The following is a 225,205-nucleotide window of genomic DNA, read 5'->3' on the forward strand; positions in this document are numbered from 1 at the left end:
CTATGCCGGTGTGTCCGACCTCAATCGCATGATCCGCTACAACAGCCGGTTCCTGGGCAGCGGCGCGGGCGAGGACTGGCTGCGGACGCAGGCGCCCGATCTGAAGGCCGTGTCGCCGCTGAACTTCCCCGAGGCCTTTTCCATTCCCCTGCTGCTGGTGCACGGGGCGAAGGATGTGCGCGTGCCGGTGGCGCAATCGCGGCAGATGGCGGCACGGCTGAAGGAGTCCGGCAAGGCGGTGACCTATATCGAGCAGCCGGAAGCCGACCATCATTTCAGCCGGCAGGCGGATCGGTTGCAGTTTCTGGAGGCGCTGGAGGCGTTCCTGAAAGAGCATAACCCGGCCTGACACCAGTGGCCCGGCAGGCTATCGGGCGGGAATGAAGCTGTCTGATTTCGATTTCGAGTTGCCGGAAACGGCCATTGCCCTGCGGCCGGCGGAGCCGCGGGACAGCGCGCGGATGCTGGTGGCGCGGGGTGGTGACTTTGCCGATCATGTCGTGCGCGATCTGCCGCGACTGCTGCGGGCCGGCGATGTGCTGGTATTCAACGACACGCGGGTAATCCCGGCGCAGCTGAGCGCGCGGGTGGGGGAGGCGCGCGTGGATGTGACGCTGCACCAGCGGCTGGGGCCGTGGGAGTGGCTGGCGTTCGTGCGCAATGCGCGGCGGCTGCGCGTGGGCACGCGCGTGGAATTCGGCGGCGGGCTGCTGGGCGAGGTGGCGGAGAAGCTGCCGGACGGGGCGGTGCGGTGGCTGTTCGAGGCGGAGGTGCCGCTGGAGGTCGCGCTGGAGCGGGCGGGGACGATGCCGCTGCCGCCCTATATCGCGCGCAAGCGGGGCATCGATGCGCGTGACCGGGCGGACTATCAGACGGTCTATGCGAAGGAAGATGGCGCCGTGGCCGCTCCAACAGCGGGATTGCATTTTACCAGTGAATTGCTGGCGGCGCTGGATGCGGCGGGGGTGGTGCGGGAGACGCTGACGCTGCATGTCGGGGCGGGGACCTTCCTGCCGGTGAAGACCGAGGATGTGCGCGAGCATGTGATGCACAGCGAATGGGGGCGGATCGAGGCAGACGTGGCGGCGCGGCTGAACGCGGCGCGGGCCGCGGGGCGGCGGATCATCGCAGTGGGGACGACGAGCCTGCGGTTGCTAGAGAGCGCGGCAGATGATGCACGGGTGATTCGACCGTTCATGGGTGAAACGGCCATCTTCATCACGCCGGGCCATCGGTTCAGGGGGGTGGATGGGCTGATGACCAATTTCCACCTGCCGAAATCGACGCTGTTCATGCTGGTGAGCGCGCTGATGGGGCGCGAGGTGATGCAGGCGGTCTATGCCCATGCCATCGCGGCGGGGTATCGATTCTACAGCTATGGCGACAGTTCGCTGCTGTTGCCCTGAACCGTAAACGCTCCGCTGCATTTGGCGTGCTGCGATTTCGTCCGCTCATGTTATGCAGGGCCTATCACTGGCGCGCGTTCCGGCTGCCGGTGGCTGAGAGGGATGGTCGGTGGACCACGCACTCCCGCCGAACGGGCTGGAGCCTCCATGACATCTGCCTATCCTCATGCCGACCCGGCGATCGAAGCCGCCCCCGCAAGGCCGCCGGTGAACCTGGTGATGAACCTGGCGCTGGCGATGGTGACGGCGTCCAGCGTGCCCTTGCTGCTGCTGGACGGCGAGCTGTGCGTGGTGGCGGCGAGCGAGAGTTTCTGCCGGGGGTTCGGCATCGATCCGGCGCGCGTGGTGGCGCAATCCATGTTCGCGCTGGGGCAGGGAGAGTGGGACACACCGCAACTGCACGCCCTGCTGGAGGCGACCGCCGCGGGCGGGGCCGAAGTGGCCGCCTATGAAATGCGCCTGCGGGCGGAGGGTGACGATCCGCGCGCGCTGGTGCTGCACGCCCGCCGGCTGGAGCATGGCAATCCCGATGAACCCCGTTTGCTGCTGACGATTGTGGACATCACCGAGGAAAAACGGGCGGCATCCCGGCAGGAGGAACTGATCCGCGAAAAGGCGGTGCTGATGCAGGAAATCCAGCATCGCGTGGCAAACAGCCTGCAGATCATCGCCAGCGTGCTGATGCAGAGCGCGCGGCGGGTACAATCGGACGAATCGCGCGGCCACCTGACCGATGCCCATCACCGATTGATGTCGGTGGCGACGCTGCAACGGCAGTTGTCGTCCTCCTCGGCGGATGTCGTGACGTTGCGCGTCTATTTCGCCCAGCTGTGCAACAGCATCGGCGCCTCGATGATCCATGACCGCGACAAGCTGACCCTGACCGTCAAATGCGATGACACGATCGTGGGATCGGACGAATCGGTCGGGTTGGGCCTGATCGTCACCGAGCTGGTGATCAATGCGCTGAAACATGGCTTTCCCGACGGCGCCGGTGGCGCCATCGTGGTGAGCTATCGGGCGGAGGGTGAGCAGTGGCGGTTGCGCGTCACCGACTCCGGTCTTGGCATGCCCCCCGCCGGTGTGCCGACTCCGGCCGGGCTGGGATCGACGATCGTGGAGGCACTGGCGAAACGGCTGGGCGCACGGATCGAGATCAGCGCGAGACAGCCGGGAACGCGCGTGTCCATCATCCGCGATGGTGCGATTGCCGACCGGGCGGTGTTCGCGCGGGCGCTGTAAGGCTTGCATGGCCACTCGCGTCCGCTAGCATCGGCGGGATTTCGAAAGGTCTGCCGATGCGCCTGGTGCCGATGCTGGTTGCTGCCCTGCTGCTTGCCCCGCCGGTGGCGGCGCAGGTGGGATTCACGACCCCCGAGGGGTGGACGCTGACCAGCAAGGGCGCGGTCACGCTGGTGGCACCGCCGGAGCCGGATACGCGGATCGCCATCGTGGAGGTGGGTGCGGCCGCCGATGCGACCGATGCGGCGGCGAAGGCGTGGGCGCTGTATCGGCCGGAGGCGAAGCGCAAGATGCTGGTGGCGACCCCCGGCGCGGCGAAGGATGGCTGGGACGAGCGGGTCAGCCTGGCCTATGAGACGGCGCCCAACGAGCGCGCCGTGGTGGCGGCGCTGGCGTTGCGCAAGGGCGCGGCCTGGACGGTGATGATCGCCGACGGCAGCGAGCCGACCTTCGAAAAGCGCGGCGCGGCGGCGAGCCTCATCCAGTCCAGCCTGCGGCCCGCTGGATATGTGAAAGAGAGTTTCGCCGGTAAAACGGCGAACCGGATGACGCCGGAGCGGGTCAAGGCGCTGACCGACTTTGTCGCGCAGGGCATGGCGGAGCTGGGGGTGCCGGGGGCGGGCATCGCGGTGATCGAAAATGGCCGGGTTATTTATGCCGGCGGGCTGGGGGTGCGGGAGCTGGGCAAGCCGGGACCGGTGACGGCGGACACGCGGTTCATGATCGCGTCGAACACCAAGGGGATGAGCACGCTGTTGCTCTCCATGCTGGCGGACCAGGGCAGGCTGCGCTGGGACCAGCCGGTGACGCAACTGTATCCGGCGTTCCGGCTAGGGGACGACAGGACGACGAAGGCGGTGCTGGTGCAGCATCTGGTGTGTGCCTGCACGGGCCTGCCGCGCAAGGACATGGAGTGGATCCTGAACACGCGCCGCGATACGCCGGCGTCCGACACGTTCAAGCAGCTGGCGGCGACGCAGCCGACGAGCGGGTTCGGCGAGCTGTTCCAGTATAATAATCTGATGGCATCGGCGGCGGGGTATGTCGGCGGGATGCTGGCGTTTCCGCGGCTGGAAATGGGCGTTGCCTATGACCGGGCGATGCAGGCGCGGATTTTCCGGCCATTGGGGATGACCGCAACGGGATTTTCGATGGCGCAGGCGCTGGCGGCGGAGCATGCGGCGCCGCATGGCACGGGGCTGGACGGCAAGGTCGCGGTGCTGCCGCAGGATTTCAATTACAGCATCCATCCGGCGCGACCGGCGGGGGCGGCCTGGTCGACGGCGCGGGACATGGCGAACTATGTGCGGCTGGAATTGTCGAAGGGGCTGTTGCCCGATGGGCGCCGGCTGGTGTCGGAAGCGAATCTGCTGAAGCGGCGGGCGCGGGGGGTCTCGGCCGGCGAGGGGCGCTGGTATGGCATGGGGTTGCAGGAGGATGTCGTGGCCGATGTCAGCCTGATTCACCATGGCGGCAGCATGTTCGGTTACAAGAGCGACTGGGTGGCGATTCCGGCGGCGAATGTCGGCGCGGTGCTGTTGATGAACGGCGAGGAGGGGCGGCCGCTGCTGCGGCCCTTCATGCGGCGGCTGCTGGAGATATTGTATGATGGCCGGCCGGAGGCGGCGGCGGACGTGCGCGCCGCGGCGGCGGCATTCAAGGCGCAGCTGGCAGCGGAGCGGGCGCGCTGGACGGTGCCGGCGGCGCCCGAGCATCTGGCGCTGTTGGCCAGCGCCTATGACAGCCCGGAACTGGGGCGGCTGAGCATAAGCCGGAACGGCGCGGAGGCGAGCGCGACCTTCGTGACCGGGCGGGCGGGGCGGCTGGCGAGCCGCCGGAATGACGACGGCAGCATCAGTTTCGCCACCTATGATCCCGTCATCCTGGGGCTGGAACTGGTGGCGGCGGGGAGCAGTGGCAAGCCCGACCTGATCCTGCGCGATGCGCAGCATGAATATCGCTTCAGGCCGGCGCCCTGATTGGACAGGCGCGCGCCGTCACGATAGGCGGCGCCGATGCAGTACATGATCGAGGCAATCGACGGGCGCGCGCGGACGGGGGTGGTGCGCCTGCCGCGGGGGGAGATCCGGACGCCGGCGTTCATGCCGGTGGGGACGGCGGGGACGGTGAAGGGCATGATGCCCGGCGCGGTTCGGGACAGTGGCGCCGACATCCTGCTGGGCAATACCTATCACCTGATGCTGCGGCCGGGGGCGGAGCGCGTGGCGCGGATGGGGGGCTTGCACGCCTTCATGAACTGGCCGCATCCGATCCTGACCGACAGTGGCGGTTATCAGGTGATGAGCCTGGGGGCGCTGCGCCGTGTGAGCGAGGAGGGGGTGGCGTTTGCCAGCCACCTGGACGGCAGCCGGCACATGCTGTCTCCGGAGCGCAGCATGGAGATCCAGTGGCTGCTGGGGAGCGACATCGTGATGGCGTTCGACGAGCTGGTGGCGTTGCCGGCGGAGCGGGAGGTGGTGCGGGCGGCGATGCAGCGGTCTCTGCGGTGGGCGGCGCGGAGCAAGGCGGCGTTTTTGGCGTTGCAGGACAGGCCCGCTGCGTCCGCTTCGCGTCCACCTCCCCCTGAGGGGGAGGACAGGCCCCCTCCGTCATCGCTTCGCGATGCCACCTCCCCCGCAAGCGGGGGAGGGGCTTTGGACGGTGTGCTGCGTGGTGGCAGGAATGCCGCGTTGTTCGGGATTCAGCAGGGGGGGTTGGACGAGGGGATGCGGGCGGAGTCGGCGGCGGGGCTGCTGGACATCGGCTTTCCGGGCTATGCCATCGGCGGCCTGGCGGTGGGGGAGGGGCAGGCGGCGATGTTCGGCTGCCTGGATTATGCGCCGGGGCAGCTGGACCCGGCAAAGCCGCGATACCTGATGGGGGTGGGGAAGCCGGACGATATCGTCGGCGCGGTGGAGCGGGGGGTGGACATGTTCGATTGCGTGCTGCCGACGCGGTCGGGGCGGAACGGCCAGGCCTTCACCTGGGACGGGCCGATCAACCTGCGCAACGCCAGGTTCGGCGAGGATGCGCGGCCGCTGGACGCGGATTGCGGCTGCCCGGTGTGCGGGCAGTACAGCCGGGCCTATGTGCATCATCTGGTGCGGTCCCGGGAGATGCTGGGGGCGATGCTGATGACGCAGCACAACCTGCATTTCTATCAGGCGCTGATGGCGGCGCTGCGGGCGGCGATCCGGGAGGGCCGGTTGAAGGCGTTCGCCGACGGATTCCGGCTGCGCTATGCCGCCGGCGCGGGCTGAGCGGTGAGCGCGGGTTTGCCGCGCAGGAAGCTGTCGACGTCGGCGGCGCTGCGGTCGGGCGTTTCCTCCTGCGGGATGTGGCCGATGCCACTGTAGATGATCGCTTTGGCCTCTGGCAGGGCGCGCTGGAAGGCGGCGACGCTGGCGACCGGGATCAGGCGGTCTTCCTTCCCCCACAGGATGAGGACCGGCATTTTCAGCGGGGCATAGGTGGCGTCGGTGATGGTGGTGCGGGGCTGGCTGAAGCGGACCATGGTGGCGGCGCGGTTGCCGGGGTAGCGCAGCAGGTCCCAATAGCGGTCGACCGCGGCCGGCGTGACGACGGACTGCACGCTGACCGATTGCTGCAGGCTGCGTTCCACCAGGGCGCGCGGCGTGATGCTGGCGGCGAGGTCGCGCAGCATGGGCATGCGGGCGATGCGGAAGCCGAGGGGGAGGTCGGGCTCCGGCGCGTTGGCGACCGGGGGGACGCCGCCCGAATCGACAAGGATGAGCGCGGTGGTGCGATCCGGGTGGGCGAGCGCATAGGCGAGCGCGACGCCGCCGCCCATGCTGTTGCCGGCGATCGCGGCGCGCTCCACGCCCAGCTTCGCGCGCACGGCCTCCACCGTTTCGGCCATGCAGGCCGACGTGTAGCAGCCGGAAGGGATGGGGCCGGTGAGGCCGTGGCCCTGGAGGTCGAGGCTGATGAGGCGGTAGCGGTCTTTGAGGCGCGCGACCCAGGGTTCCCAGGTGTGGAGCGAGGCGTTGGAGCCGTGGATGAGGATCAGCGCGGGCGCGTCCTGCCGGCCCTGGTCGCGGACATGGACGGTGAAGCCGGGGCTGATGTCGATGAAGCGCGACGCCGGGCCGCCATATTTGGCGCGCATGGCGGCGGCATCGGTATCCGGCGTGCGGAAGACAAGGAACAGCGCGACGAGCAGGCCGGCGATGAGGGCGACGCTGCCGATCCAGCGGCGGCTCATCGCGGCAGCAGGCGGATGGGCAGGCCGTCCCTGGGCTTGGGGATGGGGAACATGCTGAACTGGCATTCATAGCCGCTGGGCACGGTGATGCGCCGGGTGGAGAGCAGCTGGAAGAAGAAGCTCTTCACCTGCATGTAGGCGAAGTGCAGGCCGAGGCACATGTGGGCGCCGCCGCCGAACGGCACCCAGGCATATTTGTGCCGGTCGCGGCTGAGCTGCGTGGTGAAGCGCATCGGATCGAACTTTTCCGGATCGGGCCAATGTTCGGGCATGCGGTGGGTGAACATGGGGTTGATGCCGACCTGGGCGCCGGCGGGGATGTGGTAGCCCAGGAAATCGAAGGCCTTGACCGCGCGGCGCGGCATGGCGGGGACGGGCGGGATCAGCCGCAGCGCTTCCTTGAAGGCCATTTCCAGCAGCTCGAGCTCGCCGAGCGCCTCGTAGGGGAGGGTGTCGCCGTGGCGGGCGCGGACGCCGTCGATCTCGGCGCGGATCTGTTCCTGCCACTCCGGGTGGCGGGCGAGAAACCAGGTGAGGCTGGTGATCGACGAAGTGGTGGTGTCGTGCGCGGCCATCATCAGGAAGTTCATGTGGTCGATGATCGCCTGGTCGCTGAGCAGCTGCTCATTCTCGTCGCGCGCGTTGCAGACCTGGGTGAAGATGTCGTCGCCCTGCTGGCCGCGGCGCTGCGGGATGAGCTTGCCGAAATAGTCGCACAGGAAGGCGCGGCCTTCGACCCCCCGGCGCATCTGGGTGAAGGGCCAGGGTTTGCGGGCGATGCCGACGCTGGCCAGCACCATGTCGACGAAGGCCTGGTTGATGCGCCGCGCCTCCGGCCCCCAGGGGATGCCGAGGAAGCTGGTGGCGGCGAGATCGAGGGTGAGGTCCTTGATCGCGGGGTAGAATTTGAACTCGCCCTGTCCCTCCCACCGGGCGAGGCGGCGGGCGATGCCGGCGTTCAGTTCGCCGAGATAATGTTTCATCGGCGCGGGCTTGAAGGCGACCGAGAGCGTTTTTCGGTGCATGCGATGTTCTTCGAAATCCATCAGCATGAGGCCCTTGGGGAAGACCTGGTCGAGGACGGGATTCCAGCCGCCGGCGGAGGAGAAGATCTTGTCCTTGTTGAACATCACCAGCTCGTTGGCGTCCGGGCCGAGCATGGTGACGCCCCAGCCGCCGAAATCCTGCCGTTTGAAGACGAGGCCATAGGTGTCCGCCATCAGCTGGATGGTGCCGAGCGGGTCCTTCAGGAACTTGATGGTGCGCAAGGCGCGGATTTTCGCGGGCGGCGGGCCGGGGATGTGGCTGAGATCGGCCAGCGTCGGGTTGGGGAGGGTGGCGAGCAGGAATTCGGATGCGGGCACGGGCGCGTTCATGGCTGTCTCTCCGGACTGTGGAGTTTGGATACGCAGTTCTGTGCGATGTCGCAATGGCTGTTCACCGGTTTAGGGCCTGTATTGCTTGACAGCAACAATGGCCGCGCTAATGCGAGCCGTTCTCATATTGGGAGTGGGCGATGGTTTCGGTTTCTGCGGTGTCGCGGCGGGGCGTGCTGGGGGCGGCGCTGTGGGTGGCGGGCGCCGCGCCGCTGCTGGCGCGGGAGGCGGCGCTGGCCTTTGCCTTTCAGCCGCAGAAGGACCCGGCCAGCATCCGCAAGGCCGCGGACGAGGTGGCGGCGGCGCTGGCACCGCGGCTGAAGCGCCGGGTGGATGTGGTGGTGCCGCTGGCCTATGCGGCGACGGTGCAGGCGCTGGTGAGCGGGCGGGCGGATGTGGCCTGGCTTTCGAGCCTGCCCTTCCTGCTGGCGCGGCGCGACGGCGGGGCGCGGCTGCTGCTGGCGGAGGTGCGGCGGGATACCAGCGGCCGGGCGCGGACCGATTATGACAGCCTGTTCGTGGTGCGGGCCGACAGCCCGCTGCGGGATTTCGCCGACCTGCGGCGGGAGGCGCGGCGGCTGCGCATGGTCTTCACCAGCCCGACCAGCACGTCGGGCTACGTCTTTCCCTATGCCCGGCTGGTGCGTGAGCGGATGCTGAAGCCAGGGCAGCCGCCGGAGCAGCTGTTCGCCGGCGTCTCCTATGGCGGTGGCTATACCCAGGCGCTGGAGCAGCTGCTGGCGGGGCGGGGCGATGTGGCGGCGGTGAGCGACTATACGGTGGAGGGGCCGAAGCGCGGGACCTATATTGACGAGGCGCGGCAGAAGGGGTTGCGGGTGATCGCGCGGACGCCGGGGGTGCCGACGCATCCGGTGGCGGCGCGGGGCGGCATGGCGGCGGGGCTGCGGCGGGAGATTCGCGCGGCGCTGCTGGAGCTGTCCGCGGCGTCGCCGGCGCTGCTGTCCGACGTTTATGGCGCCAGCGGGCTGGTGGCGGTGGACGAGGCGAAGCATGTGGCGGCGACGGTGGAGGCCATTCGGCTGACCGGGCTGCCGATCGCCGGCCTGGTGAAATAGGGGGTGTTGGCGCGGGATCGCGGCACGATGCCGGAGACCGGCGCGATCAGGGTGGAGGGCCTGTGCCATCGCTGGGCCGATGGCGGGGAGGCCCTGCGCGACATCGACCTGTGCGTGCCGCAAGGGTCCCATGTGGTGATCGAGGGGCCTTCCGGCAGCGGGAAATCGACTCTGCTGCGGCTGCTAGCGGGCGGGATGGAACCGACGGCCGGCCGGGTGCTGATCGAGGGGCGGGTGGCGCGCATCCACCAGGACCTCCGGCTGGTGGGGCGGGCGTCGGCACTGGCGAATGTGCTGCACGGGGCGCTGGGGCGATTGTCTTTCGCACAGTCGCTGCGCTGGCCGGCGGTGGAGCGCGCGCGGGCGGAGGCGCTGCTGGCGCGCGTGGGGCTGGGGCATCGCATGGCGGCGCCGGCGCGGACACTGTCCGGCGGGGAGGCGCAGCGGGTGGCGATTGCCCGGGCGCTGATGCAGGAACCCGATGTGCTGCTGGCGGATGAGCCGGTGGCGGCGCTGGACCCCGCCAATGCCGAGGCGATCATGACGCTGCTGGGGGAATTGCAGCGCGAGCGGGGGCTGACGCTGCTGACGGTGCTGCACGATGCAGCGCTGGCGCGGCGGCATGGCGACCGGGTGGTGCGGCTGGAGGCCGGGCGGGCGCATGTCGCGGCAACTGTTGACGATGCTGGCGCGCGGGGGGCGGGGCCTGTTGCCCTGCCCGTCGAGCCGGCGGAGGCGGGCCGCCGCGACGGGCGTTGGGTGGCGCTGGGGGTGTTCGTGGCGCTGATCCTGGCGAGCCTGCCGGTGCTGGCGCAGCAGGAGACGCGGTTGACGGGCGCGTTCGCGGCGGCGGCGGGGTTCCTGACGCAGCTGTGGCCGGCGGCGGAGGAAATGTGGACGATCGAGTGGCGCGCGCTGCTGCGTTCCCTGCTGGCGACGGTGCAGATGGCGGTGCTGGGGACGGTGATGGCCGTGGGGCTGGCGCTGCCGCTGGCGGCGCTGGCGGCGCGCAACCTGATGCCGGGGTGGGTGCGGCTGCCGCTGCGCGCGGGGCTGAACCTGTGGCGGGCGGTGCCGTCGATCATCTGGGCGCTGCTGTTCGTGGCAGCGGTGGGGCTGGGGGCGGTGGCCGGCGTGGTGGCGCTGACGGCCTATAGCATCGGCTATCTGACCAAGTTTTTTTACGAGGCGTTCGAGGGGGTGGATGGCGCGGCGCCGGGGGCGCTGGCGGAGCTGGGGGCCTCGGGCGCGCAGCGCTTCGTGCATGCGGTGTGGCCGCTGGCGCTGCCGGGGCTGGTGGGCAGTTGCCTGTTCATGTTGGAGTATAATGTGCGGGCGGCGAGCGTGCTGGGGCTGGTGGGGGCGGGGGGCATCGGACAGGATCTGAAGCTCGCGGTCGATTGGGCGAACTGGCATGTGGTGGGGGTGATATTGGTGATGCTGGCGGGCGCGGTGATCGCGGTGGATGCGCTGAGCGCGCGGGTAAGGGGGGCGTTGGGGTAACAAATGCTGCAGTGACGGACCGGGACACCCCTCCGTCGCTTCGCGCCACCTCCCCTTGGCCACCCCATGAACAAGTTCATGGGGACCCCGGTTGCAGGGGAGGATCTATGCGGCGGTTTTGAGGCGGGTGCGTTCGGCGGCGAGTTCTTCGCTGAGGAGGAAGGCGAGTTCCAATGATTGCCCGGCGTTGAGGCGCGGGTCGCAGTGGGTGTGATAGCGGTCGCCGAGCGCCTCGTCGGTGACGGCGATGGCGCCGCCGGTGCATTCGGTGACATTCTGCCCGGTCATCTCGATGTGGATGCCGCCGGCGTAGCTGCCCTCCGCGCGGTGGACGGCGAAGACGTTGCGGACTTCGCCGAGGATGCGGTCGAACGGCCGGGTCTTGAAGCCGCTTGCCGCCTTCACCGTGTTGCCGTGCATCGGGTCGCAGCTCCACACCACATGCCGGCCTTCGCGGCGCACGGCGCGGATCAGGCGGGGGAGGTGCGCCTCCACCTTGTCGTGCCCGAAGCGGGTGATGAGGGTGAGGCGGCCGGGGACGTTGCCGGGGTTGAGCGTGTCGATCATGCGCAGCAGGTCGTCGGGCTGCGTCGTCGGCCCGCATTTCAGGCCGAGCGGGTTGAGGACGCCGCGCAGGAACTCGATGTGGGCGCTGCCGTCGAAGCGGGTGCGGTCGCCGATCCAGAGCATGTGGGCGGAGGTGTCGACCCAGTCGCCGGTGAGGCTGTCCTGCCGCGTCATCGCCTGCTCGTAACCGAGCAGCAGCGCCTCGTGGCTGGTGTAGAAATCGGTGCCTTTCAACTGCGGCACGCTTTCGGGCGTAATGCCGCAGGCTTCCATGAAGGCCAGCGCCTCCCCGATGCGGTTGGCGACGTCGGCGTAGCGTTCCGCCCACGCGCTGCGGCCGACGAAATCGAGCGTCCATTTGTTGACCTGTTGCAGGTTGGCGAAGCCCCCCTGGGCAAAGGCGCGCAGCAGGTTGAGGGTGGCGGCGGCCTGCATGTAGGCGCGTTTCTGCCGTTCGGGATCGGGCGTGCGGCCGGCGGCGTCGAAAGCGATGTCGTTGACGATGTCGCCGCGATAGCTGGGCAGGCTGATGCCGGCGATTTCCTCGGTATCGGCGCTGCGCGGCTTGGCGAACTGGCCGGCCATGCGGCCGACCTTCACCACCGGCATGTGGCTGCCATAGGTAAGGACCACGGCCATCTGGAGGATGACGCGGAAGGTGTCTCGGATGTTGTTGGGGTGGAACTCCGCGAAGCTTTCGGCGCAGTCCCCGCCCTGGAGCAGGAAGGCTTTTCCTTCGGCGACGTCGGCGAGCTTTTCGCGCAGGGAACGCGCCTCGCCCGCGAAGACCAGCGGCGGGTAGTTCTTCAGCTCAGCCTCCACCGCGGCGGCGGCGGCGGCGTCCGGCCAGGTCGGCATCTGGCGGGCTTCGGCATCGCGCCAGGAGGAGGGGGTCCAGTGTTGCATGACACACCCCTTTGGCAGCATGGCGCGCGCGGGGCAAGATTGCGGTCTGCCGGGTTCCCTGCCAATCAGGAGGCGCGGACGTTGATGCCGGAAGGGGGCATGGATGGACTATGTGGCGCTGGGGGCGCGGTTCGAGGCGGACCCGCGGTTTCGCGAGGCGGCGTTCAATCGCGCGCGGCTGATGCTGGACTGCTATGCCTCCAACCCGCCGCTGTGCCGGCTGCTCTCTGACCTGGGGCAGACCTATATCATCGGGGTCGCCTATGGCCTGCACCCGCACATCACGGTGGCGGAGGTGCAGCGGCGGATGCCGGCCGACATGGCGGGGCGCAACCGGGTGAGCGACCAGCTGCTGATGCTGGAGCGGCTGGGGGCGCTGGTGCCGGGGCCGGCGGCGGCGGACCGGCGGGCAAAGGTGCGGATGTTCGCCGACGGGTTCCGCGCGCTGGTGGACCGCTGGATCGATGCGCTGATGCTGCCGGCGCTGCCGTTCCTGGAGGAGCCGCCGGCCGACCTGGACGACCCGGACGCGCGCGTGCGCTGGTTCACGCACTGGCTGGCGGGGCACAGCGTGGGCACGAGAGCCGCGGCGGTGCTGCCCAATGTACGGCGGCTGCTGGGGTTGCGCGCCGGGTTCGTGGTGATGCTGGAGTTCGACCGGCGCCGCCATGCGCCCGAGGGCAGCGTGACGACACGCTTTTCCAAGCGGGAGATCGCGCTGCGATACGGCCTGCCGCGCACCCAGGTGATCGACCTGGTGAAGGAGATGGCGGCGATGGGCTGGCTGCAGGACGGCCCGTTGGGGCTGGAGCCGACCGAGGCGATGAAGGCGGAGACCGGACGGTGCGACGGCCTGATGCTGTGCACCGCGGCGCGCGTGCTGACGGGGGAGCTGCGCCTGGGGTTCGAGGAGGCGCGGATGATCCGCGAAGCGCGGGCGGCGCGGATGGAGGGGGTTGAGACGATGGTGGGGTAGGGGGGTGGCAGAAGCACCCACCCCCGCTCGGCTTTGCCGAGTCGCCGCTGACGCTATGCGTCGTCTTCGACTCCCCGCTGTCTGCTTCGCAGCGCCGGAGGGGTGTGTTATTTCATCAGGACGAGTTCTTCGCTCATGGTGGGGTGGAGGGCGATGGTGTCGTCGAACTGGGCCTTGGTGAGTTTGGCCTTGATGGCGATGGCGAGGGCCTGGAGGATTTCGGGGGCGTCGGGGCCGATCATGTGGGCGCCGACGACGGTGTCGGTGCTGGCGTCGACGACGAGCTTGTACAGGCAGCGTTCGTTGCGGCCGGCAAGGACGTGCTTCATCGGCCTGAAATCGCTGGTGTAAACCTTGACGGTGCCGAGCGTCTTGCGGGCCTGTGCCTCGGTCAGGCCGACGCTGGCGAGGGGAGGGTGACTGAAGACCGCGCTGGGGATGTCCTCGTAGTTGGTCTGCCAGCGTCGAGTGCCGAACAGGTGGTCGGCGAGCGCATGGCCCTCCCGGATGGCGATGGGGGTGAGCTGCACGCGGTCGGTGACGTCGCCGACGGCGTGCAGCCAGGGCAGCGAGGTGTGGCTGTCGGCATCGACGGGGATGGCGCCGTTTTCGGCGGTCTGGATACCGACGGTTTCGAGGCCGAGATCGGCGCTGTTCGGATTGCGACCGACGGCCCAGAGCAGCAGGTCGGTTTCGATCGTCTTGCCGCCTTCGAAGTGGATGGTCAGGCCGTCGGCTGTTTTATCAATGCTTTGGAACTTGTAGTTGAAACGGAACTGGATGCCTTTCTGCATCGAGATCGTCAGCAGCCGGTCGGCAAGCGCTTCGTCCCAGCCGCGCAGCAGCGTGCCGGAGCGGACGACAAGCGTCACGTCGACGCCGAGCTGGTGGAGGATGCCGGCGAATTCGTTGGCGATGTAGCCGCCGCCGGCGATGACGGCGCGTTTCGGCAGCGCGGGGAGGTGGAAGATTTCGTTCGAGGTGATGCCATGCTCGGCGCCGGGGAGGGCGGGGACGAAGGGACGGGCGCCGGTGGCGATCAGGATGTGCTGCGCGGTGAAGCTCTGGTCGCCGACCTGCACCTGGTTGGGGCCGGTGAGGGTGGCGCGGGCGTGGAAGGTGGTGACCTTGTGCGTGTCCAGGGTCGATTGGTAGCCGGCGTTGAGCCGGTCGACGTCGGCGAGCACATTGTCGCGCAGGATGTTCCAGTCGAAGGATTTGTCGCCGACGGTCCAGCCGTAGCGGGCGGCGTCCTCCAGGTCCTCGGCGAAGTGGGCGCCGATGACGAGGAGCTTCTTGGGCACGCAGCCGCGGATGACGCAGGTGCCGCCGACGCGATATTCCTCGGCGATGGCGGTGCGGGCGCCGTGGGCGGCGGCGATGCGAGCGGAGCGGACGCCGCCGCTGCCGGCGCCGATGACGAAATAGTCGAAATCATGGGTCATGATCCCGTCCTAGCGGGGTGTCGGCAGCGCGCCAAATGAAAGGGTTCGATGAGGGTTATCGAGCGGGTTCGGGAAGCTCGTCGCCAGGGCGGGGCGGTTCGCCGCCGTCACGGGCCATTAAGCGGTCGAAGGCATCCAGGTTCGCGCGGGCGGCGCGCTGTTCGAAGAAATCCACTTCCTCTTTTAACGTGTCAGCAGTTTTCATTATTGCCTCGGTAACGACGCATTTGGACCCTACTCCACCGTGACGGATTTAGCGAGGTTGCGGGGTTGGTCGACGTCGGTGCCCTTGGCAACGGCGACGTGGTAGGCGAGAAGCTGGACGGGGACGGCATAGACGAGCGGCGCGATGAGCGGGTGGACGGTGGGCATCTCGATGGTGGCGAGGCAGCCTTCACCGGCCTCCGCGATGCCGGCGGCATCCGAGATGAGGACGACCTTGCCGCCTCGCGCGCGCACTTCCTGCATGTTGCTGACGGTTTTTTCAAACAGTGGCCCGCTGGGGGCGAGGACGATGACGGGCACGGCCTCGTCGATGAGGGCGATGGGGCCGTGTTTCATTTCACCTGATGCATAACCTTCGGCGTGGATGTAGCTGATTTCCTTGAGCTTCAGCGCGCCTTCAAGGGCGAGCGGGTAATCGGGGCCGCGGCCGAGGTAGAGCACGTCCCGCGCGGGCGCGATCAGCGGCGCCATGGCGGCGATGTCGGCATCATGGGCGAGCGCGGCGTTGAGCGCGGCGGGGGCTTCCAGCAGGTGGCGGACGGCGTCCTGCTCCTCCTCTCGCGTCATTTTTCCCTTCACCACGGCCAGGTGGGCGGCGACGGCGGCAAGGACGGCGAGTTGGCAGGTGAAGGCCTTGGTGGAAGCGACGCCGATTTCCGGGCCGGCGTGGGTGGACAGCAGCAGGTCGGCCTCCCGCGCCATCGAGCTGGTGGGGACGTTGACGACCACGGCGATCTTCTGGCCGTGCGCCTTGCTGTGGCGGAGCGCGGCGAGCGTGTCGGCGGTCTCTCCGGACTGGCTGATGAAGAGTGCGAGGCCGCCGGGTTCGAGGACCGGGTTGCGGTAGCGGAATTCGGACGCGACATCGAGATCGACGGGGACGCGGGCGAATTGTTCGAACCAGTATTTGGCGACCATGCCGGCGTAGAAGCTGGTGCCGCAGGCGACGATGGTGATGCGGCGGACATCGGCCAGGGCGAAGTCCATCTGGGGCAGGGCGACCTGCTGTTCGACGCGGCGGAGGTAGCTGCCGAGCGTCTGGGCCACGACCGTGGGCTGCTCGAAGATTTCCTTCTGCATGAAGTGGCGGAAGCGGCCCTTTTCAACGGCCGCGGCGGTGAGGCCGGAGCTGGTGATCTGACGGGTGGCGGGCTGGTTGGCGACGTCGAAGATGGTCGCGCCCCCGCGGGTGATGACGACCCAGTCGCCCTCGTCCAGGTAGGCGATGCGCTGGGTGAGGGGGGCGAGGGCGAGCGCGTCCGAGCCGAGGTAGGTTTCGCCGTCGCCATAGCCGACGACCAGGGGCGATCCGAGGCGGGCGCCGATGAGCATGTCGGGATGGTCGCGGAAGGTAATGGCCAGCGCGAAGGCACCGCGCAGTTGCGGCAGGACGGCCTGCACGGCGGCCTGGGGGGCGGCGCCGGCCTCCACCTGTTCGGAGATGAGGTGGGCGACGACTTCGGTATCGGTCTCGCTTTCGAAGCGGCGGCCGCGGGCGATGAGGGCGTCCCGCAGTGGCTTGAAATTCTCAATGATGCCGTTGTGGACCAGGGCGACATGCGGCGTGGCGTGGGGGTGGGCGTTGGCGGTGGTGGGGGCGCCGTGGGTGGCCCAGCGGGTGTGGGCGATGCCGATACGGCCGGGCGCGGGGTTGGCCGCCAGTTCGCGGACCAGGTTGCCGAGCTTGCCCTCGGCGCGGCGGCGGACGAGCGCGCCATCATGGACGGTGCAGACGCCGGCGGAATCATAGCCGCGATATTCCATGCGCTTGAGGCCGTCCACGAGACGGTCCGCGACGGGGGCGGTGCCGACGATACCGATGATTCCACACATGGGGCTGGGGGCTTTCTATAGAGTGTAGGGGACGCGGATGCCGGGCATCTCTGCCGGAAAATCCCTAGTATTCCGGGTCACCAACACGCGCCCGCGGATCTGGGCGCTGGCGAGAATGATGGCATCGGGTGATTTCAATCGCGGTCGGTCGCGGCGCAGCGCAGCAGCCCTGAGCGATATCTCGTCATCAATTTCATCGAGCCCGAACCGATCGAGGAACGCAAGAGCATCCCTGACAATTGCATCACTGCCTTTTGACAACACTTCGATCCACGCCATGCGGCTGATCCATGCCCTAGAACCATATTCGACGGCGCGCTGAATTTCGGCACGGGCAGGCGGGAAGCCTGCCAGGGCGTCGATCATGATGTTGGCATCGAAAGCGAAGCCGCTCACTTGCCCGCCGGGGTCTTGGGCGTGGGATATTTGCCTGCAATCATGTCGAGATAGATTTGCCGCTGGCGATCATCTTCCTCGTCGAACATGTCAGGGGACTCTGCGCGCACCTCTTCATAATCATCATCCCATGGGCGGGTCCATTCGGCACGACGCTTACGATCATATTCGTGCGAGTCATGTTCGACGCCATGTCTGGCCCAGAGGCCAAATCCCTTATCGATCCAACTTGCGTTATTGTTGGATGTGTCCGGTTTATAGGCTGATACCGCCTCACGCAGCACCTGCGCGCGCGATTTGCCCTGCTCGGCCGCGAGCTGATCGAGCCATTTAATGTCTTCGTCAGGCAGGTCGGCGAGGATGCGAGTCATGATATCGCGATATCATATCGTGATATCATGTCAATCAGCAACTTCGATACCAGTGCAGACACCGCCAGCGTATCGCCACACACCGCCGCTATCCAAACACGCGTCCTGAGCCATGAATTGCCAGCCCCAAACGAGCGCGCAAATTGCTCCAAGAACGAAGCTCACCATCATCGCACAACCTATGTTGGCATGCCGCTTCACTTTTTTTCCGCTTTCTTCCTCCGCATCGCATCATGAAACCGGTCGGCCCAGCCGGGTTTGACCAGTTGTTCGGCGCGGACCATGCGCAGTTCGCCGTCGGCGACGTCGCGGCTGACGGCGCTGCCGGCGGCGACGATGGCGTCGCGGCCGATCTTGACCGGGGCGATCAGCGCGCTGTTGCTGCCGATGAAGGCGCCGGCGCCGATGACGGTCTGATATTTGAAATAGCCGTCATAGTTGCAGGTGATGGTGCCGGCGCCGATGTTGGCGTGGGCGCCGATGGTCGCATCGCCCAGGTAGCTGAGGTGGTTGGCCTTCGCGCCCTCGGCCATCACGGCCTTCTTGGTTTCGACGAAATTGCCGATCTTGACGCCGCGGGCGAGGCTGGTGCCGGGGCGGAGGCGGGCGAAGGGGCCGATGTCGCAATCGGCAGCGATGTCGGCGCCCTCCAGATGGCTGTGGGCGCGGATGGTCGTGCCGGTGGCGACGCGGACGCCGGGGCCGAACACGACGAACGGCTCGATGGTGACATCGGCTTCGATGGCGGTGTCGTGGCTGAGGAAGACGGTCTCGGGCGCGATGAGCGTGACGCCGGCGGTCATCAGTTCGGCGCGGCGGGCGGCCTGGAAGCGGGCCTCGGCCATCGCCAGTTCGGCGCGGCTGTTGACGCCGGCGACCTCGGCCTCCGACGTTTCGATGACGGCGACCTGCCGGCCTTCGGCGAGCGCGTGGGTGACAACATCGGGAAGATAATATTCGCCTGCGGCATTGTGGTTGTCGACCGCGTCCAGCAGGCGCCAGAGATCGCGGCTGTGGGCGACGAGGACGCCGGCGTTGCACAGTGTGACGGCGCGTTCGGCCTCGGTCGCGTCCTTGTGCTCGACCATTTTCTGAACGCGTCCATCCTTCGCGATGATGCGGCCGTAGGCGGCGGTGTCGGCGGGGCGGAAGCCGAGGACGGCGACGCTGGTATCGTCATCGAGCATGTTGCACAGCCGCTGCACGGTGGCGGCGGAGAGCAGCGGGCAATCGCCGAAGGTGACCAGGATCAGGCCGTCGAAGCCGGTGAGGGCGGCGCGGGCCTGGAGCGCGGCGTGGGCGGTGCCAAGCTGTGGTTCCTGCAGGGCGACGGTGACCGGGTGGTCGGCAAGCGCGGCTTCCAGCTGCTCCCGCTTGTCGCCGGCGACGACGATGGTGGCGGCGGGGTCCAGGCTGGCGAGGCTGTCGAGCAGGTGCAGCAGCATCGGGCGGCCGCCGATGGGATGCAGCACCTTGTGGCGAGCGGATTTCATGCGGGTCCCCTTGCCGGCGGCAAGGATGATGAGGGCGAGGGCGGTCATGCCGGTGCCCTGCCACAGCAGTGCGACGGTTGCCAGTGGCGAGGCCGCTGTTGTGTTCAGGAAGGCCGGGAGAAGATCGGGGCGGGAAGGGACATGACGGGGCACGTACGGGCGAAGGACAGGTAGCAAGGGTCGTTAACCAAAACTGTTCTTGACCTCTCATGGTCAATGCCATTGTCTGTGCCAGCTTCATCGGAAGCACAACAGGAGGGTGTCATGCTTCGCATTTCCTTGATCGCTGCGGCTTTGCTGGCCGGCAGCAGCGCGTTCGCCGCGCCGAGCAATCACAGTTTCGCCTGGACCGGCGGCAGCACGCAGGGGTCGGCGGTGCTCAGCCTGGACGGGGTTGACTATACCGCGCTCAGCCGTGGCTGGGTGGCCCAGAATGGTGACAACAATGGCGGCGGCGCCGTCGGCAACTACATCGTCGGCGTGTGCGGATCGTCGGACGCCTGCAACGGCGACGATCTGGAGCGGAACAATTATTTCGTGTTCAACCTTTCCGGCGCCAGCATGAATTTCTCGACCGCCGTGCTGAAGCTGGGGCAGCCGGAGGATTCCTTTGGCGGCGCCGGGCAGGACGGTTTCCTGAGCTATCTGCCCAACCACACCTATTCGCTGTATGATGTGCTAAGCGACCCCGCCGGCAGCGGCACGGCGCTGTACAGCGACCTGGGGTCGGGCACGATGTTCGGCATGAAGGTGCTGGACATCAGCAGCAACGGCAGCATCGTTTCGATCACGCTGAACGCCGCGGGCAATGCCGCGATCGTCAGCGCGCTGGATGCCGGTGGCACCTTCTGGATCGGCGGTTCGCTGAACGCGCCGGTGGTGGTGCCGGAGCCGGCGACCTGGGCGATGCTGATCGCCGGCTTCGGGCTGGTCGGCATGGCGATGCGCCGGCGGGAACGGATGTCCAGCGTCAGCGCCTGAGGGTAACAGGGGGGCGAAGGGGCGGTGTCAGCCTGACACCGCCCCTTTTTGCCGGGCGTGGCGGATCACCAGGCGCAGGCCGGCGAGTGTCAGCAACAGCTCGCCGAAGCTGTTGTAGAGCAGCCAGACGTCGATGGAGGCGGCAAGCGCGATGGCGCCGTTGAGCGCGGCGAGATGGAAGCCGAGAAGGCCGAAGGCGGTGCCGAGGCGGGGCAGGTTCAGACCGTCGAATGGCAGGTAGGTGGCGAGGCGCCCTGCCAGCCAGCGACCCCCGGCGAAGCGCGCGTCGAGCAGGAAAAGCAGACTGGCGACGAGGCCGACGAGCATCGGGCGCAGCTTGATCGCGTCCTCCGCGTCGAAGGCGACGGCGTAGAGGCCGGAAAGCAGCAGCATGACCATGGCGAACAGGCCGAGGCCACCCATGATGCGGGGCGTGACGACCCGTTGCAGCAGCGCCAGCGCCAGGCCGGTGGCGGCGGTGCCGAAGGCAGCCGGGATCAGGCCCGCGGTCTTGGCGAGCGCGTAAAACAGTAGCAGCAGGCCGACATCGACCGCGATCGAGGGGGCATTGCGGCGGAAATGATCGGCGATCGCCATGGATCAGCCATGGCGATGGCGCGAACGGGTGGCAATCGTCAGCTGCGCGGCTTGTCGGGTTGCGGCACGAACATGCCCAGGCCGCAGCTGGCGCCGGTGCTGGGACCGCCGCCCTGGCGGATGACGGTGATGATGTCGACCTTGCACAGGCGACTGAGCGAGGTGGCGTAGCTGAAGGCCTTTTCGAAGCCCAGGCCGGAGCAGCGGTAGGGCAGGGTGTTGCGCAGCGTGCGACCGTCGCTGAGGATGAAATCGATGGTCTGGTCGTCGACGACGCGGGCTTCGCGGATGCGGGCAAGATCGACGCAATCGACCGGCGTGGCGGTGGCGACGGCGGGGACGGGCGTGGCGGAGGCCGGTGCCGCGACCTTGGGTTGCGGGGTGGCGCAGGCGGCGAGCGCGAGCGGGGCAAGCAGCAGCAGCGGATTTTTCATCGTGGATCTCCAGAAGACGATGCCAAAGTGGCAGATGGATGACAGTGCGCCTTAACGGGGGCTGAGCCGCTTGTCCGCAAAGGCACAGGGGGCGACGATGGGGCAGCGCCAGCATTCCGGCGTGCGCGCCTTGCACAGGTAGCGGCCGTGCAGGATGAGCAGATGGTGCGCCGGGCGCGCCCAGCGCGGCGGGATCAGGCGGAGAAGATCGTCCTCCACGCCATCGGGCGTTTTCGCGGTCGAGAGCCCGGTGCGGTGGGCGACGCGGAAGACATGGGTGTCGACGGCGCAGGTGGCATGGCCGAAGGCCTCGTTCAGGACGACGCTGGCGGTCTTGCGGCCGACGCCGGGCAGCGCCTCCAGCGCGGCGCGGTCGGCGGGGACCTCTCCGCCATGGCGTTCCAGGAGGAGGGCGGAGAGCGCGATCACGTTGGCGGCCTTGGCATTGTAGAGGCCGATGGTGCGGATGTGGGATTTCAGGCCGTCAAGACCGAGGGCGAGCATCTGCGCCGGGGTCTGCACGGTGGCGAACAGGGCGCGGGTGGCGCGGTTGACGCCGGCGTCGGTGGCCTGCGCCGACAGCACCACGGCGACGAGCAGCGTATAGGGGTTGACGAACTCGAGCTCGGTCTTCGGCGCGTCGTGGAGCGCGCCGAGCGTATCGAAGATGGCGTTGGCGCGAGCGCGTTTCTGCGGGCTGATGCGGACGGGTTTGCGGCGGGGTGACGATTTGACAGGCGGCGGCGTGGGCATGGGGCTGCTATGGCGGGCGGATGGCGGACGGCAAGGCCTATTTCGATCTGGAGCTGCGGCCGAACCGGTCGATGGAACCGCGCCTGTTCCGCTGGACGGTGCTGGGCGTGGGGCTGCTGTTCGCGCTGATGGCGCTGCGCTTCCTGGTGCTGGGGGCCTGGCCGGTGCTGCCCTTCCTGCTGGCGGATGTGGCGCTGCTGGCCTGGGCGATGCGCGCCTCTTACCGTTCCGGCCGGGCGGTGGAATATGTGCGGCTGTCGGACGAGCGGCTGACGGTGCGGCGGGTGAGCGCGGCCGGGCGGGAACGGCGGGTGCAGCTGGAGCCGTTCTGGACGCGCGTGGAGCTGGAGGTGCTGGACGAGCGGCAGAACCGGCTGTGGCTGCGCACGCGGGAACGGCGGGTGAGTGTGGGCGCCTTTCTCTCGCCGCCGGAGCGGGTGGCGCTGGCGGATGTCATCGGCGAGGGGCTGGCGCGGTTTCGCGCAGGATGTCGAGCCGGAGACCCGAGAGGCTGAACGCGCCATCGGGCGAGGCCAGGGCCACGGCACCGGGCAGGCGGGTGAAGCGGAAGCGCAGGCTGTCTTCGTTCAGGAAGCTGCGGCGGCTGAGGCTGCCGGTGCCGGGGTTGGTGAGCAGGTCCTGCACCAGGATGTCCGCGAGCGGGCGCGGCGCGGCGGCGATGCCGCCGCTGTCGGCCGGGGTGAAGGCGGTGCCCATCGGGCGGGGGGTGCGGCCGGGGGCGGGGGTGAGGGTGGCACTGGCGAGATCGATGCGGTCGCCGCGGCTGGCGATGGCAAGGCCCAGGCCGCTGATGCCGCCAGCGGGTGCGAATTGGGCGCGGCGGGCGTCGAGGAGGGTGACGCTGCCGCTGCCGAGCACGGTGGCGGCGGTGCCGTCGATGAGGAGCGCGCTGTCCTCGTCGATGCCATACCCGAGGCGTTCCGCGGCGGGGAGGGTCATCAGCGCGCGGGCGAGACGGCCCAGGCGGGCGCGCTGGCTGAAATGCTGGTCGACCAAGCCGGTGGTGAGGAAGCCGAGGCCGCGGCCCATCACCAGCGCCTCGCCTTCGCGGGCCGCTTCCATTGCATTGGTGGAAGGACGTTTCAACAGTGCACCTAGGCTTTCGCCGCGCAAAATCATGGCGCGCGACATGATGGCGGCGCCGGCGCTGCTGCCGCCGATGACGGCGCCGGCGAGATGACGCGCGCGGACGGCGGCGAGGAAGGGCGTGTCGGTGCCGGCATCGGTGAGCAGGCGCAGGGTGCGCAGCTGGTCGCCGCCGCTGAACCAGATGGCGCCGGCGTTGGCGAGCTTGGCGATTTCGGCGGGATCGGTGGCGCCTTTTTTCCAGCGCGATTCGTCGGTGGCCCTGGTGTCGGGATCGTCCACCTCCGCGACATGGGCAAGGATGATGCGTTCCGGTGGGACGCCATGGCGGACCAGGCTGGTAATGAAGCCGGTGGCGGCGGGGTTGGCGGAGGCGCTGGGGACGATGACGATGTCGCCGCCGGGCAGCGCGGCATCGATGAAGGCGCGGTGGATGGCGCGGTTGCCGGGATCGAGCCCGCCGCCGACGATCAGCAGCTTGCCGGTGGCGGATGCGGGGGAGGCGAGAAGCAGCAGGAACAGCAGGCGGAGCATGGGCGACGGATAGGGGCGCCCTCGCCCGTTAGCAACGGATGCCGCCGCGCAGGACATGGGTGACCATCATGAGCTGGTCGAGCGCGATGCTGTGCGTCCAGCGATCGGGCGCGGTGGCGAGGTGGGCGACGGGGCCATCCAGCTTCAGCAGCAGCACGCCGGCGACCTGCAGGCCGCCGAGCAGGTGGAGGTCCACCGCCTCGATCCGGCCGCTGCCGAGCGCGGCCTGGGCGGCGACGGCGAGCGCGGTGCCGGTGGTGCGGCGGGGGCAGAGCGCGGCTTCGCGTGCGGGGGGTGGTGACTGGAACAGGTCCATGGCCCATTGACGGTCAGCGCGACCCGGTGTTGCAGCGGAACCAGCGGCGCGGCCGCGCGTTTCACTGGCATGACCGAACATCATACCGACGATCACCCGGCCGTTCTGACCCGCACCGAGGCGCGCGCCGCCGTGGAGGTCAAGCCGATGCGCTGGGTGCTGTGGATCGGGATCGTGCTGGCGGTGGTGTTGCTGGCGGCTGCCTATTTCGGGTTCGCGCCCGAGTAATCAGCGGCCCTTCCACACCGGCGCACGCTTTTCCAGGAAGGCAACCGGGCCTTCGCGGGCATCCTCGCTGCTGAAGACCTTCGCTGAGGTTGCGCGGCTGATCGGCCAGAGGTCGGCTTCGGATTTTTCGAAAGCGAGACGCGCGACCTTCATGCTTTCGCGCACCGACAGCGGCGCGTTAACGGCGATGGCCTTGGCGAGCGCGATGGCTTCATCCTGCACCTTTTCCGCGCTGACCAGCCGGTTGACGAGGCCGAGCGCGTAGGCGCGGGCAGCGTCGATGGGGTCCCCGGTGGCAATCAGTTCGAGCGCGATGGCGGCAGGCAGCTTGCGTGGCAGGCGGAAGACACCGCCGGCACCAGCGAACAGGCCGCGTTTGACCTCAGGCAGGCCGAAGCGCGCGCTGTCCGAGGCAACAATCATGTCGCAGGTAAGGGCGATTTCGCAGCCGCCGGCGAGGCCGGCGCCGACAACGCCGGCGATCCAGGGCTTTTCGCGCGGCTGGGTCACGAAGCCGGCAAAGCCGCCGTCGGGCGTGCTGAGCAGATGGCCGCGGCCCTTGCTGATTTCGGAAAGATCGGCGCCGGCGCAGAAGAAATCCGGGCTGGAGGAGGTGAGGATGGCGACGCGGATGGCGTCGTCGGCCTCGGTCTGCTTGACGATCCAGTCCATCGCCGCGGCGACATCGCCGTTGACAGCATTGCGCTTGTCGGGGCGGTTCAGGCGGACGAGGGCGATATGGCCGTCGATGATGTCGTAGAGGACTTCGCGGCCGACGGATTCGGGTTGGGTGGTCATTAGGGTTCTTTCGCTGGGTCGTGTTTGCTTAGCCGGGCTTCCCCACCCCCTGCCCCTCCCCTGAAGGGGAGGGGAGGGATCAAGCCGGCATCCAGCTGCAATGGAAGCCGCCGGGGATGCGGGCGGGCATGTGGATGGTGGCGACGGGGCCATCGGATACATGTTGCGCATCGAGGATGAGGAGGGCGCTTTCGTTTTTTAGTGAGTCCCAGCGCAGCGCCAGCAGCCAGCCGTCGCCCTCGGCACTGCTGCCGGGGCGAGGGACGAAGACGGGTTCGCCGGTGTAGGCGCCATCGCCGGCGTTGAAGGCGTCGCGGTGGCCGCTTTCGGTATCGATGGTGGCGATGGTGTCGAAGCCGTCGACGCGGCCGGGCGAGGGCCGGGGCGTGCCGTTGACGAAGGCCTTGCGGTAGCGGCGTCCCTGCCAGCGGTCGTCGATGCGCGGGAATTGCAGATCCATGCCGTCGATCTGTTCCTCGTGCACGGCATTGCCGCGGATGCGCCAGCGTTTCAGGGTGAAGCGGCTGGCGGCGGGATCGGCGGGGGTGCCGTCGGCGGCGGGCATCAGCGGGGCACGGCGGCTGCCGGCCACGTCGATGACGAGATCCTCGCCATCATCGAAGCTGTTGGCGATGTGGAAGGCGAACAGCGGGTCGCTTTCCACCCAGCGGACGCCGGTGCCGTCGCCGCCCTTGGCCATGATGCCGAAATGGCTGGCGCGGTCGGACTCCCAGGCAGCAAGCGGCTTGCCCTGCATCGCGCGCATCAGGTCGATGACGACGGGGAGGCAGGGGAAGACGACGTGACGGTCGGTGAGCGCGAAGTCGTGCATCATGCTGGCATAGGGTTGGTCGAGGAAGGCCGTGTGGGTGCCGCGGCCCTGGGCATCGACGATGTTGTAGCGGATGGCGGTACTGCCCGGACCCTTGGCGCTGTAGCCGAAGGCGTGCATCGCGCCGGTCGCGGGGTCGGTCTTGGGGTGGGCCGTGAAAGGCCCGGTGACGGTGCCGTCGAAATGCTCGCTGCCCAGCGTGTCGAGCGTGGCGGGGTCGAGCGCCACCGGCGGGCAGCCCTCCATCAGGGCGTAGAGCCGGCCGGCGTGCGGCCAGATGTGGGTGTTGGCGGTGTTGTAATCCATCATGTTGACCGACGGATCGTTGAAGCGGGGGTTGCCGAAGACGCCGAACAGGCGGCGTCCGGCTGCCTTTTCAAGCTCATACTTGCGGGTCTTCACATAGCGGTTGCGCATCGCGGCGCGGCCGTCGGCAAGGCGGATGGCGTAGATCATGCCGTCGCCGTCGAAGACATGATATTTATTGTCCGGGTGCGGCGGGTGCGCCGGGTCGGGGCCGTTGCGATAGAAGGTGCCGTTCAGCTCTTCGGGAATGGCGCCTTCGACGACCAGGTCGGCGGCGTCCATCTCGGCGCCGAAGGGGCGGTAGTAGCCGGTGAGGTACGGATCGTTCGGAAACGGCAGGGCCATGTGCGCTCTCCCCAGAGGTTGGCGGAGATTTAGGCAGTGTCGCCGCGGCGGCTAGCTGTTCAAAAAGCGCGTGACGGCGGCGGCCCAGGCCCCGGGCTGCTCGTCGACGATGTCATGGGTGCCGCTGTCGAGCGCGGTGAAGGCCCAGTCCGCGCGGTGCGCGGCGGCGCGCCGGCTGGCGGCGTAGAGATCCTCGCCACTGTTGCTGAGGACCAGGGTGGGGGCGGTGATGGCGGCGAGGTCCGGGGTCATGTCGTGGCTGAGCGCCATGATGAAGCCCCAGTGGTAACGGTCTGGAATGCGGAGCATTTCGGTCACATGCTTGTGCATGGCGGGCAGGTTGCTCCAGCCGGGGGAGGCGCGCAGGCGCTGGGCCCAGGCGGCGGTGAGGTGGCTGCCGTCGGGCGCGGGGTCGAGCGGGGCGAAGCGGAAGGTGGCGAAGTGGGCGCGTTCGTCCGGCGTGAGCCAGGGGACGCCGTTGAGGATGAGTTTGCCGACACGGGCGGGGTGGCGCGCGGCGAGGTTGGCGGCGATCAGGGCGCCGGTGTGATGGCCGAGGATGTGCGGTGCGGTGAGGCCGAGCGCATCGAGGATGGTGAGCAGCGCGTCGGCATGGTCCGGAATGCTGGCGGGGTTGGGGGGCGGGTCGGAGAGGCCGAAGCCCGGCGTGTCGAGGGCGATGGCGCGGAAGCCGGCGGCGGCGAGGAGCGGCAGCGCGGGATCGAACATGGCGCCGGAGAGGGGGGACTGGTGCAGCAGGAGGAGCGACGGGCCGTCGCCGGCCTCGCGGCCGTGCACCTGGCCCCAGCGGCCATCGAGGTAGAATCGTTTCATGGGCGTTCCAGGAAGCTGTTGATGATGTTGGCATAGTCGGCGGCGCGATCGGGCATGTGCAGGGGGTGGTGGCCGGGAAAGAAATGCCGTTCGGCGTGGGGCAGCAGGGCGTGGGCGGGGGCGAACGTGCCGGCGAGGCTGTCTTGTTCGGCGCCGAGCAGCAGGATGGGGTGGATGAGGAGGGGCAGGCGCTGGCCAAGGTCGTGGCGGGCTGCCAGGGGCCCGGAGGTGACGAAATCGGTGGCGAGATAGTCCCGCATGGTGGCCCAAACCATGTCGAGGGTGGCGGGGGTGACGGTGAAACCGGGGATGTATTCGGTGAGCAGGCCGATGGTGCGGTCCCAGGCGAGGGTGGCGCTGTCGGGGCCGGGGCGGGGGGTGGTGGCAAGGGCGGCGAAGGCGGCGCGGAGGTCGGGGGTGAGGAGCGGCACGCCGTCCAGGATGAGGCGGCGGACGCGGGCCGGGTGGCGGAGCGCGAATTCGGTGGCGATGCTGGCGCCGAGATGCCCGCCGAGAAGGTCGGTTTGCGGGATGCCGAACTGGTCGAGGAGGGGGAGGAGGCTGTCGGCCCAGGCTTCGAGGCTCCAGTCGGCGGGGCGGGGGTCTGACTGGCCGTAGCCGAGCAGGTCGGGGGCGAGCAGGCGGCGGGTTCGGGCGAGATATGGCGCGGCCTGCATATATATGCGGCTGGAGAGCGGGGTCCAATGGAGCAGCATGAGCGGCGTGCCGCCTTCGCCCCAGTCCCGCAGGTGGATATGGCCGTGCGGGGTGGGGAGGAGGTGACGGCGCATGCGCTTGGCGTGGCGGAACAGGGCGGCGGTTGCACGGGTGAAGCGCTGCTTTACCACCGGACGGATAATGTCGGCGGCGCTGTCGCCGCGGCCTTTGCGGACAGGCAGTAGGGCGGCATGATGAGCGCTGAGGTTTTCCTGCTGGCGAATGGGGCCTTCTTGCTGGCCGTCGTGCTTTGCTTGGGGTGGGCGCAGTGGCGGACGCGGCCGGGGCCGGCGTTTCCGGGACCAAGGCCGGTGGGGCGGCTGTTCAAGGCCTGGCTGGTGGTGATCTGGGGGGTCGGCCTGTTGCTGCCGCTGGTTGCACTGGTGATCGACGGTTTCATGGGTGAGATGCGGCCGGTGCGGCTGGCGCTCGGCTGGTATCTGCTGATGTTCGTGGTGCAGGTGGGATGTGAGCTGTTCGTGTGGAAGCGCTGGCGGTCGCCGGTGTGGGTGCTGGTGCCGTGCCTGTTCCTGCCGTGGCGGCTGTTCCAGGTGGGGATGGGATTTTATGCGGTGCAGGGGCTGGAGGCGCCGCTGACGGTGGCGACGCTGTGGGGGTTGGCGGGGTTGTGGATCGTCAACATCGGGGTACATTACAGCAATATTCCCAACACGTTGCGCTGGGATGCGCATCCGGCGGATGCGACCTTTCCGGCGCTGAAGGATCCGCGCGTGTTCGTGGAGGGGGCGCAATGATCTCGGACGCGCATGTCGCACAATATGCCGCCGAGGGCTGCGTGCGGGTGGAGGGGGTGTTTTCGGCCGAGTGGGTGGCGCGGTTGCTGGCGGCGGTGGACGCGTGCGCGGCAGTGTTCGCGCGCGGAGAAGTGCCGGCGGCGGTGATGGACGGCGGGACGCAGAACCCGCCGAGCATCCATTTCACTGGTGAAGGCGGGGTTCAGCTGCGAAACTGCGTGCCGGCGCATGCGGATTTTGTCGCCTGGCTGGCGGACAGCCCGGCAGCCGCGGTGGTGGGGCGGTTGACGGGGGCGTCCAGCGTGCGCTTCTGGATGGACGCGACCTTCGTGAAGTCCGGCGCCGATCCCGAGGCGGCGACGCCGTGGCACAATGATGTCTGCACCTTTCCGTTTGTCGGCGAGCAGCTGCCGAGTTTCTGGGTGGCGCTGACCGATGTGGATGCGGACAATGCGCCGATGCTGACGCTGGCGGGGAGCAACCGCGATGCCTGGCGCTATCACTCGCCCTTGTCGCGGCAGGATATGACTTTGCCGGGCTATCGGCCGTGGGACGAGCTGCTGGCGCGGGTGGCGGCGCCGGATGCCGATGTGCGGATGTGGGAGGCGAAGGCGGGTGATATTTTGCTGATCCATCCCAGGACCATCCATGCCAGCCTGCCGCGCAAGGCCGGGTTGCCGGGGCGGCGCGTGGCGTTCACCACGCGCTGGATCGGCAGCGATGTGGTGTGGGCGCCCGATGCGCTGTCTGCCAGCATTCCCCGGCTGAGTGACCATCCGGCCATGCGCGTGGGGGAGGCGCCGCCGGAGGGGTTGTTTCCGGTGCGCTGGCGCAGTTGACGCGGCGTGTGTTAACTTTGTGGCGGGCGATTCGGGGGACAGGCGATGGATGCGGAGCGGGCGGGCAAGCTGTATGTGAAATTCGTCCAGCGGGGTGAGCCGGTCAACAATCTGATCCGCGACCGCTGCCTGGCGGCGTTTGCCAAATGGACGGATGATGTGGCGGACGCGGTGCTGCTGTTCGCGACCGAAATGCTGCCCTGTATCGCGGGGGGCAACCAGAATGAGCGGTTCATCGAGACCAACACACTGTTGATTGCGACGACCGCCACGGTTAGCGGGGCCGCTCTGACGCCCATCGAGGCGGTTTATCGGCTGTGCATGTGGAACAGCTGGTTCCGGCAGCGGCAGCTGAATTTGAAGGCGGCACCGATCCAGTTGCCGATGGCGATGGAAATCTACAATGAAATCAACGATGGCGGCTGGGACACGGATGCCGGGTTTCTGGCTTTCTGCGCGGCGGTAACGGAACCGCACCGGAAGATTTACGATATCCGCAAGGCCTTTGTCGATGCGGGTCTGCCGAAGCTGAACGTCTATGCGACGATGCACTTCCTGCAGCAGAATGTGCTGCCGATCACACGGCTGAACGTCGGGACGGCGGTGGACATCTATCGCATGTCGCTGTTGGCGCCGCCGCTGACGGCGTTTGCCGGGTTCGACGATTGGGGGCCGGGCAACCATGGCAGCATAGCGGAGAACAAGCTGTGCCATTTCCTGAAGCATGTGCTGGATGCGCATCCGCTGGGTGACAAACAGAAATTGCCGTGGGTGGACGAGACCGCCGTGTGGTGGCGGGAGCTGAACATCCGGCTGACCGGCGAGCGCGCGCAGGCGGGCCTGGGGGTGATGCTGTGGAATGCGGTGAGGGCGCATTTTCCCGCGACGCTGAGCGACCATCTGTTGCCGGCGAACGCGCCGCAGGTGGTTGCCAAGGTTCGGGCAGGTGGCGGCTGGCCGCAACTGTTGAAGGATTGGCTGGTGGCGCAATATGCCGATGCCTACGCCGCCTATGCACTGAACCTGAGCCGGGCGATGACGGACATCATCGTGCATGTCGACGAAACCGGCAGCAATGTGAACATGAAGGGCGTGAACGGTGGCTTTTTCCTGGGCGGCAGGCCGGAAGGGGCGGTGCTGGGGCTGTCCACATGTTTCTATGCCAAGCCGGACGTCAATCTGAAGACGGTAAATGTGGACCGGCAGATCTGGCAGGTCAGTCCGCTGTAGCGCGGTTCAGGTTTTCAGTGTGATGGTGACGCCTGCCGGCGCGGTGTCGAGGCGGGCGCGCGCGGCGGGGTCTGCGAGCGCGGTGGCGGCGGCGAAGTCGAGGGCGTTGTCTGTGGCGGCCTGGAACAGGCGCGCCTGGGGTTCGCTGAACGGGCGTTCCGGACGGCCGATGCGGTTGCCAAAATAATGGTCCACGCCGTCGCCGATCCAGAGCAGGCGGGGCGTGACGGTGGCGTTGTCGAAGGCGAGGCGGTGCGACTGCCAGTCGGGGATCATCGGTGGCAGGGCGTCGGCGGTGCCGGTCTGCACCCAGATCGGGCGGGCAATTTTTGCCATCCCTTTGGCGTCGATGAAGCCGGGGAAGGCGCCGGGAGGTGAAAAGGCGAGGGCCGCGCGGACGCGCGGGTCGGCCTCGGTCGGGAAGGCCAGCGTGCGGGCGCCGGCGAGGATGAGGGCGATGAGGGCGCCGAAGCTGTGGCCGGCGGCGACCATGGGAAGGTCGCGATGCTGTTCGGAGAGCCAGTCGAGCGTCGCCTGCGCCTCCACCAGGCGGCGGGCGAGGCCGGCGGCGCCCTGGGGGCGGGGTTCGGGGCGGTCGGGCGAATCGGCGTGCAGGATGGCGGCGGTCAGCCAGCCGGCGTCGGCGAAGGCGGCGGTGAGCGCATCATATTTGGCGGCATTGCTGTTGGCGCCGTGGCTGAACAGCAGCGTGCCCAGTGGCTTGCCGCCGGGGCGCCAGACGCGGATCGGCACAATGCGGCCGTCGGCGTCGCGGATGTCGAGGGTCTGGACGGCAGGGGCGGCGGGGGGTTTCAGCCCGGTGCCCTTGGGCATTTTCGTGGCGGCGGCGAGGAACGCCAACGCCGCGCCACCGGTGAGGATGGCGCGGCGCGTGGCGGCGTTGTTCACGCTTATTTGCCGAAGTTGACGCGCAGCGTGGCGCCGAAATAGCGCTCGGCCTCGCGCGGGACGATGTAGCGGAAGCTGCCGCCGGGGCCGCCGTTCTGGATGGCGGCGGCGAAGCTCTGGTTCATCAGGTTGCGGACGTACAAGGTCAGGCGGAAGCGATCGTCCCGGTCGACGAGGCCGGCCTGGAGGTCGACCAGCGCATAGGGGTTGATCGTGGTGATCTGCCGGACAAGGGCGTTTTCGTTGAACTGTGAAAGCTGCTGCGACTGCACCGAGAGGTTGCTGCCCAGTTCGAGGTCGAGCTGACCGCCGGTGACGACGCGGTGGTTGATGGACAGGCTGCCCTTGAACTTCGGCGCGTTGGCGAGCGGTGTTCCATTGGGGATGACGGCGGAGACATTGCCGCCGACCGGCAGCTTGAACCGGTCGACGCGCGCGTCGGCGTAGCTGAGGCCGCCGGAGATGGTGGTGTCGGCGCCGAAGCGGGCGATGAAGTCGGCCTCCACCCCGCGGGTCGAGACCGTGCCGGCGTTGGTGAGGCGGGTGACGACGACGCCGGCGACGAGATCGGGGTTGTTCGCCTGATAGTTGCGGTATTTGGCGTAGAAGGCGGCGATGTTGAGGACGAGGCGGCCGTCGAACAGGGTGTTTTTCAGGCCAACCTCGAAGGCGTCGGCGCTTTCGGGTTCGATGACGTTGGTGCCGTTGGCATTCAGGCCGAAGAATGTGTTGAAGGCGGGACCCTTGTAGCCGCGCGACCAGGTGGCGTAGGCGGTGTTGTCCTCGGTCAGGTCGAACTGGGCGCCGAGGCGGCCGGACAGATTGTCGTTCGAGGTGTTGGCGCGGAAGGGCACGCCGTTGGAGGCGAGCGGGTTGCCGTTGCCCGGCAGCACGGCGGTGGCGAACACGCCCTGGTCAAAGTTTGGATTGATGCCGCCGAACGCCTGCGGAATGCCATTGGCATCCGTGGGCAGCCCGGTCGTCGTGCGGCTGTGATAGACGCTGAGCTTGTCATGCGTGTAGCGCAGGCCGGCGATGATGCGCAGCGCATCGGTGACGTTCCAGGTGGCCTGGCCGAAGGCCGCGACATTTTCGAAGACCGAACCGAAGGTCGCGGTGCCGGACGCGGTGCGGACGGTGACGCCCGGTGCCGTGCAGGGCGTGAGCACCGAAGGCGCCGGCGTGATCGAGCAGCCGATGGCACTGCGGGTGAAGACGCGGTCGGCCTTGGCGCGGCTGTAGAAGCCGCCGACGACATATTCGACCGTCTGGCCCCCGGGCGAGGCGAGGCGGAGTTCCTGGCTGAAGGTGCTGGATTTCTGCGGGCCGTCATCGTGCAGCTGGTTGAGGCCGACGTAGGCGGCGGGGAGCCAATCGCCGTCGCGGATTTCGCGGTTGTCCCACTTGCGGTAGCTGGTGATGCTGGTGACGGTGCCGGCGTCGCCGACATCGAGGTCGGCCTGCAGGCTGAGGCCCCAGCTCTTTTCCTTGGTGGCGGTGATCAGGTCCTGGCTGACCAGGCGGCTGTTGTTGCCGGCGAAGCTGCTGGACGGGAACAGGCCGGCAGCGAGGTTCGACGGCGTGGTGCCGAGCGATTCGGCGCAGCAATTGTCATCGGCCTTGCGCCAGTCTCCAATGAGGGTGAGTTTCAGGGCGTCGCCGGCGTCGGCCTCGATCACGCCGCGGAAGCCGTAGCGGTCATAGCCGTTGACCCTGGTGCCATTGGGATTGGCAACCCCGTTCACCGTGGGGGCGATGTTCAGGTAATTGCCGTCATATTTGCTCCAGAAGCCGGTGAAGCGGCCGCGGACGGCGGGGCTGAAGGGGATGTTCAGCGTGGCGCGGGCCCGATATTCGGCCTTGGTGAAGAAGCCGAGCTCGACATAGCCCTCGAGCCTGTCGGTGGGGCGTTTCGACACGATGTTGACGACGCCGGCGGACGCATTTTTGCCGAACAGCGTGCCCTGCGGTCCGCGCAGCACCTCGATACGCTCGATCTCGACGAGGTCCCCGAAGGCTTCGCCGGCGCGGGCAAGGACGACGCCATCGAGCACGGTGGCAACCGAGGGTTCGGCGGCGATGGAGAAGTTGATGGTGCCGACGCCGCGCAGGAACAGCGACTGGTTGAGGCTGGTGCCGGACTTGCGGAAATTCAGCGCGGGGACGAGATATTGCGCGCTTTCGATGCTGATGCCGCCCTGGCGGGCGATGGTGTCACCGCTGACGACGCTGACCGCGACCGGCACGTCCTGGAGACGTTCAGTGCGTTTCTGCGCGGTGACGACGATGTCGGCGGGGACATCCTCGGCGGCGGCGGCGGCCGCTGGCGGCGTCGCGGGCGTCTGTGCCCACAGCGGCATGGCGATGGCGACGGCGCCGAGCGAAGTCAGGGCGCGCAGAAGGGCACGGTTGGTCATCGATTGTCTTCCCCACAAGGATGTTTGTTTGAGGCCCTTTTTCACGGTCGCCGCGGGAACGGCAAGGGTGTGGTGGCTTCGAAGTCACATCTTTGCGGGGAAGTGTCGCCGTTAAGCAACAAAAAGCGGCTGTCGATCAGGAAAGGGTGGCTTTGAAGGGCCGCCGGCGCAGCGACAGGCCAACGAGGCCGAAGCCGAGGATCATGGTCGCCCAGACCGACGCCTCCGGCACCAGCGACGGCGCGCTGGCGGCAGTGCCGAAGCGGGCGTTGGCCGGCAGTGTGACGCCGAACGCCGTGTTCAGCGCGCCGATCGCCTGCGGGGTAAGCCGCAGCACGAGCGAGGGATTGCTGAGGTCGGCGAGCGCCGCCGCGCTGACGCTGGCGAAATTGGCCAGGAACAGCGGCACGTCGGACCCGACGAGCGTGCCGTTCAGGGTCACATCGCCCAGGATGCGGTTGAGGTTGGGGGCGATGATGAAATTTTCCAGCGCGAGGACATCGGTGCCGCCGGTGAGGCTGACGCCCGAGCCTTCGTGGAAAATGCGGGTCCGGATGCCATCGAGCAGGCCGCCGGTGATGGGGAAATCGACCGACAGGCCGGGCCCCGGCCCGAGCGTGGCGGTGCCGAGCAGGCCGGGGGTGAGCCCGGGCGGCAGCGGATTGACAGCGACGCGGGTGGTGCCGCCGATGATGGCGACGGCGGCGGCCGGGGTGGCAACGATGAGGGCAATAGGCAACAACAGCCCGACAAGGGGGGTACGCATACGCAACTCCTTACAAGCCGGTTGCGGGGCAGCCACCGGCCCGCGCAGGAAGCACAAGCTGGGTGACACTGTCATGACGGCGGCGCGCGGGATTGCGACGAGACGGGATTCGCGCGCGTTAAAGCACTGACATTGTTGCCGACAAATGGTTAACGCAGGTCAGGACAGGGGGGTTCCGGGCGGCAATGGGGGCAGCGGGGCCGGCGGCGGCGGCGCGGGCGGCGCTTCGAGCGCGAGGCGATCGAGCCGGTCGAGCGCGGCAAGCGCGGCGGCGAGGCGCCGGGCGTCGGCGATCCAGCGGCTGAGCGCCGGGTCGGCGGGAAGGGCGGAAAGCAGCGTGGCGGCGTCCTCCGGCCGGGCGGCGGCGAGCGCGGCGTCGGCGCGCAGCAGCAGGGTGGCGCGGGTGGCGGCGGTGGCGGTTGGGGGTGGGGCCTTGCGTTCCTGGACGAGGGTGCCGAGGCGGTCCTGCACACGGTCGAGCAGGTCGCCGCCGGCGGGCGCTGGGGCGGTGGAGGGGGCGGCGGCCGGGGCGCGGAGCGTGGCGAGGCGCTGGCGCAGGCCGGCGAGGCTGGTGGGGAAGGCGGCGAGCGCGTCGAGGCTGTCCACCGCGGCGGCGTCCTGGGCGGCGAAGGTGGCGCGCAGCGCGGGGGCGACGGGTGCGAGGGGCCGCCCCTGGTCGACGGCGCGGCGGGCCATGGTAAGCAGGAACAGGCGGCGCGCGGAGCCGTCGTCGGGCGCGGCTGTGGCGCGCGCCTCGAGGGCGGCGAGGCGGTCCGCCAGCGCGGGGTCGAGGGTGGCGGCCGCGGTGACGGCGGGGAGGGTTTCCAGCGCGGCGACGCGGCTGGCGAGGGCGGTGAGGCGCGGGTCGTCGGCGGTGCGGAAGGCGGCGGGGAGCTGGCTGCGGATGGTGCGCTCGAACCAGGGGTTGGCGAGGATGCCGAGGCTGAAGCCGAAGAACAGGGTGACGAGGAGCCAGCTGAAGCCGGAGCGGCGCGGTGGCGTGGGCGGGGCGGATTGCGCCCGGATGGAGCGGGCGGCGAGACGGTCGAGGTCAGGGTCGGTCATGGGGAGGGTTGTCGCACAGGGTGCGGGCGGCTGCCAGCAGGGATTCGGTGGTGGGGCGGGCGGCGATGGCGACGGCGCGCCAGCCGGGGCCGGCGGCGGCGGCGATGGCGGGGGAGAGGGTGGCGAGCGCGATGCGGGCGCGGGGGAGGGCGTGGGCGAGGGTGGCGAACAGGGTGGCGGTGCGGGCGGAGAAGAGTGCGACCAGGGGGGCGGGGCCGGTGAGGTGGGCGAGGGCGGCCTTTGGGAGGGCGGTGACGGCGCGGGCGCGATAGACGGTGCGGATGAGAAGGGTGAGGCCGGGGGGCGGGGCGAGGGGGGTGCGGTCTTCGCCGGCGAGGTGGAGGAGGGTGGTGAGGCCGGCGGCGGCGGCGCGGGCGAGGAGGGCGGCGCCGTTGCTGTCGCCGGTGACGAGGTGGGTGAGGCCGGCGGCGCGGGCGGCCTGGGCGGTGCGGGCGCCGACGCACCAGGCGGGGGCGGCGAGCGGCAGGGCCGCGCCGGCAAGGGCGGGGGCCTGCGGGCTGGTGAGGAGGAGGGCGTCGAAGGGGTCGGCGGGAAGGGTCCAGGGGACGGGTTCGGGCAGCAGCAGCGGCGCGACGATGGGGGTGAAGCCGGCGGTTCGGGCGGCGCGGGCGGTCAGGTCGGCTTCGGGTTGCGGGCGGGTGATCAGCAGCGCCGTCATGCGGCGAAGAGGGTGCGGATGCTGGCGGGGGCGCGGGCGAGAAGGGCGTGGGCGAAGGCGGCGATGTCGGCCCGTGGGGTGAGGGCGAGGCGGTCGGCGACCCTGGTGGTGCCGTCGGTGTCGTAGAGTTCGGCGTCGAGCACCCAGCCGTTGTGCTGGTGGGCGTGGACGGCGACGGGGGAGTGGCAGTTGCCGTCGAGCGCGACGAGGAAGGCGCGTTCGGCCTCGACCGCGCGGCGGGTGTCGGCGTGGTCGATGGCGGCGAGCGCGGTGAGGAGGGCGGTGTCGTCCGCGCGGGCGGTGATGCCGATGGCGCCCTGGGCCACGGCGGGGAGCCAGGTGTCGAGGGGCAAAGCGGTGCCGTCGGGGTGGCCGAGGCGGTCGAGGCCGGCGGCGGCGAGCAGGGTGGCGTGGATCTCCCCGCCGGCGACCTTCGCCATGCGGGTGGCGACGTTGCCGCGCAGGATGACGACGTCGAGGTCGGGCCGGGCGTGCAGCAGTTGCGCGCGGCGGCGCGGGCTGCTGGTGCCGACGCGGGCGCCGGGCGGGAGGGCGGCGAGGCTGTCGGCGCCGAGCAGCCGGTCGCGCGGGTCGGCGCGGGGCAGGAAGGCGGCGAGGGTGATGCCGGGCGCGAGCAGGGATTCGACGTCTTTCATCGAATGGACGGCGGCGTCGATGCGGCCTTCGAGGAGCGCGCCGTCGAGTTCCTTGGTCCAGAGCGCCTTGCCGCCGATGTCGGCGAGCGGGCGGTCCTGCACGCGGTCGCCCAGCGTGCTGACGGTGACGGTCTCGATCGTTCCTGCTGGCCAGCCATGCGCCTCGGTCAGCGCGGCGGCGACCATGCGGGTCTGGGCAAGGGCGAGGGGGGAACCGCGGGTGCCCAGGCGGAGGGGTTGGCCATTCAGCATGGCGCCGTTGTGCCGCAGGTGGTGGCGGGCGCCAAGCCCGCTTGTGGTGGCGATATCGAAGCGGCTTGCATTTTGCCGGCGGTTCCGGCAGTTTCCGCGCGCTTGGGCGCCGGCGGGTTGCAGGCGCAGGGGCATGTATCACGGGCATCTGCCCCACTCGGAGGAAAGTTCATGACCAAGACTCTCACGCTCGCCGCGATTGCGAGCCTCGCGCTGGTCGCCGCCTGCGGCGAGAAGAAGGCCGAAGACGCCGCTGCTGCGCCGGCTGCCGAAGCGACCGCTGCCGCGGATCAGGCTGCTGCCTCGGCCGCCGATGCCGCCCAGTCGGCCGGTGATGCCGCTGCCGCCTCGGCCGATGCCGCCGGCGCTGCCGCGACCGGTGCCGCCGATGCCGCCGCGACCGCGGCTGGTGACGCCGCCGCGACCGCGACCGACAAGGCCGCGGGCGCGATGGACGCCGCCGGCGACGCCATGAAGGCGAAGGCCGAGGAAATGAAGAAGTAAGCTCTTCCCTCAAGAGTTTGTTTCATCGAAAAGATCGGGGCCGCGGTGGATGACACCGCGGCCCCTTTCCTTTGCCCCCTTCCCCTGTCCCCCGGGGCCTCGGTCAGCTGGGGGTCAGTTCCAGCGCGAACGAGGCGGTCTCGTTATAGTCATAGGCGTCGATGAAGCCGCCGCCATTGTGGTGCTTGGCGTTGACATGCAGGTGCACCGAGAAGGTGCAGCGCGTGTGCGCCGCGTGCGTTGGCGGGAAGGCGCCGAGCAGCGTCGCGAAGTCGAGCGTGTTCGACTCCTCGGGCGGCAGCACCGGCGGCGACATCAGCGGGGTTTCGCCCTGGTCGGCCGTGCCGTTCTCGATCCCGCCCGACGGTCCGTTGAGGCCGCGCTGCCAGGTCAGGCTGTAGCCCGCCATGAAGCTGTTCGTGTCGGTCGCACCGCCGCCGGTGGTGACACCGTCATAGTGGAAGGCACGGAAGCCGACCGAGACGGTGGTGGTGCCGGGACCGGACATGAACTGGCACTCATCGGTGCTGGGCGTGCCGTTGCGGCGGAGGTCGACGATGTCGCCGTTGACCGGGCGGTTGTTGATCCAGAAGACATGGCCGCAATCGCCGAAGGGGACGTTGGCGGTGACCGTCTGCGACGTCCAACGGCGGAACTGGAAGGGCCGCGCCGTGCCGGGATCGCCCGCCGGGGCGCCGTTGGGCTTGATGCGGGCGCCACCGGGGCCGAACAGCTCCACGACCAGCATATACTTGCCGTCCGCGAAATCGGTGGTGTTCCAGACCTGGTGATATTGGCCGGAGAGCCAGTCCATGCCACCCGACCAGTAGGGCACGCGGAACAGGCCGGTTTCGCCGCCGACGGTCGACGGGTTGGCGGCGAGCGCGTCCGGGATGGTCTGCACCACGCCGCCGATGGTGACGTAGCGCGCCCAGGACACCGGTGCGTCGAGCGTGCGCTCCGTGCCGACGGGGTCGCCGGCGCCGTTCACCGCCACCACCTTCATGCGATAGAAGGCGACGATGCCTTCGAGCGTCGGCGACACCCAGAGGCGCAAACCGAGCCCGCTGGCCCAGGGCGCATCCGGCACGCCGGCGAAATCGATGAGGCCGTCATTGGCATCGAGCGCCGCCATGTTGGAGAGGCCGGTCTGCGCCGGGAAGTTGAAATGGTGGGTGCCGGCGCCGGTGACATGTTCCAGCATGACGAAGGGCGTGCCGTCGCCGCTGTCGGGTGGCGTCGGGCCGTCGCCGCAGGGCTTGGCCGCCGGGTGGGAGGTGCGCAGCTCGGCGCTTTCGCCGGCGCTGAACCAGTCGTTGCCGGCGAGACCGTCATAGACGGTGATCCAGACGCCGCCGACCTGCTGGCGGACGCGATAGGCGAAATTGGTGAAGCAGCGTTCGCGGATCAGGGTGAGCCGCAGCGGGCGGCGGTAGCAGAAATCGAATTCGCCGCCGGGCTGGATCGCGACTTCGCCGACCTTGCGCTGGGTGCAGCGGCAGATGTAGCTGGCGAGGTAGGGGCGTTTGGTGATGAAGGCCTCGACCTCCGCCGGCGGGGTTTTCAGCAGGGCCTGGTAATCGGCATAGACGCGTTCCGACGGGATGGTGCGTTCCAGCGGCTGCGCCTTTGCCAGCATCGGCGCCGTGGGGCGCTGACGCATCGGCAGGATGCTGTTGGCGAGGCCGGTGACGCGGGTGAGCGGGCCGACGCCGGGCAGTGTGGCGATCGGGCCGACGCCGGGGATGCGGGCGAGCGGGCCGGGATCGGGGATCGGCGGCACCGGCCAGCGGATGAGGATGGGGATATCCTTCAGGATGTCGCGCAGGCGGTCGACCAGGTCCTGCCAGACGAAGGTGGTGCAGCAGCAGTGCTTTTCATAGATTTCGACGATGCCGTCGCACAGCGGCAGGCAGCGCCACGGCAGGATGATGGCGGATTCGCTGAGGTCGGCGAGGCGCGGCAGCTCGGCGCGCAGCTGGACACCGATCTTGGCCGGGCGCGGGGCGGCCCTTTGATAGGCCGGGGTGAGATACCAGGGGCGGCATTTGCGGACATGGCCGCTGACGCAGATGGTTTCGGTGAGGAACGGGAACCAGCGTTCGCGCGGGAGGCGGAGGCCGTCGCGGGTCCAGTCGGCCAGCACCTGGTCGGCGCGGAAGCGCGACAGCGACGCGAGGTCGAGGCTGGCGGGGTCGCTGTCCGGGCCGATGGCGAGGGTGGCGCCCTTCAGCCTGGCGGGATCGAGGGTGAGGGTGCCGCCATCGACCTTGGCGACGCGCTCGGGCGCCTTGCCTTCGACAAGGCGGAACAGCGCGAGATCGGGGGTGGCTTCGTTCGGCTCGGCGCCGACGAGGGACACGGGAATTTTCACGGTGGGCATGACGACGTCTCCAACAAGGAAGAGCGGTCTTGCGAGGTGAACCCCGTCTTGCCGCGGTACGCGACCGTCGTGATGAGAGCCATAGCGCAAAGCGCGTCGAGCGACAATTAACCTTTATGTTACGGGCGATTTTTGTCGTTTTTATCCAATGGCATAGCAGGTGACGGTTTAAGTCGGGCTTTTTCAGGCCATTGTCGGTGCCAATGGGGCGGTCAGATTTCCACCTGGCTGCCGAGTTCGACGACGCGGTTGGTGGGGAGGCGGAAGAACTCCATCGCGCTTTCGGCGTTGCGCAGCATCCAGGCGAAGAGCTTCTCCCGCCACAGCGCCATGCCGGGGCGCTCGCTGGCGAGCAGGGTCTGGCGGGCGAGGAAGAAGCTGGTGTCCATCATCTTGATCTTGGGACCGCAATTTTCGACGATCTTCAGCGCGGCGGGAATGTCGGGTTCCTGCATGAAACCGTAGCGGACGATCATGCGGTAGAAATTCTCGCCGAGCGGCATGACGTCGATCCGGTCCTCCAGATCGACATAGGGCACTTCGTCGATGACGACCGTGAGGATCAGGATGCGGTCGTGCAGCACCTTGTTGTGCTTGAGGTTGTGGAGGAGGGCGTGCGGCACGCCCTCGGGCGTGGAGGTCATGAAGACGGCGGTGCCGGGGACGCGCGTGGCGGCGCGGCTGGCGGATTTGATGAACACGTCCATCGGCATGGCGCTTTCCAGCAGCCGTTTCTGCATGAGCTGCCGGCCGCGCGCCCAGGTGGTGAGCATGGTGAAGGCGATGAGGCCGATCATCAGCGGGAACCAGCCGCCATCGGGGATTTTGGTGAGGGTCGCGGTGAAGAAGGCGCCGTCGACCACGAAGAACAGGCCGACGAGCGGGATCGCCAGCCATTTCGGCCATTTCCAGATGAACAGGGTGAGGATGGCGAGCATGCAGGTGGAGATGAACATGACGCCGGTGACCGAAATACCATAGGCGGCGGCGAGGTTCGAGGAGCTGCGGAAGCTGAGCACGAGGATGATGACGAGCACCAGCAGCGACCAGTTGACCACGGGGACGTAAATCTGCCCGAGCGAGCGTTCGGAGGTGTGCATGATGCGCAGGCGGGGCAGGAAACCGAGCTGCACCGCCTGGCGGGTGACGGAGAAGGCGCCGGAGATCACCGCCTGGCTGGCGATGATGGTGGCGAGCGTGGCGAGGATCACCAGCGGCAGGCGCAGCTCCTCGGGCGCGAGCAGGAAGAAGGGGCTTTTGATGGCGGCCGGATTGTCGAGCAGCATGGCGCCCTGGCCGAGATAGTTGAGCATGAGCGCGGGCAGCACGATGGTGAGCCAGGACACCCGGATGGGGTTGCGGCCGAAATGGCCCATGTCGGCGTAGAGCGCCTCCGCCCCGGTGACGGCGAGGACGACCGAGGACAGGGCGAGGAAGGCGAGGAGGCCATCCGTGGCGAAGAAGGCGATGGCGTGGTGCGGGGAGAGGGCGCCGAGGATGTCCGGGTTGTTGGCGATGCTGAGGACACCGAGGACGGCGAGCACGATGAAATAGAGGAGCGTGATCGGGCCGAACAGGATGCCGACCTTGTGGGTGCCGCTCGACTGGATGAGGAACAGGGCAATGAGGATGCCGACGGAAATGGGCAGGACGAGCGGGGAGAGGCTGGCCTCCACGGTCTTGAGGCCCTCGACCGCGGACAGCACGGACATGGCGGGCGTGATGATGATCTCGCCGAAGAAGAGCGCGGTGGCGAGCACGCCGAGCACGATCACCAGCGGCGCCCACCACTGGCCGTGGCCGTGGCGCAGCAGCAGCGCCTGGAGCGCGATGGAGCCGCCTTCGCCGCGGTTGTCGGCGCGCATGATGATGGTGACATATTTGAGCGTGACGATGAGCATCATCGTCCAGAACATGACGGAGATGATGCCGTAGATGTGGAAGGCATCGACCGGCAGCGGGTGGTGGCCGACGAAGGTCTCGCGGAGCGCGTAGAGCGGGCTGGTGCCGATGTCGCCGAAGACGACGCCGAGCGCACCGAGCGCCATCTTGGCGATGCCGTCCTTGTGCGGATGGGCGCTGTCGGCGGCGGTTGCCATCAGTGGCCGCGCCGCGCCGTGGGGAGTGCGAGAATCGGTTGAGGATGGTGCAAGGGGAACGTCCAAAAGGTGCGGATCCGAAGCCGGAGTCGCGGTGTCGCGGCGCTAGCACTGCTTGGGAGGCGCTGCAATCGCGGGCTATTCGACCTTGCCCTGGACCTTGTGCAGCGCGCCGGCGACCTCGGGCGGCATGTAGTTTTCGTCATGCTTGGCCAATATCTGTTCGGCGCGGAAGGTTCCCGATTCGAAGCGGCCGGTGGCGATGACGCCCTGATCCTCCCGGAACAGGTCGGGGACGATGCCGCGATACTGGACGCGGGTGTCGAAGGCGCGGTCGGTGACGGTGAAGGCGAGCGTCAGGCCATCGGCGCTGCGGCTGACCGAGCCGGGCTTGACGAGGCCGCCCAGGCGGATGGTCTTGCCGGTTTCGGGCGGGGCCTTGGCGACGTCCGAGGGGGCGTAGAAATAGGTGGCGGTGTCGCCCAGCGCCGAGGTGGCGAGGATACCAGCGCCGGCGAGCGCGCCGAGGGCGGCGAGCGCGAGGACGAGACGCTGCTGTTTCGCTTTCACAGCCGGTCCCTTTTCGCTTCGGCGCGGCGCATGCGCCACCAGGACCAGAGGAGGACGGCCGCCATGCCGCCGATGGTGAGGGCGTAGGAGGCGATGATGAAGGGGGCCTGGTTCATGCGAGTGCCTCCGCGCAAGTCTTTGTCATGCGAGCACCTCGGCTCGACGCGCCATGCGGGCAGCGATGCGCTGCTCGGCGATAAGGGCGCGCATGCGCATGAGGACGGTGGCGCCGAACAGCAGGCTGAAGCCGAGCACGGAAAGCAGCAGCGGTTCGAGCATCGAGGGATGGATGCTGCTGCTGCCGGTGATGCGGATGCTGGCGGGCTGGTGCAGGGTGTTCCACCATTCGACGCTGTATTTGATGATGGGGAGGTTGATGGTGCCGACGATGGCGAGGATGCCGGCGGCCTTCGCGCCGCGGGCGCGGTCGTCCCAGGCGCTGCTGAGCGCCATGACCCCGAGGTAGAGCAGGAAGAGCACCAGCATCGAGGTCATACGGCCGTCCCAGGCCCAGTAGGTGCCCCAGGTGGGGCGGCCCCAGAGCGAGCCGGTGAGCAGGCAGAGCGCGGCGAACAGCGCGCCGACCGGGGCCATGGCGCGCACGGTGAGGTCGGCGAGCGGGTGTTTCCACACGAGCGCGGCGGCGGCGGCGAGCGCGATGCCGGTGTAGCCGCCAAGCGCCAGCCAGGCGGCGGGAACATGGACATACATGATGCGCACGCTGTCCCCCTGGAGATAGTCCGGCGGGGAGGCGAACAGGCCGAGCCAGAGGCCCCAGCCGGTGAGCAGCAGGCCGGAGAGCAGGAAGACGGGCAGCGCGACCTGGGCGAAGCGCAGGAAGCGCAAGGGGTTGGCGAGCGCGTGCATCAACGCCTTCTACAACGGCATCGTGGCGCCGTCAGCAGCTTTTCGGTCGCATCAACTCTTGGTGAAGAGCTTGCCGGCCATGCCGATGACATCGTCGACGATGCTGCCGTCCTTGTCGGCGTCGAGCATGGCGGTAAGGCCGCCGCTGTTGGCCATCAGCGACTGCACCATCGCCATGACGGCACTGGCATCGAGGCCGGTGGCGGCGGCGCCCGACTGGGCGAGTGCAGAGGGGTCGCTGACGCCGGCCGACGCCTGGCCGCCGAGGTGGGAGAGCAGCTGGCTGACGATCTCTGGCGAGACGCCATGGTCTTGCGCCAGCTTCATCGCCTGCGCCTGAAGCGCGGTGGCGCCGCCGAGCTGGCCGAGAATCGAGGTCAGGTCCATGATGCTTCTCCCTTACGCGCTTTGTAGCAGCGCGATGTTACGTGCGTGCGGCGCCGAGCGCCAGTGCCGTGCCGAAGGGGCAGACGGCGGCGAGCAGCAGCGCGGCGGCGGCGAGAAGCCTGCCGGCGGAAGGGGCGTCGGGCGTGCTGCCGAACACCAGCATCGGAATGGCGAGCGGCAGGACGAGGAGCGCGGCGATGCTGCCGCGGGCGCCGAGCGTGAGGGCGGCGGCGAGGTTGGCGAGCGCGGCGAGGCCGAGGCCGCCGAGGGCGAGGGCGAGGGCGAGCGAGGGCCACTGCGCGGCCGGCAGGCCAAGGAGGGTGGCGGCGACGGGGAGGGCGAGGAGCAGCGGCAGGGTGAAGGCGAGCCAGAGCGCCAGCATGCGGGCGAAGGCCAGGCTCTCGTTCGCGATGCCGCGGCTGGCGAGCTGGTCGAGCGTGCCGTCCGCCGCGTCCTGTGCGTAAAGGTCGGCGATGGGGAGCAGGCTGGCCAGCAGCGCCGCGATCCAGAGAATGCCCGGCGCGAGGCGGGCGAGCAGGCCGATGTCGGGACCGAGCGCGAAGGGCATCAGCACGGCGACCATGACGAAGAACAGGGTGGGGAGCAGCAGCAGTCCTGGGCGGCCGAGCGCGAGGGTGAGATCCCGCCGGATGAGGGCGAGGATCATTTCCTGAACAGGGCGTCGGCGGCGTGGCGGACCTGGCCGGTGCCGTCGAGGCGCTTGCGGACGCGGGCAATCTCGGTTTCGAGGACGGCGATGCGTTCGTGCAGTTCGTCGCGCGAGAGCCGGTCGAGGTCCTGGCGGGTGAGGATGGCGAGCGGATCGTCCGGGCGTTTGGCGAAAAGTTCGTCGAGGTCCATGGCGCATCCTTTCTGCCGTTGAACTGGCAGGGGGTGAAGTGGCACGGGGGACGTTGCAGAACAAGCCAGAGGGGTGCGCGCGTGACCGAGCTGCCGACCATGATGACCGCCATCGATCCCGCGAAGCCCGGCGGGCCGGAGCTGCTGCTGCCGGTGCAGCGGCCGCTGCCGGTGGCGGGGCCGGGAGAGGTGCTGATCCGCGTGCATGCCGCGGGCGTGAACCGGCCGGACATCCTGCAGCGGCTGGGGCTGTATCCGATGCCGCCGGGAACGCCGACGATCATGGGGCTGGAGTGCGCGGGTGAAGTGGTGGCGGTGGGGGAGGGCGTCGACCCCTCCCACCTGGGCGATCCGGTGACCGCGCTGGTGAGCGGCGGCGCCTACGCCGGCTATTGCGCGGCGCCGCTGGGCCAGTGCCTGCCGGTGCCGGCGGGGATGAGTTTCGTGGAGGCGGCGTCTCTGCCGGAGACCTATTTCACGGTGTGGTCCAACCTGTTCGACCGGGCGGGGGCGAAAGTCGGGGAGACGGTGCTGGTCCATGGCGGCACGTCGGGCATCGGGGTGACGGCGATCGACCTGTGCAAGGCGTTCGGGGTGACGGTGATCGTGACCTGCGGCAGCGATGCCAAATGCGCGGCGGCGGTGACGCTGGGGGCGGCGCATGCGATCAACTATCGCGACGGGGATTTCGCGCCGGAGGTGCTCTCCTTCACCAAGGGCCGGGGCGTGGACATCGTGATCGACATGGTGGGCGGCGACTATATCCCACGCAACCTCGCCTGCCTGGCGGAGGAGGGGCGGCATGTCTCGATCGCCTTCCAGATGGGGGCGCGGGTGGACATCGACCTGGCGCTGGTGATGCGCAAGCGGCTGCACCTGACGGGGTCGATGCTGCGGCCGCGGCCGGTGGCGTTCAAGGCGGCGGTGGCGGACGCGCTGCGGGCGAAGGTGTGGCCGAAGTTCGAGGACGGCAGCCTGTCGCCGCGAATCGACCGGGTGTTTCCGCTGGCCGAGGCGGCGGCGGCGCACCGGCACATGGAATCGGGCGAGCATATCGGCAAGATCGTGTTGCAGATGCTGTGACATAAACGCCACGTCGCGAAGCGGAGCAGGGTTTCGGCGGCGAAATATATCCGCGCGGCGGATAGTCGCAGTGGATTGTTGCGTGTGTGTCGGGCGGCGGCGGCATGGCGCATGGCAATCCGATGACAAACCCTCCCCCCGGGTGACGGCATCGGGGTTCAGGGAAAGGGAAAATCCATGACCAGCCGTCAGCTTCTCGTGTCGTCGCTCAGCCTGCTTGCCGTGTGCGCGGCCACGTCCGTCCACGCCCAGACGCCGCCGGCGACCGCCGAGGCGGCCGACGGCAATGACATCATCGTGACGGCGCGGCTGACGCGCGAACGGTTGCAGGACGTGCCGATCTCGGTGACCTCGGTCAACGCCGAGGAGCTGTCGAAACAGGGCATCAACAGCTTCCGCGACATCGCGTCGAAGGTGGCGGGGTTCAGTTTCGAAACGTTGCAGCCCCTGATCCCGCAAAGCTCGATCCGGGGCCAGGTGAACCTGCGCACCGATTCGCCGGTGACGAATGTCGCCTATTATCTGGACGGCATCTATCTGCAGCGCGCCTATCTGGTGGACCAGAAGCTGATCGACGTGTCGCGGATCGAGGTGATCAAGGGGCCGCAATCGGCGCTTTATGGCCGCAACAGCTTCGCCGGCGCGATCAACATGACGACGCGCGAGCCGTCGCTGGATGCGATCGAGGCCAGCGTTTCGGGGACGGTCGGCAATTATGACCGCTATGAGGCGCGCGGGCGGATTTCGGTGCCGCTGATGGCGGGCCGACTGGCGGTGTCGGTGGCGGGCGGCTTCACCAAGTTCGACGGCAGCTGGGCCAATGCCCATCCGCTGGCCAATTCCGATACGGCGAGCACCAAGGGGCGCATCGGCGGCTATGACAATTGGGCCGTGCAGGGCCAGGTGAAGTGGAAGCTGACCGACACGCTGACCTTCACCGGCCTGTGGATCCACACGCAGCGGGACGAGGAAACGCTGGCCGGCTATTCGGTCGGCACCTCCACCCTGCTGTCGCCGTTCAACACGCTCAATGCCTCGCCGCGGCCTGGCCTGACGCCGCCCTTCACCGTGCAGAACCGGCTGTTCGTGGGCGAATTTCCGGCAACGCCGATCGTGGCGGCGGGGGACACCACCCGTCCGGCGGGGCTGTTGACCGATCCGCGCGCGTTCGGGGTGCGCGGGCCGACCGACCTCGCCTCCGCCAAGCTGGAATGGGCGCCGGACAGCGGGCCTTTCTCGGCGGTCGCCTATCAGTTCGGTTATTCGCGGGCGAAGGTGTTCGGCCGGGGATCGCCGCAGCCCAACCCGCTGTCGCCGGTGATCGTGGCGCTGCCGCCGGCGTTCATCCCGGTGAATTTCGGCACCATCTTCGATGAATCGGGCACGGATTCCAGCTTCAAGGGCTTCAGCCACGATCTGAAATTCACGCTGGCGGGCAATGACTGGTGGAATGGTTTCTTCGGCGTGAATTACAGCCGGACGCGGGACATCGCCTCCAACGCGACCAGCTTCGCGCCGGCGAACACGATGATCGAGCCGAACCCGGCGCTGCTGTTCCCGGTGGGGCCGGGCCTGCCCTTCCCGTCGAACCTGTTCCAGCGGACGGGTTATCTGCAACGCGACGAGAATATCCTGTCGGGCTATTTCTTCCTGAAGGTGCGCCCGGCCGACGATTTCGAGGCGACGTTCGAGGGGCGCTATACCAACGAGGACCAGAAGGCGCTCGACCTGCTGACGCGCGAGCCGACCAATGCGGCGGTGCAGGCACTGCTGCCGCCGCGTTTTGCCCAGACCATCAGCTATTTCACGCCGCGGGTCACGCTGACCTATAAATTCTCCTCCAACAACAACATCTACGCCTCGGTGGCGCGGGGGGTGAAGGCGGGCGGGCTGAACGGCAACACGCCGTTCGCGGGCCAGCGCGCCTATGGGTCCGAGAAGAACTGGACCTATGAGATCGGCACCAAGAACAGCTTCATGGACGGGGCGCTGACGCTGAACCTGGCGGCTTTCCACACCGACTGGAGCAATTTGCAGACCAGCGTGGTGCGGCTGGCGGCCAATGGCACGGCGCCGAGCTTCTTCGCGATCGTGCCGTCGACCGTGGGGAACATCGGGGGCGTGAGCATCTGGGGCGTGGAAGGCGACCTGTCCTGGCGGGTCGCCGAGCCGCTGCGGCTGTTCGCCAGCGCCAGCTACAACCGCTCGCGCTACAAGGATGGCAGCTTCAGCCAGCGCTTCGGCGCCTCGGGCAACTGCGACGGGACGGTGTGCGCCACGCAGACCGTCGCCGGGCAGCCGACCGCGGTGCTGAGCGTGAGCGGCAACCAGCTGGAGCGGGTGCCGGATTTCAACGCGGTGGGCGGGTTCAGCCTGGATACCAGCGTGGGTGACGGCGTCGGCCTGTTCCTGCGCGGCGACGTGACCTATAAGTCGAAACAATATATGGACGAGGCGAACCTGAGCTTCGTGCCGGGCCGGACCCTGTTCAATGCCAGTGCCGGGTTCACCGCGGGCGGGTTCGACGTGACCTTCTGGATGAAGAATATCGGCGACAAGAAATATGTCTCGACCGCGCTGTTCCTGATCGGCACCAACGGGGCGCTCTCGGCCTCCTATGTGCCGGTGCTGGGCGAGCGGCGGACCTTCGGGGTGACCGGGGGTTTCAAATTCTGACGCCGGGGCCGGGGCTTGTCACTTATGCGGGTTCCCGGCGGCGGGGACCCGCATTAGCCTGTTGCCATGCCTGAGATTTCCGCCCTGAAAGTCGAGCTGGCCGAACTGGGTGCCCGGACCGAGGTGGGGTTCGACGCCGGCGGGGCCGATGTGGAGCGCATCAAGGCGCTGGCGGCGGCGCTGGAGGGGTTAAACCCGACGGCGGAGCCGAGCCGCGCGGTGGCACTGCTGCGTGGGCGATGGAAGCTGCTCTATTCGAGTTTCGGCTTGCAGCGCGACACGACGCTGGCGCGGCTGAGCTTCAACGTGCTGCCGAAAAGCCCGATCCGGGTGAAGGAGCTGTTCCAGGAGATCGACCCGGCGACGGGCCTTTACGACAATGTGGTGACGTTCGATGGCGAGGACGGGTTTCCCGGTGAGTCGGTGACGCTGGGGGAATATGCGGTGGTCGACGACCATCGGCTGGACGTGCGCTTTACCGAAGCGCTGGTGCTGGGACCGGGGGCGCCGGTGCGGCTGCCGCTGGACAATGCGCGGATCCCGCCGCTGTACAGTGATGTGACCTTTCTGGATGACGGGTTCCGGTTGAACCGGGGGAGCTTTGGCAACCTTTATGTGCTGGAGCGGCTGGATCCGGCGCCGCTGCGCTGGGCCAGAGACGGTTGAAGTCCGCCTTTGGACCGGCCACATTGCAGGGATGACGCTGCGGCTTTCCGTTCTTGACCAGTCGCCGATTGCCGAGGGGGGCAGTGGCGGGCAGGCGTTACGCAACAGTCTGGACCTGGCGCGGCAGGCCGAGGTGCTGGGCTATCACCGTTTCTGGATGGCGGAGCATCATGCGACGCCGGGGCTGGCGAGTGCCTCGCCGGAGTTGATGCTGGCGGCGGCGGCGCGGGAGACGGCGCGCATCCGGCTGGGCACGGGCGGCGTGATGCTGCCGCATTATTCGCCGTTCAAGGTGGCGGAGAGCTTTTCGATGCTGGCGGGGCTTGCGCCGGGGCGGATCGACCTGGGGCTGGGGCGGGCGCCTGGGAGCGACGGGCTGACGGCCTATGCCCTGCAACAGGACCGCGGCCGGCAGGTGATGCAGGATTTTCCGCAGGCGGCGGCGGAGCTTCTCGCCTATTTCGAGGATGATTTGCCGGCGGGACATCCGTTCGCGCATCTGGCGCGGACGTTGCCCGGCGGGGCCGAGACGCCGGATGTGTGGATGCTGGGGAGCAGCCCGGACAGCGCGATGCTGGCGGCGGCGCTGGGGTTGCCCTATTGCTTCGCCGATTTCATCGCCGGGGCGCAGCCGGAGCTGACGGGGCAATACCGGGATGCGTTTCGTCCATCGGTGCGGCGGTCGGCGGCGGAGGCGATGGTGGCGCTATGGTGCATCGCGGCGCCGAGCGAGGCGGAGGCGCGCTGGCTGGCGGGGAGCGCGCGGATGATGTTCGCGCACATGATGATGGGGCAGCTGATCGCGGTGCCGCATCCAGATGTTGCCGCGGCCTGGCTGGCGGCGAACCCACAGGCAGCGGCCGACCGGCCGGGGCGGCGGGTGGTGGTGGGGACGCCGGCGCAGTGCCGGGCGGGGATCGAGGCGGCGGCCGCGGACTATGGCGCGGACGAGGTGATGCTGGTGAACATCCTGTATGACCATGTCGCGCGGGTGCGCAGCTATGCGCTGGTGGCGGAGGCGTTCGAGGGCCGCGCGCTTGCCGCCTGAGCGGGCGCGCGATAGCGATGCGGCATGGCCTTTGAGATAACCAAGCCCGCGCCCGATTTCAGCTGGGCGGATTCGCTCGATTCGATGGAGGGGCTGCCGGCGGTGGCGCCGGAGGCGCGGGCGAAATCCTGGCCGGAGCGGTTGCGCAGCGCGGTGCAGCGGGTGTCACCGGGTGCCTCGATCGCGGTGCTGGTGGCGCTGGCGGCGGCGTGGCTGTCCGACCATTATGGCGCGCCGGTGATGCTGTTCGCGCTGCTGCTGGGGATGGCGGTGAACTTCGCGGGCCAGGACAAGCGGATGCGGCCGGGCATCGATTTTATGGCGCGCACGGTGCTGCGGCTGGGTGTGGCGCTGCTGGGAGCGCGGATCACGCTGGAGCAGGCGGCGGCGCTGGGGGGGCCGACGCTGGCGATGGCGACGGTGGGCGTGGCGCTGACGCTGGGGGCGGGCTGGGTGGCGGCGCGGGTGCTGAAGCTGACGCCGAACTTCGGGCTGCTGGCGGGCGGCGCGGTGGGCATCTGTGGTGCCTCGGCGGCGCTGGCGATTTCCAGCGTGCTGCCGCCGACGCCGGAGCGCGAGCGCGATACGATGCTGACGGTGGTGGGGGTGACGGCGCTGTCGACCGTGGCAATGATCCTCTATCCGATGCTGGCCGCGGCGATCGGGTTGAGCGAGCATCAGGCCGGCATCCTGATGGGGGCGACGATCCATGACGTGGCGCAGGTGGTGGGCGCCGGTTATGGCATCGGCAAGGAGGCGGGCGATACCGCGACCATCGTCAAGCTGTTCCGGGTGGCGCTGCTGCTGCCGGTGGTGCTGCTGATCTCCCTGATCTTTCGGGCGCAATTGGCGGCAGGGCCGAGGACGAGCCGGCCGCCGCTGCTGCCGACCTTCCTGATCGGCTTCGTGCTGCTGGTGGCGGTCAATTCGACCGGGCTGGTGCCCAGGGTGGTGACGGGCACGCTGTCCGACGCGAGCCGCTGGTGCCTGGTGGCGGCGATCGCGGCGCTGGGGGCGAAGACCGCGCTGGGCGATCTGGTGAAGGTGGGGCCGAAGCCGGTGCTGACGATCCTGGCGGCGACGCTGCTGCTGCTGGCCTTCACGCTGACCGTCCTGCTGCTTTCGGGCGGTTGACCGGCGGCGTTTTCCCGTGTCACAGAAATTGCGGACGGGAGATACGCATGGTTGAGACGCTCGATGTGCTGATCGTGGGCGCCGGGATTTCGGGCATCGGGACGGCGTGGCACTTGCAGAAATATTGCCCGGGCAAGCGCTTTGCGCTGCTGGAGATGCGCGACAGCATCGGCGGCACCTGGGACCTGTTCCGCTATCCGGGCATCCGGTCGGACAGCGACATGCACACGCTGGGCTATCGCTTCCGACCCTGGACCAAGGCGAAGGCGATCGCCGATGGCCCCAGCATCATGGAATATCTGAACGAGGCGGTGGATGATTATGGCATCCGCGACCGCATCCGATACCGCCACAAGGCGGTGAAGGCGGAATGGTCGAGCGCCGACGCGCACTGGCTGGTGACGGTGGAGACGCCCGAGGGCACGCGGCAGATCGCGGCGAATTTCATCAGCATGTGCAGCGGTTATTACAACTACAGCAAGCCCTATCGACCCGAGTTTCCTGGTGAAACGGCGTTTCGCGGGCGCATCGTGCATCCGCAGTTTTGGACGCCGGACATCGATTATGCCGGCAAGCGGGTGGTGGTGATCGGCAGCGGGGCGACGGCGGTGACGCTGGTGCCGGAGATGGCGAAGACGGCGGCGCATGTGACGATGTTGCAGCGGTCGCCCACCTATGTGGTGAGCCGGCCGGCGGCGGACCGGATCGCCAACGGGCTGCGCCGGGTGCTGCCGGAAATGGCGGCCTATACCATCACGCGCTGGAAGAATGTGCTGGCGCAGCTGTTCTTCTTCAAGCTGGCGCGGAGCCGGCCGGCGAAGGTGAAGGAGAAGATGATCGAGATGGTGCGGGCGGAGCTGCCCGGCCATGACGTGGCGACGCATTTCACGCCGCGCTACAACCCTTGGGACCAGCGGGTGTGCCTGGTGCCTGATGCCGACCTGTTCGAATCGCTGCGGGCGGGGACGTCGTCGGTGGTGACGGACACGATCGAGCGCTTCACCGAGACGGGCATTGCGCTCTCGTCTGGCAAGGTGCTGGAGGCCGACCTGATCGTGACGGCGACGGGGCTGGACTTGCAGCTGATGAGCGACATCGAGCTGGTGATCGATGGCCGGCCGCACGACATCACGACCTCGATGCAATATAAGGCGATGATGTATTCGGATGTGCCGAACCTGGCGAACACCTTCGGCTATACCAACGCAAGCTGGACGCTGAAGGCCGACCTGACGGCGGAATATGTCTGCCGGCTGATCAACCACATGGATAAAACGGGGATGCGCCAGTGCACGCCGCGCGTGACCGATGCCAGCGTGACCGAGGTGCCGTTCCTGGATTTCAGCAGCGGTTATGTGACCCGCGCGATGCACAAGTTTCCGCGGCAGGGCAGCAAGAAGCCGTGGCGGGTGGACCAGAATTATGCCGTCGACATGCTGGCGCTGCGGTACGGCAAGCTGGAGGACGGGGCGATGATCTTCAGCAATCCCGCCGGCGGCGTGACGTTGCCGCAACCGGAGTGGGAGCCGGTCGCGGCAGCGGCAGAATGATGATCAGTATTTGACGGAGCAGCCGTAGGGCTTGCTGCTGGCGACCTGCACCGGCTTGCCGGCCTCGAGGTCGTTGAGCGCGGCGCGGACGAAATTCTTCGCGCCCTTGATGTCGGCCGGGTCGGCGGTGGGGGTGTCGTCGATGCCGCCGGCATAGACCAGCGTGCCCTTGCCATCGATCACGAACATGTGCGGGGTGGTGCGCGCGCCATAGGCCTTGCCGATGGTGCCCGCGGGATCGAGCAGATAGGCGGTGCTGTTGAAGCCTTGCGCCTTTTTCAGCGCGTTGGCGGCGCCGCCGTCGACATGGCCCTGCTTGCCCGGCGCGCCGCTGTTGATGGTGAGCCAGACGACGCCATCCTTGCGGGCTTCGCCTTGCAGGCGCTGCATGTCGCCGCCGCTGTAATGTTTCTTGACGAAGGGGCAGTCGGCGTTGGTCCATTCAAGGACCACCGTCTTGCCGCGGAAATCGGCGAGATTGTGCGTCTTGCCGTTGCTGTCGGTGGCGGTGAAGGCCGGGGCGGGCGAGCCGACGACGGCGTTGGCAAGGGCGGGGGCGGCGATCGCGATCGCCGCGGCGGTCATCAGGGTCTTGAACATCGTGACGCTCCGTTGGTCAGGCCGAAAGGCCGGTGAGATGGTCGACGGTCAGCAATTGGGGCAGTTCCTCCACCCGGCCGTCGCTCCGGTAGAAGAGATAGAGAGGAATTCCCGCCCTGCCACGGCTTTCGAGAAATTTTGCTATTTCCGCGTCGGGCCGGGTCCAGTCGCCGACCAGCACCTTGATGCCGGCGCGGGCGAAATAGTCGGCGACGGCGGGGCGGGAGAGGGCGCCGCGCTCGTTGACCTTGCAGGTCAGGCACCAGTCCGCGGTGAAATAGACGAAGATGGGGGTTTTCGCGGCCTGAAGCTCGGCGAGTCGGGCGGCGCTGAAGGCTTCGGCTTTCAGGGTGCCGGGGCCTTCGGCGGCATTGTCGGACGCCGGCGCGGGGATGCGGGCGAGGGCGACGGGCGCGGCGACCACCGCCAGCGCGGCGAGGCCGGCGGGCAGCCAGCCGGGGCGGAAGGCGGACTGGCGCAGGCCGAGCCACCACAGGCCGAGGCCGAGCAGCAGCGCGGCGAGCAGGCCGAGCGCCAGGCCGTCGACGCCGGCCTGGCGGCCGAGCACCCAGCCGAGCGCCAGCGCGGTCAGCAGCATCGGGATGGCGAGGATGCGGCGGAAGGTGAGCATCCAGGCGCCGGGTTTGGGCAGGCGCCGGCGCAGCCAGGGAATGAAACCGATGGCGAGGAAGGGGAGGGCGAGGCCGAGGCCGAGGCCGGCGAAGACCGCGAGCCCGAGCGCGGGCGGCAGGACCAGCGCGGCGCCGAGCGCGCCGGCCATGAAGGGGCCGGTGCAGGGGGTGGCCACGAACGCCGCCAGCACCCCGGTCCAGAAGGCGCCCTGGGCGCCAGGCTTTGCCGCGAGCGACTGGCCGGCGCCCTTGCCGGCGAGGTCGATCTCGAACAGGCCGGCGAAATTGAGGCCGATGGCCAGCGTCAGCAGCATGAGCAGCAGGATGACGCGCGGGTCCTGGAGCTGCACCGCCCAGCCGGCGCCCGCGCCGGCCTGGGCGAGCGCGATGGCGACGCCGCCGAGCGCGGTGCAGATGAGGATGACGCCGGCGGTGTAGGCCAGCGCCTCCGACCGTGCGGCCGCGGGAGACGCGCCGGATTTCGCCAGGCTGAGCGCCTTCAGGCTGAGGATCGGGAAGACGCAGGGCATGACGTTGAGCAACAGCCCGCCGGCGAGCGCGAGCGCGAAGGCGAGGCCGAAACCGCTGCTGTCGGCGGCCTTTGGCGCGAGCGGCGTGGCGGCGGGGACGGTGCCGGGGGTGGCGGTGAGCGCGAGGCCGAAGACCTCCTCCCCCTGTTCGACGCGCAGGACGCCGGCGATGGCCTGGGCGGCGCCGGCGGACGGATTGGCGGCGGTTTCGATGATGAGGGCGTTGTTGGTCCGGCCAATGAGCTGCGGCGCGGCATATTGCACTTCCTCGCCCAGCGTGAAGAAGTGCGCGGCGGTGACCTTGTCCGGCGCGGCGAAGGGGATGGCGAGCCGGAGTTTGCCGTTGGCGACGGCAAAGTGGCCCGGTTCGGCCAGCGTGCGGGGAAGCGCGGCGCGGGCATCGGCGAAGGTGGCGGTGGCGGCGGGGTCGGGCGCGCCGGTGCCGGGGGTGAGCGGCAGGGAGAGGGTGGCGCTTTCGGGCACGCAGAGCGATTCGTCGCAGACCAGCCAGTCCAGCTTGACCGCGAGCGTGAAGGGGGTGGGGGCGCCTGCGGGGAGGGTGATGTCCGCCAGCAGGGCATTCTTCGTGCCATAGACATGGTTCATGATGCCGGAGACGAGATAGGTTTTCGGCACGGGGTAGCGGAAATCGCCTGCCGTGGCGCCCGCCGGCAGGGTCCATTTCGCGCGGGTTTCGATGCCGCTGTCCCCAGGGTTTTTCCAATAGGTGTGCCAGCCGGGCTGCGGCGTCATCACGACCGCGACGGTGAAGGGCTTGCCCGGCGCCGGGGTGCGGGTTTCGGCGACCAGTTCGACTTTGGTATGGGGCTGCTGCGACACCGGTTGCGCATAGGCGGGAAGCGCGAGCGCCATCAGCAGGAGAAGCAGTCCTTTAAGCATGTGCGGCACATAGGCTGCTGGTGGTGGAAGGCAAGGGACGAGAAGGGGATGTGGTGGTTGACGGCCCACGGAACGGGCGTGCCGCGATGCCCGGTCAGGCTGCCATCGTGCGGCGACGGCGGACGGCGGACCCGACGAGGCCGAAGCCGACAATCAGCATGGCCCAGGTGGCAGGCTCCGGCACCGGGGTGCCGATGTCGTCGCAAATGCCATTGTCGCTGCCGTTGGCCTTGCACAACAGATTGACCCGGAGCCCGACGCCGCCATTCGAATGAAAGGCGGGCGCGGTCTGCGCGCCGAGAAAAAGGTAGCCGCCGCCTCCCTCGTAGGTCCAGAGCCAGTTCGGGCCCGCGCTTCCCTCGATTTCTTCGAACGTGCCGAGCGGCGCGGTGCCGGAAACGACATGGGTGGAAAAGGGCTGCCCGGCCAATCCGCTCCAGCTGGTTCCGGCGCCGTTGATCGCCAGCTGATCCATTGCGCCCCGGGGATTTGTGCCGGTGTTCGACGCGCCGGGCGAAAGCGACAGCCCGAGGGCAACGAAGACCGTGGCCGCCGGCTGTTGCGTGAGCGCGGCATTGAGATAGAGGCGACCGCCGGCGATGAGATAGCTGTCCAGCAGGCCGGGATTGGCGTTGAGGAAAGAGATCATTTCCGCGCCGGCGCGTTCGCTGCCTTCCATGTAGATGAAGCTGCTGGTGGACGCGTTGAACGCGGTCGCGTCGAAACCCTGATAGCGGGTGTAATTACCGGCGCCGTAGAGGGTGACCATCGCCGCTTCGGGAGAACCGGCGTCGGCAGCGGTCAGGCCCCAGGGGTTTTCGCTGCCCGTCATGTAAACAAAGCTGGGATTTGCCGTTGCCGCCGGCGCGATCACCACGGCGGCCATGCCAATCAGGATTGCGGAAATGTGACGCATGAACTGTCCCCCCTGCATGACTGTGGGAACAGTAGCATGGATGGATCGATTTTAACAGGGTGCGAGCAGAAATCCCCCATGATCTGCCGACCATGGGGTCGGGTTGCTTGGCGTGCCGGTGGCGGCGGACGTAAAAAGGGGGCGGCCAGGCCACCCCCTTTCGTCGATCGCCACGGATGGGGGGCCGCCCCATCCGTTTTTGGTGCGTTGAGGTCAGCGCTTGCTGAACTGGAAGCTGCGGCGCGCCTTGGCCTTGCCGTATTTCTTCCGCTCGACGACGCGGCTGTCCCGGGTGAGGAAGCCGGCGGCCTTGACGGCACCGCGCAGCGCGGGTTCGTAGCGGCTGAGCGCCTGGGCGATGCCGTGCTTGACCGCGCCGGCCTGGCCGGAGAGGCCGCCGCCGGTGACGGTGGCGACGACATCATATTGCTCGCGCCGGCCGGCGACGTCGAACGGCTGGTTGATGACCAGGCGCAGCGTCGGGCGGGCGAAATAGACGGTCTGGTCGCGGCCGTTGACCTCGATCTTGCCGCTGCCGGGCTTCAGCCAGACGCGGGCGACGGCATCCTTGCGGCGGCCGGTGGCATAGGCGCGGCCCTGCTTGTCGATTTCCTGGGCGCGGAGCGCGACCGGGGCGGCGACGGGGGCGGGGGTGCCGGCCTCGGCGGCAGCGGCGGCGGCGACGGTGGCGTCAGCCTTCAGCTGGGCCAGGTCGGCCAGCGATTGGCGGGTATCGGCTTGTTGTTCGCTCATGGTTGGCGACCCTTACTTCGTTTGCGCGGCAGCGACGGCCACATTCTTGCGGTTCATGGCGGCGACATCGAGCAGCTCGGGCGCCTGCGCGGCATGGTCATGCTCGGCGCCCTTGAAGATGCGCAGGCGGCGCATCTGGGCGCGGCCGAGCGGACCGCGCGGGATCATCCGCTCCACGGCCTTTTCCAGAACGCGTTCGGGAAAGCGGCCTTCGAGCACCTTGTCGGCACGGACTTCCTTGATGCCGCCGATGTAGCCGGTGTGGCGATAATACATCTTCTGCGTCGCCTTGTTGCCGGTGAAGCGGACCTTCTCGGCATTGATGACGATGACATTGTCGCCGCAATCGACGTGCGGGGTGAAGATCGTCTTGTGCTTGCCGCGCAGGCGGTTGGCGATGATGGTGGCGAGCCGACCGACGACGAGACCTTCGGCGTCGATCAGGATCCATTTATTCTCGACCTCGGCGGGTTTCGCCGAAGCGGTGGAACGGGTGAGCATGGGGTTCGTCCTGATGTTTGATCTGCGACGCGCGCTATGATGGGTGGCTGCGAAAAAGGCAAGGAAAAGCGGTACTTTTGTGGTGGGGTAAAATGTTACCCCAACGAGCGGCGAGAGCCGACGGCGTGCGCGGCCCAGGCGGTGCTGGCGACAAGGAGGGCGCCGACCGCCTGGTGCAGCACGGCGAGCGTGATGTCCACGCCGGTCATGACGGTGGCGATACCGAGCAGGATCTGGACGCCGAAGGCGCTGTGGAGGGCGATGGAGGCGGGGCGATCGCCGGCGCGGCGGGCGGCGCGGGCGAGCAGGACGAGGGCGACAACGGCGACGAAGGCCCACCATCGGTGGATGAAATGGATGAGGAAGGGGTCGCTGCTGAGCGTGGCCCAGAGGCTGCCCTGATCCTGGACGCCGGCGGGGAAGAAGCGTTCGTTCATCAGGGGCCATGTGTTGGCGACCTGGCCGGCGTTGAGACCGGCGACGAAGGCGCCGAACAGCAGCTGGACGAAGAGGATGAGGCCGACGGCGAGGGTGAGGGGCGTGAGGCGGGCGGGGCGGCTGCCGGGCACCGCGGCGAGACGGCGCAGGTCGAGCGCGGTCCAGACCAGACCGGCGAGGATGAAGAGCGCGGTCAGCAGGTGGACGGCGAGACGGTAGTGGCTGACGTCGGTGCGCTGGGTGAGGCCGCTGGACACCATCCACCAGCCGATGGTACCCTGCAGGCCGCCGAGCGCAAGGAGCGCGAGCAGGCGACGGCCGTAGCCGGGCGGAATCGCACGTTTCCAGGCAAACCAGGCCAGCGGCAGGGCGAAGGCGAGGCCGATGACGCGGCCGAGCAGGCGGTGGATATATTCCCAGAAGTAGATGAATTTGAAATCGGCGAGGCTCATGCCCTTGTTGATGAGCTGATATTCCGGGATCTGGCGGTATTTCTCGAACTCAGCGAGCCATTGTGCGTCGGTCAGCGGGGGGAGTGCGCCGCTGATGGGTTTCCATTCAGTGATGGAGAGGCCGGATTCGGTGAGGCGGGTGATGCCGCCGACGACGACCATGGCGAAGACGAGGCCGGCGACCGCCAGCAGCCAGTTGGCGATGGCGATGGGTCGGGTGCGCGGCAGGGCGTGGGCGAGACTGGCCATGGCGGCGCTGTAGGGGCTGGGCGGCGGGTGGGAAAGCGCGCATGCGGTCGCAGCGCCCTTTGCGCCAGCGTGGAAAAGCGCCTATTGACGCGGGCATGGCTTCCAATCCTCACGCTGCCGGGCCGGCGCCCGTGCCCTATAAAATCCCGTCGGTGCATCCCGAGGGGCTGAAATTCACCGGCATTGCCGCGGCGATCACGCTGGTGGCATTCTTGGCCGGCTGGAGCGTGGTGGGCTGGCTGCTGGTGGGGTTGACGATCTGGGTTGCGGCGTTCTTTCGCGATCCGGTGCGGGTGACGCCGGCAGGCGAGGGGTTGATCGTGTCGCCGGCGGACGGGCTGGTGTGCCAGATCATGCGCGTGGAGGCGCCGCGGCAGTTGCTGGGCGAGGGCGGGCTGGAGCCGCAGGGGCTGACGCGGGTGTCGGTGTTCATGTCGGTGTTCGACGTGCACATCAACCGCGCGGCGATCGGCGGCACGGTGCGCCGCGTCGCTTATGTGCCCGGCGCCTTCGTGAATGCCGACCTGGACAAGGCGAGCGAGGAGAATGAGCGCAACTATATCCTGATCGAGGGGATGGACGGGGTGAAGGTGGGGTTCACGCAGATCGCCGGGCTGGTGGCGCGGCGCATCCTGTGTTTCGTGAAGGAAGGCGACCTGGTGGCAGCGGGGCAGCGGATCGGGTTGATCCGCTTCGGCAGCCGCGTGGACATCTTCGTGCCGGACGGGTTCAACGTGCAGGTGGTGAAGGGGCAGCGCGCGGTGGCGGGCGAAACCATCGTGGCGCGGCGGGATGTGGTGGCGGCCGAGCCGGGGCCGGCGCAGTAATGGAGCGTGACCCGCGGGCGCGGCTGCGCTTGCTGCCCTATATCCCGATGCGGGCGTTGGTGCCCAACGCGATCACCATGCTGGCGCTGTGCGCCGGGGCGACGGGGGTGCGTTTTGCCATTGCCGGGCAGTTCGACAAGGCGGTGGCGGCGGTGGTGATCGCCGGCGTGCTGGACGGGCTGGACGGGCGGGTGGCGCGGGCGCTGAAGGGCACGAGCCGGTTCGGGGCGGAGCTGGATTCGCTGTCCGACGTGACGGCGTTCGGGATCGCGCCGGCGCTGATCCTTTATCTGTGGGCCCTGCAGCATCTGGGGGGGCTGGGGTGGGTGATCGCGCTGGCGCATGCGGTGTGCGCGGCCCTGCGGCTGGCGCGGTTCAACGCGGCGCTGGATGTGGAGGACCTGCCGCACAAGAGGCTGGGGTTCCTGACCGGGATTCCGGCGCCGGCGGCGGCGGGGCTGGCGCTGAGCCCGATCTGCCTTTCGCTGGGAACCGGCCTGCTGGGGGATGAGGAACCCATGCTGCGGGCGGTGGTGGTAGGCCTGATGTGCGGCTTTACCGCCATCGGCATGGTCTCCACCCTGCCGACCTGGGGGTTCAAGGCGATCCGGCTGCCGCGGGAGGCGCGGTTGCCGCTGCTGGCGGGGGTGGGCCTGTTCGCGGCGGCGCTGGCGCAGGAGCCCTGGCTGGCGCTGACGGCGATTTCCGTCGTCTATCTGCTGGCGATGCCCTTTGCCTGGATGCGCTTCCGGCGGCTGCGCGCGGCGGAGGTGGTTACGCCGCCTGACGCCAGCCCACCGCCGGCATGAGGGCGCGGGGCGCGGGGCGGCGCAGCGCGATGACATTGGTTTCGGCGGGCGGGGTGGACGGCGCCGCCTGAAGAGGCACGGGACCGGCGAGGATGGTGCGCAGTTGCGGCAGCGCCGACTGGAGCATGGCGGTGAGCAGCAGGCCCAGCGCCAGGATCAGGGCGATGCTGAAAAGGGCGCTGATCGTTACCGCTACCATCGTCTGTCTCCTCGACTCGGATCGCCATGTTCCATTTTTGTTCCATTGCCGTCAAGCGCAAAATCGAGGGGCCGGCAAGTGGTTGCATCGGCGCGAAAAATCTCTATCGGCGCCTGTCGGGAGGACAGCATGACGGGAATGATGCAGGATTGGCCGCTGAGCGTGGCGCGGATCATCGACCATGCGGCGACCTATCATCCGCGGCGGGAGGTGGTATCCCTGCAATGCGAGGGCGGGGTGATGCGCAGCGACTGGGGGACGGTGGCGACACGGTCCCGCCAGCTGGCGGCCGCCCTGGTGGGGCTGGGCATGAACGCCGGCGACCGGGTGGCGACGCTGGCGTGGAACACGGTGCGGCATGTCGAATGCCTTTATGGCATCGGCGGCATGGGCGGTGTGGCGCATACCATCAACCCGCGGCTGTTCGAGGAGCAGATCACCTACATCGCCAACCATGCCGAAGACCGCGTGCTGCTGTTCGACCTGACCTTCGTGAAGCTGGTGGAGAGGCTGGCGCCGGGCCTGAAGACGATCGAGCATTTCGTGCTGCTGACTGACAGGGCGCACATGCCGGAGAGCAGCCTGAACCTGCTGTGTTACGAGGAATTGCTGTCGGCGGAGGATGGGACGTTCGCCTGGGTGGAGATGCCGGAAACGGCGCCGGTGGGGCTGTGTTACACCAGTGGCACGACCGGCAATCCGAAGGGGGTGCAGTACAGCCACCGTTCGACGGTGCTGCATGCGATGGCGGCGTGCGCGACCGACACGTTCGGCATCGGGGCGATGACGGTGGTGCTGCCGGTGGCGCCGATGTATCATGTGAATGCGTGGTCGATGCCCTATACCGCGGCGATGGCGGGGGCGAAGCTGGTGCTGGGCGGGCCGAATTTCGATGCCCCGACGCTGCAGAAGCTGATCATCGACGAGGGCGTGGACCTGGCGCTGGCGGTGCCGACGATCTGGCTGGGGATGTTGCAGCATCTGGAGAGGCATGGTGGCGGGCTGGGGCGGCTGAACCGCACGGCCATCGGGGGCTCGGCCGTGCCGCGCAGCATGATCGAGGCGTTCGACCGGCTGCACGGCGTGCGGGTGATGCAGCTGTGGGGCATGACCGAGATGTCGCCGCTGGGGACGGTGGGGGCGATGACCCCGGAGGTGGCGGCGCTGCCCTATGACGAGGCGCTGAGCGTGCGGGTGAAACAGGGCCGCGGCGTGTTCGGCGTGGAGATGAAAATCGTGGACGATGAGGGGCAAGAGCTGCCGCGCGACGGGGTGACGTTCGGGCGGCTGCTGGTGCGCGGGCCGTGGATCGTGGGCCGTTATTTCAAGGGCGATGGCGGCGATGTGCTGGACGCCGAGGGCTGGTTCGATACCGGGGATGTGGCGACGCTGGACGAGCAGGGTTACATGCAGATCACGGACCGGTCGAAGGATGTGATCAAGTCGGGCGGGGAGTGGATTTCCTCCATCGAACTGGAAAATGAGGCGGTGGGCTGCCCCGGCGTGGCGGAAGCGGCGGTGATCGGCGTGGCGCACCCGAAATGGGACGAGCGGCCGCTGCTGATCATCGTGCGCAAGCCGGGGGCAGCGGTGAGCGCGGCGGATGTGCTGAAGCATCTGGAGGGGCGGATCGCCAAATGGTGGACGCCGGATGCGGTGGAGTTTGTGGATGCGATCCCGCACACGGCGACGGGGAAGATTTTGAAGACGGCGCTGCGGGAGCAATTCCGGGATTATCGGTTGGCGGGTTAAGTGGATCAAATAAGGCCGGCGTCGCGGGCGAGGGCGACGGCTTGGGCGCGGTTGCTGGCGCCGATTTCGGCGAGCAGGGCCGCCGTGTGGGCCTTTACCGTGGCGGGCGCGATGGCGAGGGCGGCGGCGATCTGCTTGGTGGAGTGGCCACGTGCGATGCCGGCCAGCACCTCCCGCTGTCGCGCGCTGAGATGGAAGCGGGGCGGCGGGCGCGTCGGAGGGTCGGTGCGGCTGGCGGCGAGGATGGCGAGACGCGGGGGGAGGTAGGTGCCGCCGGCGAGAACCAGGCGGATCGCCGCCTCCATCACCTGACCGCTGACGGATTTGGGCACGAAACCGGCGATGCCGAGGGCGAGGAGGCTGAGCAGTGTCGCGTCATCCTCGTGCCCGGTGATGACAAGGATGGGCGTGTCGGCGGCGGCGGCGCGCAGCGCGGCGATGCCACCGAGGGGATCGGCGCCGGGCATGATGAGATCGCAGAGGATGAGGGCGTGGCCAGGGGCCGCGCGGCACGCCTCGGGAAAGCTGCCGACGGTGGTGATGTCCGCGTCGGGATCGACCATGCGGACCGCGCCGGCGAGCGCGCTTCGCATCAAGGCATGATCGTCTGCGATCAATATGCGCATGGGTGCAGGCTACGTCAGGCCATGGGAAGTTCAAGCCGGAAGGCGGCGCCGTTGCACCAGCGCGGATCGCGACGCAGGGTGCCGCCCAGCAAGGCGGCGATCCGGTGAGAGGACGGCAGGCCCAGGCCGAAGCCGGCGGTGGCCTGGCCGGTGGCGCGGCCGTCGTCGATCACCCAGAATTGCAGGCAGGCGCCGTGGCGGCGCGCGCCGATCAGGATGCGACGCGCCCGGGCATGGCGGATGGCGTTGTCGACCAGGTTGGAGAGGGCGCGCTGGGCGAGGTCCGGATCGGCGCGGACGGCCGCGCGGCTGGGGAGGACGATGAGGCGGATGCCGGCATGGGCGGCAGCGGCGGCGTGGAGGCGGGCGACCCCATCGATCAGCCGGCCGGCGGGGAGGGTGACGAGGGCAGGGCGGGTCCTGCTGCCTTCCAGTTGCAGATGGTCGAGCATCGAGCGCAGCTGTCGTTCGACGGATTCGAAGGCGATGGCGGCATCGGCGGCGGCTTTTGCCCGGTGCGCGGGATCGCTGCCGCGGGCGGCCTGATCGCTGAACAGCCGGGCGGCCTGAATGGGCTGGCCGAGATCGTGCCAGGCAGCGGCGATGAAGCGGGTGCGGGCGTCGCGTTCGGCCTCGACCTCGGCGCGGGCGGCTTCGGCCGCGAGCACGGCGGTATGGGCGCGGTTGACCTGTGCCTGCACGGTACCGCGCAGCAGCAGCAGGATCGCGGTCATCGTGGCGGTAAGGATGATGGTGGCGATCGCCACCGGGCCGGCATGGAACAGGTACCAGCCGATCAGGCCAGCGGGGATGACGAGCGGCATCGGCGAGGGCCGGCTGGTGACGGGGGGACGATCGACCGTGGCCAGCGCCTGGATGGCGACGGTGCCGATGGAAAAGGCGCTGATGGTCAGTTGAACCTCTGTGGTGAGCCAGGGGAAAAGGATGATGAACTGGATGACGAGGCCGAGGCTGCCGACCCAGAGGACGCGGCGGATGATGCGGTCCGTTGCGTGCAGGTCGCCGGCGGCGAGGAACCGCATGAGCCGCGGCGTGAGCGCCAGCCAGAACAGCAGCAAGCCGGCGACGACGGCCCAGGAGGCGGCGCGGGTGAGCGGTGGGGTGGGGTCCGCAAGTTGTGCGTGCGCGAACAGCTGGGCCGCCAGCACGATGATCATGCCGAGCAGCTGGATGATCAGGATGGGGTGCGGTCGGCGCATCGCGACAGGATGCGGCAGCACCGGCGGGGCCGCAACCGGCCATCGGGATTAGTCCTTCTGGCCGATGCGCGGCGGGACGTTTCGGGGAAAGCTGCCGGGCGGGGCCAGTGGACAGGCCCCGGCAACAGGAGCGGGATATGCGGAAAATGGTTCTGGGGGCGGCGTTGCTGGCGATGGCGGGCGCCGGGCAGGCAACGGTGATCGTGGCCGGCGTGACGGCGCAGGGGGCGAAGACGCTGCAGGTGTCGAGCGCGGTGCCGACCTGGCTGGAGGTGGCCGAGGTGGAAGCCTTCACCTTCGCCGATCTGAACGTGGCACTGGCGGCGAATGGCGGCACGGCCAGCGCGACCAGCCAATATGATCTGGGAACACCGGCGGGCAAGGCGATCGATGGCGTTCGCCCGGCCACCTATCCGAACGAGTGGCACAGCGGCGGATCTGACGCGGGGCAGCGCCTGACAATAAGCCTGTCGGCGGCGAGCGACCTGAAACTGGTGTCGATCTGGGGCGGCAACCGCCTGGGCGGCTTCCCCTGGCGCGATGTCTATCGGCTGAGCGTTCTGGATGGCAGCGGTGCGTCGCTGTGGCAGGGTGTCCTCGATGCCAGCCAGCTCAACGGCCAGCCGGTGAGCGTCCAGTTTCTTGCCCCCAATCCCGGTGGCGTGGTGCCGGAGCCGGCGAGCTGGGCGATGATGATCGCGGGGTTCGGGTTGGTGGGGGGTCTGATGCGACGGCGGCGGACGGTGGCCGTCGCGGTTTGAAGGGGAGTCGCAAGCGCGGTACAGTTGATTGCACCCACCCCTGCCGCGCTTTCGCGCGAGTCGCCGCTGACGCTTTGCGTCGTCTTCGACTCCCCGCTCTCGGCTGCGCCGGGCAGGAGGGGTGTTTGGTGGTCAGAGGCTGCGGCCGATGAGTTCTTTCATGATTTCGCTGGTGCCGCCGTAGATGCGCTGGACGCGGGCGTCGCGCCAGAGGCGGGCGATGGGGTATTCGTTCATGTAGCCGGCGCCGCCATGAAGCTGGAGGGCGGCGTCGCAGATTTCCCATTGCAGCTCGGTGTGCCAGAGCTTGGCGGCGGCGCCTTCATAGGCGTCGAGCTCGCCCTTCATGTGCTTGGTGAGGCAGACATCGAGGTGAGCCCAGCCGACCTGGAGCTTGGCCTTGAGGTCGGCAAGCAGGAAGCGGGTGTTCTGGAAATCGAAGACGGTCTTGCCGAACGCCTTGCGGTCCTTCACGAAATTGACCGCTTCGTCGAAGGCGCGCTGGGCGCCGCCCATGGCGGAAACGGCAATGCCCAGACGCTCTTGCGGCAGCTGGCTCATCAGGTAGATGAAGCCCTTATTCTCCTCGCCGAGGCAGTTGGTGATGGGGACGCGGACATCCTCGAAGAAGAGTTCGCTGGTGTCGGCGCTGTTCTGGCCGATCTTGTCGAGGTTGCGGCCCTTGGCGAAGCCGGGGGTGCCGGCCTCGACGAGGATCAGGCTGGTGCCCTTGGCGCCCTTGTCGGGGTCGGTCTTTGCAACGACGATGACGAGGTCGGCATTCTGGCCGTTGGTGATGTACGTCTTGGAGCCGTTCAGGACATAATGGTTGCCGTCGCGCTTTGCCGTCGTGCGGATGCCCTGGAGGTCGGAGCCGGCGCCGGGTTCGGTCATGGCGATGGCGGTGATGCATTCGCCGCTGATCATCCGGGGCAGATATTTCGCCTTCTGCTCGTCCGAGCCATAGGCCTCGATATAGGGGGCGACGATGTCCGATTGCAGCGTGATGCCGGCGCTGCTGCCGGCGTAGGCCAGCTCCTCGTCGATGACGGCGTTGTAGCCGAAATCGAGGCCGAGGCCGCCATGGTCGGGCGAGACGTTGGGGCAGAGCAGGCCGGCCTCGCCACAGGCGCGCCAGAAGTTGCGGTCGACGACGCCTTCCTCCTCCCAGCGGTCGAGGTGGGGGGTGAGTTCCTTTGCGAAGAATTTGCGGACGCTGTCGCGGAAGGCCTCGTGGTCGGCGTTGAAGGCGGTGCGGCGGCTGGTGTCGATCATGCGTTGCTCCTGTCGCGGGCCTCTTTGGCGCGTTGGCGGGCGGGCGCCACCTGTAAAAGCAAAGGGGGCGCCGCGATGCCGCAGCGTGATCCGAAGCGCGTCGGACGGGTTCATCGGCTGGCCGCCGCCGGGTCGGCAAAGCCGCCCGGTCGGCGGCCAGCCGATGCCCCGCCGTCCGGGCCTGCGGCGTGTCTGTAAACCTTCGGAGGAACGCATGCGCGTTCCTCCTCCAGGTCACAGCCGCCTTCGGCCTAGAACTTGATGCGGGCGGTCAGGCGGTAGCGGCGGCCGAAATAGTCGATTTCGCCCTGGTTGCCGACGGCCTGCGAACCGTTGGCGAGGCCGTTCAGGCCGGCATATTCGTTGGAGAAGATGTTGAAGGCGTTGAATTGCAGTTCGAAATTGTCGTTGATGCGATAGCCGATGCTGGCGTCGTGCCGGCCGACGGCGGGCAGGTCGATGACATCCTGCTGTTCGGGCGTGTTGAAGGCGCCGGTGTTGAAGTTGAAGATCCTGGTCTTGTTCTGCCAGTTCCAGGTCCACTGGAAGAAGAAGCCGTCCTTTTCATAGCGGCCCGTCAGCTGGGTTTCCCATTTCGGGCGGAAGAAGCTGCCGGCGCTTTCCTGGCTGTCGGCGAAGGTGCCGGCGGCCGAGCTGATGTAGCTGATCAGGTGATAGACATTGGCGCGGATGCGGAGGTTGCCCTTGTCCTCGCCGCCGAACAGGTCGGCGAGGTCGAAGCGGTATTCGGCGCTGCCGTTCACCGACTTCACGCGCAGGGCACCGAGGTTGATGAAGCCCGAGGCGAAGCCGTTGCGGATGTTGAACTGCGGCGTGCCGCCGGCAGCCGAGGGTTCGCGGTCGAAGAAAGAGCAGGTGTTGACGCCGAGCGTGCCCGAGGTGTCGTTGTAGGTCGGGCTGTCGTAGCAGAATTGCGCCGCGTTCGAGAGCGTCGTGGGGATGATCTGGTTGCGGACGGTGACGTTGATATAGTCCGCCGAGATCACCAGGCCGGGCGCGAATTTCGGCGAGAGCACGCCGCCGACGGTCCAGCTGCTGCCTTCCTCCGGCTTCAATGCCGGGGAGCCGGAGAAGCCGCCCTGCAGGTTCTGGCCTGCGGGCACGAAGCTGTTGAGGAAGTTGGCGGCTGACGCGCGATCCGGCGCGATGCCGAGGCGGACGACCTCCTGCTCGCAATTGGCGCGCCGGGTCGCGGGGACATTGCCACCGCTGATCTGGGCGTTGCCGCACGGGTCGGTGGGCGTGTTGAAGGCGGGCTGGTTGCCCAGGAACAGCTCGACCACGGAGGGCTGGCGCAGCGAGCGGGTGTAGTTGCCGCGCACCAGCACGCCTTCGACCGGGCGCCAGGCACCGCCCAGCGTGTAGAGGGTGTTCCATTTGCCCTTGGCCTCGTTGGTTTCGAGGTTGCCGTTCAATCGCAGCACGTCCGGCGCGTTGCCGTTCTGCTTGACGAAGCGGACGCCGGGGGTGAATTCCAGGTTGCGGAACATCGGCAGGGTGAATTCCTCGCCGAAGATCGGGATGCGCAGTTCGGCGGACGCCTCCATCGAGGTGACCTCCCCGCGCGTGGCGGCAAGGGCGGCGGTGCGGCTGACGCCGAGGCGCTGTTCCTCGCTGGGGCGATAATCGAGCGTGTCGCGGCGCCATTCGGCGTTGAGGGCGAAGCCGATGCCCCCGCCGGGCAGGTCGAACAGGGCGGCTGATGCGATGCTGCCGTTGATATAATATTGTTCGGACTGGTTGCGGGCGACGCCGGTGAAGGTCGTGTAGTCCTTTGACGCCTGGCTCATCTGATTGAAGCCGAAGGGATTGAGCGGGGCGCAGCCGGAGATCTGCGAGGCGGTGACGGCGCGCGGGACCAGGCGTTCGACGAGGACGCCGTCGGACCGCGCCTCTCGCACGAGCACGGTGTTGGTGATGCCGAGCGGCAGCGCGGTGGAGGCGCCGGGGGTCTGGATGCGGCAGACGATGCGCGACGGGTTGGCGGGATCGACCACGGCATCGAGCGCGAGGGCATATTCCACGTCACGGATGTTGGTGGTGGTGATTGTCGCCTTCGACTTGCCATAGGCGCCGGCGACATCCCAAGTGAAGCGACGGGTGCCGACCTCGAAGTCTCCCTTCAGGCCCAGCACGGAACGGTAGGTTTCGGAGGCGGCGAAGGCGGGTGTGTCGCCGGTGACATCCTGGTTGGTGCGGGACAGGGCGAAGACGCCGGTGGCGGGATCGATGCCGGCCGCGACCAGCGTGTTGCGGGCCGCGGTGCTGAGATAGGGGTTGGTGATGCTGGCGACGATGACGGCGTTTTCGGTGCCGCCCAATGCCAGGCTGTTGCTGCTGCCGATATTGCGCGGGGCCGCGCTGTCGACCTTGGCGAACAGGTTTTCGGTGTAGAGGCGGATGTTCGGCGTGAGGTCGAAATGCGCGATCAGGTTGCCGATATAGCGGTCCTGCTGGGCGCGGAGCGTGGTGAAACGCGACTGATCGAGGAAGTCGCCGCCGGGCATGCCGCCGAGCGTGGCGGGGGTGGAGGCGTTGAAGACGCCGGGGGTGAAGGGCACGAGCGCGCCGCTGCCGTCGAAACGAAGCGGCACCGCGGTGCGCGGCAGCGCCTGGGCGCTGGCGGCGTCGGGGTTGGGAATGTCGAGGAAGGCGGGGACCAGCGTGCCGAGGAAGGCGTTGATCGGCGTGTTGGGATTCTGTGCGAGAAACTCGCGCGGGGTGGGGCGGTTGGCTTGCAGCAGGTTGATGGCAAGCGTGTTACGTTGCAGATCGCTGAGGGCAGCGGCGTTGAAGCCGGGCGCGAGCGCGGTGATGACCTGGGCGGCCGTAACGCCGGAAGGGAGCGCATTGGGCGCAAAGCGGGTGAATTGCCCGGGCGGCAGCGTTGCCGGGTTGCCGACGGCCTGGGCGGCGCCGAGGGGGCCACCGGGCACGGCCTGCGTGGCGCCGGCGACGGACACGGCGGCGCCTGCCTGCCGCCCGGCGACGACCGCGCTGAAGGCGGTGGGGAAGCCCGCCTGCGTGCCGGTGTATTGGAAGACGTTGCCGCCATCCGACAGCAGGATCGAGCCGCCGCTGACGAGCGGCAGGAAGCGGTTGCCGGGCTGGCCATCGTCTGTCGCACGCAGGAAGGCACCGTTGTTGCTGTTGGTGACGTCGATCACCCCGGGGGCGAAGGCCGGGTTGCGGCGGTTGCCGTTGCCGAAGAAGGTGGGGGCGATATAGGTATTGGCGAAGGCGGGGCGGGCATCGCCGTAGAGGCCGTCGTCGCGGTTGTACTGGAAGCTGATGGCGACGTTGCCGCGGCCGTCAGCGAAATTGCTGCCCCAGATGGCGCTGGCCTGTCCGTTGAAGGTGTCGCCGCGGCTGGTGATGCCGGCGCGCACATTGGCCTGCAGGCCTTCGAAATTATCCTTGAGGATGATGTTGACGACGCCGGCGATCGCGTCCGAGCCGTAGGCGACAGCGCCGCCGACGGTGAGCACGTCGGTGCGTTCCACCAGTTCGGTGGGAATGACGTTGAGATCGACCTGGCCGCCGGTGGTGTTGCCCTGCACGAACAGCGTGCCGGCGTTGCCCGACACGAAGCGGCGGCCGTTGACCAGGGAGAGCGTGCGGTTGGTGCCGAGGTCGAGCAGGTCGACGAAGGAGGCGCCGAGCGAGGCGGGCTGGCCGCCGGCGTTGCCGTTCGGGCTGGCGCCGGGGCCGACGAGGGGGAGATCGTTCAGTGCCTCGAGCACGCTGGAGAAGCCGCGCGCCTGAAACTCCTGCGCCGTCAGCTGCACGCCGGGGATGGTGCCCTCGAACTGCGGGCGGGGAATGCGGGACCCGGTGACGACGATGGTGGTGGCTTCGTCTTCCGCGGCCGCCGCGGGCGTTGCCGAGGCGGGTGGTGTCTGCGCGGCGAGCGGCGCGGCGACGAGGGCAAGGCTGGAGACGGAGAGCAGGCAGAGCGTTTTCATGGCAAATCCCCCTTGGATATTGGGCGCGCATTACATGAACGGATGTTCATGATGCCATGGCTAATTCGCGCTAACCGTCACGATGTGACGGGATGTGTCATTTATGTAACAATGCCGTCACGACAGGATCGGTGCTTCGGCGGGTTGCCAGGCGGGTTCGCCCGTGAAGCGGATCGCGGGGGCGAGATGGTGGCCGCCGTCGGCGTGCACGACCAGGCCTCGTTCGGCGATGAGGGGTTGGGTAAGGGCTTCACGGAAATCGAGGACGGGGGCGTAGGCGACATCGTGGTGATGGAACCAGGCGGTCCATTGGTCGCGGGTGCGTTCGAGGAAGGTTTCGGTGAGGAAGGCGGTGAGGGGGGCGTGGTGGGGGCCGGCCTCGCTGTGGGCGAGGGGGATGAGATCGGGGCGGGCGAGGGCCGTGAGGAGATTGGTGCTGAATTTCGGCTCGCGGCCGCAGAGCGTGATGTGGCGGGAGTCAGACGTGCGATAGATGTTGTAGAAGGGGTGGCCGCCGAGGCTGCGGCCGGTGGCGGAGGTCGGCGCGATGCCGTCCGTCAGCGCCGGGCCGGCGATGTGGGCGCACCAGGGCAACAGGCTGTCGAACATGGCGAGGTCGATATAGTCGCCGCGGCCGCTGGTGTGTCGGGCGTGGAGGGCCATCAGGACGGCGATGGCACCGGTGAGGCCGGCAGCCATGTCGGCGGCGGGAACGCCGGGCACGACGGGGGTGCCGTCGGGGCCGTCGTTGACGCTGAGAAAGCCGGCGAGCGCCTGCGCGCCCATGTCATGCGCGGGGTGGTGCGCCATGCTGCCGGTCTGGCCGAAGGCGGAGATGGAACAGTAGATGATGGCCGGGTTGAGGGCGGAGACGGTGTCGTAATCGAAGCCCAGCCGCGCGATGACGCCTGGGCGGAAGCCCTCCACAAAGACATCGGCGGTGGCGATGAGCGCGGTGAGCCGGGCCTTGCCCTCGGGGGTCTTGAGGTCGAGCGGGAGCGATTGCTTGCCGCGGTTGAGGTTGCGGAACCAGAAGCCGTGGCCGGCTTCGAACGGGGCCATGGTTCGGGCGGGGTCGCCGGTGGGGGGTTCGATCTTAATCACCTCGGCGCCATGGTCGGCGAGCATCAGGGTGAGCGCCGGGCCGGGCAGGAACTGGCTGAGGTCGAGGACGCGGAGGCCGGTGAGTTTGGGCATGGTTGTTCCTTTGATCGTCCGGTGCGGCTCGCCGCGCTCGCCCCCACCCCCGACCCCTCCCCTGATGGGGAGGGGAGAGCTAGACAACGCCCTTTGCGCGCAGGCTTTCGATGTCGGGGATGCCGATTTCGGTGAGGAGCGCTTCGGTGTCGGCGCCCAGCGCGGGGGCGGGGCGGTTGGGCAGGCGCTGCTGGTCGAGGCGGATGGGGTTGGCGAGGCCGCGCATGTCGGGGCGTTGCGGGTGGGGGATGGGGGTAACCATGCCGTTGGCCGCGAACCAGGGACTGTCCAAGGCCTGGGCGAGGTCGTGGACGGGCGCGACGGGGACATGGCCGCCGAGCGTTTCCACCCAGTGGGCGGTGGGCTTGGTCATCAGGATGGCATCGAGGAGGCGGGTCAGTTCGTCGCGGTTTTCGAGGCGAGCGGGGGTGGTGGCGAAGCGGGGATCGGTTTTCATCTCGGGCGCGCCGAGGAGGTCGGCGAGCTTCGCCCAGAATTTGGGGAGTTGCGCCATGATGAACACCCAGCCGTCGGCGGTGCGGAAGGTCTGGGAGGGTGTGATGCTGGGGTGGGCGTTTCGGGGCGCGCGGCCCGTGACATGGCCCTGGTTCAGATACCAGAAGGCGGGGTAGCTGGTCTGGTGCAGCGCGGCATCCAGCAGGCTGACGTCATAGTCGCGGCCCTTGCCGGTGCGTTGCGCTTCGTGCAGGCCGGCGAGGGTGGCGGTGGCGAGCATGGTGCCGGTCATGAAATCGACCATGGAGAGGCCGAAGCGTGTGGGTTCGCCGCCGGGGTCACCGGTGACGGAGAGGAAGCCGGCCTCGGCCTGCATCAGATAGTCGTAGCCGGGCCAGGTGGCTCGGGGATTGTCGCGGCCATAGGCGCTGGCATGGACGCAGACGATGGCGGGGTTGGTCTTGGCGAGGGCGGCGTAGTCGAGGCCGAGTTTCGCCGGCTGGTCGCCGCGGGCGTTATTGGTGACGGCGTGGGCGGTGCGCACGAGGCGGTGGAGGATGTCCTGGCCTTCGGGCGCCTTCAGGTCGAGGGTGAGGGAGCGTTTGTTGAGGTTGAAGGTCTGATAGAAGAGGCTGTCGTCCTCCCCCAGGAAATAGGGACCGGTGGCGCGGCTGCTGTCCCCGCCTTTCGGGGGCTCGAGCTTGATGACCTCGGCACCGAGTTGCGCGAGGAACATGGTGCCGTAGGGGCCGGCGCCATATTGTTCGAGGGAGAGGATGCGGGTGCCGGTGAGGGGGAGGGTCATAGTCCCTCTTCCCTCCAAGGACAGGGGTTCAAGCCGGATTCCTTTTTACCCACTGCTTGGCGATGATCATGCGTTGCATTTCGTTGGTGCCTTCGCCGATGCACATGAGGAGGGCGTCGCGGTAGAAGCGTTCGATCTCATATTCCTTGGAGTAGCTGTAGCCGCCGAAGATGCGCATGGCTTCCTCGGCATTCTTGACCGCGGCTTCGCTGGCGAAATATTTGGCCATGCCGGCTTCCATGTCGACGCGTTCGCCGCGATCGTAGGCTGCGGCGGCGTCCATGGTGAGCAGCCGGGCGGCGCGGGCGCGCGTGACCATTTCGCCGAGTTTCAACTGGATCGCCTGATGCTCGGCGATGGGTTTGCCCATGGTCTTGCGGACCTGGGCATATTCGGTGGCGAGGCGGAGCGCGCCTTCCGCCAATCCCACGCCGCGGGCTGCGACGTTGATGCGGCCCAGTTCCAGCCCGCCGGTGGCCTGGAAGAAGCCGTCGCCCTCCACGCCGCCGATCAACTGGTCGGCGCCGATCTGGTAGTCCTCGAACACCAGCTCGGCACTGTCGATCGCCTTGTAGCCGAGTTTTTCGATCTTCTTGCCGACGCGGAAACCGTCTCTTTTGTCGGCGATGAACAGGCTCATGCCCTTGTAGCGCGGGTTGGCGTCAGGGTCGGTTTTGACCAGCAGGGCGAAGACCTGGCCCTTGATGCCGTTGCTGATCCAGGTCTTGGTGCCGTTGATCGAGTAGCCATTGCCCGATTTGCAGGCCTGCATGCGGATGCCCTGGAGGTCCGTACCGGCGTCCGGTTCGGTCAGGGCGAGGCCGCCGCGGATTTCGCCGCTGGCCATTTTCGGCAGCCATTTGGCGCGCTGTTCGGGGGTGCCGAACTTCTCGATAGCCATGGCGCAGATGAGATGGCTGTTGAAGATGCCGGTGGGCGCCATCCAGAAGCTGCTGATGCGGGCGACCAGGCGGGCGTAGGTGGTGGCAGGGAGGCCGAGGCCGCCGTAATCGGTGCCGATGGTGGCGCCGAACAGGCCGAGCTCGGTCATCTGTTTGACCGTTTCCTCCGGCCAGATGTCGCCATGGTCGTGGTGCATGACGACGGGGCGAAGGTCGCGCTCGATCCATTTGTCGATCGAGTCCATCAGCGCGTCCTCGAAGTCCGCGTCGATGGTGCGTTGCTGCTGGTATGCGGTGGCCATTTCTATCTATCCTTTTGACGTCCCCACCCCCGACCCCTCCCCTGAAGGAGAGGGGAGAAGGTCAGCTGTCGCCGGGGCCGAAGCCTTTTTTCCAGATGAGCATGGTGCGGAGGAATTCGCAGACGGTCTTGCCGTCCTGGTTCTTGCCGATGGTCTTGACGGTCACCAGGCCCTGTTCGGGGCGGCTGCTGCTTTCGCGCTTCTCGATGACTTCGGTTTCGCCGTAGAGCGTGTCGCCGGCGAAGACGGGGGCGGTCATCTTGATTTCCTTCCAGCCGAGGTTGGCGACGGCTTTCTGGCTGACGTCGCTGACGCTCATGCCGACCAGGATGGCGACGGTGAGCGGGCTGTTGACCAGCGGGCGCTTGAATTCGGTTTTCGCCGCATATTCATGGTCGAAATGCGCAGGGTGGGTGTTCATCGTCAGCAGCGTGAACCAGATGTTGTCGGTTTCGGTAATGGTGCGGCCGGGGCGGTGTTCATAGACGTCGCCGACGGTGAACTCCTCGAAATAGCGGCCGAAGCTCTCGCGATAGCGTTGCGGGCCGACTTCGATCACTCCGGGGCGCATGGAAAATCCTTTTTGCTGTCTTGACGCAGAGGCTATTTGTCCGGACAACTTTGCCTGTCAACCGGCGGGCTGTCCAGTGTGCGGAGAGCCACGCGAAAGGGGAGGGTGCACGATGTTGAAGATGCTTCTGGCCGCAGCGGTGGTGATGGCGGCGCCGGTGGTGGCGCAGCCGAAAAAGATGCTGTCGTTCGAGGATGGGGCGGACAGTATCGCCATGTTCCGCAAGGTGCAGTGCAGCACGCAGGACGGCGTGCAGGCGGTGTACCACTGGTCCGGCCGGGTGTGGAGCCGGGTGCCGGGCGAGCCCGACCGGCTGTTGTGGCGGGTGGAGGGGATGAACATCCGCCATTGCGTGACGACGCCCGCCATCGACAAGCGCGGGCCGGGAATGCGGCTGATCAGCCGGGAGCTGATGTTCTATCTCGATCCGAAGACGGGCGAGGTGGTGGACAAGTGGACCAACCCCTGGACGGGCAAGGTCAACGAGATGTTCCATGTGGCGAACGATCCGGTGAACCAGCGGCCCATGTATGCGGTCAATGCGGAAGGGCGGCCGTTCAGCCTGAACGCGCGGGCGGAGAATGGCCGCGTGTTCCTGGCGAGCGAGATTCCGCTGTTCTACAAGAATCCGCTGGCGGGCGATTATCAGGATTATGTGGGAAACCATTACCACGCCATGGAAATCTTTGACTTCAACATGGACGAAAAGGAGCTGCGCGACCCGAGGACAACGACGTCCAACGCCGCGATCGCCTGGGTGCGGGTGTCCGACTGGCTGCCGTTCATGGAGATGGGAAGCCGGGCCGGGGGGCTGATCTTCAACGCCACGGGTCAGAAGGTGGACGGCATCAAGGGGTTGCCTGCGGTGGTGCAGAAGATGATCGCGGAGCGTTATCCCGCCTATGCCAGCCCGCCGCCGCTGGATGACGCGCGGCCGAATGCGACGACCTGGACGGAATACAAGAAGCTGCTGGACAGCCGGCGGGCGAACGGGGCGGGCGCGCCGCCGGCGAAGGGGGAATGAGGCTCGCGCTGCTGGCGCTGCTGCTGGCGGGGGCGTCGTTCACGCCGGTGGGGGCGAATCCGGCGCTCGACGCGGCGCGGGCACTGCTGCCGGGGGTCTATACCAATGAGGAGCAGCTGTATTTCGCCGGCGAGGCGGGCGGGCCGAAGCCGCCCTGGGTGGGGTTGAGCATTGTGGCGGAAGCGGACGGGCTGCGGCTGCGCACGGTGGATATGTTCGGCAAGGCCGGCGCGGAAGACCAGCGGATGACGCTTGCTGCCGATGGGGATGGCGTGGCGGTGACGACGGGGCGCTGCATACGGCTTTATTCGTTGAAGGATGGGGCACTCGCCTTGAGCGGCAGCCGGGGCGAGTGCCGGGCGCCGGCGAGCATCGGCGGATTCGGGCCAGCCGGAATCGCGCTGGGGATGGCGGATGGCGCGTTCATCGACCTCAGGCGGGCGCGGGCGTTCCGTTGCTGGGCGAGCATTCCCCGGGCGGCGAAGAAGGCGGACCCCGGCTCGGGGGCCGGGGCAGGCGGCAGCGAGGACTGGTGGTTCAAGAGCGGCCTGATGCTGCACGACCAGGGTGGCCGGGTGCTGGCGGAAACCGATGACGCCGAGCCGCGGCGGTTCGTGCTGCGGATGCGCAATGTGGTGTGGCCGACGGGCACGAACCAGCCGAGCCTGGTGCTCTATGTCCACCGGCCGGAGGAGCCGGACAAGGCGATCAGTTATAGCTGGGCCGATCCGGAGGCGAAGCGGGTGGGGATCAACCTGCGGGTGATGCAGGCGAGCTGTTCGCTGGTGAAGTAGGGGACTTGCGCCGATGCCGTGATGGGCGCAGCCTGTGCACGGGAGGAACCGTTCATGCGTAGCCTGATATTCGCCGCCCTGTTGTTGGCGGCACCCCTTTGCGCCCAGGGCGTGAACCTTGCGGCGCCGGACCGGCCAGCCGATGAGGTCAAGCTGGATGCCAGCCGAAAGCCGCTGGAGATGATGGCCTTTTCGAAGGTAAAGCCGGGCGACACCGTGCTGGATGTGATCGCCGGCGATGGCTATTACTCGCGGCTCTACGCCCAGGCGGTGGGACCCAAGGGGGCCGTGGTGGCGCTGTTGCCGCCTGGCTATTTCGATGAGGCGACCTTCGAGCCGGGGTGGAAGGCGCTGATCGCGGCGCATCCCAATGTGCGGTTCGTGAAGGCGCAGCTGGCGGATGCGGAACTGCCGAAAGGGGTCGACCTGACGGTATTCCACCTGGTCTATCACGATCTCTACTGGGAAAGCGCGAAGTACAAGTTTCCGCGCATGGACCCCGCAGCGTTCCTGACGAAGCTGTATGCCGCGACCGACAAGGGCGGGCGAGTGCTGGTGATCGACCATGTCGCCCCCGCGGGCAGCGATGTGCGGGCGTTTGTGGAGAAGACGCACCGGATCGATCCGGCGGTGATCAAGGCGGATTTCGCAAAGGCGGGGTTCGTGCTGGACGGCGAATCGGACCTGCTGCGGACTCCGGGGGATGATCTCAACCTGCTGGTGTTCAATCCCGCGGTGCGGGGGAAGACGGACCGGGTGGTATATCGCTTCGTGAAGAAGTGAAGAGCAGTCGACCGACGGCAAGCGCCAAAAGCGCGCCGGCAAACTGCGCGGCGATGAAGCCGGGGGTGTCGCCGGGTCTGATGCCGCTGAAACTGTCGGTCATGGCGCGGGCAAGCGTGATCGCGGGGTTGGCGAAGCTGGTCGACGAGGTCCACCAATAGCCGGCGGTAATGGCGGCCGGCACCGTGAGAGCGATGGCCGCGGGGCGGTGGGCGAGCGTGCCGAGGATGGTGAGGAGGAGCGTGAAGGTCGCCACCGCTTCGCCGAGCAGCTCGCCCGGCGTGTTGCGGGCGTGCGTGGCGATCTGGAACAGCGGTTGATTGAACATGGCGTGGGCGAGCGCGACGGCAGCCGGCGCGGCGAGCAGTTGCGCGGCGATGATGGCGAGCGCGGAGGCAGCGGGCGTGCGTTCGTGCAGCGCCATCACCAGGGTGACGGCGGGGTTGAACTGCGCGCCGGAGATCGGACCGAGGATGGTGATGAGCAGGCCGAGCATGGCGACGGTCGCCAGCGTGTTGCCGAGGAGGGCGACGCCATCGTTGCCGGCGGCAAGCTGCTGCGCGAGGATGCCGGAGCCGATGACGCTGGCGAACAGGAGGAGGCAGCCGAGGAATTCGGCGAGCAGGCGGTGGGGGAGGGGGGTCATCCGCAGCAGGGGGCGGGGGTTGGCGAAGGGAGAAGTGCGCCGGGCTGCATCCGGGTGAGGTCAGGGCTGGCGCCATAGTCGGTCGCGTCGCCATGGGTGAGGAAGGTTTCCCAGACGACACCCTGCGGGTCGGCGATCCAGCTTTTTTCCGACCGGGCGTAGCAGCAGGTGGTGGCGCCTTCTGCCATCACCGGCGCATCGGCGGCTTGCAGGCGGCGATAGACGTCGGCGAGTTCCGCGCTGTCCTCCGCCTGGATGCCCAGATGTTCGACGCCGCGGCTGGCGTGGCCGCTGCTGATGGCGAAATTGACGCGCGGATCCTCCAGCATCCATTTGGCATAATCGGATTTGACGACCGTGGGTTCGGCGGCGAACAGGGTGGAATAGAAGCGGATGGATTGCGCCAGGTCATCGACGCCCATATGGACGTGGAAGCGTTTCATGGCTGCGGCGTTCCGATGGCGTTGAGGCGGGATTGCAGCGAGAGCGAATCGAGCGCGTCGAACGGCAGGTTGACGAAGATGGAGATGCGGCTGCGCAACATGCGGTACGTGTCTTCGAAGACGGCATAGGTTTCCGCGTCGCCACCCCTGAAGGCGGCCGGATCGGGGACGCCCCAGTTGGCGGTCATTGGCTGGCCGGGCCAGATCGGGCAGACTTCGTTGGCGGCATTGTCGCAGACGGTGAAGACGAAATCGAGTTCTGGCGCACCCGGCGCGGCGAATTCGTTCCAGCTTTTCGAGCGAAGCTGTTCGGTGGGGTGGTTGAGCTTGGCGAGAAGGTCGAGCGCCACCGGGTTGACCGCGCCGGCGGGCATGGAGCCGGCGCTGAAGGCGTTGAACGTCCCCAGGCCTTCGCGTTGCAGGATGGCCTCTGCCATGATGCTGCGGGCGCTGTTGCCGGTGCAGAGGAACAGCACGTTGAGGGTGCGGGGCGGGGGTTTGGGCATGTCAGGCCTCCGTGGGGACGGGACAGGGGGACGCGGGAGAGAGGGTGCCGCAGAGCTGGGGATTGCCGGCACAGCAATCCTCGACGAGGAAAGTGAGGAGGGCGCGGACGGCGTCGTAGCGGACCGCGTAGAAGATGTGGCGCGAGGCGCGGCGGCCGTGCACGAGACCCGCGCTTTCCAATCGGGCGAGATGGCTGCTGAGCGTGGAGGCGGGGGTGGCGGCAAGGGTGGCAAGGTCGCCGGCGGGAAGGCCGTTGGGGCCGGCCTGCACCAGGGCGCGGAAGACGGTGAGCCGCGTTTCATGGGCGAGGGCGGAAAGGGCGTCGATATGATTCGATATTTCGACCATGGCAGAAATATCGAATCAATCTGCTTACGAGTCAAGCGTTCATCGGGAAAAAGGGGGCAACTTATCCTGCCGGGCGGGGTTTCAGCCCGTATGCGTTCTGGAGAGTGACATGGCCAAGGCTGACAAGAGACCGTCCACGAAACCGGCGGCAGAGTTGCAAGCCGACAAGGCCGTGGAGCGGGGCCGAAAGCGTGGCACGCAAATTGACCCGGTGATGTTCGATACGGTGACGTTGGGAGCGGGGGGCGAGTGGCACCAGCTGGCGATGCCGAAGGGTCAGTTGTTGACGACGGCGCAGGGCATGCCGGTGTCGGATGACCAGAATTCGCTGAAAGCAGGGCCGCGCGGTCTGGTGCTGCTGGAGGATTTCGCACTGCGGGAGAAAATCTTCCATTTCGACCATGAGCGCATTCCGGAGCGGGTGGTGCATGCCCGGGGGACCGCGGCGCACGGGGTATTCCGGTTGTACGAAAGCCTGGCCGAGGTGACGCGGGCAAAGGTCCTTAGCGAAACAGCTGTGGACGTGCCGGTGTTCGTGCGCTTCTCGACCGTGGCGGGAAACCGTGGCTCGGCCGACCTTGCCCGTGACGTGCGGGGGTTCGCAGTGAAATTCTATACCGGGGAAGGAAATTGGGACCTGGTCGGGAACAATATCCCGGTGTTCTTCGTGCAGGACGCCATCAAGTTTCCCGATCTGGTCCATGCCGTGAAGGAGGAGCCTGACCGGGGCTTCCCGCAGGCGGCCTCCGCGCATGATACCTTCTGGGACTTCATTGCGCTGACGCCGGAGGCCATGCACATGGTGATGTGGCAGATGTCAGACCGCACCATTCCCCGGTCGCTGCGGATGATGGAGGGGTTCGGGGTGCACAGTTTCCGGCTTGTGAACGATGCCGGACAGTCCACATTCGTGAAGCTCCACTGGAAGCCGGCATTGGGGTGCCAATCCGTGGTGTGGGATGAGGCGGTGAAAATCAATGGCGCCGACCCCGATTTCCACCGGCGTGACCTGTATGAGGCGATTGAGAAGGGCGACTTCCCCGAATGGGAGCTTGCCGTGCAGCTGTTCAGCGAGGCGGAGGCGGAGGCTTTTCCCTTCGATCACCTCGATCCGACCAAGTTCATTCCCGAGGAGCTGGTGCCATTGCGGCGGATCGGGACGCTGACGCTGAACCGCAACCCGTCAAACGTGTTCGATGAAACGGAACAGGTGGCGTTCTGCACGTCGAACCTTGTGCCGGGCATCGATTTTTCCGACGACCCTCTGCTGCATGGACGCAACTTCAGCTATCTTGACACGCAACTGAAGCGGCTGGGGTCGACCAATTTCACCAAGCTGCCGATCAATGCGCCGCGCTGCCCGTTCGCGACCTTCCAACGGGAGGGGCACATGCAGACCGAGGTTCACAAGGGTCGGGTCAGCTATTCGCCTTCCATGCTGGACCCGAGCGGACCGCGCGCCGACCCGGCAGCCGGGTTCCGAACCTTTCCCGCTTCGGTATCGGGGGCGACGGTTCGGGAACGGTCGGCGAGTTTCAGCGACCATTACAGCCAGGCGCGTCAATTCTATCTAAGCCAGGCGACGACCGAGCAGGACCATATCGTTGCCGCGCTGGTGTTCGAGCTGGGCAAGGTGGAAACGCTGGCGGTGCGGGCAGCGATGCTGGGGCATCTGATGGTCATCGAGGCGAGCCTGGGCAGGCGCGTGGCGGCCGGTCTGGGCTTTGACGATGACGTGCCAGCGCCGCCGGTGGCCGTTGAACCCGTCGACCTGCCACATACCGCCGCGGTGAGTATGATGGCCAATCCGCCGATGACGCTGAAAGGCCGGTGCGTGGGGGTTCTGCTGAGCGAAGGCGCGGACGCGACGTTGCTGGCAGCGTTGCAGGAAAGTGTTGCGGCAGCGGAAGCGACGCTGAAGATCGTCGCGCCGAAGATCGGTGGCGTGACACTGGACGATGGCAGCAAGGTAGCGGCCGATCATGCGCTGGCGGGTGGACCGTCGGTGCTGTTCGACAGCGTGGGGTTGCTGGTGTCGGCGGAGGCTGCGGCAATGATGGCGGCGCAGGCGGCGGCGGTGGCCTGGGTGCATGACGCATTCCAGCATCTGAAGATCATCGGCGCGTCGGCCGGGGCGCAACCCTTGCTGGACAAGGCCGGCGTGATGGCGGACGCCGGGGTGGTAATGATCGAGAGCGCTGGGGATGTGGACGAGTGGCTGGAGGTGGCGCGGGAGCTGCGAATCTGGTCGCGGGAACCCATGGTGCGTCGGGTGGATTGACCTGCATGGGGGTCTGCCGGGGCCCCCCTTGCTCGGTTGCGCCAAGCCGCTCGCTCGTGCCGGGGGAAAGCTTGGGATGGCTTGTTGAGCGATACGTCTTGGCGAAATCGGATCGTCGCGGGAGGGGAGACGATATCAGCGGCCAACCCCCGAATAGGCGATGCCGTGGCGCGCCATTTCCTCGGGGCGGTAGACGTTGCGCAGGTCGACCAGGGTGGGGGTGGTCATGACCGATTTGACGCGGGCGAGGTCGAGCGCGCGGAAGGCGTCCCATTCGGTCACCAGCACGGCGACGTCGGCGCCGGTCAGCGCGGCATAGGGGTCGGTGGTGTAGTCCACGTCCTTCAGCACCAGTTCCGCCTGTTCGCGGCCCTCGGGATCATAGGCGCGGATGGTGGCGCCGGCGTCCTGCAACGTCTGGATGATGGCGATGGCCGGGGAATCGCGCATGTCATCGGTGTTCGGTTTGAAGGTGAGGCCAAGGACGGCGACGGTCTTGCCGCGGACATTGCCGCCGGCGGCCGCGATCACCTTGCGTCCCATGGCGCGCTTGCGGTTGTCGTTCACCAGAGCGACGGTTTCGACGATGCGCACCGGAGCGTCATAGTCCTGAGCGGTCTTGATGAGGGCGAGCGTATCCTTGGGGAAGCAGCTGCCCCCATAGCCGGGGCCAGCGTTCAGGAACTTGCTGCCGATGCGATTGTCGAGGCCGATGCCGCGCGCCACGTCCTGCACATTGGCGCCGACGCGTTCGCAGAGGTCGGCCATCTCGTTGATGAAGGTGATCTTGGTGGCGAGGAAGGCGTTCGCGGCATATTTGGTTAGCTCGGCGGTGCGCCGGGCGGTGACCATGAACGGGGCCTGATTGAGGTAGAGCGGGCGGTAGAGTTCCTCGAGCACGGCCTGGGCGCGGGCGTCCTCGACGCCGATGACGATGCGGTCGGGGCGCTTGAAATCGCCGATGGCGGCGCCTTCGCGCAGGAACTCGGGGTTGCTGGCGACGGCGAAGTCGGCGTCCGGATTGGCTTCGCGGATCAGGCGCTCGACCTCGTCGCCGGTGCCGACGGGGACGGTGGATTTGGTGACGACGACGGCAAAATCGGTCAGCGCCTCGGCGATTTCCTGCGCGACGGCATAGACGAAGCTGAGGTCGGCATGGCCGTCGCCACGCCGGCTGGGGGTGCCGACGGCGATGAACAGCGCCTGTGCGCCCTTGATGCCTTCCTTCAGGTCGGTGGTGAAGGACAGGCGGCCGGCGCGGACGTTGGCGGCGACAAGATCGTCGAGGCCGGGTTCGAAGATCGGCATGATGTTGTTCTTCAGCCGTTCGATCTTGCCGGCATCCTTGTCGATGCAGACGACGTCATGGCCGAAATCGGCGAAACAGGCCCCGGAAACGAGCCCGACATAGCCCGAGCCGATCATCGCAACACGCATTGGAAATCCTTATCAGTGCCCGGCGCGGCCTTAGCCGCAGTTGCGGGGCTAGAGCAACTCGGAGATGTTGACGGCGCGGCCCTCTCGCGCTGAAATCTCTGCCGCCTGACCCATGGCGACGGCGCGCAGGCCGTCCTCCGCGCCGACGAGCGCCGGGTGGCCGGTGGCGGCGGCGTGGGCGAAGGCCTGGTGCTGGAACCAGGTGCTGCCATGGTGGCTGCCGGCCTTCAGCGCGGCTTCGGGTACCGGAACGATGCTGCGTTCGACCGCCTTCGGGTTCATGAAACCAGTGCGCGGGCTGTAGGTGAGGCGGCCGGACGGGATGCCGACATCGAGGCGGGCCTTGCCGCCGACCGCCGTCAGTTCCTCCTGCTCCTCCGCGCCGTCGGCGAACATGCACAGGTCGAGCATGGCACGGACGCCGTTGGCGAAGTCGACGATGGTGTAGCTGTTGTCGATGATGTCGGGGATGCCCGCTTCATAGCGTTCGCCGACATGGTTCACGTCCATGGCGCCGCTGCAGTAGACCCGCGTGGGTTCGGATTTGACGATGTGGCGCATCAGGTCGAAGAAATGGCAGCATTTTTCCACCATCGTGCCGCCGGTGTTGGCGCTGAAGCGGTTCCAGTCGTTCACCTTCACCAGGAAGGGGAAGCGGTGCTCGCGGATCGAGAGCATGCGCAGGCGTCCGACGCGGCCCTCGTGCACTTCCCGGATGAACTCGGCGACGGGGGGCATGAAGCGATATTCCATCGCGGTCCAGAACAGCTTCTTGCGGCTTTTGGCCTGGGTGGCGATCCAGCGGGCGTCGGCAACGTTAGTGGCCAGCGGTTTCTCGCAGAGGATATGGACGTCGTGGGCGAACACCGCTTCCAGGATGGCCCGGTGCGTGTGGTTGGGGCTGGCGACGAGGACGGCATCGATGCCGCCGGCGGCAAGCAGGTCTGCGGGGTTGTCGTGGAGGGCGAGCGGTGTGTCACCGAAGGCGGTGGCGATGGCGGCCTTGGCCTGGGCGCGGCTGTTTTCCACCGGGTCGGCGATGGCGACGATGCGGGCGCCGGGAGTGATGGCGAGGTTCTGGATATGCTCCACCCCCATCATGCCGGTGCCGATCAGGCCCCAGTTCAGCGGTGCGATTGCCTCTCCCATTCCCATTCTCTTTCTGCCATTCCTGCCCGCATGAGCGAGCTTTTCTTTGATCAAGGGCCCCGGACGCTGGGGTCGTCCGGGATTTCGGTGTCACCATTGGCCTGGGGCATGTGGCGCTTCCGCGGTACCGATGTGACGGCAGCGGCGCGGCTGGTCAATGCCGCGCTGGATGCCGGCATCACGCTGTTCGATACCGCGGACATCTATGGCCCGGACAATGACGAGCCGTTCGGTGCGGCGGAGGCGCTGTTGGGGCGGGTGTTCGCGGCCGACCCGGGCCTGCGGGGGCGGATGGTGTTGGCGAGCAAGGGCGGCATCCGCATGGGTGTGCCCTATGACAGCAGCGCCGGCTATATCGCGGAGGCGGTGGAGGCATCGCTGACGCGGCTGGGGGTGGATACGCTCGACCTGTGGCAAATCCACCGGCCCGACCTGCTGGCGCATCCGGCCGAGGTGGCGCGCGCGCTGGATGCGCTGGTGGCGAGCGGCAAGGTGCGAGCGCTGGGGGTGAGCAATTATACCGCGGCGCAGATCGCGGCGTTGCAGCGCTATCTGAAGGCGCCGCTGGTGAGCGTGCAGCCGGAGTTCAGCGCGCTGGCAACCGCGCCGCTGTTCGACCGGATCATGGACACCGCGATGGGGCATGGCCTGACGGTGCTGGCCTGGTCGCCGCTGGGGCAGGGGCGGCTGGCGGCGCCGGTGGGCGAGGGCAGGGTGGCCGACGTGATCGCGCTGCTGGACGCCAAGGCGGCGGAGGCGGGCGTGAGCCGGACGGCGGTTGCCTACAGCTGGGTGGGGGTGCATCCGGCGAAGCCGATCCCGATCGTCGGCACGCAGAATGCGGGCAGGATCGCTGAGGCGGCGGATGCCTTCAAGGTCCGCTGGAGCCGCGCGGAATGGTATGCCGTGTTGCAGGCGAGCATGGGCGAAAAACTGCCATAGGGCAGGAAGTTGGGCGGGGAGGTTGTGACCGTGGGACAATGCGAGGTAAGCTGGTTTTCGGCGCTGTGCGACGACGATTATGAGTTTCTGGGTGTGCCGGATGCCACACTGAAGAGCAGTTTCGAGCATTGCCGGAACATCGTGCTGACCGCCGAGAAAGGCGGGTTCGACAATGTGCTGCTGCCGTCCGGCTATGCGCTGGGGATCGACAGCACCGCCTTTGCCGCTGCGATGGCGCCGCTGACGCGCACCATCCGCCTGCTGCTGGCGGTGCGGGTGGGGGAGGCGTGGCCACCGCAGCTGGCGCGGCAGCTGGCGACGCTGGATCGCATGCTGGGCGGTCGGCTGACGGTGAACATCATCAGCAGCGAGATGCCCGGCGAGGCGCTGGCGAGTGCGCCGCGCTATGCGCGAACCGTCGAGCTGATGACGATCCTGAAGACGCTGCTGAACGGCGAGGCGCTGGACCATCAGGGCGAGCATTACCGGTTGAAGCTCGACCCGCCGCGGGTGGGGACGGTGAGCGGCAAATGCCCGCCGCTCTATTTCGGCGGGCTGTCGCCGGACGCGCGCGATGCGGCGGCGCGGGCGGCGGATGTCTATCTGATGTGGCCCGATACGCTGCCGGCGGTGCGGGAGATCGTGGCGGATATGCGTTCTCGCGCAGCCACTTATGGCCGGACGTTGAAGTTCGGTTATCGCGTGCATGTGATCTGTCGGGAGACCGAGGCGGAAGCACGGGCACAGGCCGACCGGCTGCTGTCCAAGCTGGATGCCGCGACCGGCGCGGCGATCCGGGCGAAGTCGCTCGATTCGACCAGCGTTGGCGTGGCGCGGCAGGCGGCGCTGCGCGAGGCGGCGGCGGACGGCTATGTCGAGGATAATCTGTGGACGGGCATCGGCCGGGCGCGGTCGGGGTGTGGCGCGGCGATCGTGGGCGATCCGGACCAGGTGCTGGCGAAGCTGCGCGCTTACCAGGCGGAGGGCATCGAGGCGTTCATCCTGTCTGGCTATCCGCACGCGGCGGAAGCGGATTTGTTCGCGCGGCATGTGCTGCCCAGGCTGGAGCATGGGCCGCTGATGATCTGAGGGGGGAAGCGATGTCCAACCAGCGTTCGCTCGACATGCTGCATCAGAATGCCGGCAACTGGCTGCTGTCGCGGCATTTGTTCATCTACTCGGCGCCGCCTGCGGTGGCGAATACGCGGGCGGTGGATTTCGGCGGGCGGGGCGGGGCCATTGCCAACCCGGGGGCGGCGAACCGGGCCGACCGCGCAGGCTATATCCAGACCCAAGGGCATCCCGCAGGGCGGGCGGCACGGATCATGGCGCCGGGCGCGATGGCGTTCATGGCGGTGGACGCGGTGCAGGAGGTGATGGGCTATATCCCGATGAAGCGGGCGACCGATTTCAACCTGATGCACGACGGTTTTTTCGATACGTTGGCGGGGTTCGGCGGGGTGCGGTTCGCCATCACCAGCCAGATCACCAATTGCTGCTTCATCTGGGACAAGGGGACGAACCGGATCGCGCACCTGCAACCCAATGCCGGGTTGACGGGGCCGGCGCTGCGGGCGGGGCTGGCGCAGCGCGGCGGGGGCTGGACACTGTTCGGACAGGGCACGAACATGGGCAATGGCGAATATGTCGATGGCGAGGATGTGACGATCATCGGCGTCAACAGCGGCGGCTGGCGCATCTATGCGCAGGTGCATACGCGGGCGAACACGGATATCCTGCGGGTGGTGGAGCTCTAGCTGCCGGCGGCTTCGCTTTGGAGTTGCAGGTAGTTTTGCAGGCCCATGTCGGCGATCATCTTCTGCTGGGTTTCGATGAAGTCGACATGCTCCTCCTCGGCGCTGAGGATGTGGGCGAAGAGGTCGCGGCTGACGAAGTCGCGGACGCTTTCGCAATAGGGGATCGCCTCTTTCAGCAGGGCGACCGCTTCATATTCCAGCTCCAGGTCGGCGGTCAGGAGTTCGGGCACATTCTCGCCGATGCGCAGCCGATTGAGCGCCTGGAGGTTGGGCAGGCCGTCCAGGAACAGGATGCGTTCCATCAGCTTGTCGGCATGCTTCATCTCGTCGATGGATTCGTGATATTCATACTTTGCCAGCTTCTTGACACCCCAATTGTCGAGCAGGCGGTAGTGCATGAAATATTGGTTGATGGCGGTGAGTTCGCCTTTCAGCACCGCGTTCAGATATTCGATAACCTTCTTGTCGCCGCGCATGGGATGTCTCCTGTTCATGGTCGGCTTACGCCGGCCATGGGTTCAGGACAACGACTATCTTTGCTTGTGATATTTATTCGCAAAGAAAATCAGCATGTTGGGTGCGATTGATTGGCGTTCGCAAGGCTGGGGCATGTGGACAGGCCCCCCTCCCGCTCGCTTTGCGAGTCGCCTGCCCCGCAAGCGGGGGAGGGGCTTGAAGCGGTGTCGTTGTAGCGGTGGAGCTTTTGGCGTGGCGTGGGGGGATGGGGTGCGCTAAGCGGCGCGGCCATGACCGAGACTGTTTCCGCGGCGGCAGATTACCGCCAGACTGTTTTTCTGCCCAAGACCGACTTTCCGATGAAGGCTGGGCTGGCGGCGAGCGAGCCGGCGCGGCTGGCGCGATGGCTGGCCGGCGACCTGTATGGCAGCATCCGGCGCGCGCGCGCCGATGCGCCGAAGTGGATCTTCCACGACGGCCCGCCCTATGCCAACGGCGACATGCACCTGGGCCATGCGATGAACCACACGCTGAAGGACCTGGCGTGCCGGACGCATGGCATGCTGGGGTTCGATGCGCCCTATATCCCCGGCTGGGACTGCCACGGGCTGCCGATCGAGTGGAAGGTGGAGGAGGGCTATCGCGCCAAGGGGCGGAAGAAGGAGGAGGTGGATTTCCTCAGCTTTCGCGCTGAATGCAGGGCCTATGCCGCGCATTGGGTGGGGGTGCAGCGGGAGCAGCTGAAGCGGCTGGGGGTGCTGGCGGACTGGGACGAACCCTACCTCACCATGGATTTCGGCAGCGAGGCGGTGATCGCGGCCGAGCTGATGAAGTTTGCGACCAGCGGTCAGGTGTATCGCGGGGCCAAGCCGGTGATGTGGTCGCCGGTGGAGCAGACCGCGCTGGCCGAGGCCGAGATCGAATATGAGGATGTGGTTTCGACGCAGATCGATGTGGCGTTCGAGATTGTCGAGGCGCCGAATTATCCTGATCTGTTGAAACACGGGCCGGTTTATGCGGTGATCTGGACGACGACGCCGTGGACGATTCCGGCGAACCGGGCGTTGGCGTATGGGGCGGATGTAGAGTATTCGCTTTGCTATCTTGCTGGACTGTCCGCTTCAGGATGGTCGGGCGATACAGCGGTTAATGCAAGCCTGACGGCTGCGCTAGATGATCGAATGGCCGCGCTGGATCAGTGGGGGAACAAATTTTGGATTTGCGCAACTGAGTTGATCCCGCAGCTTGAGGCTAGGATTACTGAAAGGGGTATCCGCGGTTCAATCCGAGTCAAACAACGGTTGCCAAAAGACGCTCTCAAGGGCGGAATAGCCCACCACCCGCTCCACCATCTCAGCGGATTCTTCGCTGAACGGCGTCCGCTGCTCGCCGGCGATTTTGTGACGACGGATGCGGGGACGGGGCTGGTGCATATGGCGCCGGATCATGGCGAGGATGATTTTGCGCTGTGCAAGGCGCACGGCATCGATCCGGTGTTCGCGGTGCAGGCGGATGGCACCTATGCCGACCGGGCGGACTGGGCCTGGCTGGCGGGCAAGGGGAGTGTGATTTCGCCGAAGCTGAACGCGCCGGACGGGCCGATCTGTTCGGCGCTGCGCGAGGCGGGGGCGTTGTTGTCGGCGGGGGAGTATCGGCACAGCTATCCGCATTCGTGGCGCAGCAAGAAGAAGGTGATCTATCGCTGCACGCCGCAATGGTTTGTGGCGATGGATCGGCCGCTGGCCCCCTCCGCCGCCGCTGACGCAGCGAGTCGCTCCCCCGTGCCGGGGGAGAGCTTGCATGGTTCGACGCTACGCGAGTTGGCTTTGGCGGCCATCGATGCGACGCGGTGGGTGCCGGCAGGGGGGTATAACCGGATTCGGGCGATGGTAGAGGGGCGGCCGGATTGGGTCTTGTCGCGCCAGCGGGCGTGGGGGGTGCCGATCACGCTGTTCGTGCATCGGGAAAGCGGCGAGTATCTGCGCGATCCGGCGGTGAATGCGCGCATCGTGGCAGCGTTCAAGGAACAGGGCGCGGATGCCTGGTGGACGGTGCCGGCGCAGGCGTTTCTGGGCGCGGATCATGATGCCGCGGATTATGAGCAGGTCACGGACATCCTGGACGTGTGGTTCGACAGCGGATCGACCCACGCCTTCGTGGTCGAGGCGCGGCATGGGGTGGCACAGGCGGACCTGTATCTGGAAGGGTCGGACCAGCATCGGGGGTGGTTCCAGTCATCCCTGCTGGAAGCCTGCGGGACGCGGGGGCGGGCGCCGTATAAAACAGTGGTAACGCACGGCATGGCGCTCGATGGCCAGGGTCGGAAGATGTCGAAATCGCTGGGCAATGTCATCGATCCGGTGAAGATCATCGATGTCCATGGTGCCGATGTGCTGCGGCTGTGGGTGGCGAGCGTCGATTATCAGGAGGATGTGCGGCTTTCGGATGAAATCCTGAAGGGCGTGGTGGAGACCTATCGAAAGTTGCGGAACACGCTGCGCTATCTGCTGGGGGCGCTGGACGGATTTACCGATGCCGAGCGGGTGGCGCATGGTGACATGCCGCCGCTGGAGCGCTGGGTGCTGCACCGGCTGGCGGTGCTGGATGGCGAAATCCGCGCCGATGTGGCGGACTTCGCCTTCAACCGGATGACGGCGCGACTGGCGGCCTTCTGCAACACGGAATTGTCGTCGCTGTTCTTCGATATCCGCAAGGACAGCCTCTATTGCGATCCTGCGGACAGCGCGAAGCGCCGGGCCTATCGCACGGTGCTGGATACGCTGTTCCATGCGCTGGTGCACTACCTTGCGCCGGTGATGGTGTTCACGGCGGAGGAGGCTTGGGCGACGCGGTATCCGGATGCGCCCTCGGTGCACCAGGGGGTGTATCCGGCGGTCGATGCGGCGTGGATCGACGAGGGGCTGGCGGCGCGGTTTGCCACGTTCGAGGCGCTGCGGGCGCAACTGGCGCTGGTGCTGGAACCAATGCGGCAGGGGAAGGTGATCCGCAGCTTCCTGGAGGCCGAGGTGACGCTGCCGGTGCCCGAGGCGCTTGCCGATCTCGATCTGGCAGAGTTGCTGCTGGTGGCCCGGGTGAATGCTGGCCCCCTCCGCTCGCCTGCGGCGAGTCGCTCCCCCGTGCCGGGGGAGAGCCCGGCAGGGATTTCGGCAACGGTGACGGACGATCCCAAATGCGCGCGCTGCTGGCGGCACCTGCCCGATGTCGCGCCGGAAACCCAGCTTTGCACGCGCTGCGCGGAGGCGGTGGCGTGAAGCGGCTGGGCTATGGACTGGCGGCGGGGGTGTTCCTCCTCGACCAGGCGGTGAAATACTGGATCATTTCGGTGCTGGGCCTTCAGGCTAAGGTCAGCGTGCCGGTGCTGCCCTTCTTCAGCCTGACCTGGGTGGAGAATTATGGCGTCTCGATGGGGATGTTCCAGGCGGACAGCGGCGTGGAGCGCTGGGGGCTGACGCTGCTCACCGCGGGCATCGCGGCGTTCGTGGGCGCGTGGATCGCACGGGAGAAGGCGATGCCGGAGGTGATCGCGCTGGGGCTGGTGCTGGGGGGTGCGGTGGGGAATATCCTGGACCGGGTGCGCTTCGGCTATGTGGTGGACTTCGTACACCTTCACATCGGCAACTGGTCCTTCTATGTGTTCAATGTGGCCGATGCGGCGATCAGCATCGGCGTGGCGCTGTTGCTGGTGCGCGCGTTGCTGGCGCCGAAGGAGAGTAAGGCATGACCAAGGTTCGGATTTCGCTGGGGCTGGGTGCCGCCTGTCTGATGCTGAGCGCCTGTGCCAGCGGCGGCATCGCCGACCGCAAGCGGCCCGACGAGTTCGCGGTGGGCCGCTCGGCGCCGCTGGTGGTGCCGCCGGAGTTCACGCTGGCGCCGCCGCGGCCGGGCGCGCCGCGACCGCTCGCGGCCGACAGCCAGACGCAGGCGCTGGAGGCGCTGTTCGGGCCGGGTGTGGTGCTGCCGCCGAAGTCCGAGAGCGAGAAGGCGCTGCTGGAAGGTGCGAAGGCGACCAAGGCAGACCCGATGATCCGCAACAACGCCGGCGACCCGAAGACCATCGGCGTGGACAAGGGCGCCTTCCTGCGCGAGCTGCTGGATGCGCCGGCGGGGACGCGCAATGCGGCGACGGCGAAGGTGACGGTGGGGGGCTAAAGCTCGCCATAGCCGTCGAAGCCCGCGTCCGCGCCGCGCATGGCGCGGTGGGCGGCGCAGCGGGCGAAGCGAAGCAGTTCGGCCCTGCGGCGGGCGGCATTGAGGGGCACGACCGGCGCCGGGCGGATGACCGCCGCCTCATAGCCATCGGCGATCAGCAGCCCGGAACGGTCGGGAAGATATGCGGCGTCCGCCACGATCCCCGCCAGCGGACCTTCGGGCACCGCCCACCAATATTCGTCGCAATAATCCAGATAGTCGGTCCATTTGCGGTCGCCGCGCAGGTCGGCGGCGCTGACCTTCACCTCCACCAGCGCGACCTCGCCGCGCGCGCCGATGCCGACCAGGTCGGCGCGGCGGCCGTTGCCCAGCGGCACTTCACACAGGCAGGCAAAGCCGCGATACCAGAAATGCCGCGCCACGCCGCGAAGGACATCGGTGGCAGCCAGGAGAAGCGTCAATGTCGAAACCCTTTCACGTCGGTTTTCTGCTCTATCCCAACCTGACGCAACTGGACATGACCGGACCGGCGCAGGTGCTGCACCGGATGCCGGGGGCGACGGTGCATTTCGTCTGGAAACGCATTGAGCCGGTGATGAGCGACTGCGGCCTGGCGCTGCTGCCGACGGTGACGCTGGCGGACTGTCCGCAGCTGGACCTCATCTGTGTGCCCGGCGGCTATGGCTGCACCGAGATGATGGCGGATGAGGAGGTGCTCGACTGGCTGCGCCGGCAGGCGGCGGGGGCGCAATGGCTGACAAGCGTGTGCACCGGCAGTCTGGTGCTGGCGGCGGCGGGGCTGCTGGATGGCTATCGCGCCGGCTGCCACTGGGCCTGGGGCGACCATCTGGCGGGGTTCGGCGCGACCTATGTCGCGGAGCGGACAGTGGTGGACCGCAACCGCATCACTGCGGGCGGTGTGACAAGCGGCATCGATTTCGCCTTTCGGGTGATCGAGAAACTGCACGGGCGCGATGTAGCCGAATCGATCCAGCTGGCGCTGGAGTATGACCCGCAGCCGCTGGGGGGCGGCACGCCGAAAACGGCGCGGCCGGAAATCCTGGGGGCGGTGCAGGGGGTGATGGCCGGGCGGATGGCAGCGCGGGTGGCGGCGCTGGAGGCGGCTGCGGCGCGATACCAATAGCCTTTATCGCGCGCGGCCGCGGGCGCTGACCGGCCAGATGTCGACCAGGGTGTCGCCGCGCACGACATGATAATGGTCATGGAGGTTGACCGTGGGGTCGCAGTGCGGAACGGTCAGGCTGACCGGATCGCCGGGCCGCAGGCGCTGGCTGATGCCGTCGTGCAGCAGCGCGGCATGTTCGTCTCCCATGAAGAAGACGGCGGTTTCGGGCGGGCTGCCGGCGGAAACGGTGGCGCTGCCGCCGTCGGTGGACAGCGACTTGAAGCCGGCGTCGATGGTGACCAGGCCATCATGGTTGGCGCTGACCACGCGGGCATCGACGAACAGCGAGGTCTCGAACGGGGGCGCGCCGGTGCCGGCGAGGTCGCAATCGAGATATTGCCGGTCCATGAAGATGTAGGAACCGCATTGCAGTTCGGTGAAGACGCCGAGTTCGAGGTCGATGCGGTGGGTGCCGGTGCCGGAGCCGGAGATGATGACGATGTCGTGGCCGGCACCGCGCAGGGCGGCGATGACGCTCTTCAGATAGGCCGTGCGTTCGACGATCGCTTCCCGCCGGGCAGCGAAATCCTCGACATGCTGCTGCATGCCGCAATAATATTGCACGCCGCCCAGGCGCAGGTGGGGCGCGCGGGCGATGGTATCAGCGAGTTCGACCGCGGCCTGGGCGGAAGCGACGCCGGTGCGGCGGATGCCGGGGTCGATGTCGATGAGGACGGTGAGGCGCGCGCCGGCGCGGGCAAGTGCCGTGTCGATGCGCCATGCCGTGTCGGGATGATCGACCACCGCCATCAGATCGGGCGCGCGCGCGGCAAGCGCGGCGAGCCGTTCGACGGCGGCGGGCGCGGCGACGGGCGAGGTGATGAGCAGGCCGCCGATGCCGGCGTCGGCGAGCACCTCGGCCTCGCCGATCTTGGCGCAGCATTGGCCGACCGCGCCGGCGGCGAGCTGGCGGCGGGCGATGTCCACGCTCTTGTGGGTCTTGGCGTGCGGTCGCAGGCCGATGCCGGCGGCGGCGGCGAGCGCCTGCATGGCAGCGATGTTGCGGTCGAGCCGGTCGAGGTCGAGCACCAGCAGCGGCGTGTTCAGCGCGGCGCGCGAGCCCTGCTGGCCGATCAGGCCACGGTGCAATGCGATGTCGTCCATCAGGAAAACAGCCCTTCCAAATGGGGGTTGAGGAACTTGCCCTGCGGGTCGGCATGGCGGCGGACAGCGCGGAAATGCTCGGCCATGGGGTAGAGGCTGTCCACATCGGCGCGGGTCAGGGTGTGGCGCTTGGCCCAGTGCGGGCGACCGCCATGGGCACGGAAAATCGCCTCGCCCTCGGCGAAAATCTCGCGCCAAGGCTGCCGGACATATTGGTGCATCGAAAGCGACGCGACCGGGCCACGGTTCATCGGGCTCATCCAGATGTCGTCGCCGGCGACAACACGATATTCGAAGGGGAAGCTGACAGGCAGGCGGCGGCGGCGGATCCAGTCGAGCATCTCGGACAGCGCCTCGAAACCGGCGGCGCGCGGCAGCTCATATTCCATCTCCTCGAAGCGGATGCCGCGGTCGGACGGGAAGATGCTGTGCGCGGGACCACGGCGTTCGGCATCGAAGCGGCCGCGCATGACCAGCTTCTGCAACAGCGGCACCGCCATCGGCAGATGCACGCCGATGTCGAGCAGGCGCTGGAATCCGGCCTCCTCCATGTCGCTGGTGGTGGGCGGTGGTTCGCAGGGGTCGGTCAGCGACAGGGTCTTCAGGATGACGCTGTCGGCGTGCGGGAAGATGAAGAATTCGGCGTGGCGATGCTCCGCGGCGAGGCTGTCGAACCGTTCGCGCACCTCGGCCCAGCGCATCTTCGTGATGCGTTCGACCAGGTGAAAGGCGGGAACGACCGCCACCTCGATCTCGATGGCGATACCGAACAGGCCTAGCGACAGGCGCTGCGCCTGGAACAGGTCGGGGTTGGTGTCGGCGTCGCACCAGCGCAGTTCGCCATCGGCCCCCACCAGGCGGAAGCCGCGGGCGAAGGTGGAGAGGCTGCCCAGCGTCTCGCCGGTGCCGTGGGTGCCGGTGGCCATCGCCCCGGCGAGGCTCTGCGGATCAACGTCGCCCTGGTTGGCGAGCGCGAATCCGAGCTTGCCCAGTTCCGCGGTGAGGTAGTGCAGGCTCCACCCGGCCGGAACACGGGCGGTACGGCGCCCGGCATCGAGCCTGATTTCGCCCGGCAGGTCCTCGACGCTGACGATCAGACCGTCCGATGCACACAGGGGCATAAAACTGTGGCCGGCGCCGGTGGCGCGAACCGCAGACGCGCGACGCACCGCATCGCAGAGGGCATCGAGGCTGCGCGGCCGGATGAACCGTGCGTCGGAGGTGACGCTGCCCGACCAGTTGCTCCAACGGCTGGCGGTGATCTTCTCGATGGCATTCATAGGGTCAGTCCAATCCATAGGCGCGGCGGACCAGCAGCTGGAAGGGACCAGCGGGCAGGACGCGGTGAAGGAGGAGGAACAGGCGCTCGAAGGCGCTCGCCTTGGCGAAGCCGGCATGACGGCCACGGGTATGCGTCAGGTGGACGACGGCGTCGGCAAGGCTCTCCGGGCTGGCGCCGGCCTGTTCGCTGGCGATCATGGCGGCGAGCACGCGGGACTGCTGCGGCTCATAGGGGCTGTGATGGCGGTCGGCCGGCGGTTGGCGCCGGTCGGGGAAGCCGGTGCGATGATCGCCGGGTTCGACCAGCGTCACATCGATGCCGAACGGGCGCAGTTCGATGCGCAGCGCCGCGGCGTAGGCGGCGAGCGCGGCTTTCGACGCGCTGTAGAAACCCTGAAAGGGCAGGGCGATGCGGCCGGCGAGCGAGCCGATCACGATCAGCCGGCCGCCGCCGCGGGCGCGAAGGGATGGCAGGAAGGCCTGCACGACGCGGTGCGCGCCCAGCAGGTTGGTGTCGAACTGGGCGCGGGCGGCGTCGACCGGGGTCTCCTCGATGGCGCCGGAAATGCCGAAGCCGGCGTTCAGCACGATGGTGGCGGGAAGCGCGCCGGCCTCCTGCAGGCGGTTTTTCAGGCTGGCGACGGAGACATCGTCGCAAATGTCGAGCTGCGCCATGGTCAGGCCGGAAGCGGCGATGGGGCCATCGGTCGCGGCATGGCGGCTGGTGCCGACCACGCGGGCGCCGCCGGCGGCCAGGCGTTCTGCGATGGCCTTGCCCAGCCCGGATGACGCGCCGGTGACGAGGATGGTCGGCGGCGACATCACGGCATCATCTCCCGGCCTCTTGCGCTGGCTTGCGCTTGAACGATAGTATTTGCTATCATATGCTGGCGAAGGAGGTCAAGCATGTCCAGCATCCCGCCTGCTCTGCGCTCGGCGCCACGCCCGCAGCCGCAGCAGCAGCGTTCGACGGAAACCGTGGGGCGCATCCTGGACGCGGCGTCGGCGCTGCTGGATGAGGTGGGGTTCGACCGGCTGACCACCAACCTGATCTGCCAGCGCGCGGGGCTGACGCCCCCGGCACTCTATCGCCATTTCGCGCATAAATATGCCGTGATGGAGGAATTGGGGCGGCGGCTGATGGAAGCGCAGAATGCCGCGCTGTACGGCTTTCTGGCGACACAGGCGCAGCTGTTCCTGCCGGTGCCGGCACTGGCGGCGATGCTGCGCGGCCAGCTTGAGCTGACCCGTGGACAGCCGGGGGCACGATGGATCATGCGGTCGCTGCATTCGACGCCGGCGCTGGTGCATGTGCGGCTGGAATCGCATCAGTCGGTGGTGGACCATCTGGCGGCGCGGCATCGTGCCATGGCCGGCATGGCGGCGCCCGACGTGGTCGCGCGGCGCTATCGCATCGCGGTGGACGCCGGCTATGCCATCGTCGAACTGCTGCTCGACCAGCCGATGCTGGACGAGGAGGCCGTGCTGCTGGACACGGCGCGGATGATCGCCGGCCTGTTGGAAGGACCGGACAAAAACCGATAAATATCGAATAGTCTTGATTTCCCCCGCGTCGCTGATATGGGGCAGCATCGAAACCCGTCGTTCTTCCTGCTGCAAAGGATCGGCCCATGCGCCATTTCGCCCTTTTTGGTCCGCTCCTGGCCTCGTGCCTGTCCGCCCTTGCCACGCCCGCCCTGGCGCAGCAGACGCAGGATGACGGCGGCATCGACGAGATCGTGGTGACCGCGCAGCGCCGGGCGCAGAATGTCCAGGATGTGCCGATCGCGATCAGCGCGATCAGTGCCACGGCGCTGGTGGAGGCAGGCATCCGCGACCCGCGCGACCTGTCGCTGCTGGTGCCCAGCCTGTCGATGCAGGCCGGTACGGCGGCCTCCACCACCTCGCTCTTCATCCGCGGTGTGGGCATCGGTGACTTCAACTCGAACACCACCGGCGCCGTCGGCATCTATGTCGACGATGTCTTCCTGGGGGCCAACGCCGGCAAGCTGTTCAACATCTTCGACAGCGCCGGCATCGAGGTGCTGAAAGGCCCGCAGGGCACGCTTTATGGCCGCAACACCACCGCCGGCGCCATCCGCTTCTCCTCTCGCAAGCCGACAGACATGCTGCGGGCGGATTTTTCGGCCTCCTATGGCCGCTTCAACGAGGTCAATCTGGAGGCCGGCATCGGTGGTCCGCTGGTGAAGGACCTGTTGAATGTCCGCGTTTCGGGCATGTACAATCGGCGTGACGGCACGACCTTCAACCGTGTCACCGGCAACCATGTCAACAATCTGGATGTCTGGGCCGGGCGCATCATCCTGGACCTGACGCCCTCCGATGACGCGCTGCTGCGCCTGTCCGCCCATGCCGGCCGCAACAATGGCGGCGCCCGGCAGTTCCAGCATCGCGGGCAGGGCGTGGATTTCTTCGGCAACCCGTCCTTCTCGCCGAACGGCACGCCGCTCGATGGCTTCGGCTATGCCGATACCGACAACAACCCCGACGCCGGCGATTATAATGTGGAGGGGCGCGAGCGCATCGATGTGCTCGGCGTCTCGCTGTTGGGCGAGTTCCGGCTGGGGGCGGTCAAGCTGACCAGCATCAGCGCCTATGAACAGGTGAACCGGGAAACGCTGGAGGATACCGACAGCAGCCCCAATGATGTGGTGGTGGCCTATTATCAGGACCGGCCGCGGCAGTTCAGCCAGGAATTGCGCTTGCAGTCGGACGGTGGCGGCAAGCTCGACTGGATTGTCGGCGGCTATTATTTCCACGACACGCTGAAGACCGACAGCGCCTTCGACCTGCTGCGCGGGCTGCGCGACCCGGGCGACCTGCTCGGCACCTTCGATCCCGCCAATTCGCTGGGGCTGCTGCGTTACCCGTACACGCAGAAGACCGAGAGCACGGCGCTGTTCGGCCAGGCCAGCTATCCGCTGACCGAGCGGCTGACGGGAACCGCGGGCCTGCGCTGGTCGCATGACAGCATCGACATAAACTATCGCAGCCTGTTCGACGCGGTGGGCGGCGTGGTACCGGTGAAGAATTACTCCGACATCACTGTGCCGCTCGTCGCCTTTCAGGACAAGCGCAGTTTCAGCGACCTCAGCTGGCGCCTGGCGCTGGACTACAAGGTCGATTCGACCCTGATCTACGCCTCCTTCTCCAAGGGCTACAATGGCGGCGGCTTCCCCGGCGGCGCCTCGACCGACCTTGCCCAGCTGACGCCGTTCCGGTCGGAACGGCTCTATGCCTGGGAGGCGGGCATCAAGACCGACCTGTTCGACCGGCGGTTGCGGGTGAACGCCGCCACCTTCTTCTATGATTATCGCGACCTGCAGGTGTTCGTGTTCGACCTGTCCGGGCCAATTCCGCTGCAGCGCAAGGTCAATGCCGGCAACGCGCGGATCTGGGGCCTGGAAGCGGATGTGACGGCGCGGCCGACGCGCAACCTGGACCTGTTCGCCAGCATCACGGTCATGGACAGCGCCTATCGCAATTTCGCGGCGCTGGGCGGGGCGAGCCTGGACGGCAACCGGTTGGTCAACGCGCCGACGGTGGCGCTGGCGGGCGGCGCGACGCTGACCGTGCCGCTGGGCGACAAGGGCAGCCTGCGGGCGCGGGTGGATGGCAGCTATACCTCCGCCATCTTCCTGTTTCCCGACAATGCCGCCAGCGGCCGGGTGAAGGCGCATGAGCTGGTCAATGCCCGGCTCGGCTGGCAGTCTCCTGACGAGACGATCGAGGTCGCGCTGTGGGCGCGCAACCTGACGAACAGCCGCTATGTCACCTCCTTCGCGCCTGTGGTGACAATGGACCAGCTGAACATCAGCGATCCGCGCACCTTCGGCATCCAGCTCACGGGGCATTTCTGAGCCATGGCGGCGTTCGTGGTCACCGGCGCCTCGACCGGCATCGGCGCGGCCATCGCGCAAGCCCTGGTGCAGGCCGGACATCAGGTCTTCGGCAGCGTGCGCCGCGCCGCCGACGGCGAGCGGCTGCACGGCGCGCTGGGTGACCGCTTCACGCCCCTGCTGTTCGACATCACCGACGAGGGGGCGGTGGCGACCGCAGCGGCACAGGTATCGGCCGCGCTGGATGGCGGCACACTGGCGGGGCTGGTGAACAATGCCGGCATGGCGGTCTCGGGGCCGCTGATCCATCAGCCGATCGCGGAGGTGCGGCGGCAGCTGGAGATCAATGTGGTGGGCCAGCTGATCGTGACGCAGGCGTTCGCGCCGCTGCTGGGGGCCGACCGCACGCGCGTCGGCCCGCCCGGGCGGATCGTCATGATGGGCTCCGAATCGGGCAAGATCGGCGCGCCGTTCGTGGGGGCCTACTGCGCCTCCAAACATGCGCTGGAGGGGTTGAGCGAGAGCCTGCGCCGCGAACTGATGATTTTCGGCATCGATGTGACGCTGGTCGGCCCGGGTTTTGTCGCCACGCCGATCTGGGACAAGGCGGAACAGATCGATATCGCCCGCTATGCCGCCACCGCCTTTGCGCCGGCGCTGCACAAGACCCGCGATTACATGCTGGCCGAGGGGCGCAAGGGCCATCCGCCGGAGCGGATCGCGGCTGCGGTGCTGCATGCGCTGACCTCGCCGCGCCCGCCGGTGCGCCAGGCGGTGGTGAAGGGCTGGCTGATGAACTGGGTGCTGCCCCTGGCGCTTCCGAAACGCTGGGTGGACCGGATGATCGCCGGTCAGCTGGGGCTGCTGCCGGGGCGCTGACGGCCGGAAGCGGCCCGCACCAGCAGCAACAGCATCATGCTGGCAACCACCAGGGTGGCGAATGCCATCATGGTTCCGTCCAACCCCTGCGCCAGCGCCCCCACCAGCGTGGGGATCAGCGCCGCGCCCAGCAATTGCGCCGCGGCGGCATGGGGCAGCGAGCCGCGCGCCGGATCGACCTCCTCCAGAAAGCCGGTGAGCGCGGGTGTGGCGAACATCCAGGCAAAGCCGAACAGCAGCGCCAGTGCCATGCCGAGCGGACCCGCCGGACCGAGCCAGAGCAGCCCCGCCACCGCGAGCAGCAGGCCACCTCCTGCAGCAAGGGCGCGGTTGCTGCTCCGCCCCCGCCGTGCGACCATCGCCAGCAGCGCGCCCGCCATCTGGCCGGCGAGCGACAGCGCCAGCAGCGTGCCGATGCGGGAGGCAGGCAGGGCCTTCGATTCCATCCACAGACTGAGATAGGCCCAGAGTCCGACCACGGCGCCGACGAACAGGCCCGCCACCAGCAGAGCGGCATGGCCCGCGCGGCTCGGGCGGGGTGCGGCATCGCCCGCGGGGGCGAGCGGCAGGCCCAGGCGCGATGGCAACAGCAGCGCAAGCGGCACCGACAGCAGGCCGATGAAGGCGAGCGCCTGCTGCAACGGGGCGGCGGCCGCCCGCGCCGCATCCCACGCGACCCATTGCACCAGCGCGGTCTGCGACGCTGCCTGCAGGAACAGGAAGGCGGCGGCGGCGCGATCGACATCCCGGCGGCGCGCGATGGCGGCGGCTGCCAGTGCCACCAGCAGGCCCCCACCGGCCCCCGCGACTGCCCGCGCCGGGAACAGGGGCAGGCTGTCGGACAGCAGGTTGCCGGCGGCGAGCAGCGCCGCGCCGGCGACCACCACCGGCCAGGCGGGCGTCCGGCGCAGCACTGCCACCCCGGCCGCACAACCAAGCGAAAGCATGGCGATTTCCGTCGCCGCCAGCCGGCCGACGCCCGCGGCGTCGATGGCGCCGGCATGGACGTAGGCGGCATAGAGCAGCGGCTGTGCCCCGAACAGCAGCAGGCCGGCGGCCCCCAGCAGCAGCGCTGCCGCCAGCCGTCCGGCGGAAAGCGCGTCGCTCAGCGCGCGGTCCTGGGGGGCAGCAGGAACTGGTAGGTCTTGCCCATCAGCCGCGTGGTTGCCCGGCTGATGGTCTTGGCGCGCCAGGTGGTTTCCCACAATTGCGCGTCTTCCCGATAATAGGCCTGGGCCTCGGCGACGGAGATGGGGGACGGCAGCAGGCGGTTGGCAACAGCGACAGCGGGTCCTATCCAGCCTTCCAGCCGTTCCTTGATCAGGTTGGCGACGAAATCGATCATGCTCTGGCGCGGGTCATGATAGCGCTTCAGCACCGGCGGCACCACCCAGCGCCGCAGGGGGCCCCGCAGCGGCCAGGGGAAAGGCGCGACCACGATGCGCGAATCGAGCTCGGGCCGGCCCAAGGCGTCGCAGGTGAAAGGGGTGGAAACATCGATCTGGTGCGGCACGCCGTCGATGTCGGCCCAGTTGGACAATTGTGAATCAACCGCGAGGCGCGGCGAGACGACGCCGATCACCGTCGACAGCACGGCGTTCAGGAACGGATCTTCGGCATCGGGGGCGCGCGACCGCAGGATGGCCGGGCCGAGCCGGCGCGCCTCCACGATCGGCTGGCACAGGAAGATCACGCCTGTGCCGGGATAGCTGTCGACGATGTGGCAGCTGGTGGGCAGCACCGCGACTCCGGCGACGCGCAGCGCGGCGATGTAACGTTCGACATGCGCGGCATAGGCCCGCAAGGCCCCGCGGTCGGGGCTTGGCGGCAGCCGCTTGCAGGCCCAGCGCGGCGCCTCCGCCGGCCAGGCGAAGGCAAGCGTAACCTCGCCATGACCCAATAGTTTCAGCAGCGGCTCGTCGGGTTTTTCCAGCTGGCGCTGGACCCGCCGTTCCAGCGCGGCAAGTTCGGTCGGCCCGGGGGGCGCGAAAGCGTCGGTCAGCAGCATCCGGTCAGCCCGGGATGCCGAGCGGCGCCGCATGCCGGAAGGCGGCGGCGACGGTTACGGCGCGGCGCACGCGCTTCAGGATGTCGTCACAGGCGTCGGGTGTCAGCAGCAGCCCGGGCTTGAATTGCAGCACCGAGGTGTCGAAGCCGGAGAACATGGCCCAGACGCCTTCGTCCAGCAGCGCCTTCATCATGTGCAGCGCGCCTTGCTCGTGGTCGAACTTCAGCCCGAAGATCAGGCCGGTCTGCCGCACCTCGACCAGATAGTCGGTGTCGCGCTGGATCGCGCGCAGCCCGTCGCCCAAATGCCGGGCGGAGGCGGCGATGGTGGCGCGGGTTTCCGGCTGGCCGCTGATGTCGATGACCGCGCTCGCCACATGGCAGCCGAGCTCGGCACCGCCGAAGGTCGAGACATGCGCCCAGCCATTCTCCGCCAGCCACGCCGCGGGCCGGGGGGTCAGCAATGTTGCGGCAATGGGGTAAAGACCGCCGCCAAGTCCCTTCGATGTAACCAATATGTCGGGCTGAACCCCGAAATGCTCGATGGCCCACCAATCGCCGCTGCGGCAAAGGCCGGTCTGCACCTCATCGGCGATGAACAGCGCGTCATGGCGCGTGCAGATGTCGCGTACCGCCGCCAGATAACCGGGGGCGGGCAGGGGAAACCCATAGGTGGCGGGCAAGGGTTCCAGGATCACGGCCGCAGCGTCGGCGGTGCGCACGGCCACCTCCATCGCCTCGGCATCGTTCCACGGGACGCGGACGAACTCGGCGGGGGAGTCGCTGAGGAAATAGCGGGCCGCGTCATCGTCTCCGGCGGCACCCGACAGACCGGTGCGGCCATGGTAGCCGCGGTCGATCGAAACGATGGCGCGCCGCCCGGTGGCCCGGCGCGCGGCCTTGATCGCGACATCCACGGCCTCGCTGCCGGTGGTGCTGAACACCACATGGTCGGCCCCGAACCCCTGCGTTGCCAGCAGCTGCTGCGCCAATCGCGCGCGCGCCGGGCTGGGAAAATGGTGGTTGCCGATATCGACTTCTGTCAGTGCGACCGCCAGCACGCCGCACAGCACCGGGTTGCGGTGTCCCAGATTGAAGGTGCCGCCATTCAGGTGGAGATCGTGCAGCCATCGGCCGGATTGGTCGGCAAAGCGATAACCCTCGCGTTTGCCCATGACGATCTCGACCCCGAAGCTGCGGAACAGCCCCAGGCGGTGCGGGTGCAGGTGCCGCGCCGTGAGGGCAATCGTGTCGGCATGATCGGACAGCATCGCAACCTCTCCACGGCGGGATGAGGTCAATAATAGATATATATCGAATAGTCAACCATACGCTGTCTAGGATGGCCCGCCTCGCGCCCGGGTCCGCCCCTGCTGCCCGGGACAATCGCGCATCAGAGGAAAAGCTCGATGAGCAGCGGGTTCGGGAAGCGCCGCTTGGGATAAAGCGCGTAGAAACGTTCGGACAGGTCGGGCAGGCGGCAGCGTTCGGTCAGGCGGCCATCGGCGAGCTCGTCGCGCACCACGATGGGCGGCACCAGCGTCAGCGCGGCGGTGTCGCGCGCGATCAGGCGCAGCAGCGCCATGTCGTCGGCCTCGGCGTGGACGCGGGGCTCGAATCCCACGGCCGCGCACAGCCGGTCGAAGGCCCGGCGGATGTCGCTGTCGCGGCTCGGCAGAACCAGCGGACGGTCGGCGAAGTCCATGGGGAAGGCAAGGGGGTCGCCGGGCGGGCCGACGAAGGCGACCGGTTGCTCGTCGATCAGCCGCGTCGACAGGGTCGAGGCCGCCTCGGTGGGCGCCGGCTCGTTGGCGAGCACGAGATCGAGCGTCTGGGCCTCAAGGTCCGCGACCAGGCTTTTCAGGGTGCCCGCGCGCAGCGACAGCGCCACATCCTCCTGCGCCAGGACGGGGGCCAGGAAAGCGCTCTGGAAATTGCGCGACAGCGTCGTCTGTGCCCCGATCCGCAGCCGGCGGGCCCCGGGCGTGACGCCCTTCAGCGTCGCCATCAACTCGTCGCCCGTCGCGAAAATGGTATCCGCATGATCGAGCGTGATGCGCCCGGCCTCGGTCAGCAGCAGCCGGCGCCCGACACGCTCGAACAGCGCATGCCCCAGCCGCGCCTCCAGCGTCTTCAACTGGACGGACAGGGCCGACGGCGAAAGGTTGAGGCGCCGCGCGGCGGCCAGCAGGCCGCCGCTGTGGGCGATCGTCCAGAACAGTCGCAGATGGTGGTAATTCATCCCACTGTTCTATCTGATGGAACGGTTTGATGACAATAATGAATTATCTCTGTCGTCAAACGCCCGCTAGCAGGCCCGGCAACCAATGGGAGTTCGCCGATGACCTTGCCGCTTCTGCTCGCTGCGCTTGTACCGCTGGCCTATGTGCTGGTGGCGCTTTTCCCTGTCCGCGATGCGCGCGTGGCTGCCGATCGTGCCGTGCTCGCGGCCACGCTGGCGCTGGTCGTCGCGCTCGGCGCGGTGGTCGGCCTGGCGCTTGCCGGGCCGGTGTCGAGCGCGATGCTGGGCGCCGACGGGATCGGGCTTTCGCTGCGGCTCGATGCGCTGTCCGCCACCATGCTGCTGCTGGTCGCCTTCGTCGGCTGGGCCGTGGTGCGCTATGCCCGCAGCTACATGGCGGGCGATCCCGGCCATGGCCGGTTTACGCGCGCCCTGGCGGCGACGCTCGCCGCGGTCTTGACCATGACCATCGCGGGCAACCTGCTGCTGCTGATCCTCGCCTGGATTGCCACCAGCATGGCGCTGCATCGCCTGCTGCTGTTCTACCCGGAGCGCGTGAACGCCATCTTGGCGGCACGCAAGAAGTTCGTCGCCGCGCGGCTGGGCGATGCCGCCCTGATCGGCGCCGCCCTGCTGTTGTTCAGCCAGTTCGGCACCTGGGATGTCGCCGCCCTCGCCGGTTTGGCGAAGAGCGCGGTGCCGACCGCCGCCACCACCGCCGCGGCGCTGCTGATTGCCATTGCCGCGCTGCTGAAATGCGCGCAGCTGCCGCTGCACGGCTGGCTGACCGAGGTGATGGAGACGCCGACGCCGGTCTCCGCCCTGCTGCATGCCGGGGTGGTCAATGCGGGTGGCTTCCTGGTGCTGCGCCTGGCCGATGTCATGCTGATCGGCGCGCCCGGCCTGCACCTGCTGGCGATTGTCGGCGCGGCGAGCGCGCTGGTCGCCTCGCTGGTGATGTTGACGCAGACCTCGATCAAGCTCGCGCTCGCCTGGTCGACCATCGCGCAGATGGGCTTCATGCTCCTGCAATGCGGGCTGGGCGCCTTTCCCGCCGCCCTGCTGCACATCGTTGCCCACTCGCTCTACAAGGCGCACGCCTTCCTGTCCTCGGGCAGCGTGGTCGATATCCTGCGCGCCTCCTGGAGCCCCTCGCCCGGCGGCAGGCCGCACCCCTGGCGCACCGGCGTCGCCGTGGCGCTGGTGGTCGGCGTCGCCGCGGTCGCGTCCAGCCTGGTGAACATCGGCTATGCGCCGGCCACCTTCGCGCTGGTCGCCATCCTGGCGATGGGCATCGTCACGCTGCTCGCCGCGGCGCTCGATGAACGGCCGCAGGGCTATGTCATCGTCCGCACGTTGGGCAGCGCGATTGCCGTCGCCGGCCTCTATGTCCTGCTTCAGGCCGGCGCGGTGGCGCTGACCATGGGCACGCTGCCCACCGCCGGCGCCTCCGGCCAAGTGGATTGGGCGATTGCCATCGGCGTCGTTGCCGCCTTCGCCGCGCTGACCCTGCTGCAAGGCTGGCTGCCGACCGCGGCCCACCACCCCCGGCTTGCCGCGCTGTGGGTCCATGCGACCAACGGCTTTTACCTCAACACCCATGCCAACCGGCTCGCGCTCGCGCTGTGGCCCGCCCGGAAAGGAGCCTGACCATGCAGACCGATGCCACCGACCTGATCGAGAGCGCCCCGATGACCGACACTGCCGTTGCTACCTCCATCCCCCTCGCTGAGGCCGATCCGGTCGCCACGGCCTGCGCGCGCATCGCGCCGCTGTGGCCGCTGAAGGCCTTCGTCGCGGTCAATCCCTTCCTGGGCCTCACCGACCTCCATTTCGGTGACGCGGCGCGGCTGCTGCACCGGGTTGCCGGCATCGACATGCTGCCGGCGCGCGCCTTCTGGACGGCGATGCGAACCGAAGGCCGGATCAGCGATGCCGACCTCGCCCAGGCGGCGCAGGCGCATGGCACCACGTTCGAGACGGTGACCGCCGCGCTCGCCGCCGCGCCGGTGCCGCCGTCGACCGCCGGCCGCATCGCGACGGTCGCCGAGGTGCTCGACCGGCTTGCCGACGGAGACCGGCAGGCCTCCCGCACCGCCTTCATGATCGACGAGATCGCCAAGTTCGCCGCCGCCTGGTTCGACGAAGGACAGGCCGCCTGGCGCCTGCCCGGCGCGACCATGGGCCTTTATGCTGCCTGGCGTGCCACCGCGGCGCACGACCGCAACCCCGCCGCCATGGGGATCCGCACCTTCCAGGCCACGGTCGCCGGCGCCGACGCGGACCCGCTGCGCGCGATCCAGGCGACGCTGGACGAAATCGGCATGCCGGCGAACGCACGCGCCGACTATCTGCACCGCGCGCTGCTCGACATCGCGGGCTGGGCCGGCGTGGCGCGCTGGCACGGCTGGCAGGCAGGGCTGAAGGGCGAAAGCGACCCGGCGCTCGTCGACCTGCTGGCCATCCGCGTGGTGTGGGGCCTCGCCCTCTATCGCGCGCAGGACAAGCGCTTCCATGATGCCTGGCGGCTGGCGATGGCCGAGGCCGGCCATGCCCTTGCCGTGGCGCCGCCGGCATTCGACGAGATCGCCCTGGGCCTGGTGTTGCAGGACGCCTATGAAATCGCGGTCCATCGCCATTTCAGCGGCTTGCTGGCGCGTGGCGAGCTCGCCCGTGCCGATGGCCGCCCCGAAGCGCAGGTGGCCTTCTGCATCGATGTGCGCAGCGAACCCTTCCGCCGCGCGCTGGAGGCGCAGGCCCCGGGCATCGAAACCATCGGTTTTGCCGGCTTCTTCGGCTTCGCCATCGAATATGTTCCCATCGGCCGGGAAACCGGCGGCGCGCAATGCCCCGTGCTGCTGGCGCCGGGCGTCACCGTCTGCGAGGGCCTGGCCCACGCCAGGGAAGGCGAGGAAGCGGAGGCGCTGGGTATCCGCCTGTTGCGCCGCCGCGCGGTGAAGGCATGGAAGGCGTTCAAGCTGGCGGCGGTCTCCACCTTCGCCTTCGTCGAGACCATCGGTCTCAGCTTTGCCGTCAAGATCGGCGGCGACGCCCTGGCCCGCACCCGGCCGGCGCCCGACCCGCGCTTCGACAACCTCGATCCCGATGCGGCCCGGCGGCTGACACCGGTGATCGAAGCGAAGACGGTCGGCGGGCGCCCCACCGGCTTTCCACCCGAGCTGCGGCTGCAGAGCGCCGAGACGGTGCTGCGCGCGATGTCCATGACGGAGAATTTCGCCCGGCTGGTCGTCCTCGCCGGCCATGGCAGCACCACCGTCAACAACCCGCACGCCGCGGGTCTGGACTGCGGCGCCTGCGGCGGCCACACCGGGGAGGCGAACGCGCGCGTCGCGGCCGCCATCCTCAACGACCCGCTGGTGCGCGCCGGCCTGCCCGCGCGTGGCATCCATGTGCCCGACGACACGATCTTCGTGGCCGGCTTGCACGATACCACGACCGATGCGGTGACGCTCTATGATGATGACGCGCCGGCAAGCCACGCGGAGGATCTGGCGCGCCTGCGCCGCTGGCTCGCCGCGGCCGGCGCGGCGACGCGCCGGGAACGGGCGCCGACGCTGGCGCTGGCTCCCGGGGCCGACATCGATGCGGCCGTGGCCGAACGCGCGCGCGACTGGGCGCAGGTGCGGCCGGAATGGGCGCTTGCCAACAACGCCGCCTTCATCGCCGCGCCGCGCGCCCGGACCTATGGGCTCGACCTCGGCGGCCGGGCTTTCCTCCACAGCTACGACTGGCGCAAGGACAGCGGTTTCAAGATCCTGGAGCTGATCCTGACCGCGCCGATGGTGGTCGCGTCATGGATCAACCTGCAGTATTATGCTTCCACGGCGAACAACGCCGTCTTCGGCGCGGGCAACAAGGTGCTGCACAATGTCGCCGGCGCGCTCGGCGTGATCGAAGGCAATGCCGGCGACCTGCGCGTCGGCCTGCCATGGCAGTCGGTGCACGACGGCACGCGCTTCATGCACGAGCCGGTGCGGCTGACGGTGGCGGTCGATGCCCCGCGGGAGGCGATCGACGCCGTGCTCGCCAACCATCCGCAGGTGGCGGCGCTCGTCCGCAACCGCTGGCTGCACCTGTGGTGCATCGCGGACGGCGGGGTGGCTGCGGTGGACTGACGTCCCGCGTCGCGCGGGCGCTCAGCGTTTCGGCAGCGCGCGGGCCACCAGCAGGTGCAGGGCGGCCGCCAGCACGAACAGCGGGATCAGCCAGGTCATCGCCTGTGTGAGCCCGGCCGGCCCGGCGGCGGCGAAGCGGTCGCTCAGCACGCCCACCAGGAGCGGCCCGCCGCCCATGCCGATGATGTTCATGGTGAACAGCATCACCGCGGACGCCGTGCTGCGGCTGTCCGCCGGCACCAGCGATTGCAGCACTGCGAAGGTCGGCGCGACATAGCTCATGAACAGGCCGCAGGGCAGTGCCAGCAGCACCACGGCCCAGGGCCAGGACGGCGCCGCGAGCGCCAGCGCGAACAGCGGCCCCGCCAGCCCGAAGGCGGCCGCCGGCACCCAGGCGTTCCAGCGCGGGGAGCGCCGGGCCAGCCGGTCGGTGGCGATGCCCGATAACAGGATACCGACGCCCATGCCGGCGGCGATCGCCGGGCTGAACCAGGTGGCGACGTCCTTCAGGCTCATGCCATGCACCCGCATCAGCCAGGCCGGCGCCCAGTTGAGCACCGCCCAGCCGACCATCGCAGAAACCCCCGCCGCCAGCGCCAGCAGCCGCAGCTCCGGCCGGCGGACGAAATCGCCGAGCACAACGGCGACCGGCGTGACCGGAGGCGCATCCGCCGCCACGGCACGGCGCGGTTCGCGCACCAGCAGCGGCAGCAGCGGCGCCATCAGCAACCCGGGGATCGCCGCGACGACGAACGCCGTGCGCCAGTCCCAGGTGGCGGCGATCCAGCCGCCGGCGGCCGCGCCCAGAAACAGCCCGATGGGCGTGCCCAGCGTGTAGATGGCGGTCGCGGTGGCGCGTCGTTCCGCGGGAAAATAATCCGCGATCAAGGAAAAGCTGGGCGGCGAGCCACCCGCCTCGCCCACGGCGACGCCGACGCGCGCCAGCGCCATCTGCCAGAAACTGGTGACCAACGCCGTGGCACCGGTGAACAGGCTCCACGCGGCGCAGCTGAGCGCGATCACGCGCACCCGGCCATGGCGGTCCGCCAGCCGCGCCACCGGCACGCCGAAGGCGGTGTAGAAGATGGCGAAGGCAAAACCGGTCAGCAGGCCGAGTTCGGTATCGGAAAGGCCCAGGTCGCGGCGGATCGGTTCGGCAAGGATGGCCACCAGCTGCCGGTCGATGAAGCTGAGCGTATAGACGGCGAGCAGCGCGGCCAGCGCGACATGCGGGCGCGACAAGCGGTCAGGCGTCGAAGCCATGGCGGCGCATCCAGTCCTGACAGAGGGCGACGGCCTCGGCGACCTTGTCCGGCTGGCCGAAATAATAATGGTTCGCGCCATCGATCACATGCAGCTCGCGGTCGTCATGGCGGATCGCGGCGAACAGGCTTTCCGCCTGGTCGGGCGTGCAGGCATCGTCCGCGCCGTTGGAGATCAGCAGCACCGGCACGCTGATCCGTGCCGCCGCCGCCAGCCCGTCGCCGCGCGCGTCGTCATATGACCATTGCGACAGCCAGCTGCGCAGCGTGGTGAAGCGTGCCAGCCCGACCGGGCCATTGTTCACGATGCGCGGATCGCCCAGATAGCACCAGTTCGGCTTGCGGCCATTGGGGTCGATGCTCGGGTCCAGCCAGCGCGGATCGGCCATCGTGCCGTGGACGGTAAAGGCATGCTCCTCCCCGCCACGGCCTGCCGCGCGGAGGCGCGCCAGCCGCTCTTTCACCCAGACGGTGATGCGCTGGTTGCGCGCCACCTGCGCCGCCCGATAGCGCGCCAGGAAATCCGTGTCATAGGGCGGCGTCGGCGCCTCCGGTCCATAAAGATCCAGCGCCGGATCGCGCCGGTCGGGGTCGGCCTCGTCGATGATCGACGGGTCCATCCATTCGGTCAGCGTCAGGTGGCGCGCCCGGTGCGCCGCCAGCAGCATCACGGCATCCGCCGGCACCAGGCCGGCATCCACCAGGCTGGGCGGATCGCCCGCCGGCGTCGCGGTGATCGTCGGCGCCTCCGCTTCCGCCTGGAAGGTCAGGCTGAGCGAGCCGCCGCCCGACCAGCCGCCGAGGATGACGTGCCTGTAGCCCAGCCGGCCCCGCGCCTCCCGCACCACCGCGGCCAGGTCGAGCACCACCTTCTCCATGATCAGCGCATGGTCGGCACGGTAGCGGCTGTCGGACACGATGACGTGGGTGCCGGCGCGGGCGAAGGCATTGATCATCGGCAGATACATCTGGCCGCCGACCGGGTGCATGAAAACAACGACCGTATCCGACGGCCGGTCCGGCTTCAGCCAGTGCGCCGACAGCGCCACCCGGTCGATCTCGCCGCCATAGGTCTCCTTGAACAGCTGCTTCTCCTCGAACAGGATCAGGATCGGCGTGCGGCTATAGCTATGCGGCATCGGGGCCTCCGGTCAGAACGGGCATCCGGCGGACCCCGTGGAAAATGCCGCCCCGGCGGAGCAGCAGCGGCGCCGCCGGACGCAGCGCGGGCAGGTGGCGGAACAGGATGCGCAACCCGGTGGCGATCTCCGCCCGCGCCAGCGCCGCGCCCAGGCAGGTGTGGCGCCCGGCGGCAAAGCTCAGATGCTGCCGGGCGTTGGCGCGGAACGGATCGAAACGCTCCGGCGCCGCGAACAGCCGCGCATCGCGGTTCGCCGCCGCCAGGTCGCAGATCAGCGTCGCTCCCGCCGGCAGTTCCCCCCCCGGCATCGCCAGCGGTGCGACCGTATGGCGGACAAGCCATTGCAGCGGCGGATGCAGCCGCAGCAGCTCATCCGCCGCCTGCGTCCAACGCGCCGGATCATCGCCCAGCGCGGCGCGGGCGTCGGGTTCGGCCATCAAGGTCGCGGCGCCTCGCGCCAGCACGAAGGCTGTCGTCTCATGACCGGCGTTCAGCACGAAAATCGCCTGGTGCAGCGCCTCGTCGGCGGACAGCGCATCGCTTGCTTCCAGCAGCGCCAGCAGGCCGTCCGGCCGGCGCCGCGTGCGGCCGATGAACGCCGCCAGCTCGGCGATGGCGGCATCGCCGGCTGCCCGGGCCGCGGCGTCGGCATCGGGTTCCAGCGCTGCCACCACCGCCGCCGCGCAACGCCGCAGCCGCGCCTCGCCCGACGGCGCGACGCCCAGGATCGCGGCAATCACCCGGATCGGCAGCGTCGCGGCAAAGGCGGCGATGAAATCGGCGCGCCGCCGGCGTGCCAGCCCGAGCGCCAGCCCGGTCGCGGTTTCAACGATCAGCGGTTGCAGCGCCGCCAGCGCGCGCGGCGTGAAGTGCGCCGCCAGCGCCCGTCGTACCCGGCCATGGTGCGGCGGGTCCATGAAGGTCATGGTGTGCGCGTTATGCTCGCGGAACGGCCCCGGCGCCATGGCGGCGAGCGCCCGTTCGGGCAGCTTGCGCACGGCCTCGCCATCGCCCAGCGCGGCAGCGCAGGCGGCGTGCCCCGTCAGCCGCCACAGCCGGGGGCCGCGCTGCTCCACCCCTTCCATCATGCCAGGCGCAGCCTCGGGAACAGCGGCCCGTCCAGCATGTCGCCATCGGCAAGCCCCGGCTCCGCATCGAAGGTCAGCGCGTGCGGCCCGCCGACAAAGCGCGTTCCGGCCCCGGCATAGCGCAGCACCAGCGCGCGACGGCTGCCTTCCCTGGCGCGGTTGGGGCCGGCGCCGTGCAGGGTCGTGGCGGTGAACAGGATGGCATCGCCCGGTGCCAGCGCGAAGCTGACCCGGTCGGCATCGGGATCACGCGACAGGTTCGGCGCCGGCGGCAGGTCCATGTTGCGCATCGCGCGGGTTGCCGGCGTGTCGGGCTGGGTCGGGCGCCAGCGCTGCGGCCAGCGATGGCTGCCGCGCGCATATTCCACCCCGCCATTGTCCGGCGTCACGGCATCCAGCGCGATCCAGATGCTCATGATCTGCTCGCCCGTCACTGGCCAGAAGGGCAGGTCATGATGCCAGGGGGTGGGGGAGGGCGTGCCGGCCTCCTTCACGATCATCTGGTCATAAAACAGCCGAACGTCCGGCGCTAGCAAAGCTGCCGCCACCTTGGCGGGGCCGCCGGTCAGCGCGATGTCGGCCAGCGCGGGATGGCGGCGATGGCTGTGCAGGTCGGAAAAATAGCGGCCGCCACCACCCGACAGAAACTCCTGCGCGTGCCGGCCGGGGCTTGCCATCGCCGCGGCCACCACCGCGCGCAGCGCCGCCACACCATCGGCGTCGACCACGCCGGCCACCGCCACCACGCCATCGCGCGCGAACGCTTCATACGCCGCCGCGTCCAGCGTGGCGCGCGGTGCTTCAACCGACAGCGGCATCGCCCTCTCCCCGAGCCCTCGCCCGCAGCAGGTCCTTGCGGATCTTGCCCACCGCCGACAGCGGCAACGGCGTTTCGGAAATGTCACTGCTGCGCGGACATTTATAGCCCGCGATCAGCGTCCGGCAATGCGCGACCAGTGCGGCATGGTCCAGCGCCGCCCCCGGCTTCAGGCTGACAAAGGCGTGCACCCGCTCCCCCCATTCGGGATCCGGCGCCGCCACCACCGCCGCCTCCCGCACGGCGTCATGGCGCAGGATCGCACTCTCCACCTCGGACGAGCTGACATTCTCGCCGCCGGTGACGATCATGTCCTTCAACCGGTCGGTGATGTGCAGATAGCCTTCCTCATCGATAAAACCGACATCGCCCGTGTGCAGCCAGCCATCGCGCGTGGCAAAGGCGGTGGCTTCAGGGTTGTTGAGATAGCCGGCGAACAGGCCGGGCGTCTGCGCGCAGACCTCGCCCCAGGTGCCGCGCGGTACCTCTCCGCCCTGCTCGTCCAGGATCGCCAGCCGTACGCCCACCACTGGCTGCCCGGCGGCGCGCAGGCGCGTGGGATGGGCCAGATCATGGTCGGTCGCGCGCAGCGTCGCCAGCCCGCCCGATGCCTCGGTCTGGCCATAGAATTGGTTGAAACGCAGGCCGGGAAACCGTTCCAGTGCCCGCCGCAGCACCGCTTCGGGAATGGCCGAGGCGCCGTAGCCGATGGCGCGCAGCGTCGACAGGTCGCGCGATCCCAGGTCGTCGCGCCCGACCAGCCAGGTGATCATCGTCGGCACCAGCGCCGTCGCCTCGATGCGGTGCCGCTCCAGCGCATCGACCAGCCCGTCGATGCTGAACTGCGGCAGCAGGTGCTGGCATCCGCCCCAGGCCGCCACCGCGAACCCCGGCCCCAGCGCCGCCAGATGAAACAGCGGCGTCACCTGCAGGAAACGCGGTCGCGGCCCCCAGTCCAGATCGCGCAGGATATGCTGGAGGTTGAAGCCGAAGCCGGCGCGGGTCACGCGCACGCCCTTGGGCAGGCCGGTCGTGCCGCCGGTATAGATGATGGCCCAGTCCTCGCGCTCGTCGGTCGGCACGGGATCGGCGGGCGTGTCGGCCATCAGCGCCTGCCAGCTCGCGCTGTTCTCATCCTCCACCAGCAGCAGCTCGCAGCCCTGTTCATCGGCCAGCGCCCGCGCCAGTTCGGCATGCGCTCCATCAGCGATCAGCAGGCCGGGGTTTGCGTCGGCGATCAGTTGGCGCAGCTCCGGCGCCGCCAGACGGGTGTTCAGCGGCACCATCGGGATGCCGGCCATCGGCAGCGCGAAACTCAGCTCCAGATAGGCGACACTGTTGTGGGCAAGGATGGCGACACGGCCGGGGCGGGCCGCAAGCAGGCCGCTCGCCAGCCGGCGGATGCGCTGGAGCGATTCCTCCCAGTGCCACATCTGCGCGCAGCCGGCGAAGGCGGGGCCGTCACCGTGCAGCTGCGCGGTGCGGAACAGCAGGTTGCCCAGCAGCATCAGTCGGCGGGTCCGGCATGCGCCGCCTTGCGCGCCGCGGTCGCCGCCGTCCATTCCGCGATGGCGGCGCGCGCACCCACCGCCTCATGCGCCAGAAACTGGTCGTGCACCGGAGTCGGCGTTGTCACCTCCACCTGGATGCCGTTGGGATCATAGCAATAGATCGACCGCACGAAACCATGGTCGATGGGTCCCTCCACGGCGACACCCTGGGTCAGCAGCCGGCTCCGATAGGCTTCCAGCTCGGCGTCGCCCTCCACCCGCAGCGCGATGTGGCGGTTGAAGCCCGACTGCGGGTGAAAGCGCTGCTTTGCCAGATGATCGGGCAGGTCGAAAAAGGCAACGAAATTGCCGTCCCCCAGCCGGAAGAACAGGTGCATGTAGGACAGCGGCGCGGAGCCATCGGGCGTCTCGTCGAACGCCAGCGCAGCGGCCAGCGGCAGGTCGAGCACATCCTGATAGAAGGCCCGGGTCGCCTCGGCATCGAAGCAGCGGAACGCGACATGGTGGATGGACCGGATTGGCGGCAGTTCGGACATCATCATCTCCCCTGTCCTCAGGATAGGCCGAACCGTGCTGACTGGTCAATCAGGCTTATTGCCTATCAATAATCATGATTTCCGATTGATGATGCAGTAATCCGATTGACGAATGAGCCTCACCACGACATTCTGCGATCATGCCGGCCAGCAGAGCCGGCGGGAGATCAGGGAGGAACGATGATGCTGATGGGCCGTCTGTCGCTGATACCGCTGCTGCTTGCCGGGGCCGCGCATGCGCCCCTGGCGGCCCAGAATGCGGGCGCCGCCGATGACGAGACCATCGTGGTGACCGGCAGCCGCATCCGCCGCACCGTCAACACCGATGCCAACCCTGTCACCACGCTGGGCCAGGCGGAATTCCAGGACAAGGGGCTGGTGCAGGCCGAGGATCTGCTGCGGTCGATTCCCGGCAACCGGTCGTCGTTCAACTCGCCCAACACCACGGGAAGCCCCTATACCGTCGGCACCGCCCAGGTGAACCTGCGCGGCCTGGGGCTGTCATCGACGCTGACCCTGATCAACGGCCGCCGGCAGGTGGTCTCGCCGATCCCCACCGACGACGGGTCGAGCTTCGTCGACATCAACACCATCCCGCTGATCATGGTCGAGCGGCTGGAGGTGCTGCAGGACGGCGCCGCGGCGCTCTATGGCTCCGATGCCATCGCGGGCGTCGCCAACTTCATCATGCGCCGGAAGATGAACGGGCTGGAGGCGCGCGCCGGCTATCAGACAACCACCACGAACGGGCAGGGCGACTTCACCGCCGGGCTGGTGGGCGGCACCAGTTTCGGCACGGTCGACATCGTCGCCGGCGTCGAATATCTGAAGCGCACCCCGCTCGCCATGGCGGACCGCGGCTTCACCAGCGGCAAGATCCGCTCGGCGCTGGGCTTTCCCGGCGCCTTCCAGCAGCCGGGGCGGCCGCTGCCGACCATCGATCCCAACTGCGCCGCGGCGGGCGGCATCCCCACGGTGATCGTGCCGGCGGCGAACCTCGGCTTCTGCAGCCAGGACCTGACGAACAATTTCGACATCATCTCGCCGGAGGAGCGCGTCACCGCCTATGCGACGCTGAACGCCGACTTGGGCAGCGCCACGCTCTACGGCGAAATCGGCTTTGCCGACAATAGCGCCAAGGTCCGGTCCTCCAACTTCTCCAACCTGAAATTCCCCACCGTGCCGGCGACCAATCCCGGCAACCTCGTTGCCAATGGCGGCTTCGGCGTGCCGATCGTCTATTATGGCCGGCCGCTCGGCAACCAGGGCGATGTCAACCAGCGCCGCAAGAGCGAGATGCTGCGCCTGGTCGGTGGCATCCGCGGCGACGTCGGCGGCAACTGGAATTATGATGTCAGCTACGCCTATTCGCAGCAGCGCTTCAACGTCGATGGCGTCACCGATACCAAGGCCGACCGGTTCAACGCGGCGCTCAACTGCCAGGGCGGACCGCAGAACAACCTCTGCTTCAACCCCTTCGGTTCGTCGGTCACCAACCCCGCGCTGGCCAACAGCCAGGCGGTGATCGACGATATCCGCGCCGACAGTTTCCGCCGCTACTTCGCCCGCATGCACTCGGTCGAGGCGGTGGTCACGGGCACGTTGTTCGAATTGCCGGCCGGCCCGGTCGGCATCGCCATCGGCGGGCAATATCGCCGCGAATCGCTGCGTTTCGCCTCCGACCGCGATGCCCAGACTGGCAATCTCGTCTTCATCTTCACCGGTCCCGATTTCCAGACCAGCCGCAGCATCTACGCCGGCTTCGGCGAGCTCGCCGTGCCGCTGGCGCGCGGCCTCGACCTGCAACTGGCCGCGCGCTATGAGAAATACAGTGGCGGCGGCGGCGACAGTTTCGATCCCAAGGCCTCGCTGCGCTGGGAGGCGGCGCCCTGGCTGACGCTGCGCGGCTCCATCGGCACCAGTTTCCGCGCGCCATACCTGTCGCAGACCACCACCATCACCACGATCAACGAAAGCATCAGCGATCCGCTCAATCCCGCCCCGATCGGCTTCTTCCGCGCCGTCGTCACCGTGCCGGCGCCGCTGAAACCGGAAAGCGCCACCAACTACAACCTTGGCATCATCTTCAATCCGGTGCCGCGGCTGCGCCTGTCGGTCGATTACTGGCGCTACGACTATCGCGACATCATCGTGAAACAGAATGCCCAGGCGCTGGTGACAGCCAACCCGCGCGATCCGCGCATCATCCGGCCCCTGGGGCCGACCGGGCCGATCGCGCAGATCCTCGTCAGCTTCGAAAACCGCCGCGCCGTGCTGACCGACGGTTTCGACATCGCCGCCAGCCTGGACAACGACCTCGGCGGTGGCGTCGATCTCAACCTGCTGCTGCGTGCCAACTACATCAACCAGTATCGCACCGACATCGGCCAGGGCGAGCAGGACCTCGCCGGCCTGCGCAACTTCCAGAATTTCGCCCGCGCGCTGCCCCGCTGGCGCGGCAACCTGACCGGCACGCTGGGCTTCGGCAGCAGCAAGCTGATCACCACCGTCAACTATATCGACAGCTACCGCGAGAATGTGCTGCCGGCGAGCTCCCCGGTGAACGGCTTCAAGATCGGCGCCGTGGCCACGGTCGACGTGCAATACAGCGTCGACATCGGCAAGTGGAACACCAACCTCGCCATCGGCGGCACCAACATCTTCGGCAAGAAGCCGCCGGCCGTCGCCGCGCCCGGCGACCTGCAGGGCTTCGACCGCCTGACGCACGACCCGCGCGGTGCCCTGGTCTATGCCCGGCTGGTGCAGAAGTTCTGACGCCCCCCGGTGCCCCTGTTCGAGCTGCGCTGCTATACGCTGGAGGGTGACGGACCGTCGCGGGTGGTGGAGCGCCTGCGCGATCACATGCCGCCGCTGTTCGCACGCCATGGCTTCGCGCCGGTGGCCCAGTGGATGCTGTCAGGGGTTTCAGGCGATGTCGCACCGGGGCGGCTGCTGCCCCCCTTGCCTGCGTTCGTCTGGATGCTGGCCTGGCGCGACCATGCCGCGCGCGCCGCGGCGTTCGCCGGCCTCTATGCCGATCCCGGCTTCGCGGACGCCCGCCGCGCCACCGAGCCGAACGGCCCCTGGCTGACCGCCATGCACATCCTGTTCCTGCGGCCCACCCCCGCGCATCCCGCTGCCGGCAAGCCCATACCGCTCGGCGGGCAGCTGTTGCTGATGAACGAACGCCGCCCCGGCGCGCCGCTACCTCCGCCGCTCGAGGGGCCGCAGCTGCTCGCGCATCTGGAGGTCGAATCCGGCTGGCGCCTGCCCACAAGCATCACCCTGACCACCCGGTCGCAGGATGACGCCCTGTCCGCCGCCGACGCCGTGTGGCACCTTGCGCCCCTGCCACATCAACCGATGATTGCCGGCCTTTATCCCGGCTGACGCAACAACCCGTTCAGCATCAGGTCCACCAGCAGGTCCGCCTGCCGTTCCACCACCTCCGCATCGAAGGGCGAACGGCCCAGCAGCCGCTCGGTCAGCGGCGCCAGGTTGAACAGCATGGCGCCCGCCGAATGCGCCGCCAGCATCGACAGCCAGGGGTCATGCGGCTTCAGCACACCGGCCTCGATCCCCTCCTCGAAAATCTGGCGATAGAGGCTGTAGCTGGGTTTCAGCCAGGTTTCGAACAGCCAGTCGAACCGCGCGCCGCCCGCCGTCCCCTCGGTCAGGATTACCCGTCCCAGTTCCGGATGCCGCGCCGAGGTATGGACGAAACGGCGCAGCACCACCTTAAGCCGGTTGGCGATGTCCAGGTCCTTGTACGCCGCCTGATCCACCAGCGCGCGCACGCCGACGCGGGAGAACAGCCGCTCCATCGCCGCCCGCCACATCGCTTCCTTGGTTTCGAAATGATAGAGGATCAGCGACTGCGAAATGCCCACCCCCTGGGCGATCGCCGCCGTCGAGACGCCATCGAAGCCCAGGCGGCTGAACCGGTCCAGCGCGACCTCCAGGATTTCATCGCGTGCCGCAACGGGCGCCTTGCCGGCGCGGGATGATCGTCGTTCAGCCATTGGCACGGCATAATCAGAAAAGCAGAACTGTCAATCAGGGCCGGCACCGTCGGCCAGCGGCGGCGACAGCCGATACCCCACCCCCGGCTCGTTGACGATCAACCGCGGCCGCGCCGGATCCTTTTCCAGTTTCTGCCGCAGGCCGCGCATGGTGACCCGCAGATATTCCACGTCGCCCAGATGCGCCGGCCCCCAGACGGCACGCAGCAGGTGCACATGCGTAAGCACCTTGCCGGCATGCCCCGCCAGTTCCGCCAGCAGCGTGAACTCCTTCCGCGTCAGCTTCACCTCCTGCCCGCCGAGCGTTACGCGATGCGCGGCAAGGTCGACAGTGACGGCGCCCGCGCTGACAAGGCCGGCCGCGGCCCTGCCCTGGTGGCGCAGCGCGGTGCGGACACGGGCCAGCAACTCCTCGGTGTCGAAAGGCTTGGTGACATAATCGTCGGCCCCCAGGTCGAGCGCCGCGACCTTTTCCGCGGTGGTGTCGCGCGCGGTCACCACCACCACCGCCAGCCCGCGTGCTTTCAGGAGCGGGACAAGCTCGATCCCGTCGCGGTCGGGCAGGCCAAGGTCGAGCACGGCGAGCGCGACCGGCGGCTGACCGAGGCGCAGCGCGGCGGCGGCGTCACCGGCTTCGGCCACATCATAGCCCACCCGCGCGAGCGCGCCGCGCAGCAGCCGGCGGATCGCGGGCTCATCATCCACGACCAGGATGCGCGTCATGCCGATGGCACCGGATGCAGCAGGGCAGGGGGCCAGGCGATGGCGAAGCAGGCGCCGCCGCCGGCCCGGTCCGTCGCCAGCACGGCAAGACCCATGGCCTCGGCAAAGCCCTTGACGATCGCCAGGCCCAGGCCGCTGCCGCCGCTGCGGTCGTCACCTTCGATTCTCGTGAAACGCTCGAACAGATGTTCGCGCTGTCCCGGTGGCAGCCCCGGCCCCTCGTCTTCGATCCGCAGTTCGACACCGTCGCCAGCGGCGGCACGCACGAAGATGGCGGTGCCGGCGGGGGCGAACTTCGCCGCGTTGATCAACAGGTTGACCAGAACATGGTGCAGCAGGCGCGGATCGGCGGCAACCAGTGGCAGGTCGACGGGAACCTCGATCACCAGCCGGTGCGCCGCCAGCTCCACGGTCAGTTCACCGACGGCGCTGCCGACCGCGTCGGTCAGGTCCAGCGGCTCGGGGCGGACGCGGACGGCCCCGGCATCGAGCCGCGTCATCTCGACCAGATTGTCGAACAGCCGCGCCAGCCGGCGCGATTCCGAACGCAGCAGCCGCGAATCCTCGCAATCGCCATGGCGCGCCGCCAGCGCGTCGGCGGTGGCCACCACCGCGGTCAACGGCGTTTTCAGGTCATGCCCCATCGAGGCGACCAGCGTGGTGCGCAGCTCGTCGCGCTGGCGCAGCACGCTGACGTCGCGCGCCTCGGCTTCCAGCTTCAGCCGTTCCTGCGCCAGCGCGGCCTGGCCCAGCATCGTCGTGAACAGCACGCGCCGTTCCGGCGGCACGGCGTCCCCCGCGTCGCGCGCGATCCCCAGCACCGCCAGAACGCCGAGCGAGGTGGCCAGCGGATGGAACTGCCATTCGCTGCCGGTCAGCGTGCCGGTGGCCCGCCCGCTCGCCTCGCCCCGCGCAAAGGCCCAGTCGATCGCGGCACTGTCGATCGGGCTCAGCACCGGCAGGTCCGGCGCGCCGGCCACGGCTTCGTGCCGCCCCTGCCGCATCACCAGGAACACGGTGTTCGCATCGAACAGGGCGGCAATTTCCTCGCAGATCACGGCGGCGGTCGCGGCTTCGTCGGAAACGGCCGCCAGTCGCTGCCCGAACGTGGCAAGGGCGGCATTCTCCGTCGCCGTGCGCGCGCCGATATTCGCTTCGCGCCGCACCCGGCCCGCCAGCTGGCTGGCGACCACCGATACCACCACCAGCACGAACAGGGTGATGATGTTCTGCGGATTGGCAATGGTGAAGGTATAGAGCGGCGGCAGGAAGAAAAAGTTATAGGCGAGTGCGGCGGCAAGGCTGGCGACCAGCGAGGGTCGCAGGCCGAACAGCGTGGCGGTAACGATGATCGGCAGCAGGAAAAGCAGGTCCACCGCGTTCGATCCCATCACGCGGCCCAGGCCGACCGCGGCGGCGGTGGTCAATGCCACCAGCACAAGGCCCGCCGCGATGCCGCCGAACGGGATCGGCCGGCGCGTCGCGCTCCCCCGGCTGCCCGCCGGTTCGGCGATGGGCACGACATGCACGGCAACGCCTGCCAGATCGCGCACCAGCCGGTCCACCACCGATCCATGCCGCAGTTCGAACCACCAGGACCGGCGCTGCTTGCCGATCACCAGCGTGGTCGCCCGCATCGCGCCCAGCTGCTGGCGCAGCCCGACATCGACCGACGCCGCCGGCACCGTGGTGATCGCCGCGCCAAGGCTGGCGGCAAGGTCGAGCGTGGCCGCCATCCGGGCACGTGCCTCCGCGCCCAGCGTGGCGGTTCGCGGCGTCTCCACCACCAGCGCGCTCCAGCTTGCCCGCAACCCGTCCGCCAGCCGTTTGGCGGTGCGCACCAGGATTTCATCACCGGGCTGATCACCGATGGCGACAACCAGCCGTTCCCCGCCCTTCCAGGTGCCCGCCGCCCCGGTGGTATCGACATGGTCGATCAGCGCGCGGTCGACGATCATGGCCGCCCGCCGCAGCGCCAGCTCCCGCAGCGCCGACAAATTGGCCTTGGTGAAGAAATTGTCGAGCGCGCGCGCCGCCTCGCCGGGCACATAGACCTTGCCCGCCTTCAACCGCGCGATCAGCTCGTCCGGCGGCAGGTCGACCAGCTCGAGGTCGGCATCCTCCAGCAGCGCATCGGGCACCGTCTCGCGCACCCTGATGTGCGTGAAGCTGGCAACGACATCGTTCAGGCTTTCGATATGCTGGACATTCAGCGTGGTCAGCACGTCGATGCCCGCGTCCCGCAGCTCCTCGATATCCTGCCAGCGCTTGGGATGGCGGCTGCCCGTCACATTGCTGTGGGCCAGCTCGTCGATCAGCGCCAGCTGCGGCCGGCGCGCCAGCATGCCGTCCAGGTCGAACTCCGCGAGGCTGTGGCCCTGATGCGCAACCATGTGCCGCGGCAGGATCTCGAACGGCGCAAGCAGCGCCTCCGTCTCGGCCCGCCCGTGCGTTTCCGCCACCCCCACGACAACATCGCGCCCCGCCTTCAGCGCGTCCGCGCCTTCACGCAGCATCTCGAACGTCTTGCCGACGCCCGGCGCCGCGCCCAGGATGATCTTCAGCCGCCCGCGCCCCTCGCGCTTCGCCGCCTTCAGCAGGTTATCGGGCGAGGGGCGTTGGTCCGTCATCGCCCCTGGTTAGCGGACAGGGCATCCAGCTGTCGATTGAGAAGCAGCACATTGACCCGGGGCTCGCCGATGATGCCGAACAGCGGCTGGTCGACATTTCGCCGCACCAGCGCCTCGACGCTTTCCCTGGGCAGCCCGCGCGCCCCCGCCACCCGCGCCACCTGCACCAGCGCCGCCGCCGGGCTGATGTCGGGGTCAAGCCCGGAGGCGCTGGTGGTGACCAGGTCGGCGGGAACGGCCGCCGCCATGGCATCGTCGGCAACCCGCCCGGCGATGGCATCGCGCAGGTCCCGCGATCCGGGCGCCAGGTTGGTCGCGGCCGACGCGCTGGCATCATAGCCGTGCTTGCCTGCCGCCGACGGGCGCGGATGGAAATAATCGGCGCGGGCGAAATTCTGCCCGATCAGCGCCGATCCCACGATCCGTTCGCCGTCGCGCACCAGGCTGCCGTTCGCCGCCGCCGGCATCGCGGCCTGCGCGATGGCCGTGACCAGCGCCGGATAGGCCAGCCCGGTCAGCAGCGTCAGCAGCAGCAGCAGGACGATGGCCGGACGCAGCGCGCGGGTAACTTCAGTGAACATCGAAAAACTCCTCAGACCAGGTGCAGGCCGCCGACCAGCAGGTCGATCAGCTTGATGCCGATGAAGGGCGCGACGATCCCGCCCAGGCCATAGATGCCGAGATTGCGCGCCAGCAGCGTGCCCGCCGGGGCAGGGTGGTAGCGCACGCCCTTCAGCGCAAGCGGGACGAGCGCGGGAATGATCAGCGCGTTGAAGATGATGGCCGACAGGATCGCGCTCTGCGGGCTGGCCAGCCCCATCACATTGAGGGCCGCCATGCCGGGATAGAGCGCGACGAAGATCGCCGGCAGGATCGCGAAATATTTGGCGACATCGTTCGAGATCGAGAAGGTGGTGAGCGCGCCCCGCGTCATCAGCAGCTGTTTCCCCAGGCCGACGATCTCAATCAGCTTCGTCGGATCGCTGTCCAGATCGACCATGTTGCCGGCCTCCCGCGCCGCCTGCGTGCCGCTGTTCATCGCCACGCCCACGTCCGATTGCGCCAGCGCCGGCGCATCGTTCGTGCCGTCGCCGCACATCGCCACCAGCTTGCCGCCTGCCTGCTCCCGGCGGATCAGCATCAGCTTGTCCTCGGGCGTCGCCTCGGCGAGGAAATCGTCGACCCCGCTCTCCGCGGCGATGCTGGCGGCGGTCAGCGAATTGTCGCCGGTGATCATCACCGTGCGGATGCCCATCCGGCGCAGCTCGCTAAAGCGCTCGCGAATGCCCGCCTTCAGCACATCGTTCAGCCGGACCACGCCCAGCAGCCGCCGGCCATCGGCGACCGCCAGCGGCGTCGCCCCCTGGCGCGCGATGTCATCGGCCAGGCGGCGCAGCTCGGCGGCGCCAACGGTCGCCTCGGTGCGCCGCAGCACCGCATCGACCGCGCCCTTCAGGATAACGCGCTCGCCGACCTGCACCCCCGAAACGCGCGTGTGCGAGGAAAACCCGATCGGCTCCGCATCGGCGGGCATCGCTTCGCCGTCCCCGGCAAGCATCACGATCGACCGGCCTTCGGGCGTTTCGTCCGCCAGGCTGGCCAGCCGCGCCGCCGCCGCCAGCTCGGCCGGGCCCACACCCGCCAGCGGCAGGAAGGCGGTCGCCTGCCGGTCGCCGATGGTGATGGTGCCGGTCTTGTCGATCAGCAGCGTGTCGATGTCCCCCGCCGCCTCCACCGCGCGCCCCGATTTCGCCAGCACGTTGAACCGCACCAGCCGGTCCATCCCGGCGATGCCGATCGCCGACAGCAGCGCCGAAATCGTCGTCGGGATCAGCGTGACGAACAGCGCGACCAGGACCGGCACCGCGATGTTGCCGCCGGCATAGCTGGCAAAGGCCGGCAGCGTGCCGACCGCGATCAGGAAGATCAGCGTCAGCCCCGCCAGCAGGATGGTCAGCGCGATCTCGTTCGGCGTCTTCTGCCGGCTCGCCCCCTCCACCAGCGCGATCATGCGGTCCAGGAAGCCCTGGCCCTGCGCCGCCGTCACCCGCACCACCAGCCGGTCGGCGATCACCCGCGTGCCCGCCGTCACCGCCGAACGGTCGCCGCCGGCCTCGCGGATCACGGGCGCCGATTCGCCGGTGATCGCCGCCTCGTTGACGCTCGCCACCCCCTCCACCACCTCGCCGTCGGCGGGGATCAGATCGCCGGTCCCCACATGCACCAGGTCGCCGACCTTCAGCGTTGCCGCATCGACGACGCGACCGTCGGGCAGGCGCGCGGTCAGCTCCGCCTTGGCGCTGCGCAGCGACGCCGCCTGCGCCTTGCCGCGCCCCTCCGCCAGCGCCTCGGCGAAATTCCCGAACAGCACGGTCAGCCACAGCCAGAACACCAGCTGCCCCTCGAACGCCGGGCTGCCGCTGCCCGTCACGATGCCCTTCACCAGCAGCAGGGTGGAGAGCGCGGCGACAACAGCCGTCACGAACATCACCGGGTTGCGCACCAGCACGCGGGGATCGAGCTTGCCAAAGGCATCGCGCGCGGCCGCCGACAGCAGCGGTCCGGTGAACAGGGAAGGGGCGTTCGTCATGAAGGATTGGCCTACAGAAGCTTGCCGGCGGCAATGTTAAAGTGGTCGGCGACGGGGCCCAACGCCAGGCTGGGCAGGAAGGTCAGCCCGCCGACGATGACGATCACGGCGGCCAGCAGGCCGATCCACAGTGCCCCCGTCGTCGGAAAGGAGCCGGCGGTGACGGGGCTGTGGCGCTTCGCCGCCAGGCTGCCGGCGATCGCCAGCGCGGGGATGATGACGCCGAAGCGGCCGACGAACATGCCGAGCGCCAGCAACAGGTTGTAGAAGGGCGTGTTGCCGGTCAGCCCGCCGAACGCCGAGCCGTTGTTGGCGACCGCGCTGCTGAAGGCGTAAAGGATCTCCGAAAAGCCGTGCGGCCCTTTCGACAGCGGCCCGGCGAGCCCGGCCGGCGTCACGCTGGCCAGCGCGGTCAGCAGCAGGATGGTGAAGGGCAGGATCGCGATGGCGATCACCGCCAGCTGCATCTCCCGCGCCTCGATCTTCTTGCCGACATAGTCGGGCGTGCGCCCCACCATCAACCCGGCGATGAACACGGCAAGGATGCAATAGATGAGGACGCCATAAAGCCCTGATCCCACCCCGCCGACGAGGATTTCGCCCAGCTGCATGTTGAACAGCGTGACCAGCCCGCCCAGCGCCATGAAGCTGGAATGCATGCCGATGACCGCGCCGCAGGAAGCAGCGGTGGTCACGGCCGCAAACAGCGACGTGGCTGCGATGCCGAAGCGCACCTCCTTCCCCTCCATGTTGCCGCCGACCAGCCCCAGCGCCTGGTGCACCGGATTGCCCGCCGCTTCCGCGCCATAGATGACCGCGACCCCCACCACGAACAGGCCCAGCATGGCCGCCAGGATGGCCCAACCCTGCCGCATGTTGCCCACCGCCTTGCCGAAGGTCACCGTCAGCCCGGCGCCCAGCACGAAGATGCTGAGCATCTGGAGATAGTTGGAGAGCGCGGTCGGATTCTCGAACGGGTGCGCCGAATTGACGTTGAAGAAACCGCCGCCGTTGGTGCCGAGCATCTTGATCGCCAGCTGCGACGCCACCGGGCCCACCGCGATCGCCTGCCGCGCACCTTCCATCGTGGTGGCGGTCACCGTGGCATCGAAGGTCTGCGGCACCCCCATCGCGACATAGGCCAGCGCCAGCAGGATGCTCGCCGGCAGCAGCAGGTAGAGCGTGGCGCGGCTGACATCGACCCAGAAATTGCCGATGTGCGCCACCTCCCGCCGGGCGAAACCGCGGATCAGCGCAAAGGCAACCGCGATGCCGGTCGCCGCCGACAGGAAATTCTGCACCGTCAGCCCGGCCATCTGGCTGAAATGCGACAGCGTCGTTTCGCCGCCATAATTCTGCCAATTGGTGTTGGTCACGAAACTCACCGCGGTGTTCAGCGCCAGCAGCGGCTCCACGCCGGCAAAGCCCTGCGGGTTGAGCGGCAGCAACCCCTGCAGCAGCAGGATCGCGAACAGCAGGGCGATGCCCAGCAGGTTGAACGCCATCACCGCCACGGCATAGCCGAGCCAGTTCTGTTCACGCACCGCGTCGGCGCCCAGCAGGCGCTGCACCAGGCGCTCGCCCGGCAGCGACGGACGGGCATAAAGCATGTGCATGTAAAGGCCGGCGGGTTTGGCAAGCGCCACGATCAGCACGATGAACAGGGCGATCATCGCCCATCCGGCAAAGGTCATCGCCCCACCCCTCAGTAACGCTCGGGGCGTGCCAGCACGACGAGCAGATAGACGAACATGGCGACCGCGACGACCGCGCCGGCGACAAGGTCAAAGGACATGGTTTGGCTGCCTCGAAACTGTCCGGCATGGGTAGCGCGAGCGCGGGTTAGGGCGTGCGGGGAAATCCGCCGGCCCGGCGTAAGCGGCGCGTAAAGAAATGCCGATCCCGCCGGGCGTGGCGACCGGTCAGCGCGGCGCGGAAGCCCGGCAGCGCCGGCCGAGCGGGCAGGCACCGCAACAGGCATGGTCGGCGCGACAGAGCGTCTGGCCGAGATGTTTCAGCAGCAGGTGCAGTTCCGCCAGCCCGGCCGCGCTGAAGTCATGCAGAACCGGCATCATCCTGTCATAGGCGGCGCGCGTGTCCGCCGCGGCGCGGACGAAGCCGTACCGCCGCAGCACCCGCAACACATGCGTGTCGATCACCAGCGCCGGCATGCCCAGCCAGCTGAAATTCAGCGTCGATGCCGACACCTTGCGGCCGACCCCCGGCAGCCGTTCCAGCCACGCCAGCGCCCGGGGAACACCGTGCCCGCGCAGGAACGTCAGGTCGAAATCCGGCCGGTCGGCCGCGACGGCACGAAGCGCGCCGCGCAGGGATGGTGCCTTCACCTCGGCAAAGGTCACGTCGGCGATCACCGCCTCGATTGCGGCCGTGTCCGCCGCCGCGATATCGGACCAGCGCGGATAGGCCGCGACGAGCCGGTCATAGGCGCGCAGCGAGACCGCATCCAGGGTACGGCTGCTGATCGAGGATTTCACCAGCTGGCCGATCGGGCTGCGCAGAAGGATCGGGCCGGTGTCGCCGAAATGCGCCAACAGCCGGTCGCGAACCCAGCGGATGTCCTCCGCGGCGCCCAGGCCAAGACTCATCTGCACAACGTCTTTTATGGGAACAAAACAGGAACTTTACAAGGTGTCAATGGCCTGCCCAGAGCGTCAGGCGCCGCGCCCATGCCCTCAGCCGGTCCAGCCGCCGTCGATGATGTGCGTCTGCCCGGTGGTGTAACTGGCTTCGTCGGACGCGAGATAGACCGCGAGCGCCGCCACTTCCTCCGGCGTACCCAGGCGCCCCATCGGCTGGCGCGCGATGAAGGCGGCCCGCGCCGCCACCGGATCGGCCTGGGCGTTGATGCGCGCCTCCAGGGAGGGCGACGCGACGGTGCCCGGGCAGATGGCGTGCGCGCGGATGCCCTGCGCCACGAAATCCGCCGCCACCGCCTTGGTCAACCCGATGACGGCGGCCTTGCTGGTGCCATAGGCGAAGCGGTTCGGCACGCCGCGGATGCTGGAGGCGACCGACGCCATGTTGATGATCGTGCCCGATCCGCGCGCCACCATCCCCGGCAGCGCGGCGCGGATGGTGCGGAACATCGAGGTGACGTTGAGGTCGAGACTGAAGGCCCAGTCCTCCATCGTGCAATCGAGCACGCTGCCATGATGGACGAATCCGGCGCAGTTGAACAGGATGTCGGGCGCCGTGCCGGCCAGCGCCGCCGCCACCGCGGCATCGCTGCGCACGTCCAGCCGGCGCACGGCGATGCCCGGCGCTTCCGTGGCCAGCGCCGCCAGCGCGCCTTCGTCGATGTCGGTCGCCGTCACCGCCGCGCCTTCCCGCGCGAAGGCCAGCGCCGTCGCCAGGCCGATGCCGGCACCGGCGGCGGTCACAAAGGCAGTCTTGCCGCTCAATCGTCCCACCACCGTCTCCCTAGGCCATGTAAAACAGCGGTTCCATGTCCGCCCACCATTCGCCCGGCGCCGCGCTTTCCAGCGGCGTCTGGCACGGGTCCGTCAGCTGCCACCAGCGCTGCGTCTCCGGATCGGCCGCCACCTTCGCCATGTCCGCCGCCCAGTCGCTGCCCGAATATTCCAGATAGCCGAACAGCAGGTCGTCCTTCAGGAAAATCGAATAGTTGGAGACGTTGGCGGCTTTCAGCGCGGCGATCACACCTGGAAAGGGCTTGGCATGCAGCGCGCGATACTCGGCCAGCTTCTCGGGCCGCACCCGGATGACCATCGCCTTCCGGATCACCATCTCACACCCCCGGTCCGTGGAAGCGGGCAGCCGTGCCGCCCGTTATCGCCGTCGATCCGCCGCATCAGGCTGGCACCGGCGCATCGGCCCGCAGCAGGCCTTCCGCCTTCAGCGCGGCCCAGTAATCGGCGGGAATGGCATGCGCCATCGCGGCGGTATTGGCACGCACTTCCGCCGCGGAGCGCGCACCAGGGATCACGCTGCACACCGCCGGCGCGGCGAGCGGAAATTGCAGCGCCGCCGCCGCCAGCGGCACGCCATGCGCCTCGCCCACCCGCCGCAGCCGCTCCACCCGCTGCCCGATGGCGGCGGGCACGGCGCCATAGTCATAATGGTCGCCGCCGGCGAGCACCCCCGAATTGAACGGGCCGCCGACGATCACGCCGACACCGCGCGCCGCGCACAGCGGCAGCAGGTCATCGAGCGCCGCCTGTTCCAAGAGCGTGTAGCGCCCGGCGAGCAGGATCAGGTCGATCTCCACCGCCGCCAGCGTCTCCAGGCAGACCGCCACCTCGTTGACGCCGATGCCGATGGCGTCGACGACGCCCTGCGCCTTCAGTTCCGCCAAGGCCGGAAAGGCCCCGTCCAGCGCCTGCTGGAACCGAGCGGGGTGGTCGGCGCCGTGCACCAGCGCGCCGATGTCATGCACGAACAGCATGTCCAGCCGCTCGCGGCCGAGGCGCCGCAAACTTCCCTCCACCTGCCGCAACACCGCGTCCCGGCCATAATCGAAATAGGGCCGGGCGCACGCGGCGCCGACGAACCCCGTGTCCCCCGGCGCCTCCCCCTCCGCCAGGCTGCGGCCGACCTTGGACGACAGGATGACGTCATGCCCGGTCGCCCGCAGGAACGCCCCCAGCCGCGATTCGCTCAGGCCATGGCCATAATAAGGGGCCGTATCGAAGTGGCGGACGCCCACGTCGATTGCCGCCGCCATCGCGGCCTCCGCGTCCACATCTGCCACCGGCGCGTACAGGTTGCCGAACGCCGCGCACCCCAGCCCCAGCGGCCTCAGCCGTTCTCCTTGCGGTCCTTCATGGGTGAAATGCCGGTTCACCCCCGCAACCAACCATGTCGCACTGGCGCTGACAACCGCAAAATCGCCTCTGTCTGCTTGCCATTGGTGACGCACAAAGCGGATGACATCGGTTCATGGGTGAAATAAGGATTCACTGTTATGCAGCCGCTCAGCACCGCCGGGTGACGATGTCACATCCTTCGCAGGCCAGCGGTGGCACCGCGGTCATCTCCGGCACGGAAACCGCCGACATCCGCTTCCCCACCTCGCGCTTCCTGGATGGCTCGGACGCGATGAACCCCGATCCGGATTATTCGGCCGCCACCGTCATCCTGTCCACCACCCAGCCCGGGCTGGAGGGGCATGGGCTGGCCTTCACGCTGGGGCGCGGCACCGACCTTGTCGTCGCCGCGATCGAGGCGCTGCTGCCGACCGTCACGGGCCGCTCGCTGGACGGCATCGAGAACGACATGGCAGGCTTCTGGCGCAGCCTGGTGGGCGAGAGCCAGATGCGCTGGCTCGGCCCGGAAAAAGGCGTGACGCACATGGCGACCGCGGCCATCGTCAACGCCGTCTGGGACCTGCTCGCCAAGCGCGCCGGCAAGCCGCTCTGGCGCTATCTCGCCGACATGCCGCCCGAGCAGATCGTCCGCGCCATCGATTTCCGACACATCAGCGACGCGCTGCCGCCGGAACTGGCGCTGGAAATCCTGCAACGCAACCTGCCCGACAAGCCCGCCCGGATCGCCCGGCTGGCGGCGGAGGGGCACGCCGCCTACACCACGTCGGCCGGCTGGCTCGGCTATCCGGACGAAAAGATCCGCGCGCTGGCCTCGGCCGCGGTGGCCGACGGCTGGAACGCCATCAAGATGAAGGTCGGCGCCAGTCTGGCCGACGACCTGCGGCGCTGCGCCGTGCTGCGCGAGGTGCTGGGGCCTGACCGGCTGCTGATGATCGACGCCAACCAGGTGTGGGAGGTCGACCAGGCCATCGGCTGGGTCAAGGCGTTGCAGCCTTTCGATCCCTATTGGATCGAGGAGCCGGTCAGCCCCGACGACATCCTGGGCCATGCCCGCATACGAAACGCCGTTTCACCGGTGCGCGTCGCCACCGGCGAACATTGCCATAACCGGATCATGTTCAAACAATTCCTGCAGGCCGGCAGCATCGACGTGGCTCAGATCGACGCCTGCCGGCTGGGCGGTGTCAACGAAGTGCTCGCCGTGCTGCTACTTGCCGCCGCCTTCGACACGCCGGTCTGCCCTCATGCCGGCGGCGTCGGGCTGTGCGAATATGTCCAGCACCTGTCCTTCTTCGATGCCGCCTGCGTCGCCGCCGGCCCCGAGGGCCGCATGATCGAGCATGCCGGCCACCTGCACGAGCATTTCGTCGATCCGATCCGCATCCACAACGGCCGCTATCTGGCGCCGCAATTGCCCGGCTTCAGCGTGGAGATGAAAGCCGAAAGCCGCACCGCCTATGCCTTTCCGAACGGCAGCGCCTGGAAGGATCACGCCTGAACGGTGCGTTGTCGCTGCTCGCCCAGTCCCGCGAGGCCCAGCCGAACCTCCTGCCCGGCACGCAGATAGACCCGATGCGGCTTCTGCCCCAGGCCGACGCCCGGCGGCGTTCCTGTCGAGATGATGTCCCCGGTCTGGAGCGTCATGAACTGGCTGATGTAGCTGACCAGCGCCGCCACGCCGAACACCATCGTCCGGGTATTGCCTTGCTGGTAGCGGTGGCCATCCACCTCCAGCCACAGGTCGAGCGCCTGCGGGTCGGGCACCTCGTCCGCCGTCACCAGCCAGGGGCCGATCGGGCCGAAACTGTCGTGGCTCTTGCCCTTCACCCACTGGCCCTGCCGTTCCATCTGGAAGGCGCGTTCGGAGACATCGTGCACCACGCAATAGCCGGCGACATGCGCCATCGCCTCGGCCTCGGACACATATTTCGCCGGCGTGCCGATCACCACGCCGAGTTCCACCTCCCAGTCGGTCTTGCTGGAGCCGCGCGGGATCTCGATGTCGTCATGGGCGCCGCAGATGGCGTTGACGCCCTTCATGAACAGCACGGGCTCGGGCGGCACCGTCGTCCCCGTCTCGGCGGCATGGTCGGCATAGTTCAGGCCGACGCAGATGAATTTCGGCACCTGGCCGACGCAGGCGCCGTGGCGAAACCCGGGCGGCAGGACCGGCAGCGCCAGCGGGTCGAGCGCGCGGATCGAGTCCAGCCCGGCCGGCAGCAGCAGCGGCCCCGCGATGTCGGGCAGCAGGGCGGAGAGGTCGCGCGCGCTGCCATCGGGCGCGACGATGCCGGGGCGTTCCGCGCCGACGGGGCCGTGTCGGAACAGCTTCATCCCGCCGATGCCGCCACCGGCTCGTCGAACTCCAGCCGCAGCACCGTCGCGACCGCATCGCGCGCGGCATCGGGCACCTCGATCAGCACCTCGCCGGCACCGTCCACCCCCAACAGCTCGTCGATCACCGGGATCCGCACCTCGAACGGCAGGTCATGGCCGCTGCCCAGCGCGGTCACCCGTTTCAGATGCCTTACCCGAACGCCGCGGACCGAGACCGGCGCCACCGGCTGCATCAGCAGGTGGCAGTAAAGCACCCGGTCCCGCCGCGTCGTCGGGCCATAGAATTGCCAGGGCCGCAATCCCGGCTCGGTGGCGAAGATCGCCTCGCCATGCAGCGCCACCCAGCGCCCCATCGCCGCCAGCCGCTCCGCCTGGGGGGCGGGGACATCGCCGGCACCGTCCGGACCGACGTTCAGCAACAGGTTGCCGCCGCGCGATGCCACCTCGCACAGCGTGTGCACCAGGGATGTGGCCGACTTGTAGCGGTCGTCGCTGCTGTTGAAGCCCCAGCTCATGTTCATCGTCAGGCAGGTTTCCCAGGGCTCGGCCGGCGGTTCGGGCGGCACGAACTGCTCCGGCGTGGCATAGTCGCCCTTGCCGGGCAGGCGGTCGTTGATCAGGATATCGGGCTGCAGCTCGCGGATCAGCCGTTCCAGGCCATCGACATCCCATTGCGCCGGCGTGCGTTCCCAGGCCCCGTCGAACCACAGGATGTCGATGCGACCATAATCGCTCAGCAACTCGGTCAGCTGCGCGCGCACATAGGCCCTATAGTCGGCCCATTGGCCCGCGGTCGCCGGCGGGTAGAAGCCGAAGCGATAGGGCCGGTCGGCATCGGTGAAGGGCGGATAGCTGGGATGGTGCCAGTCGGGCAGCGAATAGTAGAGACCCGTCTTCAGGCCGTGCCGGCGGCAGGCGTCGACAAAGGCGCGGACGATGTCGGTGCCGGGCGCCGTGCGGCCGACCCCGTGGCTGTACGCCCCGCCGGCGCGGCTCGGCCAGAGCGCATAGCCGTCATGGTGGCGGCTGCCCAGGATGGCATAGGTCATGCCGGCCGCCTTTGCCGCCGCAACCCAGCGCTCGGGCGCCTCCGGATCGGGCTGCCAGCCTTCGGCATTGGCATGATAGGTCGCGGCCGGCACGTCCTGGCACAGCGGCAGCGTCGGCGCGCCGCCGACCAGTGGCCAACTCGCCTCCCATCCCGCCCTGGCCCAGGGGCCCCAGTGGACGAACAGGCCGAACCGGGCAGCCTCGAACCAATCCGCGGTACGGCGCATGTCTTTCTCCCTGCGGGAGCCATAGCCGGGTGTGAGGCGCCTGCGAAGATATGAAATGCAAGTTCACTGGTGAACCGGCACCGGCGCATCGAAGCACGGCCATTGGCATCCGTGCGTTTTTGTTGGCATAACGGCGCGGGGTTATGGGGAAAGGACGCACATGGCCGACGACACCGGCAAATATCTGGCACCCGCGCTGGACAAGGGGCTCGACATCCTGGAGCTGCTCTCGCTCGCGACCGAGCCGCTGACCATGGGGCAGATCGCCGAGCGGCTCTCCCGGACGAAAGGCGAGATTTTCCGCATGCTGGTGGCGCTGGAACGCCGCGGCTATATTCTGCGCAACGGTGACAGCGACCGCTTCGAGATGGGCAGCCGGCTGTTCGAACTGGCGATGCATGTCACGCCGACGCGCAACCTGGTGGCGACCGCCATGCGCCATGTCGAAAAGGTGGCGCACGAAACTGACCAGTCCTGCCATCTGGCGGTGCTGTCCGGCAACGAGATCGTGGTGATCGCCCGCGTCGAGGCGCCGGGCGAGATGGGCTTCTCCGTCCGCCTCGGCTATCGGCGGCGGATCGACCACAGCACCTCTGGCCGCGTTATCACTGCCTTCTCCTCTCCGGCGCAGCGGGCCGCTATCATCGAACGGCTGGCCGCCACCTATGATGATTTCGACGACGGCAGCTTCCAGGCGCAACTGGCGAGCATCGTCGAGGACCGGTTCGAACGCGCCAACAGCCCGGTGGCTGCCGGCATCGTCGACCTGGGGGCGCCCGTCATCGGCGAGACCGGCTATGCCGTCGCGTCGCTGACCATCCCCTATATCGTGCGCGCCCATGCCAAGGGCACGCAGCAGGAGGCGCGCGCGCTGCTGGTCGCGCAGGCAGCCGCCTTGTCCAAGGAGTTGACGGTCGGGTTGCCCCAGCCGGTCTAAGTTATTGTTGCCGCGCATCTTTTGCGAAAAAACCGGTTCCCGCTTTTCCGCGATGCACGCTAATAGACGAACTTCAGCTCCACCCCGAAGGTGCGGGGGCGGTTGACGCCGGCGATGGCGGCGACGGTGGCGATCTGGAAGAAACTGTTGAGGCGCGTGGTGTTGGCGAGGTTGCGGCCGAACGCCGACACCGACACGCGCCCGCCGGCCATCGGCAGTTCATAGCTGATGGTGGCATCGAGGATGCCGAATGCCTCGACCTTGCCGCGCGGGTCGTTGCGCACGTCCAGGAAATAGTCCGACAGCCAGCGGAAGCTGCCCGCCAGCCCCAGCTCGCCCGGCCCGACCGGGCGGGTGAGGGCGGCATTGGCCGCCAGCGTCCAGCGCGGGGAGCGGACCAGATCGAGGCCGGAATTGTCGGTGACGATCGTGGTGTTCGGGTTGTTGTCGAGATCGATGTCGGCACGGAAACTCTTGTATTTGATGTGGTTGTAGCCGACGGACGCGCCCAGTGTCAGGCCGTCCGTGGGCACCGCCTGGAGTTCCACTTCGGCGCCATAGCCCTCCACCGAGGCGGCGTTCTGGATGATGGTGATCGAGGTCAGCCCGCCGGTTGCCGGGTTGGGCGCGATGATCTGTTCCTGCTTGTCGCGATAGTCATTGTAATAGACGGCGGCGTTCAGGCGCACCCGCCGGTCGGCGAATTCGGACTTCAAGCCCAGCTCGTAGGTATCCACGGTTTCGGGATCATAGCTGGGAACGGTCGCGCCGGGCGCCGCGGCGGTGGTGTCGTAGCGGATGTTGTAGCCGCCGGATTTAAAGCCGCGCGCGTAGCTGGCGTAGAGCTGCATGTTCTCGCTTGCCTTGTACTGCACGCCGATGCGCGGGGTGAAGCGCGACCAGTCATTCTCGCCGGTCTGGAAGGGGCCGTAGCCGGCGCCGGTGAAGGGAATGCGCACGCCCGGCGCCACCTGCAGGAAGATGGTGCCGAAGCCGCCGAACTGCGACAGCGGCAGCGCGTCGCGCGCGCGGAAGCGCTTGCGTTCCCAGGAATAGCGGCCGCCGAGGTTCAGTGTCAGCTGATCGGTGATGCTGATGTCGGCGGAGGCGAACAGCGCTCGCGAGCGGGTGTTCTGCAACTGGTTCGACCCCGTGTAGAAGTCCGGGCTGAAGGTCAGTGGCCCGGTGGCGCCGATCGAGCCGAGGAAGGGGAAGAGGTCGCGGTTGCGTGTGGTGTTGCCGATTTCCTGGTCGAAGACATAGCCGCCGACGGTCAGCGCCACGCCCTTGATCGCGTCGGTGAACAGCCGCAGTTCGTGGCTCGATTGCCGCTCGTCCTGTTCACGCTCGAACCAGAGGATGGGAAAGCGCGAGGCGTCGGCGTCGGTGATGCGGAACTCGTCCGACACGCGCCGGCCGTAGAGGTAGGTGAAGGTGCCGATCCCCGTGCGCCAGTTGGCTTCGACCGTCACCGCATCGAGCGTCGCCTTTGTCTGCGGAATGCGATCGGATTCGATGTTGCGCAGGTCGGGCGAGTTGAGGGCGCCGCGGAAGCATTGCCCCAGCGCGCAGGCGAGGCCCTGGCCGGGGTTGCTGGCGAGATTGCGCGTGGCGCCAAGATCGCTCTTGTCGCGCAGATGTTCGTAGGAGGCCCAGATGTCGAGATCGTCGGTGATCCAGACCTTGGCGCCGATCTGGCCGGACAGGATGTTCTTGCCGCCTGCGCGGCGGTTCAGGAACGTGTTGCGATAGTCGCCGTCGTCGTTCAGCGTGAAGCCGGCGAGCTTGATCGCCACCCGGTCGCCGATCGGTGCCAGCAGCGTCACGCGGGCGTCCTGCTGGCCGCGCTCGGCGAGCGTGCCCGACAGGCGCACGGACACCGGCTCGCCGCGGCGCGGCTTGCTGCGGGTAATGCTGATCAGGCCGGCGGTGGTGTTGCGGCCGAACAGCACGCCCTGCGGGCCGCGCAGGATTTCCAGCCGCTCGACATCGAAGGCGTTGAGGAGCGCGTAGGTGTTGGAGCCGATGAAGATGCCGTCGAGCGTGACGCCGACGCTGGGCTCGTTGGTCTTCTCGATCTCGAAGGTGCCGATGCCGCGGATCGAGGTGGCGGCGCCGCCGGGAATGCCGCCGAGCGGGTCGATGACGACGGACGGGGCAAGGCCGGAGATGTCGGCGATGTCGCGCGGCTGAAAGCGTTCGAAACTCTCGCGGTCGAGCGCGGTGACGGCCAGCGGCACGTCCTGGATCGATTCCGCGCGGCGCCGGGCGGTGACGACGATGTCGGCGACGCCGCCGCTGGTCGCCTGGGCCGTGGCCGGCGGCTGCGCCTGGGCAAAGAGCGGGGTGGCGAGCAGCGCCGGCACGGTGAGCAGCAGGGCGGCACGCACGGATGCTCGACCATGGTTGAAGCGGCGTGCGAGGCGGCGGTCGAACATGTCGCTATCCCTCCCAAAGGCGCGGTCCGGGCGATCCCGGCCGGGCCGTGGCGGGTGCCGGATCATATCGCCCGGTCAACCGCCCTTTCACCCGCGACCGTCCCACAAGTGAAGTTGCATTTCAAGTGTGCAACGGCCATCAATGTAAAATCGCGCCGGCGCACCGGCCACATGCTGAGGGAAGGTCGCCATGCAGCCCACCGCCGACGACCGTGATCCGGGGCCGCCAAGGGGTTTTCGCTTCTTCCTGTTCGCCTCGCCGCAGCTGGCGCTGGCGACGCTGGGGCTGCCGATCGTCATCTATCTGCCGGCCTATTACGCCGGGCCGCTGGGGCTGGGGCTGACCGCCACCGGCCTCATCTTCATGATCACGCGCTTCTGGGACGTGCTGACCGATGGCGTGTTCGGCTGGGCGACCGACCGATTTCCCACCCGCTGGGGGCGGCGCAAGGTGTGGATGGTGGTGTCGGCGCCGCTGATGGCGCTGTCCGCGGTGGCGATCTGTTTTCCGCCGCAGGGGGCGGGGGCGGGCTATCTGCTGTTCTGGCTGTTCTTCATCTATGTCTGGTGGACGTTGATCCACCTGTGCCACATCGCCTGGGCGGCGGAGCTGTCCGACGATTATGACCAGCGCTCGGCGATCCAGGGCAAGGTGACGACGGTGTACCTGGCGGGGCTGCTGCTGGTGCTGGTGGCGCCCATCGTGGCCGGCGCGGTGGCCGGCGAGACCAGCCTGGAACAGAAGGTGCAGGCAATGGGGATCTACACCGCCGTGCTGCTGCCGGTGACGGTGCTGCTGAGCGTGCTGGTGGCAAGGGAGCGGCCGGCGCCGGCGCGCACGGGGACGGAGCCGACCTGGGCCGAGGCGATGAAGCTGGTGCTGGCCAACCCGCCGCTGCTGCGGGTGCTGGCGGTCGACCTGCTCGCCGGCCTGTCCAACGGCATCGCCAGCGGGCTGTTCGTTTACGTGACCACGCAGCTGTTCCGCCTGCAGGGCGCGATGCAGCTGTTCGGCGTACCGATCGATCCCGGCGTGCTGCTGCTGCTGACCTTCGTCGGCTCGCTCGTCGGCGTCCCGCTGTGGCTGCGGCTCAGCTATCGCGTGGGCAAGCATCGCGCGGTCGCGGCCTCGGCCCTGCTCAACATCGCGGCTTTCGCGCTGGTGCTGCTGGTCCCGGAAGGGCGGCACGGCCTGCTCGCGCTCTTCTATCTGGCGACCGGCATTGCGTTCGGCGCGCCGCCCTTCCTGGACCGGGCGATCCTGGCGGACGTGGTCGACCTGGACCGCAGCCGGACGGGGGAGCAGCGCACCGGGCTGTTCTTCGCGCTGATGTCGATGACCAACAAGATCGGCTATGCCCTGCCGGTGGGCCTGCTGTTCCCGGCGCTGGCGCTGGCGGGGTTCAACCCGAACGGCGCCAATGACGCGGTGGCGCTGGGCTGGCTGGCGGCGATGTTCGTCGGCTTGCCGATCCTGTGCAACCTGGGCATCGTTGCGCTGATGTGGCGCTTTCCCATCGACCGCGCGGCGCAGGCGGCGCTGCGCGCGCGCCTGCAATCCGCCGCCGTCTAGTTCAGACCCGCAGAAAGGTGTTGCGATGACCTTACGCTTCCAGTCCCGAACCGCGCTGGTCACCGGCGGCGCCTCCGGCATCGGTGCCGCCACGGCGCGGCTGCTGGCAGGGGAGGGCGCGCGGGTGACGATCGTCGACCTGGAGAGCAGCAGCGGCGCCGAGGTGGCGGCTGGCATCGGGGGGCATTTCCATGCCGCCGACCTTTCCGACATGGCGGCGGCGGAAGCGATGGTGCATGACCTGCTGGCCCGCGAGGGGCGGCTGGACATCCTGGTGAACAATGCCGGCATCGGCAGCCTGGGGGAGGTGCCGGACCTCGACCCGGCGCAATGGCGCAAGGTGATGGCGGTGGATCTGGACGCCGTCTATCACGCCTGCCGCGTGGCGGTGCCGGCGATGCGCGCGGCGTTCCGGGCGGAGGGCAGGGGGGGCGTGATCGTCAACACGGCGTCGCTGTCGGGCCTGGCCGCCGATTATGGCTTTGCCGTCTACAATGTGGCGAAGGCGGCGGTCATCAACCTCAGCCGCGTGCTGGCGATCGACCATGGCAAGGACGGCATCCGGGTGAACGCGCTGTGCCCCGGCCTGATCGATACGCCGCTGGCGGCGCCGCTGGCCGCCATTCCCGGATTGATGGAGAAGTGGACGCGCGCCATCCCGCTGGGCCGGGCCGGGCGGGCGGAGGAGATGGCCGAGGTGATCGCCTTCCTGGCCTCGGACGCGGCCTCTTATATCACCGGATCGGTGATCGTGGCGGACGGCGGCGCCGGCGCCCACACCGGCCAGCCCAATTTCATGGCCGAGATCGCAGCGTTGCAGCCGGGTTGACGGCTGCGTTCCTGCCCCCGGTCAGCGACGGGTTTCGGGCAGCCGCTGAAAGCCGACCACCCAGGCGGTATCCGCGCTGCCGAAGGGAAGGCGCAGTCCAGCCCCCGCCAGGGCCGAGCCGCTGAGCACGAAGCCTTCGCGCCACCGTTCGGGCGATGCCAGCAGCCTGCTCGCGCGCGGCCAAGGCTTCGGAAGTTCGACCCGATAGAGCCCGTCGGGCAGCAGGCCCGGGAAGCGGGTGGGCGGCGCCTGGGCCGCCGCCGGCCGGCCGGCCCGAGCCACCAGCGCCACGGCGGCGCCGCCATCGGGCAGGATGGCCATCTGGCCCAGAACCGCCGGGTCGGGATGCTGCGGCCAGTGCACCTTGCCGGCGCCGGTGATCGGCCGGAAGCGTTTGTGGAGCGCGATCGCCGCGCGCAGCACGTCCCGTTCCCTGTCGGCCAGTTTCGCCGGATCGGCTTCCACGCCCATGTGACCGAACAGGGCGACCTTGGCGCGGAAGTCCATCGCATGGGCGCCGCCCGTGATCGGGTTCGGGGAAGCCGCCACGTGCGTGCCCAGCAGCTCGGGCGGGAGGAACAGCGATGCCGGGCGCAGCATGGCGAGACGCACCGCGGGATCGCTTGAATCACTCGGCCAGAAGCGCGCCATGTCGCCGATAAGGTCGAAGGCGATCCGCCCGCCGCCGCTGGCACAGCCTTCGATCATGACGTCGGGGTGCGCGGCCGCGACCCGGGCGATCAGCTCGCGTGCCCCCCGGGCATGGGCATCGGGGTCCGGTGCCACCACCGGCCGGTTATGGTCCCACTTCAGATAGCGGATGCGGTTTTCCCCGAGCAGCCGGTCGAGGCTGCTGAAAAGATGCGCGCGCACGTCGGCCCGCGCGAGATCGAGCGCGAGCTGATGCCGATGCAGCGGGGTCGGGAGCGCCCAGTCGGGGTGGGCCGCGAGCAGCGCGGCGCCGGGGCTCGCCATCTCGGGTTCGACCCACAGCCCGAAGTCCATTCCCAGCGCCTCGACATGCGCGATGAGCGGGTGCAGCCCGTCGGGAAATTTCACCGGGCATGGCGTCCAGTCCCCCAGCCCGCCGGAGGCATCGTGCCGGCCGCGGAACCAGCCATCATCCAGCACGAAACGTTCACAGCCCAGGGCCGCGGCTGCCTCTGCCAGCGCCATGGCGCGCGGCGCCGACACGTCGAACCAGGCCGCTTCCCAGCTGTTGAAATGCACCGGGCGGGGGCGCGGGGGCACGCGACGTCGCGCCTCGGCATGAAAGGCTTGCGCGATGGTTGCCCGGCCGTCCCCCGACAGGGCGAGCAGGGCTTCGGGCGAAGTCCAGGCCGCGCCCGCCGCCAGCGTCGTTCCGTCGTCCCCCAGCCACGCCCCCAGCTGGAGCATGGCCGGTCGTTCCGCCCCGGCGTCGGTCAGGCCCCGGTGACCGCCGCTCCACGCGAGATGGGCGCCCAGCCAGCGCTCGCCGCCATCGCCCAACAGCAGCCACTGGCCGCCACCGAAGCCCGGCCTGGCATCGCGCGCGCATTGTTCGTGCAGGCCGGGCGGCACGTCCATGTCATGGGCCTGCCACTCCGCGCTCCAGCGGCCGTCGAACAGCGTTCGCCGCACCGCCCAAGCCGGCAGCGGCAAGGCCAGGCTGGCAAGCCATCGCAGCAGCAGCGGGGTGTCGCCGGTGTTGCGCAGTGTCGCGCGTGACCGCAGCAGCGGTCCGTCGGCCACAAGCTGGATAACGAGTTCGACGGACGCCTGACGCGCGGTCAGCTCGATCATCGTTTCGCCGGCATGGATGGACACCAGGTCGAGCGGCCCGGACAGGCCGTCGACGATAACGGCCGGTGCGCGCCCTTCCGACTGGACTCCCGCGGGCCAGATCGTCGGTCCGGCGGGCGCGTCGGGCTGGTTGCCGGTGGCGTGCGGGGCCAGCGCATGCGCAAGGTCGGGGTCGTCGGGCAGGGTGGGGCCGAGATGCAGCAGCCGGGGCAGGCCCTCGCGGCTGGCGTCGAGCAGCAAGGTCCAGCCGGCGCCCCGCAGCCGAAGCAGCTTGGGGGACTGGCGGGGATCAACCATCGGCGCCGGACATCCCTTGCATAGCGGGGACGGGAGGTACGGAACGGGACGCGCCTGCGTCCGGATCATGCGCGGGAGTCATCATCCCGTCTGGGCCGCTGTTCGAAAAACTGTCAACAGGGAATCGGCGGTGCTGCTGGCACCATGGCGATGCTGTGCTAGGGATGGGTGCATGTCCTCCGCGCCCGTCACCCGAAAGCAGGTCCGGCTGCATCCGCAGAAGCGGCAGAGCCTGATTCTGGACTGCACCGCCGAACTGATCGCGTCCGAGGGGATTGCCAAACTCTCGATGGACCGGATCGGTCGTGAGGCAGGGGTGAGCAAATCGCTGGTCTATGCCTATTTTCCCAGCCTGACCGACCTGCTGCGACAGCTGTTGCAACGCGAGATGCGGCGGTTGCGCCGCCTGCAGGCGGCCGCCGCCGAGGGGGCGGAGACATTCGAGGGGCTGGTTCGCGCGGTCACCCATGAGTATCTGAAATATATCGAGGAGCGTGGCCTGATCATCGAGCGGTTGCAGGCCGAACCTTCGGTGTCGACCCTGCATGACCCGACCCAATTCGGACGGGAAGTGGCGGTGGACTATCTGGCGGAAATCGTGATCGACCAGTTCGACCTTCCGCGCGAGGTCGCCTATGCCGCGACCGAAATCAGCTTTGGGCTGCCCTCCGCGGCCGGCGCCTTCCTGCTGCACCACAATCTCAGCCGCGCGGCGCTTGAGACGCTGACGGTGTCGATGATCCTGGGCACTTTTTACGAACTGAAGCGGGAGCATGTCGCGCGGCACCAGCCGCTGCAACGGCGCACGCCCGCCGCGGCACCGACCGTGGATATCGTCCGTGCGGTGACGGCCGGGAAAAGCCACAAGGTGCGCGCCACGGCGGCGGGCAAGGGGAAGCGGCGCGAACCGGCGGAGTAGCATGCGGCGCTACTTCGCCAGCGTGCCGCCATCGACGGGAACAAGCGCGCCGGTCATGAACGATGCCGCATCGCTGACCAGAAAGGCCAGCACTTCGGCCACTTCTTCGGGGGTGCCATAGCGCTGCATCGGCGTGCCCTGCGCCAAGGCCGGCCGCGCCGCCTCCGGCGCATCGGGGGACAGGCGGCGTTCGAGCTGGAACATCATTTCGGTGGCGGTGGGGCTGGGGCAGATCGCCAGCACGCGGACGCCGAAGCGCGCCAGGGCAATCGCCGCGGATTTGGTCATGCCGTTCACGGCAAATTTGCTGGCCGAATAGCCGAAGATGTTGCCGCTGCCGCCGAAGCCCGACACGGACGAGGTGTTGACGATCACGCCCTGGCCCTGCGCCTTCATCACCGCGCCGACGATTTTCAGCCCCAGGAAGACGCCGCGGACGTTCACGGCCATCACCTGGTCGAACGCGTCCTCGGGATAATCGATGACATCGGCGATCGCGCCCGAGATTCCGGCATTGTTGAACAGGATGTCGATCCGGCCGCCCCAGGCGGTGGCGTCCGCGACCACGCGGTGCCAATCCGGCGCCCGCGCGACATCGCCGTGAACGACGAGGACATTCGCGGCCCCCAATTCGTGGAGGGCGCCATGATCGGCATCCCGCAGGTCGACGGCGACGACCCGCGCGCCGCGCTCGACCAGCGTGCGGGCCGCGGCAAGGCCGATGCCGCGCGCAGCACCAGTGACGACCGCGATCCGGCCTGCGAGCGGTTGGCTGGCGATGGTCATGGATCCTCCTGAAGTCATGCCGGCAGCCGCGCGCGGAACGCCCGGATGATCCCGGCGCAGCGTGCGGGATCCGCCCGGTGGGGAACATGGCCGGCATCCGGCAGGATGGCGACCGACGCATCGTGGCACATGGCGGCGATGCGTTCGGGCATCGCCGGCACGAATACACGGTCCCGTGCGCCCCAGATCAGTTGCACCGGCCGCTCGATGCGGGCTGGCAGCGTGGTGGTCCAGCGGCGCGACGGCGCCGTTTCGTCAGCCGGCGGACAATGGAAGGGCGAGGCGCGATACCAGGCGAGCATGGCCTGCCAGACGCCGGGCCGGGTCCATGCCGTGCGGTAACTCTCCACGTCGGCGGGCGTCAGCTGCCCGGCGGCGATGTCCCTGCCCAGGAAGCGCGTCAACAGCGCCTCGACATGGGCCTCCTGCATCGGGGCATCGGCCGCGGCCGACTGCAGGAAGGCGATATACTGCGAGGCAGCGCGCTGGCCGGGATCGTCCCAGATCATCGTCTGCAGCAGGTTCGGCGGCGGCGCGTTGATCAGCACGAGGCCCGCCACCCGGTCAGGATGGGTCATCGCCACCCAGGCCGCGAGCACGCCGCCCCAGTCATGCCCGCACAGGATCGCCTGCCGCAGGTCCAGCGCGTCGAGTAGCCCGATGATGTCGCCGATCAGCGCGGCCGGGCGATAGGCATCGATCGCAAGCGGCCTTTCGGTCAGGTTGTAGCCGCGAAGGTCGGGCGCGATGACGCGATGGTCGGCCGAAAGCTGATCGATCAACGGTCGCCAGGCAGCGGCGTGATCGGGGAAGCCGTGGAGCAGGACAATCGGTGCGCCGCTGCCGGCCTGAATGACATGCATGGCCAGCCCGGCCGCATCGACCATGGATGCCGTGACCGGCGCCGGCAGGGGCGGGCTGGCGGCGAGCGCGGTCATGGATGAATGCCGGCCGGGGTCCGCGTGCCTCTCGCCGTCTCGATCGCCACCGCCTCCGCCGATGCCCGCATGGCGGCGACGGTTGGACCGGCCCTGCCGGAAACAGGTTCCAGCAGGGCGAACAGGTTGCCGTCGGGATCGCGCCCGAACGCCATGATGGCGCCGCCCAGGCGTTGCGGCGGTCCGAACAGCGGGACGCCCGCCTGTGCCAGCCGGTCGCGATCGGCGGCAATGTCGGTGCTTTCGAAACACAGGTGGCTCCAGCCCGGCGTGCTGATGACGTGCGGTACCGTGGGCAGGGAGGCCGGATGCAGATATTGCCAGAACTCCAGCTCGGCATTGGCCAGGCGCATCCAGGCGCCATGGAAGCGTACGCCCTCGATCCCGGCGACGATGTCGAACTTGCGGTCCGGGCCGAAGCTGCCGCGCCGATGCACGGTGGCGCCTGTCAGCATCGCGTAGAATTCGGTCAACCGGTCGATGTCGGGAGTGACGACCGCACTGTGCGCGTACCAGGGGGTCGTGGCTGCCGGGGTCGCCCAGGGGACACCCTCCAGCTCCAGCACATTGCCTTCGGGATCGCGGATGTAGGCGTAGCTGTTGCCGGTGCCCAGGCCTGACGGGCGCGCGTGGCTGCTCGCGCCCGCGGCCAGCATGGCGTCGAAAAAGGCGTCATCGATCACGGTCTGCAGGCAGATGTGGCGGATGCCCGATTGCGATACGCCGTGAACAATGGGAGGCTCCTGCGCGCTGCCGGGAAAGGCCATCAGCATCAGGCAGCCGAGCGTGCCGCGCAACAACGCCGCCTCGGCGGTCGCATCCGCCAATGCCAGCAGCTGGCGGTGCCCGACGCTGTCGGTGATGGCGAAGCGGTCGCAAACCTCGAAGGCGCCGAAGGTCCGATAGAAGGCGATGGCGCGATCGAGGTCACGCACGGCAAGCCCGCTGTGGTGGATGCCCGCGATCATCTCATGGGCCCGCGGTCGCGTCGGCTGTCCGGGCGTCGATCTCGTCCCGAAGCTGGCGTTGCCTGTCGGCGGTCAGGGGATAGTTCCAAGCCATGGCGGCGGCGCAGAGCACCAGCACGGCCGGCACGAGGCTGTAGCTGACGGTCAGCACAAACAAGGGCTCCGGTTGCGTTTCGCCCGCCGATCTGTAGCTGGCCGCGCCGAGGATGAGGAGGGGCAGGCCGGCCCCCAGCGCATAGCCCATTTTCTGGACCATGGCGATGGCCGCGTAGAATATGCCCTGCTGCCGGTCCAGCGTCTGCGCCGTATCAATGTCAACCGTGTCGGCCACCATCGCGTGCGGCAGGAGCAGCACCGCGCCGTAGCAGGCGCCCTTCAGCACGAACAGGGCGGTGAACAGCACCGTCTGCCCCTGGCCGACCAGGAACATGCAGGCGTTGGTCATCGCCACGATGACGAGCGCCAGCGTCAGCGCGCGATGTTTTTCCACCCGCCTTGCCAGCCATGTCCAGGCGGGAACCATCACCAGCGCGGCGGCGAAATAGAAGAAATAGACGATGCCGATGTTGGTGACCCCGACCACGTCGCGCGCGAAGAAGACGGTGATCGTCTGGCGGAACACTTCGCCGGTGGTGGCCACCAGCAGAACGAGCGTGATGCGGACGAAGGGACGGTTGGAGGCCAGCGTGCGAAGCGTGGCGCGAAGGTCGAAGCGGGTGCGGCGGATGGGGGCCTCGGGTTCGGGCACGGTCAGGAACAGGATGGTCGCGGTCAGTGGCAGCATGATGAGAACGAACAGGCTGATCGCGGCCATCACGTCGGCGCTCGTCGCCCCGGGGCGGGACTGGACATAGGCGGGAATCAGGGTGGAGGCGATCAGGCCGAGGATGCTGAAAAACTGCGAGATCGAGCTGATCCGGGTGCGCACATGATAGTCCGGCGACAGTTCGGCGGACCAGGCGGCGTAGGGAAGCAGGATCATGGTGTAGCCGAGATAGACCGTCGACACCGCGGACACGAAATAGACGATGCCGACGCCCGGAAAGGGCCGGAACAGCAGGAAAACGCCGATCATCATGACGATGGTGCCGAGCAGCAGCCAGATGCGGCGCCGGCCGATGGCAGGGCGCCAGCGGTCGGTGAGGATGCCGATGATGGGATCGGTGACGAAGTCCGAGAAGCGCGCGATGATCAACGCCACACCGATCAGTTGCAGTGCCAGGCCGAACTGGCCCGAATAGAGCGGTGCCAGGTAGATGGCGATCGGCAGCCCGATGGCGCCCAGCGGCAGCTGGATGGTGCCGAACGCGATCATCTGGGCGGTGGTGATGGTGCGGCCGTTCAACCCGCCATGCTCCTTAGAAGGGGAAGATGGAATGACCGCCATCGAGCACGATGGATTGGCCGGTCATGAAATCGCTTGCCGGCGACGCGAGATAGACCGCTATCCCCTCCATGTCGCTCAATTTGCCGATCTCGCCCGACACGGCCCGGCGCCGGCAGGCATCCTGGAAGGCCTGCGGCGTCTTCAGCGACATCTCGGTCTCGATGAAGCCGGGGAGGATCGCATTGGCGCGGATGCCGGCCGGCCCCAATTCGACGGCCAATGCCCGGACCAGCCCGGATACAGCCGCCTTCGTCGTGCAATAGCCCGCCGCCATGGGCAGGCCGAGCGCGGCGGCGATCGAGGATGTGACGATCAGCTTGCCGCCGGCCGCGCGTGCCTGCCAGTGCCGCGTTGCCAGCCGGAACGTGTCGACGACGCTGGTGAGGTTGAGCGCGATGACGCCGTTCCAGTCGGCGGCGCTGCTGCTGCCGAACGGGCCGCGGGCACCGGAGCCGCCGGCGTTGGCGAAGCAGCTGTGGATCGTGCCGAAATCGTCGATCGTCCGTTCGAACGCCGCGGCGCTCGATGCGGGGTCGGTCACGTCGGCGATATAGCTTCTGACCGTGGCGCCGGACGCGCCCAGCTCCGCGCATGCCGCTGCATTCTTGGCGTCGCTCCGCCCCCAGATCGCGATGCTGGCACCGCACCGGGACAGGCCTTTCGCCATTGCCAGGCCCAGGCCGCCGTTGCCGCCCGTGACCAGCGCGACATGGCCCTCCAGATCGAACAAGGCTTTTGTCACCGACATTCTCCGGCAGGTCCAGGGCGCGGAGGCGAAACCGGCTGGGACAGGGCCGCAGCCGCAACAACCGGCGATCGCATCACCGAAAACCGACGTTCAGCGCCAGCCCGAAGGTTCGTGGATCGAGGAGGAAGGCGCTGCGGAAGCTGCCGACGAGGTTCGAGTTTGTTTCCAGGAAGGTGATCGCATCGTCATTCAGCACATTCTTGACGAAGCCGGTGAGCGTCACCCCGCGCCGCGAGCTCGCGAGCTGGACCGACAGGTCCAGCTGCTGCCAGGTGCCGACGCGGTCGGCGCCGACGTTGAACTCACGCGAGAAAAAGCCCGATTGGGAATAGAAATCCACCCGTGGCCGCAGCGACCAGTCATTGCCGAGCTCGGCGGTATATTCGGCCGCCAGCTTCAGCGTGCGGCGCGGCGCGTTCGGCAGCTGATTGCCGCGCAGCTGGAAGAAGGCACCGCCCCGCGAGGGATCGGTCGAGAGGAAGTCGCTGCGGATTTCCGTGTCCAGCAGGCCAAGCGCCGCCTCGAACCGCAGCGTCGAAACCGGGGTCAGCACACCTTCGATCTCGGCGCCGCGCACCCGCGATTTCGGGATGTTCGTGTTCGCCACCGACGTGCCGACCAGGTTGCCCACGATGAGGTCGCCATATTCATAGTTGAACAGGGCGATGTTGATCCGCCCCATTCCGCCCGGCAGGACGTTCTTGCTGCCAAGCTCATAGGCGTCGATCACTTCGCTGCCGAAGGTGGGGCTGGTGGTGTTGCCGGGGTTGAATCCGCCGGATTTGAAGCCGCGCGAGAAGGAAAGATAAAGGTTGGTGTCGTCGGTGAACGACAGCCGCGGGTTCCAGTTCAGGATCGCCCGCCCGGTGAGCTTTTCGAACGAGGCATCGCCGATGAAATAGGGGCCGAGCGCAAAAGTGCCCGACGCCGTTTCGATATGCTTGTCGTCATGGGTGAACCTGAGGCCGGCGGTCAGCTTGAGCGTTGGCGTGATGTTGATGTTCGCCTCGCCAAAGGCGGCATAGGATTTCACGCGACCCACACGGGTGTCGAACAGCGAGATCGCCCCCCGTGTGGTGTTGGCCGGCAGCCATGTTTCGACATTTCCGCCACCGCGGGCGTTGAGGTAGAAGGCGCCGACGATGAAATTGAACGGGCCGGACAGGTTGGATGTCAGGCGCACTTCCTGGCTGAACTGCTTGGCAAAGCCGCCGCCGGTCTGTGCCGCGCGATAGTCGGTGGTGGTGACCGCTTGCCCGGGTCCGATCAGGTAGGTGAGGACGCCGTTGCCCGCGCCATCATTGGGCACGACACGCGACCCGAAGGTGCCCGGATTGAAGGCGTTCGGCCGATAGCCCTGGTCGAAATCGCGGATGCTGCTGTTCTTGCCGTCCCGAAACCCCGTCACCGACGTGAGCGTGAAGTCGCCCAGCGTCTGGTTGATTTCCAGCGTGCCCAAGAAGTCGTGGGCCTTCTGGACCGGATCGATGTCGATCCGAACCTCGCGCAGGTCGGCCGGGTTCGCGGCATAGGTGCCCGGGCGGACAACGCCAGGCAGGAAGATCGAATCGATGCCGAAGTTATTCTGGGGAAAGGCGGTCGAGACCGAATTGGGCGAACATCCGAACGCGGGATCGGGGGTGCACAGGGACTTCGCCGCATTCTGCCGGTTGGAATTCTCGTGGAAATAGCTGAGCGTCAGGTCGATCGTGGTATCGGACGAGGGCGCGAAGCGGGTGCTTGACCGCAGCGTGTACTGGTTGCGGCCATCGACATCCTTGCCGGTAAGCAGGTTGCGGGTGTAGCCGCGCCGGTTGATGTAGCTGGCCGCGAAGCGCTGTGACAGGCCGGGCGCGATCACGAAATTGATGGCGCCGTCCGCCCGGACGCCGCGCGGAAGGTCGCCCTGGACATTCACATATCCCTCGAAACTGTCGGTCGGCCGGCGGGTGACATAGGCGATCACCCCCCCGGTGGTGTTGCGTCCGAACAGGGTTCCCTGCGGTCCGCGCAGGACTTCGATTCGTTCCATGTCGAAGAAGTCACCGAAGGAGCTGCCCGACTGTAGGAACACGCTGTTGAAGATGACGCCGATGTTGGTGTCGCTGGTGCCGCCGAACGACTGGGAGCCGACGCCGCGGATGGTGACGTTGCGATTGGCGGAGAAGGTCACGTTCGGAATGTTAAACTGCAGGTCCTTGCCATCCTCGATCCTGGCCGCTTCCAGCTGCGCCGCGCCCAGCGCAGTGATCGCGATCGGCACATCCTGCACATTTTCCTGGCGCTTGCGCGCGGTGACCACGATCTCGTCTCGCGAACCGAGGTCCTCGGCAGCGCTTGTGCCTGGCTGAGGCGCCGCTGCCTGGCCCCAAACGGGCGCCGCCAGCAGGGCAGCGCCAACGGCGAAGATGGATGCCCTGGTGGTGCGTGTAATCTGACTGGTCATAGATCCTCCCCTATTGGTGACTTGGATATGAGTTAATTGACCAGAAGTCAATTAGTCCATCTCTCTGACCGAGTCCGCAGGAAAAATTTTCCTGCCCGGTCCTTCTGAAAGAGGCGTGGACGAAGAGTAGTCAATAAAAAACTCATCCTAAAATATTGTTATACCGCAATATAATATGATCCATGAGGTGGATTCTCGGCTAGTCCCATGTCCAGGAGGCTGCGTGGATACGGAACCGTGCGGGCGCGGCAGTTCGATGCACGGACAGCCGCGTCAGCGGCACGAAAATACAGGGAGATCGCTGGTGGCTGCTGGATCAATCAAAGGGCCGTTGGCGGAGAGGGTGGGATTCGAACCCACGGTGAGCTTGCACCCACAACAGTTTTCGAGACTGTCCCAATCGACCTCTCTGGCACCTCTCCGCGAAAATCGGGCCGGGTCGGGAGAGGCCGCATAGCGGCTGGGCAGAGATTTGCCAAGGTTGAAACTGGTGGCCGATGCGATGCCCTTTTTCTGCCGTGCGCTTTTCCTATATGGAGGAGATGGAAGGCATGAACATGACCCCTGATTCGACCGGCGGCGACAGCGCCCCCATCCCTTTCAAGCTGGCTGAGGCCAAGTTCGGTATCGGCGACGTGGTGCGGCACCGCGTCTTCCCGTTCCGCGGTGTGATCTTCGATGTCGATGCGGAGTTCGCCAACACCGAGGAATGGTGGCAGGCGATCCCCGAGGAGGTGCGGCCGAGCAAGGACCAGCCCTTCTACCACCTGCTCGCGGAGAATGACGACAGCGCCTATGTCGCCTATGTCAGCCAGCAGAATCTGGTGCTGGATGACGAGGAGGAACCTGTGCGGCATCCGGCCGTGCACCAGCTGTTCGGGGAATTCCGTGACGGCCGCTATATCCTGCGGCCGACCATCCGCAACTGACGCGCGACAAACGGGGGGCTTTCGCCCCCCTTTTCATCAGAAGCGGTAGGTCGCCCGGGCATAGAGGAAGCGGCCGTTGAAGCCGAAGGGCGAGAAACTGCTGTAAGGCGTGACATAGGCCGTCGCGCCATAGTTGCGGGCGGCACCGGTGACAGGATCGACACCGCGCCCGGCCGGCACACGATCCGGATAGACATCGAACAGGTTGTTGGCACCGACAGCGAGTTGCAGGCCGGTCACCGGCTCGACGCGGACTTCGAGGTCGGAAAGCCATTTGGCGCTCATGTTGACATCGAGGAATGGGTCGGCGCCGGCGCCGAGCGTGCGGCCATAGCGGTTGGCGCGCAGCGTGACACCCAGCCATTCGCGTTCAAAATCGGCGCTGAGGTTGAGCTTGGTCCGCGGCTGGCCACTTTCGATGCGCAGCGATTCCTGCCGGCCGAACAGCACCACGCCGGGCACCTGGGCAAGCGGGCCGGGGTTGGCGCGGCGGCCGTTGATCTCGGTCTCGTTATAGTTGAAGCCGGCGGTCAGGCGCAGCGTCGAGGAGTCGCCGATCTCGGTGCGCCAGGTGGCGACGGCGTCGAAGCCCTTCGTCACCGTGTCGATGCCGTTGATGAAGAAACGCGCGGCATTGACCGAGTTGAACCCGGCGTTGTTGAGGATGCGGGCGATGGACGCGCCGGGGTCGGAGCCGGTCGGGTTGCCGGCGGCGTCGCGCGTCGCCTGGAGATTTTCCGTGACGACGATGCGGTTGTTGATGTCGATGTTGTAGTAATCGATGGTCAGGCTGAGCGAGGGCAGGGGGGTGAAGACCACGCCCATCGAGTAGCTGGTGGATTTCTCCGCCTTGAGCGGCCGAGCGCCGAGGGCGATGGCGACCGGGCTGTCCACCGGCAGGGTGACGGTCTCCAGCAGCACGCCGCCGACATTGTTGGTGGCCTGCGCGGCGAAGAATTGCTGTTGCAGGCTGGGGGCGCGGAAGCCGGTGGAGAGGGCGGCGCGCAGCTTGATGCCGTCGATCAGGTTGATGCTGGTCGCGGCCTTGCCGTTGAAGGTGTCGCCGAAATCCGAATATTTTTCATAGCGGCCGGCCAGCTGCACCGTCCACCAGTCGGCGATGTCGACATCCAGTTCGCCGTAGGCGCTGAAGCTGTCGCGGGTGCGGCGCTGGGTGACGTCCTGGCCGGCGATGCGCGGCTGGATGCCGGGGAAGCCCTGGGCGCCGATGGCCGCGCCGGTATTGCCGGTCGCGGTGCCGGCATAAAGCGGGTTGATCGCACCGACGAGGGCGCCGCCGTTGCGGTAGCTGTCGGGCTCGCCGGCGCGGAGTTGATAGCCTTCGCGGCGATATTCGAGACCGCCGGCGATGGTCAGGCTTTCGAAGCTGGTCCCCTCGATATTGTAGGACAGGTCGAGGTTGGCGGTGAACTGGTCATAGCGCAGGCCACCCGAATCGAGGTTGCGCGGGCTGTTGGGGCCAAGCGAGGCGTTGGCGGTGTTCTTGATGAGGAAATCGAATTCGTTGCGGGCATAGCCGAGCGAAAAATCCATCTTCACGGGGCCGACATCGCCCTTGACGCCACCGGTGATGCTGTAATCCTTCAGCTTGGTGGTGATGAGCGGCAGGAAACCATCGGGGTAGATGACGGTGGCGGTGCGGGTTTCGTTGGGCAGGCGATAGAAGGCCGCGCTTTCGCCGTCGCGATGGCCATAGCTGCCGAAGGCATAGAGCTCGAGCGCCTCGCCGACGGGCAGGCCGGCGTTGACGAACACCAGCACATCCTCGGTCTTCGCGTCACCATAGCGGTGGGTGAAGCGGTTGAGCGTCAGTTCCTTCGGGTCGAGCGGCGTGCCGGCAAGGCCGTAATAGCGGCGCGGGTCGGCGGCGGTGCGGTTGGTGGCGCCGCGGTCGCGATACTCGGCGCTGATGTTGACGAAACCCTCGGCGCCGATGGGCAGGCCGATGTTGCCGGTGATGGTGGTGGTCTTGCCGTCGCTGGCCTTGCGGTCCTTGCCGGTGTCGGTCAGCTGGAAGAAGCTGGCGCTGCCGGTGGAGTTGGGTTGCAGGATGGGGTTGCCACCGGCGTCGCGGGCGATGCCGGTAACGTCGCGGGTGCCGTCCATGGTGGTTTCATACTGGCCATAGGTGACGCTGATCGAGCCACCCTCTCGCTTGCGGGAAAGCTGGAAGTTGATGACACCGGCGATGGCGTCCGAGCCATATTGCGCGGCGGCACCGTCGCGCAGCACCTCGACGCGCTCGATCGCGATGGAGGGGATGAGGTTGATGTCGACCGCGGCCGATCCCCGCCCGACCGAGCCGTTGATATTGAGGAGCGCGGTGGTGTGGCGCCGCTTGCCATTGATGAGGACGAGCGTCTGGTCCGGTGACAGGCCGCGCAGGGTGGCGGGGCGGATCACGTCGGTGCCGTCGGTGATGGAGGGTTGCGGGAAGTTGAAGCTGGGAACGAGCTGGTTCAGCACGCGGTTGGTTTCGGTGAAGCCGCTGCTGCGCAGCGCCTCGCTGCCGATGACATCGATGGGGACGGGCGAATCGGCGACGGTGCGGTCAACGCGGCGGGTGCCGGTGACGATGATGGTTTCGGAATCTTCGGCGGCAGGCGCCGCGCTGGTCTGCGCGAAGGAGGGCAGGGTGAACAGGCCGGTGGCGGCGCTGGCGAGCATCAGGTGGCGAAAGGTCATGCGTCGGGTCCCCGATTTATGTTTTCTTTGATCGTCGGCCTCTCCCCAAGGGACCGACGGCGGTGGCGCGTATTACGCTTTTGCAACGTATTGGACGCTTGGGACCGGTGTGAAAAGTATCCTTACAAAAAGTTCAACCGGCTGTTGCGTTTGCGCCACAACCTATTTTAGGCAGGGGGAAAGACAAAAGGGGGCGGAATGCGGAAGCTGATCCTGACGGTGGCGTTGCTGTCGACGGCGGAGCCGGTGCTGGCGGAGCCCAGCAACCTGTTGAAGTGCGATGGTTATGGACGGCGCGTGCCGGTGGCGGAGCAGGCGGCGAACGCGTTGCTGGTGCTGGGCACGCTGGGGATTTTCGGCGGGTTGTTCGGCGGGCCGGAGGCGGATGATACCGCGGCCAGGGCGAAGGCGGAAAAAGGCGTGGAGGCCTGCACCGCGGCGCTGGCAAGCGATGACCGGGTGACCGGCAATGCCATCCGGCGCGGCGAGGTGTTGCTGGCGCGGGCGATCCGTTACATCGAGATCGGCAAGCTGGAGGAGGCGATCGCCGACGCAAGGGCGGCGCGGGCGGTGGAACTGCCCGAGATCCTGCGTGCCGACTACGCCCGCAGCGCCGGGGTGGCTGCCTGGCTGGTGGAGGCGAGCGCCGAGGCCAGGGCGGGGCGGCAGGACAAGGCGGAGGCGGCGGCGCTGGCGGCGTTCGATGCGCGGCCCTATGGCGGCTATACCGCGAATGAGGCGACCGACCTGTTGCTGCTGTCGCCGGAAATCTCGCCGGCTGAACAGGTGGCACTGGACCGGTACGCGCGCATCCATCCCGGCGGGTTGACGCGGCGCGGGACCGCGCGGGAAGGGGCCGGTGATTTCGCGGGCGCGGCAGCGGATTTCGCGCTGTGGAACAGCATGTTGGAGACGCCCAATGCGCTGACCGCGGCGCGGGTGGCGGCGTTGAAGGCGGTGGCGGGCGCGAAGGATGCCGACGCCGCGCTGACGACGGCGCAGCAACTGGTGGATGAGGTGGCGGCGAAAGCGACCGGCAGCGACAGGGAGGCACAAGAGGCGGCGGCGCTGGTGGCGCGGGCGGACGAATTGATCCAGCTGGCGCGGGTGCAGCTGGCGCTGGCGAAGGCGGCAACGCCGGCGGAGGCGACCGCGGCGACGGCGCTGCTGGCGGCGAAATCGCGCTGGCTGGCGCCGCCGGCGATCGTCGGCGCGGTGGTGGCAAGCGCCAGGGCCAAGGCGCCGGGGGCGGTGATCACCATCGATCCCGCGAAGCTGGCGGCGGATGCGCGCCGGGTGGCGCTGGAGCGGATCGCCGGGCCGAAAGCGGCGGAGGGGATGATGATCCTCTATCCGCGGTTCGAGGCCAACGGCGCGCGGGCTGACCGGGCGAAGGCGATCCAGCCGGGTGCCAAGACGGTGAAGACCGAGCCGCAGCGCGCCGGCACGATGCAGCAATACAGCATCAGCGACGACAGGGCCTTCATCGACACGGCGACGGAGGCCTCGCTACTGATGCTGGCGCGGGCGGCGGCGGCGAAGGGCGCCGACCGGTTCGTCATGATCGACGAGCGGCTGGCGGTGGGGATTGCACGTGAGGGTTTCACCGGGTCCAATGTCCGCACGCTGGTGGCCTTTCCGACCGACAAGGCCTGGGCGGGGCAGGAGGGGCGCGCCGTGACCGTGGCGGAACTGGAGGCAGCGTTGGCGCCGCTCTATGTCGTGCCGGCCCCGGTGAAGCCGCCGCGCTGATGCGGCTGTTCGGTTACTGGCGCTCGACGGCGACCTGGCGGGTGCGGATCGCGCTGGGGCTGAAGCGCGTGGCGGTGGAACAGGTAGCGCTGGACCTGCGCCTGGGGGAACAGCGCGCAAGGGATTATCTGGCGCGCAACCCGCAGGGCCTTGTGCCGGCGCTGGAACTGGAGGATGGCACGCTGCTGACACAGTCGCTGGCGATCATCGACTATCTGGAGGAACGCTTTCCCGAGCCGGCGCTGCTGCCGGGCGACGCGGTGGCACGGGCGCGGGTGCGGGCGTTCGCCCAGGTCATCGCCTGCGATGTGCATCCCATCCAGAACCTGAAGATCCTGAACCGGGTGCGCGACCTAGGGGGGGATCCGCAGGCCTGGGCGCGGACGGTGATCGCGGATGGCCTTTCCGCCTGTGAAACGCTGTTGCAGGGGCAAAACGGGCCTTTTGCGTTTGGCGATGCGCCATCGCTGGCGGATGTGCTGCTGGTGCCGCAACTGGCGAACGCGCGGCGGTTCGGCGTTCCGCTGGACTGGCCGCGCATCAACGCGGTGGAGGCGGCGTGCAACGCGCTGCCGGCGTTCCAGGCCGCACGGCCGGAGATGCAGGCGGATGCGGATGCCTGAGCGTCAGGCGTTCGGCGCCGGATGCTCGGCCATGATGTGCTCGACCACGGGTTTCATGCGCAAGTCATAACGGGCGAGCGCGCGCTGGCCGGAGGCGACGCCGAAATGGGTGGTGAAGCCGCTGCCGTCCCACTGGTGGATGGCGAATGCCGGCGGTTCATCCACGATCATCGGGCGGCCATCGGGATGGTCGGCCATGGCGCGGAAGTCGAGCGCCACCTGCGGGCTGGTGGAGGGGCAGACGGCAACGGTGGTGCCGGCCCAATCGCGCAACAGGGCGCGATGGATGTGACCGGCAACGACGCGGCGGATCTGCGGGTTGGCGCGGACGATGCTTTCCAGCCGCATCACCCAGGGATCTTGCGGGAAAGCGGTCATCCAGGCGATGCCGGTGGGAATGGGCGGGTGATGCAGGATGAGGAGCGTGGGCGTGTCGGGCGCTTCGGCGAGGCGCGCGCGCAGCCAGCCGGCGCGGGATTCGCAGAAAGCGCCGCCGTGGTGGCCGGGGTCGAGCGTGTCGAGCATGACGAGGCGCAGGCCCGGCAGGTCAGCGGTGTAGTGGACATGGTCGGCATCGCGGCCCGTGGCGGTGAAGACCTGCGCGAATTCGTCCCGCCGGTCATGGTTGCCGACCCCGGCGAAGATCGGGAAGGGGCAGCGGGCGAGCGCGGCATGAAGGCGGCGATAGCTTTCGAGCGAGCCGAATTCGGTCAGGTCGCCGGTGACCAGGAGGCAGGCGGGCGCCATCGGGATCAGGATGTCGAGCACGGCGTTCAGGCGCTGGAGGTTGCGCTCGTTGGGGTTGTCGACATCGAAGCCGATGTGCAGGTCACTGATCTGCGCGATCAACATGGGCGCCCTCCGCCGGCCTTTGCGCGGGATGATGACAGCATTTCCTGGGCTTGGCCATGCACTGGCCGGCACGGCGGTGGGTTATCGACGGCGCTTGCGCTTTGCCGGGCGACGTTCCCGGGTGGGTTCGTTCACGCGCTCGGGCTCGATGCGCAGCGAGCGCAGCTTGTCGAGCAGGCTGTCGGGGCCGGCCATGTGCCCGGCGCCGACGGCGATGAACACCTTGCCCGGTTGCGCCATGCGGGCGGCGATCCAGCTGGCCCAGCGGGCGTTGCGGTCATTGAGGAGGATCATGCGCAGCGACGGTGAGCCGTCGAACTCGTCATTGAGGGCGGTGGCCAGCGAATCGATGCGGCCATTCAGCCAGTCGTCCACCAGCGCGCGGCTGCGGCGGTCGGCATCGGGCAGGTCGTCGAGGGCGGCAAGCAGGAGTTTCACCTGGTCGGTTTCGGGCAGGCTGTCGAAGAAGCCGAGCTGCTGTTCGAAACTTTCGAGGCCGGTGACGGGCATGCCGCGCGCCCGGGCGCGGGCGGTCAATACGGCTTCGACACCGTTGCGGGCGGAGACGCCGCGGCGTTCGCTGTCGGTCGAGGCGATCTCGAGCGCGGCATACCAGCTGTCATAGGCGTCGAGCGGGCCGGGGCGGAGGCGTTCGACGGCGGCGTTCAGTTCGGCGCGGCGGTTTTCAGGCACGCGGTTGCCGAGCGGCACGACCGCGTCCTTGCGGGCCAGGCGCATGATGGTGGGAAGCATGGCAAGCGGGTTGTCGGGGATGACGGCTTCGAGCACCAGCGTGTCGGCGGCGTCGAAGGCGCGCATGATCGCCGGCTTCTGCCAACGGATGCCGACGGGGAGCGTGTGGATGCTGCCGAACAGGGTGATGGTGGTGTCCGCGTCCCTGATGACCCATAGGGCGGGGGCAAGCGGGGTCTGCGCCGTGGCGGCGAGGCTCCACAGCAGGGCGAAAACAAGAGTTGCAAGCGAGCGCATGGCGGCCGCTTGTAGCCGGGAACGCCGGAAATGCCAGCGCCGCTCAGCGCCAGTAGCGGTCCTTCAGCAGGCGCTTGTACAGCTTGCCCGTGTCGTGGCGGGGGAGTTCGCGGTCGAAGTCGATCCGTTTGGGCGTTTTGATCGGGCTGAGGCGGGCGCGGGCGAAGTCGAGCAGCTCGGCTTCGAGCGCGGGGCCGGCGTCCGCCCAGTCGCGCGGCTGGACGACGGCGTGGACGGCCTCCCCGAGCGTTTCGTGGGGAATGCCAAAGACCGCGACGTCGGCGACCTTGGGGTGCATGACGAGCGCATCTTCAGTCTCTTGCGGATAGACGTTCACACCACCGCTGATGATCATGTAGCTGGCGCGGTCGGTGAGGTAGAGGTAACCGTCCTCGTCGACATGGCCGATGTCGCCAAAGGTGCTGCCATGGGCGCCCTGCACCTCGGCGGTCCTGGCCGGGTCGTTGTGATAGGCGACCTTGGGCCCGCCATGGAAATAGATGCGGCCGGTCTGGCCGGGGGGGAGGATATTGTCCTCCTCGTCCAGCACGCGGATTTCGCCGAGCAGCGCTTTCCCGACGCTGCCCTTGTGCGCCAGCCATTCGGCACTGTTGAGCGCGGTGAAGCCGCTGCCCTCGGTGGCGCTGTAATATTCGAAGATCTTCGGCCCGAACCAGTCGATCATGCGCTCCTTGACCTCGATCGGGCAGGGCGCGGCGGCGTGGATGATGGCGCGGATGCTGGAGATGTCGGCGCGAGCGCGGATGTCATCAGGCAGTTTCAGCATCTTGACGAACATCGTTGGCACGCATTGCGAATGGGTGACACGGTATTTTTCGATGAGCGCCAGATAGGCCTCGGGATCGAACTTGCGCATCACGATGACCGTGCCGCCGGTCTTGTGGACGGCCATGCAGTAGCGCAGCGGCGCGGCGTGATAGAGCGGTGCGGGGGAGAGATAGACGGCGTCGGGGCCGAAGCCGTAGAGCATCATGACGAGGCCGGTCAGCGCGTCGGGCTGGTCGATGGCGCCTTCGGGCAGCGGCCCGATGATACCCTTCGGCCGGCCGGTGGTGCCACTGGAATAGAGCATGTCGCGGCCGGCGGATTCGTCGGCGATGCGGCTGGCGGGTTGGGCGTCGAGCGCGGGTTCGAGCGCGGCGAACCCCTCGATGCCGCCACCGATGGCGTAGCGGTGGGCGACCGCGGGCAGGGCGGCCGCGACCGGGGCGAGGGCGGCGCTGGCGATCAGCAGCTTCGCGCCGCAATCCTGGACGATGTAGCCGGCCTCTTCGGCGGTGAGCTTGGTGCTGATGCAGGTGAAGATGAGGCCGGCGCGCTGCGCGCCCCAGCAGAGCGGGAGATAGAGCAGCTCGTTGACGGCGAAGAGGGCGATGCAGTCCCCGCGGTTGAGGCCGAGCGCGCGATAAAGCTGGGCCGCCTGGTTGGAGCGGGCTTCGAGCGCTGCGTAGCTGAGCGTCTCGCCGCTGTCGGCCATGATGATGGCTGGCTTTTCCGGGGTGTTGGCGGCGTGATGGAACGGGTGCATGCTGTCTCCTCCCGCAACCGACATAGGCCGCGCGGCGGCGAGAGGGGAGAGCTTGTGAGCACGGTCCATACCCGCACCTGCCATATCTGCGAGGCCAATTGCGGCATCCTGGTGGAGCTGGAGGGTGCCAAGGTGCTGAGCATCAAGGGCGATCCCGACGATGTGCTGAGCCGTGGCCATGTCTGCCCGAAGGCGACCGCGATCGCCGACCTGCAGGACGATCCCGACCGGTTGCGGACGCCGGTGAAGCGGATGGGCGACCGCTGGGTGCCGATCGAGTGGGAGACGGCCTATGCGGAAATCGCTGCCCGCTATGCCGCGATCAAGACGGCGGGCGGGCAGGGCGCGCTCTACATCGGCAACCCGACGGCGCACAATTACAGCGTGGGGATGCAGTTCGGTGCGTTGAAGAAGGCGCTGGCAACCGACAATGTGTTCAGCGCCTCGACCGTGGACCAGATCCCGCATCAGCTGGTGCAGCTGTGGATCTATGGCCACAACAGCCTGTTTCCGGTGGCGGACATCGATCGGACGCGGACGATGCTGATCATCGGCGGCAATCCGCTGGCCTCCAACGGCAGCGTGTGGACGGTGCCCGACGTGAAGCGGCGGATCGAAGCGTTGCAGGCGCGTGGCGGCCGGCTGATCGTGGTCGACCCGCGGCGGACGGAGACGGCGAAGATCGCCGACGAGCATCATTTCGTGCGACCGGGGAGCGATGCGGCGCTGCTGGTGGGACTGCTGCTCGCGCTGGATGCGGCGGGCGCGGTGCGGCCGGGGCGGCTGCTGCCGATGCTTAAAGACTGGGATGCCGTGTGGGAGGCGCTGCGGCGGTTCGATCTGGCGGACTGCGCCGCTTTCTGCGGCATCAGTGAAACGGCGTTTCATGAGCTGGCGGCGGCGCTGGGAGATGGTCCATCCATCGTCTATGGCCGGATGGGGGTGAGCGTCGCCGCGTTCGGCACGCTGAACCATTGGCTGATAGCGATGCTGAACATCGCCACGGGCCATCTGGATGCCGAGGGCGGGATGATGTTCTCGACGCCGGGCGTGGATGTCGTGGCGCAGTCCGGGCGAGGAAGCCAGGGGCGGCGGCACAGCCGGGTGCGGGGGTTGCCCGATGTGATGGGCGAGTTTCCGGTGGTGACGATGGCTGAGGAGATTCTGACGCCCGGCGAGGGCCAGGTGCGGGCGCTGGTGACGGTGGCAGGCAATCCGGTGCTGTCATGCCCCGATGGAGGAACGCTGGACAAGGCGCTGGAATCGCTGGAACTGATGGTGAGTGTGGACATGTATGTGACGGCAACGACACGGCATGCGCACTATATCCTGCCACCCTGTGGCCCGCTGCAGAAGGACCATTATCCACTGTTCCTGGGGGCAATTGCCGTCAGGAATTTCGCCAAATATGCGCCGGCACTGCTGCCGATGGGGGCGGATCGCAGTGACTGGCAGATCGTGTCTGAACTGTCGCGCGCGCTGCTGTCGGCGCGCGGGCAGGCGGTGCCCAACATCATGCACCCGCGCGAGGCGCTGGATGCGATGCTGCGGCGGTCGAACTGGGGGCTGACGCTTGCACAGGTGGAGGCGGCGCCGCATGGCATCGACCTGGGGCCGCTCCAGGCCGGGCGGCTGCCGGCGCGGCTGGCGACGCCGGACAAGCTGATCCACTGTGCCCCGGAGGCCTGCATGGGTGATCTGGACCGGCTGACGGAGGCGATGGCGGCGCCGGTGCCCGAGGGCCTGACGCTGATCGGGCGGCGGCATGTGCGGCAGAACAACAGCTGGCTGCACAATTCGCGCCGGCTGCTGAAAGGGCCGGATCGCTGCACACTGATGATCCATCCCGATGACGCCGCGCCGAGGGGGATCGGGGATGGCGCGATGGTGACGGTGGCGAGCGAGGCCGGCGAGGTGACGGTGTCGGCGGAGGTGAGCGACGACGTCATGCCGGGTGTCGTCAGCCTGCCGCACGGATTCGGGCATGGGCGCGAGGGTGTGAAGCTGAGCGTGGCGCGGGAGAAGCCGGGGGTGAGCATCAACGACCTGACGCGGCGCGACCGGTTCGATCCGCTGTCGGGCAATGCGGCGCTGACGGGCACGCCGGTGGCGGTGGCGCTGGCGGCCTGACTTGCCGGTTTAGTTTGTGCACCTTAAACGCGGCGGCATGACGAAGCCGACCTGCTTTCAGGACCTGATCCTGACATTGCACAACTATTGGAGCCGGCAGGGCTGCGTGATCCTGCAACCCTATGACCTGGAGATGGGGGCGGGGACCTTTCATCCGGCGACGACGTTGCGGGCGCTGGGGCCGGCATCGTGGAATGCCGCCTATGTGCAGCCGAGCCGGCGGCCGAGCGACGGGCGCTATGGCGAGAATCCGAACCGGTTGCAGCATTACTACCAGTATCAGGTGATCCTGAAGCCGTCGCCGGACAACATCCTCGACCTGTATCTGGGGATGCTGGAGGCGATCGGGTTGGACCTGCTGGCGAACGACATCCGCTTTGTGGAGGATGATTGGGAGAGCCCGACGCTGGGCGCCTGGGGGCTGGGGTGGGAGGTGTGGTGCAACGGGATGGAGGTGACGCAATTCACCTATTTCCAGCAGGTTGGCGGGCTGGATTGCGCGCCCGTGGCAGGGGAGATCACGCTGGGGCTGGAGCGGCTGGCGATGTATGTGTTCGGCGTGGACAATGTCTATGACCTGCCGTTCAACAACGCCGGGGTCAGTTATGGCGATGTGTTTCTGGAGCAGGAGAAGCAGTTCAGCGCCTATAATTTCGAGGCGGCGAATGTGGAGGCGTTGTTCGACGGGTTCGCCAAGGCGGCGGAGGAGTGCCGGGCGCTGGTGGGGCGGGGCCTGCCGTTGCCGGCCTATGACCAGGCGATCAAGGCGAGCCATTTGTTCAACCTGTTGAACGCACGCGGGGTGATCAGCGTGGCGGAGCGGCAGGCCTATATCGGGCGGGTGAGGGATTTGGTGAAAGCGGTGGCGCATCTCTATGCAGCGGTGCCGGACACCTCCTCGATGGAGAGCGCGGCATGAGCGACTTTCTGCTGGAGCTGTTTTCCGAGGAGATCCCGGCGCGGATGCAGGCCGATGCCTGTGCGCGGCTGAAGGCGGCGTTCGAGGCGTTGCTGGCCGACGCGGGGCTGGGTGCGGAGCGGGTGGAGGTGCATGCGACGCCGCGGCGGCTGGCGCTGCTGGCTTGGGGCCTGCCGGCGGGGAGCGCGGCGACGCGGGAGGAGAGACGGGGCCCGCGGGCGGATGCGCCGGAGCAGGCGATTGCCGGGTTTCTGAAATCGACGGGGCTGGCGCGGGAAGCGCTGGAGGTGCGCGACGATCCGAAGGGGCGGTTCCTGTATGCGGTGATCGGGAAGCCGGGGGCGGCGACCGGCGAGGTGTTGCGGGCGCGGTTGCCGGGGATGATCGAGGGGTTCGGCTGGCCGAAATCGATGCGCTGGGGGGCGGCGAGTGTATCGACGGCGTCTCCGCGCTGGGTTCGACCGTTGCGGGGAATAGTGGCGCTGCTGGACGGCGAGGTGGTGCCGTTCGCGGCGCATGGGGTGGCGAGCGGGCGGGAGACATTCGGACATCGGTTCATGGGGTCTCGGGCGGCGATTTCTGTGGAGACGCCGGCGACATATCAGGCGCAGTTGCGAGCCGGGTTTGTGGTGCTGGACGCAGGCGAGCGGGCGGCGATCATTCGGGAGGGGGCGGCGCGGCTGGCAGCAAGCCAAGGGTTTGCGCTGGTGCCGGATGCCGGGTTGGAGGCGGAGAATGCCGGGTTGACGGAGTGGCCTGTGCCGCTGTTGGGGCGGTTCGATCCGGCGTTCCTGAGCGTGCCGCGCGAGGTCATTCAGCTGACAATGCGGACGAACCAGAAATATTTTGCTGTCTGCGATCTCCCCCTTGTCCACCCCACGAGCAAGCTCGTGGGGACCCCGGTTAAGGGGGGAGCGACTCGCGTAGCGAGCGGAGGGGGTGGTGCCATTGCGCGCAGTGGGGACACTCCCTCCGCCGCTGGCGATGCCAGCGAGTCGCTCCCCCTTGCAGGGGGAGAACTTGGGGCGGCGTTTATTTGTGTGGCGAATATCGATGCGGCGGATGGGGGGGCGCGGATTGTTGCCGGGAATGAGCGGGTGTTGAGTGCTCGGCTGGCGGATGCGCGGTTCTTCTGGGAGCGGGATCTGGCGGTGCCGCTGGAGGATCTGGCGCCGAAGCTGGGGGAGATCGTGTTTCACGCCAAGCTGGGGAGCGTGGCGGACAAGGTGGAGCGGGTGGCGAAGCTGGCGCGCTGGCTGATTGAAAGTGGTGCGGTTCCGGTGGGTTCGGAAAGTGCGGGTGAGGCGTTGGCGGACTTCCCCACCCCCGGCCGCTCCCCTGAGCCGCAGGCGACCGAAGGTCAACGGGAGGGGAGAGGTTTGTTCGCGGATTTGGCGGAACGGGCGGCTCGGTTGGCGAAGTGCGACCTGGTGACGGGGACAGTGGGGGAGTTTCCCGAGGTGCAGGGGATCGTGGGCGGCTATCTGGCGGCGGCGCAGGGTGAGCATCCGGAAGTGGCGGGGGCCATTCGGGACCAGTATCGGCCGGCAGGACAGGGGGATGAAGTGCCGACGGCGCCGGTGAGTGTGGCGTTGGGGTTGGCAGATCGGCTGGATACGCTATCTTGTTTCTTTGTTGTTGATGAGCGTCCGACCGGATCAAAAGACCCATACGCCCTGCGCCGAGCAGCCATGGGAATCATCCATTTGATTATGACCAATCAACTACGCTTTGGTTTGGATAGCGTCTGGCCGCAATTTTTGCCTACTATAAATGAGCAGATGTATAATCGTGCTTGCAACATGTCTCCATTTATACCCATGTTTGAAACGGGCGAAGATGGAGAATTAAAGCAATGGCCAACAATAGGATTTGACCAAGATCGCAAAAAAATACACATCTCGTTTCAAGATGAACTATTCAATGTTGAACTTGATGAATTGGGTCAAAGATTTGCCGATGCTTATTTAATGACAGTTTATCATGCTGAACAAGGGCAAAAACATTTGAAGGATTTTCTCGCTGATCGCATTAAAGTGCAGCAGAGAGAGCGTGGCACTCGCCATGACGTAATTGACGCGATTTCTGTTTCTGGCGATGATGATCTTGTTCGTCTGGTGGAAAAGGCAAACGCCTTACAGAGATTTCTGAAAAGCTCAGATGGTGCGGATCTCTTTGCGGGCTACCGCCGTGCCGCGAACATCCTTCGTATGGAAGAACAGAACGATGAACGGAGTTTCAGTGTCGATCTGGCGCCGTTTGCCGACCGCTACATTGGGGAGACGGAGAAAAATTTGGCGGCGCTGTTCCTGCCGGCGGAGGGGAGTGGGGCGGTGACGTTGTTCGAGGAGGCGGATGCGTTGCTGGCGCGGGAGGATTTTGAGGGGGCGATGGGGGTGCTCGCGCGGTTGCGGGGGCCGGTGGATGCGTTTTTCGAGACCGTGCGGGTGAACGATCCCGACCCGAAGGTGCGGGAGGCGCGGCTGGCGTTGCTGGCGGCGGTGCGGGACCTGATGCACCGCGTGGCGGATTTCTCGAAGATCGAAGGGTAGTGCTGCACCGCAGCATGGTTGATTTTGGCGGGGGGTGCCGTAAACGCCGCTTATGATCATTCATCCTTTTGGGGGCGGTGTCGCGTCCGCGCATGGCCTGGGCAAGAATCACCTCGGCGGCAAGGGGGCGAACCTGCATGAGATGGCGGGGATCGGCCTGCCGGTGCCGCCGGGGTTCGTGATCCCGACGCCCGTGTGCGCGGATCATTATGCCGCCGGGGGAACACTGCCGCCGGCGCTGTTGCCGGAGATCGCGGCGGGAATCGGCCATATCGAGACGGCCGTTGCCAGCGGCGCGCGCTTCGGGGATGCGGATCATCCGCTGCTGGTGTCGGTGCGGTCGGGCGCGCGGGTGTCGATGCCGGGTATGATGGACACGGTGTTGAACCTGGGGCTGAACGATGCGACCGTGCTGGGGCTGGCCGCGCGCTCGGGCGATGCGCGTTTTGCCTGGGACAGCTATCGGCGGTTTGTGCAGATGTATGGCGATGTGGTGCTGGGCATCGACCACTACCTGTTCGAGGACGCGCTGGAATATGCCAAGGAAGACAAGGGCGTAAGCCTGGATACCGAGCTGGACGCCGACGACCTGAAGGCGCTGGTCGCCGCCTATCTGGGGATTGTGGAGCGCGAGCAGGGGGCACCCTTTCCGCAGGATGTGACGGCGCAGCTGCATGGCGCGGTGGCGGCGGTGTTCGGATCCTGGCGGAGCGAGCGGGCGGATGTCTATCGCCGGCTGAACGACATTCCGGAGGACTGGGGCACGGCCGTCACCGTCCAGGCGATGGTGTTCGGCAACCGCGGCGAGACCAGCGCCACCGGCGTCGCGTTCACGCGCGATCCCTCGACCGGGGAGCGCGGTTATTATGGCGAATATCTGCTGAATGCGCAGGGAGAGGATGTGGTGGCGGGCATCCGCACGCCGCAATATCTGACGCGCGCGGCGCGGGAGAAGGCGGGCGCGAAGGCGGCGAGCATGGAGGAGGCGCTGCCGGTCGTCTATGCCGAGCTGGCGGCGCTGTTCGACCTGCTGGAGCGCCATTACCGCGACATGCAGGACATCGAGTTCACCGTGGAGCAGGGCAAGCTGTTCGTGTTGCAGACGCGCAGCGGCAAGCGGACGGCGAAGGCGGCGCTGAAGATCGCCTGCGACATGGTAGAGGAAGGGCTGATTGACCAGCGAACCGCCATTTTACGGGTGGATCCGGCGATGCTCGACCAGATGCTGCACCCAACGCTGGACCCGGCGGCGAAGCGCGATGTGATCGTCCGCGGCCTGCCGGCCTCGCCCGGCGCGGCGAGCGGCGCCATCGTGCTGGACAGCGAGACCGCGGAGAAGCGCGCGGCGATGGGCGAGGATGTGATCCTGGTGCGGGTGGAGACCAGCCCGGAGGATATCGCCGGCATGCACGCGGCGCGCGGCATCCTGACGGCGCGCGGTGGCATGACCAGCCATGCGGCCGTGGTGGCGCGCGGGATGGGGCGGCCATGTGTGTCGGGCGCGGGCAATCTGGCGATCGACATGAATGCGCGCAGCGTGCGCTTTGGCGGCGTCGAGCTGGCGGAAGGGGCGGTCATCACGCTGGATGGCGCCAATGGCGAGGTAATGCGCGGCACCGTTGCAACGGTGCAACCGGAACTCACGGGTGATTTCGCCCGGCTGATGCTGTGGGCGGACGCGCACCGGACGATGGCGGTGCGCACCAATGCCGAGACGCCGGCCGACTGCGCGACGGCGCGGAGCTTTGGCGCCGAGGGCATCGGGCTGGCGCGAACGGAGCATATGTTCTTCTCGCCGGAACGAATCGTCAGCGTGCGGGAGATGATCCTGGCGGCTGACGAGGCCGGGCGGCGGGCCGCGCTGGCGAAGCTGCTGCCGGCGCAGCGGGAGGATTTCCGCGCGATCTTCGGCATCATGGCGGGGCTGCCGGTGACGGTGCGGCTGCTCGATCCGCCGCTGCACGAGTTCCTGCCGCAGCGGGAGGCGGATTTCGCCGATGTCGCCGACGCGACCGGCGTGGGCGTGGATGTGCTGAAACGGCGCAATGCCGAGCTGCACGAGTTCAACCCGATGCTGGGGCATCGCGGCTGCCGGCTGGGGGTGACCTTTCCGGAAATCTACGAGATGCAGGCGCGGGCGATCTTCGAGGCGGCGGTGGCGGTGGCGCAGGAGGCCGGCGTGGCGCCGCTGCCGGAGGTGATGGTGCCGCTGGTGGGGACGCGGCGCGAGCTCACCCTGATGAAGGCGGTGATCGACGCGGCGGCGGAGGCGGTGTTCGCCGAGACCGGCGTGCGCGTGCCCTATCTGGTGGGGACGATGATCGAGCTGCCGCGCGCGGCGCTGCGCGCCGGGGAGATTGCCGAGGATGCGGAGTTTTTCAGTTTCGGCACCAATGACCTGACGCAGACGACGCTGGGGATCAGCCGGGACGACGCCAGCCGCTTCCTGGGGGTCTATGTCGACAAGGGCATCTATGCGCATGATCCGTTCGTGACGCTGGATGTCGATGGCGTGGGCGAGTTGGTGCGGATCGCGGCGGAGCGCGGGCGGGCGGCGCGGCCGGGGCTGAAGCTGGGTATCTGCGGCGAGCATGGCGGCGATCCGGCGAGCATCGCCTTCTGCCAGACGCTGGGGCTGGATTATGTCAGCTGCTCGCCGTGGCGGGTGCCGATTGCGCGGCTGGCGGCGGCGCAGGCGGCGTTGAGGTAAAACGGCTGGTGCGGGAGGCCCCCTCCCGCTCGCTGGCGCGAGTCGCCTCCCCCACAAGTGGGGGAGGGGCTTCCTCCTGTTCGGTCGTTTGCAGCCGGCGCGCGCATCGGGCTCGCCTGCGGCTCGCACCCACCCCCGACCGCTGACGCTTCGCGTCGTCTTCGACTCCCCTTCTCCGCTTCGCGGGAGGGAGGGGAGGGTTAGGGGAGCGGGCCGAAGATGGCGGTGTATTCGGCGGTGCGGCCTTCGGTGAGGAGTTTGGCTTGTTCGACCAGGCGGTCGCGGGTGAGGCGGCCGGTGAAGGGGCCGAGGTTGCTGTCGAGTTCCGCGGCCGCGCTGTTGGACAGAGCGGCGAGCTGCTGGAGCGTGGTGATGCCCTGGTCGGCGAGGGTGGCGGCGAGTTTCGGGCCGAGGCCCTTGAGGCTGGTGAGCGGCGCGTCGGTGACAGGCGCGCTGACGGGGGGTGGCGCGGCGGTTTTCAGCGCGGAAAGTTCGGCTTGCAGGCGGGCGATGTCGCCGCGGGCGCGTTCCAGCGCCCGTTCGGCGTCGGCGCGGGCACGAACGGCGGCGTCGCGGTCGGCCTCCACTTTCGCGATGCCATGATCTGCCGCGCGGATGGGGGCGGGGGCGCCGCGTTTCGTGGCGCGGCCGAGCAGGAAGCCGACGAGGACGGCGACCAGCAGCAGGCCGGCGAGCATGAGCGAGACATTGTTTGCGAGGCTTTCCATGGGCGCGCTTGTCCGATGCGGCACGGGCCCGGTCAAGAGGGGTGGAGCGGTTGCGTCCGCGCTGCTAGGGGCCGGACATGACTTCTCCGATGGCGTTGGCCGGTCTTCGCGTGCTCGATCTGTCCCGTGTGCTGGCCGGGCCCTGGTGCGGGCAGATCTTGGGCGACCTGGGCGCCGATGTGGTGAAGGTGGAGCGGCCGGGGAAGGGCGATGACACCCGCAGCTGGGGACCGCCCTGGGCGACCGCGGCGGACGGCAGCCGGGGGGACGCGACCTATTATCTGTCGGCGAACCGCAACAAGCGCTCGATCGCGGTCGACCTGCACAGCAGCGGGGGCCAGGCGGTGGTGCAGCGGCTGATCGACTGGGCCGATGTGGTCATCGAGAATTACAAGAGCGGCGACCTGGCGCGCTTCGGGCTGGACGAGGAGACGCAGCTGGCGCGGCGGCCTTCGCTGCTGTGGTGCAGCATCACCGGGTTCGGGCATGACAGCCCGAATGCGGCGCGGGCGGGATATGACTTCATGATCCAGGCGGAATCCGGCCACATGTCGATCACCGGGGAGGCCGGTGGCCGACCGCTGCGCGCCGGGGTGGCGGTGGCGGACCTGACGACGGGCATGTATGCCGCGACCGCGGTGCTGGCGGCGCTGCGGCATCGCGACGCGACCGGCGGGCGGGAGGCGGGCGAGGGGCAGCATATCGACATGGCGCTGTTCGACGTGGCCGTGGGCTGGCTGGCGAACCAGGGCAGCAGCTGGCTGAGCGGCGGGGTGCTGCCGCGCGGGATGGGGAACCAGCACCCCTCCATCGTGCCCTATCAGGATTTCGCGACCGCGACCGACCCGATCGCGCTGGCGGTGGGGAATGACCATCAGTTCGGCATTTTCGCGCGGCTGGCGGGAAAAGCCGAATGGGCGGAGGATGCGCGCTTTGCCACCAGTGCGGCGCGGGCGGCGAACCGGGCGGTGCTGGTGCCGCTGGTGGAGGCGGTGATGGTGACGCGCCCGGCGGCGGAGTGGCTGGCGATGCTGGCGAAGGCGGGGGTGCCGGCGGGGCCGATCAACACGATCGCGCAGGCGCTGGACAGCGCGCAGGCGGCGCACCGGGGGCTGGTGGTGGAACAGCCGCATGCCACGCTGGGGACGGTCAGGACCATCGCGCAGCCGGTGGCGATGACGCGGACGCCGCCCGCCTATCGCCTGCCGCCGCCGCGGGTGGGGGAGCATGGCGCCGAGCTGCTGGCCGAGCTGGGCTATGCCGAGGAGGAGGTGGCGGCATTGCTGGCGGAGGGTGCCGTTGCACGCGCTGCCTGAACTGACACCGGGGCAGCGCCGGCTGTCCTTGTTCGCGGTAATGGTGGTGCTGTTCCTGTCGGCGCTGGACCAGACCATCGTGGCGACCGCGATGCCGCGCATCATCGCCGACTTGCAGGGGCTGGAACGCTATGCCTGGGTGGGCACGGCCTATCTGCTGACCGGCACGGTGACGGTGCCGATCTATGGCAAGCTGGGCGATCTATACGGCCGGCGGCCGATCATCGTGCTGGGTGTGCTGATCTTCCTGGCGGGGTCGATGCTGTGCGGGCTGGCGGGGGAGTTCGGGCCGTTGCCGGTGATCGGCGATGGCATGAACCAGCTGATCCTGTTCCGCGCCATCCAGGGCATCGGGGCCGGGGCGCTGGCGACCGGGGCGTTCGCGACCGTCGCCGACCTGTTCCCGCCGGCGGAGCGGGGCAAATATGCCGGGCTGTTCGGGGCGCTGTTCGGGCTGGCGAGCGTGGCGGGGCCGTTGCTGGGGGGCTGGCTGACCGACAATGCCACGGTGGTGCTGTTCGGCCATGTGGTGGCGGGGTGGCGCTGGGTCTTCTATGTCAACCTGCCGCTGGGCGTGGTGGCGCTGTTCGTGCTGATGACAAAGTTGCCGAACCGGCCGGGCAATGATCCGGGGCGCATCGACTGGGCGGGGGCGGGGATGCTGCTGGCGACGTTCGTGCCGCTGCTGCTGGCGCTCTCGATCGGCGGGCATGTGCGGCCCTGGGGGTCGCCGGAGGTGGTGGGGCTGTTCCTGGCGGCGCTGCTGGGGCTGGGACTGTTGCTGTGGGTGGAGCAGCGGGCGGACAATCCGGTCGTGCCGCTGGCGCTGTTCGGCGATCCGGTGTTCACGCGCGCCAATCTGGCGCTGTTCCTGATGGCGATGGCGTTCATGGGCATCGCCATGTTCTTTCCGCTCTATGCGCAGCTGGTGTGGGGGCTGAGTGCGACCGCGGCGGGCAGCGCGCTGCTGCCGCTGATGGGCGGGCTGTTGTTTTCCAGCATCGTCTGCGGCCGGCTGGCGTCGCGGACGCGGCAGTACAAGCCGCTGCTGGTCGGCGGCGGGGTGGTGCTGTTGATCGGCATCTTCTTCCTGGCGCAGATCGGGCCGGAGACGGGGAAATGGGACAGCATCTGGCGGATGGTGCTGGTGGGGCTGGGGCTGGGGCCGGGGCAGGGCCTTTATAACCTGGCGGTGCAGAACAGCGTGCTACGCGAGCGGATCGGCGTGGCGACGGCCAGCGGGCAATTCTTTCGGCAGATCGGTTCGACCATCGGTGTGGCGGTGTTTGGCGCGCTGCTGGTGAACGGCCTGGCACGGGAGCTGCCGCTGCGGGCGCCGTTGCTGGGGGGCGTGCCCGACCTGGGGCAGGCGCAGGCGCTGGCGATGCATCCGGAGCGGCTGGACGCGGCGACGCGCGTGGGCGTGATCGGGGCGTTCGATGTCGCGGTGACTCACCTGTTCTGGGTGGCGCTGGGGCTCGCCGCGGTGGCGTTCGTAGTGACGCTGACCATCCCGGCGCGGACGCTGCGGGGGCGGGATGACTGAGCCGCGCTTTCACCTGCCGGCAGACGCGTGGGTGGGGACGGTGGCGGCGGCCGACGGCTGGCCGCTGCGGGTGATGCTGGCGACGGCCGAAGCTCCCCGGGGGGTGCTGCTGTTCCTGAACGGGCGGGCGGATTTCCTGGAGAAATGGGCGGAGGTCTATCCGGACTTTCTGGCGGCCGGGTGGAGCGTGCTGAGCCTCGACTGGCGCGGGCAGGGGCGGAGCGGCCGGCTGAGCGGCAATGGCGCCGGCCAGATCGACGATTTCGCCACGTTCGTGAGCGATCTGGACATGGTGGCGCGCTGGGCGCGGGCGCGGCCGGGGCTGGCGGCGCTGCCCTGGGTGGCGGCGGCGCACAGCATGGGCGGGCACATCCTGTTGCGCTGGCTGGCCGGCGGCGGCGGAGCGATGCTGCACCGCGCGGTGTTGCTGGCACCGATGTGCGGGTTGGTGACGCCGCGCTGGATGCAGGCGCTGGCGGGGATCGCGGCGGCGTGGCGGCGGGCCCGGGGGCAGGGCGAGGGCTTTGCCTGGGGGCAGGTCGCCTATGGCGGACGGCAGCAGGGCGCGGCGCGGCGGCTGCTGCTGACGTCCGACGCGCGGCGTTTTGCCGACGAGCATGACTGGCTGGCGCGGGATCCGGCGCTGGCGCTGGGGGGCGTGAGCTGGAACTGGCTGCATGCGGCGCAGGCGAGTTTTGCCGTGCTGGCGCGCGCGGACCTGACGGCGGTACGGTTGCCGCTGCTGATGCTGCTGGCGGAGCGCGAGGCGCTGGTGAGCAATGCGGCGGCGCGGGCGGTGGCGTCGCGGCTCGCGCATTGCCGCTTGCGGATGATATCCGGCGCGGCGCATGAGTTGCTGCGCGAGGCGGAGCCGATGCGCGGGGAGGCGTTGCGCACGCTTCTGGATTTTGTGGATGTGGCGGCGCGAGTGGAGGAACGGGCATGAGCGGGTTCGACATCGCCATCGTGGGCGCGGGGATCGGCGGCGCCAGCCTGGCCTGGGCGTTGCTGCGGCGTGCGCCGGGAACGCGCGTGCTGCTGCTGGAGGCGGAGGAGGCGCCGGGCTATCACACCACCGGACGCAGCGCGGCCTTTTACGCCGAAACCTATGGCGGGCCGACGGTGCAGCCGCTGACCAGTGCGTCGAAGGCGTTCTTCATGAATCCGCCGGCGGGGTTCTGCGACACGGCGCTGGTGGCACCGCGTGGTGCGATGCATATCTGCAACACGGGTTCACTGGTGAAGATCGAGGGGATTGACGATCCGCCGGGCATGGCGCCGGTGCAGGGACCGGCGGCGTTGGAGGCGCTGGAGGCGGAGTTCGTGGCCGGCGGCGTCGCCTATCAGCGGCTGGGGCCGGCAGGGGTGAAGGCGAAGCTGCCCTGGCTACGCGAGAGCTGGGCGACCATGGCGCTGTGGGAGCCGGGCTGCGCCGACATAGATGTGGCGGCGCTGCACCAGAGCTATCTGCGCGGAGCGAAGGCCGCGGGCATGGTGATGGCGACGCGGGCACGGCTGGAGGGCCTGGTGCGGCGGGACGGGGTATGGCGGCTGGCGACGACGGCGGGCGGTTTCGAGGCGGCGGTGGTGGTGAACGCGGCCGGGGCCTGGGCGGACGACGTCGCGGCGATGGCGGATGCGGTGACGGTGGGCATCGCGCCGCTGCGGCGGACGATCGTGGTGGCGGAAGTGGAGCCGGCGGCACCGGCGGACATGCCGGTGGTAATGGATGCCGGCGGCGCGCTTTATTTCAAGCCGGACGGCGGCAAGCTGTGGATCAGCCCGCACGACGAAAGCCCCGATGTGGCGCATGACGTGCAGCCCGACGAGATCGACATGGGGATCGCCATCGACCGGTTCGAGCAGCTGTGCGACTGGCCGGTGAAGCGGATCAGCGCGCGCTGGGCGGGGTTGCGCTGTTTCGCGGGCGACCGGCTGCCGGTGATCGGCTTCGACGCCCGGGCGGAGGGGTTCTTCTGGTGCGCCGGGCAGGGCGGCTGGGGCATCCAGACGGCGCCGGCGGCGGCCGACCTGGGCGCGGCGCTGCTGCTGGGCGAAACGCCGGACCTGGATGCCGGACCTTATGCGGCGCAGCGCTTTGCACTTTGACGAAGGCAGGGATAGTCTGCCATGGAACGGGGCGCAGGCGGGGCTTCGCCAAGGGAAGAACAGATGGTGACAATGGGACGAGCGATGATGCTGGGTGCCGGGCTGCTGGCGGTGGCGGCGTGCGATTCCGCCAAGCCGGATGCGGCGGAAGCGAAGGGCAAGGCGGCGGCGACGCGGGACTGGACCACGATGATCGTGGCGACGCCGGAGGGCGGCGTGCGCATGGGCAATCCGGACGCCAAGGTGAAGCTGGTGGAATATGCCAGTTTCACCTGCACGCATTGCCGTGACTTCCATCTGGAGGCGAGCGCCAAGCTGAAGGACGGCCTGGTGAAGGCCGGGCGCGTCAGTTACGAATATCGGCCGTTCATGCTGAACGGCGTGGACATCGTGGTGGCGCAGATCGCCAAGTGCCAGCCGGCGAACCAGTTCTTCGTGTGGGCGGATCAGCTGTATCGCAATCATGATGCCTGGGTGCTGCCGTTCACCAGGATCGATCCGGCGACGATCGCGCGGGTGCAGGCGCTGCCGCAGGCGCAGCAGCTGTCGGCCTATGCCGCGGCGGGGCAGTTCGATGCCTGGGCGAAGGTACGCGGCGTGACGAAGGCGAAGTTTGACCAGTGCCTGGCCGACCAGGGCGCGTTCCAGCGCCTGCAGGCGGCGGCGCAGGCGGGGCAGGAACAGTTCAACATCTCGGCGACGCCGACCTTCATCATCAACGGCACGCGCGCCGACGGGGTGTTCAACTGGGCGACGCTGGAACCCAAGATCATGGAAGCCCTGAAATAGGTGCGCTTTGACCGGCTGCGGCTGAGCGGGTTCAAGAGCTTCGTCGAGCCGACCGAGCTGTTGATCCGCGACGGGCTGACCGGGGTGGTGGGGCCGAACGGCTGCGGCAAGTCCAACCTGCTGGAGGCGCTGCGCTGGGTGATGGGCGAAAGCTCGCCCAAATCCATGCGCGGCGGCGGCATGGACGATGTGATCTTCGCTGGCACGGCGCGGCGGCCGGCGCGCGATTTCGCCGATGTGACGCTGACCATCGACAACCGCAGCCGCAGGGCCGCGGCCCAGTTCAACGCCGACGATGTGCTGGAGGTGAGCCGGCGGATCGAGCGGGAGATGGGCAGCGCCTATCGCATCAACGGGCGGGAGGCGCGGGCGAAGGCCGTGCAGCTGTTGTTCGCCGACGCGGCGACGGGGGCGCACTCGCCGGCGCTGGTGAGCCAGGGGCGGGTGGCGGCGATCATCGCGGCAAAGCCGGTGGAGCGGCGGGCGCTGCTGGAGGAGGCGGCGGGCATTTCCGGCCTGCATGTGCGGCGGCGGGAGGCGGAGATCCGCCTGCGCGCGGCCGAGGCCAACCTGGCGCGGCTGGCCGATGTGATGGCGGCAAGCGAGGCGCAGGCGGCGAGCCTGCGGCGGCAGGCACGGGCGGCGGCGAAATATCGCGAGCTGAGCGAGGCCATTCGCGCGGCGGAGGCCCGCTTGCTGCACGCGCGCTGGGCGGCGGCGCAGGAGGAGGTGCGGGCGGCGGAGGCGGCGCAGGATGCGGCGGAGGCAACGCTGAACGAGCTGACGCGCGCGGCGGCACGCTTGAGCGCGGAGCAGGCCAATGCGGCGGCGGCGATGCCCGGGCTGCGGGCTGTGGAGGCGGAGCGGGCGGCGGCGGTGCAGCGGTTGACGACGGCGCGGGCCACCCTGCTGGCGGAACGCGCGGCGGCGGTGCAGCGGCTGGCCGACCTGGATGCGGCGCTGGCGGCGGCGCAGGCGGAGACCGAGCGGGAGCGCGGGCGGGCGGCGGATTCGGCGGCGACGCAGGCGCGGCTGGCGGGTGAGCGGGAGATGGCGGAGCGAGCGGCGGCGGAGGCCGAGGCGGCACGCGGGCCGGGGATGGCGGCGGCGGAAGCGGCGGCGGTGGCGAGCACCGAGGCCGAGCGCGGGCTGGCGAGCGCGGTGGAGGCGCATGCCGCGCTGCTGGCGGAGGCACGCAGCGCGCGCGCCGGGGCCGAGGCGGCGAAGGGTCGGGCGGAGCGTGTGGGTGCCGAGTTGGCCCGGCTGACGCGGGAACGGGACGCGGCGCTGGCGAGCCGGGCGGCGCAGGAGTCGGTGGCGGCGATCGCGGCGGCGGAGGCCGAGGTGGAGCGGCTGGCCGGGGTGGCGGCCGAGGCGGCCGAGGCGATCGCGGCGGCGGAGGCGGAACGGCGGGCGGCGGCGGGGGCGCGGGAGACGGTGGAGCGGGCGCTGACCGCGGCGCGCAGCGAGCTGGCCGGGCTGAGCGCGGAGCTGGCGGCGCTGGAGCGGCTGGCGGCGGGCGCGGCGGGGAAGGTGAAGGGCCGGGTGGCGCTGTCGGTGGCGGCGGGGTTCGAGGCGGCGCTGGCGGCGTCGCTGGGCGAGGATGTCAATGCCGAGGTCGGCGCGGGTGCGGCGGGCGAGAAGCCGGTGCGGCGCTGGCTGGGGGCGGCGGGAGAGGGCGATCCCGCCTTGCCGGCCGGCGTGCGGGCGCTGGCGGCGATGGTCGAGGCGCCGGTGGAACTGGCGCGGCGGTTGCGGCAGGTGGGGGTGGTGGACGGGGTGCCGGAGGCGGCATTGCTCGCGGGCCTGCTGCCGGGGCAGCGGCTGGTGAACCGCGAGGGGGCGCTGTGGCGCTGGGACGGCTTCTTCGCGCCACCGGGGGGTGCCCAGGGTGCGGTCGCGGAATCGTTGCGGCAGGCGAACCGGCTGGCGGAGCTGAAGGCGGCGGTGGCGCCGGCGAAGGCGCGGGTGGCGGAGGTGGAGGCCGAGCTGGCGGTGCAGAAGGGCGCCGAAAGCGCGGCGGCATCGGCGGAGGCGAAGGGCCGCGCGGCGCGGGCGGAAGCCGAGCGCGGGCGGGAGCAGATCGCCGGGCGGCTGGCGGGGCTGCGGGCGGCGGCGGCGCAGGCGGCGGCGCGCGTGGAGGCGATGAGCGCCAGCATCGCGCGGCTGGGCGCCGAGGGCGAGGCGGCGCGGGCGGAAGCGGTGGCGGCGGGGGCGGCGCTGGCGGACCTGCCCGATGCCAGCGCGGCGGCGGGCGCGGTGGCGGAGGCCCGCGGGCGGGCGGAACGGGCGCGGGCGGCGCTGGCGGCGGCGCGGGCGGAGGCGGCGGGGGTGGAGCGCAGCCTGGCGGAGGCGCGCGCCAGGATGGCCAGCCTGGGGCGCGAGATCACCGAGTGGCAGGGACGTGATGCGGCGGCGGCGGGGGCGCTGGAGGCGTTGCGGCGGCGGGTGGCGGGCCTGGGCGAGGAGCGGGCGCGGCTGGTGAGCGAGCCGGCGGCGATGGGCGCGCGGCTGGGGCTGCTGGAACAGGAGCTGGGCGCGGCGGAGGAAGCGCGCGGGCAGGCGGGCGACGCGGTGCTGGCGGCGGAGCTGTCGCTGGCGGAGGTGGACCGGGCGGCGCGGGCGGCGAATGGCGCGGTGGCGGATGCGCGGGAGGCGCGGGCGACGATGGCGGCGCGGGTGGCGCATGCGCGGGAAGGCATCCAGGCGCTGCATGCGCAGGTGGTGGCGACGTTCGGGATCGCGCCGCGGGCGCTGCCCGAGGCGCTGGGGTTCGCGCGGGAGACGGTCGAGGTGGAAGGGCTGGCGGCGCGGCTGGACGGGATGGTGGCGGAGCGGGAGCGGCTGGGGGCGGTCAACCTGCTGGCCGACAAGGAGCTGGGGGAGATCGAGGCCGGGCTGGCGGTCCAGAAGCAGGAGAGCGGCGAGCTGGAGACGGCGATCGCGCGGTTGCGCGGCAGCATCGGCAATCTGAACCGCGAGGGGCGGGTGCGGTTGCTGGAGGCGTTTCGGGCGGTGGACGGCCATTTCCGTGACCTGTTCGTGACGCTGTTCGGCGGCGGGGCGGCGGAGCTGCGCCTGAGCGAATCGGACGATGTGCTGGAGGCGGGGCTGGAGATCATGGCGCAGCCGCCGGGGAAGAAGTTGCAGTCTCTGACCCTGCTGTCGGGTGGGGAGCAGGCGTTGACGGCATGCGCGCTGATCTTCGCTCTGTTCCTGACCAACCCGGCGCCGATCTGCGTGCTGGACGAGGTGGATGCGCCGCTGGACGATGCCAATGTGGAACGCTTCTGCAACCTGCTGGACCATATGGCGGGGCTGACGGAGACGCGGTTCCTGATCGTGACGCATAATGCCGTGACGATGAGCCGGATGCACCGGCTGTTCGGGGTGACGATGGCGGAGGCGGGGGTGAGCCAGCTGGTGAGCGTGGAATTGCGGGAGGCGGAGCGTCTGGTGCAGCGGACATAGCGCCCCTGAAATGCGTCGCCACCGGGCACGGCCATTGACGATAGTTGCTTGTCATCGCGGCAAGGGGATTTAAGCTTCGCCGGGCGCGGGTGTTTCGCGCCGGGAGCCGGTTCGGATGGAGTTGGGGATGCGGACGGGGCTGGGGCTGGTGGCGGTGGCGCTGGCTTGCGGACAGCAGGCGCGGGCGGCGGAGCAGGTGCAGATCGCGCCGGCGCCGGCCTGGGTGGTGCCGGTGGTGGTGCCGGCATCGGACGAGAAGCAGCGCGCCGCGCCGATCGAGTTGTTGCTGGCCGACCGCCAGCTGTTGCTGGAGCGTGGCAAGGTCAGCAGCCATACCGGGCTGGCCATGCGGATCAACACGCCGCAGGGGCTGGCGGCGGGCAATATCTCCCTGCCGTGGCGACCGGAGACCGATGTGCTGACCGTGCATCGGCTGGTGATCCGCCGGGGTGACAAGGTGATCGACGTGCTGGCGGATCAGCGCTTCACGGTGATCCGGCGCGAGCAGAATCTGGAGAATGCCGTGCTGGACGGCGTGCTGACTGCCAACATCCAGCCCGAGGGGTTGCAGGTGGGGGATGTGCTGGAGCTGGCGGCGACGGTCGTGTCGAGCGACCCGGTGCTGGGCGGGCGGGTGGAGGCGGTCGTGGCGGACTGGAACGGCCTGCCGGTCGGCCGGGCGCATTTCCGCGCGCAATGGCCGGCGGCGTTGAAGGTGCGGTTGCGGCAGGACGGCGCGCTGCCGCCGCTGAAGCCGGCAACGGCGAACGGCCGGACGGTGGTGGCGCTGACGCTCGACGGGCTGATGCCGGAGCAGCCACCGAAAGGCGCGCCGCTGCGCTATCGTTATGGCCGGCAGATCGAGTTGACGGATTTCGCCAGCTGGGCGGAACCGGCGGCCTTGCTGGCGCCGCTGTACCGCAAGGCGGCGGCGCTGCCGGCGGATGGCGCGCTGATGAAGGAGGTGGAGCGCATCCGGCAGCTGTCCCCCGATCCCGTGAAGCGCGCGGAAGCGGCGCTGGCGCTGGTGCAGGATCGCATCCGCTATGTGGCGCTGGCGATGGGGCAGGGCGGGCTGGTGCCTGCCGATGCGGAGGTGACCTGGTCGCGCCGCTATGGTGATTGCAAGGGCAAGACGGTGTTGCTGATCGGGCTGTTGCAGGCGCTGGGGATCACGGCGGAGCCGGTGGCGGTGAATGTGGCGACGGGGGACGGCATCGATGCGCGGCTGCCGATGATCGGGCTGTTCAACCATGTGCTGGTGCGGGCGACCATCGGCGACAGAAGCTATTGGATGGACGGTACGCGGCAGGGCGACGGCAGCCTGGCGCGGCTGCGGGTGCCCTATTTCCGCTGGGGGCTGCCGCTGGTGGAGCGCGGGGCGACGTTGGTGCGGATGGTGCCGCCGCCGCTGACGGTGCCGGACGAGGTGACGACGATCCGCATGGACGCGCGCGCCGGGCTGGCGGTGCCGGCACCGACGACCATCGAGGTGCTGACCCGCGGCGACGATGCGATAGGCGCCAAGCTGGGCTTTGCCGCGGTGACCGAGGCGGCCCGCGACCAATGGATGCGCGATTACTGGAAGCGGAGCTATGATTTCATCGAGGTGAAATCGATGAGCCAGTCATTCGACGCGGCGACCGGCGAGCATCGGCTGCGGATGGAGGGGCTGGCGCGGATGGACTGGAGTTCCGGATGGTATGAGACCGACGGGACGGGGGTGGGGTACAAGGCGGATTTCAGGCGCGAGCCGGGGCCGGACAGGGATGCGCCGTTCGCGGTGGGCTATCCGGTTTATGAGCAGCTGACGCAGACGATCCTGCTGCCGCCGGGGTTCCCTGCGATGAAGGCGGACGGGAAAAACGATATTTCCGAAACGGTTGCTGGGCGGGAGTATCGACGGACGGCCTTTATGGAGGGCAGCACCTTCACGGTGGTGCGCAGCGAGCGGACCATCGCGCCGGAGTTTCCGGCGGCTGAGGCGCCCGCGGCGGAGGAGAGGCTGCGGGCGCTGGCGAAGGAGACGCTCTATCTGCGGCGGCCGAACAGTTATCGGTTGACGGACGCCGAACTGAAGCTGGCGATGGCCGAGCAGCCGACGACGGTGGAGGCGCTGCTGGAACGGGGCGGCAGCCTGCTTGATGCCGAACGGTTCGACGATGCGCTGGCCGATTTCGAGCGTGCCGTCACGATGCAGCCGAACAGCGCTGAGGTGCTGGCGGCACGGGGGCTGGCAAAGGTCTGGAAGCGGGATTTTGCCGGCGCGCGCAAGGATCTGGACGCGGCGGCGGCGTTGAAACCCGATGTTCCCCGTATCTTCCACGCGCGCGGGGTGATGGCGGATTTTGAGGGCAAGCCAGCCGACGCGGTCGCGGCCTATAGCCGTGCGCTTGAGCTAAAGCCGAACAACTCCTTTGCCCTGGGACGGCGGGCCTATGCCCAGCAGGCGTTGGGGAAGACTGATGCGGCGCTGTCCGATGCCGCTCAAGCGATCAAGCTGTCGCCGCGCTGGTCCGATCTCTATCTGCTGCGGGCAAATATCCTGCGCCGGCAGGGCAAGACCGAGGCGGCGATCGCGGAGGCGACCGCGCTGATGGCGGCCAATCCCGAGGACGCCTATGCCCATGCGGTGGCGGGCAGCATCCTGGCGGCGTTCGACCGGCGGGAGGAGGCAATGAAAGCGTTCGACCGGGCCATTGCAATCAGGCCCGACCCTTATTTCTATCTGGCGCGGAGCGCGCGGTGGTTGCCCTCGGAAAAAGCGCGGAAGCTCGCCGATCTGGACGCGGCGCTGAAGCTGAATCCTGGCTACACGTCGGCACTGGCGGCAAAGGCCGAAACGCAGGCGGACGCTGGTGACATACCGGGCGCGCTGGCGACGCTGGATGCGGCATTGAAGACCTCTCCGGACGACCGGGGGCTGCTGACAGTCAGAGGGCTGCTGCTGGCGAAGAAGGGGGACATGGCGCGGGCGACGAAGGATTTCGCCGCGGTCTCGGCGAAGACGACCGACGCGACCGAGTTGAACAATCTGTGCTGGGAGAAGGCCACTGCGGGTGTGGCGCTGGCCATGGCGCTGGAGGAATGCGACCGGGCGCTGAAGCTGGCGCCGGGAATCGCGGGGTTCCTGGACAGCCGGGGGATGGTGCTGCTGCGGCTGGGCCGGCTGGACGAGGCGATTGCCGACTATGGCAAGGCGCTGGCGCAGGAGCCCGATCAGGCGGAATCACTCTATGGCCGGGCGGTGGCGTGGGCCCGGAAGGGCGAGCGGGCGAAATCCGATGCCGATGCGGCGGCGGCGATCAAGCGCGATCCGAAGGTGAAGGAGCGGTTCGAAGGCTATGGGCTGACGCGGTAGCGCGGACGGTCAGAGCCGGTTCAGCTTGGCGCGCGCCAAGCTGGCAGCGCGGCGGGGAAAGGTGATGACATGATCGTGACCTGTGCAACGGTGGTGGCGGCGCTGGCGGCGGCGGGGGCGGGGGAGACGCTGGTGCTGCGCGGGCCGTGCGGCGGTATTGCCATTACCGACGTGATCAAAGCGGCGCCTGTGACGATCGATGCGCGCGGCGCGGAGGTGCGGGGGTTGAGCCTGGTGCGGTCGGGCGGGGTGCGCTGGCTGGGGGGCAGCCTGTCGGCGCCGGGCGGCGTGGGCGCGAAGGGACCGGCGGGCTATGCGCTGCTGGTGCGCGACAGCCGCGACATCTCGTTCGACGGGGTGCGGATGACAGACGCGATGCGCGGCGCGGTGGTGGACCGGTCGCGGCGGATCGCCTTTGCCAATGCGCGCTTTTCCGGGCTGCGGTCCGACGGGATGAACATCGTGGCGAGTAGCGATGTGACGGTGCGCGACAGCGTGTTCGCGGATTTCCGGCCCAACCCGACACAGTGCGCGCTGCCGGGCCAGGTGACGCCGGGGATGTCGCGGCGGGACTGCGTGGCGGCGGGTGGGGCCTGGACCGATGGCGACCATCCGGACGCGATCCAGACCTGGGGCGGTGGCAGCAACTATGTCTTTACAGGGAACAGCATCAGCGGCCCGGTGCAGGGGATCGGCAATTTCGGCCCGCGCAACGATCCGCCGCCGACCAATGTGGTAATCGAGCGCAACGTGATCCGGGTGAGCACGCCGCACGGCATCACCATGCCGGGGTGCGTGGATTGCCGGATCAGCGGCAACACGCTGGCGCGGGCGGATGGGGCGCGGTTCAAGGTGGTGATCCGCGCGGAAGGCAGCGCGGTATGCGGCAATGCGGTGGCGGATGGGGGAGCCGGCGTGGCGGGGTGCCGGTGACTGTTCGATAAATCGTCCAGGCCGGGCTGCGAACGTCGATTTGCTGTGCTTTGATGTTCAGGACCGTGCGGATGGGGTGGAGGTGAGAGTAGTGTGCTTGCGCGGCCCCACCCTCACCCCGCTCGCTGCGCGAGTCGCCCCTCCCCTGAAGGGGAGGGGTGGGTTAGCGTTTGAAGAGGCTGCCGAGGAGGCCGCGGACGAGTTGTTTGCCCAGCGAGCCGGCGAGCTGGCGGCCGATGCTGCTGGCGGCGGAGCGTGCCGCGGACTGGATCATCTTTTCGGTGGTGCTGGCGGGGGCGCGGGCCTCTGCGCGGGCCTGGGCGGCGGCGGTTTTTTCGGCGGCGGCTTGGGCTTTCGCGGCGGCTTCGGCCTGTTTCCGGGCGGCGTCTGCCGCGTCGGCGGCGGCCTTCGCCTGGGCGGCGGCGTCGGCCTTGGCGGCGAGCACCTCGTAGGCGGATTCGCGGTCCACCGTGGTTTCATATTTGCCGGCGACGGGGCTGGTAGTGAGGATGATCTTGCGCTCGTTGGGGGCGAGCGGCCCGAGGCGGCTGCAGGGCGGGCGGATAAGGGTGCGTTCGACGGGGGAGGGGGAGCCATCGGTCTGGAGCAGGCTGACGAGGGCTTCGCCGGTTTTCAGCTCGGTGATGGCCTTCGCGACATCGACGTTGGGGTTGGCGCGGAAGGTCTGGGCGGCGCTGGCGACGGCTTTCGCATCACGGGGCGTGAAGGCGCGCAGCGCGTGCTGGACGCGGTTGCCCAGCTGGGCGGCGACGTCCTCCGGCACGTCGATGGGGTTCTGGGTGATGAAATAGACACCGCAGCCCTTGGAGCGGATGAGGCGGACGACCTGTTCGATCTTGTCGATGAGGGCTTTGGGAGCTTCATCGAACAGCAGATGCGCTTCGTCGAAGAAGAAGACAAGTTTCGGTTTGTCGGGGTCGCCGATTTCGGGGAGGGTCTCGAACAGTTCGGAGAGCAGCCAGAGCAGGAAGGTGGCGTAGAGGCGTGGGGAGGCCATGAGCTTGTCCGCCGCGAGGATGTTGACCTGGCCTCGGCCCTGGTCGTCGACGGCGATCAGGTCGGCGATGTCGAGCGCGGGTTCGGCGAAGAAATGGGCGCCGCCCTGCGATTCGAGTTGCAGCAACTGGCGCTGGATGGTGCCGACGGTAGCCGTGGTGATGTTGCCATATTTCTTCGACAGTTCGCCTGCATTTTCAGCGCAGTGGGTGAGCATGCTCTGAAGGTCTTTGAGGTCGAGGAGGAGGAGGTTCTGGTCGTCCGCGAAGCGGAAGGCAACGGTGAGGACGCCTTCCTGGGTTTCGTTGAGGCCCATCAGGCGCGCGAGGAGGAGCGGGCCCATTTCGGAGATGGTGGCGCGGATGGGGTGGCCCTGCTCGCCGAACAGGTCCCAGAAGACGACGGGGTTGTCGGCATAGGCGAAATCGGTGAGGCCGATCTCGGCGGCGCGGGCGGTGACGATCGGATGGGCTTTGTCGGTGGGGGAGCCGGGCATGGCCATGCCGGCGAGGTCGCCCTTCACGTCCGCCATGAAGACGGCGGTGCCGGCGCGGCTGAAGCCCTCGGCCAGGGATTGCAAAGTGACAGTCTTGCCGGTGCCGGTGGCGCCGGCGATCAGGCCATGGCGGTTGCCGCGTTTCAGGACGAGGTTCTGCGGGTTCTGCTCGCCTTTGCCGATGAAGATGCTGTCGCCCATGCTGCTTCCCTCTCGCTTGGTGGAAGAGGGTTAGCGGATGGGGATGGGGCGGGAAAGGGGTGGGATCAGCGGGGATTGTCCGGGGCAGGTTTGCCGGTCAGCGCGGCGAGGCAGGCGTCACGGGTTGCGGCGAGGTTGGGCGCTTTGACCGAGCGCAGGGCCCTGGCGGCTGAGTCGCGAAAACGCCGGTCTTCGGTTGCCGATGGCTCGATCGCCGGATCGATGCAGACCATCGCCAGCGGCAGGGCGCGGTCGCCTTGCAGCAACCGGAGGACACCCGCGGGGTTGCGGAGGATGGCCCGCGACAGGCCGCTAAGGATATCCTCGGCGACGGACGAATTGCCCGTCAGCGGATGGGCGACGGCGGCGAAGGTCAGCCAGTCCGCGCTGCCGGATGCGATGCCCGTGCGGATTACCGCAATCTGAGCGGGGGTAGGTTGATCAATGATGGCGGTTTTGCCTTGCTTGAGATCGGCGATGAGACGCACGGGATCGAGCGACGCCGCCAGGGCGGGGGCGCTGAGGGCCAGCAGGAGAAGGAGGGGTGTGCGGCGCATTGGCATTCCTTTCGACGGGATGCCCTTTTGCGCTCTGCGGGTTTTACAGGGGATTTATGTCAGTGATTTCATGAGGGTGGCGCGGACGGACGGCTTCCGGCGTTGGTGCGCAGATCCTTTTAGGGAGGGGTGGCCCCTCCGTCAGCATGCGGCTGACACCTCCCCCGCCAGCGGGGGAGGGGCATGCTTTGTCATTGGTCTCACGGACGCGGAGACGTCCTCCGCTGGGAAGGAAGGCCCGGCGGCGTGGACGGAGGTGGAGGGATTGCGGTAGAGTGGAGGCATGCAGAGATGGGTGGTTTGGGTGATGCTGGCGCTGTTGGCGGCGGGGTGTCAACGGGTGCCGGAGGAACGCCAGCAGGCTGCTCCGGTCGATTTTGGCGACGCGTCGATCAACAAATGGTTTCAGAACATCCTGACGGAAAGAATGCAGCGGAACGCTCTTTGCGTTGCGCTCATGATGCTGGGGCCGCCGGAGGGGGTGGCGGAGGCGGCGCTGGTGAAACGGGAGCGGGAGGCGCGGGATTGCACGCGGATCGATGATCTGCCGGGGATCGTCTCGCCGGACTATCCTTCCTTTGAGGTGATGATGGCTGTGGCGAAGGTGTTGCCGCCGCGGGATACGCAGGTGGAGATTTACGGGCTGGCGGTGGCGCTGAGCATGAATCGGGCGCGGCCGCAGGCGCGGATCGCGTTGGCGGCGCTGAGGCAATCGCTGCCGATGGCCAGCGCGCGGGTCAGGGCGAGCATGGACCCTTGGCTGGCCGGGCCGTCGATTGCGCTGCTGGATGGCGAGCCGGATCGGGCGATCGAACTGGTGCGCGCGATGCGGCAGCCGCCGCCGGCGTCCGGGCCAGGCAGTGTGGCGGCGATGAAAGCCGAATTGCAGCGAATGTGGCAGACGGGGCAGGGGGAGACGGCAGAAGCTGAGGCTTTGACTGCAAAGATGCGCGTTTATGATGAGTCGGGGCGCGAAGCGGTCGGATTGATCCTCGATCTGATCGCGATGGGGGATGAAGCGCGGGCGGTGAAGGCGCTGGGGTTGTTGAAGCCCTCGGCGGATTGTTCGGGTCGGACGGCGGAAAGCGAGTGGGCGGATATCGGGTTCATGGCTGCAAGCAGCGTGACGCCTGCACAGAAGGAGCGGTTCATTGCGCTGGCGCGGAAGTCGGCGGAACTGAGGGCGCTATGTCCGAAGGGTGTGCCGGAGGGGTTTCCGGCGGGTTATTGATTGGGGCTGGGGAGAGCCCCCTCCGTCGGCTGCGCCGACACCTCTCCCCAGCAAGCGGGGGAGGGACTTGGGGGGTCCTGCTTCGCGGCGTTGAGGGTGGTTAGATGCACCCACCCCCGCCGCGCTAAAGCGCGAGTCGCCCCTCCCGCTCTCCGCTTCGCGGGGCAGGAGGGGTGTGGCGTTGCCTTCCGCTCGGCTGATGCGAGTCACCGCTGACGCTTCGCGTCGTCTTTGGCTCCCCGATCTCGGGTTGACCGTCGGTCGCCTTCGGCTCGCCGGGCGGGAGGGGTGTGTCAGCGGCCCATGAGCTTGATGCCGACGAATCTTGCCGGGTTGGTGCCGCGTTGGACGCGGAGGAGGACGGTGTCGCGGCCGGCTTTGCGGGCGGCGTCGACGGCCGCGGCCGCTTCGGCGGGCGTGGTGGTGGGGCGCTGGCCGATGGAGAGGATGATGTCGCCGCGTTGCAGCCCCTCGGCGGCGGCGTCCGAGGCGGGGTTGACGCGGGCGATGACCACGCCGCGCACGGTGTCGGGCAGGCGGAGCTGCTGGCGGATATCAGGGGTCAGCGCCTGGAGGGTAATGCCGAGCGACTGGCGGGCGGCCTCCGCACCGGGGCTGGGTTTGGTGGTGTCGCTGTCGTCGTCGGCCTCCGGCGTTGCCTGGCCGAGGAGGACGGCGTCCGACGGGCGTTCGGCGATGGTGGCGGTGATCGTCTGGCGCTTGCCGTCGCGGATCAGCTCGACCGGCACCTTCGTGCCGATGGGGGTGTTGGCGACGATGAAGGACAGCGTGTTGTCGATGGTGACGTCGCTGCCGCCGACCTTGACGATGACGTCGCCCTCCCGGACGCCGGCGAGGCTGGCGGGGCCCTTGGGCTCGACGCCGGCGACGATCTCGCCACGGTCCTTGGGCAGGCCCAGGGAGGAGGCGATGTCGGCGGAAAGCGGCTGGATCTGCACGCCGAGATAGCCGCGCCGCACCTTGCCGCCGCGTTGCAGCTGGTCGATCACGGGTTTGGCGAGTTCGGCGGGGATGGCGAAGCCGAGGCCGACGTTGCCGCCGGTGGGCGAGAAGATGGCGGTGTTGATGCCGATGACATTGCCGTTGAGGTCGAACAGCGGACCGCCGCTGTTGCCCTGGTTGATGCTGGCGTCGGTCTGGATGTAGCGGTCATAGGCGCCGCCGCCGGTAATGTTGCGGTGCAGTGCCGAGACGATGCCGGCGGTGACGGTGCCGCCGAGACCGAAGGGGTTGCCGATGGCGATCGCCCAGTCGCCGACGCGGGTGCCCATGCTGTTGCCGAAGCGGACGAAGGGCAGGTCCTTGCCGTCGATCTTGAGGAGGGCGAGGTCGGAGAGGCTGTCTCGGCCGATGACCTTCGCCACATATTCGCGGCGGTCGGCGAGCGTGACGGTGATGGTGTCAACGAGATTCTGGCCGTCGCGGCCGGAGATGACGTGGTTGTTGGTGACGACATAGCCATCGGCCGAGATGATGAAGCCGGAGCCGAGCGAGGTCGCCTCCCGCGTGACGGGTTGGCCGTCATCGCCCTGCTGTTCCTGGAAGCGGCGGAACAGCTCCTCCAGCGGGTTGGTGGTACCCGGTGCGCCGAAGCGGGGGAGGCGGCCCACCTCCACCTTCTGCGTGGTGCTGATGTTGACGACCGCGGGCTGCAGCCGCGTGGTGAGGTCGGCGAAGCTGGAGGGCGCGCCGAGCGGCGGGGCAGCGGCGGGGGCGCCGGGCGGGTTTTGCGGCGCGGCCTGGGAAAGCACGGGGGCGCCGGCGAGTGCGGCGGTGAGGAGCAGGGCGGCTTTCAGGCTGGTCACGTGTCAGACTCTCCGTTGGTGGGCGGGTCAGCGAAAGCCTGCCACGCTTGAACGCGCTGTGAATGACGGGGTTGCCCGACGTTCATTCGCGTTCAGCGTGTGCGACGGCCTTCGAATTCGCGCAGGAACTCGTTGCCGGGCGACAGCACGACCGCGGCGTTGCCATCCGCGAAGGTCTGCCGATAGGCCTGCATGGCGCGATAGAAGGCGTAGAATTCCGGATCCTTGCCGAAGCTGTCGGCATAGATTTTTGCGGCTTCCGCGTCCGCATTGGCGCGGATGATCTGCGCATCCTTGGCGCCCTGGGCGCGGATGGTCAGCGCCTCCTGCTGGCGGGCGGTGCGCATGCGTTCATAGGCGGCTTCCAGGGGCGTGCCGGTGGGGAGGTCGGCGCGCTTGATGCGGACATCCACGATCTCGGCGCCATAGTTGCGCGCGGTCCGGTTCACGCTCCGCTGGATATCCTCCATCAGCTCGCCGCGTTCGGGCGAAAGCATGGCGGCAAAGGGCTGGCGGCCGAGTTCGTTGCGGAGGCGCGAGGACAGGATGCGGGCCAGTTCCTCGGCGACGCGATCCTCGGTGCGGACGGTCTGGTACATGCGCAGCGGATCGACGATGCGGAAGCGGGCGAAGGCGTCGACGACAAGCCGCAACTGGTCGGTGGAGAGCACCGTCTGCTGCGGCATGTCGAGGTCGAGCACGCGCTTGTCGACCATGATGACATTCTGGATGAAGGGAAGCTTCAGCACCAGGCCGGCGCCGGTTTCGCCGAAGCGCTCGTTCGGCGAATAGGTGTTGACGGTCGAGACCGGCCGGCCAAGCTGGAGGATGATCGCCTGCTGCGTCTCGTTGACGCGCACCACCATCAGCGAGGCGAGGATGAGCAGGAGGACGAGGCCGCCGGCGACGAGCCAGAGGTTGCGGGCGAGGGTCATGGCCGGGCTCCGGGACGGGCTGGTTCTGCGGGCGGGGTGGCGTTGGCCTGTTGCCGGCGGCGGACCTCGGGCAGCGGCAGGTAGGTCTGGACATTGCCGGCTTCGACCACGGTCTTGTCGACCTTGCTGAGCACGGATTCCATGGTTTCCAGATACATGCGCTTGCGGGTCACCTCCGGTGCCAGGCGATACTGGGTATAGACGGCGTCGAAGGCGGCGGCTTCACCGGTGGCGCGGGCGCGGATCTGCTGGGCATAGGCGCGGGCCTGGTTCATGAACTGCTGCGCGTCCTGCTGGGCGGCGCTGACATCCTTGAAGGCTTCGTCGACGGCGGCGGGCGGGTCGGCCTGCTTGATGTCGACACCCTGGACCATGACGCCGGCGCGGTAGCTGTCCAGCAGCTCCTGCATGCGCTCGCGGACCTGTTCGGCGATCTGGGCACGCTGGGGACCAATGGCGGCATTCAGGCTGGAACGGCCGATCTCAGCACGCATGGCGCTTTCGGCAACTTCCTGAATGGTTTGTTCCTGCTCCTTCAGCTCGAACACGAACTGTTCGGCGTTCTTGATGCGCCAGCGGACGGAATAGGCGATGTCGATGATGTTCTGGTCACCGGTGAGCATCAGATTCTCGGCGTCGCCTTCCCCGGTGCCGATGTCCATCGTGCGGATGTCCTCGAACTTGACCTTTTCCACTTGGTCGATGGGGGCAGGCAGCTTGAAGTGGAAGCCGGGGCCCTGGACGCTGCTGAACTGGCCGAAGCGGGTGATGACGGCGCGTTCGCCGGCGCCGACCTGATAGGCGGAGGTAAAGGCGATGACAGCGAGGATGGCGCCGCCGGCGATCAGGCCCCAGGGCAGGTTGGGAAGCGCCGGCGCGCCACCACCGCCGCGGTTGCCGCCGCCGCCGGAGCCCGAGCCGAGGCCGCGCAGCTTTTCCTGGCTGCGGCGGATGAAATCGTCGAAATCGGCGGGCTTGTTACCGCCGCCCCACGGGGTTTTCGGGCCATCCCCGCCGGAACTGCCGCCGTTGGCGCCCCAGGGGTTTTTCTTCTTGCCGTCCTCGTTGTTCTGCCAGGGCATTCAGGGTTCCCGAACTTGTCGCGGTTGGTGTGGCGGATATAGGGGGGTCTTCGGGAATATGCGAGGGCGGTTTTCCGCTGCGAAAAGGATGGGGTGATGGGCCGGGAAGCGATGGAGGCCGCGCTGGCGGCGGTGGCCGATCCGGCGGGGACGGGTGACGTGCTGGCGACGGGGCGTGTGGCGGGATTGACGCTGCGCGATGGGGCCGCAGGGCTGGTGCTGGCGGTGGACGGGCTGGGCCGGGCGGCGGCTGAACGACTGGCGGCGGCGGTGGAGGTGGCGCTGCGCACGGTACCGGGCGTGAGCAGCGTGCGGGTGATCCGGACAAGCGAGCGCGGCGATATGACGCCGGGGGGGGAGGCGGGGTCCCCCAGCGTGATCCCCGGCGTGCGGCGGATCATCGGGGTGGGCAGCGGCAAGGGCGGCGTGGGCAAATCGACGATCGCGGTCAACCTGGCGCTGGCGCTGGCACGCGGTGGCCAGAAGGTGGGGGTGCTGGACGCCGACATCCACGGGCCGAGCGTGCAGATGCTGCTGGGGGTGCGCGAGCGGGCGCGGGCGACGGCGGAGAAACGGCTGGTGCCGATCCATGCACATGGCGTGGTGATGCTGGGCATGGGGGTGATGGCGGATCCGGACCGGGCCGTGGCCTGGCGCGGGCCGATGGCGGCGGGGGCCATGGTGCAGATGGCGGAGAGCGCCGACTGGGGGCTGCTGGATGTGCTGGTGGTGGACCTGCCGCCGGGGACGGGCGATATCGCGCTGGCGCTGGCGCAGAAGCTGAAGCCGCATGGGGTGCTGGTGGTGACGACGCCGCAGGCAATGGCGCTGGCGGATGCGAAGCGGGCGGTGGCGCTGTACCGGCAACTGGGGGTGCCGGTGCTGGGGTTCATCGAGAATATGGCGGGGATGCGCGCGGGCGATGCGGTGGTTTACCCGTTCGGGGGCGGCGATACGGCGGGGCTGGAAGCCGAGCTGGGCGTGCCGTGCCTGGCGACGCTGATGCTGGAGCCGGCGCTGGGGGTGGCGAGCGATACGGGCTTGCCATTGACGGGGGGGGCGGTGGTGGCGGCGATGGATCGAGTGGCGGCGGCTGTGGTGGAGGGGGTGGGGTTATAGGCGGGAATGGTGCGGCACCCACCCCCGCTCGCCTGTGGCGAGTCGCCCCTCCCGCTCTCGGCTTTGCCGGGCAGGAGGGGTGTCAGGCGACTCTTTCGGCAAGGAGGCTGAGCTGGTCGGGGAGGTCGGCGTCTTCCTGGTCGGTGAGGCGGGTGGGGTAGTCGCCGGTGAAGCAGGCGTCGCAATATTGCGGGGCGTTGGCGCTGCGGCCGGGTTCGCCGGTGGCACGATAAAGCCCGTCGATCGAGATGAAGGCGAGGCTGTCGACGCCGATATAATCCTGCATCTCGGCGATGGTCATCTGCGCGGCGAGCAGTTTCGAGCGTTCCGGCGTGTCGACGCCATAGAAGCAGCTGTGGCGGGTGGGGGGGGAGGCGACGCGGAGGTGGACCTCGCGGGCGCCGGCTTCGCGCAGCATCTGCACGATCTTGACGCTGGTGGTGCCGCGCACGACGCTGTCGTCGATGAGGACCAGGCGCTGGCCCTGGATCATGGCGCGGTTGGCGTTGTGTTTCAGCTTGACGCCGAGGTGGCGGATCTGGTCGCCGGGCTGGATGAAGGTGCGGCCGACATAATGGCTGCGGATGATGCCGAGCTCGAAGGGGATGCCGCTGGCCTGGGCATAGCCGATGGCCGCCGGCGTGCCCGAATCGGGGACGGGGACGACCATGTCGGCCTCGACGGGGGCTTCGGTGGCGAGCTCGGCGCCGATGCGTTTGCGGGTCTGATAGACCGAGACGCCATGGTCGAAACTGTCGGGGCGGGAGAAATAGACCTGCTCGAAGATGCAGGGGCGGGGACGCTGCGGTTCGAAGGGGCGATGGCTGACCAGGCCCTTGTCGGTAATGACGATGAGCTCGCCGGGGTCGAGGCTGCGGACGAACTGGGCGCCGACGACATCGAGCGCGACGGTTTCGGAGGCGAGAATCCAGGCCTCGTTGAGTTTCCCCAGCACCAGGGGGCGGACGCCCAATGGGTCGCGGACGGCGAGCATCCCTTCGCGGGTGAGGGCGATGAGACTGTAGGCGCCTTCCACCTGTTTCAGCGCGTCGATGAACTTGTCGAGCAGCGTGCGGTAGTTGGAGGTGGCGACCAGGTGGATGATGGTCTCGGTGTCCGACGTGCTCTGGAAGATGCTGCCGCGGCGGATGAGGTCGCGGCGGAGGCGGCTGGCGTTGGAGAGGTTGCCGTTGTGGGCGACGGCGAAGCCGCCGCTGGCGAGTTCGGCGTAGAGCGGCTGGACGTTGCGCAGCGCGGTTTCGCCGGTGGTGGAGTAGCGGTTGTGGCCGAGCGCGATCTGGCCGGGGAGCGCGTCGATCACCTCCGGCCGGTCAAAATTGCCCGCCACATGCCCCATGGCGCGGTGGGTGTGGAACTCGCGCCCGTCGAAGCTGGTGATGCCGGCGGCCTCCTGCCCGCGATGTTGCAGTGCGTGCAGGCCGAGGGCGGCCATGGCGGAGGCCTGGGCGGCGCCGAACACGCCGAAGACGCCGCATTCCTCGTGGAGATGATCATCGTCATACGGGTGGGTGGTGAACCCCTCGGTTGACTGGTGCATCGCAGGCTCGCTTTTTGGAATGGTTGGAGCGTAGATAGGCGTGGCGCGGGCTTTTGTCGCCCGGCTTTTTTGTAACAGAGACGTCATATGGAGCCATTCAACCCGAAATTCGACGCGAACGGCCTGGTGACGGCGGTGGTGACCCATGCCGGGACGGGTGCGCTGCTGATGGTGGCGCACATGGATGCGGCGGCGATCGCGGCAACGCGGGAGACGGGGTTGGCCACCTTCTGGTCGCGCAGCCGGCAGCGACTGTGGGTGAAGGGGGAGACGAGCGGGCATTTCCTGCGCGTGCGGGAGATACGGGTGGACTGCGACCAGGACGCGGTGCAGCTGATCGCCGCGCCGGAGGGGCCGGCCTGCCATACCGGGGCGGCGAGCTGTTTCTATCGGCGGCTGGATGGTGACGGGCTGGTGCCGGCGTGATCGCGCTGGCGGGGGCCTCGGGACTGACGGGTGGGCTGGTGGCGGCGCGCCTGCCGCAGCTGCTGCGGGTGGGGCGGCGGGAGGGGGATGATATCGTCGTCGACCTGACGCGCGTGGTGCCTGAGCTGCCGGCGCTGGCAGTTGCGGTGTGCGCGCTGGGGACGACGATGGCGAAGGCCGGCAGCGATGCGGCGTTCCGGGCGGTGGACGAGACGGCGGTGTTGAACTTTGCGCGGGCGGCACGAGCCGCGGGGGCGGGGCGGTTCGTGCTCGTGTCCTCGGTCGGGGCGGGGGGTGGTGGCTTCTATCTGCGGGTGAAGGGGGAGGTGGAGCGGGCGGTTGCCGCGCTGGGGTTTGCGCGGCTGGATGTGATGCGGCCGGGGCTGCTGCTGGGGCCGCGGGCCGAGCGGCGGCCGGGGGAACGGCTGGCGCAGGCGGTCGCGCCGTGGTTGAACCCGCTGATGCAGGGGCCGTTGGAAAAATATGGTGCATTGCCCGCCGCGGTGCTGGCGGATGCCATCGTCGCGCTGCTGCGGCAGGCCGGGCCGGCGCCGGGCGTGTTCGTGCATGAGAATGGCGCAATGCGCGCGCTGGCGAAGGGGGTTTGATGGGGGAGCTGTTGTTGGCGGTGGCGGCGTTCGCGCTGCTGTTCGGGTTGTTCGATGCCGTGTGGCTGAACACCCAGGTGAAGCGGTTGTACGAGCCGGTGCTGGGGCCGATCATGGCGCGGCCGTACCGGATGGGCGCGGCGGCGGTTTTCTATGCGCTCTATGTGGCGGGGGTGGCGCTGTTCGTGATGCGTCCGCAGCTGGGGGACTGGCAGGGCGCCGGCATGATGGGAGCGGCGTTCGGGCTGGTGGCCTATGCCACCTATGACCTGACCAACCTGGTGACGGTAAGGGTGTGGACGGTGCGGCTGGCGGTGATCGACATGCTGTGGGGAACGGCGGCGACGGGGGTGGCGAGTGCCCTGGCGGTCGCGGTGGCGGCGTGGGTGGGAGGTTGAGATGATGCGGGTGGCTGTGGTGGCGGCGCTGTTGCTGCTGGGGAGTGCTGTGACGGCGGCGGAGCCGCGGTTCGCGCCGGAGGCGTTCAAGGCGCATGTCAGCTTTCTGGCGGACGATCTGCTGGAGGGGCGCGATACCGGCGCGCGGGGGCATGCGATCGCCGCCGCCTATGTGGCTACGCAGATGGCGGGGCTGGGGCTGCGGCCGGGCGGGGCGATGGTGGACGGCAAGCGGGGCTGGTTCCAGCCGGTGCCGCTGCTGGTGGCGCGGCTGGGGCCGGCGGGATCGAGCCTGACGGTGGAGGGGCCGGACGGCGCGAGGCGCTGGGCGAACGGCAGCGAGGCGATCGTGCCGCCCTCGTTGGTGGAGGCGGAGCAGCGGGTGGCGGCGCCGCTGGTGTTCGCGGGGTTCGGGCTGGTGGACCGGGCGATGAAGCTGGACGATTATCGCGGGCTGGACGTGCGCGGCAAGATCGTGGTGCTGCTGTCGGGCACGCCCAAGGGCATGCAGAGCGAGATCGCGGCGCATCTGGGGGCGACCAAGGGCAGGATGGCGATGGCGCGCGGCGCCGTGGGCGTCATCACGGTGAACACATTGGAAGGGCAGGCGGTGCGGCCGTGGGCGGTGCTGGTGGATACCGCCGCCAGCCCGCGCTTTGGTTGGGTGCAGGCCGATGGCCGGCCCTATGAGATGGCGCCGAGAATCCGCGTGGGCGCATTGGTGAGCCCGGTGGCGGCGGAGGCCCTGTTCGCCGGCGCCCCGCGCCCGCTGGCGGCGGTGCTGGCGGAAGCGGACCGGGTTGGCGGACGGCCGAAGGGCTTTGCGCTGAAGACCCGGGCAGTGGTGGAACGGCAGAGCCGGTTCACGCGGCTGGACAGCCCCAATGTGGTGGGGATGATTGCCGGGAGCGATCCGGTGCTGCGCGACGAGGTGGTGGTGTTGAGCGCGCATCTTGATCATATCGACGTGCGGGCGGGGAAGAAGCCCGACGGCATCTACAACGGCGCGCTGGACAATGCCGCGGGGATCGCGACGATGCTGGAGGTGGCGCGGGCGTTCCGCGACAGCGGTGAGGCACCCAAGCGGACGCTGCTGTTCCTGGCGGTGACGGCGGAGGAGCGCGGCCTGCTGGGCGCGCGTTATTTCGCGGCGAACCCGACGGTGCCGATCGGCGGCATCGCCGCGGTGGTCAATCTGGACATGCCGCTGCTGCTCTATCCCTTCACCGACGTGGTGGCGTTCGGGGCCGAGCGGTCGACGATGGGGCCGCTGATCGCAGGCGCGGCGCGGGCGGCGGGGTTGGTGCTGTCGCCCGATCCGATGCCGGAGCAGGGGCTGTTCACCCGGTCCGACCATTATGCCTTTGTCGAGAAGGGCGTGCCGTCGGTGTTCTTTGCCACCGGGTTCGCCAATGGGGGAGCGGCGGCCTGGGCCGATTTCCTGAAGACGCATTATCACCAGCCGAGCGATGACCTGAACCGGCCGATCGATTGGGGGGCGGCGGCGAAGTTCGCCGAGGTGAACTGGCAGGTGGTGCGGGCGCTGGCGGATGCGCCGGTGCGAACGCGCTGGATGGCGGGGGATTATTTCGGGGAGACGCTGGCGGGCGGTGCGCCGAAAGCGACGAAGCGTTGAGGCCCGGACGAAGGAGGGCCGCGGCGAAGTTGACGCGCACGTAAGGTGCGACTAGATTGACGGCATGGGAGATGCATTGACCGTCGCGCCGCGGGTGAAGGAGGTGTTCACCATTTCCGACCTGGCGTCGGAGTTTTCGGTGACGCCGCGCACCATCCGTTTCTATGAGGGCGAGGGGCTGATCAAGCCGGCGCGCCGGGGGACGCAGCGGCTGTACAGCCGGGGTGACCGGGCGCGGCTGGCCTGGATTTTGCGCGGTCGCAATGTGGGGTTCTCGCTGGCGGAGATCCATGAGCTGCTCGACCTCTATCGGCCGGGCAAGGCGCGGGAGCCGCAGCTTCGTGCCGCGATCGCGAAGTGCCGGGAGCGGATCGCCGCGCTGGAGGCGCAGCGCGCCGATATCGACATGACCATCGCCGAACTTTCGAATTTTGTCGGCAACATCGAAACCCAATTGGGAGATTGACCATGCCCGCGAGCTACAAGGCGCCGCTGAAGGATACGCTGTTCGTGATGAAGCATCTGGTGGGGCTGGAGCGCCACGCCAACCTGCCGGGGTTCGCGGAAGCAACCCCCGACCTGGTGCAGCAGATCCTGGAGGAGGGAGCGAAGTTCGCGGAGGGGGTGGTGCATCCGACCAACCAGATCGGCGACCAGCAGGGCTGCACGCGGCATGCCGACGGCAGCGTGACGACGCCCGACGGGTTCAAGGAGGCGTACAAGGCGCTGGTGGAGGCCGGCTGGATGACGCTGTCGGCCGATCCGCAATGGGGCGGGCAGGGGCTGCCGGCGGTGGTGGGCACCGCCTTCATCGAATATCTGACCAGCGCCAACCAGGCGTTCAGCATGTATCCCGGCCTGACGCACGGGGCCGCGGCGGCGATCGAGGTGGCCGGCAGCGAGGCGCAGAAGGCGATGTATCTGCCGAAGATGACCAGCGGCGAGTGGACCGGGACGATGAACCTGACCGAGCCGCATTGCGGCACGGACCTTGGCCTGTTGCGGACGCGGGCGGTGCCGAACGGCGACGGCAGCTATGCCATCACGGGCACGAAGATTTTCATCTCCAGCGGCGAGCATGACCTGGCGGACAACATCATCCATCTGGTGCTGGCGAAGACTCCGGATGCGCCGGACACTGTGAAGGGCATCAGCCTGTTCATTGTGCCCAAATATCTGGTGAACGAGGACGGCAGCCTGGGCGCGCGCAATAGGCTGCAATGCGGGTCTTTGGAGCACAAGATGGGCATCCGGGCGAACGCGACCTGCGTGATGAACTATGATGGCGCGACCGGCTGGCTGGTGGGCGAGGAGATGAAGGGGCTGAAGGCGATGTTCATCATGATGAACATCGCGCGGCTGGGCGTGGGCCAGCAGGGGCTGGCGCAGAGCGAGATCGCCTATCAGAACGCGGTTGCCTATGCCAAGGAGCGCATCCAGGGCCGGGCGCTGACCGGGCCGGCGAACCCGGCGGCGAAGGCGGACAGCATCATGGTGCACCCCGATGTGCGGCGCATGCTGCTGGATGCCAAGGCGTTCAACGAGGGCGCGCGGGCGCTGACGCTGTGGGGCACGATGCAGGCCGACCTGGTGCACAAGGCCGCGACCGAGGAGGAGCGGCAGGCGGCGGACGACATCATCAGCCTGCTGACCCCCGTGATCAAGGCGCATCTGACCGACAAGGGCTATGCCCATGCCACCAACTGCCAGCAGGTGTTCGGCGGGCATGGCTATGTCGAGGAATGGGGCATGAGCCAGTTCGTGCGCGATGCCCGGATCAACATGATCTATGAGGGCGCGAACGGCGTGCAGGCGATGGACCTGGTGGGGCGCAAGCTGGCGCAGAATGGCGGCCGCGGGATGCGGGCGTTCCTGGCACTGGTGGCGGGCGTGATCGCCGACGCGATGCAGGACGAGCGGACGGTGGACATGGGCGCGGCGCTGGAAGCGACGGTGAACGAGCTGCAGGGCAGCACGTTGTGGCTGATGCAGAATGCGCTGGCGAACCCGAACCATGCCGGCGCGGGAGCGACGGCCTATCTGGACCTGATGGCGCTGGTGGTGTTCGGCATGCTGTGGTTGCAGATGGCGAAGGCGGCGCATGAGGAGCTGGACGCAGGCGCAGGCGACGCCGGCTGGTATCGGGCGAAACTGCTGACGGCGAAGCATTATTTCGAGCGGGCGTTGCCGGAGGCGCCGGCGCTGGCGGCGAAGATCCGGGCCGGGTCCGACACGCTGATGGCGATGCCGGTCGACGCTTTCTGACACTAAACGCAGCTTGCGGCTTTTTGCTTTACGTATAGGTAAAGCGCGATTTTGGGAGAAGAGTGATGGCTGAAGCCCTGATTTACGATGCCGTGCGGACACCGCGAGGCAAGGGCCGGAAGGACGGGTCCCTGCACGAGATCACGCCGATCCAGCTGGCGACGCAGACATTGCAGGCGATCCGCGACCGGACGGGTATCGACACGGCGGACGTGGACGATGTGATCCTGGGATGTGTGGCGCCGGTGGGGGAGCAGGGGAGCGACATCGCGCGGATCGCCGTGCTGAACGCCGACTATGCCGAGACGACGGCGGGGGTGCAGGTGAACCGCTTCTGTGCGAGCGGGCTGGAGGCCGTGAACATCGCGGCGGCGAAGGTGATCGCCGGCGAGGCGATGTTCGCCATTGGTGGTGGCGTGGAGAGCATGTCTCGCGTGCCGATGGGCAGTGATGGTGGCGCTTGGCCGATGGACCCGGCCGTGGCGTTCAAAAGCTACTTCGTGCCGCAGGGAATCGGCGCCGACCTGATCGCGACGCTGGACGGGTTCAGCCGGGACGATGTGGACGCCTATGCGGTGGAGTCGCAGCGCCGGGCGGCAAGGGCCTGGGAAGAAAAGCGTTTTGCCAATTCGATCGTGCCGGTGAAGGATGTGATCGGCGAAGTGGTTCTGGCGCATGACGAGTTCATGCGGCCGACAACCGACATGCAGTCGCTCGCCAGCCTGGGGCCAAGCTTTGCCATGATGGGCGAGCAGATGCCGGGGTTCGATGCCATCGCGCTGATGAAATATCCGCAGGTGGAGCGGATCAACCATGTCCATCATGCCGGCAATTCGAGCGGCATTGTGGATGGCGCGAGCGCGGTGCTGATCGGCAATGCCGACATGGGCGCGAAATATGGCATCAAGCCGCGTGCCCGGATCAGGGGCATGGCGAGCATCGGTTCCGAGCCGGCGATCATGCTGACGGGGCCGGCGCTGGTGACGCAGAAGCTGTTCGACAGGCTGGGCATGACGGTCGCGGATATCGACCTGTTCGAATTGAACGAGGCTTTTGCCAGTGTTGTCCTGCGGATGATGAAGCACCTGAACATCCCGCATGAGAAGATGAACGTGAATGGCGGGGCGATCGCCATGGGGCATCCGCTGGGCGCGACCGGGGGGATGATCCTGGGCACCGTGCTCGACGAGCTGGAGCGTACGGGCAAGCAGACCGCGCTGGTGACACTGTGCGTGGGGGCCGGGATGGGCACCGCCGCGGTGATTGAGCGCATTTGAGTTGATGACCGGGGTCGAAACGACGGCCCCACCCCCGGCCCCTCCCGCGAGCGGGAGGGGAGGCTGAAAGGGAAATTTATGACCGAGACGACTGCCATTCGCCAGGAGCTGGACCCCGATGGCGTGCTGCTGCTGACCATCGACTGCCCGGGGCTGTCGATGAACGTGATCAACGAGGCGCTGGGCGCCGACCTGATCGCGGTGACCGAGCGCATCCGGACGGACGACACGGTGAAGGGCGCGGTCATCACCAGCGGCAAGGCGTCGGGCTTTGTCGCGGGTGCGGACCTGAAGGGCATGAATTTTGCCGGTGGCGGTTCGGGTGCGGGTTCAGGCAAGTCCCGCATGGCCTTGATTTATGAAGGCGTGTGGGCGCTCAACGGCACGCTGCGGGCACTGGAGACCTGCGGCAAGCCGGTGGCGGTGGCCTTGAACGGCCTGGCGCTGGGGGGCGGGCTGGAGATTGCGCTCGCCTGCCATTATCGGGTGTGCGCGGACAATCCGAAGATCACGCTGGGGCTGCCCGAGGTGCTGGTGGGCTTGTTCCCGGGTGCCGGGGGCACGCAGCGGCTGCCGCGGCTGATGGGGGTGCAGCCGGCCCTGATGTATCTGTTGCAGGGCAAGAACATGAGCCCGCAGGAAGCGCTGGGCTTTGGCGTGGTGAATGAGGTGGCGCCGGCGGGCGAGATCGTCGAGCGGGCCAAGGCCTGGGTGTTGGCGAACCCGAAGGCGGTGGCGCCCTGGGACAAGAAGGAGTTCAAGTTCCCGGGCGGGGCCGGGGCGATGAACCCGGCGTTCGCGCAGACCTTCATCGCCGGCAATGCGATGGCGAACAAGCAGTCCAATGGAAACATGAACCAGATCAAGGCGATCATGAGCGTGGTTTACGAGGGCGCGCAGCTGCCCATCGACACCGCGCTGAAGCTGGAGAGCAAATATTTCGCCAAAGTGGTGGCCGACCCGCAGGCAGGGAACATGATCCGCAGCCTGTTCGTGAGCAAGCAGGCAGCGGAGAAGGGCGCGCGGCGGCCGGCCAATGTCGCGCCGGCGAAGACCGCCAAGGTGGGGATGCTGGGTGCGGGTCTGATGGGCGCGGGCATCGCCATGGTGAGCGCGCAGGCGGGGATCGAGGTGGTGCTGCTGGATCGCGACCTGGCGGCCGCGGAAAAGGGCAAGCAATATACCGCGGACCGGCTGGCGAAGAAGCGGACCGACCCTGCGAAGGCGGCGGAGATTTTAGGGCGCATCCATCCGACGGCGGACTACGCCGATCTGAAGGGTTGCGACCTGATCATCGAGGCGGTGTTCGAGACGCGCGACATCAAGGCGGGCGTGACGAAGGCGACCGAGGCGGTGGTGGGGGCGGATGTGATCTTCGGCTCCAACACCTCGACCCTGCCGATCACCGGCCTGGCGGAAGCGTGGTCAAAGCCGGAGAATTTCATCGGCATCCATTTCTTCTCGCCGGTGGAGAAGATGCCGCTGGTGGAGATCATCGTGGGCAAGAAGACCGGGCCGGAAGCGATTGCGAAGGCGCTGGATTATGTGGCGCAGATCCGCAAGACGCCGATCGTGGTGAACGACAGCCGCGGCTTCTACACCAGCCGTTGCTTCGGCACCTATGTGCAGGAGGGGTTGAGCCTGCTAGCCGAAGGCGTGACGCCGGCGCTCATCGAGAATTGCGGCAAGCAGATGGGGATGCCCGTGGGCGCGCTGGCGGTGAACGACGAGGTCGGGCTCGACCTGTCCTACAAGGTGGCGCAGCAGACGAAGGCCGACCTGGGCGACGCCTGGAAACCGAGCGCGGCCGAGGGCGTGATCGCGAAGATGAACGAGCTGGGCCGCTATGGCCGGAAGAACGGCAAAGGCTTCTATGCCTATCCCGAGGACGGATCGCCGAAGCATCTGTGGCCCGACCTTCGCGCCATGGTGGGCGTGACGGGCGTGGACCCGGCGCCGGCGGAGGTGAAGGAGCGGCTGCTCTATCGCCAGCTGGTGGAATGCGCGCGCTGTTTTGCCGAAGGCGTGCTGGAGACGCCGCAGGACGGCGACCTGGGCGCCATCTTCGGCTGGGGCTTCGCGCCCTTCACCGGCGGGCCGTTCAGCCACATGGACACCGTGGGGCTGGCCAACGTGGTGGCAACGCTCGACCGGCTGGCGCAGGCGCATGGCGAGCGTTTCAGCCCGCCGCAGCTGCTGCGCGACATGGCGGCGCGGGGCGAGACCTTCTATGGCAACAGCATCAAGAAGGCGGCGTGAGATGATCCGCACGCCGATCTGCGACCTGCTGGGGGTGGAGCATCCGATCCTGCTGGCCGGGATGGGCGGGGTTTCCTATGCCGAGGTGTGCGCGGCCGTCAGCAATGCCGGCGGCTTCGGCTCGCTGGGGATGGCGGGCGTTTCCCCGCGCGGCATCCGCGAGCAGATGCGGCGGGTGAAGGACCTGACCGACAAGCCGTTCGGGGTCGACCTGCTGACGGCGCAGCCCGAAAGCCTGACGGCAAGCGTGGATGTGATCATCGAGGAGGGGGCGAAGGCCTTCATCGCCGGGCTGGGCGTGCCGGTGGCGATCATCGACCAGCTGCGCGCCGCGGGCGTGGTGGTGATGTCCATGGTGGGCAAGGTCGAGCATGCGCGGAAAGCCGAGCAAGCCGGTTGTGATGTGGTGATCGCGCAAGGGACGGAGGGCGGCGGGCACACCGGCAGCGTCGCCAGCATCGCACTGTGGCCGCAGGTGGTGGATGCCGTGCGCATTCCGGTGATCGCGGCCGGGGGGCTGTTCGATGGCCGCGGACTGGCGGCGGCGCTCGCCATGGGGTGCCAGGGCGTGTGGATGGGGACGCGCTTCATCGCCTCCACCGAGGCCCATGCCGGCCAGCCCTACAAAGACGCCATCGTGGGCATGAGCGAGAGCGACACGGTGATTTCCAAGGGCTTCACCGGCAAGACGCTGCGCGCCATCCGCAACCGCACGACCGATGAGTGGGCGACCAAGGAGGCGATGCCGTTCGCCATGCAGGTGATGCATTCGGCGCAGAACAATCTGCTGGGGCCGATCGCCGGCGTGGTGGACGATGTGAACCCCGAGACGCAATGCCTGGCGGCGGGGCAGGGCGGGGGTGGCATCACCGAGGTGCTGCCCTGCGCGGAGATCGTGGCGCGGACGCTGAGCGAGGCGGAGACCGTGCTGGCCCGGATGGGACGGCTTGCCGCCTGAGCGCGAACGGGTGACGGTGACAAGCCGCGCCGCGTGGCGCGAATGGCTGGAAGCGAATCACGGCCGGCGCGGCAGCATCTGGCTGGTGAGTTTCAAGAAGGGGCATGCGGGGCATGTGCCCTATGCCACGCTGCGGGACGAGGCGTTGTGTTTCGGCTGGGTCGACAGTCGGCCGGCGAAGCTGGATGAGGCGCGCTCGATGCTGCTGATGAGCCCGCGGAAGCGCGGGAGCGGCTGGTCCGGCGTGAACAAGGCGCGGGTGGCGGCGCTGATCGAGGCGGGGCTGATGGCGGCGCCGGGGCTGGCGGCGGTGTCGGCGGCGAAGGCGGACGGCAGCTGGGAGCGGCTGGACACTGCCACCGCGCTGCTGCCGCCCGATGACCTGGTGGCGGCGTTCGCGGCGCATGCCGGTTCAGCGGCGGCTTTCGCGGCCTTTCCGCCATCGGCGCGGCGTGCCATCCTGGAGTGGATCGCGCAGGCGAAGCGGCCTGAGACGCGGGCCGCGCGGGTGCTGGAAACGGCGCGCTGTGCGGCGCGCGGCGAACGGGCGAACAGCTGGAGGCGGTGAGCATGGCGGAGGAATGGGATGCGATCGACAGGCTGATCGAGGAGCGCCTGTTGCGACAGGATGTGGCGGTTGCCGCGGCGCTCGCCAACAACAAGGCGCGGGGGCTGCCGGCGATCGATGTCTCGCGCCTGCAGGGGCGGATGCTGGAGCTGCTGGTGGCGGCGGTGGGTGCGAGGCGGGTGCTGGAGGTGGGCACGCTGGGCGGGGTGAGCACCATCTTCCTGGCGCGGGGCGCGGGCGCGGACGGGCATGTGACGACGCTGGAACTGGAGCCGCATCATGCCGCGGTGGCACGGGAAAATCTGGCGGTGGCAGGCCTGGCGGCACGGGTGACGGTGCTGGAGGGGCCGGCGCGGTCGACGTTGGCGACGCTGGCGGGGCCGTTCGATTTCGCCTTTGTCGATGCCGACAAGGCGTCCTATCCGGCCTATGTCGCGGCGTGCGCGGACCTGTTGCGGCCGGGCGGGCTGATGGTGGTGGACAATGCGGTGCGGCGGCTGGCGATCAGCGACCCGGCGGCGCAGGACGACAATGTGCGCGGGACGTTCGCGGCCTATGACGTGGTAGCGGCGGATGCGCGGCTGGACGCGACGGCGATCCAAACGGTTGGCATGAAGGGCTGGGACGGCTTCATGCTGGTGCGCAGGCGCTGATCAGGGGCGTTTGAGGAGGGCGCGCAGGCGGTCAGCAAGGCCGGGTTGGCGTGGGCGTTCCACGGGTTTCGCGGCGGGTGCCGGTTGCACCGTCTCGGTGGGCGGCGGCAGGCGCATGACGGTGACCGCCTGCGTTGGGGTGGCGAGCAGCAGCAGGGGCAGCAGCAGGATGGTCGATCGCATGCCGCTGCCCCCCGATGGCTCAGTTGCTGGCGGCAAAGCTGGCGCGGCCGCGGCGACGCGCGGCCATGCCGACGAGGCCGAAGCCGGCGATCAGCATCGCCCAGGTGGCGGGTTCGGGCACCGCGGCGGTCAGGCTGACACCGTCGAGCAGCGCGACCGGCGGCAGGCCATCGGGCGTGCCGATCGACAGGAAGCTGAGCACTTCGCTGCTGTTGATCGCGGTGAATTGCATGTTTTCGGTGAACCAGCCGGCGAAATAATGGGTCGGGCCGCCGACCGTGGCGGTCGACCGGGTCTGGCCGCCGAAGCTGACATCCAGCCGCTCGGTGGTGTCACCGACGCGGTTCTGGAACTGGGTGGCGGCCCAGTAGAATTTCAAATTGTATTTTTTGCCCGGCGTCAGGCCGCTGATGGTCTGCAACAGCGGGCCGTTGGCGAAAATGTCTCCATCGAGCGCCATGAAATTGCCGCCATCGGGGCTGGGCCCGCCATAGTTGGCGCTGGAAAGCGTCTGCGTCTCGCTGCTGGTGTAGCGGGTGTCCGGGCTGACGGTGGTGGCAGTGGAGCTGTTGAACAGCACGTTGAACACGCCGATGCTGCCGCCGGCGGTGGCGCTGTCCTGTGTGGTCCAGTTGAGGACGCCGTTGGGATAGGAATGGCGCGGGCCGATTTCGAAGCCCTGCACCGGCGTGCCCGGCGCGGTCAGTTCGAAACCGCCATTCTGGACGAGATTGACCGCATTGGCGGACGACGCGGCGGCAAGTGCCGCGGTGGCAAGAAGCAGAACACGCATGAAGAACCCTCTCTGACCCTGTTGATCGCGGCGCGGTGGAGGCCGTGCCGCGCGATGACGAGAGGTCCGACCCGCTCGACATGGATGGTTTAATAGCAGGCGTTGTGCCTGTTGAGTGTAAAAGAGGGTTAACAGATGATACAATTCGAAGGGCGGCCGTGTTGGCTACCTATGTATGAAAAAGGCCGCGCAGGAGCGCGGCCTTTCCACAATTAGGATCGCTGGCAGAAGCGCTGCCGGCGACGCAGTTCAGGCAGCGACGGCGCGGCTGCGCCGGCGAGCGGCGAAGCCCACCAGGCCGAAACCGGCGATCAGCATGGCCCAGGTGGCCGGTTCTGGCACAACACCGAACAATTGCACGGCATCGAAGGCGCCAGCTTCGTAGCTGTTGGGATCGAACCGCAAGGCACCGTCGGTGGTGACCTTGAGGCGGACGGTATCGAAGGTGCCGCCGGTGACGCCGAAGGTGACGAAGCCGGTCTGATAGCTGGGAACGGCGATGCCGGCGCCGGTGGCAATCACGTTGCCGCCGCTGAGGATTTCATAGGCGAGCAGCGGTGCGCCACCAAACCAGCCACTGCCGACCAGCACTTCCATGCCGGTGCTGGGCGCGAAGCTGAGCTGGGTATAACCGTTGCCGCCGCCGTTGGGATACCAGCTGTAGAGGCCTTCCGCGGCCTGGCTGGTCGTCCAGATCGAGCCGGAGCCGATATACTCGGCGGTGATGCCGTCTTCGCTGTACGGACCGGTAAAGGTGAACTGCGCCCCCATCCCTTCGAAGCCGTTGAAGTTGCTGGGTGTGGCGCCCGAGGGCGTGCTGTAAACGGTAATCGCGTTCGCCCCGGTGAGGGCAGCGCTGGCGATCAGTGCGGCGGCAAGAAAACGAATCATGGTTTGCTCCCTGTTTTATGTCAGCTATTGCGTAGCAAAAAACATGCCATCTTCAGTGCTGAAAATTAATCTTTAAGAATCAACTAAATGAATGCCCAACGAAAAACCGGAACCCATCCGGTCTGTAAAGAAATCCGACAAAAAACGCTGCCGGTGCAGCCTCAGGTCTCGACCAGTTTCATCAGCCGGCGTTCCAGCGGCGCCAGCACGCCGGCGAGGTCGTGACCGCGTTTCAGCACCGCGCCGGCCTCTCCGATCAGGGCCCACTGGCCTTGGGCGCGGCGCAGCGCCGGGCGTTTCACCACCTGGGCTTCGGGACGGTCGCTGGCGCGGGGAAAGGCGCTGAACACCGCTGCTTCCTGGCCGAAGTCCAGCGCATAGTCCCGCCAGTGGCCGGCGGCGACCATGCGACCATAGAGGCCCATGATGCGATCCATTTCCGTGCGGTCGAAGACGACTTGACCGGGTGATATCGGAAAGGGTGGCGGAAACAGCGGCGTGACCGACACGCTCAGGCCGCTTCGCCGCTGCGGCGCGCACGCTCCTCGCGCTCGAAGGCGTCGAGCCGGGCGCGCAGGGCCTCCAATTCGCACTTCAGCACCTCATAGCGCTGCGTGACCGGGTCGAACTTCTCGCTGCACGGCGTGCCATAGGGTTTGAACGGGGCCTGCTTCTCCTCGGCGGGCACGGGGATGGGCTTGGCGGGAATGCCGATCATGGTCGCCCCCTCGGGCACATCCTTTGTCACAACGGCGTTGGCGCCGATGCGGGCATTGTTGCCGACCATGATGGGGCCGAGCACGGCGGCACCGAGCGAGATGACGACATTGTCGCCCACGGTCGGGTGACGCTTGCCGCCGATGCCGTTCATCGGATTGGTGCCGCCCAGCGTGGCGCCCTGATAGATGGTGACATTGTGGCCGATTTCGGCGGTTTCGCCGATCACCACGAAGCCGTGGTCGATGAACAGGTTGTGGCCGATGGTGGCGCCGGGGTGGATGTCGATGGCGGTCAGCGCGCGCGCGACATGGTTGACGATGCGGGCAAGCAGGAACAGCCGGGCACGATAGAGGCGGTGCGCGACCTTGTGGAAGGCGATGGCCGTGACGCCGGGATAGGTCAGCACCTCCCACCGGCTGCGCGGCGCGGGGTCGCGGGCGCGGATGCTGTCGAGATAGGCAATCAGGCGCATGGGATGGCTTTCGTCAGTGGCCGGTCTGTACACCCCGCGATGAACGGTTGCAAATTGCCTGCACGCCGGGGGAACGCGGCGCGTGCGGGCGGGTTGCAGGCGTCAGGAGGCCGGCATGGTGCCGGCAGCCCCGAGCAAAGGAACCGACAATGGCGAGCAGTTATGACACGCTGGAACGTGACCACGCGCCCAACAGCCTGATCAGCGCGGACAAGGTGCAGGGCACGGCGGTTTACGACAGCAGCGGCGACAAGATCGGCAGCATCGACAGCCTGATGATCGACAAGGAAAGCGGCGAGGTCGCCTATGCGGTGATGAGCTTCGGCGGCTTTCTGGGGATCGGCGAGCGTTACCATCCGCTGCCGTGGGACGTGCTGACCTATGACACCAATCTGGGTGGCTATAATGTGGGACAGGCGGCCGCCAACCTGAAGGATGCCCCCAACTACAGCCGCGACGAGATCGGTGACTGGGATGATGATGACCTCACCTCCCGGGTGGACGACTATTATGCCGATTACCCGCGGACCGGCTATGGCTCGCGCGGCTATGGTTCGGAGACGCTGCGGGGTGCCGGCGATACCGGGATCCCGGGCAATACCGCCAATGCCAGCCCTGGGACCGGCGGCATGGGCAGTGCCGGGACGATGGGGCAGACCGCGGGGTCCTTTGGAACGACGCGGCGCGATCCGCTGATCTGAAGCCTTGGGTGGAGACGGAAAGGGGCGGGGCCACGGCTCCGCCCCTTTTTCACATCAGGCGATCGCGCGCAGTGTATGGGCGATCGCGACGGTGACGCTGGCGAGCCGCACGGCGGCCTGAACCACCTCCACCTTGACGCCGTGCTGCTGAAGCACTTTTTCATGCGCGTCGATGCACAGGCCGCAGCCGTTGATGGCGCTGACGGCAAGGCTGTAGAGTTCGAAATCGGCTTTTTCGATGCCCGGCGCACCGATGATGTTCATGCGCAGGCGGGCGGGAAGCTTCTCATACTCCTTGTTCGAGGCGAGATGGCCGAAGCGGTAGTAGATGTTGTTCATGGCCATGATGGCGGCCGCCGCGCGGGCGGCGTTTAACGCCTCGGGCGTCAGTTTCGCGGTGGCCTCGGCCTCCGCCGCCGCGATGGTGGGCAAATGGCCGCCGGCGATCGCGCTGGCCAGCAGGGTGCCATATTTCTGCTGGTCGCTGAGGATCGTTTCGTTGAGCAGCGACTGGATGTTGAGGCGCAGGTCCTTGGCATAATCGGGAAGGGCGCGGGCGAGGTCGATCATGGACATGGCGGTTCCTTCGCAAAGCAGCCGGCGGCAAAGCTGCCGAGTCTGCCAGAAGAGTGAAAGAATGATAAAGGCCGTCGGCAAAGCCGACGCGTCGGACGTGCGCGGCGGAATGTCCGCCGCGCACGCCGGCCGGCACTGCGCGGAGTCTGCAAACAGCGACGCTGTTGGCAGCCCGCTTGGCCTCAGGCGGCGGGTTTCAGCACCTCGTCGCCGGCCTTCCAGTTGCAGGGGCAGAGTTCGTCGGTTTGCAGCGCATCGAGGTTGCGCAGCGTTTCCGCCGGGTTGCGGCCCTGGTTGAGGCCGTTCACCGTGACATGCTGGATGATGTTGTTCGGGTCGACGATGAAGGTTGCGCGCAGGGCGACGCCGGCGTCCTTTTCCAGGATGCCGAGCGCGGTCGAGAGTTCGAGCTTGTTGTCGGCAATCCAGGGGAAATCGGCCTTGGCCAGCCGCTCATCGCTCTTGCGCCAGGCGAAGTGGACGAAATCGGTATCGGTCGAGGCGCCGATCAGCACCGCGTCGCGATCGGCGAAGTCGTTCGCCAGTTCGCCATAGGCGATGATCTCGGTCGGGCAGATGAAGGTGAAATCCTTCGGCCAGAAGAAGATGACCTTCCACTTGCCGGGATAGTCGTTGGCGAGGTCGATGGTCTCGCCGCCGGGAAGGGCCGCGATGCCCTGCTGGACGGACAGTTTGAGCGCGGGGAATTTGTCGCCGATGGTCAGCATGGGTGCTCCTTTGATGATGGGTTGGCCATAGATGGGTGTGGTGGCGGCCCTATGACAGGCGCCACGGTGCGTCCAACGCAGAAAATTGCTGGCGGTTATCGACTGGGGCGATAAGACGGCGGGCATGAACGTCTATCTGCCGACGCTGAAGCAGTTGCAGTATCTGACCGCGTTGCACCGGCACGGGCATTTCGGTCGGGCGGCGGACGCCTGTTTCGTGACGCAATCGACCCTGTCCGCCGGCTTGCGCGAGCTGGAGACGCTGCTGGGGGTGGTGCTGGTGGAACGCAACCGGCGGGTAGTGCGCTTCACGCCGCTGGGTGAGGCGGTGGTCGAGCGGGCCTATGCGACGCTGCGCGAGGCGGATGCGCTGACCGAGCTGACGCGCGCGGCGGGCAAGCCGCTGTCGGGCGGGCTGCGGCTGGGGGTGATCCCGACCATCGCGCCGTTCCTGCTGCCGCGATTGCTGCCGCGGTTGCGGCGGGAATGGCCGGAACTGAAACTGTATCTGCGGGAGGAACAATCGGGCGCGGCGTGCGAGGCGCTGAACCGCGGGCAGCTTGATTGTGTGCTGCTGGCGCTGCCCTATGCCTGCGGCGACGTGGCGGCGGCACCGCTGTTCGAGGATCGCATCCTGCTGGCCTTTCATCCCGAGGACATGCCGGACGCACCGCCCGCGGTGGAGCCGGCGAGCCTGGACGGCGAGCGGCTGCTGCTGCTGGAGGAGGGGCATTGCCTGAAGGATCATGCGCTGGCGGCGTGCAACCGGGCGACGCTGCGGCCGGATGCCACGGTGCTGGGAACCAGCCTGCACACGCTGGTGCAGATGGTGGACAACCGTATCGGCATGACATTGTTGCCCCAGATGGCGGTGGATGCCGGGATATTGAACGGCACCCGGGTGGAGACGCGGCCGCTCGCCTCGGCGAACGCGGTGCGGGAGATTGCCCTGGTGTGGCGGCCGGGCAGCCCGCGGGCGGAGGAGTATCGGCTGTTCGCGCGGGCGTTGAATGGAGACGTCGCATGAGGTTCGACCGGCGGATGGCGATGGCGGGGCTGGCGGTGGGGGCGATGATGCCGGCGGTGGCCAAGGCCTTGCCGCAGCGGTTGCCGCCCCGGCTGCGGCGCGGCGACATGGTGGGGCTGGTGGCGCCCGCGGGGTTGATCGGCGACGCGTTCGACCTGGCGCTGGTGACGGAGACGGTCGCGGCGATGGGGTTGGTGCCGAAGGTCGGACCCTCTGTGCTGTCGCGCGATGGCTATCTGGCGGGGAGTGATGCGGCGCGGGCGGCGGATGTAAACGCGATGTATGCCGATCCGGTGGTCAAGGCGGTGTTCGCGGTGCGCGGCGGCTGGGGTTGCGCGCGGATCCTGCCGCTGCTGGACTGGGGGCTGATTGCCAGAAATCCGAAATTGCTGGTGGGGTTCAGCGATGTGACGGCGTTGCACATGGGCTTTGCGGCGCGCGCGGGGTTCAGCACCATCCATGGGCCGAATGCCGGCGGCGATTGGGGCAAGCTGAGCTGGGATTCGTTTCGCGCGGTGGCGTTCGAGGGCGGCACGCCGCTGTACCGCAATCCGGCGGGGGACGATGACCGGCTGGTGCAGGATGCCGGGCGAACCCGCACGCTGCGCGGCGGGCGGGCGAGCGGCCGGTTGCTGGGGGGCAATCTGACCGTGTTGACGGCGTTGATGGGGACTCCCTGGTTGCCGGATTTTACCGGCGCCATCCTGTTTCTGGAGGATGTGGAGGAGGCGGAATATCGCATCGACCGCATGATGACGCAGCTGGCGCTGGGCGGGGTGCTGGGCAAGGTTGCCGGCGTGGTGTTCGGCAAGTGCACACGATGCATCAGCCAGGGCGCCGGCCTGGGGAATTTCACGTTGACCGAGGTGTTGCAGCGGCACCTGGCGGAACTGGGCGTGCCGGTATTCGAGGGGCTGATGGTGGGGCATGTGGCGAACCAGTTCAGCCTGCCCATCGGTGTGCGGGCGGAGATGGACGCGGATGCGGGGACATTGCGGCTGCTGGAGCCGGCGGTGGGGTAAGGGGGGACGCGGGGCGGCGAGACCCCCTCCTGTTCGCGTTCCGCGAGTCGCCTCCCCCGCGCGCGGGGGAGGGGTTTAGCGCGCGGATTTCAGTTCCTTGTAAAGTGCGGTCGCTGGCCATGGCGCGGCGCCCGCTTCGGCCGCGCGGACCAGCTTGATGACGCGGGCGTTGATGGGGGCGGTGCGGCCCTGGCTGGCGGCGAGGCGGAGCAGTTCGCCGTTGATCCAGTCGACTTCGGTAGCGCGACCCTGGGCAAGGTCGTCGGCCATGCTGCTGCGGGCGTGGGGATCGACGCGGGCGCCGCCTTTCCCCGCGCGACTGACCACCCGGCGGTAGAGCGGGTTGGGCAGGCTCATGATGAGGGGCATGTGTTTGAGCGGCAGGGGGAGGGGATCGACCAGCGTGATGCCGGTGGGTTTGAGGAGCCGCAGCCCCTCCGCGACGCAGAGCGCCCAGGCGCGGCGGTAGTCGCGCTGGATCAGCTGGTGCGCGAGCGGAATGCCGGAGAGCGCGTTGATGGCGTTGTTGAGGTTGACGAGCAGCTTGCCCCACATGACGCCGGGCATGTTGTCCGAACATGCGAAGGCCAGGCCGGCCGCCTGGAACAATGGCGCGAAAGGCACCGCGGCGCGGTCGGCGGCGAGGCTGCCTCCGGTGCCCTGATGGTAGTGCGCCGGGCCGCGCGCCGCGACATTGTACGGTACCATGCCGGCGATAACGGGGTTGGCGGGCAGCAGGGGCCGCAGGCGGTCGGCGTTGCTGACGCCGTTCTGGAAGCTGAGGACGGGCGTGCCCGGCCGGGCATGGGCGGCGACGTCGGCGGCGGCGGCTTCGCTGTGCTGCGATTTGGTGGTGAGAAGGATGAGGTCGGCGCCGGCGAGCGCGGTGGGGTCGGCGGTGCGGGCGGGGGCGGGGATGGTCCGGTCGAAGCCATCGAGCGCGGACAGGCGCAGGCCGTCGGCGAGCGGATCGAGCAGGCGGGGCCGTCCGATGAGGATGACGTCCGCACCGCCGGCGGCGAGCCTTCCGCCGAGGTAGATGCCAATCAGGCCGGCCCCCAGCACTGCGATTTGTGTCATTTGCCCCGGACCCTCCGCGCGTTATGGTGATGGGGTTAATCATTGAGGGACTGTGATGAAAGCCATTCTTTGCGTGGAACATGGCCCGCCGGAAAAGCTGGTCTGGGCGGATGTGGACGAGCCGGAGGTCAGCAAGGGCCAGGTGAAGATCGCGGTGAAGGCGGTGGGGCTGAACTTCCCGGACGTGCTGATCATCCAGAACCTCTATCAGTTCAAGCCGCCGTTGCCGTTCAGCCCGGGGGGTGAGGTTTCCGGCATCGTCGAGGCGGTGGGGGAGGGGGTCTCCACGGTGAAGCCTGGCGACCGGGTGATCGCGATGGTGGGCAATGGCGGCATGCGGGAGAAGATCCTGGTGCCGGCGGCGATGGTAATTCCGATGGCGGACACGATGCCGTTCGACGAGGGCGCGGGGTTCACCATGACCTATGGCACCAGCCACCATGCGCTGAAGCAGCGGGCGCGGTTGCAGCCGGGTGAGACGCTGCTGGTGCTGGGCGCGGCGGGCGGCGTGGGGCTGACCGCGGTGGAGCTGGGCAAGCTGATGGGCGCGCGGGTGATCGCGGCGGCCTCCACCGACGAAAAGCTGGCGGTGTGCCGGGCGGCGGGCGCTGACGAGGTGATCAACTACGCCACCGAGGATCTGAAGGAGCGGGTGAAGGCGCTGACCGGGGGGAAGGGCGCCGATGTAATTTATGATCCGGTGGGGGATCGGTTCGCGGAGCCGGCGTTCCGCTCGATCGCCTGGAACGGGCGGTACCTGGTGGTGGGGTTTGCCGCGGGGGAGATTCCGAAGCTGCCGCTGAACCTGGCGCTGATCAAGGGGGCGAGCATCGTGGGGGTGTTCTGGGGGGCGTTCACCGGGCATGAGCCGGACGTGCATGCGGCGAACATGCGGGAGCTGCTGGGCTGGTATCAGGAGGGCAAGCTGAAGCCGCATATCAGCAAGACGTTCGGGCTGCGTGATGGCGCGGCGGGGATACGCTGGCTGATGGACCGGAAGGCAACGGGGAAGGTGGTATTGGTGGCGTAATGGCCGGGCCGCGGCACTGGGAGGAGCATGTCGGTCGCGCTATCGCCTGTTCGGTGATTGGCATTGCGGTGGTGCCCATCCTGTTCGGTGTCGCTATCGCGGTTGCCAACGCCCTTGATGGGCCGATCGTTGGACCCGCGGCCCGTTGGACACCAAATGGTTTGCCCTTCCTCTTCATCATTTTTGGCTGGTGGTTCGGACTTCCCTTCGCGATTCCAACGCTCAGCCTGGCTTCTGCCGCTCTGACTCCGTGGAGCGCTCGCGGTCTGGTCCGCGCAACAATGGTCGTACTGGCGGGCGTTGCAGTCAGTTCGGTTGGCCTCAGCGCATGGCTGAACGGCAACCTCAGTGCCGCAGCCGTGTTAAGCTTTGCCATTTTCGCGGCGAGCTATGCCATCGGCTGCTATGCTGTGCTGCTGCTGAGGGCGTGGCGGACGCGATGACATCGGTTTTCGAGGTGGTATACTCCAGCAAATTCATTGGAGGGGCAGGGCCATGACCCATGAAGGCGGGTGTCGGTGCGGGGCGGTGCGGTATCGAGTGGCGGTGGCGCCGCAGCGGGTGTCTTTCTGCCATTGCGAGGATTGCCGACGCAGCGCGGGGGCGCCGGTGGTGGCGTGGGCGGCATTTGCGGAAGAGGAGCTGACGGTGCTGCAAGGCCGGCCAGTGGTGCATAATTCGTCGGGCCAGACGATGCGGAAGTTCTGCGGCACCTGTGGCACGGGGCTGTTCTATCGCAACGCGGAGTTCCTGCCGGGGATCGTCGATGTGCAGCTGGTGACGATGGACGATGCCGCGGCTTTCGCGCCAGAAGCGCATGTTCAGACGGCGGAGCAGCTGCCGTGGATGGCGGAAGCGCATGGGCTGCCGATGTTCGAGCGCTATCCGGGGTAGGAGTCAGTCGAGCGCGAAATCGGCGCGAAACCGTTCGATCTGGTGCGTGCGAACGTGCAGGATGGTGACGATGCCGACGACGCCATCATCGAGCATTTGCCAATAGATGATGTGCTGACCGACACGATAGCGATAGCCGCCAACGCCGAATGAGGCCGGAATAGGATGTCGTACGACTGTGCCGGCGGCAATGGCTTCGAAGCCTGTAACGAGCTTGTCGAAATAGTCGATCGCCTGCTGGCGGCCCCAGACCGATTCTGTGTAAGCGGCGATGTCGTCGAGCCGCGCCTCGGCGGCTGGCGACAGGCGCCACAACTTCATTTGAAGCGCGCCATGATACTTTCGCGTGAGGACTCACGATATTGATCCTGCGGGATTGCGAAGGCTTGTTGCAGTTCGGCCTTTAGCAGCGCGAAACGCTCGGCTTCTGTTGCTTCGCGATCCTTTCGGATCAGATGGCGGACATATTCGCTGACATTCTCGAACAGGCCATCCTCGCCGACGGCATCGGCGACGTGGGCGCTGAGCGGGCCACTGATGCGGACGTTGAGGGTCATGGTGTTCATGGAGGCGCGTCCTTTTCCATCCACATTTTAGGGAAGGATGGGGACAGGGGCAAGGTGGGTGGGGTCTGGTATCACCGTCAACCACCCTCACCTCGCTCGAGTCCGCTGGCGCTGCGCGCCGTCTTCGACTCCCCCTCCAGCGAGAGGAGAATCAGGCGCTGATGCCTTTGGGTGGGGCGGCTATGTCGACTCGGGTGCACCACGCGTCTAGGGCGGGGCGGGCGTTGCGCAGGGAGCGGCCTTCGCGGGTGCGGTCGAGGACGTTGAGCATGACGCGGACGGCGAGGTCGGCGTGGCTCAACCGTGGCCCGGCGAGCCAGTCATTGTCGGTGAGCAGTGCAGAGAGCGCATCGTAAAGCACGGTCAGGTCGGCGACGATGGTCTTTTCACTCTTGCGGCCCAGGCCCTGCGTGCGGGCCACTTTGCTCAGTGCGCCGGGGATGGCGCGGGTGAGGATCGTGCGCATCAGGCCGGCGGGTTCGTGGTGCAGCAGGTCTTTCAGGAACCATTCCCGGTTGTGCGGCCAGGTGCGCATGCTGAGGTCGTAGAAATAGAGGCTCTCGTCGGCCCAGTCCTCCAGGATGTCGGCAAGCGCGGCATCGCGGGCATTGTCCGGGCGCAGTGGCGGAACGGGGTGGGCGCGGTCGAGCCAGCGCAGAATGTCGGAAGAATCGACAATGCGGCCCTCCGGCGTGTCCAGCACGGGAAATTTGCCGGTCGGGCTGATGTGTTTTGCCTTGCCGGCCTTGGAGACGATGATCTCATTGGTCTGGAAGGCGAGACCTTTCAGGCGCAGGGCGCGGCGGACCTTGTCCGAATAGGGCGAGATTTCGTAGCCGTGGAGGATGAGCATGGTTCGCTATGACATGATTTCCCCACCCCCTGCCCCTCCCCTGAAGGGGAGGGGAGAGTGCCAGCGTTGCGCAGCGGCGTCATCGTCGGTTTTCGCCTCTACCCAGCCTTCGGGGGATTTTTTCCAGAAGGGTGCGCAGGTTTTCAGCCAGTCCATCAGGAACATCGCGCTTTCGAAGGCGGCGGCGCGGTGGGCGCTGGCGGTCAGCACCAGGACGATGGGGTCGGCGGGGAGCAGGGGCCCGAAGCGGTGGATGATGGTGAGGCCGTGGAGCGGCCAGCGGGCGGTGGCTTCATTGGCGATGCGGTGGAGCGCCTTTTCGGTCATGGCGGGGTAGTGTTCGAGGGTGAGGGGGTGATCGCGCACCAGGCCGGTGAAGCTGACGATGGCACCGATGTCGGTGCGGCCGGCGGTGAGTGCGGTGGTTTCCGTAGCGAGGTCGAAGGGGCCCGGCTGGACGCGGATTGTGATCATCCGCCGGTGACGGGGGGGAAGAGGGCGAGTTCGTCGCCGGGGTGGAGGAAGGTTTCAGCGTCCGCGAAATCCTGGTTGACGGCGAAGCGCAGTTTTTCCGGTTCGGCGAGCGCGGCGGCGTGGCCAGGGGTGCGGGTGGCAAGGGTTGCCAACAGCGCGCCGAGCCGCGTGGGTTCGGCGAGCGGCAGGTCTTCCTGCTCCAGCCCGATGCGTTCGCGCACCCAGGCGAAGTAGAGGAGGCGGATCATGGCGCCTCCTCGGTCATGTGTTTCAGGCCGACGCGCAGATAATCCCAGCCCGTCACCAGCGTCAGCAGCGCCGCGGCCCACAGGCTGATGAGGCCGACCTGCAGCGCGGGCAGCGCCGGCCACCAGCTTTCGGTGGAGCCGGCGAGGATGAGCGCGCCCAGCGACACCATCTGAAAGGTGGTTTTCCATTTGGCGAGCGCCGAGACCGGCACGCTGACGCGGGCGGTCGCCAGGAACTCGCGCAGGCCGGAGATGGTGATTTCACGCAGCAGGATGATCAGGCCGGCGAGCATGTGGATGCCGTGGATCATGCCGTTGTGGATCAGCATGACGATGATGGCGGCGACCATGATCTTGTCGGCGATGGGGTCAAGGAACACGCCCAGCTTGCTGACCGTGCCGTTCGAGCGGGCGAGCCAGCCGTCGAAATAATCGGTGATGCCGGCGATGGTGAACAGGATGAAGGCAAGCAGGTAGCCGAGCCAGCCGGCATCCCACATCAGCAGCACGAGCAGCGGCACCGCGAGGATGCGCGAGAGTGTCAGCAGATTTGGGAGGCTGGACAGCATGGTGGCAACCTATGCAATCGCAGGTGCGGTAACAACCCGGGGAACTGAAATGAATGTGAGCGAGGCGCTGAACACGCGGCGGTCGGTGCGGGGGTTTCTGGACCGGCCCGTGGAGGGGGCGGTGATCCGCCGCGTGCTGGAGACGGCGGCGCGGGCGCCCTCGGGCGGGAACCTTCAGCCCTGGCATATCGATGTGGTGGGGGGCGCCGACCTGGATGCGCTGAAGGCGATCATGGCGAAGCGGGTGCCGGAGCAGCCGACGGGTGAGCCGACGGAATATGACATCTATCCCAGGGAGCTGGCCGAGCCGTACAAGAGCTATCGCTATCAGGTGGGGGAGGACCTGTATGGCGCGCTGGGGATTCCGCGCGAGAACAAGATGGCACGGATGATGTGGTTCGCGCGCAATTTCCAGTTTTTCGGCGCGCCGCTGGCGCTGTTCTGCACGGTGGATCGCCGCATGGGGCCGCCGCAGTGGAGCGACCTGGGCATGTATCTGCAATCGGTGATGCTGCTGCTGCGGGAGGAGGGACTGGACAGTTGCCCGCAGGAATGCTGGGCGATCTATCCCAAGACCATCGGTGATTTCCTGGGCACCCCGCCGGAGCGGATGCTGTTCACCGGCATGTCGATTGGCTATGCGGACATGGACGATCCGGCGAACCAGTTCCGGACGCGGCGGGCACCGGTGGAGGATTTCGCGACCTTTCGGGGGATTTGAGCCTGTTCCACCCACCCCTCCCGCTGTCCGCTACGCTGCGCGAGAGGGGTGTGGCTTGGTCGCATTGCGCATTGGCGGGGCAGGGCATAGATGGCGGGGATGAACGAGACGCTTCCCCTGATCCGCACGCGAAAGCCCGACTGGTTGCGGGTGCGGGCGCCGACATCGCCGGCATTCGCCGAGACGCGCAAGCTGATGCGTCGGCTGAACCTGAATACCGTGTGCGAGGAAGCGGCCTGCCCCAATATCGGCGAATGCTGGACGCAGAAGCATGCGACCGTGATGATCCTGGGCGATACCTGCACCCGCGCCTGTGCCTTTTGCAATGTGAAGACGGGCATGCCGGGGCCGGTGGACGTGCTGGAGCCGGTGCATGTGGCGGAGGCCGCCGGCGAGCTGGGGCTGGAGCATATCGTCATCACCAGCGTCGACCGAGACGACCTTCTCGACGGTGGCGCGCGGCAGTTCGTGCGGGTGATCGAGGAATTGCGCAAGCGCGCGCCAAAGACGACCATCGAGATATTGACCCCGGATTTCCGCAACAAGTCGATGGACGCCGTGAAGGCGATCGTCGCTGCGGGGCCGGACGTGTACAACCATAATCTGGAGACGGTGCCACGGCTGTATCCGACGATCCGGCCGGGTGCGCGATACTATCATTCGCTGCGGCTGCTGGAGACGGTGAAAGGGCTGGACGCGGGGATTTTCACCAAGTCCGGCGTGATGGTGGGGCTGGGCGAGGAGCGCCAGGAGCTGCACCAGGTGATGGACGACATGCGATCGGCCGGCATCGATTTCCTGACTGTCGGCCAGTATCTGCAACCGACGCCGCGCCACGCGAAGGTGGTGGCGTTCGTCGAGCCGAAGACCTTTGCCAGCTATGCGGCGATCGCGCGGGCGAAAGGGTTCCTGCTGGTGGCGGCCAGCCCGCTGACGCGCAGCAGTTACCATGCCGGCGCGGATTTCGCGAAGATGCAGGCGGCGCGGCGGGCGCAGCTGGAGAAGGCCGGCCTTGCCACGGCATAGCGAGACGCGGACGCTGCCATGGACTCCCGAGCAGCTGTTCGACCTGGTGGCGGACGTGAAACGCTATCCGGAGTTCCTGCCCTGGGTCGCGGCGACCCGTATCCGGTCCAACGACGGCGCGGTGATGCTGGCGGACATGTCGGTGGGGTTCCGGCAGCTGCGGGAGACGTTCACCAGCCGCGTGGCACTGGAACCCAAGAGCGCCATTCGGGTAGAGTATATCAACGGCCCGCTGAAGTTCCTGCGCAACGACTGGCGGTTCGAGGCAGGTGATGACGGCGGCTGCCGGTTGAGTTTCGATGTGGCGTTTGAGTTCAAAAGCAAGCTGTTCGAGCGGCTTGCCGGGGCATTCTTCCACGAGGCATTGAAGCGCATGGTGGCGAGTTTCGAGGCGCGCGCGGTGGCGCTTTACGGCAGCAGCAGTTCAAGCGCCACGAGCGTTGCCTGACGGCGGATTTCGGCGCGGCCGAGGTCGCCGAACTGGCGGACATCGGCGACCGCCGGGCCATCGAGGCCGCGGATGGCACGGGCGAAGACGACCATGCCAACGGGCTTCTTCTCGCTGCCGCCCCCCGGCCCGGCGATGCCGCTGATGGCGACGGCGACGTCGGCGTTGCTGTGGCGGATGCCGCCCTGCGCCATGGCCCAGACGGTGGCCTCGCTGACCGCGCCGAGGCTGTCGATGATGTCGCGGGAGACGCCGACGGACTGGACCTTGGCGTCGTTGGAATAGGTGACGAAGCCGCGCTCGAACACCTCGCTGCTGCCCGGAACATCGGTCAGCGCGGCGGCGACCATGCCGCCGGTGCAGCTTTCGACGGTGGCGAGGCAGCGGCCGGCGGCACGGTTTTCAGCGATGACGCGCTGCGCCAGCGCGGCGATTTCGGGGTCGGTCATGGGGCGCGGCTATAGCGAATATCGTGGCAGGGTGACAGTGGCGATGGCCTGGGCGGCGATGCCTTCGCCGCGACCGGTGAAGCCGAGCCTCTCGGTCGTGGTGGCCTTGACGCTGATGAGCGGGGCGTGGGCGGCGAGGATTTCGGCGAGGCGGGCGGTGAACGCGGCACGGTGCGGCCCCACCTTGGGTGCCTCGGCGATGATCGTCAGGTCGACATGGTCGATGACGCCGCCGCGGGCGGACACCAGGCCGGCGGCATGGGCGAGGAAACGGTCGGAGGAGGCGCCTTTCCACTGCGGGTCGGATGGCGGGAAATGGGTGCCGATGTCGCCGTCGCCGATGGCGCCCAGGATGGCGTCGGTCAGCGCGTGGAGCGCGACGTCGGCATCGCTGTGGCCGATGACGCCGGCGCTGTGCGGCACGCGCACGCCGCACAGCCAGACATGGTCGCCACGGCCGAAACGGTGGACGTCAAAACCAGTGCCGGAGGTGGTGCGCGTGGGAAGCAGGGCGGCGGCGCGGGCGAAATCGGCGGCGTGGGTGAGTTTCATGGCGTGCTCGTCGCCCGGAACGAGCGCGACCGCAAGCCCGGCGGCGTGGGCAATGGCGGCGTCGTCGGTATGGCCGGGCGCAGCCGCGGCGTGTGCGGCGCGGATGGCGGCAAGCTCGAAGCCCTGGGGCGTCTGGGCGCGCCAGAGCGTATCGCGCGGGATTTCGCCGGTCATCAGCGTGTCACCGGTGCGCAGGCTGTCGACGATGGGGAGGACGGGTAGGGCAGCGGGGTGGGTTTCAAGGGCGTCGAGGATGCGGTCGATCATGTCGGCGGGCACGAAGGGGCGGGCGGCGTCATGGATCAGCACATGGGTGATGTGGGCGGGCAGGGCGGCGAGGCCGAGGCGGACGCTGTCCTGCCGGGTGGCACCGCCGGGGGAGTGCGTGACATTGAAGCCGTTCGCCGCGTTCAAGAACAGCGCTTCGTCCTCGGGCGCGATGACGGCGTGGAGGTGGCTGACACGCGCGTGCCGGGCGAAGGCGGCGAGCGCATGGGCGATGACCGGAGCGCCGGCGAGCGGCTGATATTGTTTCGGCAAGGCCCCCCCGGCGCGGGTGCCGCGACCGGCGGCGACAATCAGGGCGGCGGTGTGCATGCGCGGGGAATAGCGGGCAGGCTGCTTGCCGAAAAGCGGCGATTGCGATACGGGCCGTGCCTGATTTTTGAGCAGGGACCATGACGCGCCTGAAACCCATTCACATCGGGCCTGTGACCATCGACGAGCCGGTGATCCTGGCGCCGATGACGGGCGTCACCGACCGGCCGTTCCGGACACTGGTGAAGCGGTTCGGCGCCGGGCTGACCGTGACCGAGATGATCGCCTCCGAAGCCATGGTGCGCGAAACCCGGCAGTCGCTGCACAAGGCGGCCTGGGACCCGTGCGAGGCGCCGGTCTCGATGCAGTTGGCGGGGTGCGAGCCGCGGGTGATGGCGGAGGCCGCGAAGCTGAACCGCGACAGGGGCGCGGCGATCATCGACATCAACATGGGCTGCCCGGTGAAGAAAATCGTCAACGGGCAGGCCGGCTCGCACCTGATGCGGGATCTTAAACTGGCGGCACAGCTGATTGATGCAACGGTGAAAGCGGTGGATTGCCCGGTGACGCTGAAGATGCGGATGGGCTGGTGCCATGACAGCCTGAACGCACCCGAGCTGGCGCGCATTGCCGAGGATCTGGGCGTGCGGATGATCACGGTGCATGGCCGGACGCGGAATCAGCTCTATTCGGGCAGCGCGGACTGGGCGTTCGTGCGGCGGGTGAAGGAGGCCGTGCGCCTGCCGGTGGTGGTGAATGGCGACATCTGCACGCTGGACGATGTCGATGTGGCGCTCGAGCAGTCCGGTGCGGACGCCGTGATGATCGGGCGGGGTGCCTATGGCAAACCCTGGCTGCTGGGGCAGGCCATGGCCTGGCTGGCGCGCGGCGAAAGGCGGCCGGCGCCGGCGCTGGCGGCGCAATATGCCCTGATTGTCGAGCATTATGGGTTGATGCTCGAACTCTACGGCAGGGACACCGGGGTCAATCTGGCACGCAAGCATCTGGGCTGGTACACCAAGGGCCTGCCGGGATCGGCGGAATTCCGCAACAAGGTGAACTTCGTGGGCGATCCCGCGATGGTGCTTGCCATGCTGCGTGATTTCTATGCCCGCGTCATGGATGGGGGCGCGGCCTTGGCCATCGCGGCATGAGCCTGCCGCTGCCGCTCGACATCTGGAATGCGCTGCCCATCCCGACGCTGCTGCTCGACCCCGACGGCCAGGTGGCGCTGGCCAACACCGCGGCCGAAACCTTCCTGAACGCCTCCCAGGGGCAGCTGGCGGAGCGGGGCTGGGATGCGCAGCTTCCGCCGGACAGCCCGTTGCGCTCGGTGCTGGCGGAGGCCCGCGCCGGCGGGAGTGGCATCGCCGCCTATGACCTGGATGTGGTGTTCATCGGCGGCCGCCGTTCCCGCGCGGACGTGATGGTGGGGGCGGTGCCCGATGCGCCGGGCTGGTTGACCTTGGCGTTGCAGCCGCGCGCGGTGACGGCGATGGTCGACCGGCAGATGGGCCAGGCGGGGGCGGCACGCTCGGCGGTGGGCGTGGCGGCGATGCTGGCGCACGAGATCAAGAATCCGCTGTCGGGCATCCGGGGCGCGGCGCAACTGCTGAATCATGGCGCAGACGCCGAAACGCGCGAGCTGACCGGACTGATCGTGAGCGAGGTGGACCGGGTGGCGACACTGATCGACCGGATGGAGGGCTTCACCGACACCCGCCCGCGGCGGCCGCAGCCGGAGAATATCCACGCCATCCTTTCTCATGTGCGCAAGCTGGCGGAGACGGGGTTCGCGCGCGGCCTGAGCATCCGCGAACGCTATGATCCCTCCTTGCCGCCGGTGCTGGGCAGCCGCGATGCCTTGGTGCAGCTGTTCCTGAACCTGCTGAAGAATGCCGCGGAAGCCTCACCGAAAAATGGCGAAATCGAGATCACGACGGCCTATCGCCATGGCCTGCGGGTGGCGGCGCCGGGAGGGAAGGAGCGGATCTCCCTGCCGTTGGAGGTGTGCGTGATCGACCAGGGGGCCGGGCCGCCGCCGGCGGTGGCGGACCATATGTTCGATCCGTTCGTCAGTTCGAAACGCGGCGGTTCCGGGCTGGGGCTGGCGCTGGTGGCGAAGGTCGCGGGCGACCATGGCGGGGTGGTGGAGTTTGAACGGCGCGGCAGCCGGACGTTGTTCCGGGTGCTGCTGCCGGTGGGGAAAGGGCAAGCGTGAACGACAGCGTGGTGATCGTGTGCGACGATGACGCCGCCATCCGCACGGTGGTGCGGCAGGCGCTGCTGCGCGCCGGCCATGCGGTGCGGACGACCGACAGCGCGGCGGGGTTGTGGAAGCTGATCGAGGAGGGTGTGGGCGACGCGGTCGTCAGCGACGTGATTCTGCCCGACGCCAACGGGCTGGACATGATTCCCCTGATCCATGCGAAGCGCCCCGGGCTGCCGGTGATCGTGATGAGCGCGGAGAATACGCTCTCGACCGCGGTGCGGGCGACCGAGCAGGGGGCGTTCGATTATCTGCCCAAGCCGTTCGACCTGGATGAGCTGACGCGCGCGGTGGCCGCCGCGGTCGCGGGCAGCCGGGCGGAGCGGCCGGTCGAAGCGCAGGCGACGGCGGAGCGGCTGCCGATGATCGGGCGCAGCGCCGCGATGCAGGATGTCTATCGCACGATGGCGCGGGTGGTGCCCACCGACCTGACGGTGATGGTGTTGGGGGAGAGCGGCACGGGGAAGGAGCTGGTGGCGCGCGCGCTGCACGATCTGGGCGCGCGGCGCACCGGGCCGTTCGTGGCGCTGAACATGGCGGCGATCCCGCGCGAGCTGATCGAATCCGAGCTTTTCGGTCACGAGCGCGGCGCCTTTACCGGCGCGGCGGCGCGGGCAAGCGGCAAATTCGAACAGGCCCAGGGCGGCACGCTGTTCCTGGACGAGATCGGCGACATGCCGATGGACGCGCAGACTCGCCTGCTGCGGGTGTTGCAATCGGGCGAGTTCACCACCGTCGGCGGCACGCGGACGCTGAAGGCCGATGTGCGGATCGTGGCGGCGACGCACAAGGATCTGGGGCGGCTGATCGATGCCGGGCAGTTCCGCGAGGACCTTTATTACCGGTTGAATGTGGTGCCCGTGCGCCTGCCACCGCTGCGCGCGCGGGGCGATGACATCGGCGAGCTGGCACGGCATTTCCTGGACCGGGCGGTGGCGGAAGGCCTGCCGCGCAAGCATCTGGCGCCCGATGCGCTTGCCTGGCTGGCGGCGCAACCCTGGCCTGGGAATGTTCGGGAGCTGGAAAATGCCATGCGGCGGCTGGCGGCGCTGGCGCGTGATGAGGTGATCACCGCGGGCGTCGCGGCGATGTGGCTGGCGCAGGATGGCGGCGCACCGGTGGCGACGCCGGCGCGCGGTGGCAGCCTGGCCGAGGTGGTGGAGGGGTGGCTGGCGGCCAACATCGGGCCGTCCCTGCCGCCGGACGGGCTGTACGATCGGCTGCTGGCGGAGTTCGAGCGGCCGCTGCTGGCAACCGCGCTGGCGCTGACCCGCGGCAACCAGTTGAAGGCGGCCAAACTGCTGGGGGTGAACCGCAACACGCTGCGCAAGCTGCTGACCGAGCGCGGCGTGGAGCCGGCGCGCGGCGGCTGAGCCGCGGCCTTCCGTTGCCTTGAGGCCACGGACTGTGTTTCTTTCGCCACGGTTCTCTGCTAGTTCACTGCCATGGCTTCGGTCGTTCCCTCGCGTGAGACGACGCCCGCGCGGCGGCGCGCGGTGGTGTGGCGGCAGTGGCGGCGGCGGGTGGCGCGCTGGGCCAATGCGGGTGATTTCTATCCGCGGCTGGAGCTGGGGCTGGCGCTGCTGGCGCTGTTGATGGGGATTGCCAGCTATGCCGTGCTGACCGGCAAGCGCGCGCCGGCGGTGGGGTTCGATCCGCCGCTGATCGCCGCGCTGCTGCTGGCCAACCTGGTGCCGTTGATCGCGCTGTTGGTGCTGATCGCGCGCCGGGTGGCGATCCTGGTGAGCAACCGGCGGCAGGGCATCGCCGGCGCGCAGCTGCATGTGCGCTTGGTGGCGCTGTTCGCCAGCATGGCGGCGGTGCCGACGATCCTGGTGGTGGTGTTCGCCGCGCTGCTGTTCCAGTTCGGGGTGCAGTTCTGGTTTTCCGACCGTGCCAAGACCGTGCTGGATAACGCCGATCGCGTGGCGCAGGCCTATGTCGAGGAGAACAAGAGCCGCATCCTGGACGACATCATCGCGCTGGGCCGCGACGTGCGCGGCTATGCTGTGGACTATGGGGTGGGGTCGGCGAGCTTCCGCGACGGGCTGGCCTTCCAGGTGGCGGCGCGCAACCTCTCCGAGGCGGCGGTGTTCCGCGCCACGCCGACGCGGCTGGAGCTAATCGCGCAGGTATCCCTGGACATGCAGCCGTTCGAGGCACGGATGCGGGCGCTCGACCTGTCGGGCGCGCGGGTGGGGGAGGCGCAGGTCGTTGCTTCGGCGCGCGACCGGGTGGAGGCGGTGGTGCGGCTGGATCCGACCGCGCCGGTCTATGTCTATGTCAGCCGGCGGGTGGAGCCGCGCGTGCTGGAGCAGGTGGCGCGGACGCAGACGGCGCTGTCCGACTATAAGGCGCTGACCGAGCGCAGCCGGGCCTTGCAGTGGCGTTTCGCGCTCGTGCTGATCGTGGTCTCGCTGCTGATCGTCGCGGCGTCGATCTGGTTCGCGCTGTGGCTGGCGAACCGGCTGGTGGCGCCGATCGGCCGGCTGGCGCAGGCGGCCGAGCGGGTAGGGGCCGGCGATTTCGAGGTGCGGGTGCCGGTGAAGGGCATGAACGACGAGATCGGCGTGCTGGCGCGCGCGTTCAATCGCATGACCGGGCAGATCAAGGCGCAGCAGAATGCGCTGGTGGGAGCGAACACGCAGTCGGACAACCGGCGGCGCTTTATCGAGGCGGTGCTGGCAGGCGTGTCGGCGGGGGTGCTTTCGATCGATCATGAAGGCATTATCCGGCTGGCGAACCAGAGCGCGGCGACGCTGCTGCAGAAGGATGTGGCGACGCTGGTGGGCGCGCCGCTGGCCGACGCGGTGCCCGAGCTGGCGGGCATGCTGGATACCGCGCACAGCGCCGGGCTGGCGGCGGGCGAGGTGGTGATCGCGCGCGGCAGCGAGACGCAGACACTGGCGGTGCGGCTGACCGGCAATGTCGGCAGCGCGCAGAACTATATCCTGACCTTCGACGACATTTCGCAGCAGCTGGCGGACCAGCGGCGGGCGGCGTGGAGCGACGTGGCGCGGCGGATCGCGCACGAGATCAAAAACCCGCTGACGCCCATCCAGCTGTCGGCCGAGCGGTTGCAGCGGCGCTATGGCCGGCAGATCGTGGAGGATCCGGAAACCTTTGCCGGGCTGACCGACACCATCGTGCGGCAGGTGGGCGACCTCAGGCGGATGGTGGATGAGTTCAGCAGCTTCGCACGCGCGCCGCGGCCGCAGTTCCGCGAGGAATCGGTGGGCGAGATCGCGCGGCAGACGCTGTTCCTGGCGGAGGTGGCAGCGCCGCATGTGCGCTTCTGGCTGGAAGTGGATGAGCCCCTGCCGCCCTTTGTTTGCGACCGCCGGCAGATTGGTCAGGCGCTGGCCAATCTGGTGAAGAACGCCACCGAATCCATTGGCACCACGGCGGAAGAGCGCGGCATGGTAAGCGTACATGTCAGCGGCGACCGGGCGCAGCTGTGCATCGAGGTGCGCGACAATGGGCCCGGCATTCCCGCCGAGCTGCATGATCGCATCACCGAACCCTATGTCACGACGCGCGCGCGGGGGACCGGGCTGGGCCTGGCCATCGTCAAGCGCATCGTCGAGGATCATGGCGGGCAGCTGACCCTGCTGAACCGCCCCGAAGGTGGGGCCATCGCGCGCATGCAGTTCGACCTGCACTCGCCGGTCGTGCCCCACACCCCGCAAACCGCAGGAGCCGATGCCTGATGCCGCTCGACATATTGGTCGTTGATGACGAGGCCGACATCCGCAGCCTGATCGCCGGGGTGCTGGAGGATGAGGGCTACCGCCCGCGCACCGCCGCCGACAGCGACGGCACGCTGGCGGCGCTGGCGGAGCGGCGCCCGGCGCTGGTGATCCTGGACATCTGGTTGCAGGGATCGAAGCTGGATGGGCTGGAGCTGCTGGACAGCATCAAGGCGACCGATCCCAGCCTGCCGGTGCTGATCATTTCGGGCCACGGCAACCTGGACACGGCGGTGGCGGCGATCAAGCGCGGTGCCTATGACTTCATCGAGAAGCCGTTCCAGGCGGACCAGCTGCTGCTGGCGGTGGCGCGGGCGACCGAGACCGAGCGGTTGCGGCGGGAAAACAGCGAGTTGCGGGTGCTGGCGGGGCTGGAGGATGAGCTGACCGGCACCAGCCAGGCAATCAACGCGGTGCGCGCGACGATCAAGCGGGTGGGGGCAACGGGCAGCCGCGTGCTGATCAGTGGCCCGGCGGGCAGCGGCAAGGA

206 protein-coding genes and 1 tRNA gene (2 of these 207 cut by a window edge) are annotated in these 225,205 nt (G+C 68.2%); 90 read left to right on the top strand and 117 right to left on the bottom strand.

Annotated features, from left to right (window positions below; translation table 11 throughout):
- From H3309_RS06475 to H3309_RS06495, 5 genes are all read left to right on the top strand, one after another.
- Positions 1-349, top strand: the final stretch of a protein-coding gene (locus tag H3309_RS06475) for an alpha/beta hydrolase family protein (protein ID WP_243453867.1). The gene continues 1,547 nt to the left of window position 1, outside the view; only the last 349 of its 1,896 coding nucleotides appear in the window; its start codon lies off the left edge, out of view; the stop codon is at positions 347-349.
- Between the two features lie 31 nt (positions 350-380).
- A complete protein-coding gene (gene queA / locus H3309_RS06480) occupies positions 381-1,406 on the top strand; it encodes a tRNA preQ1(34) S-adenosylmethionine ribosyltransferase-isomerase QueA (protein WP_182297925.1) in 1,026 nt (341 codons plus the stop codon).
- 147 nt (positions 1,407-1,553) lie between these two features.
- Positions 1,554-2,648, top strand: coding sequence for a sensor histidine kinase (locus H3309_RS06485; protein ID WP_243453868.1), 1,095 nt, complete (start codon positions 1,554-1,556; stop codon positions 2,646-2,648).
- Positions 2,649-2,704: 56 nt separating this feature from the next.
- Positions 2,705-4,627, top strand: coding sequence for a serine hydrolase domain-containing protein (locus tag H3309_RS06490; RefSeq protein WP_207791565.1), 1,923 nt, complete (start codon positions 2,705-2,707; stop codon positions 4,625-4,627).
- Between the two features lie 36 nt (positions 4,628-4,663).
- Entirely contained in the window at positions 4,664-5,908 is a 1,245-nt protein-coding gene (locus H3309_RS06495; RefSeq protein WP_182297926.1) for a tRNA guanosine(34) transglycosylase Tgt, read from the top strand.
- On the opposite strand, the gene H3309_RS06500 is transcribed toward H3309_RS06495, so the two are convergent.
- Complete coding sequence (locus tag H3309_RS06500) at positions 5,887-6,873, bottom strand: alpha/beta fold hydrolase (RefSeq protein WP_182297927.1); 987 nt, start codon at positions 6,871-6,873, stop codon at positions 5,887-5,889. The genes H3309_RS06495 and H3309_RS06500 overlap by 22 nt on opposite strands.
- Positions 6,870-8,249 carry a cytochrome P450 gene (locus tag H3309_RS06505; RefSeq protein ID WP_182297928.1) on the bottom strand — a complete coding sequence of 460 codons (1,380 nt, stop codon included), beginning with the start codon at positions 8,247-8,249 and terminating at the stop codon, positions 6,870-6,872. The genes H3309_RS06500 and H3309_RS06505 overlap by 4 nt, the downstream gene beginning before the upstream one ends.
- A gap of 140 nt (positions 8,250-8,389) precedes the next feature.
- Between H3309_RS06505 and phnD the strand changes: the two genes are divergently transcribed.
- Both phnD and phnE read left to right on the top strand, forming a co-directional pair.
- Positions 8,390-9,325, top strand: coding sequence for a phosphate/phosphite/phosphonate ABC transporter substrate-binding protein (gene phnD / locus H3309_RS06510; RefSeq protein ID WP_182297929.1), 936 nt, complete (start codon positions 8,390-8,392; stop codon positions 9,323-9,325).
- Between the two features lie 27 nt (positions 9,326-9,352).
- Positions 9,353-10,828, top strand: a complete 1,476-nt coding sequence (gene phnE, locus H3309_RS06515) for a phosphonate ABC transporter, permease protein PhnE (protein WP_182297930.1) — start codon at positions 9,353-9,355, stop codon at positions 10,826-10,828.
- 105 nt (positions 10,829-10,933) lie between these two features.
- Here phnE and H3309_RS06520 read toward each other — a convergent pair whose 3' ends face one another.
- The gene (locus tag H3309_RS06520; protein WP_182297931.1) at positions 10,934-12,301 is read right to left on the bottom strand and encodes a class II 3-deoxy-7-phosphoheptulonate synthase; all 1,368 of its coding nucleotides are present in this window, start codon (positions 12,299-12,301) and stop codon (positions 10,934-10,936) included.
- Between the two features lie 103 nt (positions 12,302-12,404).
- Between H3309_RS06520 and H3309_RS06525 the strand changes: the two genes are divergently transcribed.
- Positions 12,405-13,277 (top strand): hypothetical protein, encoded by an 873-nt coding sequence (locus tag H3309_RS06525; RefSeq protein ID WP_182297932.1) that lies wholly within the window; start codon positions 12,405-12,407, stop codon positions 13,275-13,277.
- Positions 13,278-13,384: 107 nt separating this feature from the next.
- Here the strand turns inward: H3309_RS06525 and gorA are convergent, their stop codons facing one another.
- The 6 genes from gorA to glmU form a co-directional block, all read right to left on the bottom strand.
- Positions 13,385-14,725 carry a glutathione-disulfide reductase gene (gene gorA / locus H3309_RS06530; protein ID WP_182298545.1) on the bottom strand — a complete coding sequence of 447 codons (1,341 nt, stop codon included), beginning with the start codon at positions 14,723-14,725 and terminating at the stop codon, positions 13,385-13,387.
- Positions 14,726-14,777: 52 nt separating this feature from the next.
- On the bottom strand, positions 14,778-14,927 hold the full coding sequence (locus tag H3309_RS06535; RefSeq protein WP_182297933.1) for a hypothetical protein: 150 nt from the start codon (positions 14,925-14,927) through the stop codon (positions 14,778-14,780).
- Positions 14,928-14,956: 29 nt separating this feature from the next.
- Positions 14,957-16,780 (bottom strand): glutamine--fructose-6-phosphate transaminase (isomerizing), encoded by a 1,824-nt coding sequence (gene glmS / locus H3309_RS06540; protein ID WP_182297934.1) that lies wholly within the window; start codon positions 16,778-16,780, stop codon positions 14,957-14,959.
- A gap of 15 nt (positions 16,781-16,795) precedes the next feature.
- Positions 16,796-17,176, bottom strand: coding sequence for a PIN domain-containing protein (locus tag H3309_RS06545; RefSeq protein ID WP_182297935.1), 381 nt, complete (start codon positions 17,174-17,176; stop codon positions 16,796-16,798).
- Positions 17,173-17,547 (bottom strand): ribbon-helix-helix domain-containing protein, encoded by a 375-nt coding sequence (locus H3309_RS06550; protein WP_182297936.1) that lies wholly within the window; start codon positions 17,545-17,547, stop codon positions 17,173-17,175. Before H3309_RS06550 ends, H3309_RS06545 begins: the two co-directional genes overlap by 4 nt.
- Before the next feature lie 197 nt (positions 17,548-17,744).
- A complete protein-coding gene (glmU, locus tag H3309_RS06555; protein ID WP_182298546.1) occupies positions 17,745-19,088 on the bottom strand; it encodes a bifunctional UDP-N-acetylglucosamine diphosphorylase/glucosamine-1-phosphate N-acetyltransferase GlmU in 1,344 nt (447 codons plus the stop codon).
- Positions 19,089-19,304: 216 nt separating this feature from the next.
- On the opposite strand from glmU, the gene H3309_RS17220 reads away from it, so the two are divergent.
- Positions 19,305-20,021 carry a PEPxxWA-CTERM sorting domain-containing protein gene (locus H3309_RS17220; RefSeq protein ID WP_243453869.1) on the top strand — a complete coding sequence of 239 codons (717 nt, stop codon included), beginning with the start codon at positions 19,305-19,307 and terminating at the stop codon, positions 20,019-20,021.
- A 27-nt stretch (positions 20,022-20,048) separates the two neighbouring features.
- On the opposite strand, the gene H3309_RS06565 is transcribed toward H3309_RS17220, so the two are convergent.
- The 3 genes from H3309_RS06565 to nth are packed head-to-tail and all read right to left on the bottom strand — an operon-like array spanning position 20,049 to position 21,805.
- Positions 20,049-20,618 (bottom strand): septation protein IspZ, encoded by a 570-nt coding sequence (locus tag H3309_RS06565; protein ID WP_182297937.1) that lies wholly within the window; start codon positions 20,616-20,618, stop codon positions 20,049-20,051.
- Positions 20,619-20,656: 38 nt separating this feature from the next.
- Positions 20,657-21,052 carry a hypothetical protein gene (locus tag H3309_RS06570; protein ID WP_182297938.1) on the bottom strand — a complete coding sequence of 132 codons (396 nt, stop codon included), beginning with the start codon at positions 21,050-21,052 and terminating at the stop codon, positions 20,657-20,659.
- Between the two features lie 51 nt (positions 21,053-21,103).
- A complete protein-coding gene (gene nth, locus H3309_RS06575; protein ID WP_182297939.1) occupies positions 21,104-21,805 on the bottom strand; it encodes an endonuclease III in 702 nt (233 codons plus the stop codon).
- A gap of 20 nt (positions 21,806-21,825) precedes the next feature.
- On the opposite strand from nth, the gene H3309_RS06580 reads away from it, so the two are divergent.
- Positions 21,826-22,320 (top strand): DUF2244 domain-containing protein, encoded by a 495-nt coding sequence (locus tag H3309_RS06580; protein WP_182297940.1) that lies wholly within the window; start codon positions 21,826-21,828, stop codon positions 22,318-22,320.
- On the opposite strand, the gene H3309_RS06585 is transcribed toward H3309_RS06580, so the two are convergent.
- Both H3309_RS06585 and H3309_RS06590 read right to left on the bottom strand, forming a co-directional pair.
- Positions 22,259-23,446, bottom strand: a complete 1,188-nt coding sequence (locus H3309_RS06585; RefSeq protein WP_182297941.1) for a cyanophycinase — start codon at positions 23,444-23,446, stop codon at positions 22,259-22,261. The two genes, H3309_RS06580 and H3309_RS06585, sit on opposite strands and share 62 nt — an antisense overlap.
- A 28-nt stretch (positions 23,447-23,474) precedes the next feature.
- Positions 23,475-23,762, bottom strand: coding sequence for a hypothetical protein (locus H3309_RS06590; RefSeq protein ID WP_182297942.1), 288 nt, complete (start codon positions 23,760-23,762; stop codon positions 23,475-23,477).
- Between the two features lie 69 nt (positions 23,763-23,831).
- Here H3309_RS06590 and H3309_RS06595 point away from each other — a divergent pair, with 69 nt between their 5' ends.
- Positions 23,832-23,990: a hypothetical protein gene (locus H3309_RS06595; protein ID WP_182297943.1), complete on the top strand. Its 159-nt coding sequence runs from the start codon at positions 23,832-23,834 to the stop codon at positions 23,988-23,990.
- Here H3309_RS06595 and H3309_RS06600 read toward each other — a convergent pair whose 3' ends face one another.
- From H3309_RS06600 to H3309_RS06615, 4 genes are all read right to left on the bottom strand, one after another.
- Positions 23,991-24,788: an enoyl-CoA hydratase-related protein gene (locus H3309_RS06600; RefSeq protein WP_182297944.1), complete on the bottom strand. Its 798-nt coding sequence runs from the start codon at positions 24,786-24,788 to the stop codon at positions 23,991-23,993.
- Positions 24,789-24,867: 79 nt separating this feature from the next.
- Positions 24,868-26,271 carry a carotenoid oxygenase family protein gene (locus H3309_RS06605; RefSeq protein ID WP_182297945.1) on the bottom strand — a complete coding sequence of 468 codons (1,404 nt, stop codon included), beginning with the start codon at positions 26,269-26,271 and terminating at the stop codon, positions 24,868-24,870.
- 51 nt (positions 26,272-26,322) lie between these two features.
- Complete coding sequence (locus H3309_RS06610) at positions 26,323-27,105, bottom strand: alpha/beta fold hydrolase (RefSeq protein WP_182297946.1); 783 nt, start codon at positions 27,103-27,105, stop codon at positions 26,323-26,325.
- Positions 27,102-27,896, bottom strand: a complete 795-nt coding sequence (locus H3309_RS06615; RefSeq protein ID WP_182297947.1) for an alpha/beta fold hydrolase — start codon at positions 27,894-27,896, stop codon at positions 27,102-27,104. Before H3309_RS06615 ends, H3309_RS06610 begins: the two co-directional genes overlap by 4 nt.
- Positions 27,897-28,013: 117 nt before the next feature.
- Here H3309_RS06615 and H3309_RS06620 point away from each other — a divergent pair, with 117 nt between their 5' ends.
- Genes H3309_RS06620 through H3309_RS06630 form a run of 3 tightly spaced genes read left to right on the top strand, consistent with a single transcriptional unit; the run spans position 28,014 to position 30,646 of the window.
- Positions 28,014-28,577 (top strand): hypothetical protein, encoded by a 564-nt coding sequence (locus H3309_RS06620; RefSeq protein WP_182297948.1) that lies wholly within the window; start codon positions 28,014-28,016, stop codon positions 28,575-28,577.
- Positions 28,574-29,416, top strand: coding sequence for a phytanoyl-CoA dioxygenase family protein (locus H3309_RS06625; RefSeq protein ID WP_182297949.1), 843 nt, complete (start codon positions 28,574-28,576; stop codon positions 29,414-29,416). Before H3309_RS06620 ends, H3309_RS06625 begins: the two co-directional genes overlap by 4 nt.
- A 45-nt stretch (positions 29,417-29,461) precedes the next feature.
- Positions 29,462-30,646: a hypothetical protein gene (locus tag H3309_RS06630; RefSeq protein WP_182297950.1), complete on the top strand. Its 1,185-nt coding sequence runs from the start codon at positions 29,462-29,464 to the stop codon at positions 30,644-30,646.
- Positions 30,647-30,652: 6 nt separating this feature from the next.
- Here the strand turns inward: H3309_RS06630 and H3309_RS06635 are convergent, their stop codons facing one another.
- The 6 genes from H3309_RS06635 to hemC form a co-directional block, all read right to left on the bottom strand.
- On the bottom strand, positions 30,653-31,555 hold the full coding sequence (locus H3309_RS06635; protein WP_182297951.1) for an alpha/beta hydrolase family protein: 903 nt from the start codon (positions 31,553-31,555) through the stop codon (positions 30,653-30,655).
- Between the two features lie 2 nt (positions 31,556-31,557).
- The gene (locus H3309_RS06640; protein ID WP_182297952.1) at positions 31,558-33,972 is read right to left on the bottom strand and encodes a TonB-dependent receptor; all 2,415 of its coding nucleotides are present in this window, start codon (positions 33,970-33,972) and stop codon (positions 31,558-31,560) included.
- Between the two features lie 136 nt (positions 33,973-34,108).
- Complete coding sequence (locus H3309_RS06645; RefSeq protein ID WP_182297953.1) at positions 34,109-34,738, bottom strand: PEPxxWA-CTERM sorting domain-containing protein; 630 nt, start codon at positions 34,736-34,738, stop codon at positions 34,109-34,111.
- Positions 34,739-34,897: 159 nt separating this feature from the next.
- On the bottom strand, positions 34,898-35,803 hold the full coding sequence (locus tag H3309_RS06650; RefSeq protein WP_182297954.1) for a hypothetical protein: 906 nt from the start codon (positions 35,801-35,803) through the stop codon (positions 34,898-34,900).
- Complete coding sequence (locus H3309_RS06655) at positions 35,790-36,482, bottom strand: uroporphyrinogen-III synthase (protein WP_182297955.1); 693 nt, start codon at positions 36,480-36,482, stop codon at positions 35,790-35,792. The genes H3309_RS06650 and H3309_RS06655 overlap by 14 nt, the downstream gene beginning before the upstream one ends.
- The gene (hemC, locus tag H3309_RS06660; protein ID WP_182297956.1) at positions 36,479-37,390 is read right to left on the bottom strand and encodes a hydroxymethylbilane synthase; all 912 of its coding nucleotides are present in this window, start codon (positions 37,388-37,390) and stop codon (positions 36,479-36,481) included. Before hemC ends, H3309_RS06655 begins: the two co-directional genes overlap by 4 nt.
- A 171-nt stretch (positions 37,391-37,561) precedes the next feature.
- Here hemC and H3309_RS06665 point away from each other — a divergent pair, with 171 nt between their 5' ends.
- A complete protein-coding gene (locus H3309_RS06665; RefSeq protein ID WP_182297957.1) occupies positions 37,562-37,894 on the top strand; it encodes a hypothetical protein in 333 nt (110 codons plus the stop codon).
- A 103-nt stretch (positions 37,895-37,997) separates the two neighbouring features.
- On the opposite strand, the gene H3309_RS06670 is transcribed toward H3309_RS06665, so the two are convergent.
- The 8 genes from H3309_RS06670 to H3309_RS06705 all read right to left on the bottom strand — a co-directional run bounded on the left by H3309_RS06670 (position 37,998) and on the right by H3309_RS06705 (position 45,061).
- On the bottom strand, positions 37,998-40,277 hold the full coding sequence (locus H3309_RS06670) for a hypothetical protein (protein ID WP_182297958.1): 2,280 nt from the start codon (positions 40,275-40,277) through the stop codon (positions 37,998-38,000).
- Positions 40,278-40,489: 212 nt separating this feature from the next.
- A complete protein-coding gene (locus H3309_RS06675; RefSeq protein WP_182297959.1) occupies positions 40,490-42,376 on the bottom strand; it encodes a potassium transporter Kup in 1,887 nt (628 codons plus the stop codon).
- A 138-nt stretch (positions 42,377-42,514) separates the two neighbouring features.
- Positions 42,515-42,946 carry a cytochrome c maturation protein CcmE gene (gene ccmE / locus H3309_RS06680; RefSeq protein WP_182297960.1) on the bottom strand — a complete coding sequence of 144 codons (432 nt, stop codon included), beginning with the start codon at positions 42,944-42,946 and terminating at the stop codon, positions 42,515-42,517.
- Positions 42,943-43,062 carry a heme exporter protein CcmD gene (ccmD, locus tag H3309_RS06685; RefSeq protein ID WP_182297961.1) on the bottom strand — a complete coding sequence of 40 codons (120 nt, stop codon included), beginning with the start codon at positions 43,060-43,062 and terminating at the stop codon, positions 42,943-42,945. Before ccmD ends, ccmE begins: the two co-directional genes overlap by 4 nt.
- A gap of 25 nt (positions 43,063-43,087) precedes the next feature.
- Positions 43,088-43,813: a heme ABC transporter permease gene (locus tag H3309_RS06690; RefSeq protein ID WP_182297962.1), complete on the bottom strand. Its 726-nt coding sequence runs from the start codon at positions 43,811-43,813 to the stop codon at positions 43,088-43,090.
- A gap of 51 nt (positions 43,814-43,864) precedes the next feature.
- Entirely contained in the window at positions 43,865-44,200 is a 336-nt protein-coding gene (locus H3309_RS06695) for a hypothetical protein (protein WP_182297963.1), read from the bottom strand.
- A 37-nt stretch (positions 44,201-44,237) separates the two neighbouring features.
- Positions 44,238-44,867 carry a heme exporter protein CcmB gene (locus H3309_RS06700; RefSeq protein WP_182297964.1) on the bottom strand — a complete coding sequence of 210 codons (630 nt, stop codon included), beginning with the start codon at positions 44,865-44,867 and terminating at the stop codon, positions 44,238-44,240.
- Complete coding sequence (locus H3309_RS06705) at positions 44,864-45,061, bottom strand: DUF1192 domain-containing protein (RefSeq protein WP_182297965.1); 198 nt, start codon at positions 45,059-45,061, stop codon at positions 44,864-44,866. The genes H3309_RS06700 and H3309_RS06705 overlap by 4 nt, the downstream gene beginning before the upstream one ends.
- 81 nt (positions 45,062-45,142) lie before the next feature.
- Between H3309_RS06705 and H3309_RS06710 the strand changes: the two genes are divergently transcribed.
- From H3309_RS06710 to H3309_RS06735, 6 genes are all read left to right on the top strand, one after another.
- Complete coding sequence (locus H3309_RS06710) at positions 45,143-46,144, top strand: NAD(P)H-quinone oxidoreductase (RefSeq protein ID WP_243453870.1); 1,002 nt, start codon at positions 45,143-45,145, stop codon at positions 46,142-46,144.
- A gap of 177 nt (positions 46,145-46,321) precedes the next feature.
- On the top strand, positions 46,322-48,820 hold the full coding sequence (locus H3309_RS06715; protein ID WP_182297966.1) for a TonB-dependent receptor: 2,499 nt from the start codon (positions 46,322-46,324) through the stop codon (positions 48,818-48,820).
- A 66-nt stretch (positions 48,821-48,886) separates the two neighbouring features.
- The gene (locus H3309_RS06720; RefSeq protein ID WP_182297967.1) at positions 48,887-49,486 is read left to right on the top strand and encodes a PAP/fibrillin family protein; all 600 of its coding nucleotides are present in this window, start codon (positions 48,887-48,889) and stop codon (positions 49,484-49,486) included.
- Positions 49,487-49,517: 31 nt separating this feature from the next.
- Entirely contained in the window at positions 49,518-50,534 is a 1,017-nt protein-coding gene (locus H3309_RS06725; RefSeq protein WP_182297968.1) for an LLM class flavin-dependent oxidoreductase, read from the top strand.
- A 24-nt stretch (positions 50,535-50,558) separates the two neighbouring features.
- A complete protein-coding gene (locus H3309_RS06730; protein ID WP_207791566.1) occupies positions 50,559-51,668 on the top strand; it encodes a YeiH family protein in 1,110 nt (369 codons plus the stop codon).
- A gap of 47 nt (positions 51,669-51,715) precedes the next feature.
- Positions 51,716-53,218: a flavin-containing monooxygenase gene (locus H3309_RS06735; RefSeq protein ID WP_182297969.1), complete on the top strand. Its 1,503-nt coding sequence runs from the start codon at positions 51,716-51,718 to the stop codon at positions 53,216-53,218.
- Between the two features lie 3 nt (positions 53,219-53,221).
- On the opposite strand, the gene H3309_RS06740 is transcribed toward H3309_RS06735, so the two are convergent.
- From H3309_RS06740 to H3309_RS06765, 6 genes are all read right to left on the bottom strand, one after another.
- Positions 53,222-53,818: a thioredoxin family protein gene (locus tag H3309_RS06740; protein WP_182297970.1), complete on the bottom strand. Its 597-nt coding sequence runs from the start codon at positions 53,816-53,818 to the stop codon at positions 53,222-53,224.
- A 16-nt stretch (positions 53,819-53,834) separates the two neighbouring features.
- A complete protein-coding gene (locus H3309_RS06745) occupies positions 53,835-55,880 on the bottom strand; it encodes a protein-disulfide reductase DsbD family protein (RefSeq protein WP_182297971.1) in 2,046 nt (681 codons plus the stop codon).
- Between the two features lie 94 nt (positions 55,881-55,974).
- On the bottom strand, positions 55,975-56,796 hold the full coding sequence (locus H3309_RS17225) for a PEPxxWA-CTERM sorting domain-containing protein (RefSeq protein ID WP_243453871.1): 822 nt from the start codon (positions 56,794-56,796) through the stop codon (positions 55,975-55,977).
- 213 nt (positions 56,797-57,009) lie between these two features.
- A complete protein-coding gene (gene rpsI, locus H3309_RS06755) occupies positions 57,010-57,549 on the bottom strand; it encodes a 30S ribosomal protein S9 (protein ID WP_182297972.1) in 540 nt (179 codons plus the stop codon).
- A gap of 12 nt (positions 57,550-57,561) precedes the next feature.
- Complete coding sequence (gene rplM, locus H3309_RS06760) at positions 57,562-58,050, bottom strand: 50S ribosomal protein L13 (RefSeq protein ID WP_182297973.1); 489 nt, start codon at positions 58,048-58,050, stop codon at positions 57,562-57,564.
- A 95-nt stretch (positions 58,051-58,145) separates the two neighbouring features.
- Positions 58,146-59,189 (bottom strand): COX15/CtaA family protein, encoded by a 1,044-nt coding sequence (locus tag H3309_RS06765; RefSeq protein WP_182297974.1) that lies wholly within the window; start codon positions 59,187-59,189, stop codon positions 58,146-58,148.
- Positions 59,190-59,284: 95 nt separating this feature from the next.
- Between H3309_RS06765 and H3309_RS06770 the strand changes: the two genes are divergently transcribed.
- Together H3309_RS06770 and H3309_RS06775 are read left to right on the top strand one after the other, a co-directional pair.
- Positions 59,285-60,016: a phosphatidylserine decarboxylase gene (locus H3309_RS06770; protein WP_182297975.1), complete on the top strand. Its 732-nt coding sequence runs from the start codon at positions 59,285-59,287 to the stop codon at positions 60,014-60,016.
- Positions 60,016-60,825, top strand: a complete 810-nt coding sequence (locus tag H3309_RS06775; protein ID WP_182297976.1) for a CDP-alcohol phosphatidyltransferase family protein — start codon at positions 60,016-60,018, stop codon at positions 60,823-60,825. The genes H3309_RS06770 and H3309_RS06775 overlap by 1 nt, the downstream gene beginning before the upstream one ends.
- Here H3309_RS06775 and H3309_RS06780 read toward each other — a convergent pair.
- A complete protein-coding gene (locus H3309_RS06780) occupies positions 60,791-61,024 on the bottom strand; it encodes a hypothetical protein (RefSeq protein WP_182297977.1) in 234 nt (77 codons plus the stop codon). The genes H3309_RS06775 and H3309_RS06780 overlap by 35 nt on opposite strands.
- Positions 61,025-61,153: 129 nt before the next feature.
- Between H3309_RS06780 and H3309_RS06785 the strand changes: the two genes are divergently transcribed.
- Positions 61,154-62,776 carry a long-chain-fatty-acid--CoA ligase gene (locus tag H3309_RS06785; RefSeq protein WP_182297978.1) on the top strand — a complete coding sequence of 541 codons (1,623 nt, stop codon included), beginning with the start codon at positions 61,154-61,156 and terminating at the stop codon, positions 62,774-62,776.
- 5 nt (positions 62,777-62,781) lie between these two features.
- On the opposite strand, the gene H3309_RS06790 is transcribed toward H3309_RS06785, so the two are convergent.
- Positions 62,782-63,402: a response regulator transcription factor gene (locus H3309_RS06790; RefSeq protein ID WP_182297979.1), complete on the bottom strand. Its 621-nt coding sequence runs from the start codon at positions 63,400-63,402 to the stop codon at positions 62,782-62,784.
- A gap of 14 nt (positions 63,403-63,416) precedes the next feature.
- Positions 63,417-64,622, bottom strand: a complete 1,206-nt coding sequence (locus H3309_RS06795; protein WP_182297980.1) for a sensor histidine kinase — start codon at positions 64,620-64,622, stop codon at positions 63,417-63,419.
- Between the two features lie 137 nt (positions 64,623-64,759).
- Here H3309_RS06795 and H3309_RS17230 point away from each other — a divergent pair, with 137 nt between their 5' ends.
- Positions 64,760-65,383, top strand: a complete 624-nt coding sequence (locus tag H3309_RS17230; RefSeq protein WP_243453872.1) for a PEPxxWA-CTERM sorting domain-containing protein — start codon at positions 64,760-64,762, stop codon at positions 65,381-65,383.
- Positions 65,384-65,515: 132 nt separating this feature from the next.
- On the opposite strand, the gene H3309_RS06805 is transcribed toward H3309_RS17230, so the two are convergent.
- From H3309_RS06805 to H3309_RS06830, 6 genes are all read right to left on the bottom strand, one after another.
- On the bottom strand, positions 65,516-66,658 hold the full coding sequence (locus H3309_RS06805) for an acyl-CoA dehydrogenase family protein (RefSeq protein ID WP_182297981.1): 1,143 nt from the start codon (positions 66,656-66,658) through the stop codon (positions 65,516-65,518).
- A gap of 251 nt (positions 66,659-66,909) precedes the next feature.
- Positions 66,910-70,644, bottom strand: coding sequence for a TonB-dependent receptor domain-containing protein (locus H3309_RS06810; RefSeq protein ID WP_182297982.1), 3,735 nt, complete (start codon positions 70,642-70,644; stop codon positions 66,910-66,912).
- A 117-nt stretch (positions 70,645-70,761) separates the two neighbouring features.
- On the bottom strand, positions 70,762-71,841 hold the full coding sequence (locus H3309_RS06815) for a CaiB/BaiF CoA transferase family protein (protein ID WP_182297983.1): 1,080 nt from the start codon (positions 71,839-71,841) through the stop codon (positions 70,762-70,764).
- A 79-nt stretch (positions 71,842-71,920) separates the two neighbouring features.
- Positions 71,921-73,102, bottom strand: a complete 1,182-nt coding sequence (locus tag H3309_RS06820) for a CaiB/BaiF CoA transferase family protein (RefSeq protein WP_182297984.1) — start codon at positions 73,100-73,102, stop codon at positions 71,921-71,923.
- Positions 73,103-73,130: 28 nt separating this feature from the next.
- A complete protein-coding gene (locus tag H3309_RS06825) occupies positions 73,131-74,306 on the bottom strand; it encodes an acyl-CoA dehydrogenase family protein (RefSeq protein WP_182297985.1) in 1,176 nt (391 codons plus the stop codon).
- Positions 74,307-74,367: 61 nt separating this feature from the next.
- The gene (locus H3309_RS06830) at positions 74,368-74,877 is read right to left on the bottom strand and encodes a MaoC family dehydratase (RefSeq protein ID WP_182297986.1); all 510 of its coding nucleotides are present in this window, start codon (positions 74,875-74,877) and stop codon (positions 74,368-74,370) included.
- A 112-nt stretch (positions 74,878-74,989) separates the two neighbouring features.
- On the opposite strand from H3309_RS06830, the gene H3309_RS06835 reads away from it, so the two are divergent.
- From H3309_RS06835 to H3309_RS06845, 3 genes are read left to right on the top strand one after another with little or no spacing between them, the layout of a single operon-like run.
- On the top strand, positions 74,990-75,901 hold the full coding sequence (locus H3309_RS06835; protein ID WP_182297987.1) for a DUF1838 family protein: 912 nt from the start codon (positions 74,990-74,992) through the stop codon (positions 75,899-75,901).
- Complete coding sequence (locus tag H3309_RS06840) at positions 75,898-76,695, top strand: hypothetical protein (RefSeq protein WP_182297988.1); 798 nt, start codon at positions 75,898-75,900, stop codon at positions 76,693-76,695. Before H3309_RS06835 ends, H3309_RS06840 begins: the two co-directional genes overlap by 4 nt.
- Positions 76,696-76,749: 54 nt before the next feature.
- A complete protein-coding gene (locus H3309_RS06845; RefSeq protein WP_182297989.1) occupies positions 76,750-77,478 on the top strand; it encodes a class I SAM-dependent methyltransferase in 729 nt (242 codons plus the stop codon).
- On the opposite strand, the gene H3309_RS06850 is transcribed toward H3309_RS06845, so the two are convergent.
- From H3309_RS06850 to H3309_RS06865, 4 genes are read right to left on the bottom strand one after another with little or no spacing between them, the layout of a single operon-like run.
- Entirely contained in the window at positions 77,420-78,124 is a 705-nt protein-coding gene (locus H3309_RS06850; RefSeq protein WP_182297990.1) for an aquaporin, read from the bottom strand. The genes H3309_RS06845 and H3309_RS06850 overlap by 59 nt on opposite strands.
- A complete protein-coding gene (locus tag H3309_RS06855; protein WP_182297991.1) occupies positions 78,121-78,567 on the bottom strand; it encodes an ArsI/CadI family heavy metal resistance metalloenzyme in 447 nt (148 codons plus the stop codon). Before H3309_RS06855 ends, H3309_RS06850 begins: the two co-directional genes overlap by 4 nt.
- Positions 78,564-79,073 carry an arsenate reductase ArsC gene (locus H3309_RS06860; protein WP_182297992.1) on the bottom strand — a complete coding sequence of 170 codons (510 nt, stop codon included), beginning with the start codon at positions 79,071-79,073 and terminating at the stop codon, positions 78,564-78,566. Before H3309_RS06860 ends, H3309_RS06855 begins: the two co-directional genes overlap by 4 nt.
- Before the next feature lies 1 nt (position 79,074).
- A complete protein-coding gene (locus H3309_RS06865; RefSeq protein WP_182297993.1) occupies positions 79,075-79,422 on the bottom strand; it encodes an ArsR/SmtB family transcription factor in 348 nt (115 codons plus the stop codon).
- 214 nt (positions 79,423-79,636) lie between these two features.
- On the opposite strand from H3309_RS06865, the gene H3309_RS06870 reads away from it, so the two are divergent.
- A complete protein-coding gene (locus H3309_RS06870; RefSeq protein WP_182298552.1) occupies positions 79,637-81,703 on the top strand; it encodes a catalase in 2,067 nt (688 codons plus the stop codon).
- A gap of 135 nt (positions 81,704-81,838) precedes the next feature.
- On the opposite strand, the gene H3309_RS06875 is transcribed toward H3309_RS06870, so the two are convergent.
- Positions 81,839-83,140 (bottom strand): UDP-glucose dehydrogenase family protein, encoded by a 1,302-nt coding sequence (locus H3309_RS06875; RefSeq protein ID WP_182297994.1) that lies wholly within the window; start codon positions 83,138-83,140, stop codon positions 81,839-81,841.
- Positions 83,141-83,188: 48 nt separating this feature from the next.
- The gene (locus H3309_RS06880) at positions 83,189-84,289 is read right to left on the bottom strand and encodes a Gfo/Idh/MocA family protein (RefSeq protein WP_182297995.1); all 1,101 of its coding nucleotides are present in this window, start codon (positions 84,287-84,289) and stop codon (positions 83,189-83,191) included.
- 30 nt (positions 84,290-84,319) lie between these two features.
- Here H3309_RS06880 and H3309_RS06885 point away from each other — a divergent pair, with 30 nt between their 5' ends.
- The 3 genes from H3309_RS06885 to H3309_RS06895 are packed head-to-tail and all read left to right on the top strand — an operon-like array spanning position 84,320 to position 86,988.
- Positions 84,320-85,231 (top strand): aldo/keto reductase, encoded by a 912-nt coding sequence (locus H3309_RS06885; protein WP_182297996.1) that lies wholly within the window; start codon positions 84,320-84,322, stop codon positions 85,229-85,231.
- Positions 85,232-85,255: 24 nt separating this feature from the next.
- Entirely contained in the window at positions 85,256-86,320 is a 1,065-nt protein-coding gene (locus H3309_RS06890; RefSeq protein WP_182297997.1) for an LLM class flavin-dependent oxidoreductase, read from the top strand.
- Between the two features lie 11 nt (positions 86,321-86,331).
- The gene (locus tag H3309_RS06895) at positions 86,332-86,988 is read left to right on the top strand and encodes a hypothetical protein (protein ID WP_182297998.1); all 657 of its coding nucleotides are present in this window, start codon (positions 86,332-86,334) and stop codon (positions 86,986-86,988) included.
- On the opposite strand, the gene bfr is transcribed toward H3309_RS06895, so the two are convergent.
- Positions 86,985-87,464: a bacterioferritin gene (gene bfr / locus H3309_RS06900; RefSeq protein ID WP_182297999.1), complete on the bottom strand. Its 480-nt coding sequence runs from the start codon at positions 87,462-87,464 to the stop codon at positions 86,985-86,987. The two genes, H3309_RS06895 and bfr, sit on opposite strands and share 4 nt — an antisense overlap.
- 270 nt (positions 87,465-87,734) lie before the next feature.
- Here bfr and ileS point away from each other — a divergent pair, with 270 nt between their 5' ends.
- Genes ileS through H3309_RS06915 form a run of 3 tightly spaced genes read left to right on the top strand, consistent with a single transcriptional unit; the run spans position 87,735 to position 91,614 of the window.
- Positions 87,735-90,716 carry an isoleucine--tRNA ligase gene (gene ileS / locus H3309_RS06905; protein WP_182298000.1) on the top strand — a complete coding sequence of 994 codons (2,982 nt, stop codon included), beginning with the start codon at positions 87,735-87,737 and terminating at the stop codon, positions 90,714-90,716.
- Positions 90,713-91,186 (top strand): signal peptidase II, encoded by a 474-nt coding sequence (gene lspA / locus H3309_RS06910; RefSeq protein ID WP_243453873.1) that lies wholly within the window; start codon positions 90,713-90,715, stop codon positions 91,184-91,186. Before ileS ends, lspA begins: the two co-directional genes overlap by 4 nt.
- Complete coding sequence (locus H3309_RS06915) at positions 91,183-91,614, top strand: DUF3035 domain-containing protein (RefSeq protein ID WP_182298002.1); 432 nt, start codon at positions 91,183-91,185, stop codon at positions 91,612-91,614. The genes lspA and H3309_RS06915 overlap by 4 nt, the downstream gene beginning before the upstream one ends.
- Here the strand turns inward: H3309_RS06915 and H3309_RS06920 are convergent.
- Positions 91,611-92,075 (bottom strand): MmcB family DNA repair protein, encoded by a 465-nt coding sequence (locus tag H3309_RS06920; RefSeq protein ID WP_182298003.1) that lies wholly within the window; start codon positions 92,073-92,075, stop codon positions 91,611-91,613. The two genes, H3309_RS06915 and H3309_RS06920, sit on opposite strands and share 4 nt — an antisense overlap.
- On the opposite strand from H3309_RS06920, the gene H3309_RS06925 reads away from it, so the two are divergent.
- Positions 92,075-92,758, top strand: coding sequence for a DJ-1/PfpI family protein (locus tag H3309_RS06925; protein WP_182298004.1), 684 nt, complete (start codon positions 92,075-92,077; stop codon positions 92,756-92,758). The two genes, H3309_RS06920 and H3309_RS06925, sit on opposite strands and share 1 nt — an antisense overlap.
- Positions 92,759-92,761: 3 nt before the next feature.
- Here H3309_RS06925 and H3309_RS06930 read toward each other — a convergent pair whose 3' ends face one another.
- Genes H3309_RS06930 through H3309_RS06940 form a run of 3 tightly spaced genes read right to left on the bottom strand, consistent with a single transcriptional unit; the run spans position 92,762 to position 96,007 of the window.
- Positions 92,762-93,904 (bottom strand): DSD1 family PLP-dependent enzyme, encoded by a 1,143-nt coding sequence (locus H3309_RS06930; RefSeq protein WP_182298005.1) that lies wholly within the window; start codon positions 93,902-93,904, stop codon positions 92,762-92,764.
- Positions 93,904-95,184, bottom strand: coding sequence for a D-arabinono-1,4-lactone oxidase (locus tag H3309_RS06935; RefSeq protein WP_182298006.1), 1,281 nt, complete (start codon positions 95,182-95,184; stop codon positions 93,904-93,906). The genes H3309_RS06930 and H3309_RS06935 overlap by 1 nt, the downstream gene beginning before the upstream one ends.
- Before the next feature lie 4 nt (positions 95,185-95,188).
- Positions 95,189-96,007: an SDR family NAD(P)-dependent oxidoreductase gene (locus H3309_RS06940; RefSeq protein ID WP_243453912.1), complete on the bottom strand. Its 819-nt coding sequence runs from the start codon at positions 96,005-96,007 to the stop codon at positions 95,189-95,191.
- Positions 96,008-96,091: 84 nt separating this feature from the next.
- On the opposite strand from H3309_RS06940, the gene H3309_RS06945 reads away from it, so the two are divergent.
- The 3 genes from H3309_RS06945 (at position 96,092) to H3309_RS06955 (ending at position 99,924) form a co-directional block, all read left to right on the top strand.
- Entirely contained in the window at positions 96,092-96,730 is a 639-nt protein-coding gene (locus H3309_RS06945; RefSeq protein ID WP_182298008.1) for a TetR/AcrR family transcriptional regulator, read from the top strand.
- 86 nt (positions 96,731-96,816) lie between these two features.
- Positions 96,817-99,066, top strand: a complete 2,250-nt coding sequence (locus H3309_RS06950) for a TonB-dependent receptor (RefSeq protein WP_182298009.1) — start codon at positions 96,817-96,819, stop codon at positions 99,064-99,066.
- A gap of 3 nt (positions 99,067-99,069) precedes the next feature.
- Positions 99,070-99,924, top strand: a complete 855-nt coding sequence (locus tag H3309_RS06955; RefSeq protein ID WP_182298010.1) for an SDR family NAD(P)-dependent oxidoreductase — start codon at positions 99,070-99,072, stop codon at positions 99,922-99,924.
- Here H3309_RS06955 and H3309_RS06960 read toward each other — a convergent pair.
- From H3309_RS06960 to H3309_RS06975, 4 genes are all read right to left on the bottom strand, one after another.
- The gene (locus tag H3309_RS06960; RefSeq protein WP_182298011.1) at positions 99,897-101,129 is read right to left on the bottom strand and encodes a hypothetical protein; all 1,233 of its coding nucleotides are present in this window, start codon (positions 101,127-101,129) and stop codon (positions 99,897-99,899) included. The genes H3309_RS06955 and H3309_RS06960 overlap by 28 nt on opposite strands.
- Positions 101,030-101,932: a DUF6206 family protein gene (locus H3309_RS06965; protein ID WP_182298012.1), complete on the bottom strand. Its 903-nt coding sequence runs from the start codon at positions 101,930-101,932 to the stop codon at positions 101,030-101,032. The genes H3309_RS06960 and H3309_RS06965 overlap by 100 nt, the downstream gene beginning before the upstream one ends.
- Before the next feature lie 4 nt (positions 101,933-101,936).
- Positions 101,937-103,202 carry a class-III pyridoxal-phosphate-dependent aminotransferase gene (locus H3309_RS06970; RefSeq protein WP_182298013.1) on the bottom strand — a complete coding sequence of 422 codons (1,266 nt, stop codon included), beginning with the start codon at positions 103,200-103,202 and terminating at the stop codon, positions 101,937-101,939.
- A gap of 122 nt (positions 103,203-103,324) precedes the next feature.
- Positions 103,325-104,173 carry a LysR family transcriptional regulator gene (locus tag H3309_RS06975; RefSeq protein WP_182298014.1) on the bottom strand — a complete coding sequence of 283 codons (849 nt, stop codon included), beginning with the start codon at positions 104,171-104,173 and terminating at the stop codon, positions 103,325-103,327.
- A 99-nt stretch (positions 104,174-104,272) separates the two neighbouring features.
- On the opposite strand from H3309_RS06975, the gene H3309_RS06980 reads away from it, so the two are divergent.
- Complete coding sequence (locus H3309_RS06980) at positions 104,273-105,823, top strand: NADH-quinone oxidoreductase subunit L (protein ID WP_182298015.1); 1,551 nt, start codon at positions 104,273-104,275, stop codon at positions 105,821-105,823.
- Between the two features lie 2 nt (positions 105,824-105,825).
- Positions 105,826-108,309: a YbcC family protein gene (locus tag H3309_RS06985; RefSeq protein WP_207791567.1), complete on the top strand. Its 2,484-nt coding sequence runs from the start codon at positions 105,826-105,828 to the stop codon at positions 108,307-108,309.
- 21 nt (positions 108,310-108,330) lie between these two features.
- On the opposite strand, the gene H3309_RS06990 is transcribed toward H3309_RS06985, so the two are convergent.
- The 6 genes from H3309_RS06990 to H3309_RS07015 are packed head-to-tail and all read right to left on the bottom strand — an operon-like array spanning position 108,331 to position 114,670.
- Positions 108,331-109,572 (bottom strand): spinster family MFS transporter, encoded by a 1,242-nt coding sequence (locus tag H3309_RS06990; protein ID WP_182298016.1) that lies wholly within the window; start codon positions 109,570-109,572, stop codon positions 108,331-108,333.
- Positions 109,556-110,710, bottom strand: a complete 1,155-nt coding sequence (locus tag H3309_RS06995; protein ID WP_182298017.1) for an alpha/beta fold hydrolase domain-containing protein — start codon at positions 110,708-110,710, stop codon at positions 109,556-109,558. The genes H3309_RS06990 and H3309_RS06995 overlap by 17 nt, the downstream gene beginning before the upstream one ends.
- Positions 110,700-111,800, bottom strand: a complete 1,101-nt coding sequence (locus H3309_RS07000) for a cytochrome P450 (protein WP_182298018.1) — start codon at positions 111,798-111,800, stop codon at positions 110,700-110,702. The genes H3309_RS06995 and H3309_RS07000 overlap by 11 nt, the downstream gene beginning before the upstream one ends.
- Positions 111,797-112,618 (bottom strand): phytanoyl-CoA dioxygenase family protein, encoded by an 822-nt coding sequence (locus tag H3309_RS07005; RefSeq protein WP_182298019.1) that lies wholly within the window; start codon positions 112,616-112,618, stop codon positions 111,797-111,799. The genes H3309_RS07000 and H3309_RS07005 overlap by 4 nt, the downstream gene beginning before the upstream one ends.
- A complete protein-coding gene (locus H3309_RS07010) occupies positions 112,602-114,125 on the bottom strand; it encodes a class I adenylate-forming enzyme family protein (RefSeq protein ID WP_182298020.1) in 1,524 nt (507 codons plus the stop codon). Before H3309_RS07010 ends, H3309_RS07005 begins: the two co-directional genes overlap by 17 nt.
- Positions 114,125-114,670 (bottom strand): VOC family protein, encoded by a 546-nt coding sequence (locus tag H3309_RS07015; protein ID WP_182298021.1) that lies wholly within the window; start codon positions 114,668-114,670, stop codon positions 114,125-114,127. The genes H3309_RS07010 and H3309_RS07015 overlap by 1 nt, the downstream gene beginning before the upstream one ends.
- A gap of 174 nt (positions 114,671-114,844) precedes the next feature.
- On the opposite strand from H3309_RS07015, the gene H3309_RS07020 reads away from it, so the two are divergent.
- Positions 114,845-117,439, top strand: coding sequence for a TonB-dependent receptor (locus H3309_RS07020; RefSeq protein ID WP_182298022.1), 2,595 nt, complete (start codon positions 114,845-114,847; stop codon positions 117,437-117,439).
- Positions 117,440-117,448: 9 nt separating this feature from the next.
- Complete coding sequence (locus H3309_RS07025; protein ID WP_182298023.1) at positions 117,449-118,054, top strand: NIPSNAP family protein; 606 nt, start codon at positions 117,449-117,451, stop codon at positions 118,052-118,054.
- On the opposite strand, the gene H3309_RS07030 is transcribed toward H3309_RS07025, so the two are convergent.
- From H3309_RS07030 to H3309_RS07080, 11 genes are all read right to left on the bottom strand, one after another.
- Positions 118,042-118,686: a TetR family transcriptional regulator gene (locus tag H3309_RS07030; protein ID WP_182298024.1), complete on the bottom strand. Its 645-nt coding sequence runs from the start codon at positions 118,684-118,686 to the stop codon at positions 118,042-118,044. The two genes, H3309_RS07025 and H3309_RS07030, sit on opposite strands and share 13 nt — an antisense overlap.
- Positions 118,687-118,716: 30 nt before the next feature.
- The gene (locus H3309_RS07035) at positions 118,717-119,409 is read right to left on the bottom strand and encodes a response regulator (RefSeq protein ID WP_182298025.1); all 693 of its coding nucleotides are present in this window, start codon (positions 119,407-119,409) and stop codon (positions 118,717-118,719) included.
- Positions 119,406-122,039: a sensor histidine kinase gene (locus H3309_RS07040; protein ID WP_182298026.1), complete on the bottom strand. Its 2,634-nt coding sequence runs from the start codon at positions 122,037-122,039 to the stop codon at positions 119,406-119,408. The genes H3309_RS07035 and H3309_RS07040 overlap by 4 nt, the downstream gene beginning before the upstream one ends.
- Positions 122,036-122,620: a potassium-transporting ATPase subunit KdpC gene (gene kdpC, locus H3309_RS07045; protein WP_182298027.1), complete on the bottom strand. Its 585-nt coding sequence runs from the start codon at positions 122,618-122,620 to the stop codon at positions 122,036-122,038. Before kdpC ends, H3309_RS07040 begins: the two co-directional genes overlap by 4 nt.
- Before the next feature lie 11 nt (positions 122,621-122,631).
- A complete protein-coding gene (gene kdpB, locus H3309_RS07050) occupies positions 122,632-124,629 on the bottom strand; it encodes a potassium-transporting ATPase subunit KdpB (protein WP_182298028.1) in 1,998 nt (665 codons plus the stop codon).
- 11 nt (positions 124,630-124,640) lie between these two features.
- On the bottom strand, positions 124,641-126,323 hold the full coding sequence (kdpA, locus tag H3309_RS07055; RefSeq protein ID WP_182298029.1) for a potassium-transporting ATPase subunit KdpA: 1,683 nt from the start codon (positions 126,321-126,323) through the stop codon (positions 124,641-124,643).
- 11 nt (positions 126,324-126,334) lie between these two features.
- Positions 126,335-126,424, bottom strand: coding sequence for a K(+)-transporting ATPase subunit F (gene kdpF, locus H3309_RS07060; protein ID WP_182298030.1), 90 nt, complete (start codon positions 126,422-126,424; stop codon positions 126,335-126,337).
- 127 nt (positions 126,425-126,551) lie between these two features.
- Complete coding sequence (locus H3309_RS07065; protein WP_207791568.1) at positions 126,552-127,235, bottom strand: endonuclease III domain-containing protein; 684 nt, start codon at positions 127,233-127,235, stop codon at positions 126,552-126,554.
- Positions 127,236-127,322: 87 nt separating this feature from the next.
- Positions 127,323-128,060, bottom strand: a complete 738-nt coding sequence (locus tag H3309_RS07070; RefSeq protein WP_207791569.1) for an SDR family oxidoreductase — start codon at positions 128,058-128,060, stop codon at positions 127,323-127,325.
- A 10-nt stretch (positions 128,061-128,070) separates the two neighbouring features.
- Entirely contained in the window at positions 128,071-128,397 is a 327-nt protein-coding gene (locus H3309_RS07075; RefSeq protein ID WP_182298033.1) for an L-rhamnose mutarotase, read from the bottom strand.
- 64 nt (positions 128,398-128,461) lie between these two features.
- Entirely contained in the window at positions 128,462-129,454 is a 993-nt protein-coding gene (locus H3309_RS07080; protein WP_243453874.1) for an aldo/keto reductase, read from the bottom strand.
- Between the two features lie 149 nt (positions 129,455-129,603).
- On the opposite strand from H3309_RS07080, the gene H3309_RS07085 reads away from it, so the two are divergent.
- Positions 129,604-130,935, top strand: a complete 1,332-nt coding sequence (locus H3309_RS07085; RefSeq protein WP_182298034.1) for an enolase C-terminal domain-like protein — start codon at positions 129,604-129,606, stop codon at positions 130,933-130,935.
- Here the strand turns inward: H3309_RS07085 and H3309_RS07090 are convergent.
- Positions 130,926-131,771, bottom strand: coding sequence for a fumarylacetoacetate hydrolase family protein (locus H3309_RS07090; RefSeq protein ID WP_182298035.1), 846 nt, complete (start codon positions 131,769-131,771; stop codon positions 130,926-130,928). The genes H3309_RS07085 and H3309_RS07090 overlap by 10 nt on opposite strands.
- Positions 131,768-133,051 carry an alpha-L-fucosidase gene (locus H3309_RS07095; protein WP_182298036.1) on the bottom strand — a complete coding sequence of 428 codons (1,284 nt, stop codon included), beginning with the start codon at positions 133,049-133,051 and terminating at the stop codon, positions 131,768-131,770. The genes H3309_RS07090 and H3309_RS07095 overlap by 4 nt, the downstream gene beginning before the upstream one ends.
- 160 nt (positions 133,052-133,211) lie before the next feature.
- Here H3309_RS07095 and H3309_RS07100 point away from each other — a divergent pair, with 160 nt between their 5' ends.
- Entirely contained in the window at positions 133,212-133,988 is a 777-nt protein-coding gene (locus H3309_RS07100) for an IclR family transcriptional regulator (RefSeq protein WP_182298037.1), read from the top strand.
- A gap of 59 nt (positions 133,989-134,047) precedes the next feature.
- On the opposite strand, the gene H3309_RS07105 is transcribed toward H3309_RS07100, so the two are convergent.
- Complete coding sequence (locus H3309_RS07105; RefSeq protein ID WP_182298038.1) at positions 134,048-136,426, bottom strand: TonB-dependent receptor; 2,379 nt, start codon at positions 136,424-136,426, stop codon at positions 134,048-134,050.
- 190 nt (positions 136,427-136,616) lie between these two features.
- On the opposite strand from H3309_RS07105, the gene H3309_RS07110 reads away from it, so the two are divergent.
- Together H3309_RS07110 and H3309_RS07115 are read left to right on the top strand one after the other, a co-directional pair.
- A complete protein-coding gene (locus H3309_RS07110; protein ID WP_182298039.1) occupies positions 136,617-137,999 on the top strand; it encodes an MFS transporter in 1,383 nt (460 codons plus the stop codon).
- Between the two features lie 25 nt (positions 138,000-138,024).
- Positions 138,025-138,828 (top strand): SDR family NAD(P)-dependent oxidoreductase, encoded by an 804-nt coding sequence (locus tag H3309_RS07115; protein ID WP_182298040.1) that lies wholly within the window; start codon positions 138,025-138,027, stop codon positions 138,826-138,828.
- 21 nt (positions 138,829-138,849) lie between these two features.
- On the opposite strand, the gene H3309_RS07120 is transcribed toward H3309_RS07115, so the two are convergent.
- Positions 138,850-140,910: an alpha-galactosidase gene (locus tag H3309_RS07120; RefSeq protein ID WP_182298041.1), complete on the bottom strand. Its 2,061-nt coding sequence runs from the start codon at positions 140,908-140,910 to the stop codon at positions 138,850-138,852.
- 172 nt (positions 140,911-141,082) lie between these two features.
- On the opposite strand from H3309_RS07120, the gene H3309_RS07125 reads away from it, so the two are divergent.
- Positions 141,083-141,829 carry a TetR/AcrR family transcriptional regulator gene (locus tag H3309_RS07125; protein ID WP_182298042.1) on the top strand — a complete coding sequence of 249 codons (747 nt, stop codon included), beginning with the start codon at positions 141,083-141,085 and terminating at the stop codon, positions 141,827-141,829.
- A 9-nt stretch (positions 141,830-141,838) separates the two neighbouring features.
- On the opposite strand, the gene H3309_RS07130 is transcribed toward H3309_RS07125, so the two are convergent.
- The 7 genes from H3309_RS07130 to H3309_RS07160 all read right to left on the bottom strand — a co-directional run bounded on the left by H3309_RS07130 (position 141,839) and on the right by H3309_RS07160 (position 149,524).
- Positions 141,839-142,615 carry an SDR family NAD(P)-dependent oxidoreductase gene (locus tag H3309_RS07130; protein ID WP_182298043.1) on the bottom strand — a complete coding sequence of 259 codons (777 nt, stop codon included), beginning with the start codon at positions 142,613-142,615 and terminating at the stop codon, positions 141,839-141,841.
- Between the two features lie 14 nt (positions 142,616-142,629).
- Positions 142,630-143,553 carry an alpha/beta fold hydrolase gene (locus H3309_RS07135; RefSeq protein ID WP_182298044.1) on the bottom strand — a complete coding sequence of 308 codons (924 nt, stop codon included), beginning with the start codon at positions 143,551-143,553 and terminating at the stop codon, positions 142,630-142,632.
- Positions 143,550-144,521, bottom strand: a complete 972-nt coding sequence (locus tag H3309_RS07140) for a VOC family protein (RefSeq protein ID WP_182298045.1) — start codon at positions 144,519-144,521, stop codon at positions 143,550-143,552. Before H3309_RS07140 ends, H3309_RS07135 begins: the two co-directional genes overlap by 4 nt.
- 1 nt (position 144,522) lies before the next feature.
- Positions 144,523-145,908: an MFS transporter gene (locus H3309_RS07145; protein WP_182298046.1), complete on the bottom strand. Its 1,386-nt coding sequence runs from the start codon at positions 145,906-145,908 to the stop codon at positions 144,523-144,525.
- Positions 145,880-146,650 carry an SDR family NAD(P)-dependent oxidoreductase gene (locus H3309_RS07150; RefSeq protein ID WP_182298047.1) on the bottom strand — a complete coding sequence of 257 codons (771 nt, stop codon included), beginning with the start codon at positions 146,648-146,650 and terminating at the stop codon, positions 145,880-145,882. Before H3309_RS07150 ends, H3309_RS07145 begins: the two co-directional genes overlap by 29 nt.
- Positions 146,651-146,729: 79 nt before the next feature.
- Positions 146,730-149,102, bottom strand: coding sequence for a TonB-dependent receptor (locus tag H3309_RS07155; RefSeq protein ID WP_182298048.1), 2,373 nt, complete (start codon positions 149,100-149,102; stop codon positions 146,730-146,732).
- Between the two features lie 332 nt (positions 149,103-149,434).
- A tRNA-Ser gene (locus H3309_RS07160) sits at positions 149,435-149,524 on the bottom strand.
- A 129-nt stretch (positions 149,525-149,653) separates the two neighbouring features.
- Here H3309_RS07160 and hspQ point away from each other — a divergent pair.
- The gene (gene hspQ / locus H3309_RS07165; protein ID WP_182298558.1) at positions 149,654-150,031 is read left to right on the top strand and encodes a heat shock protein HspQ; all 378 of its coding nucleotides are present in this window, start codon (positions 149,654-149,656) and stop codon (positions 150,029-150,031) included.
- Between the two features lie 36 nt (positions 150,032-150,067).
- Here hspQ and H3309_RS07170 read toward each other — a convergent pair whose 3' ends face one another.
- Positions 150,068-152,737, bottom strand: coding sequence for a TonB-dependent receptor plug domain-containing protein (locus tag H3309_RS07170; protein ID WP_182298059.1), 2,670 nt, complete (start codon positions 152,735-152,737; stop codon positions 150,068-150,070).
- A 198-nt stretch (positions 152,738-152,935) separates the two neighbouring features.
- Here H3309_RS07170 and H3309_RS07175 point away from each other — a divergent pair, with 198 nt between their 5' ends.
- Positions 152,936-154,489 (top strand): hypothetical protein, encoded by a 1,554-nt coding sequence (locus tag H3309_RS07175; RefSeq protein ID WP_182298061.1) that lies wholly within the window; start codon positions 152,936-152,938, stop codon positions 154,487-154,489.
- Positions 154,489-155,112: a maleylacetoacetate isomerase gene (maiA, locus tag H3309_RS07180; RefSeq protein ID WP_182298063.1), complete on the top strand. Its 624-nt coding sequence runs from the start codon at positions 154,489-154,491 to the stop codon at positions 155,110-155,112. The genes H3309_RS07175 and maiA overlap by 1 nt, the downstream gene beginning before the upstream one ends.
- Positions 155,113-155,115: 3 nt before the next feature.
- Here the strand turns inward: maiA and H3309_RS07185 are convergent, their stop codons facing one another.
- From H3309_RS07185 to H3309_RS07195, 3 genes are all read right to left on the bottom strand, one after another.
- Positions 155,116-155,964: a metallophosphoesterase gene (locus tag H3309_RS07185; RefSeq protein ID WP_182298064.1), complete on the bottom strand. Its 849-nt coding sequence runs from the start codon at positions 155,962-155,964 to the stop codon at positions 155,116-155,118.
- Between the two features lie 81 nt (positions 155,965-156,045).
- A complete protein-coding gene (locus tag H3309_RS07190) occupies positions 156,046-156,954 on the bottom strand; it encodes a TraB/GumN family protein (protein ID WP_182298066.1) in 909 nt (302 codons plus the stop codon).
- Positions 156,955-156,997: 43 nt separating this feature from the next.
- The gene (locus H3309_RS07195; protein ID WP_182298067.1) at positions 156,998-158,503 is read right to left on the bottom strand and encodes an AMP-binding protein; all 1,506 of its coding nucleotides are present in this window, start codon (positions 158,501-158,503) and stop codon (positions 156,998-157,000) included.
- A gap of 54 nt (positions 158,504-158,557) precedes the next feature.
- Between H3309_RS07195 and H3309_RS07200 the strand changes: the two genes are divergently transcribed.
- The 4 genes from H3309_RS07200 to ppdK are packed head-to-tail and all read left to right on the top strand — an operon-like array spanning position 158,558 to position 166,814.
- Positions 158,558-160,633, top strand: coding sequence for a molybdopterin oxidoreductase family protein (locus H3309_RS07200; protein WP_207791570.1), 2,076 nt, complete (start codon positions 158,558-158,560; stop codon positions 160,631-160,633).
- A gap of 37 nt (positions 160,634-160,670) precedes the next feature.
- Positions 160,671-161,552 (top strand): glycine--tRNA ligase subunit alpha, encoded by an 882-nt coding sequence (locus tag H3309_RS07205; protein ID WP_182298069.1) that lies wholly within the window; start codon positions 160,671-160,673, stop codon positions 161,550-161,552.
- Positions 161,549-164,104 carry a glycine--tRNA ligase subunit beta gene (locus H3309_RS07210; protein ID WP_182298071.1) on the top strand — a complete coding sequence of 852 codons (2,556 nt, stop codon included), beginning with the start codon at positions 161,549-161,551 and terminating at the stop codon, positions 164,102-164,104. Before H3309_RS07205 ends, H3309_RS07210 begins: the two co-directional genes overlap by 4 nt.
- 52 nt (positions 164,105-164,156) lie before the next feature.
- The gene (gene ppdK / locus H3309_RS07215) at positions 164,157-166,814 is read left to right on the top strand and encodes a pyruvate, phosphate dikinase (RefSeq protein ID WP_182298073.1); all 2,658 of its coding nucleotides are present in this window, start codon (positions 164,157-164,159) and stop codon (positions 166,812-166,814) included.
- Between the two features lie 200 nt (positions 166,815-167,014).
- On the opposite strand, the gene H3309_RS07220 is transcribed toward ppdK, so the two are convergent.
- A complete protein-coding gene (locus tag H3309_RS07220; RefSeq protein WP_182298075.1) occupies positions 167,015-167,542 on the bottom strand; it encodes a helix-hairpin-helix domain-containing protein in 528 nt (175 codons plus the stop codon).
- 77 nt (positions 167,543-167,619) lie between these two features.
- Between H3309_RS07220 and H3309_RS07225 the strand changes: the two genes are divergently transcribed.
- From H3309_RS07225 to H3309_RS07260, 8 genes are all read left to right on the top strand, one after another.
- Positions 167,620-168,858, top strand: a complete 1,239-nt coding sequence (locus tag H3309_RS07225; RefSeq protein WP_182298077.1) for a CaiB/BaiF CoA transferase family protein — start codon at positions 167,620-167,622, stop codon at positions 168,856-168,858.
- Positions 168,842-170,404, top strand: a complete 1,563-nt coding sequence (locus tag H3309_RS07230) for an MDR family MFS transporter (protein WP_207791571.1) — start codon at positions 168,842-168,844, stop codon at positions 170,402-170,404. The genes H3309_RS07225 and H3309_RS07230 overlap by 17 nt, the downstream gene beginning before the upstream one ends.
- Positions 170,397-171,350, top strand: coding sequence for an alpha/beta hydrolase (locus H3309_RS07235; RefSeq protein ID WP_182298080.1), 954 nt, complete (start codon positions 170,397-170,399; stop codon positions 171,348-171,350). Before H3309_RS07230 ends, H3309_RS07235 begins: the two co-directional genes overlap by 8 nt.
- Positions 171,347-172,513: an NAD(P)/FAD-dependent oxidoreductase gene (locus H3309_RS07240; RefSeq protein ID WP_182298082.1), complete on the top strand. Its 1,167-nt coding sequence runs from the start codon at positions 171,347-171,349 to the stop codon at positions 172,511-172,513. The genes H3309_RS07235 and H3309_RS07240 overlap by 4 nt, the downstream gene beginning before the upstream one ends.
- An 84-nt stretch (positions 172,514-172,597) precedes the next feature.
- A complete protein-coding gene (locus H3309_RS07245; RefSeq protein WP_182298084.1) occupies positions 172,598-173,302 on the top strand; it encodes a thioredoxin domain-containing protein in 705 nt (234 codons plus the stop codon).
- A complete protein-coding gene (smc, locus tag H3309_RS07250) occupies positions 173,303-176,773 on the top strand; it encodes a chromosome segregation protein SMC (RefSeq protein ID WP_182298086.1) in 3,471 nt (1,156 codons plus the stop codon).
- A gap of 127 nt (positions 176,774-176,900) precedes the next feature.
- On the top strand, positions 176,901-180,134 hold the full coding sequence (locus H3309_RS07255; protein WP_182298088.1) for a tetratricopeptide repeat protein: 3,234 nt from the start codon (positions 176,901-176,903) through the stop codon (positions 180,132-180,134).
- Positions 180,135-180,203: 69 nt separating this feature from the next.
- Positions 180,204-181,067 carry a right-handed parallel beta-helix repeat-containing protein gene (locus H3309_RS07260; protein ID WP_182298089.1) on the top strand — a complete coding sequence of 288 codons (864 nt, stop codon included), beginning with the start codon at positions 180,204-180,206 and terminating at the stop codon, positions 181,065-181,067.
- Positions 181,068-181,230: 163 nt separating this feature from the next.
- On the opposite strand, the gene H3309_RS07265 is transcribed toward H3309_RS07260, so the two are convergent.
- Both H3309_RS07265 and H3309_RS07270 read right to left on the bottom strand, forming a co-directional pair.
- Positions 181,231-182,781, bottom strand: a complete 1,551-nt coding sequence (locus H3309_RS07265; RefSeq protein WP_182298091.1) for a helicase HerA-like domain-containing protein — start codon at positions 182,779-182,781, stop codon at positions 181,231-181,233.
- Positions 182,782-182,846: 65 nt separating this feature from the next.
- The gene (locus H3309_RS07270; protein ID WP_182298093.1) at positions 182,847-183,338 is read right to left on the bottom strand and encodes a hypothetical protein; all 492 of its coding nucleotides are present in this window, start codon (positions 183,336-183,338) and stop codon (positions 182,847-182,849) included.
- Between the two features lie 283 nt (positions 183,339-183,621).
- Between H3309_RS07270 and H3309_RS07275 the strand changes: the two genes are divergently transcribed.
- Positions 183,622-184,569, top strand: a complete 948-nt coding sequence (locus tag H3309_RS07275; protein ID WP_182298094.1) for a hypothetical protein — start codon at positions 183,622-183,624, stop codon at positions 184,567-184,569.
- A gap of 293 nt (positions 184,570-184,862) precedes the next feature.
- On the opposite strand, the gene H3309_RS07280 is transcribed toward H3309_RS07275, so the two are convergent.
- The 3 genes from H3309_RS07280 to hflK all read right to left on the bottom strand — a co-directional run bounded on the left by H3309_RS07280 (position 184,863) and on the right by hflK (position 188,412).
- Positions 184,863-186,386, bottom strand: coding sequence for a Do family serine endopeptidase (locus H3309_RS07280; RefSeq protein ID WP_398400265.1), 1,524 nt, complete (start codon positions 186,384-186,386; stop codon positions 184,863-184,865).
- 101 nt (positions 186,387-186,487) lie between these two features.
- Complete coding sequence (hflC, locus tag H3309_RS07285) at positions 186,488-187,330, bottom strand: protease modulator HflC (protein ID WP_182298096.1); 843 nt, start codon at positions 187,328-187,330, stop codon at positions 186,488-186,490.
- The gene (gene hflK / locus H3309_RS07290; RefSeq protein WP_182298097.1) at positions 187,327-188,412 is read right to left on the bottom strand and encodes an FtsH protease activity modulator HflK; all 1,086 of its coding nucleotides are present in this window, start codon (positions 188,410-188,412) and stop codon (positions 187,327-187,329) included. Before hflK ends, hflC begins: the two co-directional genes overlap by 4 nt.
- Before the next feature lie 96 nt (positions 188,413-188,508).
- Between hflK and H3309_RS07295 the strand changes: the two genes are divergently transcribed.
- Positions 188,509-189,531, top strand: coding sequence for a P-loop NTPase (locus tag H3309_RS07295; RefSeq protein ID WP_182298098.1), 1,023 nt, complete (start codon positions 188,509-188,511; stop codon positions 189,529-189,531).
- A gap of 82 nt (positions 189,532-189,613) precedes the next feature.
- On the opposite strand, the gene purF is transcribed toward H3309_RS07295, so the two are convergent.
- On the bottom strand, positions 189,614-191,089 hold the full coding sequence (gene purF, locus H3309_RS07300) for an amidophosphoribosyltransferase (protein WP_182298099.1): 1,476 nt from the start codon (positions 191,087-191,089) through the stop codon (positions 189,614-189,616).
- An 87-nt stretch (positions 191,090-191,176) separates the two neighbouring features.
- Here purF and hisI point away from each other — a divergent pair, with 87 nt between their 5' ends.
- From hisI to H3309_RS07355, 11 genes are all read left to right on the top strand, one after another.
- Positions 191,177-191,515 carry a phosphoribosyl-AMP cyclohydrolase gene (gene hisI, locus H3309_RS07305; protein WP_182298100.1) on the top strand — a complete coding sequence of 113 codons (339 nt, stop codon included), beginning with the start codon at positions 191,177-191,179 and terminating at the stop codon, positions 191,513-191,515.
- Entirely contained in the window at positions 191,512-192,123 is a 612-nt protein-coding gene (locus H3309_RS07310; protein ID WP_182298101.1) for a Rossmann-fold NAD(P)-binding domain-containing protein, read from the top strand. The genes hisI and H3309_RS07310 overlap by 4 nt, the downstream gene beginning before the upstream one ends.
- Complete coding sequence (locus tag H3309_RS07315; RefSeq protein WP_182298102.1) at positions 192,123-192,521, top strand: DUF2177 family protein; 399 nt, start codon at positions 192,123-192,125, stop codon at positions 192,519-192,521. Before H3309_RS07310 ends, H3309_RS07315 begins: the two co-directional genes overlap by 1 nt.
- 1 nt (position 192,522) lies before the next feature.
- A complete protein-coding gene (locus H3309_RS07320) occupies positions 192,523-194,157 on the top strand; it encodes a M28 family metallopeptidase (RefSeq protein ID WP_182298103.1) in 1,635 nt (544 codons plus the stop codon).
- A gap of 64 nt (positions 194,158-194,221) precedes the next feature.
- Positions 194,222-194,623 (top strand): MerR family transcriptional regulator, encoded by a 402-nt coding sequence (locus H3309_RS07325; RefSeq protein WP_182298104.1) that lies wholly within the window; start codon positions 194,222-194,224, stop codon positions 194,621-194,623.
- A gap of 2 nt (positions 194,624-194,625) precedes the next feature.
- Positions 194,626-196,422, top strand: a complete 1,797-nt coding sequence (locus H3309_RS07330; protein WP_182298105.1) for an acyl-CoA dehydrogenase C-terminal domain-containing protein — start codon at positions 194,626-194,628, stop codon at positions 196,420-196,422.
- 65 nt (positions 196,423-196,487) lie between these two features.
- Positions 196,488-197,699, top strand: a complete 1,212-nt coding sequence (locus H3309_RS07335; protein WP_182298106.1) for an acetyl-CoA C-acetyltransferase — start codon at positions 196,488-196,490, stop codon at positions 197,697-197,699.
- Between the two features lie 78 nt (positions 197,700-197,777).
- Positions 197,778-199,958 (top strand): 3-hydroxyacyl-CoA dehydrogenase NAD-binding domain-containing protein, encoded by a 2,181-nt coding sequence (locus H3309_RS07340; RefSeq protein ID WP_182298107.1) that lies wholly within the window; start codon positions 197,778-197,780, stop codon positions 199,956-199,958.
- Between the two features lies 1 nt (position 199,959).
- Complete coding sequence (locus H3309_RS07345; protein WP_182298108.1) at positions 199,960-200,916, top strand: NAD(P)H-dependent flavin oxidoreductase; 957 nt, start codon at positions 199,960-199,962, stop codon at positions 200,914-200,916.
- A gap of 16 nt (positions 200,917-200,932) precedes the next feature.
- Positions 200,933-201,484, top strand: a complete 552-nt coding sequence (locus H3309_RS07350; protein WP_207791572.1) for a YdeI/OmpD-associated family protein — start codon at positions 200,933-200,935, stop codon at positions 201,482-201,484.
- A 2-nt stretch (positions 201,485-201,486) separates the two neighbouring features.
- A complete protein-coding gene (locus H3309_RS07355) occupies positions 201,487-202,137 on the top strand; it encodes an O-methyltransferase (protein ID WP_182298110.1) in 651 nt (216 codons plus the stop codon).
- On the opposite strand, the gene H3309_RS07360 is transcribed toward H3309_RS07355, so the two are convergent.
- The 5 genes from H3309_RS07360 to epsC form a co-directional block, all read right to left on the bottom strand.
- The gene (locus H3309_RS07360) at positions 202,138-202,320 is read right to left on the bottom strand and encodes a hypothetical protein (protein WP_182298111.1); all 183 of its coding nucleotides are present in this window, start codon (positions 202,318-202,320) and stop codon (positions 202,138-202,140) included.
- Positions 202,321-202,339: 19 nt separating this feature from the next.
- The gene (locus H3309_RS17235; protein ID WP_243453875.1) at positions 202,340-203,113 is read right to left on the bottom strand and encodes a PEPxxWA-CTERM sorting domain-containing protein; all 774 of its coding nucleotides are present in this window, start codon (positions 203,111-203,113) and stop codon (positions 202,340-202,342) included.
- Positions 203,114-203,362: 249 nt separating this feature from the next.
- On the bottom strand, positions 203,363-204,004 hold the full coding sequence (locus H3309_RS07370; RefSeq protein WP_182298112.1) for a PEPxxWA-CTERM sorting domain-containing protein: 642 nt from the start codon (positions 204,002-204,004) through the stop codon (positions 203,363-203,365).
- Positions 204,005-204,165: 161 nt separating this feature from the next.
- Positions 204,166-204,441 (bottom strand): DUF2794 domain-containing protein, encoded by a 276-nt coding sequence (locus H3309_RS07375; RefSeq protein WP_243453876.1) that lies wholly within the window; start codon positions 204,439-204,441, stop codon positions 204,166-204,168.
- Positions 204,442-204,515: 74 nt separating this feature from the next.
- The gene (gene epsC, locus H3309_RS07380) at positions 204,516-205,196 is read right to left on the bottom strand and encodes a serine O-acetyltransferase EpsC (protein WP_182298113.1); all 681 of its coding nucleotides are present in this window, start codon (positions 205,194-205,196) and stop codon (positions 204,516-204,518) included.
- 149 nt (positions 205,197-205,345) lie between these two features.
- On the opposite strand from epsC, the gene H3309_RS17715 reads away from it, so the two are divergent.
- A complete protein-coding gene (locus H3309_RS17715) occupies positions 205,346-205,897 on the top strand; it encodes a PRC-barrel domain-containing protein (RefSeq protein WP_182298114.1) in 552 nt (183 codons plus the stop codon).
- A gap of 54 nt (positions 205,898-205,951) precedes the next feature.
- Here H3309_RS17715 and H3309_RS07390 read toward each other — a convergent pair whose 3' ends face one another.
- Together H3309_RS07390 and H3309_RS07395 are read right to left on the bottom strand one after the other, a co-directional pair.
- Complete coding sequence (locus H3309_RS07390; protein ID WP_182298115.1) at positions 205,952-206,473, bottom strand: carboxymuconolactone decarboxylase family protein; 522 nt, start codon at positions 206,471-206,473, stop codon at positions 205,952-205,954.
- A 182-nt stretch (positions 206,474-206,655) separates the two neighbouring features.
- Entirely contained in the window at positions 206,656-207,201 is a 546-nt protein-coding gene (locus H3309_RS07395; protein ID WP_182298116.1) for a peroxiredoxin, read from the bottom strand.
- A 124-nt stretch (positions 207,202-207,325) separates the two neighbouring features.
- On the opposite strand from H3309_RS07395, the gene H3309_RS07400 reads away from it, so the two are divergent.
- Positions 207,326-208,228 (top strand): hydrogen peroxide-inducible genes activator, encoded by a 903-nt coding sequence (locus tag H3309_RS07400; RefSeq protein WP_182298117.1) that lies wholly within the window; start codon positions 207,326-207,328, stop codon positions 208,226-208,228.
- On the top strand, positions 208,225-209,250 hold the full coding sequence (locus H3309_RS07405; RefSeq protein WP_182298118.1) for a S66 peptidase family protein: 1,026 nt from the start codon (positions 208,225-208,227) through the stop codon (positions 209,248-209,250). Before H3309_RS07400 ends, H3309_RS07405 begins: the two co-directional genes overlap by 4 nt.
- A 75-nt stretch (positions 209,251-209,325) precedes the next feature.
- On the opposite strand, the gene H3309_RS07410 is transcribed toward H3309_RS07405, so the two are convergent.
- On the bottom strand, positions 209,326-210,330 hold the full coding sequence (locus H3309_RS07410; RefSeq protein ID WP_182298119.1) for a 2-dehydropantoate 2-reductase: 1,005 nt from the start codon (positions 210,328-210,330) through the stop codon (positions 209,326-209,328).
- A 55-nt stretch (positions 210,331-210,385) separates the two neighbouring features.
- On the opposite strand from H3309_RS07410, the gene H3309_RS07415 reads away from it, so the two are divergent.
- The 3 genes from H3309_RS07415 to H3309_RS07425 all read left to right on the top strand — a co-directional run bounded on the left by H3309_RS07415 (position 210,386) and on the right by H3309_RS07425 (position 212,254).
- The gene (locus H3309_RS07415; protein ID WP_182298120.1) at positions 210,386-211,360 is read left to right on the top strand and encodes an NADPH:quinone oxidoreductase family protein; all 975 of its coding nucleotides are present in this window, start codon (positions 210,386-210,388) and stop codon (positions 211,358-211,360) included.
- Positions 211,360-211,803: a hypothetical protein gene (locus H3309_RS07420; RefSeq protein WP_182298121.1), complete on the top strand. Its 444-nt coding sequence runs from the start codon at positions 211,360-211,362 to the stop codon at positions 211,801-211,803. The genes H3309_RS07415 and H3309_RS07420 overlap by 1 nt, the downstream gene beginning before the upstream one ends.
- A gap of 85 nt (positions 211,804-211,888) precedes the next feature.
- A complete protein-coding gene (locus tag H3309_RS07425) occupies positions 211,889-212,254 on the top strand; it encodes a GFA family protein (RefSeq protein ID WP_317983342.1) in 366 nt (121 codons plus the stop codon).
- Between the two features lie 3 nt (positions 212,255-212,257).
- Here H3309_RS07425 and H3309_RS07430 read toward each other — a convergent pair whose 3' ends face one another.
- From H3309_RS07430 to pgsA, 6 genes are all read right to left on the bottom strand, one after another.
- Entirely contained in the window at positions 212,258-212,575 is a 318-nt protein-coding gene (locus H3309_RS07430; RefSeq protein ID WP_182298123.1) for a type II toxin-antitoxin system RelE/ParE family toxin, read from the bottom strand.
- Positions 212,572-212,811, bottom strand: a complete 240-nt coding sequence (locus H3309_RS07435; RefSeq protein WP_207791573.1) for a ribbon-helix-helix domain-containing protein — start codon at positions 212,809-212,811, stop codon at positions 212,572-212,574. Before H3309_RS07435 ends, H3309_RS07430 begins: the two co-directional genes overlap by 4 nt.
- A gap of 160 nt (positions 212,812-212,971) precedes the next feature.
- The gene (locus H3309_RS07440; protein ID WP_182298125.1) at positions 212,972-213,673 is read right to left on the bottom strand and encodes a glutathione S-transferase family protein; all 702 of its coding nucleotides are present in this window, start codon (positions 213,671-213,673) and stop codon (positions 212,972-212,974) included.
- Between the two features lie 6 nt (positions 213,674-213,679).
- Positions 213,680-214,147: a molybdenum cofactor biosynthesis protein MoaE gene (locus H3309_RS07445; protein ID WP_182298126.1), complete on the bottom strand. Its 468-nt coding sequence runs from the start codon at positions 214,145-214,147 to the stop codon at positions 213,680-213,682.
- Positions 214,144-214,395, bottom strand: coding sequence for a molybdopterin converting factor subunit 1 (moaD, locus tag H3309_RS07450; RefSeq protein WP_182298127.1), 252 nt, complete (start codon positions 214,393-214,395; stop codon positions 214,144-214,146). The genes H3309_RS07445 and moaD overlap by 4 nt, the downstream gene beginning before the upstream one ends.
- A complete protein-coding gene (pgsA, locus tag H3309_RS07455) occupies positions 214,392-214,961 on the bottom strand; it encodes a CDP-diacylglycerol--glycerol-3-phosphate 3-phosphatidyltransferase (protein ID WP_182298566.1) in 570 nt (189 codons plus the stop codon). Before pgsA ends, moaD begins: the two co-directional genes overlap by 4 nt.
- Before the next feature lie 52 nt (positions 214,962-215,013).
- On the opposite strand from pgsA, the gene H3309_RS07460 reads away from it, so the two are divergent.
- The 3 genes from H3309_RS07460 (at position 215,014) to H3309_RS07470 (ending at position 217,159) form a co-directional block, all read left to right on the top strand.
- On the top strand, positions 215,014-215,685 hold the full coding sequence (locus H3309_RS07460; protein ID WP_182298128.1) for a nitroreductase: 672 nt from the start codon (positions 215,014-215,016) through the stop codon (positions 215,683-215,685).
- 99 nt (positions 215,686-215,784) lie between these two features.
- Positions 215,785-216,711 (top strand): lipoyl synthase, encoded by a 927-nt coding sequence (lipA, locus tag H3309_RS07465; RefSeq protein WP_182298129.1) that lies wholly within the window; start codon positions 215,785-215,787, stop codon positions 216,709-216,711.
- Positions 216,698-217,159 carry a type II toxin-antitoxin system RatA family toxin gene (locus H3309_RS07470; RefSeq protein WP_182298130.1) on the top strand — a complete coding sequence of 154 codons (462 nt, stop codon included), beginning with the start codon at positions 216,698-216,700 and terminating at the stop codon, positions 217,157-217,159. Before lipA ends, H3309_RS07470 begins: the two co-directional genes overlap by 14 nt.
- Here the strand turns inward: H3309_RS07470 and H3309_RS07475 are convergent.
- Positions 217,120-217,608 carry a CinA family protein gene (locus H3309_RS07475; RefSeq protein WP_182298131.1) on the bottom strand — a complete coding sequence of 163 codons (489 nt, stop codon included), beginning with the start codon at positions 217,606-217,608 and terminating at the stop codon, positions 217,120-217,122. The genes H3309_RS07470 and H3309_RS07475 overlap by 40 nt on opposite strands.
- Before the next feature lie 9 nt (positions 217,609-217,617).
- The gene (locus H3309_RS07480; RefSeq protein WP_182298132.1) at positions 217,618-218,757 is read right to left on the bottom strand and encodes a bifunctional 2-C-methyl-D-erythritol 4-phosphate cytidylyltransferase/2-C-methyl-D-erythritol 2,4-cyclodiphosphate synthase; all 1,140 of its coding nucleotides are present in this window, start codon (positions 218,755-218,757) and stop codon (positions 217,618-217,620) included.
- A gap of 80 nt (positions 218,758-218,837) precedes the next feature.
- On the opposite strand from H3309_RS07480, the gene dusB reads away from it, so the two are divergent.
- From dusB to ntrX, 5 genes are all read left to right on the top strand, one after another.
- The gene (gene dusB, locus H3309_RS07485; RefSeq protein ID WP_182298133.1) at positions 218,838-219,851 is read left to right on the top strand and encodes a tRNA dihydrouridine synthase DusB; all 1,014 of its coding nucleotides are present in this window, start codon (positions 218,838-218,840) and stop codon (positions 219,849-219,851) included.
- Positions 219,848-220,918: a two-component system sensor histidine kinase NtrB gene (locus H3309_RS07490; protein ID WP_182298134.1), complete on the top strand. Its 1,071-nt coding sequence runs from the start codon at positions 219,848-219,850 to the stop codon at positions 220,916-220,918. The genes dusB and H3309_RS07490 overlap by 4 nt, the downstream gene beginning before the upstream one ends.
- Positions 220,915-222,339 (top strand): nitrogen regulation protein NR(I), encoded by a 1,425-nt coding sequence (ntrC, locus tag H3309_RS07495; RefSeq protein ID WP_182298135.1) that lies wholly within the window; start codon positions 220,915-220,917, stop codon positions 222,337-222,339. The genes H3309_RS07490 and ntrC overlap by 4 nt, the downstream gene beginning before the upstream one ends.
- A gap of 72 nt (positions 222,340-222,411) precedes the next feature.
- Entirely contained in the window at positions 222,412-224,676 is a 2,265-nt protein-coding gene (locus H3309_RS07500) for a sensor histidine kinase NtrY-like (RefSeq protein ID WP_182298136.1), read from the top strand.
- Positions 224,676-225,205, top strand: partial view of a nitrogen assimilation response regulator NtrX gene (gene ntrX / locus H3309_RS07505; RefSeq protein WP_182298137.1) — the beginning only. 868 nt of this gene lie beyond the right edge of the window; the window shows 530 of its 1,398 coding nt (coding positions 1-530); its start codon is at positions 224,676-224,678; its stop codon lies beyond the right edge, outside the window. Before H3309_RS07500 ends, ntrX begins: the two co-directional genes overlap by 1 nt.

The organism is Sandaracinobacteroides saxicola (genome assembly GCF_014117445.1).
In the GTDB taxonomy this organism is placed as follows: domain Bacteria; phylum Pseudomonadota; class Alphaproteobacteria; order Sphingomonadales; family Sphingomonadaceae; genus Sandaracinobacteroides_A; species Sandaracinobacteroides_A saxicola.

Bases quoted from the DNA above. Each gene is read 5' to 3' on its own strand.
- queA (WP_182297925.1), top strand. From the start codon at position 381: ATGAAGCTGTCTGATTTCGATTTCGAGTTGCCGGAAACGGCCATTGCC.
- H3309_RS06485 (WP_243453868.1), top strand. From the start codon at position 1,554: ATGACATCTGCCTATCCTCATGCCGACCCGGCGATCGAAGCCGCCCCC.
- H3309_RS06490 (WP_207791565.1), top strand. From the start codon at position 2,705: ATGCGCCTGGTGCCGATGCTGGTTGCTGCCCTGCTGCTTGCCCCGCCG.
- H3309_RS06495 (WP_182297926.1), top strand. From the start codon at position 4,664: ATGCAGTACATGATCGAGGCAATCGACGGGCGCGCGCGGACGGGGGTG.
- H3309_RS06500 (WP_182297927.1), bottom strand. From the start codon at position 6,873: ATGAGCCGCCGCTGGATCGGCAGCGTCGCCCTCATCGCCGGCCTGCTC.
- H3309_RS06505 (WP_182297928.1), bottom strand. From the start codon at position 8,249: ATGAACGCGCCCGTGCCCGCATCCGAATTCCTGCTCGCCACCCTCCCC.
- phnD (WP_182297929.1), top strand. From the start codon at position 8,390: ATGGTTTCGGTTTCTGCGGTGTCGCGGCGGGGCGTGCTGGGGGCGGCG.
- phnE (WP_182297930.1), top strand. From the start codon at position 9,353: ATGCCGGAGACCGGCGCGATCAGGGTGGAGGGCCTGTGCCATCGCTGG.
- H3309_RS06520 (WP_182297931.1), bottom strand. From the start codon at position 12,301: ATGCAACACTGGACCCCCTCCTCCTGGCGCGATGCCGAAGCCCGCCAG.
- H3309_RS06525 (WP_182297932.1), top strand. From the start codon at position 12,405: ATGGACTATGTGGCGCTGGGGGCGCGGTTCGAGGCGGACCCGCGGTTT.
- H3309_RS06535 (WP_182297933.1), bottom strand. From the start codon at position 14,927: ATGAAAACTGCTGACACGTTAAAAGAGGAAGTGGATTTCTTCGAACAG.
- glmS (WP_182297934.1), bottom strand. From the start codon at position 16,780: ATGTGTGGAATCATCGGTATCGTCGGCACCGCCCCCGTCGCGGACCGT.
- H3309_RS06550 (WP_182297936.1), bottom strand. From the start codon at position 17,547: ATGACTCGCATCCTCGCCGACCTGCCTGACGAAGACATTAAATGGCTC.
- glmU (WP_182298546.1), bottom strand. From the start codon at position 19,088: ATGACCGCCCTCGCCCTCATCATCCTTGCCGCCGGCAAGGGGACCCGC.
- H3309_RS17220 (WP_243453869.1), top strand. From the start codon at position 19,305: ATGCTTCGCATTTCCTTGATCGCTGCGGCTTTGCTGGCCGGCAGCAGC.
- H3309_RS06565 (WP_182297937.1), bottom strand. From the start codon at position 20,618: ATGGCGATCGCCGATCATTTCCGCCGCAATGCCCCCTCGATCGCGGTC.
- H3309_RS06570 (WP_182297938.1), bottom strand. From the start codon at position 21,052: ATGAAAAATCCGCTGCTGCTGCTTGCCCCGCTCGCGCTCGCCGCCTGC.
- nth (WP_182297939.1), bottom strand. From the start codon at position 21,805: ATGCCCACGCCGCCGCCTGTCAAATCGTCACCCCGCCGCAAACCCGTC.
- H3309_RS06580 (WP_182297940.1), top strand. From the start codon at position 21,826: ATGGCGGACGGCAAGGCCTATTTCGATCTGGAGCTGCGGCCGAACCGG.
- H3309_RS06585 (WP_182297941.1), bottom strand. From the start codon at position 23,446: ATGCTCCGCCTGCTGTTCCTGCTGCTTCTCGCCTCCCCCGCATCCGCC.
- H3309_RS06590 (WP_182297942.1), bottom strand. From the start codon at position 23,762: ATGGACCTGTTCCAGTCACCACCCCCCGCACGCGAAGCCGCGCTCTGC.
- H3309_RS06595 (WP_182297943.1), top strand. From the start codon at position 23,832: ATGACCGAACATCATACCGACGATCACCCGGCCGTTCTGACCCGCACC.
- H3309_RS06600 (WP_182297944.1), bottom strand. From the start codon at position 24,788: ATGACCACCCAACCCGAATCCGTCGGCCGCGAAGTCCTCTACGACATC.
- H3309_RS06605 (WP_182297945.1), bottom strand. From the start codon at position 26,271: ATGGCCCTGCCGTTTCCGAACGATCCGTACCTCACCGGCTACTACCGC.
- H3309_RS06610 (WP_182297946.1), bottom strand. From the start codon at position 27,105: ATGAAACGATTCTACCTCGATGGCCGCTGGGGCCAGGTGCACGGCCGC.
- H3309_RS06615 (WP_182297947.1), bottom strand. From the start codon at position 27,896: ATGCGCCGTCACCTCCTCCCCACCCCGCACGGCCATATCCACCTGCGG.
- H3309_RS06620 (WP_182297948.1), top strand. From the start codon at position 28,014: ATGATGAGCGCTGAGGTTTTCCTGCTGGCGAATGGGGCCTTCTTGCTG.
- H3309_RS06625 (WP_182297949.1), top strand. From the start codon at position 28,574: ATGATCTCGGACGCGCATGTCGCACAATATGCCGCCGAGGGCTGCGTG.
- H3309_RS06630 (WP_182297950.1), top strand. From the start codon at position 29,462: ATGGATGCGGAGCGGGCGGGCAAGCTGTATGTGAAATTCGTCCAGCGG.
- H3309_RS06640 (WP_182297952.1), bottom strand. From the start codon at position 33,972: ATGACCAACCGTGCCCTTCTGCGCGCCCTGACTTCGCTCGGCGCCGTC.
- H3309_RS06645 (WP_182297953.1), bottom strand. From the start codon at position 34,738: ATGCGTACCCCCCTTGTCGGGCTGTTGTTGCCTATTGCCCTCATCGTT.
- H3309_RS06650 (WP_182297954.1), bottom strand. From the start codon at position 35,803: ATGACCGACCCTGACCTCGACCGTCTCGCCGCCCGCTCCATCCGGGCG.
- H3309_RS06655 (WP_182297955.1), bottom strand. From the start codon at position 36,482: ATGACGGCGCTGCTGATCACCCGCCCGCAACCCGAAGCCGACCTGACC.
- hemC (WP_182297956.1), bottom strand. From the start codon at position 37,390: ATGCTGAATGGCCAACCCCTCCGCCTGGGCACCCGCGGTTCCCCCCTC.
- H3309_RS06665 (WP_182297957.1), top strand. From the start codon at position 37,562: ATGACCAAGACTCTCACGCTCGCCGCGATTGCGAGCCTCGCGCTGGTC.
- H3309_RS06670 (WP_182297958.1), bottom strand. From the start codon at position 40,277: ATGCCCACCGTGAAAATTCCCGTGTCCCTCGTCGGCGCCGAGCCGAAC.
- H3309_RS06675 (WP_182297959.1), bottom strand. From the start codon at position 42,376: ATGGCAACCGCCGCCGACAGCGCCCATCCGCACAAGGACGGCATCGCC.
- ccmD (WP_182297961.1), bottom strand. From the start codon at position 43,062: ATGAACCAGGCCCCCTTCATCATCGCCTCCTACGCCCTCACCATCGGC.
- H3309_RS06690 (WP_182297962.1), bottom strand. From the start codon at position 43,813: ATGCACGCGCTCGCCAACCCCTTGCGCTTCCTGCGCTTCGCCCAGGTC.
- H3309_RS06695 (WP_182297963.1), bottom strand. From the start codon at position 44,200: ATGGACCTGACCTCGATTCTCGGCCAGCTCGGCGGCGCCACCGCGCTT.
- H3309_RS06700 (WP_182297964.1), bottom strand. From the start codon at position 44,867: ATGATCCTCGCCCTCATCCGGCGGGATCTCACCCTCGCGCTCGGCCGC.
- H3309_RS06705 (WP_182297965.1), bottom strand. From the start codon at position 45,061: ATGGACCTCGACGAACTTTTCGCCAAACGCCCGGACGATCCGCTCGCC.
- H3309_RS06715 (WP_182297966.1), top strand. From the start codon at position 46,322: ATGACCAGCCGTCAGCTTCTCGTGTCGTCGCTCAGCCTGCTTGCCGTG.
- H3309_RS06720 (WP_182297967.1), top strand. From the start codon at position 48,887: ATGCCTGAGATTTCCGCCCTGAAAGTCGAGCTGGCCGAACTGGGTGCC.
- H3309_RS06725 (WP_182297968.1), top strand. From the start codon at position 49,518: ATGACGCTGCGGCTTTCCGTTCTTGACCAGTCGCCGATTGCCGAGGGG.
- H3309_RS06730 (WP_207791566.1), top strand. From the start codon at position 50,559: ATGGCCTTTGAGATAACCAAGCCCGCGCCCGATTTCAGCTGGGCGGAT.
- H3309_RS06735 (WP_182297969.1), top strand. From the start codon at position 51,716: ATGGTTGAGACGCTCGATGTGCTGATCGTGGGCGCCGGGATTTCGGGC.
- H3309_RS06740 (WP_182297970.1), bottom strand. From the start codon at position 53,818: ATGTTCAAGACCCTGATGACCGCCGCGGCGATCGCGATCGCCGCCCCC.
- H3309_RS06745 (WP_182297971.1), bottom strand. From the start codon at position 55,880: ATGCTTAAAGGACTGCTTCTCCTGCTGATGGCGCTCGCGCTTCCCGCC.
- H3309_RS17225 (WP_243453871.1), bottom strand. From the start codon at position 56,796: ATGCGTCACATTTCCGCAATCCTGATTGGCATGGCCGCCGTGGTGATC.
- rpsI (WP_182297972.1), bottom strand. From the start codon at position 57,549: ATGAGCGAACAACAAGCCGATACCCGCCAATCGCTGGCCGACCTGGCC.
- rplM (WP_182297973.1), bottom strand. From the start codon at position 58,050: ATGCTCACCCGTTCCACCGCTTCGGCGAAACCCGCCGAGGTCGAGAAT.
- H3309_RS06765 (WP_182297974.1), bottom strand. From the start codon at position 59,189: ATGGCCAGTCTCGCCCACGCCCTGCCGCGCACCCGACCCATCGCCATC.
- H3309_RS06770 (WP_182297975.1), top strand. From the start codon at position 59,285: ATGGCTTCCAATCCTCACGCTGCCGGGCCGGCGCCCGTGCCCTATAAA.
- H3309_RS06775 (WP_182297976.1), top strand. From the start codon at position 60,016: ATGGAGCGTGACCCGCGGGCGCGGCTGCGCTTGCTGCCCTATATCCCG.
- H3309_RS06780 (WP_182297977.1), bottom strand. From the start codon at position 61,024: ATGGTAGCGGTAACGATCAGCGCCCTTTTCAGCATCGCCCTGATCCTG.
- H3309_RS06785 (WP_182297978.1), top strand. From the start codon at position 61,154: ATGACGGGAATGATGCAGGATTGGCCGCTGAGCGTGGCGCGGATCATC.
- H3309_RS06790 (WP_182297979.1), bottom strand. From the start codon at position 63,402: ATGCGCATATTGATCGCAGACGATCATGCCTTGATGCGAAGCGCGCTC.
- H3309_RS06795 (WP_182297980.1), bottom strand. From the start codon at position 64,622: ATGCGCCGACCGCACCCCATCCTGATCATCCAGCTGCTCGGCATGATC.
- H3309_RS17230 (WP_243453872.1), top strand. From the start codon at position 64,760: ATGCGGAAAATGGTTCTGGGGGCGGCGTTGCTGGCGATGGCGGGCGCC.
- H3309_RS06805 (WP_182297981.1), bottom strand. From the start codon at position 66,658: ATGATCGACACCAGCCGCCGCACCGCCTTCAACGCCGACCACGAGGCC.
- H3309_RS06810 (WP_182297982.1), bottom strand. From the start codon at position 70,644: ATGAAAACGCTCTGCCTGCTCTCCGTCTCCAGCCTTGCCCTCGTCGCC.
- H3309_RS06815 (WP_182297983.1), bottom strand. From the start codon at position 71,841: ATGCCCAAACTCACCGGCCTCCGCGTCCTCGACCTCAGCCAGTTCCTG.
- H3309_RS06820 (WP_182297984.1), bottom strand. From the start codon at position 73,102: ATGACCCTCCCCCTCACCGGCACCCGCATCCTCTCCCTCGAACAATAT.
- H3309_RS06825 (WP_182297985.1), bottom strand. From the start codon at position 74,306: ATGGCCACCGCATACCAGCAGCAACGCACCATCGACGCGGACTTCGAG.
- H3309_RS06830 (WP_182297986.1), bottom strand. From the start codon at position 74,877: ATGCGCCCCGGAGTGATCGAAGTCGGCCCGCAACGCTATCGCGAGAGC.
- H3309_RS06835 (WP_182297987.1), top strand. From the start codon at position 74,990: ATGTTGAAGATGCTTCTGGCCGCAGCGGTGGTGATGGCGGCGCCGGTG.
- H3309_RS06840 (WP_182297988.1), top strand. From the start codon at position 75,898: ATGAGGCTCGCGCTGCTGGCGCTGCTGCTGGCGGGGGCGTCGTTCACG.
- H3309_RS06845 (WP_182297989.1), top strand. From the start codon at position 76,750: ATGCGTAGCCTGATATTCGCCGCCCTGTTGTTGGCGGCACCCCTTTGC.
- H3309_RS06850 (WP_182297990.1), bottom strand. From the start codon at position 78,124: ATGACCCCCCTCCCCCACCGCCTGCTCGCCGAATTCCTCGGCTGCCTC.
- H3309_RS06855 (WP_182297991.1), bottom strand. From the start codon at position 78,567: ATGAAACGCTTCCACGTCCATATGGGCGTCGATGACCTGGCGCAATCC.
- H3309_RS06860 (WP_182297992.1), bottom strand. From the start codon at position 79,073: ATGCCCAAACCCCCGCCCCGCACCCTCAACGTGCTGTTCCTCTGCACC.
- H3309_RS06865 (WP_182297993.1), bottom strand. From the start codon at position 79,422: ATGGTCGAAATATCGAATCATATCGACGCCCTTTCCGCCCTCGCCCAT.
- H3309_RS06870 (WP_182298552.1), top strand. From the start codon at position 79,637: ATGTTCGATACGGTGACGTTGGGAGCGGGGGGCGAGTGGCACCAGCTG.
- H3309_RS06875 (WP_182297994.1), bottom strand. From the start codon at position 83,140: ATGCGTGTTGCGATGATCGGCTCGGGCTATGTCGGGCTCGTTTCCGGG.
- H3309_RS06880 (WP_182297995.1), bottom strand. From the start codon at position 84,289: ATGGGAGAGGCAATCGCACCGCTGAACTGGGGCCTGATCGGCACCGGC.
- H3309_RS06885 (WP_182297996.1), top strand. From the start codon at position 84,320: ATGAGCGAGCTTTTCTTTGATCAAGGGCCCCGGACGCTGGGGTCGTCC.
- H3309_RS06895 (WP_182297998.1), top strand. From the start codon at position 86,332: ATGTCCAACCAGCGTTCGCTCGACATGCTGCATCAGAATGCCGGCAAC.
- bfr (WP_182297999.1), bottom strand. From the start codon at position 87,464: ATGCGCGGCGACAAGAAGGTTATCGAATATCTGAACGCGGTGCTGAAA.
- ileS (WP_182298000.1), top strand. From the start codon at position 87,735: ATGACCGAGACTGTTTCCGCGGCGGCAGATTACCGCCAGACTGTTTTT.
- H3309_RS06915 (WP_182298002.1), top strand. From the start codon at position 91,183: ATGACCAAGGTTCGGATTTCGCTGGGGCTGGGTGCCGCCTGTCTGATG.
- H3309_RS06925 (WP_182298004.1), top strand. From the start codon at position 92,075: ATGTCGAAACCCTTTCACGTCGGTTTTCTGCTCTATCCCAACCTGACG.
- H3309_RS06930 (WP_182298005.1), bottom strand. From the start codon at position 93,904: ATGGACGACATCGCATTGCACCGTGGCCTGATCGGCCAGCAGGGCTCG.
- H3309_RS06935 (WP_182298006.1), bottom strand. From the start codon at position 95,184: ATGAATGCCATCGAGAAGATCACCGCCAGCCGTTGGAGCAACTGGTCG.
- H3309_RS06940 (WP_243453912.1), bottom strand. From the start codon at position 96,007: ATGTCGCCGCCGACCATCCTCGTCACCGGCGCGTCATCCGGGCTGGGC.
- H3309_RS06945 (WP_182298008.1), top strand. From the start codon at position 96,092: ATGTCCAGCATCCCGCCTGCTCTGCGCTCGGCGCCACGCCCGCAGCCG.
- H3309_RS06950 (WP_182298009.1), top strand. From the start codon at position 96,817: ATGCGCCATTTCGCCCTTTTTGGTCCGCTCCTGGCCTCGTGCCTGTCC.
- H3309_RS06955 (WP_182298010.1), top strand. From the start codon at position 99,070: ATGGCGGCGTTCGTGGTCACCGGCGCCTCGACCGGCATCGGCGCGGCC.
- H3309_RS06965 (WP_182298012.1), bottom strand. From the start codon at position 101,932: ATGCTGCTGACCGACGCTTTCGCGCCCCCCGGGCCGACCGAACTTGCC.
- H3309_RS06970 (WP_182298013.1), bottom strand. From the start codon at position 103,202: ATGCTGTCCGATCATGCCGACACGATTGCCCTCACGGCGCGGCACCTG.
- H3309_RS06975 (WP_182298014.1), bottom strand. From the start codon at position 104,173: ATGAATTACCACCATCTGCGACTGTTCTGGACGATCGCCCACAGCGGC.
- H3309_RS06980 (WP_182298015.1), top strand. From the start codon at position 104,273: ATGACCTTGCCGCTTCTGCTCGCTGCGCTTGTACCGCTGGCCTATGTG.
- H3309_RS06985 (WP_207791567.1), top strand. From the start codon at position 105,826: ATGCAGACCGATGCCACCGACCTGATCGAGAGCGCCCCGATGACCGAC.
- H3309_RS06990 (WP_182298016.1), bottom strand. From the start codon at position 109,572: ATGGCTTCGACGCCTGACCGCTTGTCGCGCCCGCATGTCGCGCTGGCC.
- H3309_RS06995 (WP_182298017.1), bottom strand. From the start codon at position 110,710: ATGCCGCATAGCTATAGCCGCACGCCGATCCTGATCCTGTTCGAGGAG.
- H3309_RS07000 (WP_182298018.1), bottom strand. From the start codon at position 111,800: ATGATGGAAGGGGTGGAGCAGCGCGGCCCCCGGCTGTGGCGGCTGACG.
- H3309_RS07005 (WP_182298019.1), bottom strand. From the start codon at position 112,618: ATGCCGCTGTCGGTTGAAGCACCGCGCGCCACGCTGGACGCGGCGGCG.
- H3309_RS07010 (WP_182298020.1), bottom strand. From the start codon at position 114,125: ATGCTGCTGGGCAACCTGCTGTTCCGCACCGCGCAGCTGCACGGTGAC.
- H3309_RS07015 (WP_182298021.1), bottom strand. From the start codon at position 114,670: ATGATGATGTCCGAACTGCCGCCAATCCGGTCCATCCACCATGTCGCG.
- H3309_RS07020 (WP_182298022.1), top strand. From the start codon at position 114,845: ATGATGCTGATGGGCCGTCTGTCGCTGATACCGCTGCTGCTTGCCGGG.
- H3309_RS07030 (WP_182298024.1), bottom strand. From the start codon at position 118,686: ATGGCTGAACGACGATCATCCCGCGCCGGCAAGGCGCCCGTTGCGGCA.
- H3309_RS07035 (WP_182298025.1), bottom strand. From the start codon at position 119,409: ATGACGCGCATCCTGGTCGTGGATGATGAGCCCGCGATCCGCCGGCTG.
- H3309_RS07040 (WP_182298026.1), bottom strand. From the start codon at position 122,039: ATGACGGACCAACGCCCCTCGCCCGATAACCTGCTGAAGGCGGCGAAG.
- kdpC (WP_182298027.1), bottom strand. From the start codon at position 122,620: ATGTTCACTGAAGTTACCCGCGCGCTGCGTCCGGCCATCGTCCTGCTG.
- kdpB (WP_182298028.1), bottom strand. From the start codon at position 124,629: ATGACGAACGCCCCTTCCCTGTTCACCGGACCGCTGCTGTCGGCGGCC.
- kdpA (WP_182298029.1), bottom strand. From the start codon at position 126,323: ATGACCTTTGCCGGATGGGCGATGATCGCCCTGTTCATCGTGCTGATC.
- kdpF (WP_182298030.1), bottom strand. From the start codon at position 126,424: ATGTCCTTTGACCTTGTCGCCGGCGCGGTCGTCGCGGTCGCCATGTTC.
- H3309_RS07065 (WP_207791568.1), bottom strand. From the start codon at position 127,235: ATGAGTCTTGGCCTGGGCGCCGCGGAGGACATCCGCTGGGTTCGCGAC.
- H3309_RS07075 (WP_182298033.1), bottom strand. From the start codon at position 128,397: ATGGTGATCCGGAAGGCGATGGTCATCCGGGTGCGGCCCGAGAAGCTG.
- H3309_RS07085 (WP_182298034.1), top strand. From the start codon at position 129,604: ATGTCACATCCTTCGCAGGCCAGCGGTGGCACCGCGGTCATCTCCGGC.
- H3309_RS07090 (WP_182298035.1), bottom strand. From the start codon at position 131,771: ATGAAGCTGTTCCGACACGGCCCCGTCGGCGCGGAACGCCCCGGCATC.
- H3309_RS07095 (WP_182298036.1), bottom strand. From the start codon at position 133,051: ATGCGCCGTACCGCGGATTGGTTCGAGGCTGCCCGGTTCGGCCTGTTC.
- H3309_RS07100 (WP_182298037.1), top strand. From the start codon at position 133,212: ATGGCCGACGACACCGGCAAATATCTGGCACCCGCGCTGGACAAGGGG.
- H3309_RS07105 (WP_182298038.1), bottom strand. From the start codon at position 136,426: ATGTTCGACCGCCGCCTCGCACGCCGCTTCAACCATGGTCGAGCATCC.
- H3309_RS07110 (WP_182298039.1), top strand. From the start codon at position 136,617: ATGCAGCCCACCGCCGACGACCGTGATCCGGGGCCGCCAAGGGGTTTT.
- H3309_RS07115 (WP_182298040.1), top strand. From the start codon at position 138,025: ATGACCTTACGCTTCCAGTCCCGAACCGCGCTGGTCACCGGCGGCGCC.
- H3309_RS07120 (WP_182298041.1), bottom strand. From the start codon at position 140,910: ATGGTTGATCCCCGCCAGTCCCCCAAGCTGCTTCGGCTGCGGGGCGCC.
- H3309_RS07125 (WP_182298042.1), top strand. From the start codon at position 141,083: ATGTCCTCCGCGCCCGTCACCCGAAAGCAGGTCCGGCTGCATCCGCAG.
- H3309_RS07130 (WP_182298043.1), bottom strand. From the start codon at position 142,615: ATGACCATCGCCAGCCAACCGCTCGCAGGCCGGATCGCGGTCGTCACT.
- H3309_RS07135 (WP_182298044.1), bottom strand. From the start codon at position 143,553: ATGACCGCGCTCGCCGCCAGCCCGCCCCTGCCGGCGCCGGTCACGGCA.
- H3309_RS07140 (WP_182298045.1), bottom strand. From the start codon at position 144,521: ATGATCGCGGGCATCCACCACAGCGGGCTTGCCGTGCGTGACCTCGAT.
- H3309_RS07145 (WP_182298046.1), bottom strand. From the start codon at position 145,908: ATGGCGGTCATTCCATCTTCCCCTTCTAAGGAGCATGGCGGGTTGAAC.
- H3309_RS07155 (WP_182298048.1), bottom strand. From the start codon at position 149,102: ATGACCAGTCAGATTACACGCACCACCAGGGCATCCATCTTCGCCGTT.
- hspQ (WP_182298558.1), top strand. From the start codon at position 149,654: ATGAACATGACCCCTGATTCGACCGGCGGCGACAGCGCCCCCATCCCT.
- H3309_RS07170 (WP_182298059.1), bottom strand. From the start codon at position 152,737: ATGACCTTTCGCCACCTGATGCTCGCCAGCGCCGCCACCGGCCTGTTC.
- H3309_RS07175 (WP_182298061.1), top strand. From the start codon at position 152,936: ATGCGGAAGCTGATCCTGACGGTGGCGTTGCTGTCGACGGCGGAGCCG.
- maiA (WP_182298063.1), top strand. From the start codon at position 154,489: ATGCGGCTGTTCGGTTACTGGCGCTCGACGGCGACCTGGCGGGTGCGG.
- H3309_RS07185 (WP_182298064.1), bottom strand. From the start codon at position 155,964: ATGTTGATCGCGCAGATCAGTGACCTGCACATCGGCTTCGATGTCGAC.
- H3309_RS07190 (WP_182298066.1), bottom strand. From the start codon at position 156,954: ATGCGCTCGCTTGCAACTCTTGTTTTCGCCCTGCTGTGGAGCCTCGCC.
- H3309_RS07195 (WP_182298067.1), bottom strand. From the start codon at position 158,503: ATGCACCCGTTCCATCACGCCGCCAACACCCCGGAAAAGCCAGCCATC.
- H3309_RS07205 (WP_182298069.1), top strand. From the start codon at position 160,671: ATGACGAAGCCGACCTGCTTTCAGGACCTGATCCTGACATTGCACAAC.
- H3309_RS07210 (WP_182298071.1), top strand. From the start codon at position 161,549: ATGAGCGACTTTCTGCTGGAGCTGTTTTCCGAGGAGATCCCGGCGCGG.
- ppdK (WP_182298073.1), top strand. From the start codon at position 164,157: ATGATCATTCATCCTTTTGGGGGCGGTGTCGCGTCCGCGCATGGCCTG.
- H3309_RS07220 (WP_182298075.1), bottom strand. From the start codon at position 167,542: ATGGAAAGCCTCGCAAACAATGTCTCGCTCATGCTCGCCGGCCTGCTG.
- H3309_RS07225 (WP_182298077.1), top strand. From the start codon at position 167,620: ATGACTTCTCCGATGGCGTTGGCCGGTCTTCGCGTGCTCGATCTGTCC.
- H3309_RS07235 (WP_182298080.1), top strand. From the start codon at position 170,397: ATGACTGAGCCGCGCTTTCACCTGCCGGCAGACGCGTGGGTGGGGACG.
- H3309_RS07240 (WP_182298082.1), top strand. From the start codon at position 171,347: ATGAGCGGGTTCGACATCGCCATCGTGGGCGCGGGGATCGGCGGCGCC.
- H3309_RS07245 (WP_182298084.1), top strand. From the start codon at position 172,598: ATGATGCTGGGTGCCGGGCTGCTGGCGGTGGCGGCGTGCGATTCCGCC.
- H3309_RS07255 (WP_182298088.1), top strand. From the start codon at position 176,901: ATGCGGACGGGGCTGGGGCTGGTGGCGGTGGCGCTGGCTTGCGGACAG.
- H3309_RS07260 (WP_182298089.1), top strand. From the start codon at position 180,204: ATGATCGTGACCTGTGCAACGGTGGTGGCGGCGCTGGCGGCGGCGGGG.
- H3309_RS07265 (WP_182298091.1), bottom strand. From the start codon at position 182,781: ATGGGCGACAGCATCTTCATCGGCAAAGGCGAGCAGAACCCGCAGAAC.
- H3309_RS07270 (WP_182298093.1), bottom strand. From the start codon at position 183,338: ATGCGCCGCACACCCCTCCTTCTCCTGCTGGCCCTCAGCGCCCCCGCC.
- H3309_RS07275 (WP_182298094.1), top strand. From the start codon at position 183,622: ATGCAGAGATGGGTGGTTTGGGTGATGCTGGCGCTGTTGGCGGCGGGG.
- hflC (WP_182298096.1), bottom strand. From the start codon at position 187,330: ATGACCCTCGCCCGCAACCTCTGGCTCGTCGCCGGCGGCCTCGTCCTC.
- hflK (WP_182298097.1), bottom strand. From the start codon at position 188,412: ATGCCCTGGCAGAACAACGAGGACGGCAAGAAGAAAAACCCCTGGGGC.
- H3309_RS07295 (WP_182298098.1), top strand. From the start codon at position 188,509: ATGGGCCGGGAAGCGATGGAGGCCGCGCTGGCGGCGGTGGCCGATCCG.
- purF (WP_182298099.1), bottom strand. From the start codon at position 191,089: ATGCACCAGTCAACCGAGGGGTTCACCACCCACCCGTATGACGATGAT.
- hisI (WP_182298100.1), top strand. From the start codon at position 191,177: ATGGAGCCATTCAACCCGAAATTCGACGCGAACGGCCTGGTGACGGCG.
- H3309_RS07315 (WP_182298102.1), top strand. From the start codon at position 192,123: ATGGGGGAGCTGTTGTTGGCGGTGGCGGCGTTCGCGCTGCTGTTCGGG.
- H3309_RS07320 (WP_182298103.1), top strand. From the start codon at position 192,523: ATGATGCGGGTGGCTGTGGTGGCGGCGCTGTTGCTGCTGGGGAGTGCT.
- H3309_RS07325 (WP_182298104.1), top strand. From the start codon at position 194,222: ATGGGAGATGCATTGACCGTCGCGCCGCGGGTGAAGGAGGTGTTCACC.
- H3309_RS07330 (WP_182298105.1), top strand. From the start codon at position 194,626: ATGCCCGCGAGCTACAAGGCGCCGCTGAAGGATACGCTGTTCGTGATG.
- H3309_RS07335 (WP_182298106.1), top strand. From the start codon at position 196,488: ATGGCTGAAGCCCTGATTTACGATGCCGTGCGGACACCGCGAGGCAAG.
- H3309_RS07340 (WP_182298107.1), top strand. From the start codon at position 197,778: ATGACCGAGACGACTGCCATTCGCCAGGAGCTGGACCCCGATGGCGTG.
- H3309_RS07345 (WP_182298108.1), top strand. From the start codon at position 199,960: ATGATCCGCACGCCGATCTGCGACCTGCTGGGGGTGGAGCATCCGATC.
- H3309_RS07355 (WP_182298110.1), top strand. From the start codon at position 201,487: ATGGCGGAGGAATGGGATGCGATCGACAGGCTGATCGAGGAGCGCCTG.
- H3309_RS07360 (WP_182298111.1), bottom strand. From the start codon at position 202,320: ATGCGATCGACCATCCTGCTGCTGCCCCTGCTGCTGCTCGCCACCCCA.
- H3309_RS17235 (WP_243453875.1), bottom strand. From the start codon at position 203,113: ATGCGTGTTCTGCTTCTTGCCACCGCGGCACTTGCCGCCGCGTCGTCC.
- H3309_RS07370 (WP_182298112.1), bottom strand. From the start codon at position 204,004: ATGATTCGTTTTCTTGCCGCCGCACTGATCGCCAGCGCTGCCCTCACC.
- H3309_RS07375 (WP_243453876.1), bottom strand. From the start codon at position 204,441: ATGGATCGCATCATGGGCCTCTATGGTCGCATGGTCGCCGCCGGCCAC.
- epsC (WP_182298113.1), bottom strand. From the start codon at position 205,196: ATGCGCCTGATTGCCTATCTCGACAGCATCCGCGCCCGCGACCCCGCG.
- H3309_RS17715 (WP_182298114.1), top strand. From the start codon at position 205,346: ATGGCGAGCAGTTATGACACGCTGGAACGTGACCACGCGCCCAACAGC.
- H3309_RS07390 (WP_182298115.1), bottom strand. From the start codon at position 206,473: ATGTCCATGATCGACCTCGCCCGCGCCCTTCCCGATTATGCCAAGGAC.
- H3309_RS07395 (WP_182298116.1), bottom strand. From the start codon at position 207,201: ATGCTGACCATCGGCGACAAATTCCCCGCGCTCAAACTGTCCGTCCAG.
- H3309_RS07400 (WP_182298117.1), top strand. From the start codon at position 207,326: ATGAACGTCTATCTGCCGACGCTGAAGCAGTTGCAGTATCTGACCGCG.
- H3309_RS07405 (WP_182298118.1), top strand. From the start codon at position 208,225: ATGAGGTTCGACCGGCGGATGGCGATGGCGGGGCTGGCGGTGGGGGCG.
- H3309_RS07410 (WP_182298119.1), bottom strand. From the start codon at position 210,330: ATGACACAAATCGCAGTGCTGGGGGCCGGCCTGATTGGCATCTACCTC.
- H3309_RS07415 (WP_182298120.1), top strand. From the start codon at position 210,386: ATGAAAGCCATTCTTTGCGTGGAACATGGCCCGCCGGAAAAGCTGGTC.
- H3309_RS07420 (WP_182298121.1), top strand. From the start codon at position 211,360: ATGGCCGGGCCGCGGCACTGGGAGGAGCATGTCGGTCGCGCTATCGCC.
- H3309_RS07430 (WP_182298123.1), bottom strand. From the start codon at position 212,575: ATGAAGTTGTGGCGCCTGTCGCCAGCCGCCGAGGCGCGGCTCGACGAC.
- H3309_RS07435 (WP_207791573.1), bottom strand. From the start codon at position 212,811: ATGACCCTCAACGTCCGCATCAGTGGCCCGCTCAGCGCCCACGTCGCC.
- H3309_RS07440 (WP_182298125.1), bottom strand. From the start codon at position 213,673: ATGCTCATCCTCCACGGCTACGAAATCTCGCCCTATTCGGACAAGGTC.
- H3309_RS07445 (WP_182298126.1), bottom strand. From the start codon at position 214,147: ATGATCACAATCCGCGTCCAGCCGGGCCCCTTCGACCTCGCTACGGAA.
- moaD (WP_182298127.1), bottom strand. From the start codon at position 214,395: ATGATCCGCCTCCTCTACTTCGCCTGGGTGCGCGAACGCATCGGGCTG.
- H3309_RS07460 (WP_182298128.1), top strand. From the start codon at position 215,014: ATGAATGTGAGCGAGGCGCTGAACACGCGGCGGTCGGTGCGGGGGTTT.
- lipA (WP_182298129.1), top strand. From the start codon at position 215,785: ATGAACGAGACGCTTCCCCTGATCCGCACGCGAAAGCCCGACTGGTTG.
- H3309_RS07475 (WP_182298131.1), bottom strand. From the start codon at position 217,608: ATGACCGACCCCGAAATCGCCGCGCTGGCGCAGCGCGTCATCGCTGAA.
- H3309_RS07480 (WP_182298132.1), bottom strand. From the start codon at position 218,757: ATGCACACCGCCGCCCTGATTGTCGCCGCCGGTCGCGGCACCCGCGCC.
- dusB (WP_182298133.1), top strand. From the start codon at position 218,838: ATGACGCGCCTGAAACCCATTCACATCGGGCCTGTGACCATCGACGAG.
- H3309_RS07490 (WP_182298134.1), top strand. From the start codon at position 219,848: ATGAGCCTGCCGCTGCCGCTCGACATCTGGAATGCGCTGCCCATCCCG.
- H3309_RS07500 (WP_182298136.1), top strand. From the start codon at position 222,412: ATGGCTTCGGTCGTTCCCTCGCGTGAGACGACGCCCGCGCGGCGGCGC.